Origin of the sequence: Mesorhizobium onobrychidis, from assembly GCF_024707545.1 — a bacterium.
Classification (GTDB): domain Bacteria; phylum Pseudomonadota; class Alphaproteobacteria; order Rhizobiales; family Rhizobiaceae; genus Mesorhizobium; species Mesorhizobium onobrychidis.
Map to the genome: position 1 here is coordinate 4,050,854 of NZ_CP062229.1, position 225,100 is coordinate 4,275,953.

Consider the following 225,100-nt stretch of genomic DNA (forward strand, 5'->3'; position numbering starts at 1 on the left):
TTCGAGGACGTCGCCGTCACGCAGGACGGACATTCGACCGTGCTGAGCTTCGCGGAGGGAACCGTAGAGATCGCCAATTTCGACTCCGCGCTGATCAATGCCTCCGATTTCTTTTTTGTCTGACGCCGGCGAGCGCGGTCACCTTGGCCGCGCCCTTGCCCCATCGGCTGGAAGGAGTCACCTGCAAGCGCTACAAGCGCAGCACGGCTCGTGAAGTTCTGATTAATAATAAGGAATAGGGCCGCATGGGCCGGCGCCGCTTGCTCCGCGGTCATTGGCCCTAAACTTGCGGCGCCTCTCCCGAAAATGAACCGGATGCTTGGCGCGAGCGCCAAAAAAGCCTCTGTCAAAGGAACCATGATGTCCGCTTCAATTGCCCCGCAACCTTTCAATCAGCGAAAGAGACTTCTTGTCGTCCAGGGCTTGAGCATCGCGGCGATCGGATCGCTGTTGTTCTCTCGACCAGGCTGGGACGAAGCATCGACCCTTCATGAACTTATCGAGATGACAGGCTTTGTCCTGATCCTCGTCTGCATATTCGGAAGATTGTGGAGCATCCTATATGTCGGGGGCCGGAAGAACACCGAGTTGGCGGTAAACGGGCCATACTCGATCACTCGCAATCCCCTGTATCTGTTTTCGATGATTGGAGCATTCGGCATCGGCCTCATGTTCGGGTCGATCATCGTTGCCGTCGTTCTCGGAGTGTGCACCTACGCGGTTTTCGGGATGACCGCCAGAAAGGAAGAGGCGTTTCTTCTGGGAAAGTTTGGCCCGAAATACGAGGCGTATGCGGCCAGAACACCACGGTTCTGGCCCAAACTATGGCTCTATCACGACGAGCATCAGCACACGTTCTCCACGAAAGCGCTAAGAAGCACATTCTTCGATGCTCTCTATTTTCTCGCGGTCTTTCCAGCCATCGAAGGCATCGAATACCTCCAGGTGATCGGTTATCTGCCAACCTATTTCTGGCTATTCTAATCCCAAGGTCGAGGCAATCCGCCGTCGCCAACTTGCCTACCATTTAGCCTTTGTAACCCACTAGAACCGCGCCTGTTGCGATCAATATAACACCTACCCAATTCGACAACGACAAGTGCTCCTTGAGGAATGTCACTCCGAACATCGCCACGAGCACGACGCTCAGTTTGTCGATAGGGGCAACGCGTGCCGCATCTCCCAATTGAAGCGCACGGAAATAGCAAATCCACGACGCACCTGCAGCAAGCCCCGACAGGACGAGGAACAGGTAGGTCCTGCTCGAAATAGAGCTAAGCGGCTGGAACTGGTTGGTGGCCGCAAGGATCGTCCCAAGGACTAACAGAATAACAATGGGTACGGATGAAGGTGGCGAAGTCCGAGCTAACGTTCTCCACTCCGACCTTGGCGAAAATAGCGGTCAGAGCGGCGAAGCAGGCCGAGAGCACCGCCCAGGACTGCCACGAGAGGAGAAGGTACTTCACACTTCTTACCCACAAATTGTACCGATCAGGAACGGCGGCGTCCAGCGCGACAAGCAAGTAAGCCGCTGTCGCGAAGAGGTTGAAGACGCGCCCCATCATTACGGCTGTCACGTTCGCCCGCAAAGATGTTGCCGAGCGCAGCCCCGCTTTTTTTGGTGCAACTTGCTCGTTGGGTGGGACAGAAGGCAGCTTTCCACACTAAGCTGACCATCGTGCAGTCCGGCCGAGAGGTCCGGTTCGGTCAGGTCATGACGATGCTCACGCCGACATGAACGTCCGCTCTTGAAGATCCGCAGCCTGAAGCTGCCAGTCCGCTCTCGGCCCCATCAAGACGTTGGCACATTGGCGCCAAGCGTCCGCTCCTGGCGCAGCTTTCCATTTGACCATAGGCGCATCCCACCCCAAGCGGTAGTTTAGCGTCGGATTTTCACTAGTATCTGGTCAGCGCCCGCGTTCCCAGCGCAGTCCGTCCAGCCGGGGATCGGCGGCAAAGGCCGTCCTGGAAAACTCGATCCGCTTTTCCGGGAACTCACAGATCGCCTGCACGCCGAAGCCGCCCAGCCGGATGCGCCAGGTGTGGGGTTCCAGCGGCTTCGGCTTGGCAAAGCCGCTACACGTCAGCAGCGCCACATTGGCGCCTTTCGGATCACGCACGGAGCGATAGCGGATCGCCTCCAGCCCGGCCTCGCGCGCGACATCGGCAATGGTCTGGCAAGCCGCATAGTCGGTCGGGTGCGTCCACGCCGCTGCGTCGCGATCGAGCGGCGGCCGCGTCAGGTCGATCACCCGCGTGCTGCGTATCGCGGCGGCGAAGGCCGTGTACTCGGCGGCGTCGTGCGGCCAGGGCGTATCCGGCGATTCCGCGAAAAACAGCAGACGGTAAAAAGCCATCTCGGAGACGGCGGTCATCATGGTTTCCGCCGCATAGTAGACGCCCTTGGTCCTGCCGGCGCGGCGGAAGCGCGAACCGTGCGGGTAGATCGAGCCGTAGCGGAACGGTGTTGCCAGCAGATAATGGAGGTGCCGGCATTCCAAGGGGATTTGCGGCTTGGTTTCCTCGATCAGGTCTTCGAGGACGGCCTGTTCGTCAAGCGTATCGACGATCTTCAGCGTCGAGACGCGGTGCTGCGCCTCGACCATGCGCCAATATTTGCCGTCGAGCCAATACTTGCCATCGAGTTTGGCGGCTTCAGACGAGAGCGCGTCGGGAGTCCAGATAGGCGATGACATCGACAAGTCCTGCTATCGTCACGATTTTTTCGAGCGGGGTGCCGTCGAAGGCCGTGTTGGCATTCTTCAGCCATGCCCGGGCGACGGTCTCGTCGCCGCCGACAATGGCGTCGAGCGAGCGGAACAGCCGGACGAACAGCACGGCAAGCTCGAATGGCTTGGTCCCACGCTCCAGCAGGAATTCTTGCCTGCGCATGCGCGAAACCGTGGCTTCCGAGACCCCAATAATGGAGGCAAGCATCCTGGCGGTAATGTCCAGCAGATCGGCGGCGCGCAGCGTGGCCTTGGTCAGGACTGCATTTTCGGCTGTGTTGGCGGCGAGATGAGGTTGCATTGTAAGCATCTCTCCTTTCTTGTGAAAATATATGCCATGAAAATTCATATGGAAAGATGCTGGCTTTAAACAATTTGGCGGACCGTCGAGAGGCTGCTCGCGCGGCCCGCCGCTTTGTACAAACCGTGCTGTGCGTGACATGCCCGCCGAATGTCGCATTTGCTGGGACACAGCCGCTGCAAAACTGGAATCCTGGCAAGCACGCCGATGCCATGAACGGCGATTTCAGGGTGGCGACTGAGTTGGGAGGCAAGATGGACGACGCTCATACCGGATCATGCCTGTGCGGGGCTGTGCGGTTCAGGACGCGCGGGCCATTGCGCGGCGTCATCTACTGCCACTGCTCGCAGTGCCGGAAGCAGAGCGGGCTTTTCTACGCTGCAACCAATGTTCCCAACGCAGACATCACAATAGCGGGCGCGGAAAGCATCACCTGGTACGAAGCATCTTCGTTTGCCAGGCGCGGTTTCTGTAAGACATGCGGCTCGCTGCTGTTCTGGAAGCCGCAGGATGATGAATATGTCTCGGTTTTGGCCGGACTGTTCGACAAGCCCACTGGACTTCAGGGCCAATGCCACATCTTCGTCGGCGACAAGGGCGACTACTACACGATCGACGATGGGCTGCCGCAGTTCGAGAAGTCGACGCCGTCGATCAAGGTCGCCGACGAATGATTTTGCAGAGGTCGCCTTATTCCCTTGATCCGGCCATTGCGCTATCCCCTGCCGGTGGTTCGGAAAGGTTTGGCATGCAGCGGCTGATCGATGCTTTCTTCAATTCAGTGCGGGCATTTCGCAAATTGGCTTCCAGCGAGAAAGCCTTCCAGCAGGAGTTGATGCTGTTCGTGCTTGCCTTGCCGCTCGGCTGGTTTGTTTCGGTGTCGTGGCGCGGCTATGCCCTGCTGATCGGCGCGGTGCTGCTCCTGATCATGGTCGAAGTGCTGAACACCGGCATCGAGGCCGCATGCGATGCGTTCAGCCGGGAGTTCAACGTCGATATCCAGCTCGCCAAGGACTGTGGTTCGCTGGCGGTGCTGATTTCGGTGGTGATCGTTGCCGGAGTCTGGGGCATCGCCATCATCGAGCGAATCATGGGGCTACCGATCTAGCGCTCCGGATACTACATGGCGGTTACCACAACCTGATCCCGACCATGATCTATTCCGAAACCGGTATCCACTTTTCGCTTACGCGGACCTTCGGTTCCGGATCATGATCTGAGGAGACCGACATGATCGGGACCGCCGATTCCCTGCTGCTCGAACGCGCAGGCCTGCCGGACGATTTGCGCTGGCTGGCCGAAAAATACCCGCGCGAGGTCTGGCAGGGCCACACCAACATCCATGGCATGGCCACTATGTGGCTGCAGCGGCACGACATGTTCCGCGAACTCGGCGGCATGCTGACCAACGGCATCGGCGACTATCGCGAGGGCAGGCTGACGGCGCCGGAGTTCGCGCGCTGGTTCGCGCCGCGCCTCAACCATTTTCTCGGCAATCTCGACGGCCACCACAATGTCGAGGACAATCATTATTTTCCGGTCTTCGCCAAGGCGGAGACCCGGCTGAAACGCGGCTTCGAGATTCTCGATGCCGATCATCACACGATCCATGAGGGGCTGGAGCGCAATGCCGAGGCGGCGAATGCCTTCATCCGTACGCTTCAGGACGGCGAGCACAAGCAGCGCTTTGCCGCCGATGCCTATGCCGACGAGAACAGCCGGCTGATCGCCATGCTGACCCGGCACCTTGCCGATGAGGAAGACCTGATCATTCCACTGATCCTTGATCGCGGCGACCGCGCGCTCGGCATCGACTAGGATGTGTTGATATTCAGGTGATGCCGGCCTGCAAATGGCGGCTTCCTGCGCTTCAGGTGCTCACGTACCCAAAAGTACGCTCCGCTCCGGTTCTCGCAAACCACCTGTTTGGTCGCTTCGCGCCCGTCTTCGACTGGACTCGGCCTGACCTGAATCTCAACACACCCCGGAGCAAGATGAGGTCAGGTTTGGTCAATTCCTACGTTTCCTTGCTACGCTCCGTCTTGGCGATGGTGTGGGCGATGAACCAGGCAAGGACGGCCACGCCCAACCCAATCGCCAGGGCGATCAGCAATCGCTCGTGACGGGCCAACGCCTGGCCGACGATGCGCTCCGCGCCCAGCCCGAACACATAGCCGATGGCAGTGAACAATCCGGCCCAGACCATGGATGACATAACGTTGAGAATGACAAAGCGCGTCACGGCAATGCCGGACAGTCCGGCCGCGATGCCCCCTACAAGGCGCAGGCCATAAATGAAGCGGTTTGACAGCACGAAAATGTCGGGATGGGTGGAGACAAGACGATAGGCGTGGCTGAAACCCGGCCGGCCCTTCAGTTTGACCACGAACGGATGGTCGGCGAAGCTTCGGCCGAGGATAAAGAAAAAGGTATCGCCGACAAAGGCGCCGATGGCCGCTGCGAGAAAGGCCTGCCACAGGACGAAGACATGCTGATGCGCGAAAAACCCGCCAAGGAGGGCCGCACTTTCACCCTCGGCGACACAGCCCAGAAAGACGGCAATCAGCCCATATTGCTCGATGAGATGGTGGATGGCATCCGTCATGAAGGCGTCCGCTGCTTTGACAGAATCTCGTCGATCCGCTTCACCTGTTCGGCCAACTGCGCAATCTCGTCGCGCATGCCAACGATCTGGCTGTGGCGCAGTTCGTCCAGCTTCTCATGCAGCGCCATGATCTCGATCTCCGCCTTGAGATTGACCTCGTAGTCGTGGGCGGCGTCGATGCGGTCGCGCTCGGCCTGGCGGTTCTGCGCCATCATGATCACCGGCGCCTGCAGCGCAGCGATCATGGAGAGGATGAGGTTGAGGAAAATGAAGGGATAGGGATCAAAGGCATCGCGCGACAGGAGCCAGACATTGCCTGACGTCCACAGGATCAGGAAGGCGATGAAGGCCAGGATGAAGGACCAGGAACCGCCGATCCGGGCGATGGTGTCGGCGAGGCGGTCGCCAAACGTCTGATGAAAAGCGACGGCCTTGTTGGTGTCCTTCGAGATTGTGGTGCGTTCGAGCGTGCTTTGCAGCACCTGGCTCTCAACCTGGCTTAGGCCATCCGGCCTTCGCTTCAGCCAGCGGTTTGCCAGATCTTCGATCGTCTTGTTCATTGTCGCCTCCGTCGTCAGCGTCCGCATAGACCTAGAGGCTGCCGGTTCGCACGGGAAGTGATAGATTGACGCGATAAGGTGAGGAAACAATGATGGATTTTCAGGAAATCCGCGCCCGCGCAGCCAAACGCAAGGGCGGGGAAGCGGCGCTGGCGTCGCTGCTGGGGCCCATGCCCGACAATGCCGCGGTGGCTGACATTACCGACGACCGCATCTTGTCGACCATGGCCGAGCGGGTCTTTGCCGCCGGCTTCGTCTGGCGCGTCATCGAGCAGAAATGGCCGGGTTTCGAAGAAGCGTTCCTTGGCTTCGAGCCGAAGCGGCTGCTGTTCCAGCCCGATGATTTCTGGCACGAGCTGACGGCCGACGAACGCATCGTGCGCAACCCGCAGAAGATCAAATCTGTCCGCGACAACGCCGTGTTTGTCGAGAGGGTGTCGAAGGAGCATGGCGGCTTCGGCAGGTTCCTCGCCGATTGGCCTGAAGGCGACCAGGTTGGACTGATGGCCTATCTCGGCAAGCATGGCAGCCGGCTCGGTGGCAACACCGGTCAGTATTTCCTGAGGTGGCTGGAGTGGGACGCCTTCATCGTCTCGGCCGACATGGCGGCGGCGCTGCGCGACGCCGGCCTGGACATCGCCGAAGGCCCGACCTCCAAGCGGGATCTCGACAAGATCCAGAACCAGATCAATACCTGGGCAACGGAAACCGGCCTGCCGCGCCGGCATATTTCGCGCATTCTGGCGATGTCGATCGGCGAGAACCATTCGCCCGAGGCACTGCGCGAATTTATGGGCGAATAAGGCACGATCGGTATGTCGATCGGTCCGATCGGTCTGACACGAATGACATATGTCATTCGGTCTGGGGTGGTCCAAATGAACGCCATTGCCCGGCGAATTCTGTCACGCTAAGTCAGCAGGCATGACCGACAACACCGCTTCCGACATATTGCGCATCGCCGTCGCCCAGCTCAATCCGACGGTGGGCGACGTCGCCGGCAATCTCGCCAAGGCCCGCGAGGCGAGGGCGGATGCCGCCCGCCAGGGCGCCGATATCGTGCTGTTCACCGAGCTTTTCCTCGCCGGTTATCCGCCCGAGGACCTGGTGCTGAAGCCGGCGTTCCTGAAAGCCTGCGAGCGGGCGGCGCAGGATTTCGCGAGGGATACCGCCGATGGCGGGCCTGGCGTCATCATCGGCACGCCGCTGAAGCGCAAGAGCGGCACGCACAATTCGATCATCTTTGCCGATGGCGGCAAGATCCTTGCCGAGCGCTACAAGCTCGATTTGCCGAACTACGGCGAATTCGACGAGAAGCGCGTCTTCCAGGCCGGCCCTGAAATGCAGGGACCGGTCAATTTCCGCGGCGTGCGCCTGGGAATTCCGATCTGCGAAGACATTTGGGGCGATGTCGCCATCTGCGAGACGCTGGCCGAAAGCGGCGCGGAAATCCTGCTGGTGCCGAACGGCTCGCCCTATTATCGCGGCAAGGTCGATGTCCGCCACCAGGTTGTGATCCGCCAGGTCATCGAATGCGGACTGCCGATCATCTACGCCAACCAGCTTGGCGGCCAGGACGAACTGATCTTCGACGGCGCGTCGTTTGCCATAGGTTCTGACAAGACGCTGGCCTTCCAGATGAGCCAGTTCGAGGAGACGGTCAACGTCACCACCTGGAAGAGAAGCCGCGCCGCCGCAGGCGCGCAAAGTGGAAATAATTCCGACGGCTGGGTCTGCTCCGAAGGGCCGATGTCGAAAATCCCGGAAAAGGAGGAGGCTGATTATCGCGCCTGCATGCTGGGCCTGCGCGACTACGTCAACAAGAACGGCTTCAAGAATGTGGTGCTCGGCCTTTCCGGCGGCATCGATTCGGCGATCTGCGCAGCACTTGCCGTCGATGCGCTCGGCGAGGAGAGGCTGCGCGCCGTGATGATGCCTTATCGCTATACCTCGAAGGATTCACTGAAGGATGCCGAGGATTGCGCCCGCGCGCTCGGCTGCCGCTACGACATCGTGCCTATCTTCGAGCCGGTCGAGGGATTCCTGCATACGCTGACGCAGCTTTTCGAGGGCACCAAGGAAGGCATTACCGAGGAAAACCTGCAGAGCCGCGCGCGCGGCACCATTTTGATGGCGATCTCCAACAAGTTCGGCTCGATGGTGGTCACCACCGGCAACAAGAGCGAGATGTCGGTTGGCTACGCCACGCTCTACGGCGACATGAACGGCGGCTTCAACCCGATCAAGGACCTCTACAAGATGCAGGTCTATGCGCTGGCGCGCTGGCGCAATACACATGTGCCGCCGGGCGCACTGGGTCCATCCGGCGAAGTGATCCCGAACAACATCATCGACAAGGCACCGTCGGCGGAACTGCGCGAGAACCAGACGGATCAGGATTCGCTGCCGCCCTATCCGGTGCTGGACGACATATTGGAGTGTCTGGTCGAGAACGAGATGGGTGTCGACGAGATCGTGGCCCGCGGCCACGACCGGGCGACGGTGACGCGCGTCGAGCACCTGCTCTACATCGCCGAATACAAGCGCCGGCAGGCAGCGCCCGGCGTGAAGATCACCAAAAAGAATTTCGGCCGCGACCGCCGTTATCCCATCACCAACCGGTTCAGGGATGGCGGATAGGCGCCGTTTCGGCTCTCCAAAAGCGATCAACGGTGTAGCCATGCCTGCCTGTGAAATCAGCTTCGACGTGTCACGGATCGACTTCCGGGCGACCTCCGACGTGTTGATGGCAAGCTACTGGGGCAGCGGGCGCAGCGACGAACTCCACCGCTGCGCGTTTGCCAACTCGCTTTGTGTCGGCGCCTATGCCGACGGCAACCAGATCGGCTTCGGCCGGGCGATCACCGACCGCGCGGTGTTTGCCTATCTGGCCGACGTCATCGTCTGGCCTAGACATCGCGGGCGAGGCATCGGCACGCGGCTTGTCCAGGCGCTTATCGATCATCCGGATTGCAAGACAGTCACCCACTGGAGCCTGTCGACCAACGATGCTCACGCGGTTTATGAGAAACTCGGCTTCAGGCCGTCCACCGATGGCCGCTACATGCGTCTCGACCGTATTCCGGCAGGGTGAACGAGCGACGCCGGCGCACAACCCGCGATTGTTGCAAAATCGTCTCACTGGTTGGACCAGATGCGCTTTCGGCCTTCCAACGACTTGGCGACGTGTTGAGGCACCTCTATAAGAGCGTCTCCGTGATTCCTACGCATCGGCCCGAAAATCGGTTTCGATTTTCGGAAAGCACGATGCGCAGATTCAAAGTTAGAGCGTACTTTGTGCGTCCGAATGGACGCACGTCGCTCTAGTGGGAGGACCGAATGGCAGGATTTGACATCGTTATGCGAGGCCGCGAAGCCTAGGTCTCAGAGGGTGCGCCGGAAGGTTTTCACCTTCACGGCCAAGCCCATCTGACAACAGGCGTTCGTCGATGCCGGTCGCTGCCCGTATTCGGGCGAGCCGCCAAATATGCCGAACCTCCCGCATTCCCGGGCGCTAATTCGCCCAACGCGGTTTTTTCAATTTTCGACCTTACCGGGACCGGGCTCGCTTGCGCCCGAATGACATCATGGCTCGTTTTCAGATAGATTTGCGCGCCGGCGCCTTTCGCAGCGTCCTCGGCTTCACGCTCAGCCATTGGCGGCGCCAGCCGTGGCGGCTTTCGCTCATCATGGGCACGTTCCTGCTGTCGACCTTGGCCGACGTGCTGACGCCGCTCTATTCCGGCCGGCTGGTCGACGCCGTTGCCAGCAGTGCTGCAGCCGACGATGTCGCGTGGAATGCGGCGATGGCGGCGTTTTCGATGCTGGTGGCGCTGGCGCTCACCGGCGTCGTGCTGCGCAACCTCGCCTTCATGGCTATCGTCGAACTGACCCTGAAGATGATGGCGGATATCGCCGCCGACGCGTTCCATCGCGTCCAGCGCTTCTCCACCGACTGGCACGCCAACAGCTTCGCCGGATCGACCGTGCGCAAGATAACCCGCGGCATGTGGGCGCTCGACCTGCTCAACGACACGATCCTGATAGCGCTGCTGCCGTCCGTCGTCATGCTCGTCGGTTCGACGCTGCTGCTCGGCTGGTTCTGGCCGCTGATGGGTGCTGTCGTCGCCGCAGGTTCGGTGCTGTTCATCGCGGTGACGGCGCTGCTGTCGCTTGGCTATGTCGCGCCTGCCGCAAGGCTTGCCAACGCATGGGACACGCGCCTGGGCGGCTCGCTGGCCGATGCGGTGAGCTGCAACGCCGTGGTCAAGGGTTTTGGCGCCGAGGAACGCGAGGAAACGCGCCTCGCCAAGGTCGTCGCCAGATGGCGCGCCCGCACGCGCCGCACCTGGGTGCGCGGCACCGTCAACGGCACCACGCAAGGGTCGATGCTGCTGCTTCTGAGAACAGCGGTGATCGGATTCTCCCTCCTTTTGTGGTCGTGGGGGCAGGCGAGCGCCGGCGATATCACCTTCGTGCTGACCTCGTTCTTCGTGCTGCAAGGCTATTTGCGCGATATCGGCACGCATATCCGCAATTTGCAGCGCTCGATCAACGACATGGAGGAACTGGTCGACTTCCAGTCCGAGCCGCTCGGCATCGAGGATGTGCCCGGCGCAAAGCCGATCCGCATCACCAACGGCCGCATCAGCTTCGACAAAGTCACCTTCCATTATGGCAGCCACCGCCTGCCGCTCTATCGCGACTTTTCGGTGGACATCGCGCCGGGCGAACGCGTCGGGCTGGTCGGCCATTCGGGCTCGGGCAAGACGACCTTCGTCAAGCTGATCCAGCGCCTTTACGACGTGAACGCGGGAACGATCCTGATCGACGGCCAGGTTATTGCTGGCGTGGCTCAAGCGTCGCTGCGCGGGCAGATCGCCATCGTCCAGCAGGAGCCGATCCTGTTCCACCGGTCGCTGGCCGAAAACATCGCCTATGCCCGGCCGAGCGCCACGCAAGCCGAAATCGAGCACGCCGCACGGCTGGCAAGCGCGCACGACTTCATCGTCGATCTGCCGAAAGGCTATGGCACGCTGGTCGGCGAGCGCGGCGTGAAACTATCAGGCGGCGAGCGCCAGCGGGTGGCGATCGCGCGGGCCTTCCTCGCCGATGCGCGGATCCTCATTCTGGACGAGGCGACGTCGAGCCTCGATTCAGAATCGGAGGTGCTGATCCAGCAGGCGATGGAGCGGTTGATGGTCGGCCGCACGACGCTGGTCATCGCGCACCGGCTTTCGACGGTACGGGCGCTGGACAGGCTTCTGGTGTTCGATCGCGGCTGCATCGTCGAGGAGGGTTCGCATGACCAACTGATCCGGCTGCATGGCGGCATCTACCGCCGGCTGTTCGAGCGCCAGGCGCTCGAATTGACCAAGGGGCTGGTGATCTGACGACTTACAGCGCCGCGCATCCATTAGAGCGACGTGCGGCCACTTGGACGCACAACGTACGCTCTAACATTTCCGGAAATCGGTTCCGATTTTCGGGCCGATGCGCTAGGACGCGCGGCGCTGCCGCCTTTTCATCGCCTTCGTCATGTTCTATGTCTGCGGCCAAGCGCGGGGGCGTGTCTTGTCAACAGCAAAACCATCCGGTACGCCCCGTTCATGACAGTTTCCGTCCGTTTCGCCCCATCACCCACCGGCCGCATTCATATCGGCAATGCGCGCACTGCGCTGTTCAACTGGCTGTTCGCCATGAACAACAAGGGCCGCTTCATCCAGCGCTTCGACGACACCGATGTCGCCCGCTCGACGCAGGAATTCTCCGACGCCATCCTCTACGACCTGCATTGGCTGGGCATCTTTCCCGACGCCACGGAGTACCAGTCACGGCGCTTCGAGATCTACGATGCGGCGATGGAGAAATTGAAGGCGGCGCACCTTCTCTATGCTTGTTACGAAACACCGGAAGAGCTCGATCTCAGGCGCAAGGTGCGCCGCACGCGCGGCCTGCCACCGGTCTACGGCCGCGAAGCGTTGACGCTGACGCCTGAGCAGATCGCCGAATACCAGTCCGATGGCCGCCGGCCGCATTGGCGCTTTCTCCTGCCCAATTTCACCAGCGACCCGTTGCAGCCGGAGCGCACGGAAATCCACTGGAGCGATCTGGTGCGCGGCGAGGAAACCGTCGACCTTGCCTCGCTTTCCGACCCGGTTCTAATGCGCGAGGACGGGACCTATCTCTATACTCTGCCTTCGGTGGTCGACGACATCGAGATGGGCGTAAGCCACGTCATCCGTGGCGACGACCACGTCACCAACACCGGTGTGCAGATCGCCCTGTTCCAGGCATTGGGTGCCGAGCCGCCGGTGTTCGGCCACCACAATCTGTTGACTACCGCATCGGGCGAGGGCCTGTCGAAGCGGAGCGGCGCGCTCTCCATCGAGAGCTTGCGCGAGACCGGCATCGAACCGATGGCCGTCGCCTCGCTGGCCGTGCTTGTCGGCACCTCGGAAAACGTCGTGGCGGTACCCGATATGACCGAGCTTGCCCGGCGCTTCGATCCGGCCGCGACGTCGAAATCCGCCGCCAAATTCGATCCGGACGAGCTCTTCGTGCTCAACCGCACGCTGCTGCACCATATGCCGTTTTCCGACGCGCGCGACCGGCTGATCGTGCTCGGCATTTCCGGCGAACAGGCCGAGCCGTTCTGGCTGGCGGTGCGCGGCAATCTCGACAGGCTGGCCGATGCCGCAATCTGGTGGCGCACACTTCGCGACGGCCCGCAGGAGCAGCCGGACTTTTCCGACGTCGACCGCGATTTCCTTCGCCAGGCGTTCGACCTTTTGCCGGAAGACCCCTGGAACGGGTCGGTCTGGAAGGAGTGGACGGGCAGGATCAGGGAGGCGACCGGCCGCAAGGGCAAGGCGCTGTTCATGCCGCTCAGGTTGGCGCTTACGGGGCAACCTTCGGGGCCGGAGCTTGCAGATCTGTTGCCGCTGCTGGGTCGGGAAGGAACGTTGGCCCGACGACCCTGACCTTGCGCTGTCCCGGCGGCGGCAAAGTCGTCGGCGAGGGTTTGACGGCCAGGCGCTTGATGGCTTCGCGATCGAGCCCGCCTCCGACATTGGCCAAAGTCTCGGGGTCGGCGCCTGGATCGGGTTTGGCGACAGGCATCGGATTGGTCTCTACATCGGCCTCGGTCTGTTCGGGGCTTGGCGGATTGCCGGCAATGATCTCGAAATTCTGTGCAGCGTTGCAGCCGCAGGCCGGCGGGCGAGACGTTTCGGGCTGCTTGTAGAGATAGGCGGTCGGCATTTCGTTGTAGGGCCTGCCGGTTACCGAAGACGTCATGTCAGCCGAATCGTCGCCTATGCCGCGCGTATAAAACACCTGCATCTCGGTGCCGGGGCAACTCGAATCGCAGTTCTTCTGATCGCGCTCGAAATCGCCCAGCGAGGCGGCATTCGACATCGGGAAAAAATAGCCGTCGCAGGTGCGCACGCACATTGTGCGGAATTCGCCGCCAAGGCGCGGCAGATCCATGCCGTCGGGCTGATTGATCATGGCGCGGATACCGCGTTCTTCGTCGGGATCGCTCGGCTCGTCCAGCGCATCGGGCTGATTTCTGGCGTCGCCCAAAAGCCGATCGAGCAGATTTCCATTGCCGTTCTCACGGTTCGCTTCCAGGACAGGCGCACGTTTCGAAGGCACGATGCTGTCGCGACAGCCATTGGCGTCGAGCGAAGCCAATATGCGCGCGCGATCGCGGCGCGAGCCGCCGTCGGCGAGCTGCGCGCGCTTGATCTGCAGGGCATCGAGATTGGCGATCATGCGGTCGAGCGTGGCCTCGAGTGCGGCGCAAGCGTTGCGATTGCGGCCGAGCAGCAAAAAGCCGCAGCCGGCGTTGTCGGACTGGCGGCTTGCCTTTGAAATCTGCTCGCGCTGCCGCACGATCGCGTCGTCGTATTTCCGGAGCAGGGCCGGCTTGCCGCCGCCACCGCGCGAAGCGGCCGCGAGATCGGCTTCCAGCTGGCGGCAAACACCGGAGGCGGCCTGCGGCTGAGTGACGGCAAAGCCTGATAACGCCAGGGCACCGAGCAGCGCCGCGGCACGCGTCAGCTTCCACCCTCCGCCCGTCATTCGCCGTGAACTCCGTTTAACCGCCCGTCGCGAAAGCTACCGCTTTGCGGTTATAGCTTACCGCGAAAGGCCGTTTTAGCCCAGATTTACCACCGCCTGCGCCTTATGGGCCGCTTCGACCACGGCGAGCGCCGTCATGTTGACGACGCCGCGCGACGTCACCGACGGGGTCAATATATGCGCCGGCCTGTCGGTGCCGAGCAGGATCGGCCCAACATGCAGCGCGTCCATCATCGCGCGCAGCGCGGTGAGCGTGATGTTCGCAGAATCGAGATTGGGGAACACCAGCAGATTGGCTTCGCCCTTCAGCCGCGAATGAGGATAGACGCGCTGGCGCAGTTGCTCCGACAGAGCCGAGTCGGCATGCATCTCGCCGTCGCATTGCAGGTCTGGCGCAATGCGCGCCAGGATCGCCGCTGCCTGCCGCATCTTGAGCGCGCTTGGCGAGTCGCGTGAGCCGAAATCCGAATGCGACAGCAGGGCGGCCTTGGGCTCGATGCCGAAGCGCTGGATTTCTTCGGCAGCCAGCACCGTCATCTCGGCGATCTCCTCGGCCGTCGGATCGACGGTGACATGCGTGTCGGTGAGGAAAATGATGCCGCGCTGCGAGATCAGCATGGAAAGCGTCGACAGGTCATGGTCCTTAATACCGGCGCGCGGGCCGATGATCAGGGTGACATTGCGCAAATGCCGCTCGAAACGTCCTTCCAGTCCGCAGACCATGGCGTCGGCGTCGCCACGCTTGAGGGCAAGTGCTGCGATCACCGTGTTGTCGGTACGCACCATGGTGCGCGCGGCTTCCGTCGTGACACCACGCCGGCCCGCGAGTTCGATCAAAAGGTCGACATAGTGGCGATAACGGGGGTCGTCCTCGGGATTGATCAGGCCGAAATCGACGCCCGGCTTGATGCGCAGTCCGTAGCGTTTCAGCCTGACTTCGATGACATGCGGGCGCCCGATCAGGATCGGCTCGGCGATGCCTTCCTCCAGCACCACCTGGGCGGCACGCAGCACCCGCTCGTCCTCGCCGTCGGCATAGATGACGCGCTTGGCGCTCGACGTCTTGGCCATCGTGAACACCGGCTTCATGACCAGGCCGGAGCGGAAGACGAAGCGGTTCAGCGTGTCGATATAGACCGTCATGTCGGTGATCGGCCGTGTCGCGACGCCGGTGTCGCAGGCGGCCTTGGCCACCGCCGGAGCGATGCGCAGGATCAGCCTGGGATCAAAGGGCGAGGGGATCAGGAAATCGGGCCCGAAGATCGGCGTTTCGCCGGAATAGGCGCGGGCGGCGACATCCGACGGTTCCTCGCGGGCAAGGGCCGCGATCGCTCGCACCGCGGCCATCTTCATCTCTTCGTTGATGGCGCTGGCGCCACAGTCCAGCGCGCCACGGAAAATATAAGGAAAGCAGAGTACGTTATTGACTTGATTGGGGAAATCGGAACGGCCGGTGCAGATCATCGCGTCGGGTCGCGCTGCTCGTGCCGCTTCCGGCATGATCTCTGGCGTGGGGTTGGCCAGCGCCAGGATCAGCGGTTTTGGCGCCATATGCTCAAGCAGCTCCGGTTTCAGCACGCCGGCGGCCGAAAGACCCAGGAAGGCGTCGGCGCCGGGCAGCACGTCGGCCAGCGTGCGCGCCTCGGTGTCCTTGACATAGGGGTCTTTCCAGCGGTCCATTTCGTCGACGCGGCCCTTGTAGGCGACGCCGAAACGGTCGGTGACCCAGATGTTTTCGACGCGCGCGCCGAGCAGGACCAGAAGGTTGAGGCAGGCAAGGGCGGCAGCCCCGGCGCCGGAGGTGACGATCTTGATGTCGGAGATGGTCTTGCCGGCAAATTCCAGCCCGTTGAGCACGGCGGCGGCGACGATGATCGCGGTGCCGTGCTGGTCGTCATGGAAGACCGGTATGGCCATGCGGGCCTTCAGCCGTTCCTCGACCTCGAAGCATTCAGGCGCCTTGATGTCCTCGAGGTTGATGCCGCCGAAGGTCGGCTCCAGCGCCGAGATCGTCTCGACCATGCGCTCGATGTCAGGCGCGTCGATCTCGATATCGAAGACGTCGATGCCGGCGAATTTCTTGAACAGCACCGCCTTGCCTTCCATCACCGGCTTGGAGGCCAGCGGACCGATATTGCCCAAGCCGAGCACCGCCGAACCATTCGAGACGACGCCAACCAGATTGGCGCGCGCCGTGTAGTCGGCGGCGGTTGCCGGATTGTCGCGGATTTCCAGACAGGGCGCCGCGACGCCGGGCGAATAGGCAAGCGCCAGGTCGCGCTGGTTGCCGAGCGGCTTTGTTGCCTGGATTTCAAGCTTTCCAGGCCGTGGATGCTTGTGGAAATAAAGTGCGGCTTCGTCGAGGTCCGACCGGGCTGCTTTTTTGTTTTCGCCTTCCATACGGGCCTCCCTGCGATCCTGCCTTGAAGCCCTTTTAGCATGCAGCGTTGGATTTTCACGATGCCAAATGACGCAACCGCCAATTAGGCGGAAGAATCGTCAAAAACTCATCTATGTCAGATTGTTGCGCTGAAATCCTCACCTGCCTTGTCGCTGCCGGGCTGATGTTATGCGAGCGCATTGCGCGACCGGGGTATGTCCGATCGCGGGCGGTTAAGTCACGTCTGGACGACCTCAAGCAGTTTCCAGACGCTATCGACGATGGCCGGCCGTGGCCGCCGTTTCGCGATCACGGCAAGCGGCCAGGCGGGCAGCGATGCGTCGGCGATCGCTGCATACCGGACGCCCTGAAACATAAGGCGCTGTGTCGATCGTGGCAGCAGGGCCGCGCCCAAGCCGGCGGACACGAGCGAGAGCATGGTCAGTGCCCGCGTTGCCTCCTGGACGATCCGAACGTCGAGGCCAGCCTTGGCGAACGTGTCCATGATGCGGGCATGGAGCGTCGGGCCTTGTGCAGCCGGAAACATGATGAGCCCGTGGCGGGCGATGTCTGCCAGCGTCACCCCGTATGTCTGCCGGTCGTCAGGCAGAACGGCGATAAGATCTTCAGCAGGATAGTCATGGACGTCGAGACGTTCGTCGGTCCCGAGCGGTGGATGCACGAAACCGATGTCGATCTCGCTCCCCGACAACGCCGCAATCTGCTCATTGGTGGACACCTCGATGAGCTTTGGATGGATGTCCGGATATTTCTCGCGAAGCCGGGACAGGAGGTGCGGCAGATGCTCGTAAAGGGCCGCCGACACGAAGCCGATCCTGATCTCGCCAGCTTCGCCGTCATGCGCTGCGCGGGCGACATGAAGCGCCGAATCGGCGTGCCGTATGGATGCTCGAGCCTCTTCCACGAAGGCCGAGCCGGCGCGCGTCAAGGTCAGGCGGCGGTTGGCCCGCTCGAACAGCTTGACGCCGAGCTCCTTCTCCAGTCGCCCGATCGATTGACTAAGCGGAGGCTGCGCCATGGCCAGCCGCAGTGCGGCACGACCCATATGCAATTCCTCCGCAACAGCGAGGAAATGTCGCAAGTGCCGAAGTTCCATATCTTGACGATATCAAAAACCCTCAAACGCGTCATCGATAAGATATCGAATAGCTGGCAGTCTTTGCGGAACGCAATTGCGACCGGAGACGTCATGATGTCCCATTTCACCGTTTTCCCCCTCGTGCTCACAGCAGCCATGATGGCCGCCGCTCCAGCACCGGCAGGAGTGCCGGATCTCGTCCGGGCCGACAGGTTCGTCGAACTTCGGACGGGCGAGCGCCTCTTCCTCCGGGAGGTGCGCCGTTCTGGCGCAGCGTCCGAAGCCAACTCCGCCGTCCTCCTCGTCCATGGCGCACGCGTGCCCGGCGTTGCTTCCTTCGATCTGCCTGCTGCGGGCGGGTCGCTTGCCGCCGACCTCGCGGCGGACGGGCACCTTGTCTATGTCCTGGATATTCGCGGCTACGGCGCATCGAGCCGCCCTGCGGCCATGAACAGTCCGCCGGACAAGTCCGCTCCCCTGATGCGTACCGACGACGTCGTGGCGGATATTTCCGCAGCGGTCGACGCTATCGCGAAATGGAGCGACGTTTCGAGGGTAAGCCTCGTCGGCTGGGCCACCGGCGGACATTGGGCCGGCGCCTACGCCAGCCGGTTTCCGCAGACGGTTGACCGGCTCATCCTCTACAACACCCTGCATGGAGGCTCAGACCAGCACTCCACTCTTGGCACCGGCTCGCCGCTCGAAAATCCCGACCGGGCCGGGACGTTCAATGTCCATACGTTCGGCGGTTATCGGCTGAATACACGTCCGAGCCTATTCACCGCCTGGGACGACAGCATCCCGGTCGCGGACAAGGCCCAGTGGCGCGATCCCGCGGTCGCTGCGGCCTATGGTGATGCAGCACTCGCCTCCGACGAGACGGCGCCGACGCGCCATTCGCAGAGTTTCCGGTCACCAAGCGGCGCCATGGCCGACAGCTTCGAACTCGCGTTCGATCGCCGGCAATGGTCGGCGGCGGCACTCACCATGCCAGTGCTCGTCATCCGCTCCGGACGGGATTTCTGGAGCCGGCCGGAGGACGCGAAGACAATCGTGGACGAAGCACCAAAAGCGGAACGTCTGGACATCCCGGAAGCCACGCACTTCGTCCATCTCGACCGCGACGCCGCTGGACGCGGTGTGTTCCTCGACGCCGTGAAGCGGTTTCTCGATCGGCAGGAGGAATGACCATGAAGGGTAGTTCATGTGTCCTGCGGGAGCAGCAGCCGCAACGGTGTCAGGTCGACCGCCTCCAGGCTTTGCGGCTACCGTCCACCCGACAGCTACTCACCGTGCGGTTGCGGGGCTACGCCTATCTCCGCCGCGCCACATCTCGACTCTCCCGTCTCCGCCATTTCCCTGCGCGTACAAACGTCAGACTTCACCAGGCCGGCGCCGTTTCCTTGGATGTACATGCTTTTTTTGTCATCGATGAACGCACCCATCGCGGCGAGGTGGTCGGCGAAGCCGGCAACGAACCGCCTGACCTTCAACGGAATGAAGCGGTTCGATGGATAGACCGCATGCACATGGTGCGGCGCATAGTGCCAGTCCGGCAGCACATGTTCGAGCAAGCCTTCGGCGATGAGCGGATCGAGTATCACCCTGTGCCCGAGGCCGATGCCGACGCCGGACAGCAACGCCTGATGATTGAGCAGCGAATTGTCAGAGCGCATGGCCGGCCGGATTCGCACCTCGGCCTTTTCGCCGCCCGGGCCGGTGAGCGGCACGACATCGCGTTTCCTGATGTGGGCGTAAAGCAGATAATCATGGTCGGCGAGATCTTCCGGGCGCCGCGGCCGGCCCCTGCGGTCGAGATACTCTGGCGTCGCCGCGAGGCAGCGCCCGATCACGCCGAGCTTGCGCACGATCAGCCGGTCGTCATCGATGGTCCCCATACGGATCGCCACGTCGAGCCCCTCTGCGATCACATCGACGAAACTGTCGGTCAGCGCCACGTCGAGCAACAGTTCCGGATAGGCGCGCTTGAACTCGATCAGATAGCTGCCAAGCACGCCGGCGCCGAAGCTGGCCGGCGCGCCGACGGCAAGACGTCCGCACATCTTCGATTCGAGGCAGCCGACGCTGCGGTCCGCCTCCTCGATGCGCTCAATGATGTCGCGGGCGCGCTCCAGATAACGCCGGCCGGCTTCCGTCGGCGAAACATGGCGGGTTGTACGGTCAAAGAGCCGGACGCCTAGACGCTTTTCCAGTGCGCGGATCTGCTGGCTGACGGCCGGCTGGCTCAAGCCCAACTCGCGCGCTGCCGCCGAGAAGCTGGCGGTATCGCAGGCGCGTACGAAGCTGGTCAGCTCGGTCAAGCGGTCCATGATGGCAACTCTCCGTCGTGATTAATAAACAAGAGTAATAAGACATATAAGGAATCGGCAAGTTCAAAAAGCTGAGCCTATGACATAGACCCGCCTTGCTCCGCCTGGAGCTCTAGATCCCCAAACTGGAGACGATGCAATGCCGCTTTCCCGCCGCCATTTTCTCGCCGGTGCCGGCCTAACCGGCGGCACTCTCCTAGCCAATGTCTCCGTTCCGGCCTTGGCCCGCGCGCCGCTGGTCGACGCTGCAACGCTTGGCGCGCTGCGCCGCAACGTGGGATCGGTCCAGGTTACGGCGCTACTAGACGGCTATATCGACATTGGTTCCGAGTTGGTCATCGGGCTCGCTGAGGCCGATGCGGAGCGGCTGGCTGAGGCCAGCTTCCAGAAGCCCGGACCGCGCCGCGCACCGGTCAATGCCTATCTCATCAATCTGGGCGACCGTCTGGTGCTCGTCGACGCTGGTACGTCGGACAGCATGGGCCCGTCACTCGGCCGACTTCCGGCCGCTATCGAGGCGGCCGGCGTCTCTCCGCACCAGATCGACACATTGCTGATTACCCACATGCATCCCGACCATATCAACGGCGTTCTGACTCCCGCCGGTCAGGCGCTGTTTCCCAATGCCGAGCTCATCGTCACCGCCGCCGATTACGCCTTCTGGCATGACGACGCGAACATGAACCAGGCGCCGGATGGGGCAAGGCCGTTCTTCATCGGCGCCCGCCAGGCCGCCGCCGCCTATGCGAACCGCGTGCGGCAGGTGGGTGGCGAGGGCGAGGCGGTCGGCGCGATCCGCACCGTGCCGCTGCCCGGCCACACGCCGGGCCATGCCGGCTTCATCGTGGAATCGGACGGCGAGGCGCTGTTCATCTGGGGCGATGTCGTGCACATGGCGACCTACCAGTTCGCGCGCCCGGACTGGAGCATCGCCTTCGATGTCGATTCCAAGCTGGCTGCCGAAACGCGCAAGCGGACGCTCGACCGGGTCGCTGCTGACCGGATGCTGATCGCCGGCATGCATTTGCCGTTCCCCGGCATCGGCCATGTGGCGCGCGATGGCGACGCCTATCGCTTCGTGCCGGACGAATGGCCCTATGCACTGTAGTGGCGGCCAGCGCGGGAAGGGGCCATCATAGCCCCGCTGCTCAACACCACACCCGCCCCTGGCCAGCGCAGCCGATGTCTTTGAGACTTCGGACGATAAATCGGCTCCTTTTGGTCTGGCACGGCAGAAGCCTGCTCACCTCCCTCGCGCCGCGCGAAACAGCGACGTCGCCATCGACCGTGCGTCAGCCATCAGCTCAAACTGAACCGGCCGACCACTTTTCTGCTGCACCACGATCGCACGCGTGCGTATCTGCTGACCGACGACCAAGCTTCCGATCTTGATCTTCACGAGGTCGCATCGGTATCGTGGCGATAGGCGCGCTCTGCCTCGGCTGCCAACTATGATCTGTCGCGAAATTCAGTTCTGCACCCGACTTCTGCGACAGATATGATCCATGACGACGGCCACCTGCAAGGCCTGCTTTCAGAGCCGTCACTTCCTGACAAGAACGGCCGAGATGGATCGTCTCCCGGCGTTCCCAGCCTGTACCAAGCGTTAGGTACTAGAACGCGCTGACATAGGCGCCGCCGTCGACCGGTATGTTCTGCCCGGTCAGGTAGCCGGCATGAACCGAGCACAGGAAGGCGCAAATCTGGCCGAATTCCTCCGGCGTGCCGAGCCGCTTGGCCGGAACGTTGGCTGCTGCCTGGGTCTTGCGCACGGCGGCAGCAGCCGGATCTTCGGGGGTGCCGGCTTCATGCGGAGGGCGCAGCCTGTCGGTGTCGTGCTTGCCCGGCAGCATGTTGTTGATCGTCACATTGCGGTCGATCACCGTCCGCGCCACGCCGGCAAGGAACGAAGTCAGGCCGGCGCGCGCGCCGGACGACAGGTCGAGGCCGGGAATGGGAACATAGACCGACAACGAGGTGATGTTGACGATGCGGCCGAAGCCGCGCTCGGCCATGCCGTCGATGACAGCCTGAACCAGTTCGACCGGGGTCACCATGTTCTGGGTGACGCCTTCGAGGATTTTTTCGCGGTCGAGTTCGCGGAAATCGCGAAACGGCGGTCCGCCATTGTTGTTGACGAGGATATCGGGATCTGGACAGGCGGCCAGCAGCGCCTTCTGCACCTCGGGCTTCGACACGTCGCCGACGATCTCGGTCACCTCGACGCCAAATCTTTCGCGCAGTTCGGCGGCGGTCTTCGCCAATTGGTCGGCATTGCGCCCGTTGACGACCAGATCACAGCCGGCCTCGGCCAGCGCCATGGCGCAACCGCGCCCAAGTCCCTTGCTCGAAGCACAGACGATGGCCTTTTTTCCGCGAATACCGAGATCCATGGCGATTTCTCCTCTGATTGGCGCGGCAACCTACTCTTGAGGCTGGACCAATCGCAACCGTCATACGGTTGTTGCATGAATCGGGGCATAGGCTGCACGAGAGCAACGGTGAGAATCCAATGCCTGGCGCAGAGCCCCGCACTTTCCGCAGCATGTTCATCTCCGACGTCCATCTCGGATCGAAGGCGGCGAAGGCCGAGTTCCTGATCGATTTCCTGCGCCATCACGACGCCGATATCATCTATCTCGTCGGCGACATCGTCGACGGCTGGCGGCTGAGACGGAACTGGCACTGGCCGCAGAGCCACAACGACGTCGTCCAGAAATTGCTGCGTAAGGCGCGCAAGGGCGCCAGCATCACCTACATCGCCGGCAATCACGACGAGTTCGCGCGCCAGTTCCAAGGCGTGCATTTCGGCGGCATCGTCGTCGCCGACCGCGCCGTTCACGAGACCGCCGACGGCAAACGTCTTCTTGTCATCCATGGCGACCAGTTCGACACTGTCGTCCACAATGCGCGCTGGCTGGCCTATCTTGGCGACTATGCCTACGACGCGGCCATGCTCGTCAACCGCGTGGTGACGCGGCTTCGCCAACTGCTTGGCCTGCCTTATTGGTCGTTTTCGTCCTGGGCCAAGGTCAACGTCAAAAAGGCGGTGAATTTCATCGGCTCGTTCCAAACCATGCTGACCGAGGAAGCGCGCCGCTCGCATGTCGACGGCGTGATCTGCGGGCACATCCACCATGCCGCGATCGAAAATTATGAGGACGTGCAATACATCAACACCGGCGATTGGGTGGAGAGCTGCACCGCGGTGGTCGAGCATTTCGACGGCCGGATGGAGATCCTGCACTGGGCGCACGTCCTGCCGGAGGCTCCGGTCGGCAGCGAAGTGCTCGTGCCGATCGACATCGTCGACATCAAAGGCAGGGCAGTCCAGGCTGCCTGACGCGATGATGCGTTAGTCCAGGCGGTTTCGTCGCTTTTTTTGCCATGTTATGGGATCGGCGTGCGTTGCTGGCCGGCCGGTCGAATGCTGCGCCGACGGATTGCCTGTTGATGTCCTCCCTGCCGCCGCTTTCACCCGAACAACTCGTCAAGCCGCGTCATTTCGAACTGCGCATGGGCCTGATTTTCTTCACACTTTTCGTGCCGCTCGGAATACATTTGCCATATTTCCCGCTGTGGTTGCAGGCAGCGGGTTTCGATGCCGAGCAGATAGCGGTCATTCTCGCAGCACCAATGTTCCTGCGCGTGGTGACGACGCCATTGCTTACAGCACTGGCCGACAGGGCGAGCGACCGCGCTCATGTCTATGTCGCGCTGATGGCCGCATCTGTGGCTGCGTCCGCCGGTTATTTCCTGACGCCGACCTACGCCATAGTGCTCGCCGTTTCGCTGGCGCTCACCGTGGTCTGGACACCGCATTCGCCGATTGCCGATTCGCTGGCGCTATCGGGTGTGCGCCGCTTCGGCTCCAACTACGCAAGCATGCGCAAATGGGGATCGATCTCCTATCTGTGCGCAAATCTTGCGGGCGGTTTCATCCTGTCGGCGACCGGCGCCCAGGCTGTTCCGATGATCATCTTCGTGGCGTTTGGCGCCGCACTTGCCGTCGGACTGATCGCGCCGCGGCTCGGCCGTCCGCGCCGTGCCTCGCCGCTTTCGGCGGCCGACATCCAGCAATCGGCGCCAAAACTCCTCAACGCCTATTTCCTGTATTTCTCCATCGGCGTCGGCGTCATCACCGCCAGCCACGCGTTTCTCTACGGCTTCGTCTCGATCTACTGGAAATCGATCGGCATCGGCGATCAGGTTGTCGGGTTGCTTTGGGGCTGGGGTGTGGTGGCCGAGATCGGCATGTTCATGGTCTTTACCCGGGTTTTCGGCTCCTTCTCGGTCGTGTCGATCATGGTGATGGCCGGGATAGGCGCGATCGTGCGCTGGATTGCCTTCCCCATGATCTGGCCGCTCGGTCTTGGCATCGCCGGATTCTTCGCTGTCCAGACGCTGCATGCGGTCTCCGTGGCGCTGGTTTTGATCGGCCTGCAGAAAATGATCGGTGAGACGGTCGCGGAGGAACGCACCGGGGCCGCGCAAGGCATCGCCTATTTCTCCAACGGCTTTTTCACGGCCGTGGTGACGCTCATGTCCGGGCCTCTGTATGACCGCTTCGGCGTGGATGGTTTTTTTGCCATGGTTCCGATCGCCTTGGTCGGCCTTGTACTGATCGGGCTTGCCGCGCGTTCAGCCCCACAGCGCCGCATCGGGCGGTGACACCAGTGAACCTTGGTAGACGAGACCGGGAACACGGTCGCGGGCAAGCAGCAGCGGCCCGTCGAGATCGACGAAATCGGCATCCTGCGCCAAGAGCACGGCCGGCGCCATGGCCAATGACGTGCCGACCATGCAGCCGACCATGATGGCAAAACCCAGTTCGCGGGCGCGATCGCGAAGGACGAGAGCAGCGGTCAAGCCGCCCGACTTGTCGAGCTTGATGTTGACGGCATCGTAAAGGCCGACAAGCGAGGCAAGGCCCCCGGCCTCATGCACGCTTTCATCGGCGCAGATCGGCACCGGATGCGCGATGTGGCGAAGGATGCCGTCACGGCCCGCCGGCAGCGGCTGTTCAATCAGGGCGATGCCGTATTCGGCGGCAAAGGCGAGATTTGCAACGATGTTGTCGTCGCTCCAGCCCTCATTAGCGTCCAGGATGATGCGGCTCGCCGGTGCCGCCTCTCTAAGCGCGCGGATACGGGCCATATCGTTGTCGCCGCCGATCTTGACCTTGAGCAGCGGGCGCTGGGCGTTGGCGCGGGCCTGGGCTGCCATCGCTTCGGGCTCACCGAGCGACAGAGTGTAGGCCGTCTCAAGCGCCCTCGGCGGAGCCGTGCAGATGCTGAAAGCGACCGGCTTGCCTGTGATCTTCGCCTCCAGGTCCCATAGCGCGGAGTCGACGGCGTTGCGCGCCGCGCCCGCCGGCATGGCGTCGAGCAGCGCGGCCCGGCTGATGCCGCCTTGAATCTGCTCCCGCATCGCCTCGATCGCATCGCGCACACCGTCCATCGTTTCGCCATAGCGCTTATAGGGCACGCATTCGCCGCGCCCGCTATGGTTGGCTTGGCTGATCGTCACTGTGATGACCTCGGCCTCGGTCTTCGAACCGCGCGAAATGGTGAAGGTCCCGGCGATGGGAAAGCGCTCGGACTCGACCGAAATGACACGCGCCATATTTTTCTGCTCCGGCTGTGCGACAACAAGCTTGTCGGCAAATCGACAGGTGGGTTTCGTCAGGTTAAACAGACTGGCCCGTCAGGCTAAACAGGACGCCATGTTGACGATCCGCAAACGCTTCGCAAGCGGCACGACTGCCAAGGAGGCCGACCACCAGCCGCGCGTTGTGGTCGGCGAGGAGGACGGCGTTCTCGGCTGCGCTTTCTCCGGAAACTGGACGACGCGCACCGTGACGCTGGTCGACGCCGAGATGCGCAAGATCGAGAAACGCAGCGGTTTCCAGACGCTGGCGCTCGACCTTTCGCACATCGAGAAGATGGATACCGCCGGGGCCTGGGTGATCGACCGTCTGGTCAGCGCCTTCGAAAAGAAGGGTGTGGAAATCACGATGCAGGGGCAAGGCGAGATTGCCTCGATCCTGCTCGGCGCCGTCGGTGACGCGGTTCGACGCGAACCTGATTCCGGCACCGTTAGGCCGCCGAATATCATCATTCGCGGGCTCGAGGCGGTTGGCCGGCGCGTCTATGAGATGCGTGACGATTTCCTGGCCGCGATGAACATACTGGGCGCAACGATACGCGGCTCGCAGATGAAGCTTGGCCGCGGCCATGCGGTCAATCCGGCGGCGATCTTCAACCAGATGGACCGCATGGGCGTCGGCGCCATCCCGGTGGTCGTGCTGATGTCGGCCATCGTCGGGGCGATCGTCGCTCAGCAAGGCGCCTATCAGCTCAGCTATTTCGGCGCCGATATCTTCGTCGTCGACCTGGTCGGCGTGCTGATCCTGCGCGAGCTCGGCGTGCTGATGACCGCGATCATGATCGCCGGCCGTTCGGGCAGCGCCATTACGGCTGAAATCGGCTCGATGAAAATGCGCGAGGAGGTCGACGCGCTGAAGGTCATCGGGCTCAATCCAATCGGCGTGCTGGTGTTTCCGCGGCTGGTCGCGCTGGTGATCGCACTGCCTTGCCTGACGATCATCGCCAATTTCGCCGCACTTGGCGGCGGCATCGCGGCGGCATGGCTCTATTCCGACATCGCACCGGCCGCCTTCATCGACCGGCTGCGCGTCGCCATCGATCTCAGCACCATCTTTGCCGGGCTGATCAAGGCGCCGTTCATGGCCATGATCATCGGCACGATCGCCTCGGTCGAAGGCATGAAGGTTGGCGGCAGCGCCGAATCGCTGGGACAACACGTGACCGCTTCGGTGGTGAAGTCGATCTTCGTGGTCATCATCCTCGATGGGCTTTTCGCCATGTTCTACGCAGCGATCGAGTTCTGACATGGCGACGCAGGGCAGCACAAAGGCGACTGGGGTTGCGGAAGGGGCCGACGAAGACGAGATCGTGCTTTCCGCGCACGACATCACCGTGTCCTTCGGCGACAAGGTCATTCTCGACAGATTGTCGCTCGATATCAGGCGCGGCGAGATCCTCGGCTTTGTCGGCGCCTCTGGTGCCGGCAAGTCGGTTCTCCTGCGCACCATCCTCGGCCTGGTGCACAAGCAGTCGGGAACGATCAAGCTGTTCGGCGTCGATGTCGAAAAGGCGAGCGAGAGGGAGCGTCTTCGCATCGACATGCGCCTTGGCGTCCTCTTTCAGCACGGCGCGCTGTTTTCGGCGCTCACGGTTCTCGAAAACGTGCAGGTGCCGATGCGCGAATATCTCGATTTGCCGAAAAAGCTGATGGACGAGCTGGCGATGCTCAAGGTCGAACTGGTCGGGTTGCCGCCGGATGCGGCGCAGAAATTCCCGTCCGAGCTTTCCGGCGGCATGATCAAGCGTGCGGCGCTGGCGCGCGCCCTGGCGCTCGACCCCGACATCGTGTTCCTGGACGAGCCGACATCCGGCCTCGATCCGATCAGCGCGGCTGAGTTCGACGAACTGGTCGTCAAGCTGCGCGATACCATGGATCTGACCGTGTACATGGTCACGCACGATCTCGACACGCTGTTCACCGCTTGTGATCGGGTGGCCGTGCTCGGCAACAAGAAAGTGCTGGTCGAAGGCACGATCGACGAGATGCTCAGAAGCGAGGAACCCTGGGTGAAATCCTATTTTCGCGGAAAACGTGCGCGGCAACTTGATCTTGCGGCCCGCGCGTAGCCATAAGTGGATAAATGGAAACCAGAGCCAACTACGTCATTGTCGGCATTTTCACGCTAGCCGCGATCCTGGCAGCATTCGCGTTCGTCTATTGGACGGCCGCGATCGGCGAGAGGGGTGAGACGGCGATGCTGCGGGTGCGCATTCCGGGATCAGCTTCCGGTCTCGGCCGCGGCAGTTTCGTGCTGTTCAACGGCGTCAGGGTTGGGGATGTAAGGCGCGTCTATATCGACCTCGCCAACCCGACCGCCGCCATAGCCGAAGCCGAAATAGGCCGCACGACGCCGATCACCAAATCGACGCAGGCCGATATCGGCCTTGCTACCCTCACCGGTCAGGCCAATATCGAACTCAGGGGCGCCGACCTCAAGGAGGTCAACCTTCTCGACCAGGCGGAGGCGGAGGGCCGCGTCGCCGAGATCGTCGCCAACCCGTCGGCGGTCACCAACCTGTTGCAGACAGCCCAGAACATCTTCACCCGCGCCGATACGGTTCTCACCCAGCTCGAAGGCTTCACCAGGGACGTTCGCGGGCCGCTGACGCAGACCGTCAACAATGTGCAGACCTTCTCCGACGCGCTGGCCAAGAACTCTGACGGCATCGACAAATTCCTCGCCAGCGTCAGTTCGCTGTCGGACGAGTTGAGGGGCGTCTCGGGCAAGCTCGACGGCACGCTGAAGGCGGCGGAAGGGCTGCTCAACGCCGTCGACAAGGATCAGATCAAGAGCATTGTCGCCAATGTCGATATGGTGACCGAGAACCTGAAGGAAACCAGCAAGCAGTTCGACACGGTCGTCAGGAATGTCGACACCGCGGTGGGATCGATCAACGATTTCGCCCAACGGACGCAAGGCACGCTGGCCAAGGTCGACGGCGTTCTCGACGGCATCGACCCGGCACAGGTTCGCACCGCGCTGACCAACATCCAGAAGGCCAGCGAAAACGCCAACGAGGCTGCCGCCGACATCGCCAAGGTTACCAACAAATTCGCCAACCGGGCCGACGATATCGACCAGACGATCAAGGACGCGCAACAGCTCGCGGAGCGTCTCAACGACGCTTCGGTGCGCGTCGACGGCATCCTCGCCAAGGTCGATACATTGCTCGGCTCAGGCCAGGCCGACGGCATGATAGCCGATGCCAGGAATACGCTGAAATCGTTCAAGCAGGTCGCCGACACGCTGAACGCCCGCCTCGGCACCATCACCGACAATCTGGCGCGATTCTCCGGTCAGGGCCTGCAGGACGTCGAGGCGCTGGTCCAGGACAGCCGCCGTTCGATCAGCCGCATCGAAGAGGCGGTGACGGATCTCAGCCGCAATCCGCAGCGGATCCTGTCAGGCGGCGAAGGCGAGGTTCGGCAATTCGACGGCAGGGCGCGGCGTTGACTTCGGCTTTCGCCCGCCCCAAGAACAGCAGGCAAGTGCACTGCGGAAGCGGATTGCTCATACGATTCGGGGGACAACGGGGATCGCGTGTGAAGTCGGTGGTGCTTAAATTGGGCGGGGTCAAATCGGGCGGGCTCAAAGCGGGCGTGGCATTGCTTACGCTTTCGCTAGCCGGTTGCGCGTTTTTGCCGGGCGGCGGGCCGGCGCCCCTGGACACATTCGAACTGTCGGCGCCGCCGCTCGATGCGCGCGGCCGCAGCCGCCGCCAGATCCTCATTGCCCAACCCTCCGCGCTCAAGGCGCTGGACAGCCAGAACATCGTTATCAAGCCGTCTGTGCATTCGATCCAGTACCTCAAGGGCGCGCAATGGGCCGATCGGCTGCCGCTGATCGTGCAGGCGCGGCTGGCCGAGACATTCCAGCGCTCGGGCAGCTTCGCCGGTGTCGGCAAGCCGGGCGAGGGGCTGGCGATCGACTATCAGGTGATCGTCGAAGTCCGTTCCTTCGAAGTCCGGGTTGACGGCGGCGAACATGCCGAGGTCGAGCTGTTCGTGCGGATACTGAACGACCGCAATGGCGAGGTGCGCGCCTCGAAGAGCTTTACCGCGACCGCGCCCGTCTCCGGCGGCGGCAACCAGGCCTATGTCGGCGCGCTCGACCGCGCATTCGGCGATGCCGCCAAGGACATCGTCCGCTGGACCGATTCGGTGATCTGATACAGCCGGAACTGCCGGGCGCAGCTTAGGATCAAACTCAATCACCTGGCTGCCGCCAATGGCCGAGACGGGTGGGGAACTGCCGTCCGTTTCGACGACTGGAACGAGCAGGGAGCGCCAATTACCGACCTTCCCGGCGCTTCTCCAAAGCCGCCCTTCGCGCTACAGCTTTGAATCGACCCCCTTTCGGACGTAGACAGCGACTTGCATGAAGGTCTGATTTGGCTACGGCCAGCGGCTTTGTGGGCGATGGAAAGCCGCAACGTTCGCCTGCTTCGCCGCGGAGACGCTGCGTGTTCCGCCGGGGACATAGCGCCAGCAAGCAAGCTCCGGATCCGCTGCCTTGCCTCCCGCAGCGACGACGCCCAGAGCTCCAGCGTCTCGATCGAAACGCCCGTCATCCATGATCTCCGAATCATGGCGACCCATCGATTCAGCAACAAGAAAAGAACGCAGCTGCAACGCTAGGACGCGTCGGTGGAGAATTTGTGTATCGTAGTCGACTTCAGCGTTTCGCCCGGTTTCAGCACCGTCGTTGGAAATGACGGCTTGTTCGGCGAATCCGGGAAGTGCTGCGTCTCAAGGCAGAAGCCGTCGGTCTGGCGGTATTGCTGACCGGCCGCGCCGACGAGCGTCGAATCGAGGAAGTTGCCGCTGTAGAACTGGACGCCGGGCTCGGTGGTCGAGATCTCCATGATCCGGCCCGAGCGCGGCTCGTAGACTCGGGCGGCGAGCGAAAGTCCACCACCCGACCGGTTCAGCACGAAGTTGTGATCGTATCCGCGGCCATAGGCCATCTGTGGGTCGTTCGAGCGGATGCGTGCGCCGATCGGCGCCCCTTGGCGGAAGTCGAACGGCGTGGCGGTCACGGAGGCGAGCTGCCCGGTCGGGATCAAGGTCGCATCGACCGGCGTGAAGCGATCGGCGTTGATCGTGAGGATGTGATCGTCGATCCCACCCGTGCCGTCGCCGGCGAGATTGAAGTAGGAATGACTCGTGAGATTGACCACGGTTGGTTTGTCGGTCGTCGCCTCGTAGTCGATGCGCAGCTCGTTGTCGTTGGTGAGGCTATAGACGACCTGGACCGTGAGCGTGCCGGGATAGCCTTCCTCGCCATCCTTGCTCGTGTAGTTGAGCCGCGCTGCGGCGCCGCTGACGCTGCTCAGCGGTTCGACCGCCCAGACGACCTTGTCGAAGCCTTTCGTGCCGCCGTGCAGGCTGTTCGGCCCGTTATTGGCGGCGAGTTGGTATTGCGTGCGGTCGAGCGTGAACTTCGCGCCGCCGATGCGATTGCCGTAGCGCCCGATCAAGGCGCCGAAATAGGGGTTCATGGATTCGTAGTCGGCGAGTTCCTTGAAGCCGAGCACGACGTTGTCGAGCTTGCCCCAGCGGTCGGGCACATTGATCGCCGTGATGATACCGCCATAGGCGATGAACTTGACGGACGCGCCCCTGTCGTTGGTGAGCGTGTAGAGATCGACGGCTTTGCCGTCCTGCGTGTTTCCGAATGGGGTCTTGTCCACAGAGCCGGCGCCGGCGCTCGTTCCCGTCAGCAGCACGCCCATGCCGAGCACGGCCGCGCCGAGCACTGACCTATGCCAGGTACGCGACCTGTTTGGTTCGATCGGCGTCATGGTTTCCTCCCTCGATAGGCCTCTTCGCCGGCGGCTTCTGACGAGCCGCCTGAAAGACCAATTCTAAACTCATCGGGCTATCAAGGTAAGCGCGTCCTGGTAGAGATTGTACAATAGCACCGTGCTTGAAAAGCGTGTGCCGGATACCGCCGGTCGCATCAGCTCATTGCCTGATCAAAATTGCCGTCGGTGCATGAATCGCAGGACGGCGTATCCGCCTGATTCCCGACTTCGATCTTGCTGCTAGTTGGTGTCGCAAAGCCACCCGATTGAGACGTAGAACGCGCCATGGCGGTGAAATCCGAGCCGATGCCCCGGCCGGCTCGGTTGCGCCATTTCTTGACATTCCCGGCGATACTCCGAAGCGGACCTTCACGTAAGGGCTCGAGTCGACCCGTTACGGAAGTCGAGGTAGCCGCTCGCCCGCATTGACAGCACTCAGTCGATCCCTCAGCCCAATGCTTCTGCGCAGGTCAGCTATTGTCCGGCAATCGCAAGCCGCCGCCCATCTCCACGCCGCGTTTCCGGCGTTCGAGAAGCGAGCCATGCCGAGCACGATCGCCTTTGGAGTATCAACATCGCCTTGAGTATTTTCGTCCCTCATCGTCGAGCTGTCCGAGTGGCTGATGGCGACGTAGGTTAGCTTTCGTTTTCTGGCCGATGCCTGGTCTGTATGAACGGTCCGGTTGGCAGTCCAACTTGCGTCAGCAGCGCCTGAAAACGCGGATGGTCGTAGACATTCTTGAAATCGCTGTCGATCAGCCAGCGAGCGGTTGCTTGGGGCGCGTTGACGGCCCAGCGCTGGAGCAAGTCGAGGGCCTGCTCGCTTTCGCCCAGCAGCGAATAGTCGCATGCGGCGTTGAATTGCGTCAGCGGATCGTCCGGGGCGATGGTTAAGGCGCGAGACACCCATTCGAGCGCGCGCGCTCTCTCGCCGAGTCGGACCAGCGCACCGGCCCCAAGACTGGCCGCCAGCGGGATGTCGGGATGTGCGGCGAGCGCGCGTTCGGCTCGCTCAACGCCAATCAGTGCGGTCCGTCTGGCTTCTTCGTCACGCCCAAGGTCAGCATAAGTCTGCGAAAGGATGAGCCACTCCTTGTAATCATCGGGCGAGAGCGCAACACAGTGTTCGTCCATCCGTGCCGATGTCTCAAGGTCGCCCCGATCGCGCGCGGCAAAGCAGTAGAAATAATAAGCTTCATAGAGGCTTGGGGCCAGTTCGATCGCCCGCTCGAATTCGGCGACGGCTTCGGGGTAGCGATCCTTGTAGTGGAGCGCCATCCCGTAGGAGGTGTGCGCTTCCGCCAGATTGGGATCCAGCTCAAGCGCCTTCAGGCTCGCCACGTGAATATCGTTCACAGTCGTGTCTTCATGCTGGTTGATATAGAGAAACCAGGCGCAATCGGCGAGGCCGGCATAGGCGCGCGCATAGCTCGGGTCCAGCTCCGCCGCCTTCCTGAACATGCGTTGTGCAAGCAACACATGCTGCTGGGTATGTAGATGATAGAGATGGCGGCCCCGGAGATAGTAGTTATAGGCGTCGATGTTTTGCGTCGGTGCCGTCTCGATCGCCTTCTTTTCATGCGGCAGCAGGTTGACCTTCAGCTGCTCGACGATCTTCTTCGTGATCTCGTCCTGCATGGAGAAGATTTCCGTCAGGTCGCGGTCGTGGCGATCGGCCCAGAGGTGCGTGCCGTCCTTCGCGTCGATGAGCTGTGCATTGATGCGCACGCGCTGGCCAGCCTTTCGAACGCTGCCTTCGAGAATGTAGGCGACGTTGAAGCGCCTACCCACCTCCTGCACGTCGGCGTGCTTGCCCTTGTAGGTGAACACCGAGTTGCGCGCGATGACGGATAGCGCCGAGACCTTCGACAGATCGGTGATGATGTCCTCGGTGATGCCGTCGACAAAGTATTCCTGTTCAGGATCGCCGCTCATGTTGGCGAACGGAAGCACCGCGATCGAGAGCTTCGCCTTTGCGAAGGTCGCGGAACTCGAGGAGAGTGTGGCGATCCGCCTGCTGGTCGGTAGATCGAGCATTACGTCGAAGACACGAACCGGGGGATCGATGTTCTTCAGGGTCTGCTCGCCCCTATCCTCGAATGCGAGGTCGAGCTTGTTGCCGATGTGGTCACGGACAGTGCCCGAGACAGCAACGCCACCCGGCTTGGCAATGCCCTCGATACGCGCCGCAACGTTCACGCCGTCGCCGTAGATGTCGTTTTCCTCGACGATAATGTCACCGAGATTGACGCCGATGCGGAACTCGATCCGCTGGTCCTGTGGCACGTCGACGTTGCGCTCGCGCATCTTACGCTGGATGTCTGTCGCGCACGCGACCGCGTTCACCACGCTCGGGAATTCCACCAGGATGCCGTCGCCGGTCAGCTTGACGATGCGCCCTCGGTGCTCGGCAATCTTCGCTTCGACAAGCTCTTCCCGATGAGCCTTCAACGCCGTAAGTGTGCCGGCCTCATTGGCGCCCATGAGGCGGCTGTAGCCGACCACGTCCGCAGCGAGGATAGCAGCCAAACGGCGTTCCATGCTTCTCCGCCTTGAGGCTCAAACAGCACGCACCTTACCACGCGGCGGCCGCTTGTGGAGCAGCGACCTAGGGGAACGCACTCCATTTAGCTTGCGATCACGAACGTCCGAGTTGGGTCCACCAGCACTGGTTGCCGCGAATGTCGGCTATTGGGTAGCAAAATGGGTTGATGAAGGTCGATTTGGGGTCAAAGCGGTGAGTTCCACTGGAGGTCCCTATCTGGGAGAAAATTTGGGCCTGGAATGTCCGACTAGGGTCATGGGCGTGAATTCGGCAGGGTCGAACGAACTTCCGCAACGGGTCGAAAAGCGGTCGCAGGGAGCCTAACATGAAGGTCTGCGGCCCCGGTTCCAAAAAACCTCAGAACTTGTGTCGGATTGGTCAAGACCGGTTCGTCCTTGGGCATGGAACGACCCTCCAATCACAAGGATAAATGATATGCCCAGTACCGTACGCCTGCACCGCGTCCTGGCAACCAGCCCAGAAAAAGTCTACCGCGCTTTCCTTGAGGCGGACGCGCTCGCGAAATGGCTACCGCCCAACGGCTTTACCTGCACGGTTTATCATCAGGAACCCAAAGTCGGCGGCACATTCAAAATGTCGTTCCGCAACTTCACAACGGACAAAAGCCACGCGTTTGGCGGCGAATATGTCGAGCTCGTTCCGGGCGAACGCCTGCGCTATACGGACACGTTCGACGATCCTAACTTGCCCGGCGAGATGCAGGTGACGGTGATATTGAAGAAAGTATCAGTCGGCACGGAGCTGGATATCACGCAGGCAGGTGTTCCGGACGTCATTCCAGCTGAGGCTTGTTATCTCGGTTGGCAGGAGTCGCTGCGAAACCTGGCAAGGCTCGTCGAACCGGAGATCAATCAATAGAGCATCATCCCGAGGACGCGGGGACGGCATGAAAAAGGCGGGAAATTTTCCCGCCTTTTTCGGTCCCTATCGCCTGATCAATGCAGGCGGCCGCTGGCGTGTGCAAGCATCGTATAGACCTTGCCGGTGTCCGACGTAAGGTAGGTCTGCGCCATCATGTTGTCGCGGTCGTTGCGCGACACGTCCTTGAGCAGTTTTTCGAAATCGTCGCAGTAACGGTCGACGGCGGCGCGGAACTCCGCCTCCATCTGATATTTGCGACGGATCTCGTCGAAAGTCTGCTGACCCTTCAACGTGTAGAGACGCCGCGTGAACACGTCACGCTCGCCGCGCCGGTAGCGGTCCCACAGCTCGATCGAGGCCTCGTGATCGATGGCGCGGGCGATGTCGACGGAAAGCGAGTTGAGCGACTCCACGACATGAAGCGGCGAGCGCTGGGCAGGGGCCGAGCGTGGCGCTTCCGAAGGTACCGCGGGCTTGGCGCCCTCTTCGCGCGATGCCCCGGTCAAGAGATCGCGCACCCAGCCGCCCTGCGGCGTACGGCCATTGGGGTCGCGCTGACGCGGCGCCGTCTCAGCCGGGCGTTCCAGGTCGAGCGTGCCGCGCAGTGCGGTGTCACCCGATGGCGTCTGCGGGCCAAGAGGCTCCGGTTGCGGGCCCGGAGGACGGCCCTGCGGCTCAGCGGCGCGCGCGGCAGGCGCTTGCGGCGCAGGACGCAGGTTGCGCGGCTCCGAGGAGTCGGTGTTGCGGCCCGATTTCGCAACGATATCCGAAAGTTCCTTCAGCGCGTTGATCTGCTCGGAAACGGCGCGGCGGATGGCCGTGGTCGATTCCTTTGCCTCTTCCGGCATCTCGATGACGCCCTTCTTGAGCTCGGCGCGGGTGAGGTCGAGCTCGCTCTTGATCGAGCCGGCGGTGCGCCGCATCTCCTCGGTCGCGTCGGCGAAGCGCTTCGTTGCCGAATCGACGACGTCGGAGATGGCGGTACGGATCTTGTCCGCCGACTCCAGCGTCTTGCCTTCGGCGTTCTGCAACGTCTGGCCGACCAGATCCTCGAACGAGCGCATGACCTTTTCGAGATCCTCCGACTTCTTGACCAGGCCGACGGCGAGGTCCTCCAGCGACGATTGCCTTTCCAGCGTGTGTTCGAGGTTGCTCTGGGCCGAGCTCAACAGATCCGAAGCACTGGACAGCAATCGGCTGTGCTCGTCGAACTTGGTGGCGATCGAGGCAACCTCGCGCAAGGTCGCGGATGACAGCTCGGTAAGCCGTGTCGTGTTCGAATCGACCAAGCGTGCCGAACTGGCGAAGGTCTGCGCGGCTTTCTCCGTCGTCGCCGCAAAGCTTTGCGTGCTGCCGGTCAGGCGTTCGTCGACCTGGCCGAGATTGGCCGCCGCCTGCTCGATCAACTGACCAAGCTGCGAGCTCGAGGTGCTCATACGGCCGATAAGATCGGCGACACTGTCGGCGAGCGTCGAGCGCGCGCCTTCGACGGCCGACAATGTTTCGGCCGTGCGGCTGGCGAGCGCATTGACGAGGGTGGCGTTTTCACTGCGCAGCTTCTCAGTGGCGCGTTCGGTCACCTCTTCCATGCTCTTTTGCAGTTCCGAGCCGCCCTGGGCGAAGCGCTCGACCAGCGGCCGTGCCGTTTCGTCGAGGATTTTCGAGATCTCGGCCGAACGTGCCGCAAGCATGGTGTTGAGCTCGCGGGTGTTGGTGCCGATGGTCTTCGCCGCGTCATTGGTGCTCTGGCCGATATGCTGGCCGACCGCAGTGAAGGTTTCGGCGATCGAGTTGGCGCGCGAAATAAGTTGCGCCTCAGCGGTCGAAACCTGCTCGTTGAGTTTCTGGCCTATCGTTTCGGTGGTGTAGACGAGACGGTTTTCGACGCCGGCAACCTGCTCCTCGACGCGAGCCGCCGCAGCCGCCGCGCTGGATGCCAGGCGCTCGTCGGCGCCGGCGAGCGCCTGCTCGATGTCACGGGCGTGGACGGCCAGTTCCTGACCGGTCTGCCTCGCACGTTCGGCAACCCGCTGCTCGGTGCTGGCAAACGCCCCGACGATGTTGTCGGCATGTTCTCCGATCGTCGACGTGCTGTCGGCGATGCGGGATACCAGACGGTGATCCGCCTCGTCGAAGATACGGCCGATCTCGGATGCGCGGGCCGACAGCGCTTCCGAACCTTCGGCGATGCGCGAGATCAGCTGCTTGTCGGCGGCATCGAAAATGCGGCCAAGGTCCGATGCCCGCGCTGCTAGCGCTTCGGCCGATTCGCCGATGCGCACGCCGAGCCGTTCGTCGGCGCCTTCGAAATTGCGCAGGATGTCGCCGGCGCGTGCCGCCAGCGACTGCGCCGTTTCGACCGCGCGGGCAACCAGCTTCTGGTCCGCCGCATCGAATGTACCGGCGATCTCGCTGGCACGAGCGGCCAGCTGGTCGGCTGTTTCCTGGGCGCGCGTCAGCAAGGAGTTCGATGTGTCGTCGACACGGGCCATGATTGCGCTGGATGTATCCTCGGCGCGGGCTATGAGCGCACTCGACGTGTCTTCGGCACGTGCGGCGAGGCGGCGGTCCGCCTCCTCGAAGGTGCGGGCGATATCCTCCGCCCTGGCGAGCAAGGCGGCCGAGGTCTGCTCGGCACGTTCGGCGATCTTGCGATCGGCGTCGCTGAACGCCGCACCTGCCTGCTCATGCAGCGCGCTGGTGACTTCCATGACCTTTTCACGCAGCGCTCCCGCAACGAAGACGGCGCTCTTTTCGAGCACGCTGCGGACGTTGTCGACACCGGTCGACAGCGCGCGCTCCATGGTTCCGGCGCGCTCCTCGATGATGCCGGTCTGGCGGCTGAACGCCTGCTCGATCTTTTCGACGTCTGCGGCAATGGCGTCCGAGATGTCGGTGCTTCTGGCGGCGATCTGGTCGATATGGCCGGACAGGGAACGGTCGACTTCCTTGCGCGTATCGGCGAGCTTGGAGAGATCGTCCTCCAGCGCACGGGTCAGCGCGTCGCGGCCTTCGCCCAGTTTGCCGACATGCCCGGCGATGATGTCGTCCACCTCGCTGCGGCTCGCCGCAATTTTCTGCAGGTCTGCTTCCAGCGCACGTCTGAGAATGTCGCGGCCTTCGGCCAGTTTCTCGACCTGGCCGGCAACCAGCCCGTCGATGCTCGACCGGCTTTCCGCCAGTTTGGCGAGGTCGTCTTCAAGCGCCTTGGACAGGATCGAGCGGTCCTGGATGAGCTTCTCGGCATGGCTGTTTACAAGACCGTTGACGCTGCCGAGATCGGCCTCCAGCGCCCGCGCAAACTCTGCACGATTGTCGGTCAGCTGCTGGGACTGGTCGGCGACGACACCCTTGATGGTATTGAGGTCTGCTTCCAGCGCGCGTCTGAGGATGTCGCGGCCTTCGGCCAGCTTCTCGACCTGGCCGGCAACCAGCCCGTCGATGCTCGACCGGCTTTCCGCCAGTTTGGCGAGGTCGTCTTCGAGCGCCTTGGACAGGGTCGAGCGGTCCTGGATGAGCTTTTCGGCATGGCTGTTTACAAGACCGTTGACGCTGCCGAGATCGGCTTCCAGCGCCTGCGCGAACTGTGCGCGATTGTCGGTCAGCCGCTGCGACTGGTCGGCGACGACATCCTTGATGGTATTGAGGTCTGCTTCCAGCGCACGTCTGAGAATGTCGCGGCCTTCGGCCAGCTTTTCGACCTGGCCGGCAACCAGCCCGTCGATGCTCGACCGGCTTTCCGCCAGCTTGGCGAGGTCGTCTTCGAGCGCCTTGGACAGGGTCGAGCGGTCTTCCGCCAGCTTTTCGGACTGGCCTGCTATGACGTCATTGATCGTATTGAGATCGGATTCCAGCGCGCGCTTGAGGATGTCGCGGCCCTCTGCCAGCTTCTCGACCTGGCCGGTAACCAGACCATCGATGCTCGACCGGCTTTCAGCCAGTTTGGCGAGGTCGTCTTCGAGTGCCCTCGACAGGATTGAACGGTCCTCGGCGAGCCTGTTCATGTGATCGGAGATAAGGCCATTCACGCTCTGCAGGTCGGTTTCCAACGCCTTGGAGAGCTGACCACGGTCTTCCGCCAGCTTTTCGGACTGGCCTGATATGACGTCCTTGATCGTGTTGAGATCGGATTCCAGCGCGCGCTTGAGGATGTCGCGGCCTTCGGCCAGCTTCTCGACCTGGCCGGCGACCAGCCCGTCGATGCTCGACCGGCTTTCCGCCAATTTGGCCAGGTCGGCCTCGAGCGTCTGCGAAAGCAGGCTGCGATCGTCGGCGAGCCTGCCCGAATGGTCCTCGATCAAGCCTCGGACGCCGGACAGGTCGCTTTCAAGCGAGCGCGAAAGCAGGCTGCGGTCTTCCGCCAGTTTTGCGGAATGGCTCTCGATGAGATCCTTGATGCCGACAATGTCGGTTTCCAATGCCTTGGCGAGTATGGCGCGACCTTCGGCGATCTTCTCGACCTGACCGGCGACCAGTCCGTCGATGCTGGCGCGACTGTCGGCCAGCTTGCCGAGATCGGCCTCGAGGGCGCGTGAAAGAATGCTGCGGCCTTCGGCGAGCCTGCCAACATGGCCGGCAACCATTTCGTCAATGATCGTACGGGCTTGTACAAGTTTTCCGGAGTCTTCGTTCAAGGCTTGTGAAAGCCTGTTGCGGCCCTCTTCGAGCCTTTCGAGATGGCTGCCGAGCGAAGCATCGATGGCGGCGCTTGACTCGTTGACCTTGCGCAGATCCTCTTCGAGGGCGCGCGAGATCAGGTTACGGCCTTCGGCAAGCTTCTGCACCTGGTCGGTGACGGCCGCATCGATGCCGGCGCGGCTTTCGGCGAATTTCGCAAGATCGGCCTGCATTGCCGCCGCCATGCGTTCGCGGCTTTCGGAAAGCTTGCGGCTGTGGTTCTCGACGGCTTCTTCGATGCCGACGCGGGCATCGGAAAGCCGCTGGATGTCGGCGTCGAAGGAGCGCGACACCACATGACGGGCCGCTTCCATGCGCCCGGCGAAATCGCCGGCGCGTGCTTCAAGCATGGACGAAGTCGACGAAACGATGTCGGCCATGTCGGCGCCGATCTGGGTCTTGCCCTGATCGATCATTGCCGACAGCGTCTCCTTGCTTTCCTGGAAGGTATGGGCGATTTCGCGCGCGCGCTCGACCAGCGTCTCGTTGATCTGGCGTGCGCGGGCCTCGAGCGCGGCGTTGAGCTTCTGGGTGCCGGTGTCGAGCGCTTCGGCGCGGGTCTGGAATTCACTAATCAGCGCCTGGCCACGTTCGGCCAGCGTCCGCTCGATGCCGTCAAGGCTGGCTTCAAATTCGGAGTTGAGCGTACGCGCGGCGCCGCCGAGCAGCGATACCATGCCGGAGGTCCGATCGTCGAGCAGATCAGTCAGCGACCGGGTGAGGCCGTCGGTCGTGTCCGTCAGCTTGGCGATGCGTGTATCGAGAAGGCTGGCGAAGGCTTCGCCGGAGGTCGACAGCCGGTCCGTGATCGATTCGAGCCGGCCTTCCACCGAATCGAAGATCGACACCGAGCTTTGGTTGATCCTGTCGATCAGCGTGTCGCCGGAGTTGGTGATGGTCATCGACAGGTTGGTCGAGGCGTTGAGGATGCTGTCGCGAATGATGTCGCTGGCAGCCCCGATTTCGTCCTTCAGCGTCTCATGCGCGCCGGTGATCGAGGCGCGCACGCGTTCGGCGTGGGTGACCACCGCTTCGCGCTCGCTGCCCAGCCCGTCGACAAGCGAGCGGATGCGCGATTCATTCTCCGAGTAGGAGCGTTCGATCTGGTTCACCTCGCTGTGGACCAGGGTTTCGAGCTCGACGGCACGCGCAAGCGTGCGCTCGATGCCTTCACCCATGGCCGCCACCTCGCGGCGGACGGCTTGCCCGATCATCATGACGCGATCCTGGGCAATATTTTCCGGCTCGGTCAGGCGGAAGGCCACTTCCGTCATCGACTGAGCCGCGATGCGCATCTCCTGCGCGCGGCGAATCATGGCGGCAAACGCCCAGAACAGGAGCACGGGCAGGATCGCAGCGATCGCCAGGCCGATCAGTTCGGGACGGGCGAAAAACTGGCCGGGCGTGCGGATTTGCCAGATGCCTGGTCCAAACAGCAGGTTGGCCAATGCACCGGCGCCCGCGATCCAGGCAAGCGAAACGAGCGCCACGACCCAGTAGATCGTGTTCGAGGCACGCCGATTGAGGGTGTGCAGCAGCGTTTTGTAATCTTTTTGACGAGGGTCATTGGCCGGCGTGAAGCTGGCCGGCTGCGTGCCATTGCGCGTTTCCACAGGGCGCAGTTCAGCCGGCTTGGCCTTTGCCGCGGGGTTTGCTTTCTGGTCCTGGGCTTTTTCGTCCTGGTTGGCGGCAGGCTCCGTCTTCTGGCTCTGGCTGGCGACAGGCTCGGCATTCTGGCTCTGGTTGGCGACAGGCTCGGCATTCTGGTTACGGCCTTCGCGTGCCAACTCGTCGGCAGCCTGCGATATCTGCGCTTCCAGATCTTCCATCGACGCTGCGATGTCGAGGTCGCCGCCGGCATCGCCGCTCAGATCGATATCAAGTGCTTTTTCGAGTTCCCTGGCTACGTCGTTGTCGAGCGCTCTTGTCGTCGTTGTTTTCTTCGCCATGCCTTCGCTACCCTGTACAAGCTGCCGCGGGACTTATTGATTCTGCTTGTCGTGTCCCACGCAAGAGGCTGAAAATGGACCTGTCGTATCGTAATGACACACCGGGGTAAAGAAAACATGCATTCGGCGCGATACGTAAAACTTTAAATATAAGGTTAACAAAACTGTGATTCAGGTGCCGTTATCGCAACATTTTTCCGGGCCAATCATTAACCCGTCATCCACAGGATGGGCCTATTTTTTTTCGGCAGTCGAAGAACGGAGTTGCAGAGTCATGCGTGGCGAAAACGGCATTGCCTTCTCGATGCCCGGCGGCGACGTGTCGGGAACGGCCGGGTCGCGGCCGGTGGACCTGGCGCATCTGGCGCGCCAGACGATGGGCGACCGCAGCCTCGAACAGGAGGTGCTGGCGCTGTTCGTGCAGCAGGCGCTGTCGGTTCGCGACAGGATCGTCGACGCCGATGTGAGGCAAAGACTGCTTCTGGCGCACGGGCTGAAAGGTTCGGCGCGCGGCGTCGGCGCCTTCGCTATTGCCGATTGCGCCAGCGCGATCGAACTTCAGCCTGAAGATACCAATACCCTCAAGCGGCTTGGCGCCCTGATCGAAGAAGTCCGCGATTTCGTCGCCGCCATCAGCCGTTAAACCGATTTCCGAAAAAAAACGGCATAGAGCGCCGCTTTCGCGCGGCAGTTGACTTGTCTGCCGGAGTGATTATCTCGGCTGGGACTCCCTTCAGGTGACAAATGACCAAGCTGACCTTCATCGCCCATGACGGCACACATTTTGACGTGGATGCCGAAAATGGCTCGACCGTCATGGAGAACGCGATCCGCAACGCGGTGCCGGGGATCGAGGCCGAATGTGGTGGCGCCTGCGCCTGCGCGACCTGCCACGTCTATGTCGACGAGGCATGGACGGCGGAAGTCGGCGAGCCGGAAGCGATGGAAGAGGACATGCTGGACTTCGCCTACGACGTCCAGCCGAACTCACGGCTTTCCTGTCAGATCAAGGTGCGCGACGCTCTCGACGGCCTGGTTGTGCGCGTGCCCGCCCGCCAAGGCTAAAGCGTGAAGGCTGAAGCGCGGGTTATAGCCGATTTTTCCGGCTCCGGCTTGGCAGCGGGCCAATGGTCATGCAGTGTCGCGCCGTTCTCTACAGCGCCGCGCTTTCTCTCGGACGCGCAAAGGACGCTGTAGCACCGTGATTTAGCGCATGATCCCCAGCGAAAATCGATTTCGATTTTTGCGGTCGTGCGCATCGAAGGCGCATTCATGACCGATATCACCAGGACGGACGTATTGATTGTCGGGGCGGGGCCTGTCGGCCTGTTCGCCGTGTTCGAACTCGGCCTCTTCGACATGAAATGCCATCTGATCGACATACTCGATCGGCCCGGCGGGCAATGCGCCGAACTCTATCCGGAAAAGCCGATCTACGACATTCCCGGCTGGCCATCGATTTCGGCGCAGGGCCTGGTCGACAGACTGCTTGAGCAGATCGCGCCGTTCAAGCCCGACTTCACCTTCAACCGCATGGTCTCAAGCCTCGAAAAGCTCGAGGACGGCAGCTTTCGCGTGATCACCGACGAGAACGAGGTGTTTGAAGCCAAGGTTGTGGTTATCGCCGCCGGCGGCGGCTCATTCCAGCCGAAGCGGCCGCCGATCCCGGGCATCGAGCTTTATGAGGGCAAGAGCGTCTTCTACTCGGTTCGTCGGATGGAGGAATTTCGCGGCCACGACCTGGTCATCGTCGGTGGCGGCGATTCGGCGCTCGACTGGACACTGAACCTGCAGCCGGTGGCCAAGAGCGTGACGCTGGTCCACCGGCGGCCGGAGTTTCGCGCGGCGCCCGACAGCGTCAACAAGATGTACGCCATGCAGGAGATGAAGGAACTGGATTTCCAGGTCGGGCAGGTGACGGGATTATCCGGCGCCGACGGCCAGCTTTCCTCCGCGACCATCAAAGGCCCCAGCGGCGATATCGAGGTGCCGTGCACGCGGATGCTGCCGTTCTTCGGCTTGACCATGAAGCTCGGACCGATCGCCGAGTGGGGGCTCAATCTTCACGAGAACATGATCCCGGTCGACACCGAGAAATTCCAGACATCGGTACCGGGCATCTTCGCCGTCGGCGACATCAACTGGTACCCCGGCAAGCTGAAGCTGATCCTGTCGGGCTTCCATGAGGTCGCCCTGATGGCGCAGGCAGCCAAGCGCATCGTCAGCCCCGGCGAGCGCATCGTATTCCAGTATACGACGTCGTCGACCAGCCTGCAGAAGAAGCTCGGCGTTGCCGGCTGACGCCCCACTTCTACTCCACGAGAATCGACCTTACCATCTGGCCTGAGCTAACCCGGCAGCCGGCCGTTCTCGACGCGCTCCATGCGATAGCGCAGCAGCCGCAGGATGCGGCTTTCGAAATTGATGGTTTCGACGCGATCGAATTGCATCTGGGCCCGGTCGTGCTTGGCAAGAATAGCGGCGGCGATCTCCGCGGCCTTGGCCTTGGCCTCCTGGCATGTCTTCTGCGGATAGGTCGCCTTCAGCGCATCCTCGAGGTCGCGGGCATGGTTCTTGGCGATCTCGACATGGCGGTCCTCATGGCGCTTGATGTCGGCGGACAATGTATCCCAAAACAGCCTTACGCCCGCATCAGCCTTGCGCGAGCGGCGCCACTCGGGAAGGATCACCTTGACTTTAAGGGTGACGTTGGCGTCAGCAATCGCGCAGGAATTCGATTTTTCCGCATAGCTGATGCGGGTGGTGAACGCCATCTGCGTGGCGCCTGGATGCCGCATCCCTGTACTTTTTACCTGGGGCCCAAGTTTCGTAAGCTGGGTTCCGATATCATCGAGCGTCCTGCCGCCGATGCTAAAGTAGCTATATGTCTTTACCAAACTCGCCGTGCCCGCCGGCAAGGCGGAAAAAGCGAGCATCAGGGCGCAAAGCAGTGATCGTTTCATCATGTTGCCTCTTTGCCTACCTTGCGCTACGGCCGTTGCCGGCGCAACAGAATTGATCTTTGGCGGATTACACATGGTTGATGGACAATGACGACAGGGCGATGGCAGCTGGCGCATGGACGTCATCTCGACCTCGGCGGCAAGGCGGTGATCGTCGGTATCCTCAATATCACGCCGGACAGCTTTTCCGACGGGGCGCTGTTCTTAGCGCCCGAACAGGCGATGGCCCAGGCGCGCCGGATGGTGAAAGAGGGGGCCTCCGTCATTGACGTCGGTGGGGAGTCGACACGTCCCGGCGCATCTCCGGTAGCCGTCGAGGAAGAGCAGGCCCGCGTGCTGCCTGTCATCGAGGCGCTCGCCAGGCTTGGCAAGGCGCTGATTTCGGTCGACACCTATCGCGAGGACACCGCCCGGCTTGCCGTCGCTGCCGGCGCCCATATCGTCAACGATGTCTGGGGCCTGCAGCGCGAACCGGGCGTCGCGCGCATCGCTGCCGAGACCGGCGCCGGGCTGGTCATCATGCACACCGGACGTGACAGGCAAAAACTGCCCGACGTGATCGAGGATCAATTTTCCTTCCTCAGGAAGTCACTGGAAATCGCCCGACGAAGCGGCGTTGCCGACGACCAAATCGTGCTCGATCCGGGCTTCGGCTTCGCCAAGGAAACAGCGGAAGAAAATCTCGACCTGATGGCACGGTTTTCCGAACTCGATGCCTTGGGCTTTCCGCTGATGGCGGGTACGTCGCGAAAGCGCTTCATCGGCGCCGTCACCGGCCGCGATGCCTCGGCCAGGGGCGCCGGAACAGCGGCGACGAGCGTCATACTGAGGCTCAAGGGCGCGCAGCTTTTTCGCGTCCACGATGTCGCAATCAATGTGGATGCGCTGGCGCTTGCCGATGCTATGCTGGCGCGTGAAACCACCGCATAGGCTCGAAAATCAAAATCGATTTCCGGCAGGATGCGTCGATTTAAGCGTTAGAGCGTAGTTTGTGCGTCCAACCGGACGCGCCTCGCTCTAATCGAGCGGGACGCTGAGCGATGTATGTCATACGCATGAAGAACTGCGCTTTCTTCGCCCGGCACGGCGTGCTGGATGAGGAGGAGACGCTCGGCCAGCGCTTCTATGTCGACGCCGCGCTCACCGTCGAACCCGGCCGCGCGCTGGTCGATGATTCCATCGAGGATACCGTCCACTATGGTGTCGCCTTCGGGGTAATCGAAAAGATCATAACCGGGGAGAGGCGCTTTCTGATAGAAGCGCTGGCGCTGGAGGTGGCCCGGGCGCTAACGGCCCGGTTTCCCCAGATCAAAAAGGCCGAGATTACCGTGCGCAAGCCGAACGCTCCGGTGCCCGGTGTGCTCGATCATGTCGAGGTGACCGTTGTCTGGCCCGAATAATACTGTCTACCTCAGCCTTGGCGGCAATCTCGGCGATCCGGCAAGGTCGATGGGCGCTGCGCTGCGCATGCTGGATGCCGACGAGAACACGCGCGTCGTTATAGTCTCCTCGCTTTACCGCACACCACCCTGGGGCAAGCTCGACCAGCCGGATTTTCTCAATGCGGCTGCCGAAATTTCGACTGTGCTCGCACCACATGCTTTGCTCGATCTCTGCCTCGATGTAGAGCGCAGGCTGAAGCGGGTGCGCGAGGAGCGCTGGGGTCCACGCCTGATCGACATCGACATTCTGGTGTTCGGCGATCGGATCATCCACGAAACCGGGCTGGAAGTGCCACATCCGCGCATGCTGGAGCGCGCTTTTGTTCTGGCGCCGCTGGCCGAGATCGCGCCTGACCTCACCGTGGACGGCAGAAGCGTGGCGGAGCGGCTTGCCGCTCTCGACAGCGCCGGCATCGAGCAATTGCCGTCCAGCCGGGATTGGTGGCTGACCTAAACGGCGTGTTTTCAAATGGAACCGCTACGCTGCTCTATCTCTTTGTTTATGCATTGGATTTAACCGAAAGACGCTTCGCACCTTTGGCTCCGATGCACTCAGCTCAGCCGGAAAATCCGCCCCCGTCGAGGAACACCTGTTCCTCCGGCGTCGTCTCGCGGCCAAGCATCCTGTTTCGATGCGGAAAGCGGCCGAAGCGCTGAATGATCTCCAGGTGCTCGACCGCATATTTCAGATAGGATTGGGCTTTGGCGGTAGTGAGGTCCACTGATTTGAGCTGGTCGGCGAGATGCTCCGAATGCTCATAAGGCAGATAGAGGAAGACGCGCAGCTCTTCGTCGAGCGCCAGATCCTGGCCGGCGGCGATCGCCTTTTCGGCAAAATGCCTTGCCAGCGGGTCGGTGGCATACATATGGCCGGTGCCGCGAAAGCAGTTTCGCGGGAACTGGTCGAGCAGGATCATCAGCGCCAGTGAGCCTTCGGCATGCTCCGACCAGTCGTCGCATACACGCCGCGCGGCAGCATAGTGCAAGTCGAGAAACCGATCGCGGAACTCCGCGTCGAAGGCGTCATTCTTCTCGAACCATGCGTCTTCCCCTGCGTCACGCCAGAATTTGGTGACGGAGAGCGCGCGCTCGTCCAGTTCGATCATCTGTTTGCTCCAGGTGTTAAATCCGCAGGCTCGGATTTATGCAGAACGCCGGCGGTTTCTTCATTGAGCGCCTGACCGGTGCGGCGCGGTTGGCTGAGCGGCGTCGGAATCGGCGTGCCGATATTGCCCTTGAGGAAGCGCGCTCCGGCGCGAACGCCTTCGACAAGCTGCAACTCGAAACGGGCGGCATCGCGGTGGCGGACATCCTCGATCACCTCGGCGACTTCCGCTGGGTCGACGCCCAGCGCTTCCAGCGTGGAGCCGCCAAAGACAAGCGCCGATTCGAAGGTTTCGCGAATCTGGAAATCGACGCCGCCACGTATCAACTGGAGTGCGGTTCCGCGGTCGAAAGCGCGTGCCAGCACGGTCAGCAGGGGAAACTCCGCCTTGATGAGCTTTGCGATGCGGACGGCGACATCGGGCTTGTCGACGCAGATCAACACGGCGCGCGCGCGGCCGGCGCCTGCGGCACGCAGAATGTCCAGCCGCGTGCCGTCGCCATAATAGACCTTGAAACCGAAATCGGCCGCCGCCTGGATCATCTCGACCTCATTGTCGATGATCGATACATCGATCCCGCGCAACAGCAGCGGTTGGCTGGCGATCTGGCCGAAGCGGCCGAAGCCGATGATCAGCACGCTGCCGGTAAGGCCATCGGCGATGTCGACGCCTTCGAGCGACTGCTCGTCGCGCGGCGTCAGATACCGCAATGCCAGAATGGCCAGCGGTGTCAGCACCATGGAGATGATGACGATCGCCGTCAGGGTCGCATTAGCCTGGCTGTCGATGATGCCGACCGCCGCGGCGGCGGAATAGAGAACGAAGGCGAATTCGCCGCCTTGCGCCATGAAGACGGCACGCTCGAGCGCTTCCCGGTGACCGGTCTTGAGGATGCGGGCGACGAGATAGATGCCGATCGCCTTTATCACCATGTAGGCGACGACGTAGATGACGACAATCCGCCAGTTCTCGATGACCACATGCAGGTCGAGCGACATGCCGACCGCCAGGAAGAACAACCCGAGCAGCACACCGCGGAATGGTTCGACATCGGCCTCCAGCTGATGGCGAAAGGTGGATTCCGACAACAGCACGCCGGCCAGGAAAGCGCCCATCGCCATCGACAGGCCGCTGAGCTGCATGGCAAGCGCCGACCCCAGAACGACCAGAAGGGCGGCTGCGGTCATCACTTCGCGGGCGCGGGCGTCCGCCAGGATGCGAAAGAACGGATTGAGCAGATAGCGCCCGGCCAGCACCAGCCCGACGATGGCGGCAAGGCCGATGCCCACCTCCGTCAGCCGCTGCGTCAAGCTCATATCGGCGCCGCCCGGCGCCAGGAAGGCGATCAGGGCCAGCAGCGGCACGATGGCCAGGTCCTCGAGCAGCAGGATGGAGACAATGCGCTGGCCCTTGGGCGCGGCGATCTCACCGCGTTCCTCCAGAAGCTGCATGACGATCGCCGTCGAGGTCAGCACGAAGCCGGCGCCGGCGACGAAGGATTGCGAGACCGGAAAACCTCCCGCCAGTCCGACGCCGGTCAGCAACAGCGCGCACACGCCGACCTGCAATGCCCCAAGGCCAAAGATCTCTCGCCTGAGTCCCCACAGCCGTGACGGCTGCATCTCCAGCCCGATGATGAACAGGAACATGACGACGCCGAGCTCGGCGACGTGAAGAATCGCTTCCGATTCGGAAAAGATGCCGATGCCGAACGGGCCGATGACCACGCCGGCCGCCAGATAGCCGAGGATGGAACCAAGCCCCACGCGCTTGAAGATCGGTACGGCGACAACACCTGCAGCGAGCAGCGCCACCACGTGGATCAGATCGCTGCCCGCTGCTTCTGCTGCCATGCCTGCCGTTCCGTTCTCTCTAGGGACCGCTGCACGTGCCGCGGCATCGAGCGGCCAAGATAGGGGCTTCGGCTGAAATCGAACAGTCCGAATCCGGAAACTGGTGCAGCAGTGTTGCAGGCGCGCTCCACAGCTTTATGCACCCGCTGCGTTGCGTGTTGCAGCAATCGGGCGCTAAGGACGCGCGGCTTTGGCCGTGGAGGGCGGACGACGATCAAGTCGGCCGCCTTTTTTGAGGGAGACGACTGACATGAAGATTTTTTTGCTTGTTGCCGTTGGCATTGCGGCACTTGCCGGATCGGCCTGCTCGAAGGCGCCGGACTGCACGACCGAAATGCTGGCCAAGAAAGCTCAGGACATGACTGCAGCCCTTCAGGAGGCGGTTACCAAGGATCCGGCCAAGGCAGCCGACCTCACGGCCAAGGTCCAGGCGGTCACAACCAAGTATCAGGGCACGACGACGGCGGACGAGGCCTGCAAGGCCTATGACGAGTTGATCACCGCCATCAAGGGCTGAGCATCGATCGGAGTTTTGGCAAAAAGCGGTGGCCGTAGCTGCCGCTTTTTGCAACTAGAGTAGAGCGCTGCACGTCCTATCGGTCGCGCAATGGCCGCTCAGTTCGGCGCGATGGAGCCGACTTCGACCGTATCGACGCGCTTCAGCTTCATGCCGATGACCGGCACCAATTGCTGGTCGACGCGCACCGCAACCGTCACCGTCATCGAATTGTCGTTGGGGACAAGAGCCTGCATGACCCCGCGCAACTGGTTGCGGTTGATGGTGAAGACGACCTTGTTGGCACTGACCACGTTGCCGCCGATAATGTCGAGGCCAGAACCGGCAGCACCGCCCATGAAGCTGCCCTTGTAGCCCTCGCGGCCTTTGTGCTGGATCGTCGCCGACATCTGCTGGGTGAACATGCCGACCCGGCAACCGCCGTCGAGCGACATGCCGATCTTGCCGTCTGGTGTCGAACCGGTGAAATTGCAGGTGAATTTCGTGCCCTTGTATTTGCCGGCGACGATTTCCCCCGGGCCGACCCATTCGCCTTCTACCGATTGAAAGAACTTCCTGTCCCGTTCTGCTGCAAAGGTCTTTTCGGCCATGCCGGCAGTTGTTGAAACCACGACCGCCATCGGCAGGACGCTAGACAAGATCACGCTTTTCATCGACGACACCCGGCAACAAAGAGACTGGTTTGGAACCCGTCCGACCATGAACAAGATTGGTTAATGCTTCGTCACCGCTAGCGCATGGCTCCGAAAATCGGAAGCGATTTGCGCTGGGATCATCCGCGAAATCAAAGTGCTTCAGCGTCCGTTGCGCGCCCACCAGGACGTGCGGTGCTGGAGACGGTTGTCACGTGTCGGAAGCGGATGTCTCCTTCTGCTTTTTCGTTGCAAACGATGTCAGCGCGGACAGGAAATCACCCATGCCGGGCCGTCTCGTGGCGCTGAAGGGCAGGGGCCTTGCGGTCTCCATCGCAGCAATGCCGATGCGCGCCGTCATCATGCCGTTGACGACACCTTCGCCAAGCTTGGCCGAGAGCCGAGCAGCGAGGCCATGGCCGACGATCTGCTGAACGAAACTGTCGCCGACGGCAATCGAGCCGGTCACCGCCAGATGAGCGAGAACGCTGCGCGCCAGCCGGAAGAACCCCAGCGTGCCCGGCCGGCCGCCATAAAGTTCCGACAGCCGGCGAATCAACCGGCCCGCTTCAAACACGACATAGGCGACGTCGACCAGAGCGCGAGGGCTGACCGCCGTCACCAGCGACACACGCTTTGCCGCTTCGAGGATCATCACCTTGGCGCGCGCATCGAGGGGGCCGAGGATTTCGGTCTCGGCCAGGCGCACCAGATTGCCACCGTCGATGATCTCCTCGCGCAAGTCTGCCAACGCGCGTCTGCCGGCGGCGGTTTCCGGCTTAGCCGCGACAAAGGCCGAGAGTTCGTCGACCACGGCGCGAGCGGCCTTCGGATCGTCGCGGGCGATGGCGTCGAGTGCCCGCTTCTGCAGCTTTTCGACCTCGGCGAGGCGGGCGATCGCCAGGAATTCGCGGACGAGGATGACCAGAAGCGCCAGCACCGCGATCACGGCCATCCCGGCGGCCAGCCAGCCCAGCCATTCGGCACGCGCGAACAGATCGCGAATCAGCTGATCGGTCCAATGGCCGAGGGCCAGCGTAACCAGAACGCCCAATGCGCCGAACAACAAGCCACCTGATATCGAACGCTTACGCGGCGCGGTCGCCGGCGGCGGTTCGGCGGCGATAATATCTGGCTCGTCGAAAACGTCGATTTCCGCCGGAGTGACGACGGCAAGATCAGCCTTCACGGTGCGCGGCTTTCTGGTCGATGGAGCGTCGGGCTGGCGCAAGGCTGCCCGTTCTTTTGGCGGGGCTTCCGGCTCGATGCGAAAAGCCGCCGGCTTGCGGGGCGCGGTCATGCCAGATAATCTCCGATCAGGAACTGCAGGGCGCGGTCGAGCCTGATATGCGGCAGCGACAGCGTGACGCCTTCAGCCGTGCGTTCGAGCTTTGGCGGGCGAAAGCGCACGAAGCGGATCGCCGGGTCATCATTACTTTGTCGATGGTCTGGGCTCTGGCGATGGTCTGGCCCAGAGACATCGAACACTGCATCAATTTTCTCCGGTAAATCACCGGGAAATATGGCTGTTTCGGTTTTTCCATCAAATGTTTCGCCGTTGATCTTTTCACCTTTCAACGGTGTGCCAATGATGACCGGCAACGTCTCACGGCCTTGCTTGACCGTGCCTTCCCGGGTCGCTCGCACCGCCGCCAGGGCAACCACGTCGACATCGGCGCCGGTGAAATTCGCCCGCGCCACGGCACGGTCGGCGAGCCGCCGCACGATCGCCTGCAGCTGGTCGTGGCTTTCGTGGTGCAGATGGTCCGCCTTCGTCGCCGCCACCAATATGCGGTCGATGCGCCTTGAAAAAAAGTCGGTCAGGAAATTGCCGCGGCCGGGGCGGAAACATGCGAGGATTTCGGTCACAGCACGTTCGAGATCGGCCATTGCGCCGGGGCCTGCGTTCAAGGCCTGCAGGGCGTCTATCACCACGATCTGACGGTCGAGGCGCGTGATGTGCTCCCGGAAGAACGGCTTTACGACATATGTCTTGTAGGCCTCGTAGCGCCGCTCCATCATCGCCTGAAGCGACCCGGAACGCGCGCGCCGCTCACTCAGGCCCGGCATGGGCGCGAATGTCAGCGCCGGCGAGCCCTCAAGATCGCCGGGCATCAGGAAACGGCCGGGTGGCAGAGTCGAAAGCGCCCGCTCGTCGAGCTTGCATGCCTTGAGATAAGCGGCGAAGCTGTCGGCGAGGCGGCGCGCCGTCATCTCGTCGGCGTCCGCATTCGGATCGACCGCTGCCGAGAGCGCGCGCCATTCCTGTGAAAGGTCGACGCGCACCGGCAGTACGGCCATCTCGAAGGCTTCGCGTGAGAAATCAGCGTAGGATTTGCCGAGCAGCGGCAGGTCGAGCAGCCATTCGCCGGGATAGTCGACGATATCGACCGACAATCTGCCTGATGAAAACATGCGGCTCCAGCCGGAGGCCGATTCATATTCGATGGTGAGCCTCAGCTCGGAAATAGCCCGTGTCGAATCCGGCCAGAGGCGGTCGTCGACCAGGGCCGCTACGTGATCCTCGTACTGGAATCGCGGTACGGCGTCATCCGGTTGCTCTTCGAGGAAGGCACGGGCGATGCGTCCCGATTTCTGCGCCGCGAACAGCGGCAAGCGCCCGCCATGGATCAGATTGTGCACAAAGGCTGAGATGAACACTGTCTTGCCTGCGCGGGAAAGGCCAGTAACACCCAGCCGCAGCGATGGCGAAAAAAGCCCGGTAGCGCGCCCCGACAGCGTATCCAGGGCAATCTTCGCCTCGTCGGTGAAAGTGGTCAGCGATGATGCCAAAATGCGTCTCTCGGGGCTTCGGTACGACCCGATATAGACGCTGCTGCCGAGTGTGGCGAATCCGAAATTCGCAGTACCTTGGAGCAGCGCAGTGAGCGAATTTCGGATTCTAAGCCACACTAGCAAATCATTGAATTCGCGCATGAACCCGAACCATAGCTCGGAAAAGATCCTGCGCAAAATTGAGTTCTACAGCGTCCTTTGCGCGTCCAAGAGGATGCGCGGCGCTGTAGTGTGCTTTTGGATTTGAAGTTCCTGAACGCTGATGCCATTGAAGTGGCAGGAACTTCAAATCCACCACGCTAGGTTGAAATGGCGTCAGAGGTCGGCCGGCGTCACGAAGGCTTCGAGATAGCCGGTGCCTTGCGCGGCGTTGGCAAGACTGCCTGGAAAACGGACGACCGCGAGTCCGGAGGCCGGGAAGCCGTGGTTCAGAATTCCCCTCGCAGCCTCGTCGCCATCGCCCGAAAGCGCGATAGTGAGATCTTCCGTCATCGGGTTGTGGCCGATGACGAGCAGCGAGCCTGGCCCGCCATTGCCGCGGATGATCGAGAGATAACTGGCGGCGTCCTCGCTATAGAGCGTGTCCAAGAACAGGACCCGGCCTGTATCGGTGTGGCCGGCCAGGCCTTCCAGCGTCTGGCGCGCTCGCTTTGCGTTGGAGCAAAGGGTGAGGTCCGGAATGTAGCTGCGGGCCCGCATGGCCGCACCCATCGTTTCGGCGTCGGCGAGGCCGGATGCGTCGAGCGGACGATCGAAATCGCGCATGCCGGGTAGGGCCCATCCGGCCTTGGCATGCCTCAACAGATAAAGCTTGCTCACCGGCCCCTCGCTTGTGCCAAACACCGAAACTCGTCAAAAGGCGCTGCAGGATTAGCCATGAGAACGGCCTTATGCACAATGGCCGGCAGCTTTCAAACCCAACAAATCATACGCGAATTCGGTCGTGCCCTTCATGCGAATGATGCGGCCAATACCGTTTTGCCCGACATTAACAATTGCGTGAAACTGTCGTCGATTACGCTTGTGCAGCATTCGGTCCGCGAATATATAGGCGCCAAAATTGGGGCTGTTTGGGTGAGTCGAATGAACGACATCGTTACTGCCGATTACGTACCCTCCGAAGACGAGCCGTTCATGAACGAACGGCAGAAATCCTACTTTCGCCTGAAGCTCGTCACCTGGAAGAACGACATACTGCGCGAAGCGCGCGAAACTCTCGAAATCCTGCAGCAGGAAAACGCCAACCACCCCGATCTCGCTGATCGCGCCTCTTCGGAAACTGACCGCGCCATCGAACTTCGCGCCCGCGATCGCCAGCGAAAACTCATTTCAAAGATTGATTCCGCGCTTCAGCGCATTGATGAAGGCACTTACGGCTATTGTGAGGAAACCGGCGAGCCCATCGCGCTGAAGCGGCTCGATGCGCGTCCGATCGCGACCTTGTCGATCGAGGCGCAGGAGCGCCACGAGCGCCGCGAGAAGGTCTACCGCGACGACTGAAGCACAGGCGGAGCGCCTAAAAAGCAGCAATAGCGAATTTGTCATGGCCGGTCTCCGGCCATTTTTTTGGTCGACCGTGAACAATCTTGACCGCTAAGCTTTTTGTTAGCTGTTCGCTGGCCCGGTTTTTGGCCGGTTATCTTTTCTGGCTGGAAAGCTCGCCGAGAAGCTTCGTCATCTCGTCATCGAGAGACGACGGCGCCTTTGCCGCCGGCTTGCTCTCCGACTTGGCGGGGTGCGGGTCATCAAACGAGACCTCGAGCTCCCTCATCAGCGTATCGTCAATAGAATCCTGCTTTGGCGGGGAATCCTGTCTTGCCGGCGATGGCGCCTGTCGAAAGGCACTGGCGTTCGCCGATCCGTAGGCGGGCAGCGGCGTGATGGTCGCCGATTGATGGCTTTGCGCTGCTGGCTTCGGCGCTGGCGCCGTCTGATGGGGCCGTACAGGCGTCGGGGCAGCGCTTACCGGCTGCGGAGGCGGTGCTTGCATCATTGGCGCAGGAGCCGGTTGAGGCGCGCGCGGCCGCGGTGCCGGCTGATGGCCGCCGCTATCTCCGGTCAGTGCAGGACGGCGCAGCGCCGACAGCCGGATGTCGCGCTCGACGACGACATCGGTTGGGCCTCCGATCAACAGCAGGTGCTCGATGTCGTCGCGGCGCACCAGCACCAACCGGCGGTGACTGTCGACAGCGGTGGCGTCCATGACGGCCAGGCGCGTCTTGCGGTTCCTGCCACCGGCAACGAATGTTCCGAAGGTCAGATTGCGGACCAGCTTGATAATGAGGAGAATAATGACCAGAAGGACAAGCGCGACCAGCGTCCACAGGATTTCCGCGGCATAAGGACCCAAAACGCTATCCAGCCCTTGCATTAGTGCCCCCGTATCGGCTTTCGAAGAAAACGCGACACTAGACTGTTGCGGCACGCCCCTGCAAGTTGCCTTTCGTGCTTCTTGAACAGCTTGAAACGCCAATGTGGTGGATTTGAAGTTCCTGCGAATTGAGTGCGTCAGCGTTCCCACTTCAAATCCACCACACTGGATTTTCAGCAAGTTGCTGGTGTGATGAATCCGAAATTCGCTCAGCGTTGCACCAAGGTGATGCGAATTTCGGTTTCACCACACCAGGCGCAGAACGGCGTCATTTTTAGCGAACATTTGCCGCCAAGGCCTTTTCCGGACCCTGAGAATGTGATTCAACCGGGCAGGGGCAAGTACCGGATTTCACGAGCAGGGGGCATATGGCCAAGGAAGCGCGCGGCGATTTCTATCCGGTACCGATCGTCGACCAGAACACGCGACCGGGGGCGGTCACCCGGCTCATCGTCTTCATCGTCGTCCTGACCGGCGCCGCGATCGTCTTCGGCCTTTTCCGCGAACGTCTTGGCGATCCATTCCTGCTCGGAATGCTTGGTGTGCTGGCGATGATCGGCGTCGGCTTCCTGTTCGCCACCGCCATCGGCTTCGTGCAGATCACACCGCGCTCGACGAGTGACGAGCTGTCGAAAGCGTTTGTCGATTCGATGTCGCAAGGTCTTCTGGTCACGGACACCAAGGGTCGTGTCGTCTACGCCAATCGGGCCTATGCCGACATGACGGGCGCGGCGTCCGCGGCGGATCTCAAGACGGTCGAAGGTTTGCTGTCCGACGTTCCCGAGGCCTCGGTGACCATATACCGGCTCGCCTCCGGCCTGCGCGACGGCCAGCCCGGCGACGGAGAGTTTCGGCTTGCGCAATCCATTCGACCCGGCGCCGAGCCGGGCGCGCGCTGGTATCGTGCCCGTGCCCGCGCCTTCAGCGTCCCGGGCCAGCGGCTGCCCTTGCTCGCCTGGCAACTCGCCGACATCTCGGAAGAACGGGCCGAGCAGGAGCGGTTCTTCCTCGATCTGCAGGAGGCCATCGACCATCTCGACCATGCGCCGGCCGGCTTCTTTTCGGCCGACCAGGAAGGCCGCGTCACCTATATCAACGCCACGCTGGCGGAGTGGCTGGGCATCGACCTGACGAGCTTCACGCCTGGTGCCGTTACGCTTCCGGAGATCGTCGCCGGCGACGGCATGGCGCTGGTCCGCTCAGTCAAGGCCGATCCCGGCACCACGCGCAATGCGGTCATCGATCTCGATCTGACGACGGTGAAGGGCGAGGCGCTGCCCGTGCGTTTCATGCATAGGGTCGCGGCCAGCCGCGAGGGCGTCAACGGTCCGACGCGCACCATCGTGCTCAACCGGACGCAAGGTGAGGACGCTTCCGCCGATCTTCGCGCCTCGGAGATACGCTTCACCCGCTTCTTCAATTCGACGCCGATGGCAATAGCGGCGGTCGACAACAGCGGGCGCATCTTGCGCACCAACGCGCCTTTCCTGTCGCTGTTTTCCTCCGTCGTCGACGGGGACGCGGTCGATCGGCGCGTGCGGCTGGACACGGTGATCCATGAGCGCGACCGGCCCGCCTTTGCCGCGGCGTTCGAAAAAGCGCGACAAAGGCAGGCCGACATCGAACCGATCGATACGCTGCTGCCCGGCAATGAAGAACGGCACATGCGCTTCTACGTCAACGCGGTTGCCGACGGCACCGGCGAGGGCGCCGAAGAATCGGCCATCGTGTATGCCGTCGAGACCACCGAGCAGAAGGCGCTCGAGGGCCAGATGGCGCAAAGCCAGAAGATGCAGGCGGTCGGCCAGCTTGCCGGCGGCATCGCACACGACTTCAACAACGTACTGACCGCCATCATCATGGCGTCGGACCTTTTGTTGACCAACCATCGCCCGTCGGACCCGTCCTTCCCCGACATCATGAACATCAAGCAGAACGCCAACCGGGCGGCCTCGCTGGTGAGGCAGCTTCTGGCCTTCTCGCGCAAGCAGACGCTGCGGCCGGAGGTGCTCAACCTGACCGACGTGCTTGCCGATCTGCGGATGCTGCTGGCCCGCCTGGTCGGAAGCGACATCAAGCTGAAGGTCGATCATGGCCGCGATCTGTGGCCGGTGAAGGTCGACATCGGGCAGTTCGAGCAGGTGGTGGTCAATCTGGCGGTCAATGCACGCGATGCGATGCCGACCGGCGGCGACCTCACTGTGCGCACCCGGAACGTGACGACAGAAGAGAGCAAAAGCCTTCCCTACCGCGAACTTGCGCCGGCCGATTACGTGGTGGTCGAAGTCGAAGACACCGGCAGCGGCATCGCCCCCGAAGTCCTCAAGAAGATTTTCGAACCCTTCTTCACCACCAAGGAGGTCGGCAAGGGCACCGGCCTCGGCCTGTCCATGGTCTACGGCATCATCAAGCAGACAGGCGGCTTCATCTTCTGCGATTCCGAGGTCGGCAAGGGATCGGTGTTCCGCATTTTCCTGCCGCGCTACATTGCAGAGGCGAGAAAGGCAGGCGAACCCGGCGAGGCGCCGGCTGCACCGGCAAAGATCGCCGACGCTGCCAAGGATTTGTCGGGTTCGGCCACGGTGCTGCTCGTCGAGGACGAGGATGCCGTGCGCATGGGCGGCATGCGGGCGCTGACGTCGCGCGGTTACACCGTCCACGAAGCGTCCTCGGGCGTCGAGGCGCTGGAAGTCTTCGAGGCGCTCGGCGGCAAGGTCGACATTGTCGTTTCCGACGTGGTGATGCCTGAGATGGATGGGCCGACGCTGCTTGGCGAACTGCGCAAGCGGCAACCCGACATCAAATTCGTCTTCGTTTCCGGTTACGCCGAGGATGCGTTCGCCAAAAACCTGCCGGCAGACGCGCATTTCGGTTTCCTGCCGAAGCCGTTTTCGCTCAAGCAACTGGCCACAATCGTCAAGGATGTGCTGGAATCTTAGGGCATACTAATTCTCGCACTTGCGAAATGGCGTGAGACTGCCATGATTATGGCGAAACGGGCGGCGGGTTTTGGGGGAGCATGCCGTGACGCCGCACAACGAGGCAGGCAAGGGTGATTATGCCGCAACAGTGCTGTTGCCGGGCGATCCGCAGCGTGCCGAATGGATGGCGGAAACCTTTCTGAAGGCGCCGCGCTGCGTCAACCGTCGAAGGGAGGCCCTCGGTTTTACCGGCCTGTTTCGCGGCAAGCCCGTCAGCATCCAGTCCACCGGCATCGGCGTCTCGTCATTCCTGATCTACGCGCATGAATTGCTGGACTTCCATGGCGTCAGGACACTGATCCGCACCGGCACCTGTGGCGCCCTGACGGCGGCGGTTAAACTGCGCAGCCTGGTGATCTCGCAGTCGGTGCGGGGTGAAAGTGCAGAGAGCGGCCAGGTCTTTGGGCTCTACGGTGCTGATGCCGGCCCCGATCCGGAGCTTTATGCCCAGGCATTGACGCGGGCTGCCGAAATCGGCATCGAACATCAGGCCGGGCTGACCATCTGCAGCGATATATTCTATCATCCCCAGGGCCGCGATCGCTTCGCCGAAGCACAGGCACAGGGCGCGCTGGCCGTGGATATGGAGACCAGTGCGCTCTATCGCATCGCCGCGCATTTCGGCGCCCGGGCCCTGTCGATGCTGACTGTCGTCGACAATGTGGTGACCGGCGAGCAAACCGACTATTCCGAACGCCAGGCGCTTTTCACCGATATGACCCGGCTGGCACTCGATGTTGCGATCGAAAGTTAAGCTGCTTGCCGCTTCGGGGCCGTGTGTTCTTCGATGCCCGGCCGATGGCCGCGCAGATAGAGAGCACAGGTCGTGCGCAGCATCGAGGCGAAGTTCGGAATCTGGCCATTGATCTCGATAGCCTCGTCATAGAGCTTCGAGATGAATTTCGGGGTCGTCAGACCCTGGCTGTCGGCGATCTCGTCGAGCAATGCCCAGAATGTCGCCTCGAGCTGAATGCTCGTCGAATGCCCGTCGATACGGATCGATCGGTTGATCTGTCGGTAACCCTCCGGATCCTGCCCGGCAAAAACCCTGCACATCGCTACCTCCCCTTCTTATTGATCTTGGCCATTCTTGTTGATTTTAGGCGCAATCAGCAGCGATTCGCGCCTTTGAGCAGTGCCTATTGCGGCCAATTATCTTCAGCCGGAAAGCGGAAAACAGCAATCGGACTTTCGTCCTTAGGCGGTTTGCCACCCCGTCGTTAGATTAGCGCGTGGTAATCGGCTGCCACCACCTTTGCCGCAACCCGCGCATAATCACGCCGACCGCATAAGGCGGTGCTGCGACGGAGTGTCATTTGGCGAAGACGATCCACACCATGATCCGGGTTCTGGACGAGGCGCGGTCCATCGACTTCTATCGGAAAGCCTTTGGGCTGGACGTCGCTGAACGGCTCGATTTCGAAACCTTCACGCTCGTCTATCTGAGCAGTGCCGAGGCGGAGTTCGAGGTCGAGCTCACCGTCAACAAGGGCCGCCAGGAGCCTTATGCGCTCGGCGACGGCTACGGCCATCTCGCGGTTTCGGTCGCCGATCTGGACAGCGAACATGACCGGCTCGGCGCGCTTGGCCTCGGCCCGAAGAAGATCGTCGAGTTCAACCGCCACGGAGCGCTGCTCGCGCGCTTCTTCTTCATCGAGGATCCCGACGGCTACAAGATCGAGGTTCTGCAGCGTCAGGGCCGGTTCAAATAGGAGATTTTACGGCCGCACCGGCGTGCGCGGCGCCAGCCACGGCACCTTCGGGTGCAAATAGCAAGCAAGGGAGGAACAAATGGTCACGATTTATGAGAGAAAGCCGGCCAATGAAAGGAAGCCCGGGCTATCGCGCCGCGAGGTTCTGAAGCGCGGCGGTGTCGGCGCGTTGCTGGTCATCTCAGGCAGTGCCGTCATCAGCCCGGAACATGCCTGGGGTCTCGAAACATCCGCGCTCAAGCCCGAAACTATGGCGACCCTGATCCAGATGGCGCGTGACATCTACCCGCACGATCAAGTGCCTGACAAATATTACGCAATCGCCGTCAAGGCGCACGATGAGCAGGCCGGGAAAGACCCCACCCACAAAGATCTTATCGAAAACGGCATTGCCGAGCTCGACTTGAAGTCGGGCAAGAACGGCTACACCGGTCTCGGCTGGGAGGAGCAGCGCGTAGCGGTGCTGAGAGAGATCGAGGACACGCCGTTCTTTCAGGCAGTCCGCGGCGGGCTTGTCGTCGGCCTCTACAACCAGAAGGAGGTCTGGCCGATCTTCGGCTACGAGGGCGAGTCCTACTCCAAGGGCGGGTACATGGCGCGCGGGTTCGACGACATCGAGTGGCTCTGATCCCCATCGTCCCAAACCGTACACAACAGACATCATGGGAGGAAACCATGGCAGCACCATTTGATCTCAAGAACGATGGCGTGGTCGTCATCATCGGCTCGGGCGCCGGCGGCGGCACGCTCGGCAACGAACTCGCCCAGAAGGGCATCGATGTCGTCATCCTGGAAGCGGGCGCCCGCCACGAATACGAGGATTTCACCAACGACGAGTGGGATTCATTCGCCCAGCTCGCCTGGACGGACAAGCGCACGACCTCGGGCGACTGGCGGGTGGCGAAGGATTTTCCCAATTTGCCAGCTTGGATCGTCAAGGCGGTCGGCGGCTCGACCACGCACTGGGCGGGCGCCTCGCTGCGCTTTCAGGAGCATGAATTCAGAACGCTTTCGACCTACGGAAAACTGGAAGGCGCGAACCTGCTCGATTGGCCGATCACGCTTGCCGAGTTGGAGCCCTACTACGCAAAGGCCGAAGACAGACTGGGCGTGACGCTCACCAACAACATCCCAGGCCTTCCCGGCAACAACAACTTCAAGGTGATGAAGGCCGGCGCCGACAAGCTCGGCTACAAGGAGTGCCACACCGGCCGGATGGCAATCAATTCCGAGCCGCGCGACGACCGCAATGCCTGCCAGCAGACCGGCTTCTGCTTCCAGGGCTGTAAATGGGGCGCCAAGTGGTCGACGCTCTACAGCGAAATTCCCAAGGGCGAGGCGACCGGTCATCTCGAGGTCAGACCAAACGCCATGGCGATCAAGATCAGCCACGACGCCAGCGGGAAAGTAACCGGCGTTGTCTATGCCGACAAGGACGGCAGACTGCAGGAACAGAAGGCCCGCATTGTCGCCGTCGCCGGAAATTCGATCGAGAGCCCGCGGCTGCTGCTCAATTCGGCATCGAGCCAGTTTCCCGACGGCCTTGCCAATTCGTCGGGGCAGGTCGGCAAGAACTACATGCGCCACACCACGGGGTCGGTCTACGGCATCTTCGACAGGCCGGTGCATATGTATCGCGGCACCACCATGGCCGGTATCATCCGCGACGAAGTCCGCAACGATCCCTCGCGCGGCTTCGTCGGCGGCTACGAATTGGAGACGCTGTCGCTCGGCCTGCCGTTCATGGCCGCCTTCCTCAATCCCGGCGGCTGGGGGCGCTCCTTCACCACGGCGCTCGATCACTACGACCATATGGCCGGCATGTGGATCGTCGGCGAGGACATGCCGCGCGAGGAAAACCGCATCACGCTGCATGCCGATATCAAGGACGAGCACGGCATGCCGGTGGCGGACGTCCATTTCGACGACCATGCCAACGACACGGCGATGCGCAACCACGCCTACAAGCAGGGCTCGGCGCTCTACGCGGCGGTGGGTGCGACCCGGACCTTCCCGACGCCCCCCTATCCATCGACCCACAATCTCGGCACCAACCGGATGAGCGAGAAGGCGGCCGACGGCGTCGTCAACAAGCATGGCCAGGCGCACGACATCAAGAACCTGTTCGTGTCGGATGGCAGCCAGTTCACCACCGGCGGCGCTGAAAATCCGACATTGACGATCGTGTCGCTGGCGATCCGTCAGGCTGACTATATTGCCGAACAGATGTTGGCCAAGAGCATTTAGCCATACCCTCCCGACTGCCTGCTGGCGCGGAACCTCGCGAGGTTTCGCGCCTCTTCTTGTCGGCTGTTCAACGCTTTGTGCAGGTCGAGGCGGTGAAGGCGCCGTCAGGCTGCTTCATGATGATGTCGAAGGACGGGCTGGTTTGACCGTCCAGGGTGGCTTGCGTGAGCGAGATCGAGTTGCCGCCGGTCGTATAGCCGCCCAACGGGCCCAACCAGGTGATCTCGCCGTTTGCATCCATCTGATAGTTGTAGCCCTGCCGGGCGGTTCCGAAGGTCACCGGGCCGCTATAGACATTCCCCTTGATGGTGATGTCGCCAAGGCTGAGGAACATGCCAAGCAGATAGACTTCGCAGTGATAGGTGCCGTCCGGCAATTTGCCATCTGTGAAGTCGGCGTGTGCACTGCCGCTCGCGGCAGCCAGAAGCATGGTGCTGAAAATACAAGAAATCCTGGAGGCCATGACGTCGCTCGTTTGAAGATCGAACTTGCCCCATTTTCCTGCTGCGCTGCAACGGTTCGCCGTCTTTGATCTGGCTCTGCTCAAAATTGGTGCGTTAATTTGAGAGTGATCAAAAATTAGGCGAGAGCGGGGAATTTTTTCTCAAGCAGAGCACCGGCGGCGGCGCTTTTCTTTGGCGGCTAACATATTAACCGGCTGATAGGGCTGGGAAATCCAAGCCCACTTATTTTTGCTCCCGCGGTTGGCACAGCCGTTGCATGGTCTGTTTGCGATGCGATCAACCAGCTAGGGAGTTTTGAAATATGAGGGGCAGTTTCTCGACAATAACAAAAATGCTTTCGGCAGGCGCGGTCACGGCCGGCCTGCTGATGAGCGTCCCGGCCAGGGCGGCTGACGACACGATCAAGGTGGGTATTCTCCACTCGCTGTCGGGTACCATGGCGATTTCGGAGACGACGCTGAAGGACGCCATGCTGATGCTCATCGAAGAGCAGAATGCAAAGGGCGGCCTGCTCGGCAAGAAACTCGAAGCGGTCGTCGTCGATCCGGCTTCGAACTGGCCGCTGTTCGCCGAAAAGGCGCGCGAGCTGATCTCCAAGGACAAGGTCGCGGCGGTGTTCGGTTGCTGGACCTCGGTGTCACGCAAGTCAGTGCTGCCGGTGTTCAGCGAGCTCGATAACATCCTGTTCTACCCCGTCCAGTATGAGGGCGAGGAGAGCGAGCGCAACGTGTTCTACACCGGTGCGGCGCCGAACCAGCAGGCAATTCCGGCCGTCGACTATCTGATGAGCGAGGACGGCGGTTCGGTGAAACGCTGGGTGCTTGAAGGCACCGACTACGTTTATCCGCGCACCACCAACAAGATCCTCGAAGCCTATCTGAAAGCCAAGGGCGTCGCCGCCGAAGACATCATGGTCAACTATACGCCGTTCGGCTTCTCCGACTGGCAGACCGAAGTCTCGACGATCAAGAAGTTCGGCTCGGCCGGCAAGAAGACCGCCGTCGTCTCGACCGTCAATGGCGACGCCAACGTGCCGTTCTACAAGGAACTCGGCAACCAGGGCGTCAAGGCCGAGGACATCCCGGTCATGGCCTTCTCGGTCGGTGAGGAAGAACTTGCCGGTCTCGACACCGCGCCGCTCGTCGGCCATCTCGCCGCCTGGAACTATTTCCAGAGCATCGATACGCCCGAGAACGCCAAGTTCATCGCCGACTGGCACAAGTTCATCAAGAGCGACAAGCGCACCACCAACGACCCGATGGAAGCCCACTATGTCGGCTTCAACATGTGGGTGAAGGCGGTTGAGAAGGCCGGCACCACCGATCCTGACAAGGTCATCGACGCCGTGATCGGCGTCTCGGTGCCGAACCTGACCGGTGGTTACTCGACCATGATGCCGAACCATCACATCACCAAGCCGGTGCTGATCGGCGAAATCCAGGCCGACGGCCAGTTCGAGACCGTCTCGCAGACGCCTGGCCTGGTGATGGGTGACGAGTGGTCTGACTATCTGGCTGATTCAAAGGACCTGATCTCCGATTGGCGCGCGCCTCTGTCCTGCGGCAACTTCAATGTTGCGACAGGCAAGTGCGGCGGCAAGGGAACCAACTGATCCTCCCGGGTCTGACCGGTCGTGGATTTCTCCACGACCCAGACCGCGACGCGTCCGGGCGAGCTCCTCCTCTCCTCCAGCCCGCCCGGACGCGAACTTCAACCCTTCAAGAGTCGCCAGAAACCGATGATCCTTATCCGCGCGATCGGCCTGACGCTGCTGCTTCTCCTGGGGCTTCTGCTGCCGTCGAACGCTGCCGAAGCGGATCTGCGCGCCATCATCGCCAAATTTGCCACTGCCTCGAATTTTTCGGCCACCGAAGCTGTCGTGCGCGAGCTCGCGGCCACCGGTGATACTGCCGTCGAACGCCCGCTCGGCGCGCTTGCGGAGGGCAATCTTTACGTCCGAAAGTCCGATTCGCTGGTTTTCATCGGCAAGGAAGGCGGCGGCAGCGTTGAGCTGCTCGATCCGCTGAGCGGTGAAAAGTCCGGCGATGCGGCCAAGGCCGAGATCACCAAGATCAAGGTCAACAATACGCTGCGCCGCGCCGTCCGCGATATTCTGGGCACGCTGACGCTCGGCGCGAAAGATCCGGCTGCGCGCATTGCTGCCGCCGACACGATGTTCAAGACGCCCGATGCCACAAACATCGAGCCACTTGATGCCGCAGTCGCCAGCGAGAGCGTGGCAAGCGTCAAAGCGCTGCTCGAACAGGCCCGCGCGGCGTCGGTTCTGGTTTCCGACCGGCCGGAGGCCGACAAACTGGCGGCGATCGCCCTGATCGGCGCGCGCGGCGACCGCAACGCGCTGTCCCTGCTCACCGCCGTCGAGGCCAATTCCGAGGGCGCGGTCAAGGACGCGGCGACGGCGGCGATCGCAAGCATCAATTCGACGCTGGCGCTGTGGGATGCGGGCCAGAACATCTGGTACGGCATCTCGCTCGGGTCGGTGTTGCTGCTGGCGGCGATCGGCCTCGCCATCACCTTCGGCGTGATGGGCGTCATCAACATGGCGCATGGCGAAATGGTCATGCTCGGCGCCTACACGACCTTTGTCGTGCAGGAGGTGATCCGCAATTCCTTTCCCGGCCTGTTCGACTGGTCGCTGGTCATCGCACTGCCGCTCGCCTTCTCGGTCGCGGCGCTCGTCGGCCTTGTCATTGAGCGGGGCGTGATCCGTTTCCTTTACGGCCGGCCGCTGGAGACACTGCTGGCGACATGGGGCGTCTCGCTGATCCTGCAGCAGGCCGTGCGCACCATCTTCGGGCCGACGAACCAGGAGGTCGGCAATCCGTCATGGATGTCGGGTTCGTTCGATATCGGCCAGCTTGCCGTGACCTGGAACCGGCTCTGGATACTGGTATTCGCGCTCGGCGTGTTCGCGGTGCTGCTCTATGTGATGAAGCGCACGCCGTGGGGCCTGCAGATGCGCGCCGTCACCGCCAACCGCCGCATGGCCGCCTCGATGGGCATCAGGACGCCGTGGGTCGACGCGCTGACCTTTGCGTTGGGGTCCGGCATTGCTGGCATCGCCGGTGTCGCGCTCAGCCAGATCGACAATGTCTCGCCCAATCTCGGCCGCGGCTACATCATCGACAGCTTCATGGTCGTCGTCTTCGGCGGCGTCGGCAATCTCTGGGGCACGCTGGTCGGCGCCTTCTCGCTCGGCATCGTCAACAAGTTCCTCGAACCCTATGCCGGGGCGGTCCTCGGCAAGATCGTCGTGCTGGTCCTCATCATCCTGTTCATCCAGAAACGCCCGCGCGGCCTGTTCGCGCTCAAGGGCAGGTCGGTGGAAGCATGATCACGGGACGCTTCTTCGCCGCCGGCGCCGACCGTCGTATCGCCATCACGATCTTCATTCTGCTGGCCGTCGCCATCATCGTGCCGTTGCTCAATCTGGCGGTCTCGCCGACGAGTGCGTTCTTTGTGCCGTCCTATGTCGTCGCGCTCACCGGCAAGTATCTCTGCTACGCGCTGCTCGCCTTGGCGCTCGATCTCGTCTGGGGCTATTGCGGCATCCTTTCGCTCGGCCATGGCGCCTTCTTTGCGCTCGGCGGCTATGCGATGGGCATGTATCTGATGCGCCAAATCGGCTCGCGCGGCGTCTACGGCAATCCGCTGCTGCCGGACTTCATGGTGTTCCTGAACTATAGGGAATTGCCGTGGTTCTGGTACGGCTTCGATCATTTTTGGTTTGCCGCGATCATGGTGCTTGCGGTGCCCGGCTTGCTCGCCTTCATCTTCGGCTGGTTCGCCTTCCGCAGCCGCGTCACCGGCGTCTATTTGTCGATCATCACCCAAGCGATGACCTATGCGCTGCTGCTTGCGTTTTTCCGCAACGACATGGGTTTCGGCGGCAACAACGGCCTGACCGATTTCAAGGATATTCTGGGCTTTAACGTGCAGGCCGACGCAACACGCTCGGCATTGTTCGCGGCCAGCGCCGTCACGCTGGCGCTCGCCGTCTTCGTCACCTGGGCAATCGTCGGTTCCAAATACGGCAAGCTGCTGATGGCGGTGCGTGACGCCGAGAGCCGCACGCGCTTTCTCGGCTGGCGGGCGGAGAACGTGAAACTGTTCGCGTTCACCGTGTCGGCTGTCATGGCCGGCATCGCCGGGGCGCTCTACGTGCCGCAGGTCGGCATCATCAATCCGGGTGAATTCGAACCGTCCAATTCGATCGAGGTCGTGGTATGGGCGGCCGTCGGCGGGCGCGGCACCATTGTCGGGCCGATCATCGGCGCGCTTGTGGTCAATGCCGGCAAATCCTGGTTCACCGGCGTGCTTCCGGAGTTCTGGCTGTTTGCGCTGGGCGGACTGTTCGTTGCCGTCACGCTGTTCCTGCCCAGGGGGATTGTCGGCATGTGGGATTCCTGGCGCGGCAATGCCAAGGCGCTGCGTGCGGCCTCGATTGCCGAGGAAGCCGGCACCGATCCCGAAGCCCCGGCACCGCCGAAGATCGTCCGCTCGGCTGCGAGAACGCCGGGCGACTGGTCCGCGTCCGGCCCCGAACCGCAGCCGGCGGAGTGAGCTATGTCGAAGAGCAACACCATCCTCTATCTCGACGGCGTCTCGGTTTCCTTCGACGGCTTTCGCGCCATCAACAATTTGTCGCTGGTGCTCGACAAGGGCGAGATGCGGGCGATCATCGGTCCCAACGGCGCCGGCAAGACCACGATGATGGACATCGTCACCGGCAAGACGCGCCCTGATCAGGGCGAGGTTTTCTTCGACGGCCAAGTCGACCTGACAAAACATGACGAGGCCGAGATCGCCATGATGGGCATCGGCAGGAAATTCCAGAAGCCGACGGTCTTCGAAAGCCACACGATCGAGGAGAACCTGATGCTGGCGCTGAAGGGCCCACGCTCGATCTTCCCGGCGCTGTTCCATCGCCGCTCGGCCGCGGAAGTGCGGCAGATCGACGATATCCTCGGCATCACCCGGCTGGGCGACAAGCGCGATGAACTCGCCGCCAATCTCAGCCACGGACAGAAGCAATGGCTCGAGATCGGCATGCTGCTGGCGCAGGATCCGAAGCTGCTGCTGGTCGACGAACCGGTCGCCGGCATGACCGACGCCGAGACCGAGGAGACCGCGCGGCTGCTCAAGGATATTTCGCGCGACCACTCGGTCATCGTCGTCGAGCACGACATGCATTTCGTGCGCGAGCTCGGCGTCAAGGTCACCTGCCTGCACGAAGGTTCGGTCCTGTCCGAAGGCTCGCTCGATTTCGTATCGGCCGACGAGCGTGTCGTCGAAGTCTATCTGGGGAGATGATCATGGTCTGGCGCGTTCCGTTCCATCATTTCGACCTTTCGTTCTTCAGGCGTTGGAGAAGGCGCTGACCATGCTCGAAGTCTCCAACGCCACGCTGCACTACGGCGCCGCCCAGGCGCTGCGTGGCGTCTCGCTGAAGGCCGGCGCGGGCAAGATCACCTGCGTGCTCGGCCGCAACGGCGTCGGCAAAACCAGTTTGATGAGATCGATCGTCGGCCACCACCGGCTGACGAGCGGAAGCGTTGCCTTCGAGGGGAAGGCGCTCGACCGGAGCGCGGCGTATGATCGCGCCCGGTCGGGCATCGCATTCGTGCCGCAGGGCAGGGAGATCTTCCCGCTGCTCACTGTGCGGGAAAACCTCGAATCGGGCTTTGCGCCATTGAAGCGCGCCGACCGCAACATTCCCGGCCACGTCTTCGAATTGTTTCCGGTGCTGAAGCAGATGCTCGGCCGCCGGGGCGGTGACCTTTCCGGCGGCCAGCAGCAGCAGCTTGCCATCGGCAGGGCACTGGTGATGCGGCCGAAACTGCTGGTGCTCGATGAGCCGACCGAAGGCATCCAGCCGTCGATCATCAAGGATATCGGCCGCGCCATCCGCTATCTGCGCGACCAGGCTGATATCGCCGTGCTCCTGGTCGAACAGTATCTCGATTTCTGCCGGGAACTGGCGGATGAGGTCAACATCATGGACCGCGGCCAGATCGTCCACACCGGCCCGGCCGAGGATCTCGACCGGGCGGATGTCCGGAAATTCCTGACCGTCTAGAGCCTCAGTGGCGAATCGCAAACCTCTAGGATTAGCTGAACCATCTCTCCCGTCGTCATCCTGGGGCGAAGCAAGGAGCGAAGCGACGCGGCGCAGACCCCACGATCCATTCCGTGACATCCGCCGAAGAGTGCAATGGCGAAGAGAAAAAGCCGTTCTCCAGCGCGTCCTTCGATCCTCAGTTCTGCACCGTTGCGATGCTTTGAAGTCACGGCATGGGATCCTTGGGTCTTCGCTCCGCTTCGCGTCGCTGCGCCCAAGGATGACGAAATCACGAAGGTCTAGGAGATTTTCTTCAACGACATTGTTTGCAACTCTGGCGCGCTGAAAATTGCATGCTAGGCTTTACTTGGCCTTGTTGAGTCGGCCGCTTTCCGTATCAGTCTCGTTGACGGATCAAGGTGAGGCGTGGGCTCAGCCGGCACGTTCCGTGCAAGCAACCCCTTCCTGCGATCCGATTTTTGTTCGACGCATTTGGGGCACTTGGGCCGGGGACGCCGATGGAACGTTACGTCGAGGACTACCAGAAACGACGGCTCACCGAGCGCGTCGACATCATGACCGCCATCAACATTCTGAAATCGCAAGGATACGACCACGACGAGCTGATCACAGAGATCACCAAGGTCTTCTACGTCGATCTCGATACCTACAACGAGGTCGTGATGGCGGCGTGAGGGCTGACGGAAGGGGCGGATGCGCTATACCGCCAAGCGGCTAACTTGCGCGTCGGAAGGTCGAGGCCGCGACGCGGTTGCGACCGCCACGCTTGGCGGCATAGAGCGCCTTGTCGGCGGCGCTGAGCACCTTGTCAAAGCTCATGCCGTCCTTGCTGCCGAAAGCGTATCCGGCGCTGACCGTACATGTCAGGGGACGGGTTTCGGTCTCGATGACACGCGCGGCGAAGGCGGTGCGTATACGCTCGGCGGTGAACTCCACCGCTTCGGGCAGGGTGCGCTTCAGAACCAGCGCGAATTCCTCTCCGCCCATGCGCGCGGCGACATCGGTCGGGCGAAGGTTCTCGACCAGTTCCTCGGCGAACACTCTCAGCACCTGATCGCCCGTGGCGTGGCCGAACTCGTCGTTGATGGCCTTGAAGCCGTCGAGGGTCGAACACGACCACCGCCGTGAAAGCCCCGATCGGCGCGCCGCCATTGAGATCGAACAGTGCGCGGCGATTGAGCAGGCCGGTCAGCGGATCGGTCAGCGCATCCAGACGGTGGTATCGGGCCAGACGGCCCTGGTTGAGTGCCAGCGAAAGGGCGCCGATGCCGGTCATGCTGGCGATGACGACGACGAGGCTCAGATCCTCGGCCCAGTTGCTCGGCGCATGTCCGAGGACAAGCTTCCCATCCCATGCAAGAGCCATGGCGCACAGCACAAAGGAAATGCCGGTGGTCGAGTAGAGCACGGTAAGGCCGATGATCGGGACAGGAGCTTCAGCGCGCCCGACCCAGTACTGATAGGCCGTTGCAAACAGAAGCAGGGCGGCAAGGAAATTTTCGAACATGAAGCCGAGCCCGTCATATCCGAGCGCCATCGGCGGCAGCGCCAGGGCAAGCGAGATGCAGCTGCCGAGCACCGTCAGCGGGATCGGCGACTGGCCTGACCTGAACTGGTAGGCGGCGCCCAGCATGGTCGAGAACCCAACCAGGAGCAAGGCGAAGGTCGCGATGCCGAGGATGCGTCCGGGCGTCTCGATATAGTCCTCGTATATGAATACGTCGCCGACGACCAACAATGCGCTGATCGACCATGTCAGCAGAAACTTTTTCAGTTCGCGCGGTCAGCCAGATGCCGAACAACGTCAGGCTCAGGCAGGCGGCGGAAAAACCGACAGCCAGCAGAAGTGAGTGGTAGTCGAGCGACATGCCCTAACCCGCGGCTGCCCCAGCTCCGCGGATTCATGCAGCAAGGAGGTATCGATAAGGTTACGACGGCTGTGAAGATGCCATGATTCGATGTTGTCAGCCGGTGACGCGCTTCATCAGCGCCATGGCGCCGAACGGCGCGCGGACCTTGCCCTCGGTGATGAAGTAGACGAACACATCGCGCGGTTTGACCGGTGCGTCGGTTGACGGATCGGTGCGCGGCAGGTCGGCCGGCGCCTTGCCTTCCGCCCAGGTTTTTGCCCGTGCCGCCCATTCGTCGAGCGCCTTTGGCGTGTAGCAGTCGGGATTATCATCGCTGCCGGTCTGCAACCGGGCATAGATGAAATCGCCGGTGATGTCGGCGATCCCAGGATATTTGGCGTGGTCGGCGTAGACAATCGCCACCTTGTATTTGCGCGCCAGGGCAGCGAATTCCGGCACGACGAAGCTGTCGTTGCGCACCTCCACCGCATGGCGCAGCGCAACGCCGTCCTGCTTTTCAGGCAACAGCCTGAGGAAGGCCTCGAAATCGTCCGGATCGAACTTTTTGGTCGGTGCGAATTGCCATAGGATCGGCCCGAGCTTGTCGCCGAGTGCGGCGACGCCCGATCCCAGGAAGCGCGTCATCGACTCGCCGGCCTCGCCGAGCACGCGGCGGTTGGTGACGAAGCGGTTGCCTTTCAGCGAATAGACAAAACCGTCCGGCGCTTCGTTAGCCCATTTGACGAAGGTCGGCTCCTTGAAACTCGAATAATAGGTGCCGTTGACTTCGATGCTCGGCACGTGCCGGGTAGCGTAGTGCAGCTGTTTCGCCTTGGACAGCTTGTCCGGATAGAAGGACGCGTCCCATGGCTCGAAGGTCCAGCCGCCCATGCCGGCGCGAATTGTTCCTGATTGAGTCACTGTCGTCCTCCCGATTGCTGAAAAGGATCAGGCGATGGCCGTTGTCTGGGTGGCTTTAGCCATGTCGACGACCGTCCATCCTGGCCGATATGGATTGGGCCGGCGACCCGTTTCGTGAAAGCCATAGGCTTTGTAGAGCACGATGTTTCGTTCCATCTTGGCGTTGGTGTAGAGCCGCACCTTGGGCAGATGCCACAGCCGCGTCTGTTCGTCCGCCCACTTGAGCAGTGCGATGCCGAAACCGTTGCCCTGGAAAGCAGGGCCGACGGCGACGGAGAAGATCATCGTGTGGTCTGGGTGCCGCTCGAGGACAATCAGTCCGGCCGGCTCGCCGCTGCTTTCCAGCAGCCAGACCTCGCCGCGTCCGATCCGCGGCGCATAGTCCTCGGTGACCGGGATCGGCGGCGCGCCAAGCAAGGCGGTGTAGGGCGCATAGGCGGCTTCGGTCAGCCGGACGATTGTGGCGAGATCCTCAGCAAGCGCTCTTCTGATCTTCATTTGAAGGTTCTTCCAAACGCCAGCCAGTCCTCACTCACTCCGCCGCTTCGCGCTTGCCCCCGGGCCGCCGCTCCAGCAATTCCCGCAGGAACTGGCCGGTGTAGCTGCGCTTCTCGCGGACGATGTCCTCCGGCGTGCCTGACGCCACCAGCTCGCCGCCGCCGTCGCCACCCTCGGGACCGAGATCGAGCACCCAGTCGGCGGTTTTTATCACCTCGAGATTGTGCTCGATGACGACCACCGTATTGCCCTGGTCGACCAGCTCGTGCAGCACTTCCAAGAGCTTGGCGACATCGTGGAAATGCAGGCCGGTGGTCGGCTCGTCGAGGATGTAGAGCGTCTTGCCGGTCGCCTTGCGCGACAGTTCCTTGGCGAGCTTGATGCGCTGCGCCTCGCCGCCCGACAAAGTCGTCGCCTGCTGGCCGACATGGATGTAGCCGAGCCCGACCTGTTTCAGCGTTTCCAGCTTGTCGCGTACGCCGGGCACTGCGGCGAAGAAATCGACGCCCTCCTCGACCGTCATGTCGAGCACGTCGGCAATCGACTTGCCCTTGAACAGGACGTCGAGCGTTTCGCGGTTGTAGCGCTTGCCATGGCAGACGTCGCAGGTGACGTAGACGTCGGGCAGGAAGTGCATCTCGATCTTGATGACACCGTCGCCCTGGCAGGCCTCGCAGCGGCCGCCCTTGACGTTGAACGAGAAGCGGCCCGGCTGATAGCCGCGCGCCTTGGATTCCGGCAGGCCGGCGAACCAGTCGCGGATCGGTGTAAAGGCGCCCGTGTAGGTGGCGGGATTGGAACGCGGCGTCCGGCCGATCGGCGACTGGTCGATATCGATGACCTTGTCGAGGAATTCGAGGCCTTCGATGCGGTCGTGCTCGGCCGGATGCTCTCGCGAACCCATAATGCGGCGCGACGCTGCTTTGAACAAGGTTTCGATCAGGAAGGTCGACTTGCCGCCGCCGGAGACGCCGGTGACGGCGGTGAAGGTGCCGAGCGGGATTTCGGCGGTGACGTTCTTCAGATTGTTGCCGCGCGCGCCGACGATCTTCAGGCGCCGGTTCTTCTTGGCATCGCGCCGCACGGCCGGGGTAGCCACTTCGAGCTCGCCCGACAGATACTTGCCGGTGATCGAGGCAGGGCTCGCCATGATCTGCTGCGGCGTTCCCTGCGCGATGATGTGGCCGCCATGGATGCCGGCGGCCGGGCCGATATCGACGACATAGTCGGCATGCAGGATGGCGTCCTCGTCATGCTCGACGACAATCACCGTGTTGCCGATGTCGCGCAGATGCTTCAGCGTGTCGAGCAGGCGCGCGTTGTCGCGCTGATGCAGGCCGATCGACGGCTCGTCCAGCACATAGAGCACGCCGGTGAGGCCGGAGCCGATCTGCGAGGCCAGGCGGATGCGCTGGCTCTCGCCGCCCGACAGCGTGCCGGAATTACGCGACAGCGTCAGATAGTCGAGCCCGACATCGTTCAGGAAGCGCAGCCGCTCGCGGATCTCCTTGAGCACGCGCACCGCGATCTCGTTCTGCTTGTCGCTGAGCGAAGCGGGCAGGGCGGTGAACCATTGGTCGGCCTTGCGGATCGACAGCTCGGTGACCTCGCCGATATGCTTGCCGGCAATCTTCACCGCAAGCGCTTCCGGCTTCAGCCGGTAGCCGCGGCAGGCCGGGCAGGGCGTGGCCGACATGAAGCGCTCGATCTCCTCGCGCATCCAGGCTGACTCGGTTTCCTTCCAGCGCCGCTCCAGATTGGGAATGACCCCCTCGAAGGTCTTGGTCGTCTTGTAGGAGCGCAGGCCGTCATCATACTGGAAAGTGACCTCGCGCTCGCCGGTGCCATGCAGGATGGCTTGCTTTGCCTCTTCCGTCAGATCCCTGAACTTGTCGCCGAGCTTGAAACCATAGGCCTTGCCCAGCGCCTCCAGCGTCTGCACGTAATAGGGCGAGGTCGATTTCGCCCATGGGCTGACGGCGCCGGCACGCAGGGACAAATTGTCGTCGGGCACGATCAGGCTGGCGTCGATGGCGCGCTGGCTGCCGAGGCCGTCGCAGGTCGGGCAGGCGCCGAACGGGTTGTTGAACGAGAACAGCCGCGGCTCGATCTCAGGAATGGTGAAGCCGGACACCGGGCAGGCGAACTTTTCCGAGAACAGAATACGCTCGTGCGTCTCGTTCTTCGACTTGTTGACCGAATCCTCGCCGGTCTGGCTGGCGTCGAGCGGCCGGTCGGCGAATTCGGCCACCGCCAGCCCGTCGGCGAGCTTCAGCGCGGTCTCGATGGAATCGGCAAGCCGCGTCGCCAGATCGCCGCGCACGACGATGCGGTCGACGACGACGTCGAGATCATGCTTGTACTTCTTGTCCAGCGCCGGCACGTCGGCGATCTCGTAAAAGACACCATCGACCTTGACGCGCTGGAAGCCCTTCTTCTGCAGCTCCAGCAGTTCCTTGCGGTACTCGCCTTTGCGGCCGCGCACCATCGGCGCCAGGATGAACAGACGCGTGCCTTCCTCGACCGCCAGCACGCGGTCGACCATCTGCGACACCGTCTGGCTCTCGATCGGCAGGCCGGTGGCCGGCGAATAGGGGATGCCGACGCGCGCGAACAGGAGCCGCATATAGTCGTAAATCTCGGTGACGGTGCCGACCGTCGAACGCGGATTCTTCGACGTGGTCTTCTGCTCGATGGAGATTGCCGGCGACAGGCCGTCGATCTGGTCGACGTCAGGCTTCTGCATCATTTCGAGGAATTGCCGCGCATAGGCCGACAGGCTCTCGACGTAGCGGCGCTGGCCCTCGGCATAGATGGTGTCGAAGGCGAGCGACGACTTGCCGGACCCCGACAGGCCGGTCATGACGATCAGGCTGTCACGCGGCAGGTCGAGATCGACATTCTTCAGATTGTGTTCGCGCGCCCCGCGAATGGAAAGATATTTATGGTCGGCCATCGCCGGTCGCCGCCTCAGATCTGGAATCTCGTGGGATGGCGGGTTGTCCCGGCCATCCCCTATGTAGGTAATTTCGCCACCTTTTCGAGAGACGCCACAACTCTCGACCAAAGCCTTTAACCGTCTTTCGCGCAGGCGGGCAAGCGGAAAGAACAAAGACCGAACACGCTCCTGACAAAAGCGTCCATGAACCCAGCTTCACAAAGCGCCCGATCATGGTGGATTTAAGTTCCAGGCGTTTGCCAGTTCGCGAACCTGTAAACGGATGGCAGCTAGCGACCAACGCGTAACTTGGCGCACCTACAGAGACAAGGAAATCGTACCCAATAATGCAATCGCTGCGGCCGCAGCAAAGCAATCAGACGAGCATAGAATGTTGCGGCCGTTTTTCTTCCCATGGCCGCGCGCCACGGCTGATGCCGCGCCGCTCAAAACAGATGCAAATTTCGGATTCGCCACACAAGCGATCACATTTTTTGTAATCGGCTATCCAACGGTTGACGTCTCAGGCTCAGGGAGTCAGACTCCACAGGTCACCGAAGCCGACCGTCTTTCGATGGCCTCGCCACCCAAAGTGGCCTGCGAGACGCCGCGGGCTTTTGCGATGTGCGCTTCGGACGACACCAGTCGCAATGGACAGAAGAGGAGAGCAGAGGAATGACTCCACCGGGCAGTCCCTTGAGGCTCCACGTGTCGCTGGAGCCGCGGCAGGCATAAGTGCCAGGGCCAGGCGTGTGCGCCGACCGACAAACCGTGACCTGCCGATCCCATTAAAATCAGAGACTACTAGTCGGATCGTCGGCTGAACGCCGCGAAGCATCCGAAATCAAAAGCCGGCAGTGTACTCCCGGCAAATTGGATTTTAGATCCAAAAAAGCCCCGACCGTTTGCGGAAGCAGCGGCGGGGCTGTTTGTTTCAGATGGCCGCAAGCGCACGGGTGCCTTGAGATTGTGGCAGCGATGAAGGCCGATGCACTATCGCCGGGGGCCTTGATCGCGCCGAGGCCGACGTCGAAGGTTATGCTGCCGGAAATCCTGACATCGGTATCGCCGATCTTGAACTGGCCGTTACCGTTGCTGGGCACGGCGTCGTCGGGTTCGGGAGCCGGCTTGGCGATGCGATAGTCGTTGGACACACCGGGCAGCGTGCCGTTCTGCAAAGGCGGTGAATTGTCTTGGGCGAACGCCGTGCCGAAGGTCATCGCCGCGACGGCAACACCGATGACTAGCCGGTTCAAGCCGGTGCGGGAATCCTTGTCGCACATCGGCCGACCATATCGCCGCGCCATGGTCGAAGCCAGACCGGTGGCGATCAAACTTGCCGAACGATTTGGCCTTCGTCGCTCATGAGCCGGCTACCCTTTCACGCCGCCTTTTTACGGGTGTCAAAAACATGATCGACAAGCCCCCAGGTCTTTGCCTCCTCGGCGGTCATGAAATGGTCGCGGTCGAGGGTGCGTTCGACCTCTTCGAACGTGCGACCGCAATGGTGCGCGTAAAGCTCGGTCATGCGCCGCTTGGTCCTGAGGATACCTTCGGCGTGGCGCTGGATGTCGGAGGCCTGGCCCTGGAAACCGCCTGACGGCTGGTGCAGCAGGATGCTGGTGTTGGGCAGCGCGATGCGCCGGCCCGGGGTGCCCGCCATCAGCAGGAACGAGGCCATCGAGGCGGCAAAGCCCATGCAGACGGTCGATACGGGACTGCGTATATACTGCATCGTGTCGTAGATGGCGAAACCGCTGGTCACCACGCCGCCCGGCGAGTTGATGTAGAGCGATATCTCCTTGTCGGGATTGTCGGATTCCAGCGACAGAAGTTGGGCACAGACCAGCGCCGACACATTGTCATCGATCGGACCGTTGATGAAGACGATGCGCTCGCGCAGCAGCCGCGAAAAAATGTCGAAGGCGCGTTCGCCGCGGCTCGACTGCTCGATCACCATCGGCACCAGGTTGGCAAAACCGCTCATCGCTTTTCTCCGTTGTGCCGCTCAGGCCGCGCGCAGGAAGAGGCGAGGCGAGTTTGCAGCTATGATCTGTCTGGGGCTGTGTGCGTTGAGCGAAAGCCGGCAACCAGCGCCTGCAACCGCAGGCGTAGCTACCCGCGCAAATCCATCGTGGACGATGCGCAGATGCGTGCCGCCCGACACGGTGCGGTCGAGCGTGAAGGTGACAATGCTATCCATTGGGTTGTCCAGCGGGCTGGTGAGCGGATCCGCTGCGTTGCCAGGCGCCAGTCGCTCCCGCCAGGAATAACGCAGCAGGCGTTCGGGCTCGGCGTCGAGAATTTCGCACTCGATCTGCGCATCAGCCTTAGCAAAGGCAAAGCGGACGCCGATCTCCGGCTTGATGTCGTTCGGCATCATCCAGGCTGCGAGCAGGTCCGGCACCGTCAGCGCCCGCCACACTTTTTCCGGTGGGTCTGGAAGCTCGCACTCGAACTCGATCGAATCTGCCGCCATGCCTGAATGCTGTTTTGCCGTCATTGATCCATATCCTTCAAAACCGCCTTGAGCCGTTCGATACGCTCGGGCCAGAACGCACGGTAGCGCTCGATCCAGCCGAGCAGAGGGTCAAGCCCTTGCGGATCGGCGCGATAATAAGCGTTGCGGCCGGCTCGCCGCTCGACCACAAGGCCGGCGCCGCGCAGCACTGCGAGATGCTGCGACACGGCCGGTTGCGACACGGTCATGCCGCTGCGCAGTTCCGACACGGTCATCTCGCCAGCGGCGAGCCGTTCGTAGACGGCGCGGCGCGTCGGGTCGGAAAGCGCTCGAAAAATCTCTGCTTCGATCATGGTGGAAGCATAAGTCGACACTTATTGGTTTGGCAAGCAGTCTTTTCGCGCCCATATGGAATGGAGCAGTGGACCCAATCGATTGCTGACATTCCTTGACAGTAGAGATTGATGAGCCTAGAACGAAAAGAGAACAAAAACCTTGTGGGAAAAGGCAGCCACGGCAGGCGGGGATTGTCCGCAGTCTATAAGGTGAGCGACAGAAATTTTGTTTCGGATGAGCGCGGAGAAGTATCATGGCGGGTAGCGTCAACAAGGTCATTCTGGTGGGCAATCTCGGGGCGGATCCGGAAATCCGCCGTTTGAATTCGGGTGAGCCGGTCGTCAATATCCGCGTCGCCACCTCGGAAAGCTGGCGCGACAAGACTTCCGGCGAGCGCAAGGAAAAGACCGAGTGGCACAATGTCGTCATCTTCAACGAGCAGCTCGCCAAGGTCGCCGAGCAGTATCTGAAGAAGGGCGCGAAGGTTTATGTCGAGGGCCAGTTGCAGACGCGCAAATGGCAGGACCAGACCGGCAATGACCGCTACACCACCGAAATCGTGCTGCAGAAATTCCGTGGCGAGCTGCAGATGCTCGACGCACGCGGGCAGGGCGAGGGCGGTCAGGTCGGTAGCTATACCGGTGGCGGCAGCAGCCGCGGTTCCGATTTCGGCCAGTCCGGCCCGGGCGAGAGTTTCAATCGCGGCGGCAGTGGCGGCAACAAGGGCGGCGGCGGTTCGTCGCGCGAACTGGACGACGAAATTCCGTTTTGATCGCTCGGAGCGAACGGCTCTGCGCGAGCTGACAACGCCAGCTATTTGAGGCCACGCATTGGCGTCCCGAAAGTCTATCTTGGATTTTCGGGACGTTGTGCGTTTGAGTAGTGTGCGGTGAAAGGACGTATCAGATGAAAGCACGGGTCAAATGGGTCGAGGAGCGCACCTTCGTCGGTGAGTCCGGCAGCGGTCACAAGGTAGTGCTGGGGACTGCGTTCGGACCGGAAGGCAAGACGCCGGGGCCGAGCCCGATGGAGCTGGTGCTGCTCGGCACTGGCGGCTGCTCGGCCTATGATGTGGTCCACATCCTCGAAAAGGGGCGCGAGGCGGTCGAAGACTGCGTGGTCGAACTCGACGCCGACCGAGCGGAGAAGGAGCCGCGGGTGTTCACCCGTATCCATATGCGTTTCATCGTCAAGGGCCGCGCGCTTTCGCGCGACAAGGTGAAACGGGCGATCGAGCTGTCGATCGAAAAATACTGCTCAGCCACGGCGATGTTGGCCAAGACCGCCACCGTCACGCATGATTTCGAGGTTGTCGATACAGCGGCGAAGTAACCGATTAATAAGGGCTGAATATTTAGACTTCGCGTGGCATCGTCATTGTGCAGTCTGGAGTTTATGTTTAATGTCGCTGACTAGTCTGGTGAAGTCTGTATTCGGACCTTCAGCGGAGAGAAAAAGTAAAAAATCGCTCTATCGACTGTTGGTCGCCGAAACAATTTTGCGGACGATATGGCATGGCCCGCAAGATGAAAAAGGGAATTACGTCGAAGCTAAGAGTACGGAAGTGAAGGAACTGTACCGCGCGGGACGTGTTTTCAGTCACAGCTTCATATCGGTTTACGAGCAAGCATCCGGATTGCTCTGGACGCTGGGAGTCGCCGAACCGGCGAGGCTGGTGAAGGGGCAATGGCACTCCGGATACGATGATCGTGGTTTTCCAGCATTCTTCAGGCTTCGTCATGATATTCGGCACAGCACCAACATCGCCGCAACCTATTCGGAATATTCGTTTCCGTCATTGAACTATGTCCTGCGAACCTATCTCGACCTCGTGTGGGAAAGCGAACATTGGCGTTCTCAGATAGAACCTATCATTGATGCCCTGGAGGCCAGAGTCGACCTTGAGCAGATACAGGCACTAGCTAATTCACCCAGCACCGCCCGGTCACTGCCTGTCGTCCTTGTGAAACAAGCACCAGCCATTGCACAGCTACTCGAGCGAATGGGGTATCTCGAACGCAAGCAAGGTTTTCCAGGTTGGACCGAAACCGCACGGCCGGCTCTTGGCGGCAATTGGTTTGACCTGCAGGGCGGGCGGGTTGAATCCGAGAATGGCCGGCCTATGCCCCGGCTTCGGAGTCTAAACTAAACGCGTTGTTGTTCGTCGGTTCAGGGAGCCCCCATCAACGCCTTGATGCCGTCGGCGACGAACTGCACGGCGAGCGCCGCCAGGATGACGCCGAGCAGCCGGGTCAGGATCGAGCGGCCGGTCTGGCCGAGGATGCGGTCGATGCGCTCGGCCAGCACGAACACCAGGTAGGTGATGACAAGACAGATCGCGATGATGCCAACCAAAGCAGCCTGCGCGCCAAAACCTGGAAAAGAGCTGGAGAGCAGGACGGTCGCTGAAATCGCGCCAGGACCGGCGATCAGCGGGATCGCCAGCGGAAATGCGGCGATGTTGTGGATCATGTCCTTGGTGATGGCGACGTCGCCGATCTTCTCCTTGCGGTCCTGCCGGCGCTCGAACACCATTTCGAAGGCGATGAAGAACAGCAGGAACCCGCCGGCGACGCGGAAGGCCGGCAGCGTGATGCCGAATACCGACAGGATCGATGCGCCGGCGATCGCGAACAGCGCCATCACCAGGAACGCGATGATCGAGGCGCGGACGGAAACCTGGTTGCGCTCCTCGCGGTTCATGCCGCGCGTCACGGCGAGAAAGAGCGGCGCCAGGCCAGGCGGGTCGATGGTCACGAGAATGGTGACGAAGGCGTTGAACAGGCTGTCGAAGCTCGGCATCTCTGACCCTCCCGCCGGGCCGTGCCCGAGACCCCTGCATTGGTAGAGCAAAGCGGCGTCAGGGGAAACCGTGCAGGTCAGGTGCTGGCCGCGCGCCGCGCCAGGAACTCGACTTCGAGCCGCCAGGTCGCGCCGCCGTCCTGCGAGCGTTCACCCAGCCAGCGGAAGGAGTTTTCGGTAATGCGGGAAAAGCTCCAGCGCACCGAAGCCCCGGTGCCGTCAGCGCCTTGCTGGACGATGGTGTCGCCCTCGGCGCGGCCGAGCTGGCGGCTGTAATATTGGGTGCGCGGATCGCTCCAGAAAATGTGCCAGGCGTCGACGCTTGGGTCATAGACGCGCAGTGTCGTGCCATAGAAGGTCCATTTTCCGAGCGACGGCGAGGGACCGGCGTCGCGCGCCGGCAGGATCCATACGTCCTGGATCGCGCGGCCTTCGAGCACCCATCCGAAATGCACCTCGCCGCGCCCGGTCAGCACCTGGCCGTCTTCGAGATGGCGCGTGGCGTCGAACGTCCAGGCGCCGACGAAGCGGCCGTAAAGATCCAGTTTCTCGGCAAGGTTCGCGGCTGGCCCGTCGCTGTGCAGGGCTTCGGCAAAGGAGGATGAATTGAACATGGTTGTGGTCTCTTCTTGTCAGGAGACCGGGATGAATACGCCGCGCTAGGCTTCTTGCGCTTGGGAAAAATTGCTATGTTTCGGCCATGACGACGAGCGCGCATACACTGGCGTCCGGACGAGACTGGCAGGTGTCGGACGTGGTCTGCACTGCCGGCGCCGCTGATCGCCCGTTCGAGGAAGAGCATCGCAACTTCTGCGTCGCCGTGGTGACTAATGGCACCTTCCGCTACCGCGTACGCCAGGGCACGGCGATGCTGACGCCGGGCGCGCTCCTGCTCGGCAACCCTGGCACTTGCTACGAGTGTGGGCACGAGCATGGCGCCGGCGATCGCTGCCTCTCCTTCCATTTCGGGCCGGCTTACATGGAACAGATCGTTGCCGACACGCCGGGAGTGAAGAGGCTAGCCTTCAAGACGCCGCGGCTGCCGCCGTTGCCGGCGCTGGCACCGCTGCTGGCTGAGGCGGAGGCTGCGCGCGAGACGGCCGACATCGAGGCGTTCGAGGAACTCGGTTTGCGCATTGCCGGCGCAGCCGTCGCCTCCAGCGTCACGCCTGCTGCCCGGGTGCCGAGCCGCCGCGACCAGAAACGTGTCGCGGAGGCGGTACGGCGCATCGAGAAGGATGCCGAAAGGCCGGTCTCGCTGGCCGAGCTTGCCAGCGAGACGGCGACCAGTCCCTACCATTTCCTGCGCAGCTTCCGGCGCGTGGCGGGCGTGACGCCCTACCAGTTCCTGCTGAAAACCCGGCTGCACAGGGCGGCGGTGCGGCTGCGCATGTCGGACGAGGCGATCTCGACAATTGCCTTCGAGGCCGGGTTTAACGATTTGTCGACCTTCAACCGCCGTTTCCGGCGCGTGATGGGGGAGGCGCCCGGCGCCTACCGGCTCCGGCAGCGAGGCGATAAAGCGCCGCCGTTCCGGCTTTGTGAAGCAAATTGGCCTGACAAAGAGCTTTGCCGCGACAGCCACGAAAAAGCGCCTCGGCCATATCGTCGCAATCAGTGATATCCTTTTGAAATCACCACAAAAATCGACACTGGAAAACTACCGCGGACATTGGAGTTTCGACCCGGCTTCCTATATAAGCACCGAGTGATTCCCGATTAGATTGTGACCTGATTTGACCGACCAGAAGACACCGCGCGGCGCCGACGGCGGCCCCACCGGCATCGAGCCGATATCCATCATCGAGGAGATGCAGCGCTCCTATCTCGATTACGCCATGAGCGTGATCGTCAGCCGTGCGCTGCCCGACGTGCGCGACGGACTGAAGCCGGTGCATCGCCGCATCCTCTATGCCGCGCATGAGAGCGGCTACCACTGGAATCGCAAATATGTGAAGTCGGCGCGCCCGGTCGCCGACGTGATGGGTAAATACCATCCGCATGGCGACGCCTCGATCTACGACGCCTTGGTGCGCATGGCGCAGGACTGGTCGCTGCGTGTGCCGCTGATCGACGGGCAGGGCAATTTCGGCTCGATCGACGGCGATCCGCCGGCGGCGATGCGTTACACCGAATCGCGGCTGACCAAGGTCGCGCATGAGTTGCTGGAAGACATCGACAAGGACACCGTCGATTTCCAGGACACTTATGATGCGTCCGGCAGCGAGCCGAAAGTCCTGCCGGCGCGCTTTCCGAACCTGTTGGTCAACGGCTCCGGCGGTATCGCCGTCGGCATGGCCACCAACATCCCGCCGCATAATCTGGGCGAGGTCTGCAACGGCGCCATCGCCCTCATCGACAATCCGGCGATCGATCTGCCGGCGCTGATGGAGATCATTCCGGGGCCGGATTTCCCGACCGGCGGCATCGTGCTCGGCCGCTCCGGCATCTACAGCGCCTATTCGACCGGCCGCGGTTCCATCGTCATGCGCGGGCGCGTCAACGTCGAGGCGCGCGGCAACGACCGTGAATCGATCGTCATCACCGAGGTTCCCTACCAGGTGAACAAGTCGTCGATGATCGAGAAGATGGCCGAGCTTGTGCGCGACAAGCGCATCGAGGGCATTTCCGATATCCGCGACGAGAGCGACCGCCAGGGCTACCGTGTAGTCATCGAACTGAAGCGCGACGCGGTCGCCGACGTCATCCTCAATCAGCTCTACCGTTTCACGCCGCTGCAGACGTCGTTCGGCGCCAATATGGTGGCGCTGAACGGCGGCAAGCCGGAATTGCTGACGCTGACCGACATGCTGAAGGCGTTCGTCGCCTTCCGCGAGGACGTGATCAGCCGGCGCACGAAATTCCTGCTGCGCAAGGCGCGCGACCGCGCCCATGTGCTGGTTGGCCTTGCCATTGCCGTCGCCAACATCGACGAAGTCATCAAGCTGATCCGCAGCGCGCCGGACCCGCAGACGGCGCGCGAGCAGTTGATGGAGCGGCGCTGGCCCTCGGGCGACGTCGAATCGCTGATCCTGCTGATCGACGATCCGCGCCACCGCATCAATGAGGACGGCACCTACAACCTGTCCGAGGAACAGGCGCGCGCCATCCTCGAATTGCGCCTGCAGCGCCTGACCGCGCTCGGCCGCGACGAGATTGCCGACGAGTTGAACACGATCGGCGACGAGATCAAGGATTACCTGGACATCCTGTCGTCCCGAGCCCGCATTCAGCAGATCGTCAAGGACGAGCTTGCCGCCGTGCGCGACGAGTTCGGCACGCCGCGCCGCACCGAACTCTCAGAGGGCGGGGCTGATATGGAAGACGAGGACCTGATCCAGCGCGAGGACATGGTCGTGACGGTCAGCCATTCCGGCTACATCAAGCGTGTGCCGCTGTCGCTCTACCGAGCACAGCGCCGCGGCGGCAAGGGCCGCTCCGGCATGTCGACCAAGGAAGAGGATTTCGTCACCCGGCTGTTCGTCGCCAACACGCACACGCCGGTGCTGTTCTTCTCCTCGCGTGGCATCGTCTACAAGGAAAAGGTCTGGCGCCTGCCGATCGGCAATCCGCAGTCGCGCGGCAAGGCGCTGATCAACATGCTGCCGCTGGAGCAGGGCGAACGCATCACCACCATCATGCCGCTGCCGGAGGACGAGACCAGCTGGGGCGAGCTCGACGTGATGTTCGCCACCACCCGCGGCACGGTGCGCCGCAACAAGCTGTCGGACTTCGTCCAGGTCAACCGCAACGGCAAGATCGCCATGAAGCTGGAAGAGGAAGGCGACGAGATTCTCGGCGTCGAGACCTGCACCGATAATGACGACGTGCTTCTGACCGCAAGCTCCGGCCAGTGCATCCGCTTCTCGGTCAGCGACGTGCGCGTTTTCCAGAGCCGCAACTCGGTCGGCGTACGCGGTATCGCCATGGCTGCCACCGACCGGGTGATCTCGATGGCGGTGATCGAACATGTCGATGCGCCGCCGGCCGAGCGCGCCGCCTATCTCAAGCGGGTGGTGGCCGAACGGCGGCTCGCCGCCGGCATTGCGGCGGGCGAGGACGAAGACATCCAGCTCACCAATGAAGAGGTTGGCGAGGAGACGGAGCTTTCCGACGAGCGCTACGAATTCCTCAAGGCACACGAGCAGTTCGTTCTGACGGTGACGGAATATGGCTACGGCAAGCGTTCGTCTTCCTATGATTTCCGCCTAACAGGGCGCGGCGGCAAGGGCATTCGCGCCACCGATGTGTCGAAAGCGGCCGAGATCGGCCGCCTGGTGGCGACCTTCCCGGTCGGCAACGACGACCAGATCATGCTTGTCTCGGACGGCGGCACCGTCATTCGTGTACCGGTCAACGGCATTCGTTTCGCCAGCCGCGCCACCAAGGGCGTGACCATCTTCAACACGGCTGACGGTGAGAAGGTCGTTTCGGTGGAGCGGATATCGGAACCGCAGTCGGACGAGGAAGCTGAAGAGAGTGTCGAGGGCGACGCTGGCCCGGATACCGGTGCTGAAGGCGCTGGCCCGGATAACAGCGCCGAGTAGGTCTTGATGGGCAATGCCGGCCCGACGGGCCGGCTCCGCCACAGATAGCAGCCGGTTTAGAAGTGGCGATATGGCTTGCGGATACCGAAGCCTCCGAACCGCTTGGCATTGGACTTGGCGCGGACACGCCCTGCTTCCTGATGCAGCCCGAATACAGTGGCTATCAGCATGGCGACGGTCATTGCGGCGGCGAGCATGTAGATCAGCATGGGCGTGTTCTCCTGCACCTAGCAACGATTAAATGGGGTTTTGGTTTCATCTTCTGAAGCTGCAACCTAGTGAACGCTGCGTGAAGCCTTCGTGATTGGCTCATTCATTGGTCGTTCATCTCGGCCAAAAGGTTCACTCAAAGCGCATCGCGATTAACGTGGCTCAGGCGATGCGCTTCGAGTCCCCTGTCTGGGTGCATGTCGTTGTCCCAAAGCTGCCGCGCACTTTTGGACGACATGCATTGGCGGCTCGCTGATCGGATTGCCTTTGCGAGAGAGGCTCGCTAGAAGCACCTGCCATGACAGAACGCATCGCCCTTTATGCCGGCTCCTTCGACCCGCTGACCAACGGCCATCTCGACGTGCTGAAGGCGTCGCTGGCTGTGGCGGACACCGTGTATGCGGCGATCGGCATTCATCCCGGCAAAAAGCCGCTGTTTTCCTTTGAGGAACGGGTCGACCTGATCGAAGCAGCGACGAAGGCCGAATTCGGCCGCGACGGCGCGCGCATCAAGGTTGTCGCTTTCGACGGGCTGGTCATCGACGCGGCCAGGAAGCAGGGCGCCTCGATCATGATCCGCGGCCTGCGCGACGGCACGGATCTCGACTACGAGATGCAGATGGCCGGCATGAACGAGACCATGGCGCCGGAATTGCAGACGGTTTTTCTGCCCGCCAGCCCTTCGGTGCGAACCATTACCGCCACACTTGTCCGTCAGATAGCCTCGATGGGAGGCGACATCCGCCCCTTCGTGCCGGCGGTTGTGGCCGGCGCACTCGCCGCCAAATTCGCGAAATAATGCGTGTCGCCCCAACGTGGAACCCGGCTTTGGGACAACGACATGCATGAAACAAAGGTTTTCGGAGAAATATCCATGCCGCTCAAAAGGCTCGCCACCTGCTTTGTCGTTGTTTTCGGTCTTGTGGCTGCAACCGTTTCGGCGTTCGCCGCCGATCCGGAAAACACCATGATCATCACGCTGAAGGGCGGCGACGTGACCATCGCGCTCAGGCCCGATCTCGCGCCGAAGCATGTCGAGCAGATCAAGAAATTGGTGCGCCAGGGCGCTTACGACAACGTCGCTTTCCACCGCGTCATCGACGGCTTCATGGCGCAGACCGGCGACGTGAAGTTCGGCAACATGAAGAACGGCTTCAACGCCGATGCTGTCGGTACCGGCGGTTCCGATCTTCCCGACCTGCCGGCCGAATTCTCGACGTCCGAGCGCTACGAGCGCGGCGTGGTCGGCATGGCCCGCTCGCAGGACCCGGATTCCGCCAATTCGCAGTTCTTCATCATGTTCGCGCCGGCGCCGCCGCTCGATGGCCAGTACACCATCGTCGGTAATGTCGAGAAAGGCATGGAGTTGGTGGACCAGATAAAGAAAGGCGACGAGGCGCAGAACGGGGTCGTCACGGGTCCCGATCGCATGATCAAGGTGCGCATCGCCGCCGACGGCAAGTAACCCATTTGTTTCAAAGGATATTCTGACATGGCCGAGATCAAGGACCGCGAGAACGCGCTCATCATGGAAACGACCAAGGGCAAGGTCGTCATCGAACTGTTTCCCGATCTGGCACCCGGCCATGTCGGCCGTATCAAGGAACTGGCGCGCGAAGGCGCTTATGACGGCGTGGTGTTCCACCGCGTCATCGACGGCTTCATGGCGCAGACCGGGGACGTGAAATTCGGCAATTCCAGCAACCCCTCTTTCGCACCGTCGCGCGCCGGCACGGGCGGCTCCGACAAGCCCGACCTGAAGGCGGAGTTCTCCAACGCCAATCACGGCCGCGGCACCTGCTCGATGGCACGTTCGCAGAACCCGAACTCGGCCAACTCGCAGTTCTTCATCTGCTTCGACGATGCCGCCTTCCTCAACCGCCAATACACGGTCTGGGGCCAGGTCATCGAAGGCATGGACAATGTCGACAAGATCAAGCGCGGCGAGCCGGTGCCGGATCCTGACAAGATCGTGTCGCTGAAGGTGGCGGCCGACGTAAAATGACCTACCGAGCTGTCGCGGCGATCACTCTGATGCTTGTCGCGGCGGCTACTCCGGCGCTGGCGACAGAATCGATTGTTTGCAGCGCTGAAGGCGACGCGGCATCGATCGACGTCCTGATGGGGCACACTGCCGTCATCGCGGTCGCGCGCGTGTGGCTTGATGCCGGCGATAGGAACTGGACCACCGACGGTCAGCCGGGTTCGACGAAAGTCATCGTCGGACAGGCATTCGAGGACGACCAGCACATGGCGATCGATCTCACCGATGAGGGCATCAGCTCGATCGTAGCCAAATTGCGACTGGTCAAGGCCAGCGAACAGTCCAAATTCGCAATGGGCGGCACGCTGAGCATCGACGGTGTTGGCGCCTGGGCGGTGACCTGCCCGGAATTTTGAGGCGGGGTTTTCTTGCGCGTCGATCTATTCGACTTTGATCTGCCGGAGGAGCGCATCGCGCTTCGACCGGCGGAACCGCGCGACAGCGCCAAAATGCTGGTTGTCAGGCCGGGTGAGGGACTTGAGGACCGGACGGTGCGCGAACTGCCGTCCCTGCTCGAGACCGGTGACGTGCTGGTCTTCAACGATACCAAGGTCATCCCGGCGCAGCTGAAAGGCATCAGGCGGCGCGGCGAAGCAGCGGCGCAGGTCGAAGCCACGCTGCACATGCGGGTGGCTCCCGACCGCTGGCTGGCTTTCATGCGGCCGGGCAAGCGCATCGCCGTTGGCGACCGCATCCATTTCGGCCATGACGCCAATTCCTGCTTTCTCGGCCAGTTCGATGCCACGGTGATCGAGAAGGGCGAGGCCGGCGAGGCTTTGCTCGGTTTTGACCTCTCAGGTCCGTTTCTCGATGAGGCGTTGCACGCCGTCGGTCACATTCCGCTGCCGCCTTACATCGCCTCGAAGCGCGACGACGACGAACGCGACCGCAGCGACTACCAGACCATCTATGCCAGGGAGGAGGGGGCTGTGGCGGCGCCCACGGCCGGCCTGCATTTCACGCCGGAGCTTTTCGCGGCACTCGATGCCAAGGGCGTCGAACGCCGCTTCGTCACCTTGCATGTCGGCGCCGGCACGTTCCTGCCGGTGAAAGTCGACGACACCGCCGATCACAAGATGCATGCCGAAATCGGTTCGGTCAGCCCGGAAACCGCCGAGGCGCTGAACGCGGCGAAGGCGCGCGGCGGGCGCATCATCGCCGTCGGCACGACGTCGCTGCGCCTGCTGGAGAGCGCCGCGCGGGAGGACGGCACATTGGCCGGATGGTCGGGTCCGACCGACATCTTCATCACGCCCGGCTATCGTTTCGAGGCCGCCGACATGCTGATGACCAATTTCCATCTGCCGCGCTCGACGCTGGTCATGCTGGTTTCGGCGTTTTGCGGTCTGGAAACGATGCGTGCGGCCTATGCGCATGCCATCGAAAACCACTACAGATTCTATTCCTACGGAGATGCAAGTCTTCTGTTCAAGGAGGAGAACGATAGACGCGCACCCGATATACGACAAGGATTTCAATGACTAAGGCGTTCACCTTCAAGGTGCTGGCGACCGACGGCAAAGCGCGGCGTGGCTCCATCACCATGCCGCGCGGAGAAATCCGCACGCCGGCCTTCATGCCGGTCGGCACCGGCGGCACGGTCAAGACCATGTATATGGACCAGGTGCGCAGTGTCGGCTCGGACATCATCCTGGGCAACACCTATCATCTGATGCTGCGGCCTGGCGCCGAACGTGTGGCGCGGCTTGGCGGTCTGCATGAATTCGCCCGCTGGCCGCACCCGATCCTGACCGACAGCGGCGGCTTCCAGGTAATGTCGCTGTCGAAACTGAGGAAACTGACCGAAAACGGCGTCACCTTTCGCTCACATATCGACGGCGCCGCCTATGAGATGTCGCCCGAGCGCTCGATCGAAATCCAGGGACTGCTCGATTCCGACATCCAGATGCAGCTCGACGAATGCACCGCGCTGCCGGCCATGGAGAAGGAGATCGAGCGGGCCATGGAGCTGTCGCTGCGCTGGGCCGAGCGTTGCAAGACGGCGTTCGGCGACCAGCCGGGCAAGGCGATGTTCGGCATCGTCCAGGGCGGCGACATACCGGCCTTCCGGCTGCGTTCGGGGCAGGCGCTGAAAGCGATGGGCCTCAAGGGCTATGCGATCGGCGGGCTGGCGGTCGGCGAGCCGCAAGCGGTGATGCTCGAAATGCTCGACATCACCTGCCCGGAGCTGCCGGCGGACAGGCCGCGTTATCTGATGGGTGTCGGCACGCCCGACGACATATTGAAATCGGTGGCGCGCGGCATCGACATGTTCGATTGCGTGATGCCGACGCGCGCCGGCCGCCATGGCCTCGCCTACACTCGGCGCGGCAAGGTCAATCTGCGCAACGCCCGCCATGCCGACGATCCGCGCCCGCTCGACGAGCAAAGCGACTGGCCGGCCGCCAGAGATTATTCCCGTGCCTATTTGCACCATCTGGTCCGCTCGCAAGAGGCGCTGGGGGCGATGCTTCTGACCTGGAACAATCTTTCCTACTATCAGAAGCTGATGCAGGACATTCGTGCCGCCATCGAGGCCGGCGCCTTCGAGGCGCGGGCGGCGGAAATTTCCGAGGGCTGGGCAAGGGGCGATATCCCAGTGATGTGAGCGAGCGCTCACGTGCCCAGCGAAGTGCCGCCCGCAGGTTGCAGCCAGTGATGCGGGAACTGCCGTCGGGTAATCTTTGCCGTCCGGCCCGACGATCAGGAGGCGCGAACATTTCGGCGATTGGCTGCACTTAAGTCGGGTTCTGCCCGAGCGCCGTCCTGATGCTTGAAAGCCGGGCGGCAGTCTGCCACAAGGGCGGCCTATGCGTGCAAGCTTGAGCAGGACCGGGCAATGAAGGCATTTTTCGTGCAGATAAAGTGCGATCTGGGCAAGTCCTATGACGTTGCCGGCGCGTTGGCCGATGCCGAGATCGCTTCGGAAATCTATTCGACAGCCGGCGATTACGATCTGCTCGCCAAATTCTATGTCGACGACGAGGAAGACATCGGCCATTTCGTCAACGAGAAGGTGCAGATTCTTCCAGGCATCAAGGACACGTTCACGGTCGTCACCTTCCGCGCGTTCTGAGCGGCGCCGGCAGCCTGCCCGGGCACGAGGCAAAGCCTGACCCAGCCATATCGGCGATGCCCTAATTTTAGGCAGGTCGCGACATACTGATCGCCAGCATCCTCCAAATCACCGATTGCGCTTGATTTTCTCGCGTGACGCCAGTGAAATGGCCTCACAGGGGAGTATGCGATTGGCAGCGTTCGACGAAATGCTTCCGGAAATCTCCGGATTGAGAAAACCGTATTCGGCTTACGACCGCTGGCTGAAGGAGCAGGATCCGGCCAGGCTTACCGAGAAGATGCAGGACGCCGAACGCGTCTTTCGCAAGACCGGCATCACCTTTGCCGTCTACGGCGAGCAGGAAGCCTCCGAACGCCTTATTCCCTTCGATATCGTTCCGCGCATCATTTCCGGCAATGAATGGCGACGGCTGACGCAAGGCATCGAGCAGCGCGTCCAGGCGCTGAACGCCTTTCTCGACGATATCTACCACCGCCAGGAGATCTTGCGCGCCGGGCGCGTCCCCAAGGAATTGATCGCCAAGAACGAGGCGTTCCTGCCGGAGATGATCGGAGTGCGGCCGCCGGCCGGCGTCTACACCCATATCATCGGCGTCGATATCGTTCGCATCAGCGAGAACGAGTTCTATGTGCTGGAGGATAATGCGCGCACGCCGTCCGGCGTCTCCTACATGCTGGAGAACCGTGAGACGATGATGCAGCTCTTTCCCGAGCTGTTCCAGCAGATCAAGGTGCGGCCGGTGGAAAACTATCCGCAGCTCTTGCGCCAGTCGCTGGCGGCGGTGCGACCGCTGAGCACCGAGGGTGCGCCGACCATTGCCGTGCTGACGCCGGGCAGCTTCAACTCCGCCTATTTCGAACATGCCTTCCTTGCCGACCAGATGGGCGTGCAGCTTGTCGAGGGGCAGGATCTGCGCGTCGTCGATGGCCACATCGCGATGCGTACGACCGAAGGCTACAAGCAGATCGACGTGCTTTATCGAAGGGTGGACGATTCTTTCCTCGATCCGCTGACCTTCCGTCCGGACTCAGCACTTGGCGTGCCGGGCATCATGGATGTCTACCGCGCCGGCAACATCACCATCGCCAATGCGCCGGGAACCGGCATCGCCGATGACAAGGCGATCTATTCCTACATGCCCGAGATCGTCGAATTCTACACTGGCCGCAAGGCAATCCTCGGCAACATCCCGACCTGGCGCTGCTCGGAGCCGGACAGCCTGAAATACGTGCTCGAACATATCGACGAGCTGGTGGTGAAGGAGGTGCACGGCTCCGGCGGCTACGGCATGCTGGTCGGGCCGGCGGCGACCAAAAAGGAATGCGAGGATTTTTCCAAAAAACTAGCGGCAAAACCGTCGAACTACATCGCCCAGCCAACGCTGGCGCTGTCGACCTGTCCGATCCTGACCGACAAAGGGCTGGCGCCGCGCCATGTCGACCTCAGGCCCTACGTGCTGGTTTCCGACCGCATCCAGATCGTGCCGGGCGGGCTGACGCGCGTGGCGCTGAAGGAGGGCTCGCTGGTGGTCAACTCATCCCAGGGCGGTGGCACCAAGGATACGTGGGTGCTGGATGATTAGAGTGGGAAGTAGCGAGTAGGGAATAGCGAGTAGCGAATAGGGGGTGTGCGACGGCGATCAATTCTTACAGGGACCTGATTGTTTGGAAGGCAGCCATAGAATTGGCGGTAGATTGCTATTCCGTGACGACAGCGTTCCCGAGCAAGGAAGCATACGGAATGACCTCTCAGATAAGGCGCTCGGCGGCGTCAATCGCAGCAAACATCGCGGAGGGTCACGGACGAGAAAATACGGGAGCCTTCATTCAATTTCTGCGCATTGCTCAAGGTTCTCTTAAAGAATTGGAAACGCACCTGATCTTGTCCGGGAGAGTGGGCTTGGTGGTTGAGAAAGAGGGTGGTCGGTTGCTTAACCAAACCGAGGAGATCGGGAAAATGTTGCGTTCGATGATCAGGAGTCTGCAACAAAAGTCATGAAGTCTTTTTTCCCCTATTCGCTATTCGCTATTCGCTATTCGCTCGACATCGAGGCAGATTGATATGCTTCTCGGCCGCACCGCCAACGGGCTCTACTGGATGAACCGCTATATCGAGCGGGCGGAAAACATGGCGCGGCTGGTCGATGCCGGGCTGCGCATGGCGCTGACCCGCACCCAGAACGCCTCCGAAGAGTGGAATTCGGTGCTGCTCAGCGCCGGCTCGGACGCCGCCTTCACGCAGAAATACCAGGACTATACCGCCGCCAATGTCGCGGATTTCCTGCTGCGCGACACATCGAACCCGTCGAGCACGATGGCGTCGATCGAGACGGCCCGCAACAACGCCCGCATGGTGCGCACCGCCCTGACTCGCGAAACCTGGGAAAGCATTAACGAGGCCTGGATGTCGCTGAAGCGCATGCTGGCCAAGCCGATCGACGAACGCGACCTGCCCAGCGTGCTCGACGCGATCAAGCGCGAAACGGCGCTGATCCGCGGTTCGTTCTACGGCACCATGCTGCGCAACGAGATCTTCGATTTCTCGCAGCTCGGCACCTATGTCGAACGCGCCGATAACACGGCACGTATCCTGGACGTGAAATATTACGTGCTGTTGCCGTCGATCTCGTGGGTCGGCTCGACGCTCGACAACTACCAGTGGGAATCGATCCTGCGTTCGGTGTCGGCGCACCGCTCCTATCGCTGGGTCTACGAGGCAGACTACAAGCCGAGCAACATCGCCGACTATCTTATCCTCAACGTTCGCATGCCGCGCTCGCTGACATTCTGCTACCGTTTCCTGACGGAGCACCTCAGATTCCTGGGCGACGATTATGGCGAGCGCCATGCCTGTCATGCGACAGCGGGCAAGACCCAGGCCATGCTGACGGCCGGCTCGATCAAGGACATATTCGACGCCGGCCTGCATGAATTCCTGGCCAATTTCATTCGCGACAACACCAGGCTCGGCGACGAGATCGCGCAGGACTACAGGTTCTATTGAGCATGATCCCGGAAAGTGAAAGCCGGTTTCCGGAAAAGATTATGCTTCGAGGGCGAGAACAATGCGGCTGAAGATCACCCACCGGACCGAATACCGCTACGATGCGCCGGTGCATTATCTATTGCAGCGGTTGCGACTGCTTCCGGTTAGCGGGCCGACGCAGACCGTTTTGTCCTGGGCGCTGACGATCGAAGGGGCGCGCGAGGAAGTTCGCTTCACCGACCATTTCGGCAACGACACGCGGCTGTTGAGCGTCGAAGGCGAGCGCGATTTCATCACCGTCGAGGCATCAGGCGAGGTGGTGACACGCGACACAGCCGGCGTCTCGGGGCCACATCAGGGTTTCGCGCCGCTCTGGCTGTTTGGCCATGAAACCCCGTTGACCACGATCGGCAGCGGCATTCGCGAACTCGCGGCCTCGGTCGGCGAGGGGACCGATATCGAAAGATTGCACCGGCTGATGGCGGTGATCGGCGAGCGCGTCGCCTATACGCCGGGCACCACCAATGCGGCGACGCCGGCCGAGGACGCGCTGGCGCTCAAGACCGGCGTCTGCCAGGACCACAGCCACATCTTTGCCGCCGCCGCACGCGCCATGGGCTTTCCGGCCCGCTACGTCAGCGGTTATTTGATGATGGATGCGGCGGTCGAGCAGGCGGCTAGCCATGCCTGGGCCGAGGCGCATGTTGCGGGCCTTGGCTGGGTCGCGTTCGACGTCGCCAACGGCATTTCGCCCGACGAACGCTATGTAAAGGTGGCGACCGGCCGTGATTACCGCGACGCCACGCCCGTATCAGGGATTCGGCTGGGACAAGCGGAAGAACAGCTTGCGGTCATCGTCACCGTGGAGCAGTAATCCACGGCAAGATTGCTGCCAAAGAGATTCGATGACCTATTGCGTCGGCCTGAAGATCGATCGTGGGCTCGTGTTCATGTCTGACACGCGTACCAATGCCGGCATGGATTCGATCTCGACCTTCAAGAAGATGCATGTCTGGGAGGAGCCGGGCGAGCGCGTCATCGTGCTGATGTCGGCCGGCAATCTGGCGACGACGCAAGCTGTCGTCAGCCTGCTCGACGAACGCACCAAGGCGGTGGCCGATCGCCACGCCACGCTGCTTGAAACGCCGTCCATGTACCAGACGGTGCGGCTGGTCGGCGACACCGTCAAGGAAGTCATCGCCAGTTCGTCGCCGGCGGGCGAGAAGGCCGACTCCTATTTCAATGCCTCCTTTATCCTCGGCGGCCAGATCAAGGGCAGCGCGCCGCGGCTGTTCATGATCTATCCGGAAGGCAATTTCATCGAATCGACCGACGACACGCCGTTCTTCCAGATCGGCGAGACCAAATACGGCAAGCCGATCATCATCCGCGCCTATGAAAAGACCATGGGTTTCGCCGAGACGGTGAAACTGCTGCTGGTGTCGTTCGACTCGACGCTGAAATCGAACCTGTCGGTCGGTCTGCCGCTCGACCTGCTGTTCTACGAAAAGGATGCCTTCAAGGTCAGCCTGAAGAAGCGGATAGCCCAGGACGACCAATATTATCGGACGATTTCGGACGGCTGGTCGAATGCACTGAAGGCTGCTTTTGCGAGCCTGCCTGACTTTCCCGAGTGAAAGCCTCCGTTTTTCGTGCTCTTTGATCGCTGGGCTCGATGCGATGGAGAGCAAGATGAATAGCGACGAATTTCGGGAATGGTCGCTGCATGCGGCCGAATGGGGTGCCGACTACAGGAGCACACTTCGCGAAAGACCGGTGCGGCCGCTTGTCGAACCGGGCGAAATCTCTAGAAGCATCGACGTCTCGCCGCCGGAACATGGCGAAACGATGCAGGCAATCTTCGCCGATTTCGAGCAAAAAATCCTGCCGGGCATGACGCATTGGCAGCATCCGCGCTTCTTCGCCTATTTCCCGGCCAACGCCGCACCGGTCTCGGTGGTGGCCGAATATCTGGTCTCGGTGATGGCCGCGCAATGCATGCTCTGGCAGACCTCGCCGGCAGCGACCGAACTCGAGACGCGCGTCGTCGACTGGATGCGTCAGGCGCTTGGCCTGCCGGAAGGGTTTTCCGGCGTCATGCAGGATTCGGCATCGTCGGCGACGCTTGCCGCCGTGCTGACCATGCGCGAGCGCGCGCTCGACTGGCAGGGCAACAAGAAGGGCCTGCAAGGCCAGCCGATATTGCGCGTCTATTCTTCCGACCAGGTCCATACTTCTATCGACCGGGCAATCTGGGTATCGGGCATCGGCGAAGACAATCTCGTGCGCATTCCGGTTGCCGGGCGCCTGCACGCCATGGATGTCACGGCCCTCGAAGCGGCGATCGCCGCCGACCGGGATGCCGGCATGCTGCCGGCCGGCATCATCGCTTGTGTTGGTGGCACCAGCACCGGCGGCACCGATGACATCGCCGGCGTCGCCGCAGTGGCGAAACGGTACGGGCTCTATCTGCATGTCGATGCTGCCTGGGCCGGATCGGCGATGATATGTCCGGAATACCGGCATTTCTGGGCGGGCGTGGAGCACGCGGATTCCATCGTCTTCAACCCGCACAAATGGCTGGGCGCGCAGTTCGACTGCTCGATGCAGTTCATCCGCCGGCCGGAAGACCTGGTGCGGACGCTCGCCATCAAGCCGGATTACCTGAAGACGCATGGACGCGACGGCATCATCAACTATTCCGAATGGTCGGTGCCGCTCGGGCGGCGCTTTCGCGCACTGAAACTCTGGTTCCTGCTGCGCGCACACGGGCTGGAAAATCTGCGGACCATGATCCGCAGCCATGTCGCCTGGAGCGAAGGTCTTGCCGCCCGGCTGGCCAGGGAACCGGATTTCGAGATCGTCACGGAACCGATGCTGTCGCTGTTTTCGTTCCGGCATCTGGCGGCGGCCGGCATCGATTCGGACGAACACAATCTGCGGCTGGTCAACGCGATCAACGACGATGGCCGCATCTACCTGACGCAGACACGGGTGGACGGGCAGGTCGCGGTCCGCTTTCAGGTCGGTCAGTTCGAGACGACGGCGGCGGATGTCGACACCGCATTCGAGGTCATCACCGAAATCGCCCGCCGTCTGGCGTGAATTGGATCGGCAAAGTTGCGTCGAGGTTTGTCTTTGGACGCATGCAATTTCGTTAGAGCGGGATGAATTTAGGTTGGCGCATAGCCGGCCTCGATGAAGTAATTTCTGCATTCGGTTGAAGTGACAGTGCCGAGGATTTGGCCGATGGCGTCACAGACGGTCTCGACCGTTCGCTTGGCAGCCTTGCGCAGCCAATGCTTGAGCTTGGCGAAGAATTTCTCAATAGGGTTGAGGTCGGGGGAGTATTTGGGCAGCAAGAACAGCCTGGCGCCGGCCGAGCGGATGGCACGGCGCACGGCCTTGCCCTTGTGCGAACCGAGATTGTCCATGATGACGATGTCACCGGGCTTGAGGGTTGGGACGAGAACCGCATCGACATAGAGCTGGAAACGCTCGCCGTTGATCGGTCCGTCGATCAGCCATGGTGCATCGACACGGTCGTGGCGCAGTGCCGCCAAGAAGGTCATGGTCTTCCAATGACCGTGCGGCACCTTGGCCTTGATCCTCTCGCCGCGCGGCGCCCATCCTCTGAGCGGCGCCATATTGGTCTTGGTCCAGGTCTCGTCGATGAACACCAGGCGGGAAGGATCGATGCGGTCCTGATACTTTACCCACTGTGCCCGCCGGCGCGCCACATCCGGGCGATCCTGCTCACTGGCGATCAGCGTCTTTTTTTGTGACTGAGCTTCTCGGCGTGAACGAACTCCCACACCGAGCGGTAATCGACCTTCAGGCCGTGATCGCCAAGCTCGGCCACAAGACCGCGCAGTGTGAACTCCGCCGCCCGGCAGCGCCGCAGCAGCCACTCCCGATGCTCTCCGGCAATCTTCTTCGGTCTGTGCCCACCCATCTTGCCGGGTGTCAGCTTGTTCGTCTCGCGCAAGCGGCGCACCCATCGGATGACCGTGCTGATTCCAACCCCGTAGCGCTCTGCCGCCTGACGTCGCGACAGGCCCTCCTGCTCAACCGACGCTACCACCCGCGTGCGAAGATCCATCGAGTAAGGCTTGCACATCCATGCTGGCCTCCTGACCCAGCCAGCAGGTTGAATCAGATTTGCTCGCCTTCGGGAATCCCCTTTCGATTCAGACTCAATTCATCCCGCTCTAGCCGGCTCATGCCTTTTCATCACTTTCGTTTTCGGCTATAGGCAAGAAAAACGAAAACGGGAGGTCGCCAATGTATCTGTCACCACGTCATTCCGAAATCATCCAGATGGCCAAGGACAATGGCCGCGTGCTGGTCGACGATCTGGCAACGCATTTCAACGTGACGCCGCAGACCATCCGCAAGGACCTTAACGATCTGTGCGACCAGCGACTGCTTTCCCGTATCCATGGCGGGGCGCTGTTCCCGTCCGGCATCGAGAACATGGAATATGAGGCGAGGCGCAAGATCGCCGCCGACGAGAAGGAGGCGATCGGCCGCGCCGCAGCCAGGCTGATCCCGGACAACGCCTCGCTGTTCATCAATATCGGCACCACGACGGAGTCAGTCAGCAAGGCGCTTCTCGATCATGCCGGCCTGATGGTCATCACCAATAATATCAATGTTGCCAACAGGATGCGCATATATCCTTCCATCGAAGTTGTTATTGCCGGCGGCGTCGTGCGTGGTTCCGACGGCGGTGTGGTCGGCGAGGCGGCGGTCGATTTCATCAGGCAGTTCAAAGTCGACTACGCGGTGATCGGCGCCTCGGCGATCGACCATGACGGTGCGTTGCTCGATTTCGATTTTCGCGAGGTGAAGGTGGCGCAGGCGATCATCGCCAATGCCCGGCATGTCATCCTCGTTTCCGACCAGACCAAGTTCGAGCGGACGGCGCCGGTTCGCATCGGCCACCTGTCGCAGGTCAACACTTTCATCACCGACCGCTGCGACATCCCGTCGGTGCGCAAGATCTGCCAGGAAGCAGAGGTTCAACTGATCGAAACCTCGCTCTCCTAGATGGTGCCGTTGCGGCAACTCCTGCTGTTTATATTTCGTTTGACATTCGTTCCTATTTCGAAATAATCCCGAGACGGTTTCGTAAAAACCTAGAAATGCTGCAATGCGAAATCCGGGAGGACTTTTTGTGAGCGCATCCCCGATCCATGACATCTTCGTCATCGGTGGCGGTATCAACGGCTGCGGCATTGCCCGCGATGCGGTTGGGCGCGGCTTCTCGGTCTTCCTTGCCGAAATGAACGATCTGGCCAGCGGAACCTCCTCCGGCTCGACCAAGCTGATCCATGGCGGCTTGCGCTATCTCGAGTTCTACGAGTTCCGCCTGGTGCGCGAAGCGCTGATGGAGCGCGAGGTTCTCTGGAAGAACGCGCCGCACATCATCTGGCCGATGCGCTTCGTGCTGCCCTACGCCAAGGGCCTGCGCCCGGCCTGGCTGATCAGGCTCGGCCTTTTCCTTTACGACCACATCGGCGGGCGCAAATTGCTGCCGGCGACCAAGACGCTGGACATGGCCAAGGACCCGGCCGGCAAGCCGCTGAAGCCGTTGTTTCGAAAGGCCTTCGAATATTCCGACGGCTGGGTCAACGATGCGCGGCTGGTGGCGTTGAACGCCCGGGACGCCGCAGATCGCGGCGCAACGATTCGAACCCGCACGAAAGTCATCAGCGCACGCCGTGAAGGCGAGTTTTGGACGGTCAGGCTGGAAAACATGCAGACCGGCGACACCGAAGAGGTCAAGGCGCGGCTTTTGGTCAACGCCGCCGGTCCATGGGTCGACCACGTGCTGTCCGCTACGGTCGGCTTGAACGATGTGCACAATGTCCGGCTGGTACAGGGCAGCCATATCGTCATCGGCAAGAAGTTCGACGATCCGCGCGCCTATTTCTTCCAGAACAAGGATGGCCGCATCATCTTTGCTATCCCCTACGAGGAAGAGTTCACGCTGATCGGCACCACCGACCAGGACTATTCTGGCGACCCGCACGACATGAAGATCAGCGACGCCGAGATCGATTATCTCTGTGGTGCGGCGAGCGAATATTTCGCGCAACCGGTCAAGCGTTCGGACATCGTCTGGACCTATTCCGCCGTGCGCCCGCTTTATGACGACGGCGCCTCGAAGGCGCAGGAAGCGACCCGCGACTATGTGCTGAAGACCGACGGCGGCGATGGCACGGCGCCGATCATCAACACCTTCGGCGGCAAGATCACCACCTATCGCCGGCTATCGGAATCGATGCTCGAGAAAATCGAGGGTTTTCTCGGCAAGCGCGGCAAACCGTGGACGGCAAACGCGTCGCTGCCGGGCGGCGATTTCCCGGCCAGCGGCTTCGACGCCGAAGTGGCGAAACTGAAGATGGCCTATCCGTTCCTCGATGCGCGTCTGGCGCGCCGCCTGACCCGGCTTTACGGGACTCGCGCAAGGATGCTGCTGGGCCTCGCCAGGTCGAATGCCGACCTTGGCCGCAACTTTGGCGCCGATCTCTACGAGGCCGAGGTGCGCTACCTCGTTCAAAATGAATGGGCGATGACGGCCGAAGATGTATTGTGGCGCAGGACCAAGCGCGGCCTGCATCTGAGCCGCGAGCAGGCGGCAGCGCTCGACGAATTCATGCGCGGGATAAGCCGGCGCCATGTCGCGGCTGCCGAATAGTGATGCAGAAAGCCTGGGAGGAGGCATCATGCTGGAACTGAGAAACGTGACGAAGACGATCGGCGCGACGGAGCATATACGCGACGTGTCGCTGACGCTCCAGCACGGCTCGCTCAACGTCCTTCTCGGACCGACGCTTTCCGGCAAGACCAGCCTGATGCGGCTGATGGCCGGCCTTGATGTGCCGACATCCGGTTCGGTCTGGTTCGATGGCAAGGATGTCACCGGCATCCCGGTGCAGAAGCGCAACGTCGCCATGGTCTACCAGCAGTTCATCAACTATCCGGCGATGACCGTTTACGAGAACATCGCCTCGCCGCTGAGGGTGGCCGGGACCGAGCGGGCAAAGATCGACAAGGAGGTGCGCAATGCCGCAGCCCTTCTCAAGCTGACGCCCTTCCTCGACCGCACACCGCTCAGCCTCTCCGGCGGCCAGCAGCAGCGCACCGCGCTGGCGCGCGCCATCGTCAAGAACGCTAGCCTCGTGCTGCTCGACGAGCCGCTCGCCAACCTCGACTACAAGCTGCGCGAGGAGTTGCGCGCGGAATTGCCGAAAATCTTCGCGGCGACCGGCACCATCTTCGTCTACGCCACGACGGAGCCGCACGAAGCCTTGCTGCTCGGCGGCAACACGGCGACGCTTTCCGAAGGCCGCATCACCCAGTTCGGCCCGACGATCGACGTCTTCCGCAGGCCGAACGACCTCGTCACGGCCAAGACATTCGCCGATCCGCCGCTCAACACGATCGTGCTGAAGAAGAGCGGTTCGAGCTTCCTTCTTGATGGTGGGGTGAACCTCCCGGTGCCGGCTGAACTCGCCTGTATTGCCGATACGAGTTACACGATCGGCTTCCAGCCCCACCATCTCTCTCTTGCCCGGCCGAGCCCGTCGGCGGTTCCGGTGAGAGCCAAGGTCTCGGTCACCGAGATCACCGGTTCGGAAAGCTTTGTGCATCTCGACTTCGCCGATGTCCGCTGGGTGATGCTGGAGCACGGCATCCTGGTGTTCGAGCCGGACCAGACTATCGAGGTGTTCATCGATCCGCGGCACATCATGGTTTTCGACGCGAACGGCAGCTCGGCCGCGCCGCCACAGATGCTGGCGGCTTGAGGGAGGAGGGCACATGGCGCGCATCGACTGCAACCACATCCGCCACGCCTACGGTCCGCATCCGAAGTCGGACAAGGACTATGCGCTGAAGGAGGTGCATCACGCCTTCGAGGATGGCGGCGCCTATGCGCTGCTCGGGCCGTCGGGCTGCGGCAAGACCACGCTGCTCAACATTATTTCCGGCCTGTTGCATCCGTCGCACGGCGAGCTGCTGTTCGACGGCAGGGACGTGACCAATCTGTCGACACAGGAGCGCAACATCGCGCAGGTGTTCCAGTTCCCGGTCATCTACGACACCATGACCGTCTACGACAATCTGGCCTTCCCGTTGCGCAACCGCGGCGTGCCGGAGGCCGATGTCGACCGCAAGGTGCGCGAAACGCTGGAAATGACCGGTTTGGCCGATATGGCCAAAAGAAAGGCGAGGGGTCTGACCGCCGATCAGAAGCAGAAGATCTCGCTCGGACGCGGGCTGGTGCGCTCCGATGTCAACGCGATCCTGTTCGACGAGCCGCTGACCGTCATCGACCCGCATATGAAGTGGGTGCTGCGCTCGCAGTTGAAGCAGCTGCACAGGCGCTTCGGTTTCACCATGGTCTATGTCACGCACGACCAGACCGAGGCGCTCACCTTCGCCGAAAACGTCGTCGTCATGTATGAGGGCGAGATCGTGCAGATCGGCTCTCCAGCCGAACTGTTCGAGCGTCCCAAGCATACATTCGTCGGCTATTTCATCGGTTCGCCGGGCATGAACGTCATGCCGGTCGCGGTCGAAGGCAGGAGCGCGCGGCTCGGCAGCCAGACGATCGAATTGCCGGGCGCGCCCAGGGCCGGGATCACCGGTGCGATCGAACTCGGCATCCGCCCCGAATATATCAGGCTTGGCGCCAGCGGCATGCCGGTTTCAATCCGCAAGGTCGAGGATATCGGCCGCCACAAGGTGGTGCGCGCCAGTTTCGAAGGCCGCGACATCGCGGCGATCATCGGCGAGGACGAGGACATTCCCGCCGATCCGAAGATCGCTTTCGACCCGGCCGGCATCAACATCTATGCCGATTCCTGGCGCGTCGAAATGGGAGGCTGAGCATGGAAAGGACCTGGAACAACAAGGCCTGGTTCATGGTGCTGCCGGTGCTGTTGCTGGTGGCTTTCTCGGCGATCATCCCGCTGATGACCGTCGTGAATTACTCGGTGCAGGACACTTTCGGCAACAACGTCTTCTTCTGGGCGGGTTCGGAATGGTTCGAGGAAATCCTGCATTCCGACCGGTTTTGGGAAGCGATGGGCCGCAACCTGATCTTCTCGGCCATCATCCTGGTCATCGAGATTCCGCTCGGCATCTTCATTGCGCTCAACATGCCGAAGAAGGGCTGGGGCGTTCCGGTCTGCCTGGTGCTGATGGCGCTGCCGCTGCTCATCCCGTGGAACGTCGTCGGCACGATCTGGCAGGTGTTCGGCCGCGTCGACATCGGCCTGCTCGGATATTCGCTGCGGGCGCTCGGCTTCAACTACAACTATGTCAACGACCCGTTCGACGCCTGGATCACAGTCATCGTCATGGATGTCTGGCATTGGACGAGCCTCGTCGTCCTGCTCTGCTACGCAGGGCTGGTCTCGATCCCCGACGCCTATTACCAGGCGGCGAAGATCGACGGGGCGTCGCGCTGGGCGATCTTCCGCTACATCCAGCTGCCGAAGATGAACCGTGTGCTGCTGATCGCGGTCCTGCTGCGCTTCATGGACAGTTTCATGATCTACACCGAACCGTTCGTCGTCACCGGCGGCGGGCCCGGCAACACCACCACTTTCCTGTCGATCGATCTGGTGAAGCTGGCCATCGGCGAGTTCAACCTCGGTGAGGCGGCGGCCATGTCGATCGTCTATTTCCTGATTGTCATGCTCCTGTCCTGGGTGTTCTACACCGTCATGACAGCCTACGATGCGGAGCAGTGAGATGGCGCGCCTCGAGGAAACCACGGCCAACGAACGAACGCTCATGCGGCAAACCCCTGCTACCGCGGAAACGCAGACGGCGAACGCCGTCCTTGCCCGCAAGATGCGGCGGCGGGGCGAGGAGTCGCGGTTCTGGTGGCTGGTGCCAACGATCTATATCATCTTCCTGATGCTGCCGATCTACTGGCTGGTCAATATGAGCTTCAAGACCAACCAAGAGATCCTCGGCGCCTTCTCGCTGTGGCCGAGAAACCCGACGATCGCCAACTACATGGTGATCTTCACCGACCCGTCCTGGTATAAGGGTTACATCAACTCGATTATCTATGTGGTTATGAACACGGTGATTTCCGTCGCCGTGGCGCTTCCGGCTGCATATGCCTTCTCGCGCTACCGCTTTCTCGGCGACAAGCACCTGTTTTTCTGGCTCTTGACCAACCGCATGGCGCCGCCGGCGGTGTTTGCGCTGCCGTTCTTCCAGCTCTATTCGGCTTTCGGCCTGATCGACACGCACATCGCCGTGGCGCTCGCGCATTGCCTGTTCAATGTGCCGCTGGCGGTCTGGATTCTCGAAGGCTTCATGTCGGGCGTGCCGAAGGAAATCGACGAGACCGCCTATATCGACGGCTATTCCTTCCCGCGCTTTTTCCTCAGGATATTCATGCCGCTGATCGCGAGCGGTATCGGCGTGGCCTGCTTCTTCTGCTTCATGTTCTCGTGGGTGGAGCTGCTGATCGCGCGGACGTTGACCACGACGGCGGCGAAGCCGATCGCAGCGATCATGACGCGCACGGTCTCGGCCTCGGGCCTCGACTGGGGCGTGCTGGCCGCGGCCGGCGTGCTGACCATCCTTCCGGGCGCGCTCGTGATCTGGTTCGTGCGCAACTATATCGCCAAGGGCTTTGCCCTGGGGAGGGTGTGACGATGAACCTTTCCTGGATGGCGTGGACGCTGCCGACGGCGGTCTTTTTCATCACGATCCTGGTGCTGCTCTGCGGCATGGCGATCTGGGAATACGCCTCGCCGGGCGGCAATCCCCGGGTTGGCGTGCTGCGCTTCGAGACGACGCGCGGCGACCGTCTCTTCCTATCGCTGCTTGGCAGCGCCTTTATCCATCTCGCTTGGCTGGGTCTTGTCGGACCCAACCTGTGGTGGGCTCTCGCTCTCTCCGTGGTCTACGCCATCGGCGTGTTCCGCTACGTATAGAGGGGGAAACTGTTGGAGCGGCCGCGTGCCGGCGGCTGCTTCGATCGCACTTGAAACTGAAACAGTGGAGGAAACACATGAGACGGCAATTTTTGACATCAACGACTGCGCTTGTCCTGTTGCTCGGGGCAGGCAACGCCTATGCCGGAATGGACGAGGCAAAAGCTTTCCTGGACAAGGAAATCGGCGACATGTCGACGCTCGATCGCGCTGCCCAGGAAGCCGAGATGCAATGGTTCATCGATGCTGCAAAACCCTTTGCGGGCATGGACATCAAGGTCGTCTCGGAAACCATCACGACGCACGAATATGAATCGAAGACGCTGGCCAAGGCGTTTTCCGACATAACGGGCATCAAGATCACCCATGACCTGATCGGCGAAGGCGATGTCATCGAAAAGCTGCAGACGCAGATGCAGTCGGGCGAAAACATCTACGACGCCTATGTCAACGACTCTGATCTGATCGGCACCCATTGGCGCTATCAGCAGGCGCGCAGCCTGACCGATTGGATGGCGAATGAGGGCAAGGACGTCACCAACCCGAACCTCGACCTCGCCGACTTCATCGGCACCAAGTTCACGACGGCTCCGGACGGCGATCTCTACCAGCTGCCCGACCAGCAGTTCGCGAACCTCTACTGGTTCCGCTACGACTGGTTCAACGACGAGAAGAACAAGGCGGATTTCAAGGCGAAGTACGGCTACGATCTCGGCGTGCCGGTCAACTGGTCGGCCTATGAGGACATCGCCGAATTCTTCACCGGCCGCGAGATCGACGGCAAGAAGGTCTACGGCCATATGGACTACGGCAAGAAGGACCCGTCGCTCGGCTGGCGCTTCACCGATGCCTGGCTTTCGATGGCCGGCAATGGCGACAAGGGGCTGCCGAACGGTCTTCCGGTCGACGAATGGGGCATCAAGGTCGACGAGAAGTCGCAGCCCGTCGGCTCCTGCGTGGCTCGGGGCGGCGACACCAACGGTCCGGCGTCGGTCTATTCCATCCAGAAATATCTCGACTGGATGAAGGCTTACGCTCCGGCCGCGGCCCAGGGCATGACCTTCTCGGAATCCGGACCGGTTCCGGCGCAGGGCGAAATTGCCCAGCAGATGTTCATGTACACGGCCTTCACCGCCGACATGGTGAAGGACGGCCTTCCTGTCGTGAACGAGGACGGTTCGCCGAAATGGCGCTTCGCTCCGTCGCCGCATGGCGTCTACTGGAAGGACGGCATGAAGCTCGGCTACCAGGACGTGGGTTCCTGGACGCTCCTCAAGTCGACGCCTGACGACCGCGCCAAGGCCGCCTGGCTCTACGCGCAGTTCGTCACCTCGAAGACAGTCGACGTGAAGAAAAGCCACGTCGGCTTGACGCTGATCCGCGAGAGCACGATCCAGCACAAGAGCTTCACGGACCGCGCCCCGAAGCTCGGCGGCCTGATCGAGTTCTACCGCTCGCCGGCCCGCGTCCAGTGGTCGCCGACGGGTACGAACGTTCCTGACTATCCGAAGCTGGCACAGCTTTGGTGGCAGGCGATCGGCGATGCCTCGTCGGGTGCCAAAACCCCGCAGGAGGCGATGGACTCGCTCTGCGCCGAGCAGGAAAAGGTGCTTGAGCGCCTCGAGCGCGCCGGCGTGCAGGGCGACATCGGCCCCAAGATGGCGGAGGAAAAGACCCTCGAAGAGTGGAACGCCGATGCCGTCGCCAAGGGCAATCTCGCGCCGCAGCTGAAGATTGAGCCGGAGAAGGACAAGGCGCAGACCATCAACTACGACGAGCTGGTCAAGAGCTGGAGCAACTGAGGATCGATCCGGGCGTTCGCGCCCGCATCGCAGCAATCGGGGGAGGCGGCAGCTTGCCGTCTCCCCTATTTGCGCCAAGGGAGTGGGGCCGAGGGAGCGGGAATGAGTGGTTTTATTCTAGCAATCGACCAAGGGACGACGTCGAGCCGGGCGATCCTGTTCGACGGTGACATGAAGGTCGTGGGCAGCGGACAGAAAGAGTTTACCCAGCATTATCCGGCCTCCGGCTGGGTAGAGCATGATCCGGAGGAAATCTGGTCGAGTGTCGTGGCGACGGCGAAGGCTGCGCTGAAGCGCGCCGGCCGCGATGCTTCGGATGTCGCGGCCATCGGGATCACCAACCAGCGCGAGACCGTCGTCATCTGGGACAGGGCGACCGGCAGGCCGATCCATAACGCGATTGTCTGGCAGGACCGCCGCACCGCGCCGCTGTGCCAGAAATTGAAGAAGCAGGGACTGGAGAAGAAGTTCACCAGAAAGACTGGCCTGCTGCTCGATCCCTATTTCTCCGGCACCAAGATCGCCTGGATGCTGGACAAGGTGAAGGGCGCCAGAAAACGCGCCGAGAACGGCGAATTGCTGGCCGGCACCGTCGACAGCTTCCTGATCTGGCGGCTGACCGGCGGAAAAGTTCACGCCACCGACGCCACCAACGCCTCGCGCACGCTGGTCTACAACATTGAAAAGAATGCTTGGGACGATGAGCTCCTGGCCATTCTCGGCATACCGGGAAGAATGCTGCCGCAGGTGAAGGATTGCGCCGACGATTATGGAATCACAGAGAAAAGCCTGTTCGGCGCAGAGATAAAGATCCTCGGCGTGGCCGGCGACCAGCACGCGGCGACCATCGGCCAGGCCTGTTTTGAGCCGGGCATGATGAAATCCACCTATGGCACCGGCTGCTTCGCGCTGCTCAACACCGGCAGCGATCTGGTGCGCTCCAAGAACCGGTTGTTGACGACCATTGCCTACAGGCTGAACGGCAAGACCACGTATGCGCTGGAAGGATCCATCTTCATCGCGGGTGCTGCCGTGCAGTGGCTGCGCGACGGCATCAAGGTGATAGGCAAAGCCGAGCACAGCGGCGTGCTGGCGGCGAGCGCCGACCCGACTCAAGAAGTCTATCTGGTGCCGGCTTTCGTAGGGCTCGGCGCGCCGCATTGGGACGCCCAAGCGCGCGGCGCTATCTTCGGGCTGACCCGCAATTCGGGCCCGGCGGAATTTGCACGCGCAGCACTCGAATCCGTCGCGTTCCAGACGCGCGACCTGCTCGATGCGATGCGCAGGGACTGGAAGGGCGCGTCAGCGAAGACCGTTCTCAGGGTCGATGGCGGCATGGTGGCGTCGGACTGGACGATGCAGCGGCTTGCGGACATCCTCGATGCGCCGGTCGACCGTCCGACCATCCTGGAGACGACGGCGCTCGGCGCGGCATGGCTGGCCGGCTCGAAGGCGGGCGTCTGGCCGGAGACAAGGGAATTCGCCAGGAGCTGGGCGCTGGAGCGACGGTTTCGACCGGACATGGATGCATCGGTCCGTTCCGCAAAGCTGGCCGGTTGGCGCCATGCCGTGCGCCGGACCCTGAGCACGCTGTAGATTCGCGCACCGAAAAAGAAAAAGCCTGCGCCGTTGCCGGCGCAGGCTCTTCAACAAGCTTTATTCAGCTCTGCCCTGGCTTATCAATAGGGCGAGATGCACTGCCGGCGGGGGCCGTAGTAAGGCTGATACGTGTTGTCATAAGCCCGGTAAGATCTGTAGCGGCTGTAGCACCACTCCACGTGGGCATCGCCTCGATAGACGCGGCGGTACTGGTTGTTGACGATCGCGCCGGTGATCAGCGCCCCAGTGGCGAAGGCAGCCAGCGGGAACCAGTAGTCGCCGTAACGGCGATAGCCGGGACGATAGTAGCGATAGCCGCGATGGCCGCGCCAATACCTGCCGTCGTCACGGGCGAAACGACGAAAATCGCGGCGGGAAAAATCGCGGCGGGAAAAATCGCGACGGAAATCGCGACGGGAGAAATCGCGGTCGAAACCACGCCTCCACCGTCTGTGCTCGACAGTCTGGACATCCGACGAGACGTTCCCAGCGGCACGTAGATGGGCTGGGCGTTGACGGGCACGATCTGCGCTACAGCGAATGACGCTGACAGAGCGGTCGCCAGTAAGCCCGACATGATCCTGTTCATGGTCTTCTCCTTGAAAGCGTCGTCCCTTGTAGCGACAAAAACGGCAGGTTGCGCAATTGTTCCGCGAAAAATAGCAAGCTGCTGATTTGTAATACATCTCGGCTTTTGTGCGAGACAGCCACTCCGATCTTGTCGAGACGGTTTGCGAGGCGTCACGAGACCGCGAAAAGCCCGGCTTACGCACCCACTTTTCCGGTTGACCGGTCGAGACACTCTCCCTATGTTCCGCGCAATTTCGAGGGCGGCATTCTGAGCCCGCGGGAGCGCGTAGCTCAGCCGGTAGAGCAACTGACTTTTAATCAGTAGGTCCAGGGTTCGAATCCCTGCGCGCTCACCAACAAAATCAAGCCTTTAGAGAAAAATCCGGCGTTGTTTAATGCGCCATTGCCATTTACCAGAATTACCAGCGTTTCCGGGCTTTTTCATGGGTTAGCGGGGATTTGCTGGCGCATGAATGGCGCACGCGGCACATGAAAAACCCCGCCGAAGCGGGGTTTGAAGGGCGCTCTCGAGGCTAGCGGCATCGTATTCTTAGATGATGGCCAATGCGTCGACGGCGGCGCTGGCGTGAGGCTGAGGAAATGACGCGCTGAAAATCGTCGGTGCCCTGCTTTGCAGGACTGGGCTGCTTTGCTGATCTATGTTCAGAGCGACGAGCAAGGAAGCCGAGACTTCAAGGATCTGCTCGAACACTATGTCGGGGAAGCCGCTAAGCCTTAAGCGCGCCCTAGATGCCCGTCGGAGCGGGCCGTTCCACCTCATTACATCAGGTCTTCAGCAACCCCGTCAAATTTCTTGAGGCCTGCGCTTGGGCGCTTTCGCTTAAGAAGTCCCTGTTCAGATGCGGCCGCCTTGAAAGCTGCGAACGCAGCTTGGTGACTGCAATGTCCGGCCAGGCATTCCTCGATCATTCGGATTGCCTCAAGCCGGGACGGCTTTTCCAAGAGTGGCCATGGTTGCTGAAGCGCCATCTCGGCGTCGGCTATCGAAGCGACCACCATCGGCTTGTGATTCAGGTAGACTGTAATCGGAATGAACGCCGCCATTTTTATCGCTCGCCAGGATTAAGGCGGTTAAACGCGAAGGCCATGGCGGTGGTTGCATCATCGCCACTAACGCTGCCGATCGCATCGCGGACATGTCGCGCGCGGATCTACAGATCATCCTGCGTCGCGCCGCATTGATGCTCAGGAACGTCTCAGGCGTGCCGCTGGAGCCCGCAACGGAGGACGCGCTCTGGTCGGCCAGACCTCATGGCCCGACCTCATTTAGATCATTAGATCGTGCTGCGCGAATGGCTGGAACCAACACCTATCTGCCTGTGCGCACGATAGACGAGGAAAGCGAGACGGACGGGCAACGCGCCAGCCAGGCGAGCTCCCCTAAAGCTCGCTGGTCAGGCCCAGCGGTCTCCCTCCATCGCAAGCCGCTGGGCCGATCGAGCTTGCGTAACGCATGGCGGGGTTCATGACCCGGATTAAAAGCGGGTCGATTGAATGTCGACTTTTGCCGTAAAAAGTTTCGGGCCGGAACGCTTGCTTGTCTCGTGGGTTGAGATGAAGGAGATGCAGGCGTGGCCAAGAAGCCGTCCATCACCGGAATATTGCGACTTACCTCTGACCAACTGAAGAGGATCCGGAAACGCGTCGCCAATGGCGGTCACGTGGACCAGATGCAAGAGGTCGATGCCCTGGTGGGCCTCGCTAAAGAAATGGCCGACCGGCAACTGGCCGGGTTAGAAAGCCCGGCAGATGAAAACGATGGCTCTGTGCAAGACGGTGACGATGCAAAGGACTGAGCGTGGCGCCGGCCACCCTCCGCAAGCGACTGACAGTCGCTCACAAAATCATCCACGATATCGTTCGGTGAACCACGCTATTTGCCACCCACCACCTTCATCGGCTTATGGGTCATCAGGCGTTTCGGCAAGTGCTCGGTGTGCACTTCAAGCAGGGGCTCGTTAATTCCTTTAGGCGATGGCGGGGTGCAGACGAAGGATTGTCATTGAAGTGCCCCACCAGGAAAGCCGATGGAATCTGTGTTATCCGATCTTCGTTCAACGGCATGTGCGATTTGTTTCAGCATCGCATGAGCCGCGCCAGCCGACATGACGAGGCGGCACACAATCACGTGTTCGAACTTTCCACGCTCGTAGATCGCTCGCTGCCGGCTGTAAAATATGCACCGGAAATTCCCGTCTCCCAAATTTTCCATGTCGGCCATCCCTGAAATGAAGACATCGGGGATGATGGCCGTTTCGACTAAGTCTATGATGGGATCGGTCATGATGCGTCTCCCCAATTGCCCCCAATTCCCGGGTTCCAACACCCGGCGTTGCTGATACCTGCAATTTTTGCAGGCTAAGGGAGCAACTGTCGTTTGATCAACTTGGAGATTGGGGGTAGCCGGCACCTGCAATGGGAGAAGGATCTCGCATGCCGCATCCGCCTTACTGCGCATGAAGGGGATTAGAATGCCACCCCAGCCGGCGCCGGCCACATTTCTCCTTATCTGGCGCATCGGACTGACAAGGAGAAGCCCGCGCTACTCCTCAGAGCGCGGGCCGACCGCATTGCAGCCCGATCTGCAGCGGGGATAAGCGGGGGGACAAGGCCCACTGGTCTCACACAACTGTTAGGGTACGCTAATGTTCCGCTTGACGAACACTCCCGCAAACGGATGCGGAATCCTGGTCATTCTTCCTCCCAGAAGTCCTGCAGTGGGGCATGGCGAAGGTCTTCCTCGCCCCGGAGGTGCTTGATGCGGGCTTTGATCCCCGGCTACCGCGAAGCCACGTCCTCTGAGGTGCCCAGCGAGTTGCCTTTGGGCCTTTGGGATGGGTTCGAATCCCTGCGCGCTCACCAAATTCCCCCCCCAATAAAACAAACACTTAGCTAAAGCCCGACCAGAGCGCCGCATAGGGCCATTTTCAAATTTTGGGCGCATATTTGGACGCGCCCAATTTAGCCGCGCCCAATTTCATGGCATCATTCGCGCCTGTCATCGCCGCATCAAAAGCCCCGCCCCGCCCCCGTTCCGAACCCGTTCTTTTTCGCGCCCATCCCGCCGACGCCAGCAACCGCCCACAATCCCGGCCGCCGTCAACGTCCGCGAATCGGCCATCACCCATGCTGGCCTCGCGCGGGCACGCTCGATGCCGCGCGGATATTGCGGAAATGCCGCGTGCTGCTCGGCGCACGCGCATACGATCTGACCGCCAAGGTCTGCGGCGAAGGCTGCTCGCTCCATGAGGTCGCCGGCAAGGATAAGCGGCAGCGCATAGTCGCGGCCGATATGTTGCGCGTGAGCCTCGACGATCTCGCTGGGCTGTGGGGCCTCTCGGCGCGGCGGGCTTATCGTCTACCTTGAACAGGGTGGCTATGGTACAGGAGCGGGATGTCACATCAGGAAGAGTCGGAAGTTTCGCGCCACATTCCGGACCCGATAAAAGGAAAGTGCGGCAGGATTGCCGCTTTGGCTATGTTATCTGCGGCTTGCCGATCTATCACTATGATCACATCCAAAATTTTGCGGACGTTCAAGAGCACGTAGCCGAAAATATAGCTCTTCTCTGCCCAACGCATCATCAAGACAAAACGTCAAAGCGGTTGCCCGCTGGGGTGGTGAAATCGGCTCGTGCCAATCCCGCAAATGGGAGGTCTGACGTCACGTCCTCCCATCGCTGGTTTTTTGACAGCGCCAACGCTTTGATTGAAGTTGGTCCATCCCAATACAGCGCCGACCTTCGGGAAGGAGATAGCTTCGCCGCAATCAACATCGATGGCGAAGATCTGGTTGGATTCTCCCGCGAAGACGACGCGATACTACTCAATATGAGTTTGAGGACGGCGCCAAATTCCAAACGCGTTGTGCACGTTCATCGTGGTGAAATCAGTATCTCTACAGGCATCGACGACGCGACGATGGAGGGGCCAAGAGTTTCGATCTCGCCAGGGCGAAACTTAAAGCCCGTTGTCATCATGAAAACTGACAATGGATTGAGAATCGAAAAAGGGGAGTTCTTTGGTGGGCACTTCTCGGGTTGCAAAATTGGCATCGTAATCGGGCGGCCTGTACCCACTAGCAAAACGCTTGCTCGCAGGTTCCTCAACAGCGCAAGCTCACTTCCGTTCAGGTGAATGCCCCATTTATGGTGTCGATGACATCCCTTGCGTGCCCCGCCTCGGAAGAACACAGGCGGTGGTAATGGGCCCGTTTTGCCGCAGGCTGTTGCGAAGGGCGATATATACCCCATCCGGAAAACCCAGCATGCGGAGTTCTCTCGACCCATTGCAGGCCAGCACAACGCTCAACTCCACAGAAGAGCGGTCGCACGAGTGAACAGGGTCTGCCTTTGCTTTCGTTCAGATCGCTCACGGGTCACTGCTACGATAAACGCGACCGCAAGAGGCGGATGAGGCGAGCATCGGGGCAGGTTCTCCCAAGAATCGTGTGCTGAGAGATCCGGAAGACTTCGATCATACCAGCGAGACCTTCCCGCCGGCGTGGCGCTCCAGCCGGCCGGCGAGGTCCAGTTCCAACAGCACCATGAAAACCTGGGCGGGATGCAGGCCGGTGTGGCGGATGATTTCGTCGACCGCCACCGGCGTTGGGCCGAGGGCTTCGATGACGCGGGCGCGGTCGTGTTCGCCGGGTGGCGGCGTTGCGGAAAAGTCGGGCGGCTCTTCGAGCGGCGGCGCCTCTCGTGTCTGCACCCCGACTAAGGGGGCGATCGCATTGCTAATATCCGATGCCTCGGTGACCAGGGTGGCGCCGTCCTTGAGCAAGGCGTTGGCGCCGGCGGCGCGCGGATCGAGCGGCGAGCCGGGGACGGCGAAGACCAGCCGCCCCATCTCGCCGGCGAGCCTGGCGCTGATCAGCGAGCCGGAGCGTTGCGCGGCCTCGACCACGACCAGCCCCAATGCCGCACCGGCGACAAGCCGGTTGCGGCGCGGAAAATCCTGGGCACGCGGCTGCCAGCCGAACGGCATTTCCGAAATGATGGCGCCGCCGCGCTCGGCAATCTCGTTGCACAGCCCGGCATTCTCGGGCGGGTAGGGCAGATCGAGGCCGCCGGCCAGCACACCGATCGTGCCTGACGCAAGGCTGCCCTGATGTGCTGCCGTGTCGATGCCGCGCGCCAGGCCGGAGACGATCCCGTAGCCGTCGCGGCCGAGTTCGGCGGCGAGCGATCGCGCCATCTTGATGCCGGCCAGCGAGGCGTTGCGGGCGCCGACGATGGCAACCGCCGGCAAGCGGAACACCGCGCCTTCGCCCTTGACCGCGAGCAGCGGCGGCGGATGGTCCATGCTTTTCATCAGCGGCGGATAGTCGGCCTCGCCGATGCCGACGAAGCGGGCGCCAGCCCGCCGTGCTGTCTCCAGTTCCGCCTCGGCCTCAGCCATCGTCGGGATGCGGACGATCTTTCTGGCGCCACCCGAAATCATCAGCTCGGGCAGCATCTCGAGCGCCGTCTCGGCCGAGCCGAAGCGGTTGATCAGGTCGCGAAAGGTGGCAGGGCCGATATTCGGTGTGCGGATCAAACGAATCCAGCTCAACCGCTGCCGGTCGCTGAGCCGCGGCCCGGCGGCGCGCGAGTTCACTCCCTGGCCCCGATCTTGCCCTCGGTGCCGGCCAACAGCCGCGCAATGTTGGCCCGGTGTTTTATGATGACGATCAGGCTCATCAGCGCGAACAGCCCGGCAATCTGCGGCGTGCTGAGGGCATAGAGCGCGATCGGCACGACGACTGCTGCCGTCAGCGCCGCCAGCGAAGAGTAGCGAAACAGGAAAGCGACGGCCAGCCAGACGAGGGCGAAGATCAGCGCCACCTGCCAGGCAAGAGCGATCAGCACGCCGAGATAGGTGGCGACACCCTTGCCGCCCTTGAAGCCGAGCCAGACCGGAAAGAGATGACCGAAAAAGGCACCGAGGCCGGCCCAGGGCCCGAGCTCCGGTGCAAAACGACCGGCGATCAGCACGGCCGCCGTGCCTTTCAGCGCGTCGAGCAGCAGCGTCGCGGCAGCTAGGCCCTTGTTGCCGGTGCGCAGTACATTGGTGGCGCCGATATTGCCGGAGCCTATATTGCGGACGTCGCCAAGACCCGCGGCGCGGGTGATCACGAGCCCGAACGGGATCGAGCCGAGCAGATAACCGAACACCAGCGCCAAGACGATGCCGTAAGCCATTGTTCCCCCAGATATGCCCTAGGCTGAAAACACTGTGCGGCCCGCCACCATGGTTTGCAAGACCTTGCCCTGCAGTCGCGCGCCTTCGAAACAGGTGTTTTTCGAGCGCGAACGGATACCGCTTTCGCTGACGATCCATGGCTCGTCGAGATCAACCAGTGCAAGATCGGCGACCGCGCCTGGCTTCAGCGTACCGCCGGGCAGGCCGAACAATCTTGCCGGTGCGGTGGACAACGTCTCGACCAGCCTGAGCAGCGTCACGTCGCCATTGTGATAGAGCCGTAGCGCCGCACCCAGCAGCGTTTCCAGCCCGATGGCACCGGCCGCAGCGTCGGCGAAGGGCAGGCGCTTGGTGTCGACATCCTGCGGGTCGTGCGAGGAGACGATGATGTCGATCGTGCCGTCCCTGACCGCCTCGATCATCGCCAGCCGGTCTTCCTCGGCGCGCAGCGGCGGCGTCAATCGGAAGAAGGTGCGGTATTCGCCGACGTCGTTCTCGTTGAGCGACAGATTGTGGATCGAGACGCCTGATGTGACATTCGCGCTGTCGGCTTTCGCCCGCGTTACCGCGTTTGCCGCCATGGCCGTCGAGATCTTGGCCGCGTGATAGGCGCCGCCGGTCAGCCGCGCCAGCGCAAGGTCGCGCTCCACCGGAATGGACTCGGCCTCGCGCGGAATGCCGGCAAGGCCGAGCCAGCTGGCATAGAGGCCTTCATTCATGACGCCTGATGAGGCGAGGTCGGCGTCTTGAGTTTCATGCGCGATCACGCCGCCGAAATCGCGCGCATAGGTCAGCGCGCGGCGCATTACCAATGCGCTTGATATGGTGTGCCGCCCGTCGGTGAAGGCGACCGCGCCGGCCTCGCGCAGCAGGCCGAATTCGGTCATCTCGCGGCCTTCGAGGCCCTTGGTGATCGCAGCCGCCGGAAAGATGTTGACGATAGCCGTGTCCTTGGCGGTGCGCAGCACGAATTCGACGAGCGCGACATTGTCGATCACCGGGTCGGTGTCGGGCATCATGACGATGGAAGTGACGCCGCCGGCGGCCGCCGCCACGCTGGCCGAAGCGATGGTTTCGCGGTGTTCACCGCCCGGTTCGCCGATGAAGACGCGCGCATCGATCAGACCGGGGATAACAGCCTTGCCGGCACAGTCGATGACGGTAGCATCTTGCGGAGCGCCCTGGTTCAAGGCCGACTTGCCGGCAGCGACGATCTTGCGGCCCTCGACAATGACCGTGCCGACCTCGTCGATGCCGCGCGACGGATCGACGACGCGGGCCCGGCTGAAGACCGTTGTGCTCATGCGCCGCGGCCCTCGAGGTTGCGGTCCTCACGATTGCGGCGGGGGTCGAGCAGGGCTTCCATCACCGCCATGCGCACGGCAACACCCATCTCCACCTGTTCCTGGATGACGCTCTGCGGACCGTCGGCGATTTCCGAGGCGATCTCGACGCCGCGGTTCATCGGGCCGGGATGCATGACCAGCGCGCCGTCCCTGGCCGCTTTCAGCTTCTCCGCATCGAGGCCGAAATAGTGGAAATATTCGCGCACCGAAGGCACGAAGGCGCCTTCCATCCGCTCGCGCTGCAGCCGCAGCATCATCACCACATCCGCGTCCTTGAGCCCTTCGGCCATCGAACGGGTGACGATCACGCCCATTTTCTCGATACCGGCGGGCAGAAGCGTCGACGGCGCCACGACCCTGACCTGGGCGCCGAGCGCATTGAGCAGCATGATGTTGGAACGCGCCACGCGCGAATGCAGGATGTCGCCGCAGACCGCCACGATCAGCTTCGACAGCTGGCCCCTGGCGCGGCGGATGGTCAGCGCGTCGAGCAGCGCCTGCGTCGGGTGCTCATGGGCGCCGTCACCGGCATTGATCACCGAGCAGCCGACCTTTTGCGCCAGCAGGGCTGCGGCACCCGCCGACTGGTGGCGGATGATCAATATGTCCGGACGCATGGCGTTCAGCGTCATCGCCGTGTCGATCAGCGTCTCGCCCTTCTTCACCGAAGAACTGGCCACCGACATGTTCATGACGTCGGCACCGAGCCGTTTTCCGGCCAGCTCGAACGACGACTGCGTGCGGGTCGAGGCTTCGTAGAAGAGGTTGATCTGGGTGCGGCCGCGCAGCGTTGAGGTCTTCTTCTCCGACTGCCGCGAGATCGCGACCGCCCGGTCCGCCCTGTCCAGCAAAAGCTCGATGTCGGCGGGGGAAAGATCGCGGATGCCCAGAAGATGGCGGTGGGGATAGAGTGGCAGGGACGAAGCGTCGGTCATCTCAAGGCGCTGCTATAGGGTGGAGGGCGTTTGGCTGCAAGCACCAGCTTTGGATTGCGGCCTTTCTCCCCGGTATTTTCGTCGCGCGCGTTGCGCGGCTTGGGCTATAACCGCCGATGGCTTCGGATTCGTGGCCTTGTGATGATAAGGACAATGCGTGACCGACGACGTGACGAACCAGCCGCCGCCGCTGGCAGGCGGCAATGCCTGGCGGGGCGATCCGTTGCTGATCCAGCTTGCCGAGCGTTTTTCCGATCCGGTGCGAAAGGATCTCGACGGGCTCGGCCGTTTCGTGCTGACGCACGAGGCGCAGGAGCTGGCCCGCCTTGCCAATGTCGAGACGCCGAAGCTCAGGACCCATGACCGGCAGGGCCGGCGCATCGATCTGGTCGAGTTCCATCCAGCCTATCACGCGTTGATGCGCCGGTCGGTGGCGAACGGGCTGCATTCGTCGGTCTGGGAAAATGGCGATGCCGAGATCGGCCGCCGGCATCAGGTGCGCGCCGCCCGTTTCTATCTTACGGCCGAGCTCGAAACCGGGCATCTCTGTCCCATCACCATGACCAACGCATCGCTGGCAGCGCTGATGGCAAGCCCGAAGCTGTTTCGCGAATGGGCGCCGCGTGTGACGACACGCAAATACGACCAGAGCCAAAAGCCGCCGGTCGAAAAGACCGGGCTGACGCTGGGCATGGGCATGACCGAGAAGCAGGGCGGCACCGACGTCCGCGCCAACGTCACCAGGGCCGAGCGCGCCGGCAGCAGGTTTTATCGGCTGACCGGCCACAAATGGTTCATGTCGGCGCCGATGTCGGATGCGTTCCTGGTGCTTGGACAGGCGCCGGAAGGACTTTCGTGCTTTCTCGTCCCCCGCATTCTCGGCGACGGGTCGGGCAACGGCTTCCGCTTCCAGCGGCTGAAGGACAAGCTCGGCAACCGCTCCAACGCCTCGTCCGAAGTGGAGTTCGTCAATGCCATTGGCGAGATGGTCGGCGAGCCAGGGGCGGGCGTCAAGACGATCATGGACATGGTGACGCTGACCCGGCTCGACTGCGCGATCGCCTCGTCGGCGATCATGCGTGCCGGGCTGGCCGAGGCCGTCCACCACACCCGTCACCGCCAGGTGTTTGGAACCAATCTGATCGAGCAGCCGCTGATGCAGCGCGTGCTGGCCGACATGGCGCTCGACGTCGCTGCGGCCACCGCGCTGTCGTTCCGGCTGGCGCGCTCCTTCGACGAGGCGGCCGGCGACCGCGGCGAGGCGGCCTTCGCGCGCGCCATGACGCCGGTCGTCAAATATTGGGTCTGCAAGATCGCACCACCGCTGCTCTACGAGGCGATGGAATGCCTCGGCGGCAATGGCTATGTCGAGGAGGCGCCGCTCGCTCGCTATTATCGCGAAGCCCCGGTCAACGCGATCTGGGAGGGTTCCGGCAATGTCATGGCGCTCGACGTGCTGCGCGTGCTGGGGCGTGCACCCGGCCTGTTCGAGGAGGTGCTGGCCGGCATCGATCGCGATCTCGGCGCCGGCGGACGCGGCACCGTCGGTGTGCTCAAGGCGGCAATGCAGGTCGCGGCAACCGACGAGGGCTCGGCCCGCCTGCTCACCGAGCAACTGGCGCTGTCGGCGGCAGCGGCGGAGCTTCGCAGGCTGGGGGCAGGGCGGATCGCCGACGCCTTCGTCGAGACGCGCCTCGCCGGCCAGTGGCGCAACACTTATGGCATGCTCGATTCACGCCATGACGCGCGTATGATCATCGATACGCTTTATCCGCCGGTCACCTGAGAAGAGACTTGGGAGGGTTTCTCGTCGTCTGTCGCGCCGCTGTGGATGACCGTTAACCTTAACAAATGGTTTCCATTGCGATGGCGGGCCGCAAAGCCCACTGTCCTGTTTACGGAAGCAGGAACGCCATGCGGCATATATTAAGCTCCTTTCTGGCCTTGCACTGGGCGGTCGTTTTCGCCCTGCTGGCGTTCATCTGCATCGACGGGAATCGCGGTGTTGCGGCAGCGCTTGGCGTGCTCGGCGTCGTCCTCCAGAACACCGGCTTCGTCGACCTCGAAAAGGCCGTCGTCGTGGCACCGCTTGCCGTAGCGCTGCTTGTCGTCGCGGTGCTGTTCTGCTGGGCCTTTGTCGAGACTCTGTTTAGCGACCCGACAAATCCGGACGCCGCCGACAGCGTCGTGCGGGTCGCCTTCATCTCCGCCTCCGGCGTACTGTCGCTGATTGTCGTCGGCGGCGCCGCGCAAGGCATCAACGGGCTATTCATGGCTATCGCGGTGCAACTGGCGGCACTGCTGGCTTCCTATGTCGCCATGCTCGCAGAGCGGCGGTCGGCTCTTGCCGCAACGGTTCCGGGCACAGGTGAAGTCCGTGCCGCCGCGCATGTGATGGCGAAGGCGGCGGCGCACAACTCGGCGCTCTCGCGCATTTCCGGCCGGCCGGACGCAAACTTGAGGGCGGATACGAATTTGAGGGATGGCCGCTGATGCGCACCTTGTTCGCGCTATGGGCGGCCCCGCTCGCCCTGTTCTGGGGCTGGTTCTTCCTGTCGCTCAACGATATCAATTTCGGCTACGTCATGCTGAGCCGCCAATTGCATGACCTCGTCTTCCAGCTCTATGGGGAAATGCTTGGCATCGATCCGGCGCTCATTCCCGGCATGGTGGCAAAGGCCTGCATCCTCGACAGTCTGCTGCTCATGGCGTTTTGGGCGTTTCGCCGCCGCCGGGTGATCGGTGGCTGGATCAGGATAATGCGCGACCGCTATTTCGACCAGGCACCGACGCCGAGCGCCTGAAGCCGGTCGAGAACGCCCTGCAGAATAAAGGCCGCCGCGGCCGAATCGATCTTGCCAGCGCGTTTGCGGCGCGAAAAATCCATCTCAATCAACGTCCGCTCAGCCGCCACCGTCGACAGTCGCTCGTCCCACAAAACGAAGGGCAGGTCGGTCACAGCAGCCATGTTGCGGGCGAAGGCGCGGGATTTCTGGGCGCGCGGGCCTTCCGACCCGTCCATGTTGACCGGCAGGCCGAGCACCACGGCCCCGACGTTCTCTTTCTGCAGCAAGGCGAGCAGCACGGCTGCATCCAGCGAGAATTTCCTGCGCATGATGACGGGACGCGGGTGGGCGAAGGCAAAGCCCCGGTCGGAAACCGCGACGCCGATGGTCTTGTCGCCGAGGTCGAGCCCGGCCAGCGTCTTGCCGCCGCTGAGCCGCGCCGGCAACTCTTCGATGGTGATGATGCTCAACGGCTATCCTTCGACTGCTGCCCGCGAAGGACGCTGCGGGACTTTAATTTCACTGCCGGCGTTCTATCCTTTGGGGAAGCAAAAATCGAGGAAGGCATTCATGAAACTGACCTGGTACGGACATTCCGCATTTCGCATCGAAACCACCGACGCGAAAATCCTCATCGATCCCTATCTGATCGGCAATCCGTCATGGACGGGCGGCTGGGAAGAGCCGGCGGAAGGGGTCACGCATGTCCTTTTGACCCACGGCCATAGCGATCACATCAGCGGTGCGCTCGAAGTGCTTGGGAAAAGCGGCGCCATGCTGGTCGCCAATTTCGAGGTCTGCATGTACCTGGTCGGCAGGGGCGCCAGCGACAAGAAGATCAATCCCGGCAATATCGGCGGCACCGTGGATTGCGGCGGTTTCACCACCACCTTCGTCCAGGCCCTGCATTCATCGTCGTTCCCAGGTGACAATGGCCTGAACACCTATCTCGGCAATCCAGGCGGCCTCGTCCTGCATTTTCCGGAAGACAAGACGCTCTATCACATGGGCGACACCGACATCTTTTCCGACATGGCGCTGATCAACGAATTACATGAGCCGAAGATCGGCATCGTTCCGATCGGCGACCGCTTTACCATGGGTGGCGCGGTGGCAGCCCTTGCCTGCCGCCGATTCTTTCAGTTCGAGACGGTCATTCCCAGTCACTTCGGCACGTTCCCGATCATCGACCAGACCGCCGACAAGTTTGTCGCGGGGTTGGACGGATCCGGCGTGAAGGTGGCGTTGCCGGAGATCGGCGGGACGATTAGCTTGTAGAAGACGCTAGGTATAAGACGCTAAAATGGAGTGAAAACATGATTTTGAGGGGCTTTCTTTGCATTTCTATTCTCTCTGTGGCGTCCGCCGCTCCCGCCGCGGAGGACTTTATCGAAGGCGTCTATCTCCAGTCCGAGGATCTTTGTGCGCAGGCCAAGAAGGACACACTGGAAGCGCTGATCGACGCCGGCAACATCGTGCTCTCGGCGCGTGGCCTGCAAAGCGTCGAATACGATTGCGAGTTCCTTCAGATCACCAAGGCGACGCTCTCGCCGAGCTGGGCGGTGACAGCCATATGTCAGGAACCGGGCCACGTCTTTCCGGACGTTCTCTCCGTAACGCAATTGAGCCCGAAGCAGATCGATCTGGTTTCGGTCCGACCTGCGGAAGACGAAAGCGAGGCGAGCGGCAACAGCGGCAGCTATTTCCTCTGCGACGGTGTGGCCCTGCCATAGACCTTCTGCCTGAGTTGTCGGCACGATGCATGTTGCGCGGCACGCGCCGCGCCGCTATAGCGCGGACTGGTTTTCCAGAGGCACAAACAACCATGTCCGTTGATCTTCAGACTGTGAAGCGCGTCGCGCGTCTCGCCCGTATTGCGGTGAGCGAGGAGGATGCCGAGCGCATGACCGGCGAGTTGAACGCCATTCTGGGCTTTGTCGAGCAATTGAACGAGGTCGACGTCTCCGGCGTCGAGCCGATGACTTCGGTGATCCCGATGGAGATGAAGAAGCGCCCGGACGTCGTCACCGACGGCAGCAAGGCGGCCGACATCGTCGCCAACGCCCCGGCCACCGAAGAGAATTTCTTCCTCGTTCCGAAGGTCGTGGAGTAGCGGACCGATGGCAATCGAGATCGCCATCGAGACGCCGCTGCAGGACGATGTGCGCGGGCTGGTTAAGGAGCTCAACGACACGCTGCTGGAACTGACGCCGCCGGAGCACTGCCATCACATGACCGTCGAACAGATGGCCGACAACGACACAACTGTCTTCGTCGCTCGCGACAACGGCCTTGCCATCGGTTGCGGCGCGCTGAAGCGCCACGATGGCACCGTCGGCGAGGTCAAGCGCATGTACACGCGGCCTTCGCATCGTGGACAGAAGATCGGCGCCAGAATCGTCGAGCGGATCGAAGCGCTGGCGCACGATGAAGGGCTGAAGCGTTTGGTGCTGGAAACCGGCGACCGCCATCCGGCAGCGTGGATCGTCTATGAACGCGCCGGATTTTCGCGCTGCAGCCCGGTGCTGGACTATCCCGATACCGAGTGGTCGGTGTTTTACGAAAAGAGCCTTGCCTGATGAGCGACCTGACCCACCTGACGATTTCGCAGGCCCGCGCCAAGCTGCGCGCCAAGGAAATCACCGCAACCGAGATCACCGAAGCCTATCTCCAGGCGATCGAGCGGGCCAATCCGGCGCTCAACGCCTATGTCGTCGTTACCGATGACAAGGCGCGCGACATGGCCAGGGCCTCGGACGCGAAGCTGGCGAAGGGCGAAGGCGGATCGCTCGAAGGCATACCGCTCGGGATCAAGGACCTGTTCGGCACCGAAGGCATCCACACCCAGGCCTGCAGCCATGTGCTGGACGGGTTCAAGCCGCACTACGAATCGACCGTCACCGCCAATCTGTGGGCCGACGGCGCCGTGATGCTCGGCAAGCTCAACATGGACGAGTTCGCCATGGGCTCGTCCAACGAGACCTCCCATTACGGCCCCGTCGTCAATCCGTGGCGGCGTTCGCGGCTCGACACGGTGGTGATGCCGACCACGCATCAGGGCGATGGCGGTTTCGTCTCGGCCGGCGGCACCCGGACCGCGCGCACGCTGGACAACGCCCAACTCGTGCCGGGCGGCTCGTCGGGTGGCTCGGCCTCCGCCGTTTCGGCGCTCCTGTGTGCCGGCGCCACCGCCACCGACACCGGCGGGTCGATCCGCCAGCCTGCCGCCTTCACCGGCACGGTCGGCATCAAGCCGACCTACGGCCGCTGCTCGCGCTGGGGTATTGTCGCCTTTGCTTCGTCGCTCGACCAGGCCGGACCGATCGCCCGCGACGTGCGTGACGCCGCGATCCTCTTGAAATCGATGGCCTCGGTCGATCCGAGGGACACCACCTCGGTCGACCGGCCCGTGCCGGATTACGAGGCGGCGATCGGCAAGCCGATCAAGGGCATGAAGGTCGGCATCCCCAGGGAATACCGCGTCGACGGCATGCCCGACGAGATCGAGGCGCTGTGGCAGAAAGGCATTGCCTGGCTGAAAGATGCCGGCGCCGAGATCGTCGAAATTTCGCTTCCGCATACCAAATATGCGCTGCCGGCCTATTACATCGTCGCGCCCGCCGAAGCCTCTTCGAACCTCGCCCGCTATGATGGCGTCCGCTATGGGTTGCGCGTGCCGGGCAAGGACATCGTCGACATGTACGAGAAGACCCGCGCCGCCGGCTTCGGCCGCGAGGTCAAGCGCCGCATCATGATCGGCACCTATGTCCTCTCCGCCGGCTACTACGATGCCTACTATCTGCAGGCGCAGAAGGTGCGGAATCTCATCAAGCGGGATTTCGAAAATGCATTCACAGCCGGCGTCGATGTCATCCTGACCCCGGCAACGCCGTCGGCGGCCTTCGGCATCGCCGACGAGGACATGGCCGCCGACCCGGTCAAGATGTACCTCAATGACATCTTTACGGTGACGGTGAACATGGCTGGACTGCCGGGTATCGCCGTGCCCGCAGGGCTAGACGCCAAGGGCCTGCCGCTCGGCCTGCAGCTCATCGGCCGGCCTTTCGACGAGGAAACTTTGTTTCAGACCGCCCATGTCATCGAACAGGCGGCGGGTACGTTCCAGCCCGAAAAGTGGTGGTAGTGTCGTCTCCCATCTGAAGGGGTGAGGGATGTTCTACTGTCTTTCCAAGGTATTTTGGCTCCTCGTCCAGCCGTTAAATCTGGCGATCATCCTGCTGTTGGTCGCGTTGCTTGCTGCCTTGGTCGGGCGCAGAAAGCTGTTTGCCACTGGCAGCGGGCTGGCCTTTCTCATCCTCGCCCTCTCGACCTGGACCTCGCTCGGCGCACTGATGCTCAACCCGCTGGAAGAGCGCTTTCCGCGCCCGCCGCTGCCGGAAAAGGTCGATGGCATCGTCGTGCTCGGAGGCGGCATGGAGGGCGCCGTCAATTTCGCGCGTGGCGGCTATGAACTGAGTGCCAGCGGCGATCGGATGGTCGCGGCGGCCGTGCTGGCACGGCATTTTCCGACAGCGAAAGTCGTCATCTCAGGGGGCACTATCGCAATGATCGGCGAAGGCGAGGGCGATGCAGAGACGGCGCCGCGTCTGTTCGCCGCGCTTGGTGTGACGGCCGATCGGCTGATCCTCGAGAACAAATCCCGCAACACCTACGAGAACGCCGTCTTCACCGGCGAACTGGTCACCCCGAAACCGGGCGAGACCTGGCTGCTGGTGACCTCGGCCTTCCACATGCCGCGCGCCAAGGCGCTGTTCGACAAGGCCGGCTTTGCCACCGTTCCTTGGCCGGTCGATTACCGCACCTCCGGCAAGGAAGGCATCGGCCTGTTCCGCGACGATCCCTTCGGTTCGCTGCAAACCGCCACCACGGCGGTCCGCGAATGGATCGGGCTCGTCGCCTACTGGCTGTCGGGCCGCATCGATCGGCTTTTCCCTGGACCGGGTGTTGGTTCGGGCCGCTGACCGATCACGGCTTGCCGCGCCGCCGAGAAGAACTGGCGACGCACCAGAACCCCCAGCAACAGCAGCGTCGACAGGACGAACACCGTTGGGTCGACGAACCAGCCGAGGTAGCCGATCGAGAAGAAGACGCCGCGCATGCCGGAATTGAAATGTTTTCCGGCCAGCATGTTCATGCGCGCCGCCCGCCATACCGCTGTTTCGCTGACCGGGTTGCGTGAAGCCTCGCCATGTGGGATCGGCACCGCGCCGATCAGGATCGAGCAATAGTTGAACAGCCGGTAGGCCCAGCCGAACTTGAAAAAGGAATAGGCAAGGAGCAGCACCAATCCGAACACCTTCATCTGAAAAGCGGTGCGGGACGATGTCGCGCCGAGCGGCAGGTTACTCAGCACCGAAATAACCTGATCGGAGGCGCCGAGCAGGGCAAAACAGCCGCCGATCGCAATCAGCGAACTGGAGGCGAAGAAGGCGGTTCCCTGTTGAAGACCTGCCATGATGGCGGTGTCGACAATGCGGATCTCGCGTTCGGCCATGGTCCGCATCCAGGCTTCACGCTGGGCGTTCATCGCCGTCGTCAGCGACATGCGGCTCACCAGCTTGCCGTCGGAGGCGAGCGTATGCAGCACCCATACCAAAAGGAAGAAGGCCAGCGCCACGAGGTCGGCCGTCGACAAATGAAAGGAATCGCCCATGCGACCCTTTTACCACAAGCGGTGGCGCCGCTTCGATGGCGGAACGCAACGATGTCGCTGCCGGAGCAAACAAAGTCGGCAGGTGCAGCGCCGCGATCTTCGAAAGAGCGGAAACATCACAGGAATTCCTATATGTAAATTCCAATAGGAGAGAGCGGCGCGTGTTCCTTTCGGTTTTCGACCTGTTCAAGATCGGCATTGGACCATCGAGTTCGCACACGATGGGGCCGATGACGGCTGCGCGGCGTTTTCTCGACGAGGTCGCGGGAGATGACTGGCCACGCCCGACCGGCGCCAAGGTCGACCGCGTCGCAGCCAGCCTGCACGGCTCGCTTGCGTATACCGGCATCGGCCATGGTTCCGACCGTGCCGTCGTGCTCGGGCTTGCCGGCCAGACGCCGCAGACGGTGGACCCCGATCAGGCGGACAGCATCGTCGACCGTATTGCCGCCGATAAGCGGATTTCGCCGCCCGGCCATCCCTCCTATCGCTTCGACCCGGCAACGGATCTGGTGCTGGACCGCAAGACACCGCTTTCCGGCCACGCCAACGGCATGGCCTTCTCCGCCTATGATGCCGACGATCGCCTGCTGCTCAAGCGCATCTATTATTCGATCGGCGGCGGCTTCGTGGTTTCCGAGGAAGAACTGCAGCGGATGAAGGTGAAGGGCTCGGTGACGACGGAAGGCAAGAAGGTTCCATATCCCTTCAAGAACGCCGTCGAGATGCTGTCGATGGCGGCGAAAAGCGGCCTTTCGATCGCCGACATGAAGCGCGTCAACGAAGAGACGCAGATGCCGCGCGAGGAACTCGACGCCGGCCTCGACGGCATCTGGAGCGCCATGAAGAGCTGCATCGAGCGTGGCCTGTCGCAGGACGGCATCATGCCGGGTGGGTTAAAGGTGCGCCGACGCGCGCGGCGATTGCATGACAAGCTGCAGGAGCAGTGGCAGCAGAACCGGCCCAATCCGCTGCTCGCCAACGACTGGCTGTCGATCTATGCCATGGCGGTGAACGAGGAGAACGCCGCCGGTGGGCGCGTCGTCACCGCGCCGACCAATGGTGCTGCAGGCACGCTGCCCGCGGTGCTGCGCTACTGGCTGCATTTCCATCCCGAGGCCGACCAGCCAAGCATCCGCGATTTCCTGCTGACGGCGGCGGCGATCGGCGGCATCATCAAGACCAACGCTTCGATCTCAGGCGCCGAGGTCGGCTGCCAGGGCGAAGTCGGTTCGGCCTCGGCGATGGCGGCAGCGGGGCTGTGCGCCGTCATGGGCGGCACGCCCGAGCAGGTCGAGAACGCCGCCGAGATCGCGCTTGAACATCATCTCGGCATGACCTGCGATCCGGTCGGTGGGCTGGTGCAGGTGCCTTGCATCGAGCGCAACGCGCTCGGCGCCGTCAAGGCGGTGACCGCTGCTTCGCTGGCTATCAAGGGCGACGGCGTTCATTTCGTGCCGCTCGATGCCGCAATCGAGACCATGCGCCAGACCGGCCTCGACATGAACGAGAAATACAAGGAAACCAGCCTCGGCGGACTGGCCGTCAATATCGTGGAATGCTGACCCGACCGGGCACTGCGAACACTGGCACTGTGGAGAAAGTCGACCCGACCGTTGACGCCTTCGCACGCCGGACTAAACCTTAATCCATGTCTCTCAATCTCATAAAGCTCTGTGTCGGCTGCGACAGCGTCGAGGACCTCGAAGAGTGGATCGCCTTCCGGCTCGACGAACGGCGGCGCGCCGGTGAACCGGTCGAGCACTACCACACCACCCGCATGATGCCGACGCGCGGCGCCGAGGTCACCGATGGCGGTTCCCTCTACTGGGTGATCAAGGGCAATGTGCAATGCCGCCAGTTGATCACGGAAATCCGTCCTTTCACCGATGACGAGGGCATCGGCCGCTGTCACCTGATGCTCGATCCCGCGGTCGTGCGCACCGAATGGCAGCCGCGCCGCGCCTTTCAAGGCTGGCGCTACCTGAAACCCTCGGACGCACCGGCCGATCTCGGCAAGGGCAAAGCCGGACTGGTCGAGATGCCGCCGAAACTCAGGCGCGAGCTTGCCGATCTCGGCCTTCTCTAGGAAGGGCCCCAAATTCAAAGCTGCCGTGATCGCTGGCCCTCCAGGTCGCGTCATGCTGGGCTTGCAAGCTGTGCGACAACGCCACATCTTGAATGTCATGAGCGACAAGAAGCAGCCCGTGCCCGCAAAGGCCAATCCTGCGCCGGTCGAACCCCAATCGAGCACCGGCGAGATCGACGCCTTTATCCGTCAGGCGAGGACGCTCGCTGCGTCCGCGACCGGTTCTGGCAGGCTGATTCTCTCGCTCGACGCGACGATGAGCCGCCAGCCGACCTGGGACCTTGCCTGTGCGCTGCAGGGGGAGATGTTCGACGCCGTCGGCAAGGCCGGGGCGCTGAAGGTTCAACTGGTTTATTTTCGAGGTCTTGGCGAGTGCCGCTCATCCGCATTCGTCACCGATACGAACGCGCTGAAGCAGCTGATGACGCGGATCGAATGCCGCAGCGGCCACACCCAGATCGGGAAGGTTCTCGCCCATGCGCTGAAACAGACGGCGGCGGCCAAGGTGAACGCGCTGGTCTATATCGGCGATGCGATGGAAGAAAACATAGACGATCTGGCCGAAAAGGCCGGCAGCCTCGGCCTGCACGGCGTTCCTGTCTTCGTCTTTCAGGAGGGCCATGATGCCGGCGCAGAAAAGGCATTTAAGGAAATTGCACGGCTTTCCAAAGGTGCTTGGTTCCGATTTGATCGGCGGGCCGCCGCAACCTTAGCCAGCCTGCTTTCGGCGGTCGCCGTGTTTGCAACCGGCGGGCTGAAGGCACTGGAGGCGAGGGGCAGGCCGGAAGACCGGCTGATGATCGAGCATCTGCGGGGTGGCAGGAAATAATGGGCGCGATTATCGCATTCGTGGCGTTGCTTTTGGTGCTGCTCGGCGTGGCCACGGTCTTTCTCCGCGCGGACCCCGCGAGACTTGCAAGCGGGATGAGGACACTTGGGCCCGTCCTGCTGGCGCTGATCGGCGTCGCCGTGCTTCTGGTCGGACGCGAAGGCATCGGCGGCTTGATCCTGTCGACGGCGCTCGCCTGGTATGGCTCGATGCGGATGAAGCGGCCGACGGCGAAACTGGAGCCGGGCAAGCATTCGACGGTGCGCACCGCGGCACTCGAAATGGAGCTTGATCGCGATACCGGCAGTCTTGAGGGGCTCGTGCTCGCCGGCCGCCATGAAGGCAAGATGCTTGGCACGATGAGCCTCGCGGAATTGCAGCAGCTTTATCGCGAACTCCCCGGCGACCCGGAGAGCCGCCAGTTGCTAGAGACGTATCTTGACGGCAGATTTCCCATCTGGCGCAAAGACGCTGAGGCGAATGGTGGCGACGGGCTGGGTGTTTCGCCAGGTTCGGGCGCCATGACTAAGGAGGAGGCCTACAAGATCCTTGGTCTTGAAGCGGGGGCCGCCGCGGCGGATGTCCGCAAGGCGCACCGCCGCCTGATGCAGCGCCTGCACCCCGATATCGGCGGCACTTCTTTTCTGGCGGCGCGGATCAATGAAGCCAAGGACGTCTTGCTCTCCGATCACAACTAGTCTCCTTCGACGCAGAATTTTTCCGGGAGATGTTTTCGACGCCGTCTATTGCTGGACGGCGTAGCACTCGATTTTCTTTTTCTTCAGAGCGTTGCAGGCTTTCCAGGCAGCAGTCTTCGAACCAAAGCCGAACCGGGCGCGGTAGTAGGTGACGCCGTCCTTTTCGAAGGCGACGGTGAAACCTGTGGCATCGGCGAGGATCGAAGGCGCCTGCTTGCTCGTCTCGTCCAGGAGAGCCTGGGCTTCGGATTGTTTTGGCGAAGAGGCGACCTGGACTGCCCAACCGGACGGCACCGATGCCGTGTTGACGGGATCGACCGCCGCTGGTTCGGCGTAGGCTGCTGCGACCCGTGCCGTCGCCACATCGTCCGTCGTGGCCGCGGCCACAGTATTGACCTTCTCGGTCTGAGAGACGGGCCTGGTCTGGACGACGGGGGTGGTTTCTTCAACGGCGGGTTCGGGTTCCTCAACTAGCGAGGCAATGGCATCATCGTCCGGGGCATCGTCGTCCGGCCTGCTGTCCGGCGTCGGCGCGTCGCGCTTGGGCAGGAACACTTTTGCCAGAGCGGTGATCGGGTTGCCGCCGCTGGCCTTGGCGATCAGCATGCCGCTGCCGCGCGAGGATGCCTTCGGCATGTAGGTGTTGATCAATGCGGCCATCTGGTTGTCGCGGCTGCCGCCGGATTTCCCGCCTATGATCACTGCGACGATGCGGCGATCGCCGTCGTCGACCGAGGAAACGAGATTGTAGCCGGAGGCGCGGGTGTAACCGGTCTTGATGCCGTCGACGCCCTTGATGCGCCCAAGCAGGCGGTTATGGCCGTTGATGCGCTTGCGGCCGTAGAGAAAGGAACGCTGCGAGAAATAGCCGTAATACTGGGGAAAATGCTCCCGCAGCGCGATGCCGAGCACCGCCATGTCGCGCGCGGTCGTGAATTGACCGGGATTTGGCAAGCCGTGGGCGTTGCGGAAAACGGTCCCCTTCATGCCCAGCGCCCGTGCCTTGGCTGTCATCATGTGGGCGAAATTGGCTTCATTGCCGCCAAGAAGCTCGCCGAGCGCCGTTGCCGAGTCGTTTGCCGACTTGGTCACCATCGACAGGATCGCGGTCTCGACCGTGATCGCGCCGCCCCGTCTGACGCCGAGTTTCGTCGGCGGTTCAGCAGCAGCATTGGCCGAGAAGACGACCCGGGAGTTCTTGCTGATCTTGCCGTTCGCCATGGCCTCGAAGGCCAGGTAAAGCGTCATCATCTTGGTGAGCGAGGCCGGATAGCGCCGACCATCGGCATTCGAAGAGTAAAGCACCTTGCCGGTCTTGGCATCGATGACGATGGCCGCCGACCTCGCTGCCATGGACGAAGCAGCGTCGGCAACGACGAACGTCATCGCCAAAGCGAGGATCATGATCGTTTTCAAAGAGGACGCGGATTTGGAGAGAATGCCCGACAACGCCTGACGCACCGATGGTTCCTTTGAATTTTTTGTTGCTGGAGGCGGCAAAGGTCCTGCCTCACTTCAAGCCAAGCTATCGCGGCCAGCGTTACCAATCCGTTTATGGTAACCACCGTGTTCACCATTTTCTTCGGGCTTGAGCTTCTCTTTATTCGAATTTTAGCCATTGCCGATGGCTGGGCCTGTATGCCGCGCCGGGTCGGTTGGAACCGCGCTCGGCGAAACATTGACTTTTTGTGCAGTGCACAATATATAACTTGCATTGCACAACGCGGCCCCGGACAGGGCGCGTCCACCGTTCAACGGCAACTGTCAAGGGAGCGTGAAATGACCCAGACCTATGAAGATTTCAGCAAATACGGCAAGGAGTTTGCCGACACCGGCTTGAAGAGCTTCGCATCCCTTTCCAAGGGTGCGCAGGCCATCGCCACCGAGGCGGGCGAGTACACCAAGAAAAGCTTCGAGGCCGGCAGCGCAGCAGCCGAGAAACTTTTGTCGGCCAAGTCGCTGGAGAAGGCGATCGAGATCCAGTCCGATTTTGCCAAGCAGTCGTACGAAGCCTTCGTCACCGAAGCCACCAAGATCGGCGATCTCTATGCCGAACTCGCCAAAGAAGCCTACAAGCCGTTCGAATCAATGGTCGCAAAAGCGAAATAGTCTCGCTATAATGTGAACATGGCCCTCGGGCCTGCAAGACAGACCCGGTCGCGAACGCGCGGCCGGGTTTTTTCATGGCAATTTGAAATCAGAGGGCTCTGCTGCCTTCACGATTTCGAAAAATCGGTCAAGTTTGGCCACCTAGCCATATTGTCAGCTAAACAGAAGGGCTTAAAATCGTCCATCGAAGACCTACATGTCGAACTCATATGGGGATTCGAAAAGGCAGGGCTACGTGACGATTGGTTTGACTGCCACGAGAGATGTAGAGCGGATGCAAAACGGCAGCGACGGCAACGAGGCCGGTCGCGGCACGGCCGTCATCACGCGCACCAAGACCAAGATCAAGAAGCCTAGCCTTTATCGGGTCCTCATTCTCAACGACGACTATACGCCCATGGAATTCGTGGTTCACGTGCTGGAGCGTTTTTTCCAGAAGGACCGTGAAGCCGCCACACGCATCATGCTCCATGTTCACAATCATGGAGTGGGCGAGTGCGGGGTCTATACATTCGAGGTGGCCGAGACCAAAGTGTCTCAGGTCATGGATTTCGCCCGACAGAATCAGCATCCGCTGCAATGCGTGATGGAGAAGAAGTGAGGTAACATGCCGGCTTTCTCCCAAGGCCTGGAAAAGGCGCTTCACCAGGCGCTGACGCTCGCCAATGAGCGGCACCACGAATACGCAACCCTTGAACATTTGCTGCTCGCCCTTATCGACGACACCGAGGCGGCCGCGGTCATGCGCGCCTGCAACGTCGATCTCGACGAGTTGAAGCATACGGTTCTCACCTATATCGACACCGAGCTCGACAATCTCGTTACCGGCTACGACGAGGATTCCAAGCCGACGGCCGGTTTCCAGCGCGTCATCCAGCGCGCGGTGATCCATGTGCAGTCGTCCGGCCGCGAGGAAGTCTCCGGCGCCAATGTGCTCGTTGCCATCTTCGCCGAGCGCGAGAGCCATGCCGCCTATTTCCTGCAGGAACAGCAGATGACCCGCTACGACGCGGTCAACTACATCTCGCATGGCATCGCCAAGCGTCCCGGCGCATCCGAGACGCGGTCGCCGCGCGGCGCCGACGACGAGCAGGGCGGCCAGAGCGGAGCCGAGCCGCAAGAGGACGGCGGCAAGAAAAAGCAGCAGCAGGACGCGTTGACCGCCTATTGCGTCAATCTGAACAACAAGGCAAAGGCCGGCAAGATCGATCCGCTGATCGGCCGCGAGTCCGAGATCAACCGCACCATCCAGGTGCTGTGCCGCCGCTCCAAGAACAATCCGCTCTATGTCGGCGACCCCGGCGTCGGCAAGACGGCGATCGCCGAAGGCCTTGCGAAGCGCATCGTCGAGGGCGACGTGCCGGAAGTGCTGCACAACGCCACGATCTTCGCGCTCGACATGGGAACATTGCTGGCCGGCACCCGCTATCGCGGCGATTTCGAGGAGCGGCTGAAGCAGGTCGTCAAGGAACTCGAGGATTATCCGGGCGCGGTTCTGTTCATCGACGAGATCCACACCGTGATCGGGGCAGGGGCGACGTCGGGCGGCGCCATGGATGCGTCGAACCTGTTGAAGCCGGCGCTGTCGTCCGGAACGATCCGCTGCATCGGCTCGACCACCTACAAGGAGTTCCGCCAGTTCTTCGAGAAGGACCGCGCTTTGGTGCGGCGCTTCCAGAAGATCGACGTCAACGAGCCGACCATCGAAGACGCCATCGAGATCATGAAGGGTCTGAAGCCGTATTTCGAGGAGTTCCACAAGGTCCGCTACACGGCTGAGGCGATCAAGGCTTCGGTCGAACTGTCGGCGCGCTACATCAATGACCGCAAGCTGCCGGACAAGGCGATCGACGTGATCGACGAGACCGGCGCCTCGCAGATGCTGGTGCCGGAGGCCAAGCGCAAGAAGACCATCGGCATCAAGGAGATCGAAGCGACGATCGCCACCATCGCCCGCATTCCGCCGAAGACGGTTTCCGCCGACGACGAGAAGGTGCTGGCCGGTCTCGACGTCGAGCTGAAGCGCGTCGTCTACGGTCAGGACACTGCGATCACGGCGTTGACCTCGGCGATCAAGCTGGCGCGGGCCGGCCTGCGCGAACCGGAGAAGCCGATTGGCTCCTATCTGTTCTCGGGACCGACAGGCGTCGGCAAGACCGAAGTGGCAAAGCAACTCGCCGCATCGCTCGGTGTCGAGCTGATCCGCTTCGACATGTCCGAATATATGGAGCGCCACACCGTCTCGCGGCTGATCGGCGCGCCTCCCGGCTATGTCGGCTTCGACCAGGGCGGCCTGTTGACCGACGGCGTCGACCAGCATCCGCATTGCGTGCTGTTGCTGGACGAGGTCGAGAAGGCGCATCCGGATCTGTTCAACATCCTGTTGCAGGTCATGGACCATGGCAAACTGACCGACCACAACGGCAAGCAGATCGACTTCCGCAATGTCATCCTGATCATGACCACCAATGCGGGTGCCTCGGATGCGCAGCGCGCGGCGATCGGTTTCGGCTCGACCAAGCGCGAAGGCGACGATGTCGAGGCGATCAATCGGCTGTTCACGCCGGAGTTCCGCAACCGTCTCGATGCGATCATCCCGTTCGGCTCGCTGCCGATTCCGGTCATCCACCAGGTGGTGCAGAAGTTTGTCATGCAGCTCGAGGCCCAGCTCTCCGAGCGTGGCGTCACCTTCGACCTGTCGCAGGAGGCGATCGCCTGGCTGGCCGAGAAGGGCTATGACGAGCGCATGGGAGCACGGCCGCTCGGCCGTGTCATCCAGGAGCACATCAAGAAGCCGCTGGCCGACGAGGTGCTGTTCGGCAAGCTCAAGAAGGGCGGCACGGTGCGCGTCACCGTCGAGAAGAAGGAGACCGGCGAGACCGGCCTGAAGCTCGAGTCGCTCGCCGACGAGGCGCCGGTCAAGCCGAAGAAGGAAGAACCGGACGACACGCCGAAACCCAAGAAAGCTGCCATCAAGAAGCCCGTCGCGAAAAAGGTGATCGCGCAGAAGGCAGAGCCCAAGGGCAAGGATGGCGGCAAGCGCAGCCTGGTGCCGCAACTGCCCCGCAAGGGGTGATGACCTGAAAGCTAAAAAAGCCCCGGCAACGGGGCTTTTTTATTGGATAAAGAGTGGCCGAAGGCGTGGTGCGCGACGCCCGGCTTCAGCTTCCCAGCGCCGTTCGTATCTTGTCAGCGTTCTCAGTCAACACTTCTGGCTTCTCCATCTGGCCGCTATGCGGCTTCAAGGGAATGCCCTCGAAGCGTGGAATGATGTGAACATGGAGGTGAAAGACGGTCTGGCCCGAAGCAGGCTCGTTGAACTGCATGACTGTGACACCATCGGCATCGAAGGCCTTTTTTACTGCCCGCGCAACTTTCTGGACATTTGCGAAGAGCGGGCCGAACACTGCCGGATCGGCATCGAGCAGGTTGCGCGACGGCGCCTTCGGCACAACCAGCGTATGACCCGGCCCTTGCGGCATCACATCCATGAACGCGACGACTGCGTCATCTTCATAGACGCGATGCGACGGGATTTCACCGCGTAGGATTTTCGCGAAGATATTGCTGCTGTCGTAGGTGGTTTCGGCCATGGCGTGCGCTCCGGATTGTGCCTTGCTCTACCGCATCGACCCGAAAATCGGAATCGATTTTCGGAAAGTACGCTGCGGAGATTCAAAGTGTTAGAGCGTACTTTGTGCGTCCAATTGGACGCACGTCGCCCTAATCGTCCGCCATATCCTTGCGGAACGGCGTGTGCTCTTCAAGATAGTCGCCCATCCGCTCCACTTCGCGCCGCTCGCGCCTGAGATAGTCGGCGACCGCGTTGCGCAAGCCCGGATGCGCGATGTAATGCGCCGAATGCATGGTCACCGGCCTATAGCCGCGCGCCAGCTTGTGCTCGCCTTGCGCGCCCGCTTCGACCACTTTCAGCTTACGGTCGATCGCGAAGTCGATCGCCTGGTGATAGCAGACCTCGAAATGCAGGAACGGATGGTCTTCGATGCAGCCCCAGTTGCGGCCGTAGAGCGCATCGGAACCGATGAAATTGATAGCGCCGGCAATGTAGCGTCCATTGCGCTTGGCCATCACCAGCAGGATGTCGTCGGCCATGCGCTCGCCGATCATCGAGAAAAACTCGCGGCTGAGATAGGGTCGCCCCCATTTTCTGCTGCCGGTATCCATGTAGAAGGCAAAGAAGTCGTCCCAGATCCTTTCGGTGAGATCCCTGCCGGTCAGCCAGTCGATCGAGATTCCGTGAGCGAGCGCCTCGCGCCGCTCCTTCTTCATTGCCTTGCGCTTGCGCGATGCCAGAGTGGCGAGAAAATCGTCGTAGGTCGAATAACCTTCATTGAAGAAGTGGAACTGCTGGTCGGTGCGGTGCAGGAAGCCCGCCGCTTCCAGCGCCCCGACATCCTTCTGCTGCGCGAAGGTTACGTGCGCGGAAGAAACGCCGAGCTTGTCCGTCACCGCCTTCAGGCCTGCTGCCAAGCCGGCTTTCACGGCGCGACTGTCCTCGCCCTTGTTGACCAGCAGGCGAGGACCGGTGACCGGCGTGAACGGCACGGCGCATTGCAGTTTTGGGTAGTAACGCCCGCCGGCGCGCTCGAACGCGTCCGACCAGCCGTGATCGAAAACATACTCGCCCTGGCTATGCGATTTCAGGTAGCAGGGAACCGCACCGAGCAGCTTTCCCTGCGGTGTCTCCAGCCTGAGATGATGGCCCTGCCAGCCGGTGCGCCGCACGGCGCAGCCCGAATCCTCAAGCGCGCTCAGAAAAGCGAATGAAACGAGGGGGTTGTAGCCGTTTTCTGTATCGCCGCGTGCGGTACCGCCGAGGCCATCCCATTCCGCGCAGGTGAAGGCTCCGATGCCGGAGGCAACCCGGATCGCATACGCTCCATTCGCCGTTTGCCCGTCGCCTTCATCGCCTTGATCCATGAGGCTTATTTAAGCTCCGTGCCGGTCCATGCAAGCTCGGTTTCAAGCGACCTGTACAAGATCGGGTTCGAATCCTTCGAATGTCATTTGGTCGGCGTATCTAAAGGTCAAGTCGACCGCCGGTTGGTCGAGCACGGTCCAGGTGATGACCGGCATTTTGAGCCTTTCGCGCACGAAACTGACAAACGGGTTCGGCAGGTCGCCGGCGGCGTAGGAGGCGAAGGCGATGTCGTGCGCTAGCATGGCGAAATGCGCCTCGATCAGCTTGACGTCGTTGCCATAAGCGGTCAGCCCGCCCGGAATGCCGGGCGCGTGTTTCGGGAAATCGCGGATCAGCCAGTGGTCGAACGACATGATCGCCGCCTTGCCCTTGTAGTGCTTGAGCATCTTGCCGACGCTTTCCACCAAGCCTTCGTCCCGGCCGGGGACCCCTTTCAGCTCGACGACCATCGGCACACGACCATCGACCAGGTCGAGTGCCTGCTGCAGAGTCGGCAGATGGTCTGATGTGCCGCCAACCCTGAGCGCCGTCATCTCCGCTGCCGTTCGCTGCCAGACAAAGCCGTCCTGGCCGGTCAGCCGCTTCAGATCGCTGTCGTGAATGACGACCGGGATGCGGTCAGACGACAGATGCACATCGCATTCGATCGCATAGCCGCGTTCGGCTGCCGCGGCAAAGGCGGAAAGCGTGTTCTCCCAGCGCGTCTTGTTCATGTCGTGGAGGCCGCGATGGGCAACGGGTCGGGCGGTCAGCCAGGAAAGATCGGTCATGACAGGCTCATTCGACTTCGAAGATGGCTTCGATTTCCACTGCGGCATTAAGCGGCAGGGAGGCGGCGCCGACGGCGGAGCGGGCATGTTTGCCGTGATCGCCGAGCACTGCAACCAGAAAATCCGAGGCGCCGTTGGCAACCAGGTGCTGTTCGACAAAATCCGGCGCCGAGGCGACGAAGACGGTGATCTTCACCAGGCGGCGGATTTTCTCGAGATCGCCAAGGGCTGCCTTGGCCTGCGCCAATATGTTGATCGCGCAGTATTTTGCCGCTTCCTTGCCGCTTGCGGTGTCGACATCGCGGCCGAGCAGCCCGCTCGCCTGCAGCTTGCCCTCGCTGAGCGGCAGCTGCCCGGCGGTGAACAGCAGATTGCCTGACCTGGAATAGGGCACGTAGTTGGCGGCGGGCGCGGCGGCGACCGGAAGCGTCACGCCGAGATCGCTTAGCCGCTTTTCGATTGTTTCACTCATGGTATTTCCCTATTGCTTGATGACGCCGCGCGGGCCGGGCCGAAATTGCTATTTTTGCCTCGCTTCCGCCACGACTTTTTTTAAGCTGGACCCTCTTTCCCTGCGGCCTGCCGATCGGAGCCCCTCATGCGCGCAACACGCCTCGCATTCCACGCCGTCCTGCTGCCAGCGGTGTTCTCGATGGCGCCGGCTTTTGCCGTACCGGCGCTGCAGGCGCATCGCGCGGTTTATGATCTGAGCCTGGACAAAGCCTCCGATCGCTCCGGCATCACCGGCATTTCCGGCCGCATGGTCTATGAGTTCAACGGTTCGCCTTGCGAAGGCTACACGGTGAAGTTCCGCTTCGTCACCCAGATTGCCACCAACGACAATGCAACAAAGCTGACCGACCAGCAGACGACCACTTTCGAGGACGCCGAAGGCAAGACGTTCTCGTTCGTGACAAAATCCTTCGTCGACCAGAGCCTCGACAAGGAGGTGAAGGGCACCGCGACGAAGGAGACGAAGGGCCTCAAGGTCGACATCGACAAGCCGGAGAAGAGCAGCCTCGAACTCGCCGCCACCCAGTTTCCGACCCAGCATTTGGCCGAACTGATCGACAAGGCCGAAAAGGGCGAAAATTTCTACGAAACCAACCTGTTCGACGGCTCGGAAGATGCCGACAAGGTGATGACCACCACCGTTGTCGTCGGCAAGAAAGCCGATGCCGACAAGGCTGATCCGGAAGCGCCGGCACTGGCGAAACTCGCCACCGACAAATACTGGCCGGTCGACATCGCCTATTTCGACGGCACCGACAAGTCAGGCGAGGAGGTGCCGGAGTACCGGATCAGCTTCAAGCTGCATGACAACGGCATCACGCGCGACCTCGTCATGGACTATGGCGAGTTCTCGATGACCGGCAAGCTGGTCAATCTGTCGTTGTTCGATCAGTCGAAAGCCTGTCCGCCGAAATAGGCTTCAGGTTAACCACGCCCGCAAGGCGGCGGCGAATGACTTGAACACGCCGCAATTGCATCTCAACTTCTACGCCGATGGGTCGATCGGGGGGTGGGTTGAGCAGAATCGATGTGTTCGTGGCGCCGAGGCCCAATCCGGCGCTGATTAGGATCATGACTGTAGTCAACCGGGTTGTCATGCTGCATGGCATTCCCGGGGTTCGCGACCTGTTGCCGTTCAGCCGCCTGGCCGGATTGCGCGGCGTCGCCAATGTCCGTCATATCGACTTTCCCGACGACGACCGGCAGCGGCTGAAGGCCTGTTGCGGCGCCGGCAAGGCGACGTTCATCACGCCCAACCATCCGGAATTCTTTACCGACTGGATGATCGACAAGGAGATCGTCTCACAGGTCAGTCCGCTCGCGGCATCCTGGGCCACGCATGGCGTCGTCAACGGCCTCGGCCGGATCATGCAGAAATTCTGGCTGGCCAACAATCTGATCGCCCAGATTCCCGGCAACAGTGGGGCTGCCAAGGAACACTCGATCGCCTGGGCGCTGAAGGGGCATGGTGTTCTCTTGCATCCCGAAGGCGGCGTCGGCTGGCATGCCAATGTCGTCGGTCCGCTTCTTCCGGGGGCGGTCGAGATGGGGTTCGAAGCGCTCAAGCGCGGTTGCGCCACGGATCAGGATTCTAGGGTTTGGATTGCGCCGGTTGTCTGGAAGCTCGCCTTCACCAAAAATGCCGAGCCGGCGCTGGCGCAGGAATGCGCGTATGTCGAGAAGAGTCTGAAGATCGAACGCCGTGCCGCCGATACGCTGCCGGAGCGCGTCCACCATATCTATGCGACGCTGCTGTCGCGCGATGAGATTGCCTGTGGCATGGCGCCCGACGAACGGGCTTCGTATGCAGCGCGTCAGACGCAACTGCTGCTCGAATTGAGCCGGCGCCTGGGGGAGGGCATTTCGTTCGATCCCGGCGCCAACGAGATCGCCGAGCTTTTGCGCCGGTCGCGCCGCTGGCTGCGGGAAAACACCGGCGACGCCGAACGACAAAAACAGGTCCGCACGCTGGCGGACACGATCCAGCGTCTCCAACGTCTCGGACCGTGGGCCTCAGCCAACTCGCGCATCACGCAAGAGGAGATCGCCGAACATCTGAAGCGCATCCGCAACGACTATTGCAAGGGCACGCTGCGCGACACGATCAACCGCTTCGTGCCGCAGCCGGCCGGGCCGCGCTGCGCGCATATCCGTGTGCCGGAACCGTTGGGATTGCACGCCTATCCGGGCTCGATCGACAATGCGCTCGCCGAACTGCACAGCCGTATGCAGACGGCTGTCACCACGACAGTAGCCGAACTCGAAGCCGCCGGCGGCTTCATTTTCTATCCGAATCCCTTCTATCATCGCTAACGTTTGGATCTTGGCCCCAGGTGAACTGCGGCTCCGCTGGTCGGCGCAAGATGAAGGAGTGCGGCAAGCCTCATGGCGGTTTATGTCGACGCGGCGATCTGGAAATGGGTCGGCCACCGCTGGTGTCACCTGCTGGCCGACGACACCGATGAGCTGCATCGTTTTGCAGCACAGCTCGGCATCAAGCGCTCGTCCTATCAGGGACCGCCGAAGACATCGGCGCCGCATTATGACATAACCGGCTTCGAGCGCGACCGCGCGGTGCGGCTAGGCGCCATCGAATGTAGCCGCGAAGAGATCGTTGCTGTTTTCCGGCGTGTCCGGGTGCCGAAGGGGAAGATACGACCATGACGTTGACGGCATTTCTGGCTTACTGCGCTGCGATCACATTCGCCGCCGCCACGCCTGGCCCGGCGGTATTCACGGTCATTGCCAACGGCGTCTCGCGCGGGTTCGTTCGCGCGTTCCTGGCTGGCCTCGGTATCGCCGCTGGCGACGCGGTGCTGGTGACTTTGGCGCTGCTCGGTCTCGTGGCACTGGCACAGACCTTCGAATGGGTTTTTCTCATCCTGAAATATGCGGGTGCTGCCTATCTGATGTTTCTTGGCATCAGGATGTGGCGATCGGCTTCCGCGCGATCGAATGGACTGGAGGTAACGCAGGCAAGACTGTCTCGATCGTTTTACCTCGGCATCTCCATCGCATTGGGCAACCCCAAGGCGATCCTGTTCCACGCCTCCATCATGCCGTTGATCCTCGATCTCAACGCAATGACCTTCGCTGAGGGGCTGCTCGTGGTTGCGGTCGTGATCGGCGTCAACATTATCACTATGGGCGTCTATGCGGTGCTTGCCGGGCAGGCTTCGAGCTGGTTCAAGACGCCAAGACGGATGCGCTTGATGAACAGGTTTGCCGGCGGCGCCATGATCGGCACCGGTGCGCTGATCGCCGCACGCTGAGCCGCAAGACACCGCAGCGCTTGCGTTTGTCGCGCATCCCCTCTATATGCGCGCTCATTCCACACACGGACTTTGGTGTCTGCCCGGGAGAAATCCGGCTGAGACCTCCGGTGGCGTTCGAGGACGAAGTCCAGAAATGCCTGTGTCCGTGGAGGCTAACCGGAAAGGATACTCAAGAATGGCTCTGCCTGATTTCAGCATGCGCCAGCTTTTGGAAGCTGGCATTCACTTCGGCCACCAGACTCACCGCTGGAACCCCAAGATGGCGCCCTATATCTATGGCGCCCGCAACAACATCCACATCATCGACCTCTCGCAGACGGTGCCGCTGCTGCACCAGGCGCTGAAGCAGGTTTCCGACACCGTCGCCAAGGGTGGCCGCGTGCTGTTCGTCGGCACCAAGCGCCAGGCGTCCGACATCGTCGCCGACGCCGCGCAGCGCTCGGCCCAGTACTATGTCAACTCCCGCTGGCTCGGCGGCATGATGACCAACTGGAAGACGATTTCGAATTCCATCCAGCGCCTGCGCAAGCTCGACGAGATGCTGGCCGGCGAGGCCCAGGGGCTCACCAAGAAGGAGCGCCTCAATCTTGATCGCGAGCGCGAGAAGCTCGACAAGGCGCTGGGCGGCATCAAGGACATGGGCTCGACGCCCGACCTGATGTTCGTGATCGACACCAACAAGGAAGCGATCGCCATCCTCGAGGCCAAGCGTCTCGGCATCCCGGTCGTCGCCATCATCGATTCCAACTGCGACCCGGACAAGATCGATTTCCCGATTCCGGGCAATGACGACGCGGCCCGCGCCATCCAGCTCTATTGCGATCTGATCGCCAAGGCTGCAATCGACGGCATCGCTCGCCAGCAGGGCGCGCTCGGCGTCGACGTCGGCGCTTTGGCCGAGGCTCCGGTCGAGCCGGCACTCGAGCCGACGCCGACCGCTGAGACACCGGCCGCCCAGACACCGGAAGCGTAACAGCGAAGGCCGGTTTCGGCCTTCATCTTTCTCATATTTTGGCGCGCTAAGCGCTGGCGCCAGGCGCATCATCGAGGACCGGTGGTGCGTCGGTGCATTTTAAACAAAGAGGCGACAATGAGCATTTCGGCTGCACAGGTCAAAGAACTCCGCGACTTGACCGGCGCGGGCATGATGGACTGCAAGGCGGCGTTGAACGAGACCAACGGCAACATGGAAGAGGCCGTCGACTGGCTGCGCAAGAAGGGCATTTCCAAGGCCGACAAGAAGGCCGGCCGTACCGCGGCCGAAGGCCTGATCGGCGTCGATTCCGGTATCCGCGAGGCGGCGGTCGTCGAGGTCAACTCCGAGACCGACTTCGTTGCCCGCAACGCCGCTTTCCAGGAGATCGTCGCCAACGTCGCCAAGGTCGCGCTCGCCTATGGCGGCAAGACCGAGGCCGTCGCAGCCGCACCGTATCCGGGTTCGGACAAGTCGGTCGCCGACACCATCAAGGATGCTGTCGGCACGATCGGTGAGAATCTTGGCTTCCGCCGTTCGGCCAAGCTCACCGTAGAGCACGGCGCTGTCGCAACCTACGTCCACAATGCGGTTGCCGACGGCCTTGGCAAGCTCGGCGTGCTGGTCGCCATCGAGACCACAGGCAACGCGCAGGCCGCCAACGCCTTTGCCCGTCAGGTCGCTATGCATGTCGCCGCCACCAACCCGATGGCGCTGACGACCGAGCAGCTCGATCCGGCCGCGGTCGAGCGCGAGAAGGCGATCTTCGCCGACCAGGCGCGCCAGTCCGGCAAGCCGGAGGCTATCATCGAGAAGATGGTCGAGGGCCGTTTGCGCAAGTTTTACGAAGAGGTCGTGCTGCTCAAGCAGGCTTTCGTGCTCAATCCCGACATCACCGTCGAGAAGGCGCTGACGGATGCCGAAAAGGAAATCGGCGCACCGGCCAAGATCACTGCCTATCTGCGCTTCGCGCTCGGCGAGGGCATCGAGAAGGAAGAAACCGATTTCGCGGCGGAAGTCGCGGCGGCGGTCAAGAAGTAAACCGCACTCTATTTTCTGAAAAGACTTTACGGCCGGGTGTCCGCGAGGATGCCCGGCCGATTTCTTGCGCGGTATCGCCCGGATCTGCTCGTGCAAGATGCATTTGCCGGCGTAAGCTAACGACTGGAAGAGAGTTTTCCGGTTCGGGCGCCGCGTGACATCGCGGCGCCCTTCGTGTATCGGAACCCAATGTTTCGGGGCAGCGCCTGCGCGGCGGCAGCCGAGGCGCGTCACACGCATAATAATGAGGACCAGATGACGGTGAAGCCCCTCTACCGACGTGTCTTGCTGAAAGCGTCGGGCGAAGCGTTGATGGGCGAGCAGCATTTCGGCATCGACGTGTCGGTAGTCGATCGCATCGCCGCCGACATCGCCGAGGCCCGCGCCCTGGGCATCGAAGTCGGCGTCGTCATCGGCGGCGGCAACATCTTTCGTGGCGTGGCCGTTGTTTCCAAGGGAGGTGACCGGGTCACCGGTGACCACATGGGCATGCTCGCCACCGTCATCAACTCGCTGGCGCTGCGCACTTCGCTGAACAAGATCGGCGTCGACGCGGTGGTGCTGTCGGCAATCGCCATGCCCGAGCTTTGCGAGAGCTTTTCGCAGCGCCAGGCGACCGCCTACATGAACCAGGGCAAGGTCGTCATCTTCGCCGGCGGCACCGGCAACCCGTTCTTCACCACCGATTCGGCCGCGGCGCTGCGCGCGGCGGAAATCGGCGCCGACGCGCTGTTCAAGGGCACTCAGGTCGACGGCGTCTATTCTGCCGATCCCAAGAAGGACCCGAATGCGACACGCTTCGAGCGCATCAGCCATGGCGAAGTCATAAAACGTGGTCTTTCGATCATGGATACGGCCGCGATTGCACTTGCGCGGGAAAACAACATTCCGATAATCGTCTATTCGATCCACGAGAAGGGTGGTTTCGGTGATATTCTGAGGGGCGGCGGCCGTTGCACGGTCGTCACGGACGACTGATCGGGAGCCCGATCCCGAACCGAAGGTTTCCCGTAGGCGAAAAGCGGGAACCGGTTTTCGGATTGAGGCTTGAATACGGGGTTACCCCTGAACAGTGAACCCGGGCTAACGGGTCGAGGAGACGATGATGAGTGCCGAATACGATGATCTCAAACGGCGCATGGACGGGGCGATCGCGGCGTTCAAGCACGATCTGGCTTCGCTGCGCACCGGCCGCGCTTCGAGCAACCTGCTCGACGCGATCCAGGTGCAGGCCTACGGCACCACCATGCCGATCAACCAGGTGGCAAACGTGTCGGTGCCGGAGCCGCGCATGATTTCGGTTTCGGTTTGGGACAAGTCGATGGTCGGTGCGGTCGATCGCGCCATCCGTGAATCCAATCTCGGCTTCAATCCGATCGTCGACGGCACCAATCTCAGAATTCCGCTGCCCGAACTTAACGAACAGCGCCGCAAGGAGCTGGTTAAGATCTCGCATGGCTATGCCGAGAATGCGCGCATCGCCGTGCGCCACGTGCGCCGGGACGGCATGGAGTTTCTCAAAAAGGCGGAAAAGGACGGCGATATCAGCGAGGACGATCATCGCAAGCGGTCCGACCAGGTCCAAAAGCTCACAGACGAGATGATCGGCACCATCGACCATCTGCTTTCCGATAAGGAAGCAGAAATCATGCAGGTTTAAGGGTAGGTGACCGACCCGAAAGCGAGACTATGACAAGCCCCGCGCATGTCGCGATCATCATGGACGGAAACGGACGCTGGGCCAAGGCGCGCGGCCTGCCACGGCTTGCCGGCCATCGTGCCGGCGTCGAGGCGCTGCGCAACACGGTGCGCGCCGCTCCTGGCCTCGGCATCTCCTTCCTGACCGTCTACGCCTTCTCGTCGGAAAACTGGTCGCGGCCGAAGTCCGAAGTCAGCGACCTGATGGGCCTCTTGAAAATCTTCATCCGCCGCGATCTCGCCGAGCTTCACCAAAACGGCGTGCGGGTCAGGATCATCGGCGACAGGGCAGGGCTGCAACCTGATATCAGGACCCTGCTTGAAGAGGCCGAAACGCTCACCGCCCGCAACGACGCGCTGACCCTGGTTATCGCTTTCAACTATGGCGGACGCGACGAGATCGTGCGCACGGCGCGCAAGCTTGCCTCGGCGGTGGCGCGCGGCGAGCTCGACAGCGAGGCGATCACGGCCGAATCCTTTGCAGGCTCTCTCGACACCCAGGGTATTCCAGATCCGGAACTGGTCATCCGCACCAGCGGCGAGCTCAGGCTGTCGAATTTCCTTCTGTGGCAAGCGGCCTATAGCGAGCTTGTCTTCCTGCCTTGTTACTGGCCCGATTTCAGCCGCGAGCATTTGGCCGACGCATTGCGCGACTTTGCCAGTCGCGAGCGCCGTTTCGGCGGGCTTGGCGCTCAAGATGTCGCCGTGACGGCCAAGGGATGAGCAACCTCCAGCTTCGCGTCATTTCTGCCGTCGTGCTTGCGGTCGTCACACTCAGCCTGACCTGGCTCGGCGGACTGCCCTTCCGGTTGCTTTGCGCCGCCATGACGATCCTGATCTTCTACGAGTGGACGCGAATGTGCCGCCCGGTCGCCGCCACGGGTCTTGGTTATCTGCCGGAGGCGCTGCTTCTGATTCTCGTCGGCGCCTTGGTCGCCGGCCTGCCGGCGTCATGGCTGCTGCTACTTGTGGCAGTGATGGTCGTTGTCACCGCGGTCGTGGGTTCGATGCGCCAGACTTCGATGCATCAAACGGGACAGTGGGACGCGTCCGGCCTTGCCTATGCCGGCATTTCCGGCCTGTCACTTGCCCTTTTGCGCGACGGCGACCATCCCGGCCTCGTCGCCATTCTGTTCCTGTTCGCGGTGGTTTGGGCGACCGACATATCAGCCTATTTCGTCGGCCGCGCTGTCGGCGGTCCGAAGCTGGCGCCATCGATCTCGCCAGGCAAGACCCAGAGCGGGGCGCTCGGCGGCGCTGTCGGCGGCGTGGTTGCCGGGCTGCTTTTGGCCGCTGCGGCCGGAGCCGGCAATCTCGCAGTGCTCGGCGTCGTTGCAGTCGTGCTTTCGCTGGTCTCCCAGGCTGGCGACCTTTTCGAATCATGGGTGAAGCGCCGCCACAACCGCAAGGATTCGGGCACGCTGATACCGGGCCATGGCGGCGTCATGGACCGGGTCGACGGGCTTGTCGCGGCGGCATTCGCCCTGTACGTCATCGGCTGGATTTCGGCGACCGCCGACCATCCGGCACAGGGGCTGTTTCCAGCTTGATCGGCATGTTTCCTGGCCTGGTATCTTGACCTGCGCAGGATGCGCCATGGATTCGCCTGGATTGATGCCACAGTCGCGGTACGACCGTGCTGCGGACGAATTTGAGGACATGAGTTGAACGAGATTCTTCACGCGGTTTTCAGCACGGAAGGCTTTGTCATTGGCACGCTGGTGCCGTTCCTGTTCGTGCTGACCGTAGTCGTGTTCGTCCACGAGATGGGCCATTATCTCGTCGGCCGCTGGTGCGGCATCGGCGTAAAGGTCTTTTCGATCGGCTTCGGCCCGGAGCTCTTCGGCTTTAATGACAGCCATGGCACGCGCTGGAAACTCTGCGCCATTCCACTCGGCGGCTACGTCAAATTCGTCGGCGACATGAACGCCACCTCGAGCCAGCCCAGTTCGGAGGAGATCGAAGCGCTGACCGATGCCGAGCGCAAGGTTGCGTTTCACACGCAGCCGATCTGGAAGCGCGCGGCGACTGTGGTTGCCGGCCCGCTGTTCAATTTCCTGCTGACGATCGCCGTCTTCGCGGTGCTGTTTACCGCCTATGGCCGCCCCGTGATGGAGCCGACGGTGGCTGAAGTCACCGCCGACAGCCCAGCGGCGCAGGCCGGCATCCTGCCCGGGGACCGATTCGTCAGCGTCGACGGCAGCAAGGTCCAGACCTTCGCCGACGTCCAGCGCCGGGTCTCGGGCCGCGGCGGCGACGCCATCACCTTCGTCATGCTGCGCGGCGGCAAGGAGATCACCGTTACGGCGACGCCGCGATTGATGGAACAGGAAGACGCGCTGGGCAACAAGGTCAAGGTGGCCGTGATCGGCGTCGTCAACAACCAGGAGTTCGGCCAACCCCGCCTGATCACCTACAGCCCGGCTGGCGCACTGGCTGCCGCGGTCGAGGAAACCGGCCACATCATCCAGGGTACCGGCCAGTTCCTGCTGCGTTTCGTCGTCGGTCGCGAAGACAAATGCCAGCTGGGCGGCCCAATCAAAATCGCAAAGATGTCGGGGCAGGCGGCAAAACTGGGCTTCGACTGGCTTGTGCAACTTGTTGCGCTGTTGTCGGTCGGGATCGGTATTCTCAACCTTTTGCCTATTCCTCCCCTCGACGGCGGCCATCTCCTGTTCTACGGCGTGGAGGCCGTCATTCGGCGACCGGTGTCGGAACGGATGATGGAGATGGGTTACAGGGCCGGCCTGCTCCTCGTCTTGGGCTTCATGGGGTTCGTTTTCTGGAACGACCTGTTTGGATGCTGAAATCATGAAGAAATTTGGCTTCGGCACAGCCAATGTTGAGACGCCGTTTACCATGCATGGGGATATGCGTGACGCGAAAGCCACGCAACAGGGTTAAGTAAATACAAATTAACCAGGAGCCTTGCGTGTAGGGAAAATCCGGTTAATACGGTAGGGGAAATTACCGCACGTCCGGTTTTCTCGCCGTGGGGACTTCGAGAAAAGGTACAAAAGCCCGATGAAGGCAGCATCCAAGTTTCTGAGCGCCGCGTCCGCGGTGGCCCTTTCCGCCGCCCTGGTCGTACCAGGCGCGCTCACAGTGCAGTTCGTTGCCACATCGGCGGCCGAGGCCGCTGTTGTTTCAAGAGTTGAAGTCAGCGGCAATCAGCGGGTCGACGCCGACACCATCCGCAACTACGTCACGATCAAGCCCGGCAAGGCCTTTTCCAGCTCCGATATCGATGATGCGGTCAAGGCGCTGTTCGGCACCGGGCTGTTCTCGGACGTCCAGATCAACCAGGTCGGTTCGTCGCTGGTCATCAAGGTTTCCGAATATCAGGTCGTGAACCAGGTGCTGTTCCAGGGCAACAAGAAGCTCAAGGACAACGCCCTTGCGGCCGCGGTCCAGTTGAAGCCGCGCGGAACGTTCTCGCAGCAGGCGCTCGATGCCGATGTCGAGGCGGTCAAGGCCGCCTACAGGCGTATCGGCCGCGACGACGCCGCCGTGACCACCCAGATCATGGATCTCGGCGACAACCGTGTGAACGTGGTCTTCAACATCAACGAAGGCGGCCGCACGCAGATCGCCGCGATCAATTTCGTCGGCAACAGCGCCTACTCGAGCCGTCGCCTGTCCGACGTCATCTCCACCAAGCGCTCGTCCATCCTTTCGTTCGTGCTGCGCGACGATGTCTATGACGAAGACAAGCTGCGCGCCGACCAGGAGTTGCTGCGCCGTTTCTATTACAACCACGGTTATGCCGACTTCCAGGTGATTTCCGCGGTCGGCGAACTCGATGAGTCCACCAACAAATATACGGTGACCATCACCGTGCAGGAGGGCGATCGCTACACCTTCGGCGACGTCAGCGTCGAGAGCTCGATTCCCGAGGTCGATCCTGCATCGCTGCAGTCGGTGGTCGAAACCCACAAGGGCGATGTCTACAACGCCGAGAACGTCGAAGACACCATCATCGCATTGACCGAGAGGGTCGCCGGTTCCGGCTATCCCTTCGCCCAGGTGACGCCGCGCGGCGACCGCAATTTCGAGAACCACACCATTTCAGTGGTTTATACGATCGACCAGGGCACCAAGGCCTATGTCGAACGCATCGAGATCCGCGGCAACGACCGGACACGCGACTATGTCATTCGCCGCGAATTCGACGTGAGTGAGGGCGACGCCTTCAACCAGGTTCTCATTCAGCGCGCGAAGAAGCGGCTGGAAGCGCTCGATTATTTTGAGAAAGTCGAGGTTTCGACCGTGCCCGGCTCTGAGCCGGACCAGGTGGTGCTCGTGGTCGACGTGGTCGAGAAATCGACCGGCGAGTTCTCTGTCGGCGCCGGCTATTCGACAGGCGGCGACACCGACGGCCCATCCATCGAAGGATCGATCACCGAGCGCAACTTCCTCGGACGCGGCCAGTTCATCAAGCTATCGGCGGGCGGCGGCAAGAATTCACGTGACTACAGCTTCTCCTTCACCGAGCCCTATTTCCTCGGGCGGCGTATCGCTGCCGGTTTCGATGTCTTCAACCGGACCAGGGAATACGACGACTACCAGAGCGAGACGACGGGCGCGACAGTGCGCTTCGGCCTGCCGATCACCGACGACATCTCGACGCAGCTGGCGTATAATATCTCGCAGGAGAAGTATGAGCTCGACGATGGCTGCGATCCCAACGCCGGGTGCGACGTCTCTACGGCTATCCTAAACGGCATTGAGGAAAGCCCGTGGCTCAAGTCGTCGGTCAGTCTCGGCCTGGTCTACAACACCATCGACGACATGAAGAGCCCGCATGAAGGCATCTTCGCCAATGTCACCACGGAATTCGCCGGCCTCGGCGGCGACGCCAAATTCGTCAAGGTGACAGCGCGTGGCACCGTTTACCAGACATTGTCTGAGCAGCTTGATCTGGTTGGTTTGATTTCGGGTGGAGCGGGCCATATCCAGGGCTACGGCAGCGACGACGACCTGCGCATCTTCGACCATTTCCAGAGCAGCGACCGTATGATCCGCGGCTTCGCCTATGGCGGCATCGGTCCTGTCGACGACCAGGGCTTTGACGACCATCTCGGTGGCACCACCTATTTCAACGCCTCGGCGGAAGCCCAGTTTCCGATGCCGGTCATTCCGGAGAGCTTCGGCCTGCGCGGCGCGGTCTTTGCCGATGCGGCGACACTTTATGGCAACGATGTGGCGGGTGTCGATCCATCGACAACCGACATGGAGTGGCGCGCCTCGGTCGGTCTCGGCATGATGTGGGCGTCGCCCTTTGGCCCGATCCGCATCGACTATGCGATCCCGGTCCTCAAGGAGGACACCGACGACGTGCAGGAATTCAACTTCGGCATATCGTCCCGCTTCTGATCGGCGGGCAACGATACTTCCGGGCCGTAGGGGTCCGGAAGAAGAGTGATCCGACACTACAGCGCCGCGCGTCCTTCTTGGATGCGCAAAGGAGGCTGTAGAACTTTGATTTTGCGCATGATCCTTTCCGAAGATCGATTCCGATTTTCGGGGTCATGCGCTAGCTGGATATAGCTTCTGGAATGACCGATCCGGTGTTCTTCGCGCCATCACGCCGGTATACGGCTGGCGAAGTCGCGAATCTGACCGGCTCGGTGCTTGTCGATTCCGACCTCTCCGATATATCGATTGAAGCCTTGGCGCCGGCAAGCGAAGGCGGCGAGCACGCTCTTGTCTTCGTCGATGGCAGACGCAACTTCGCGCTGATGCAATCGCTGCGAGCAGCGGCGGTTCTCTGTCCCGCCGAATTTGCCGGCAAAGCGCCGGCGGGCATTGCGGTTCTGGTCCATCCGCGCCCGCAACAGGCTTTCGCGATGGTCGGACGCCTTCTTTTTCCGGCGGCTGCGACACCGGCGCCGATGACCGGCGAAACCGGTATCTCGCCGCATGCCCATATCGATCCATCGGCGCATGTCGAGGCCGGCGCGATCGTCGAGGCCGGCGCGATCATCGGCCCCCGCGCTTCTATCGGCAGCGGAACCGTTATTGCTCCTCATGCCGTTATCGGTCCCTCCTGCCAGTTCGGCCGCGATGGCTATGTCGGTCCAGGCGCCAGCATCCAGTACGCGCTGATCGGCAATCGCGTCATCATCCATGGCGGCGCCCGCATCGGCCAGGACGGTTTTGGCTTCGTGGGCGGCGCAAAGGGCCCGGAGCGCGTCCCACAAATCGGCCGGGTTGTTATCCAGGACGACGTCGAGATCGGCTCGAACACAACGGTCGATCGTGGCGCCATGTCCGACACGATCATCGGTCAAGGCACGAAGATCGACAATCTGGTGCAGATCGCTCACAACGTCCGCATCGGCCGCAATTGCATAATCGCCGGCCTTTCGGGTATTTCCGGTTCCGTAACAGTGGGCGACAACGTCACCATGGGTGGCGGTGTCGGTCTTGCGGATCACCTGACCATTGGGACTGGGGCCAAGCTTGCTGCAAGAAGCGGGTTCATGAGCAACGTCCCCGCGGGCGAGATTTGGGGAGGGTACCCGGCGCAGCCGATGGCGGAAGCGATGCGGGAGATCGCGGCTCTGCGAAGACTGGCCAGGGCGCGGAAATCGGGCGACGGAGGGAAGAGCTGAGATGGTGGCGGCGACGACGCTCGAGGCGGTCGACATATTGGGGCTGATGAAGCTCCTGCCGCATCGCTATCCGTTCCTGATGATCGACCGTATCATCGACATCGATGGCGACGAGTCCGCTATCGGCATCAAGAACGTGACCATAAACGAGCCGCATTTCCAGGGTCATTTCCCGGATCAGCCGGTCATGCCCGGCGTGCTGATCGTTGAGGCGATGGCGCAGACGGCCGGCGCCATCTGCATCCGCAGCCTAGGCACCGAAAAACCGTCGCTGGTCTATTTCCTGACCATCGACAACGCCAAATTCCGTAAACCGGTCGTTCCCGGCGACCAGTTGAAAATTCATGTGAAGAAAATCAAGAAACGCGGCAACCTTCTCAAATTCGCCTGCGAGGCTCTGGTCGACGGCGTCAAGGCCGCGGAAGCCGAGATTTCGGCGATGATGGTTACGAGCGACTGACGATCGAATGCTTATGAAAATCCAGACAGTCATCCATCCATCTTCGGTCATCGAGGCGGGCGCCAAAATCGGCGAGGGCGTCCGCATCGGGCCGTTCTGCCACATCAGCGCCGACGCGGTGATCGGCGATCGCGTCGAACTGGTCAGCCACATCTCGGTGATGGGGGCGACCACCATCGGTGCGTCGACCAAGGTCTATCCGATGGCGACACTGGGCGCGCCACCGCAGAATACCAAGCACAAGGGCGGCCGCACCACGCTGGTCGTCGGTGAGAACTGCACGATCCGCGAAGGCGTGACCATGCACCTCGGCACCGATTCCAGCCGCGGCGAGACGACGATTGGCGACAACGGCAATTTCCTTGCCTACGCCCACATCGCCCATGATTGCATTGTCGGCAAGAACGCCACCTTCGCCAATCAGGCGACGTTGGGCGGCCATTGCGAGATCGGCGACAACGTCTATATCGGTGGTCTCAGCGCCGTTCATCAGTTTGTCCGCGTCGGCGACAACGCCTTTCTCGGCGGTTGCTCGGCATTCGTCGGCGATGTCATTCCCTACGCCATCGCCGTCGGCAATCGCGCCAGCCTTCGCGGCCTCAACATCATCGGCCTGAAGCGCGCCGGCCTGCCGCGCTCCGAGATCCACACGCTGCGCAAGGCCTACAGGACGATCTTCGATCGCTCCCGAACCGTCGGCGAAAACATCGAGTTCGCCAAGGCGGAATTCGCCTCGTCACCGACCGCCATGAAAATCATCGATTTCATCACCAGTCGCGGCAAGCGGCACTATGCCGTCCCGTCGCTCAAGGCTGGCGACGGCGACGATGCAGATGACGAAGATTGAGGCCACCCGGACGGGCCTTGATCTCGCGCCAGACGCCAAGGTCGGCATCATTGCCGGCGGCGGCAGTTTGCCGGTCGAAGTCGCCAAGGCGCTTGCTGGGCAAGGCAAGTCTCCCTTCGTGGTAATAGTGGCGGGCGAAGTCGACCGCATATCCGACTTCGACGCCTACGAGCAGGCGACGTTGAGGCTGGAGGATGTCGGCTCACTGCTGCCGACGCTCAAGAACCATCACGTTACCCATCTGGTAACAGCGGGCCATATCACACGCCGCCCCAGGCTGAGCGCCATGCGCCTCAATCTCGGCCTGCTCGCCTGGGTGCCCAGCCTTCTTGTCGGTGTAACCCAAGGCGACGACACCGTGCTGAAACTGTTCGTGCGAAGGGTCGAGCGCAGCGGGATCAAGGTTGTCGGCGCCCATGAGATCGTGCCGGAACTGGTCGCGGCCGAAGGGACGCTGACCAATGCTGCGCCGCGGAAATCCGACTGGCGCGACATCGAAGCGGCGCATACGGCGGCAAAGGCCATCGGCGCGCTGGATATCGGCCAGGCGGCTGTTGCGATCGGCGGCCGCGCCATCGCGCTGGAAGGCGTCGAGGGCACTGACGGATTGCTCGATCGAACAAGGCAGTTGCGCGGCCATGGCAGGCTGGCCGGCAGAACGCGCGGCGTCCTGGTCAAATGCGCCAAGCCCGGCCAGGAGTTGCGCGCCGACCTGCCCTCCATCGGCCCGCAGACGGTCGAGGCGGCGCATGCCGCCGGACTTGCCGGCATTGCCGTCGAAGCCGGTCGCTCGCTGGTTCTGGAAGGCCCCACCGTCGTCGCCCGTGCCAACGCGCTCGGCCTGTTCGTGATTGGCCTGCCTGCTGCGGAGCCGGCGCATGGCGACTGAGAAACCGCTGAAGATCGCCATCGTCGCCGGCGAAGAATCCGGCGACCTGCTTGGCGCCGACATCGTAGCGGCGCTGAAGGGCACGACCGGCAGCGAGGTCCGGCTCGTCGGCATCGGCGGCCGGCATTTGCAGGCGCTCGGCCTCTCTCCGCTCTTCGACAGCGGCGAGATCGCGCTGATGGGCCTGAGCGCCATCCTGCGCGACCTGCCGCGCCTGATGCGGCGGATCAGCCAGACCGCCAGCGCGATCGCCGGTGAAAAGCCCCACTGTCTCATCACCATCGACAGCCCGGATTTTTCGCTGCGCGTGGCTAAAAAGGTGCGTGCCGCCGATCCGGCAATCCCGATCGTCCACTATGTCTGCCCGAGCGTCTGGGCCTGGCGGCCGGGCAGGGCGGTGGCGATGAAACCGTATGTCGATCATATCCTCTGCATCTTGCCCTTCGAGGTGAAGGAACTCGCCCGCCTCGGTGGTCCGCCCGGCACCTATGTCGGCCATCGCCTCACGCATGATCCGGGCGTGATCGGCGCTGCCAAGGCGCAAAGCCAGCCGCGCGACCTGTCCGACGATCGTGTGAAGACACTGCTTGTGCTGCCCGGCTCGCGTCGCGGCGAGGTGCGACGGCTAGTCGGCCCGTTCGGCAAGACGATCTCGATCCTGCGCGCACGCGGACACCGCTTGCGCCTGCTGTTGCCGACGGTGCCGCATGTCGCCGACCTGGTCAGGGCTTCGGTGGCAAGCTGGGACGAGAAGCCGGAGATCATCCTTGATCCCGAACGCAAATGGCAGGCCTTCGGCAAGGCCGATGCAGCGCTGATCGCATCGGGAACGGTGTCGCTGGAATTGGCGCTGTCGGGGGTGCCGATGATCTCCTGCTACCGGCTCGATCCGGTCATGCGGATGGCCCAGCGCCTGATCACCGTATGGAGCGCCGCCTTGCCCAATCTCATCGCCGATCGCCCGATCGTACCGGAAAGCTACAACGAATATGTGCGGCCGCAATATCTTGCGCGGCAGTTGGAGGCGCTTTTTTCCGACACCCCCTATCGCGCATGGCAGAAGGACGGTTTTGCCGAGGTGGCCAGACGCATGGCTGTCGACGGACCTTCCGGCGATATCGCTGCGGGGGTCGTGATGAGGTGTATCAAGCGGTGAATAGTGAGTAGTGAGTAGTGAGTAGTGAGTAGTGAGTAGTGAGCGGCATCGCTAGGTATCTGAAATACTACTCACTACTCACTTCTTCTTTTCACCGTTTAGCAATCGGCACGTAGTCGCGTTCCGGCGCACCTGTATAGAGTTGGCGCGGGCGACCGATCTTCTGGTGCGGATCCTCGATCATCTCTTTCCACTGCGCGATCCAGCCGACGGTACGGGCGACCGCGAACAGCACGGTGAACATGGTGGTGGGGAAGCCCAGCGCCTTCAGCGTGATGCCGGAATAGAAATCGACGTTCGGATAAAGCTTCTTCTCGATGAAATAGGAGTCGGTCAGCGCGATCTTTTCCAGTTCCATGGCGATGTCGAGCAGCGGGTCGTCCTTGATGCCGAGTTCGCCCAAAACCTCATGTGCGGTCTTCTGCATGATCTTGGCGCGCGGATCGTAGTTCTTGTAGACGCGGTGGCCAAACCCCATCAACCGGAACGGATCGTTCTTGTCCTTGGCGCGGGCGATGAATTCCGGAATGTGGTCGACATGGCCGATCTCGCCCAGCATGTTCAAGGCCGCCTCGTTGGCGCCGCCATGGGCCGGTCCCCACAGGCAGGCGATGCCAGCGGCGATGCAGGCAAACGGGTTGGCGCCTGACGAGCCGGCGAGGCGGACGGTCGAGGTCGAGGCGTTCTGCTCGTGATCGGCATGCAGGATGAAGATGCGCTCCATCGCACGCGCCAGCACCGGGTTGATCTTGTATTCCTCGCACGGCACGGCAAAGCACATATGCAGGAAGTTGGCCGCGAAATTCAGCTCGTTCTTCGGGTAGATGAAGGGCTGACCGATGTGGTATTTGTAGGCCATCGCCGCGATCGTCGGCATTTTGGCGATCAGCCGCATCGATGCGACCATGCGCTGATACGGGTCCGAGATGTCGGTGGAATCGTGATAGAAGGCTGACAGAGCGCCGACCACGCCGCACATCACCGCCATCGGATGCGCGTCGCGGCGAAAGCCGGTGAAGAAGCGCGACATCTGCTCGTGCACCATGGTGTGGCGCGTCACCCGGTAGTCGAAATCGTCCTTCTGCGCCTTGGTCGGCAATTCGCCATAGAGCAAGAGATAGCAGACTTCGAGGAAGTCGCCGTGCTCGGCCAACTGGTCGATCGGATAGCCGCGATGCAAAAGGATGCCGGCATCGCCATCGATAAAGGTGATTTCCGACTCGCAGCTTGCCGTCGACGTGAAGCCGGGATCGTAGGTGAACGCCCCGGTGGTGCTGTAAAGCGAGCCGATGTCGATGACATCAGGTCCGACCGAGCCGCTTCGCACCTTGAGCTCGTGAGTTTTGCCGCCGAATTCAAGTTTAGCAGTCGACGCGTGGGTTTTGCCGCCAAATTCCATCTTTGTCGCAGCTTCGGACATTGCAAACTCCTTTTGGTTTTCTCATGCCGGCAAAGGCGAAATATCTGCAACGCAACACGTCGAAAGCATCGGAGTTCGCGCGTTTGCGCCCGCAATTGGAATTGCGTGCCAAATTGGGCCAGGACCTAATGTTGCACTGCGAAACCCACCTTTCAATGCCAATCTTCTTGGGCCAGTTTTGCTAATCGATTTGATCCGCGACGCGCGCCAGGCTTTCCTCACGGCCAAGCACGGCAAGCACGTCAAACACGCCGGGCGAGGTGCTTTTGCCGGTGAGCGCGGCGCGCAAAGGTTGGGCCACAGCGCCGAGCTTATGGCCGCCGGCCACCGCATATTCCCGGATCGCAGCCTCCGCCGCTTCGGCCGCCCAATCGCCTGTAATCGCCTCCAGCGCCGCGTGGGCGCCCCGCAGGATCTCGCGCGCTTCACCGCCGAGCAATCCAGCCGCCTTCTCGTCGATCGGCAGCGGCCGCTCGGCAAACAGGAAGGCGGCACCGTCGGCCAGTCCGACCAACGTCTTGGCGCGCTCCTTTAAGCCTGGCAGCGCGGCGAGCAACTGTGCCTTGCGCGTGTCGTCGAGGCGCGCTGCGATCGCCGGGCCGCCTTCGAGATAGGGCAAGGTGTTGATGAAGATATCGAGCAATTCGGCGTCGTTCATGCGGCGCATATGCACGCCGTTCAGCGCCTCGAGCTTGGCGAAGTCGAAGCGGGCGGCCCCCTTGTTGACGTCGCCGATGTCGAACCAGGCAATCATGTCGGCGATCGACATGACCTCGTCGTCGCCGTGGCTCCAGCCGAGCCGCGCCAGGTAGTTGAGCAGTGCCTCAGGCAGGTACCCCATGGCACGATAGGCTTCGACGCCGAGGGCGCCGTGCCGCTTCGACAGCTTGGCGCCGTCGGCGCCATGGATCAGCGGGATATGCGACATCGACGGCACGTCCCAGCCCATGGCTCGATAGATCACCATCTGGCGGGCGGCATTGGTCAGATGATCATCGCCGCGGATGATGTGGGTGATGCCCATGTCGTGGTCGTCGACGACGACGGCATGCATATAGGTCGGATTGCCGTCCGAGCGCAGGATGATGAAATCGTCGAGATCCTTGTTGGGGAAGCGGACTTCGCCCTGCACGAGATCATGCACCACCGTCTCGCCGTCGGCCGGCGCCTTGATGCGGATCGCGCCCTTGGCGCCGGCCGGCGCCTCCGACGGGTCGCGGTCGCGCCAGCGGCCGTCATAGCGGGGAGGCAAGCCCTTGGCCCGCGCGCTCTCGCGCATCGCTTCCAGTTCAGCCGGCGTCGCATAGCAGTAATAGGCCTTGCCCATGCGCACCAACTCCTCGGCGACCGCGCGGTGGCGCGGCGCGCGCTCGAACTGCGATACCGGCTCGCCGTCCCAGGTGAGGCCGAGCCAGGCGAGCCCGTCGAGGATGGCGGCGGTTGCCGCATCGGTCGAACGCTCACGATCGGTGTCCTCGATGCGCAGCAGCATCGTGCCGCCGGTGTGTTTCGCATACAGCCAGTTGAACAGCGCCGTGCGCGCCCCGCCAATATGCAGGAAGCCGGTGGGCGAGGGGGCAAAACGGGTGACGACCTTGTCGGACATGGAACTCTCAGGCAAGCGCAGGAAACGGATGTGATTGCACGGACTTTCGCGCGTCGCGCGTTCATGTAGCATAGGAGGTCAAGGGCGCAAGGGGCAGACCCGATGGCTGGACCAGGCCGCGGCGCGGACGAGAGCGAGGGCGCGACCACAAGCGTCAGCGAACGATCGCTGTTTGCCGACGTTCCCCACGCCGAGCCGCTACCCGTTTCGCTGCCTGCGTCGCACCCGGGCATTCAGCCTCTTTCGCCGGACCGCGCCGCGCCAACACCGGCTCCAACACCCGGGCCTGTCATTCGTTTCTATCTACAGCTCAGCCATCTTTCACCATCCGGTATCCGCAACAGCGTGGCCTCGGCAGCCGGCTTGGAACTAGACCGCGGCGTCGCCTTCCTGCTGGTGCCGGTTTTTCTGGCATGCGGGGTGATCGTCTATTTTTCGCTTGCCGTCGAACCGGACTTTCCGCAACCCATTGCCGTCGTGGTCCTCACGGCATTGTGTGCGGCGGTGACGCGCTCATGGCGCAAAACGCATTTGTGCTTCATGGCAGCGTTGCTGTGTGCACTCGGTGTACTCGCCGCCAAGGTTGAAACCTGGCGCGTGGGAACGCAGATGCTCGGTTCGGAAATCCAGACCCAGCTCACCGGCCGTGTCGTTAGGCTCGATCAGATGGCGAACGGCCGGATCAGGCTGACCATCGACGTGATGTCGACCGCCCGGCCGACACTGCGTTATGCGCCGGAACGTGTCAGGGTTTCGGCACGCAAAATTCCCGCTGAGATGACCTCAGGCTCGGTGGCAACCGGCTATGTGAGGCTTCTGCCTCCGACTGGCCCGGTTAGGCCGGACAGTTATGACTTCTCCTTTGACAGCTATTTCGCCGGTATCGGTGCCAGTGGCTTTTTCCTCGGCAATCCGAAGATCGTCGTTTCCGAAGATGCACCGTTCGCCGCGCGGCTTTCTTCCTCGATCGAAAAGGCGCGCGAAACCATCGCCGACCATATCAGGGACAGCATCGGTGGCGCCGAGGGGGAGATTGCCGCCGCGCTGATCGTCGGCGTGCGTGCCGGCATTCCCGAAGAGATAAACGAATCGATGCGGCGCACCGGCATCTACCACATCATCTCGATTTCCGGCCTGCACATGGCCCTTGTCGCCGGCACCATCATGGGATTGCTGCGCGGCGCCTTTGCGCTGCTTCCCGATTTTTCGTCGCGCCGGCCGGTCAAAAAATATGCGGCTGCTGCCGCACTCGTTTCCATCGCTGCCTATCTGATCTTTTCCGGTATCGTGGTCGCGGCTGAACGCAGCTTCATCATGCTGGCGGTAATGCTTGTCGCCGTGCTGTTCGACCGGGCGGCACTCACCATGCGCAATCTGACGATTTCAGCCATCGCTGTCATCGTCGTGTCGCCGCACGAGGTGGTCGGCCCAAGCTTCCAGATGTCCTTCGCCGCGACCGCTGCTCTCGTGGGCGCCTATGCCGGCTGGTCCGACTATCGTGCCGACAAGGCCACGACGCCGCCACAGCGACGGTCACCGATCGCTTTCGTCACGCGAAAACTCGCCGCTGGTACAGGTACCATCGCAATGACCTCCATCATTGCCGGCAGCGCCACCGCGCTCTTCGCCATCTGGCACTTCCAGCGCGTCTCGCCGCTCAGCCTGTTCGCCAATCTGGCCGTCATGCCGATCGTCACGGTCGTCATGTTCCTGGCCGTCGTCAGCGCCTTGGCAATGCCTTTCGGCTTCGACGGCCCTTTCCTATACATGATGGGCAAGGGGCTGACGGCCATGATTGCAATATCGGGATGGATCTCCGAGCGGTCGCCGGTCGATGCAGTCGGGCTGATCTCGTTGCAGTCGGTTCTGCTGGTGGCGGTCGCCCTGGTCATCGCCACGATGGCGACGACATGGTTGCGGCTTGCGGCACTTCCCTTTGCGCTCGCCGGCTTGCTGACGATTTCCGAGACGCGCACCCCCGACGTGCTGATTTCGGAAGATGCGCATCTGGTGGCGCTGCCGATCGGCGGCGGCGAACTTGCCGTCAACCGGGTGCGGTCGAACGAATTCACCACCGACAACTGGAAACATGCGCTGGTTTCAGCGACCATTGTCGAGCCGGAGACATTCGAAAAAGGAGACGTGCGGTTCGACATCGCCGACCCGGCCGACCTGCCGCCGGGAGCGCCCTTCTACTGCACTGCCGGCCTGTGCCTCGCCCGGCACCCGTCCGGCGCGATCATCGCGCTCGCCGACGACCGCAAAACCGCACGGCCAGCCTGTGCCTTTGCGGATTTGATCGTCATCGACGATGCCACAGCCTATTACAATCCCTGCCGCAATCCGCTGGTTCTCGTCGTCACAAAACGGCAGCTCGCTCGCATGGGCAGTGCCGCCGTCTTCTTCGATCCGCTATCGGCGACGACGCGCGCAGAAATCCATTTTGCCGTCAGACAGCCATATAGGCCTTGGCATGAGCAGCGGAGATTTTCGCGCGAGGCAAGGGGCCTGCCGCCATACCGCAGGGCCGAGAAACCCAAAAAGCCTGCCGTTCAGTAACGCCGGATCAGTCCAACGAGCTTGCCTTGCACCTTGACCCGGTCCGGCCCGAAGATGCGCGTCTCGTAGGCCGGATTGGCGGCTTCCAGTGCGATCGAGGCACCTTTGCGGCGGAACCGCTTCAGCGTCGCTTCCTCCTCGTCGACCAAGGCGACGATGATCTCGCCAGGCTGGGCGGTGTCGGCGTTGCGGATGATAACCGTGTCGCCGTCGAAAATGCCGGCCTCGATCATCGAATCACCCTTGACCTCCAGCGCGTAGTGCGTGCCGCCGGTGATCATGTCCGGTGGCACCGAGATCGAATGCGTCTGGTGCTGGATGGCGTCGATCGGCACACCGGCAGCAATGCGGCCCATCACCGGGATCGAGACGGTGGCAACGACGTCATCGTCGTTGCCGGCCGCAGGCATGCGTGAAGGCGCCGGCTTGATCTGTCGTCCGAGGCTGCCCTGCCCAAGGCTGCCCTGAATGACGCTTGGCGAGAATTTGCGCGCCGCATTGAGGCCGGGCGCGATCGAATCGGGCAGGCGCAGCACCTCCAGCGCGCGGGCGCGGTTGGGCAGGCGGCGAATGAAACCGCGCTCCTCCAGTGCCGTGATCAGCCGATGGATCCCCGACTTCGAGGCGAGGTCGAGCGCTTCCTTCATCTCGTCGAACGAGGGCGGAATGCCGCTTTCCTTCAGCCGCTCGTGGATGAACATCAGCAGTTCATGTTGTTTGCGTGTCAGCATCGCGACCCCCAACAGAATCAGAAAAACAAACCCAGAACAAACACTATCTGTTCCAGTTGTGTTCCGCAACCGTTTAAAGTTTAATGAATGTGTTGACGTTTTGTTCAGCGTAGCATCAGCACGCTGCACGCGGCGCCCGTCGCGGCTGGGGGAGCGAATGGCTCGCGCACGATCAGCCCGTTGGCGTCGGCCAGCATTTTGAGCATCGAGGAATCCTGGATGCCGAACGGGGTCGCCAGCAGCGTGCCGGCTTCTTCGCTCACCACGGCGCGTGCATAGTCCTGCCTGAGATCGTTGGCCGGCATGGCGGCGCCGAGCCGCGCCTGACGCATGTCCTGCCGGAAGGCGCGGCCGCCGAGCCGCGCAAGCAGCGGCTTCAGAAAGAGCTGCGTGCAGACCAGGCTCGCCACCGGATTGCCAGGCAGGCCGATGCAGCGGATGTCGCCCAGCCGCCCGAACATCAGCGGCTTGCCGGGCCGCATGGCGATTTTCCAGAAATCGAGCGTCATGCCTTCACCGGTCAGCACGTCATGGACCAGGTCATGGTCGCCGACCGAGGCGCCGCCCAGCGTGACGATGACGTCGGCGCCTGCGTCGACCGCTTGTTTCACCAGCGTGGCGATCGCCTCCTTGCGGTCGGGGGCGATGCCGAGATCGAGCGCGCTGGCGCCGACCGAGCGGGCCGCGGCGGCGACGCCATAGGCATTGGACGAGATGATCTGGTCGGGGCCAAGGTCGCTGCCCGGCGGCAGCAATTCATCGCCGGTGGCGATGATGGCGACCAGCGGCCGTTTCACCACGCTGACCTGCGGGTGGTTGGCCGACGCCGCCAGCGACAATGCCGCCGGATCAAGCGGGCGGCCTTTCTCCAGCAGGACGTCGCCCTTCGAGAAATCGAGCCCGAGGCGGCGGATGTTGCGGCCTTCAACCGTCGACGCGGTCACTTCGACGCTGCCGCCGCCGCGGTCGCGGACATTCTCCTGGATGACGATGGTGTCGGCGCCTGCAGGAAGCGGCGCGCCGGTGAAGATGCGCACGGCCTGCGCCGGGCCGACTGTTCCGGCAAAGCCGCGTCCGGCCGGCGCCATGCCGATCACCGAAAGTCTTGCGGGCACGGACGCGACGTCCTCGGCCCGCACGGCATAGCCGTCCATGGCGGACGCGTTGAACGGCGGCTGGGTGTGGAGCGCCAGAAGCGGCTCCGCCAGCACGCGGTCGGCGGCGTCCATCAGGGCGACGCATTCAGCGTGCAAGGGCGCAGCATCCTCAAGCAGGCGCTCGAGCGCCTCGGCGACCGGAAGCAGTGCCATTATTGGCCTGCCCCCTTGGCGTCCGCCTTGTAGTCGCCGGATTTGCCGCCGGTCTTTTCCACCAGCCTGATGCCCGAGATCACCATGGCGCGGTCGACCGCCTTGGCCATGTCATAGATGGTCAGGCAGGCGACCGAGACGGCGGTCAGCGCTTCCATCTCGACGCCGGTCTTACCTGTGACGCGGGCCAGCGCCGTGACCTTCAGGCCTGGCAGCGTCGCGTCCGGTTCGATGTCAACGGATACCTTGGTCAACAGCAGCGGATGGCAGAGCGGGATCAGCTCATGCGTCCTCTTGGCCGCCATGATGCCGGCGATGCGCGCCGTGCCCAGCACGTCGCCCTTCTTGGCATCGCCGTCGAGAATCATCTTCAGCGTTTCGGGCCGCATCGCGACAAGACCTTCGGCGATTGCCGTGCGCGTCGTCTCCGCCTTGTCGCCGACATCGACCATATTGGCTTCGCCTTTCGCGCCAAGATGGGTGAGGGCGGCCGTCATCGTCAGGTCACCTTAGAGCGACGTGCGTCTGTCTGGACGCGCAAAGTACGCTTTAACACTTTGAATCTATGCATCGTGCTCTCCGAAAATCGATTCCGATTTTCGGGCCGATGCAATGGCGGGCGCCTTGCCCGTCAAAAGCAGGCGCGTCGCAGTGGCCACATTCTGTTGCCGCATCAGGCTCTCGCCGACGAGGAACGTACCGATGTCGCTCCGTTCCAGCCTGCGGCAGTCTTCGTGCGAGAAAATACCGCTCTCGCTGACCAGCAGCCGGTCTGCCGGCATCATCGTCGCGAGCCGCTCCGAGGTCTCGATGCTGGTTTCGAACGTCCGGAGATTGCGGTTGTTGATGCCGATCAGCCGCGATGACAGTTTCAGCGCGCGTTCCGTCTCGGCCTCGTCATGCACTTCGACCAGCGCGTCCATGCCGAGTTCGAACGCCGTCGTTTCGAGTTCGCTGGCCACGGCGTCATCGACGCTCGCCATGATGATCAGGATGGCGTCAGCGCCCCACGCGCGGGCTTCGAACACCTGATAAGGCTCGAACAGAAAATCCTTGCGCAAGGCGGGCAATGTCACGGCGTTGCGCGCATCGGTGAGGAATTCAGGCGCACCCTGGAAGGACGGCGCGTCGGTCAGCACCGAAAGGCAGGCGGCGCCACCTTTCGCATAGGCCCTGGCCAGTGCCGGCGGATCGAAATCGGCGCGGATCAGGCCCTTGGACGGGCTCGCCTTCTTGATCTCGGCGATCAGCGCGAAGCTGCCGGATTTGCGCCTGGCTTCAAGAGCCGAGAGAAAGCCGCGCGGTGCATCGGTGTCCTTCGCCCGCGCCTTGATCTCGGCAAGCGGCACGCGCGCCTTCGCCGCGGCGATCTCGTCGCGCTTGTAGGCTTCAATCTTGCGCAGGATATCAGACACGGCTCTATCCGTTCGAAATCTCGACCAGCCGGTCGAGCACTTTCAGCGCCCGGCCGCTGTCGATGGCTTGCGCCGCCGTCGCCATGCCGTCGGCAAGCGTCGTCGTCTTGCCCGCCACCACCAGCCCGGCGCCGGCGTTCATCAGCACCGTATCACGAAAGGCGCCGGCAGCGCCGCCCAGCATGTCGCGCAGCGCCTGGGCGTTGTAGGCGGCATCGCCGCCGCGCAACTCGTCCTTGGTGTGCCGCTTCAGCCCAACCGCTTCCGGTGTCAGCGTAAAGGTGCGGATCTCGCCGCCGACCAGTTCGGCCACTTGGGTTTCACCGGTGGTGGTGATCTCGTCATAGCCGTCGCCATGGGCGACCCAGGCGTGGTCGGCGCCCAGTGCCTTCAGCGTCTCGGCCACCGGCATGATCCATTCCGGCAAGAAGACGCCAACCATCTGCCTGACGACACCAGCCGGATTGGAGAGCGGGCCAAGCAGGTTGAAGATGGTGCGGGTGCCGAGCTCGACGCGGATCGGGCCGACATGCTTCATCGCCGGATGATGCGCCGGCGCGAACATGAAGCCGACGCCTGCATCGTGGATGCAGTGGCCGATCGTTTCCGGCGGGATATCGATCTTGACGCCGAGCGCGGTCAGCACGTCGGCGGCGCCGGTCTGCGAGGACAGTCCGCGATTGCCGTGCTTGGCCACTGGCACGCCGCAGGCGGCGATGACGAAGGCGGATGCGGTCGAGATGTTGACGCTGTGCGAATTGTCGCCGCCGGTGCCGACGATGTCGATCGCGCCAGCGGGCGCGTCGACGCGCAGCATCTTGGCGCGCATGGTGGCGACGGCGCCGGAAATCTCGCTCACCGTCTCGCCGCGCACGCGCAGCGCCATCAGGAAGCCGCCGATCTGGCCGGGCGTAGCGTCGCCCGACATGATGATGTCGAAGGCCTCGCGCGCCTCGTCGAAGGAAAGGGAATTGCCGGCGGCGACCTTGGCGATATGGGTCTTGAGCGCGCTCATCTGGTCAGGGCTTGGGCAACGGCGGTCTGGTCGATCCGAACGTCGTATTGCGTCTGCAGCTGCGCCACCAGCTGGTCGAGCAGGTCGTCGGACATGCCGGAGGTGAAGGATTTCTGCGCCTCGTCCGGCACCGAGCTGGCGTCGGCTCCGGCAGGCTCGAAGACTTCGGCGATCTTGAACAGGATCTGTCCGTCGCCGGTGGGCGAGGGGATCAATCCGGTCCCGCCTTGGCCCTCGCCGAACATCGCAGCCGCCCCTTCCTTGCCGAAATCGACGTCGTCCGCCTCGCGCTTGACGCCGCGCTTGGTCTGCTTCTCGAGCTTGAGCTCGCTCGCGATCACATCGAGCGTGGCGCCGGCATCGAGACGCTTTTCGAGTTCGCCCGCTTTTGCGGTGAGCCGCTTGGTCGTTTCCGCAGCCGTCCAGTCGGCCACCACCTTCTGGCGGACTTCATCCAGCGTGCGGTCGCGGGCCGGCGTGATCGACTCCACCTGGTAGAACACGAAGCCGTTGTCGGCGGTGGTGAGGTCGGGATTCTCGGTGTCGGGTTCGGCGTCGAACACCGCCTTGATGAGCTCCGGCGATTCCGGCAGGTCCTTGACGATGGTGCCGTCCGGCCTCAGGCCGGTGCGATTGATCGCGTCGATGGTGACGACCTTCAGCTTGAGTTTTTCGGCCGCTTCCTTGAGCGTGCTGCCCGAAGCGCGGATATCTTCGTAATTGTCATGCACGTCCAACAGAATGCGGCTTGCCTCGCCCAGCGCCAGATCCCTGCGGATATCGGCGGACACTTCGGCCAGCGGCTTCACCACTTCGGGCTTGATGTCGGTGACGCGCAGCAGCACCGGACCGAAGGCGCCCTGAACGACCGGACTGACTTCGTTGACATTGAGCGCAAACGCCGCATCCGCCACCGCCTTGTCGGCGATCTTGTCCTTGGACAGCGTGCCGAGCAGCGTGTCGGCTTGCGTCTTGCCCTCGGCGGCGACGATCTTGTCGAAGGTCGCTCCGGTCTTGAGTGAATCGAGCGCGGCCTTCGCGGCATCAGGCGTCTTGAACACGAGCTGTTCTATGGTGCGCGTTTCCGGCGTGGTGTAGCGCCCCTTGTTCTTGTTGTAGTCGTCGCTGACCTGTTGGTCGGTCACGGCGCTCAGATCCATGATGTCTTGCGGCTCGAGCCTGACATAGGAGAATTTGCGGTATTCGGGCGCCGCATAGGTCTTTTTGTTTTCCTCGAAATAAGCTGAAAGCGCAGTGTCGGATGGCGCTTCAATCGGCTCGACCAGCGATTTCGGCAAGGTCAGATAGTCAATGGTGCGGTCTTCGCCACGATAAAGCGCGACTGCCTTCAAGAAAGTATCCGGGGCCTTGAGGCCGTCCGAAACCGCCTCGACGATCTGCTGGCGCACAGCCACCTGGGCGCGATTCCTCAGATAGTCTTCCGGTCGCATGCCGACCTGTTGCAGTATGTATTCGAAAGTCCTTCTGTCGAAGGTGCCGCCGGGACCCTTGAAGGCCGGGTCTTCATGCGCGAGTTGGGCCAGCCGGTCCTTGGACAGCCCCAGCCCGAGCTTGCGGGCCTGCTCATCGAGGACGGCGCCCGACACGAGTTGCGCCAGCACCTGGTTGTCGAGGCCGAGCGCCGTCGCCTGCTCGCGGCTGATGCGCTGGCCGAATTGCTGCGACATCACGCTGATCTGGCGATCATAGGCGAGGCGATACTCGTTGATCGACACTTTGGTGCCTCCGGCCGTGACAACTGCGTCGTGGCCTGCAAAGCCACCGACCATCTGCCCGGAAATGCCCCAGACGGCGAAGCTCAACACCAACAATATCAGCAGCGCCTTCGCGACCCAGGTCCCCGCCGCGCTTCTCAAGATACTAAGCATGGTCACTTCCGATTTTTGCGCATTTTCGCATGCGCCGAGTCTGAAACAAGCGCAATAGCGTCCTTCCGGCCCACTGTCGATTGCTTTGTGGGCTGAGTTTGGTAGTGAGGACGCAGCCGAATATCGCCCGGAGAAACAAATCCCATGACGCCAGGAATCCGCCCGCTGGTCGCAGGCAACTGGAAAATGAACGGCACTAGCGCCTCGCTCAACGAACTCAGGATGATCGGCAACGGCTTTATGAGCGGGCTCGATGCGGAAACCGAAGCGCTGGTCTGCGTTCCGGCGACGCTGCTGGCGCATGCCGCAGAGATTTTGTCGCGCACGCCGGTCCGGGCCGGGGGCGAGGATTGCCACACCAAGGAGAGCGGCGCCCATACCGGCTGTATTTCGGCCGAGATGCTGAAAGATGCGGGCGCCAGCCACGTCATCGTCGGCCATTCCGAACGCCGCGCCGATCACAATGAGGACGACGCCATTGTACAGGCCAAGGCGTCCGCCGCGTGGCGCGCCGGACTGGTAGCCATCATCTGCATCGGTGAGACGAGAGCCGAACGCGAGGCAGGCGCGACGCTCGACGTGCTGTCGCGCCAGGTCGCCGGCTCGGTGCCGCCCGACGCCACGGCGTCGAATACCGTCATCGCCTACGAGCCGGTATGGGCGATCGGCACGGGACTGACGCCGACCGCCGCCGACGTTGCTGAGGCGCATGCGCATATTCGCGAAAAACTGTCGGAAAAGCTTGGCAGCGCCGCGGCGAAGATGCGCATCCTCTATGGCGGCTCGGTCAAGCCGTCGAACGCGGTGGAACTGCTCGGCGTGAAAAATGTCGATGGCGCGCTGGTCGGCGGCGCCAGTCTGAAGGCGGCGGACTTTCTCGGCATCGCCGAAGCCTATCGAAATATCTCGTAGCATCGAAAGGCTGTCGGGCACTTCGGATAGGCTGTGCCGCAGCGGAAATCGTTGCAAAGGGCGCATCGCTTCCCATATTCCGGCCACGGGCTTGGAAATGCCGTCAAAGCATTGTATTGAGCCGCCTCCAAATCACCGGCCGTATCCGCGGCCGCGCAAGGCTTTGCCAGGGTAAACTATGGAAACCGTACTGATCGTCGTCCACCTCATGGTCGTGCTCGCTCTTGTCGGCGTGGTGCTGCTGCAGCGCTCCGAAGGCGGCGGCCTCGGCATCGGCGGCGGATCGGGCTTCATGACCGCGCGCGGCGCGGCCAACGCGCTGACGCGGGCGACGGCGATCCTGGCGGTGGCTTTCTTCGCCACCTCGCTGACATTGTCGATCGTCGCCCGTTACGGCGAAAAGCCGATCGACATTCTCGATCGTGTGCCTGCGACGAACGGTGCGGGCGGCGTGCTCAACCAGTTGCCTGGCACCACGGCGCCGAAACCACCTTCCGGCAATACGGCGCCAACGCCGCCTACCGGCAATACGGCGCCAACGCCGCCTTCCGGAAATGACGCCGCAGCCCCGGCGCCGGCTGCGCCGCCCGCGGCGGATTCGACCACGCCGCCGGCCACAAACGGCGTCACCCTGCCAGTAACGCCGCAGGTTCCAAACCAGTAATCAGCAGACGTTCGGCGCCGCGATCTGTTGTTGTTTGAACACAGTCGCGGCAAATGCCGCACGATCGCGAGGATTCGACCGGGCACGGCACGACAGGGCGCTTGAGGCGTCTCCGATTAATCGACTATAGATTGCGCGCGGCACTTTCGGGGTCCTTGGGGAACGCCGGGCGACGCCGTGGGCAACAAGCATTGAACGATCGGATCTTCGCCATGCAGCTTCGCAGCTTCATTTTAGCCGGCCTTTGTGCCGTGCTCAGCCTTGGTGCGCCCGCTTACGCGGCCATGCCGGCGGGTAATTCGGCCTCTAAAACCGCAGTAACAACTGACGTCGTCAACGTCGCCGCCAAAAGCGATACGGCGCAACTTAGGCTCCTCAAGAAGAAGAAAAACCCGACCGCGGACGATCTTGCCCAGATCAGCAAGATCGAAGCCAAGATCGCGGCCGGCAAGGACGCCGCTCGAGCCAAGGCGCTCGAGGCCAGGAAGCTGGCGATGCGCGAGGCGGCCAAAGCCAAGGCCGACGCGGAACGGCAAGTGTTTCTTGCCAAGAAGGGCCTTGCCAAGAAGGATACGTCCGCTGCCCGGCTGGCTAAGAAGACGACCGTCAAGATCATCGAACCGGTTCAACCCATCGCACCGATCCAGTCGGCCGAGCCAGTTTCCGCCGAGGCCATGAACGTCGCATTGACCGGCAACAACGGGGAATTGCGCAGCGAGCCGGTTGGACAGAAGCCGCAGAGCGTCGGGCTGTTCGCCGGCCTGTTCGGCGGCACGTCCTCGTCGATGTCGCTGCTCCCCGAGACCCGCGCTCTCGATGCCGCACTCACCAGGAAGGAAGCCAAGAAGCAGTTCAAGGTGAAGCCGGAGTTCGTGCCGCAAGAAGTCGAGTTCACCGGCTACAGTCCCGGTACCATCGTCATCGATACTAGTGCGCGCCGCCTCTACCTCGTCGAATCTTCATGGACCGCCCGCCGTTATGCGATTGCGGTCGGTCGTGACGGCCTGCAGTTCAAGGGCACGGTCGCCGTCGGCGACAAGCAGGAGTGGCCGCGCTGGATCCCGACGCTCGAGATGCAGAAGCGCGAGCCGAAGAATTACGGCCGGTACAAAGACGGCATGCCCGGCGGCGGCGAAAATCCGCTCGGCGCGCGCGCCATCTATCTCTACGACGGCAAGAAGGACACACATCTGCGCATTCACGGCACCATCGCGCCGCAGTCGATCGGAACGAGCGCCTCCAACGGCTGCTTCCGCATGATCAACGAGCACGTCATGGACCTTTACCGCCGGGTGAAAGTAGGCACCAAGGTCGTCATCATCTGACGCCTTAACGGGTCATCCCAAAAGGGCCGGTCTCGCCGGCCCTTTTGTTTTGGTTCACGCACCACCAGACGCCTTCTTGGGAAAAAGCCTTCGCGGTGGTTTTTTCTCTGGCGGAATCAATTCGGCCGCGTTAAGCGATGACTCCCATGGCGCGATATGTATTCATAACAGGCGGCGTGGTTTCCTCACTTGGAAAAGGCATCGCTGCAGCGGCCCTTGGGGCTCTCTTGCAGGCGCGAGGCTATCGCGCACGCATCAAAAAGCTCGATCCCTATCTCAACGTCGATCCCGGCACGATGTCGCCCTACCAGCATGGCGAAGTCTTCGTGACCGACGACGGCGCCGAGACCGACCTCGATCTTGGCCACTATGAGCGCTTCACCGGCCGCTCGGCCAACCAGCAGGACAACATCACCACAGGCCGCATCTATAAGAACATCATCGAGCGGGAGCGGCGCGGCGACTATCTTGGCGCCACCGTGCAGGTCATTCCGCACGTCACCGACGAGATCAAGAATTTCATCCTCAACGGCAATGACGACTACGACTTCGTCCTGTGCGAGATCGGCGGTACTGCCGGCGATATCGAGGCGATGCCGTTCCTGGAGGCGATCCGCCAGCTCGGCAACGACCTGCCGCGCAACAACGCCGTCTACGTGCACCTGACGCTTATGCCCTACATTCCAACGGCGGGCGAATTGAAGACCAAGCCGACCCAGCATTCGGTCAAGGAATTGCGCGGCATTGGCATCGCACCCGATATTCTGCTGGTCCGCGCCGACCGCCCCATCCCCAGGGAAGAGCGCCGCAAACTGTCGCTGTTCTGCAATGTCCGCGAGAGCGCGGTCATCCAGGCGCTCGACGTGCCGCACATCTACGACGTGCCGATGGCCTATCACAATGAAGGGCTGGATTCGGAAGTGCTGGCCGCCTTCGGCATCGATCCGGCGCCGAAGCCGCGCATGGAGCCCTGGCAAGCGGTGTCCAACCGCATCCACAATCCGGAAGGCGAGGTGACCATCGCCGTCGTCGGCAAGTATACCGGCCTCAAGGACGCGTACAAATCGCTGATCGAGGCGCTGTCGCATGGCGGCCTCGCCAACCACGTCAAGGTCAAGCTCGACTGGATCGAGAGCGAGATATTCGAAAAGGAAGATCCGGCGCCTTGGCTGGAAAAGGTCCACGGCATTCTGGTCCCCGGCGGTTTTGGCGAGCGCGGCGCGGAAGGCAAGATCCTGGCAGCGAAGTTCGCCCGCGAGCGCAAAGTGCCGTATTTCGGCATCTGCTTCGGCATGCAGATGGCCTGCATCGAGGCCGCGCGTTCGCTGGCCGGCGTCGAGCATGCCTCGTCGACCGAGTTCGGCCCGACCGAGGAACCGGTCGTCGGCCTGATGACCGAATGGCTGAAAGGCAACATGCTGGAGAAGCGCAGGGAAACCGGCGACCTCGGCGGCACGATGCGGCTCGGCGCCTATCAGGCGGACCTCGCCAAGGGCTCGAAAATCGCCGACATTTACGGTGACACGCAGATTTCCGAGCGCCACCGCCACCGCTATGAGGTCAATGTCGACTACAAGGAGCGGCTCGAGGATTGCGGCCTGGTCTTTGCCGGCATGTCGCCGGACGGCGTGCTGCCGGAAACGGTCGAATACCCCGACCATCCCTGGTTCATCGGCGTGCAGTATCATCCCGAACTGAAAAGCCGGCCGCTCGATCCGCACCCGCTGTTTGCCAGCTTCATCGAAGCGGCGGTGGAGCAGAGCCGCTTGGTCTAGAACCGACAGGCTACCATGCAAACCTACGTCGCTCTGCTTTACAGCATCGTCCTGGGCGAGGGGCGGCGTGTCGTCATGTCCGATCTCAGGGCCATGACAGAAGGCCTGGGGCTGAACAACCCGCGCACGCTGGTGGCGACCGGCAATCTGGTCTTCGAGACGAAAGAGACAGAAATTGCCGCGCTGGAGCGCCGATTGGAGACGGCGTTCCAAAAGACCTTCGGCCGCCATGTCGACATCATCGTGCGCCGCGCGGAGGACTGGTTGAAGCTTGCGGCCGGCAATCCGTTTCCCGCCGAATCGGCTGCCACCGCGGATCAGGTAGCGGTGCGCGTGATGCGGGAGCCCGTTCCCGCTGAGGCCGTCGCGGCGCTGGAGGCCTATGTCGGCAAGGATGAGCGGATGCAGGCGGTCGGCGGCGACATCTGGATCGCATTTTCCCGCGAGACGCCAAGTTCACGGTTGCTTGCAGCGGCAAGCCATAAACGGCTCGGGGTCGGCACCTCGCGCAACTGGAATACAGTGCGCAGGCTGGCCGAGATGGTCGGTGAATAGGGCTTTCCCTTCTCTCACAAGCAAGGGGAGAAGGGGGAAATTATGTCATGCCTTCGCCGCCCCGGCTCCGGCGGAACTCGCCGTTTTCCCTGTAGAGAGCCTCGACGCGAGGGAACCGGCAACCGATTGATTTGCCGGCTTAGGCCTTATCGGCATTCGATGAAACTCGCGCTTATCGGAGCACAACGGTTCGTCGCACGTTTGTCACGTTTGGTGATTCGATTTCGGTCGAACGATATGAGAGACTTCGTCTTGGCTCGGCCTCTTTTTTAGCGTCGGGCCCTGTTTGCCGGAACCAAGTTTGTCAGCCGTAAGTTTAACAAGGTTCGATCAGGCACGTAGCGATCGACCGGGAGGAAACGATGGATCGCCTGCAATTCTTTACGCCTGTGCGGATTTCGCGCAGGCAGGAAAGCCCTGCCGAAGAAATTTATAGCGTAGCCGAAGCGATGGGGTTCTTGCGCAAATGGCCAACAGGCCGGCGTGGGCCAGTCTACCAGTGCGCGGTGAATTGCTGCTCTGCGGCTCTGGCGGGACGGATGTCGGCAGAGGAAGCAAGGAAGGCTTTTGCCGGCTTCGCCCGCATCACACGCTTGCTCGAAGACGACATGCCACTTCCGATGGCCGGCGAGAATATTGATAGCGTGCATGCGCTGAGGCGATGAACGTTCATATTTGCGCCCTGCCGCGTGGGTCCGATCTACCAAGGCGCGGTGAATTGCTGCTCCGCGGCTTAGCGGGCTCGGCGGCTCACGGGCCTGCTTCGAGGAAAGCCCGAGCAAACCCGGGTTGCGCCGCCTCTATCGTTCCATCGGGCAGCTTCAAAAGCCGGTCGATTGCGATGCCGTAGAGCCGCAGCCGGTCGTCGAGCAGCCGCGCCGCTTCGTCGATATTGCCCTGCTCGGCCTTCAGCAAGGCGCGGTGCATCACATCCCGAAAGATCAGCCGCAGCTGCAAAAACATCTCGGCGAAAGCTTCTGGGTCGGGCACGTCGAAAATGCCTTCCTCGCTCCCTTTCCTAAGCAGATCGGTGATTATCGGCATGGCCAATTCCCTGGCCGCCTGGTCGACCCGATGGAAGAGGGCAAGGTTCTCGGGCCGGAACAGGACGAAAAATGTTTTGCGCAATTGCGGGGCAAGCTCGACGTTCAGCCGTCGCGAGCCGGCAAAGAGCGCATTGAGCCGGCCAAGCCCATCGAGTGACGGATCGTTGAGCACGGGCTGCAATTCGGTGAAACTGTCACGCGCGAGACGTGCGGCGAGCGCCTCCAGCAGGGCCTCTTTCGATGCGAAATAGTGGTAGAACGCGCCCTTCGACAGGCCGGCCTCCCGGATGATGTCGTTTACCGTCGTGTTGTCGTAGCCATGCTCGAAGAAAAGCCGTTGGGCGCAGTCGAGGAGTTCGGCGGATCGTATCTCCGGCGGCTTTATCACTCGGGCCAAAATCGATCCTCGCAAAGTGCAGGTGGAGCAAGAGGAGCACGAACCGTTTCTTTATGCAACTTTTATAGACCGACGGTCGGTCTAGTGCTATGTCTGCCACCGCCTGACGTTCGAATCCGATGATGGAGGGCGAGTTTCTTGCGACGGATACGCTGGACTGTCGGCATCGCTTTTGTCGCGGCGGCTGCTGCTTTCGGCGCTTGGTATCTGTGGCAGCCGGCCAAGGTTTCGGTCGTGACGCCACAACGCGCCGACGCGGCGGAAATCGTTTACGCGAGCGGCTCCGTCGAGCCGCGAACCTGGGCCAAGGTGACTCCCGTGGTCCGCGAGAGGATCGTCGAGCAATGTAATTGCGAGGGGTCGAGGGTTGCACAAGGCGACGTGCTCGCCAAGCTCGACGACAGCGAGGCCCGGGCCGTGCTTGGCGAGCTCGAAGCGCGTCAAGCGCTTGCCCAGGAAGAGCTCCGACGGCTGACCGTGCTTGCCGAAAGGCGTGCGGCGAGCCAGCAGGCGCTCGATCGTGCGCAGAGCGAGCTCGGCCAGATCGAAGCGCTGGTTGCCGGACAGAAAGCGCGACTCGACACCTATGTGTTACGTGCGCCGAGCGCCGGTGTCGTGCTCAGGCAGGACGGCGAGGTGGGTGAGGTCGCCGAGCGCGGCACGGTGTTGTTCTGGGTCGGCGAGCCGAAGCCGCTCCTGGTGGTCGCCGAGGTCAACGAGGAGGACATACCCCGGGTCGAGGTCGGCCAGCGCGCGCTGCTTAAATCCGATGCGTTCCTGCAGCAAAATCTGGAGGCGGTGGTCGACAGCATCACGCCCAAGGGGGATCCGGTGACGAAGACCTATCGCGTCCGCTTCCGCCTGCCGGACGATACGCCGCTTCGTATCGGCATGTCGACCGACGTGAACATCGTCATCCGCGTTTCGAAAAATGCGTTGTTGATCCCGTCCGTTGCATTGGATGGGAACAACGTGTTCGTTGTCGAAGGCGACAGGGCTTGGCGGCGTGAAATCCGAACCGGCATTCGCGGCACCAATGGCATCGAGGTTCTGTCGGGTGTCGATGAGAAGGCTCGCGTCATCTCGCCCTATCCCGCCGACCTCGCCGATGGAGGGCGCGTAAGCATCACCGCCGCTCAGGAGAGATAAAGCAACGATGCCGCTTATCTTCGACATCGCCCTCACGCACATTGCCGGCCGCGGCCGCCAGACGCTGGTTGCCGTGATCGGCGTTGCGGTCGGTGTCGGATTCTCCATCGCCATGGCAGCGCTGATGCAGGGCGGGCAGGATGATTTCGTCAGACAGCTCGTCGACACTATGCCGCATGTCGACATCACCGACGAGCAGCGCACCGCCCGCCGTCAGCCAGCCGAGGATGCCTTCGCGACGGTCGCGATCTCCGGGCTCAGGCCGCGCGATGATCGCCGCGGCATCATCAATCCGACCGCCGCGACCTCCTGGCTCGAGAGCTGGATCCCCGGCCGGTTCGCGGCAAGCCTCAAAACGCAGGGTGTAATCCGCTATTCCAGCCGCGAAGTGGGCGCGGCGATCATTGGCATCGAACCGGAGCGCGAGTCCGGCGTGTCGCCGATCGTCGGAGACTTCGTCGAAGGCAGTTTTTCGGCACTTGCCGCAGGCGGCAACAACGTGCTCATCGGCGACACGATGGCGAGCCGGCTCGGCGCCGGATTCGGCGACACGATAACGGCGGTTTCCTCCGAAGGGCTGACGCGCAACTTCAAGATCGCTGGTCTGTTCCACACCGGCACCACCGCGCGCGACGAAGGTGAGGCCTATGTGCTTCTGAAGAACGCGCAGATCCTCTCCGCGCGTCCGAACGCTATCAACGAGATCCGCATCAAGCTCAACGATCCCAACCGTGCGCCGGCAGTGGCGCACCGTGCCGAGGCCGAACTGGGCTACAAGGCCGTAGCGTGGCAGGAGGCGAATGAATCGATCCTCGAAGCGCTCGTCGTACGCAACGTCATCATGTACACCGTCGTCGGCGCGATCATGCTGGTGGCTGGCTTCGGCATCTACAACATCATCTCCACCATCACGCACGAGAAGGCGCGCGACATCGCCATCATGAAGTCGCTTGGCTTTCCGGAGTCCGACATGCGTCGGCTCTTTCTGCTGGAAGGCGTGGCGATCGGCGCAGGCGGATCCGTGCTTGGCGGGCTACTCGGCGTCTCCATGACCTATGCACTGTCGCTGGTGCGTTTCGAGATTGCCGCGACCGGCCAGGAGATGACCCGGCTGCCGATCGCTTGGAGCTTGATGCACTACGTCATCGCGTCGGCTTTCGCACTGGGCTCGGCGGCAGTGGCCGGCTACCTGCCGGCGCGCCGTGCGGCGCGCCTGAACCCCGTCGAGATCATCAGAGGCGCGTCATGAGCGCACTCATCGAGACCGAGAAACTGACGCGCGTGTTGCCCGAAACGGTTCCCGTCACGCTGGTCAAGGACATCACGCTCGCGATCAACGAGAGAGAATTCGTCGCCGTCACCGGTCCATCCGGCTCCGGCAAATCCTCATTGCTCTATCTGCTCGGGCTGCTCGACCGACCGACCGCTGGGACGTTAAGAATAGGCGGCCGCGACACCGACCCGATGAATGAAAGGGAGCGCGCGCGGACCAGGCTTTCGATGCTGGGTTTCGTGTTCCAGTTTCATTTTCTGCTGCCGGAGTTCACGGCGCGCGAGAATGTCGAAATCCCAATGCGCAAGCTGGGCCGACTGGCGCGGCCCGAGATGCGTGAACGGGCCGGGGAGCTGCTTTCATCCCTTGGGCTCGGCGAACATCTCGACAAGCGACCCGACCAGCTCTCGGGCGGCCAGCGTCAGCGCGTCGCGGTGGCACGCTCGCTCGCCAACGACCCGCCGCTTATCCTAGCCGACGAGCCGACGGGGAGCCTCGACAGCAAGAGCTCCGAGCAGGTCTTCGCAATCCTGGAGAATCTGGTGCGCGAGCGCGGCAAGACCGTCGTGGCAGTTACGCATGACCTCGACATGGCGGCGCGCATGGATCGGCGCATTCACATCGTGGATGGGAAGATCGGCTGATCAGCTTCTCCGGTGGGCCGAGGCAATGGGGCAGGGCTCGTTGATCCGATCGAGGGTACCTTGGCGCCTTCCCTACGGCGTTTCTCAAACACGTCTGGCCTTACAATCGAAATACGACCTTTAACTTAACTCAGAACGTCGAACTGGCGCAGAATCCAGGAGAACTGGTATATGACGCGGCGGCAGCGAAGGCTCGTCACGACGCTGCCTTTCTTGTCCGCTCGAACATGGGAATGACGTTGTCGGTGTTCGACGGCCGCTCGCCGGTACCCGTCACCCGGTCGAGGTCGCCGCGCTTGCGAAGGCGGGCCGCATCCAGAAGCATGCTACCGGCCCAGCGATAGACATTGTTGTCGCGGACCATCTCGCGCATGGGCCGCATGCGCTCGCGCTGTTCGTCCGGCGTCATGGTCAGCGCCTGCAGCAGCGCCTCGCTCGTCATGGCCGTATCGTAGGGATTGACGATCAATGCCTCCAGAAGTTCGCGCGAAGCGCCGGCAAAGGTGCTGAGCAACAGCACACCCTGTTCGTCGTCGCGCGCCGCGACGAATTCCTTGGCCACCAAGTTCATGCCATCATGCAGGCTGGTGACCATGCATATGTCGGCGGCGCGATAGATCTCGTAGACCTGTTCCTGCGCGTGATGTTTGAACACCATCAGGACCGGACTGTAGTCCTCGCTGCCGTAGCGCTGGTTGAGCTCGTCGACATAGCGGCGGCATTCATCGTGGAGTTGCCTGTAAGCCGGGAGTGTGCTCCGGCTGGGTGCCGCGATCTGCAGGAAAACCAGTTTCCCGACCCATTCGGGATATCTCGTGAACAATTCTTCCAGCGCCTTGAAACGGTCGAGAATGCCCTTCGTGTAGTCGAGACGCTCGACGCCGACGCACAGTTTCACATCCGCTTTCAGTCCGAACCTCTCGCGCAGGCGGGCGCGGCATTCGTCGACATCAGGCAGTTTTGCCAAAAGTTCGGCCGGCCATTCTATGGAGATGGGATAGGCGTGCACTAGCGTCGTCCGTCCGCCGTAGGAGATCGCCGCATCGGCCCGCTCTATACGGCTTTCCAGGAAGCGATCGACGCTTTCGGCGAAATTGTTGGCGTGGAACTGGGTATGGAAGCCGATGATGGAGCTGCCGAGCAGGCCTTCCAGGATCCGTTCACGCCATGGACAGATGCTGTACACTTCCGAGTTGGGCCATGGGATATGCCAGAAAGTGATGATGATCGCCTCGGGCAGGTGCTCGCGGATCATGCGCGGCAAGAGCGCGAAGTGGTAGTCCTGGACCAGCACAATCGGCCGGTCGTTGCGCGCTTCGGCAACCACCGTATCGGCGAACTTCCGGTTGACGGCCTCATAGGTCTCCCAATCCGACGCGCGAAAAATCGGGCGGGTGAAGGCGATATGGCAAAGCGGCCACAGACCTTCATTGGCGAAGCCCAGATAATAGCCCTGGTATTCTTCCTCCGTCAGCCAGACCCTGCGCAGCGCGTAGGACGGATTGCCAGGCGGCACCTCAATCCGGTCGTTCCTGTCGACCGTGAGACGGTCCGCTGTTCCGCCGCCATAGGCGATCCAGGTGCCGGCACAGGCGCGGGTGATCGGCTCAAGCGCTGAAACCAGCCCGCTGGCCGGTACCAAGAGCTCGACGCCATCATCCTTGATGTTGTGGATGTAGGGCTCGCGGTTGGACACCACGATCACCTGCGTCTCCGGCAGATCGTCGGCTAAAATCTTGCGCAAGGTGTCGGGCGACCATGTGATCAGCGCTGCATCGGCCGACTGGCCGTTCTTTTCGAACTCCCGCAGCACTTTGCGCGCCGCTTCCGAAGCCACGTCCTCGCCGGCGATGTATGTGACCGCTGGCGTGCGGCTATGGCGCCGATGGAATATCGAGAACACCACGGCAACAGCGGAAAGGCCGAGGCTTGCAAGGATCAGAACCCAGAGTACCTCTATGCCATAGTCTGACATCGGAACGACGATTTTCCTGCGGCCGGTCGGTGACCGTTTCTTCTTTGTTTTCGAATTCGCAGCCGGCCACCAGTGATAAGCTGCCGTTCGCCGGCATGATTTTGCAACGCTCAGATGGGCCATCGGTTCCGATAATTGGAGCGCCGCGGTCAGTTCGATGCGCAAAACCAAACTAGGTCCGCACGACGAGCGGCACTAACCCTTCATGTCGGTCGGCGAGAAAGGCGACGACCCTGTCCCCGACACGCTGGAAGGTGAGGTCGACCACCGTTTCGCCAACGCCCAGATGCCTCAGCGTGAGCGTGTCGATACCAATGGGCAGCCTGGGACGGGTGACATGGATTTCGTTGTCCCAGCCGTCGATCTCCAGGCCGAGGCAGGCCTGCATCAGCATGAAGGCAGACCCGGCCGACCATGCCTGTGGCAAGCAGGCGACGGGATAGGCGATCGGTGCTTCGCCCGGCGCGCGAGTAAAGCCGCAGAAGAGTTCGGGCAACCGCATGTTGAAATGGACCGCCGATTCGAAGGTGCTGCTCATCAGCCGGACCACGCTTTCACGCTCGCCAAAGCGTGCCAGGCCGGCGCCGCATATGGCGGTGTCATGCGGCCAGATCGAGCCGTTGTGGTATGACATCGGGTTGAAGAACACAGCATCGTCGGCAAGCGTCCTCAGCCCCCAGCCCGAATGGAAGGACGCCGAAAGCAGCTGGTCGGCGACCATCTGCGCCCGTGCCGGTTCGGGGAGCCCGACATAGAGAAGATGCCCGACATTAGACGTCCGCACCTTGCAGGGCTCGCCTGCGCCGTCGATCGCCAAGGCGTAGAAGCCGAGATCGTCCAGCCAGAAATGACGTTCCACGGCGGCGCGCATGGCCTCGGCGCGGCTGTCCCAGTGATCGGCCCTGTCGTCCTCGCCGCGGCGGCGGGCGAGTGCCGCCAGCCCCCGGAACGCGGCAAAGACATAGCCTTGCACCTCCACCAGGGCGATCGGTCCCTTGGGTATGCGGCCATCTGCATGGAAGACGGAATCGATACTGTCCTTCCATCCCTGGTTCGTGAGGCCGGACTCGGCGGCGCGCTGATAGGTGACGAAACCGGTCGCCCGGCTTGCCTCCTCGGTCCATTCGGCCGCGGCGCAGAGCGACGGCCACAGGCTGTCGATGAACGCCATATCACCGGTACGGTCCGCATAGGCGCAGGCGAGATGGATGTAGAGCGGCGTCGTGTCGACGCCGCCATAGTAGCGGCCGAAGGGGAGCTCCCGCAGCGCCGCCATTTCGCCCTTGCGGGTCTCGTGCATGATCTTGCCCGGCTGTGAATCGCTGAACGGCGACGTCTCGGTCGCCTGGTGCTGGGCAAGGAAAGCCAACACGCCTCGCGCCAGGCCCGGGTTGAGCCACAGCATCTGCAACGCGGAGATCACGCCGTCACGGCCGAACGCCGTCGAAAACCAGGGGATGCCCGCATAGGGATAGGGTCCGGTCGTAAGCTCGGTGGTCAGCAGCGCCACATCCGCGCGGGCCCGCACGACCCAATCGTTGAAGACGCGCCCGGAACTGTGAACCGTGGCGCCATGGCGGCGCTTGGCCCGCATGCCGAAGCGAGCCCGGGCCGCGGCGGCGCGGAAACGATCGCGGTTCGGCGCTTCCGCCACCTCGGGACCGACTTCGACATACAGCACCTTGCTGCTGCGCCTCGTCACGGCAATCAGGAAATCCGCACGGTTGGCCGTCAGGTGCTCCGGCGCCTGCGAGAACGATATCGCCGACATTCGCGCCAGTCCGTCCAACCCGTCGTAGCGAAGCAGGACGGAGGTCGCATCCGTCTCGGCAGCATGAGCCATCCCGCGCTTCAGCCTTGTCGAGCCGCGCACTTCGAACATGTCGCGGAAATCGGCGGCAAAATGCAGCGAAACGCGGATGGCGGAATGTTCCCGGCTGTAATTGGAAAGGGTGATGCGTTCAAACAGCCGGTCCTGCCAAAGCAGCCTGACGCGTTCGATATGGAACGCGCCCTGCGGAATGTCCCGACCATCGACACTTTGCATCGGCAGATTGGTTAGGTTGGAGGTGAAGAGCACATTGTCCTGGCTGAGCGACGCGCCGAGCAGCGATGTCTGCCGGCCGCCGACAGTCAGCCGGAATTCGGAAAGCACGCGCGTGTCGTCACGGAAGAAACCGTCGCCGGCGCCGCGGATATCGCCGTAGGCATCGGCCACGGCAAAACAATCGCCTTGCTTGAGGGCGAACAGCCGGTGCGGCTCCCGAGGTGCGGTGGGATCCAGGGAGGCAAGTGCCACCGCAGGATCAAGCTTGCGCTCGTCGAGTTGGGTCATTCGCTACACATCTCTCTCATTTCGCTCCGCGCCCCGAGGTAACGCCGCTCACGACGCTCTTGCTTCGGCCGAGGCACCGATCAGGCGCGCGTAGGCGGAAACGTAGTCGCGGGTCATTCGTTTGGCGGAAAACCGCCTTTCGAAGACAGCTCGCACCTTTCGCCTGTCGAGACGCAGCATGCCGGGCACCGACGCGACCGCGTCCTCCATGGAATCCACGATAAAACCGGTTATGCCCTGATCGACGATTTCCGGCATGGCGCCGGAATTCCAGGCGATCACCGGCGTGCCGCAGGCCATCGCTTCTATGACGGCAAGACCGAACGGCTCGGGCCAGTCGATCGGGAATACGAGGCCGGCCGCCTTGCCGAGGAATTCCGCCTTCTTGTCCTCCTCGATCTCGCCGACATAGTCGACACGGTCACCGTCGACCAGCGGCTCGATCATCTCTCGGAAATAGGCGCGATCGTCGTCGCCGATCTTTGCCGCAAGCTTCAGTTTCAGCCCCGAGCGCAGCGCGATCTCGATGGCACGATCCGGACGCTTATCGCGCGACATCCGGCCAAGGAAGGCGAGGTAGGGCTCCCCTGGGCTCATCTCGAAAACCGGTTTGTAGAGTTCGATAGGCAGCCCGTGGTGGATCGTCGTCAGCCAGTTGGCTTTGGCGAGCCCCGTTCTTTGGCTACGGGAAACGGAGATCATCGGAAAGCGCGGAAAACGCTCATAGGCCGGCGCCAGATCGACATAGTCGAGCCTGCCATGCGGCGTCGTCACCGTCCGCTCGGGCATGTGCTCGAAAAAAGAAAAATGCAGGAAATGGCTGAGGTGAAAATGAATGATATCAAATTCTTGAGATCGTTTCCTCACCTCGGAAAGCATCGTAAGGTGCGCGGCTGTCTCGGATTTCAGCGGGCGTGGGTCAAGACGCAGCGCACGCTCGCGACACGGCACCAATTTTGCCGACGTTTTTGTATCGCCACTGGCGAACAGCGTTATGTCATGGCCAAGCTCGACCAATCCTTCGGTCAGGTAGGAGACAATGCGCTCCGTCCCTCCATAGAGCCGAGGCGGTACGGATTCATGGAGCGGCGCCACATGGGCTATTCTCATAGTCTGGCATTTCCCTCAAAGACCATCGCTGAAGTCGAAATGCATCACCTCCGCGAACGTTCCCGCCACGGCAAGAAGTCGGGCGATGACTGGCTTTGACTCAGCCGGTCCGCTGCCATTTATCGAGGCTATAGGCGTTTATGCCGGGAACCAATTGGCTGGCCGTGAATTTAATTAGGTTCGATCGAACGCATCGCGATCGACCGGGAGGAACAAATGGATCGCCTACAATTCTTTTCGCCAGTGCGGATTTCGCGCGGGCAGGGGCAGCCTGTGGAAGATATCGAGGGCGTTAATGAAGCGATGGCGTTTTTGCGGAAATGGCCAAAAGGGCGGCGCGGGCCGGTGTATCAATGCGCGCTGAACTGCTGTGCTGCGGCTCTGGCAGGCCGGATGTCTGCCGAGGAAGCAAGAAAGGGTTTTACGGGCTTTGCCCGGATCACCCGGCTGCTGGATGACGACATGGCGCTGCCGATAGGCGGCAAGAATACGGATAGCGTCTACGCGCCGAGGCGATAGACGTCGCTACTGCTGAGGTTGGCCTCTGCTTGTGGGAGCCAGGCTTAGCTGAGCAAGCCGGTGCCACGAACCGCGCAACGCGACGCGCGATCTGCAGGGCCGATGCCCGGGCGCCTGGATCCAAGCCGGCCCCTATGGCAAGACCGAAATGCGCCCCAGAAGAGCCACTAATTCCGCCTGACGTCTCGTTTCGGTCTTGGCGAATAGCGAGGCAAGCTGGGAGCGGATCGTGGTGCGGCTGAGGCGCCAACTGCGGGCGATCTCCAACGGCGCATCGCCCTGAGCCAAGCGCAGCGCAAGGTGCGTTTCCGCGCTCGTCAAGCCAAACATCCTTTGCAGTGTCTGAGGATTTGGCCCCGACCTGTTCTCACGGTCCAGCAATGCCACAATGCTCGTTCCGTCAGGAGCGATAAGGCCGTTCTCTTTCAGTATCACCGGCCTGTCGCCTCTGCTGCGGATCACCACCCAAGAGAGGGAGCCCGGCAGGAAATGGGCCGGAACATTCGCGATCAGCCGCTTTAGGGCTACCGAAAGCTCGCTGGCTGTATCAGCCGGCTCGCCCTGGCGCTCCAGCGTGGTTTGAGCGGCGGCATTCCATTCGATGACTTTTCTTTCGCGGTTCAGTACGAGATAGCCACAGCCGATGCGATCAAGCATCCCCGTGACTGATTCCAGGCTGCGTCTCCGCGGTTCGTCGGCCCCTGCGTCCGGTCGATCTGATGCACCAATCGAATGATAAGCATATGACGGCCGCATCATCTGGGCGCCTGGGTTATACTTGGCTCCTATTGTAACGTTCCGGTTGCCCGCCACAGCTTCACTGTGTCTCTCGATCATCGCCATTTTTAACCTCCCCAAAGGTTCGTCAGCCCGTAGTAAATCGTTCGTGATTTACGAACAGTCTTCTTGCATAGGGCTCGTGAAAAAACGGGCCCTATTACCTTGAAATTCGATATATTCTGAGGAGTTATGACCAAGTCATGCTCCCCCCGCGAGATAAAATGCGCGCTGTGACGGTGGTATGGCAATCCGGCAGTCGTACTAGGTTGTACGTTTTTTGCTCTAGTCTCGACGGCCTAGTCAAAAGGTTGTAGTCTATGCCAATGAACTCGCAGTCGCGCAGGTCGGATTCGAACCCATCAGTCAGACTGCTAACTCACATTGCCTCCGTATTGGTGCTGGCTGCTACACTGATATTTGAAACGAGAGCGTCAGTATATATTGGGGAGGGATCGAGTTTTCTGGAGTTTATACCAGCTATTATTATCATTTCCTACCTTGAAGACCGTGGGCCTGCGCTTGCGGCGACAATCCTGATGGTGGCCGCCGGCCTATGGGCACGAAGCACCCTGCATGGTCAGATATCCAGCGAAGATTGGGCGCGCGCAATTTTGCTTGTGGTTTCGGGCGGCGTGATTGCCGTGACGTTTCATCGCCTGCGGCAGGACTTGCGTGAGCTGCTGGAAGTAGCAGAAGCCAGACTCGCCGCCGTCGAAGCAACTGAAAGCCGCTACCGTTGGGCTTTCGAACGCGCCGCCATGGGATTCGCAAACACCAACGAGAAAGGTGAGCTGCTGCAATCCAACAGACGCCTCAGTGAGATGACTGGCTACGAGGAGGAGGAGCTTGCCCAATTGCGGCTCGAGACACTCGTTCATCCGGACGACCGTGGTGCCTTGGAGCAGTTGCTGGCGGGCCTGGGTAACGACTCTGCTTCGTTCGCTTCGGAGGTTCGTCTGTTAAGAAAGAACGGCTCGGCATTTTGGGCGCGGCTAACCCTGTCTTCGTCCGTGCCCGACGGGGTTCTCTCAGAGAGCATCTTCGTGGTGGTCGACGATATCTCGGAACGACGAGCCGTACACGAAGCGCTTCGGGCTCAGAAGGAGTGGCTGGATCTCGCTTTGTCTGCTGGACGTTTGGCCACGTGGCGGATCGACCTTAAAGACGGGATCGTCACCGGCTCGGGCACGTTCTGGGACATTCTCGGCCTGCCCCCGGCCGCTAGCCGCCGTTTGGAGGAACTGTCAGCCGTCGTCCATCCGGCGGACTGGCCAAAGCTGGTAGCCTCGAGAAAGCTCGCATCAGTCACGAACTACGACGTCGAGATTCGCGTCCGACGACCGGACGGACATATCCGCTGGGTTGCCCTGCGCGGAAGGGAAGAGAAATACGATGATCGTCTACAGCGGCTCGGCGTGGCCGCCGACCTGACCGAGCGACGACAAACCACGCTGCTGCGCGCCGCGGCAAAGAAGCGGGAGCGCATTATGCTCGAACAACGCCACAGGTTCAGCAACCTATTTCCTGTGATCACGGCGCTCGTGAAAATGGTCAATGTTCCCGAGAACAATGTCGCCAGGTACAAGGAGACGCTCATCGACCGGATTCGTGCGCTTGAGGCAACGCATCTGCTCCTTTCAGGCAACAGCAGCGGGTCGGGAATGCTCCACGATCTCGTTGTTCAAGAGTTGCAACCGTACATGGGGACACGCGACATATCAGTCAGCGGTCCTTCCGTTGCGATGTCAGGCGGCGCCGCCGAGAGCTTTGCGATGATTGTTCACGAGCTTGCGACCAATTCCCTGAAACATGGAGCGCTTGGCGATTCAAAAGGCCGGATCGAGGTAAATTGGACATTCGCGTCTGAAGACGCACGCAGTGACATCGTGTTCGAGTGGGTGGAATCGGGGCGGCGGCGGACTTCAAAAGTTGTCCGTCATGGTTTCGGTTCCATGATAATCGGAGTGGATGGGGCGCCGCTTGTCGGTTACTCGCCTAAGTTGGAAATGTCGGATCACGGGCTGCGATATTCGCTGCGGCTGTCGCGCAAGGAAATCGGCCCTTAACGCTTTGACGCAAAAATCGGGCTCGTTTCTAGAAGGCGTAACGCGCAGGTTCAAAGCTTTAGAGCGTCCCTTGCGCGTCCAGGATGCGGCGCTCTAATTGACATCCCTCGTTAGCCAGGTCTTCAGCATAACGGCAGCCTCTGTTCGATTCCGTACCCCAAGCTCACGCAGAACCGCAGCGGCATGAATTTTCGTCGTCGCTTCGGCGATTTCCAGATCGCGCGCAATTTCCTTATTCGAGTACCCCTCCGCCATCAGCTTGAGGACCTCCTTTTGCCTCGAGGTCAGCCTGCCAAGATTGCCACTGGTGGTACGTCGGTGTGGGATATGCTCGGAGGGAGTAGGTACGTGAGTTGCTTGCGCGGCACCCGGGCGCGACAGAAGTGCAGGCACGTAGATGCGGCCCGAGAGGATTTCGTTGACGGCCATAACGACCTCCTCGTCTCTTTGCGACTTTACGATATAGCCGTGAAGTCCGATCGAGAGAGCCGTGAGTATCTCCGAGCGTGAATCGTTCCCGGAAACAATCGCAAATCGCGTATCCGGATAAGCCGACAGAATGCCGCTGAGCACTTCCTGATTGAACAATCCCGGCATGTTCAAGTCCAGCATCGCAAGATCAATGGACGCCTGTTCCGCCAACAGACTGAGTACGGCATCGAAACACGACGCCTCAAGTATTTCCACACCTGGAATGCCTGCGGTCAGTGCCAATCGCAAGCCACGACGATACAAGCCGTGATCGTCGGCGATAACGATTCGATACATTGAACTACCCCAACCAAACCTAGACGGATGGAACGGTCATGGGCCTTAAAGTCGTGGCCAATCACTCGTCGATTCATCCAGTCAACGCCGCGGTGCCCCAACACCGCACGCGTCAGATTGTTAATATAATCCTAAATAACAGGTAAGGCTCCTCTTTTTTTTGACCCTGTGAACGAGAGCCGCTGACGTCGTCGAATTAACTGTTCTTAACATCCAGGACCCATGTGCCAACAGCTCCGGGCCACGAGCTGATCGGCCAAGGGCTGACTGTTGAAGCGCTCCGAGCCGCCGTTGCGACAAGCGCCGGCTTTCGTCGATCAACACGGCTATTGAACGCGATAATGTCTGGATCGCTTCGAATACACGACGACATCCACCCCGACGGCCACTTACCATCCAGCTGCAAAGTCCGGATCAGGGCCGGCGGGAAGCCTTACCGGTCTTTTAACAGAACAAGAACGCGGCCCTCTGTGTCAAACGCTTGCAAAACTAACCCCGATCGGCGTCCAATTTTGACCCCTTGTGGCGATGGCCAGGTGCGACTTCCCGGTTCCGGTGCCGCCGATCAGCCCGCGCATTGAGCCGAACACAGCGGAACGTAGATCGAGCGAGCGCCCTTGCGTTGGCTTCATGATCTGCGATCTTTCGTGCGAAATTGCGGCGCGAACTTGTTGGTCCTGTCGATGATCGGTAAACCGTCTCGCCTTTGCGGGAAGCGGCTGCTTTCCGTTAGCTACCGAAATATTACGATTTGCTTACGTATATGTGCCTTTTGATTAAAATGTAGCAAAATCGTGACGCAGGACCGAGAATTCTGGGATTGGTTTTGCAAGGCTGGGATAGCGGAGATGGGAAAAGCTGATATCCCAATCATGAGGCAATATTCCCAGTCATGCGACAGATGAGAGGCTTGTGATCACCCCTTCCGTTGCATCATGTCTTCAAGCCTATGCCGACAAGTGTTTTTCGATTGCCCATCGAGAATTTTAATGAATTTGAGATACACTTAATTGGTACGCAATTGTCGGACACCGGGACCGGCAAGTCAGGAAGGGGTCTGTCGTGAGCGAAGAGATCAGTGTCGCCGAAGCCTACAGCAAAGGCCGCACCATCTTTCTGGGGCTTGAGTTGCTCATCGCGCCCGGTGCGCTCGTTCCCCGGCCGGAGACGGAGTTGCTCGGCACGACCGCACTTGATGTTCTGAGTCAAATGAACCTGCCGGCGCCGCGCGTTATCGACATGTGCTGCGGGGCCGGCAATCTGGCCTGCGCCATCGCGCATTACGCCCCCACCGCGCTTGTCTGGGCGAGCGATCTCACCGATGGATGCGTCGAAGTCGCGCGCCGCAACGTCGCCCATCACGTCATGGCGGATCGCGTGTCGGTGCTTCAGGGCGACTTGTTCAGTGCTTTCTCGGGCTTGAAGCTAGATGGCACGATGGACATGATCATCTGCAACCCGCCTTACATTTCGGAAAAGCGGCTCGAGGGCGACCGCGCGCATCTGACCGAACTCGAGCCGCGGGAAGCGTTTGCGGCCGGTCCCTACGGCCTGAGCATCCATATGCGGGTGATCAAGGACGCGCCACGTTACTTGCGGCGCGGAGGCATCCTGCTCTTTGAGGTAGGCCTCGGCCAGGACCGCCAGGTCATCAGTCTGCTGGAGCGATCCAAAGCGTACGAAACTATCCGCGCGATCACGAACGAAGCCGGCGAGGGCAGGGTGGTTATGGGACATACCACGCCGCAAGCGTGAGCATGCCGAGACTGCGGCAGGCTCTGTTGCGCTGTCGGCGGCGTAGAACAACGCTAGGCAAGATGTCGGCAATCAGTTTTGCTTGCGGAGAATATATTGCGCAATTCCTTGGATGGAATCGAGGTTCTCCGGCAGGAGTTCGCTGTCTTCGACGGTGATGCCGAAGGTCTCCTCGATGAAGCCGATAACCTCGAGTACCCCTGCCGAGTCGACGATGCCTTGGTCGAGAAGGGACGTGTGGCTCTCCAGAGCATCCGCGTCGGCTATGTAGAAATTCGACGCCAGGAAAGCGCGGATCTGATCCTTGCAGGTTTCGGCTCTATCCTTGGTAGACAACATTGAATTCTCCTCCGCGCGGCGCGAACCACTGATCTTTTTGCTCCCTCGCTGCGTGATATCGCCCAGAACCGCGAACGCGACGAATTAAGCCAATAGTGGCGGCGCTGGCGGTACGCCAGGCGCGATCGGCTGCGCCGCGACGTGACAGCCAACGGGAAGCAAGCGCGGCCGTTTGGCGAAGATCGCGGCTTCATCAGAATGATCGATGAAAAGATTTCGGCCGGCGGCGATGGTGCGGTCGAGCAGATCCGCTTACCCGGCTCTCTGATCAGCTTTTTGGCCTTTTCTTGGTTTATTCGGTGCTTTTGTAGGCCCGCTGGTGTCTGAGTCTTCGGCGGAGACAAAGCAGTATGCAAAGATATGTCCCCGGTTCTCGTCGGTTACGCGAATCCAATCCTTTTCCCACGTTCGGAGAGTAACATGTCGATCTGTCGACATGGCGGCGGCTCTGAAGGGGCTCGGCGCGTTGATGATACGCGCCGCGATCACATCATCGCCCTCCATTTGTTCTACGAGGTATGTCTGCATAAATGCCTCCCCAGGCCCGCTGCAACTTTAACGTCGGTCAAAACGTTCGGTTGCAGCGTAGCAAAGAGATTTTTGATAAATGTGACGAACCGACAAGGCCGCTGCTCGGCCGTTCCGAGAACGGCGGAGGTGGCCCAAGCTCTCATCCGTCGGGGTCGGGCATTGACGGAAGGCCGCTTACGGATCGCTCACATCTCGGGATCTTGCCGCCGCGCTTGATGAGAAAAGGAAACCTGCGTCAAGGTGCGCGGGCGAGGGTTAGCGCTGGGTCGACCAAGCGTCGCGCAACTCGCTGGCCTGGGCGGTCCTGACGCCGCAGGCAGTCAGGGCGCTTTTGGTCGCCGTTACGAGCGCGGCATTGTCCTTGGCGGTTGTGCCGTCGGCCAGAGTGAAATTGTTCTCGAAGCCGACGCGGGCATGACCGCCCAGCAGCGCACCGGCCGTAACGCAAGCGGTTTCTTCCCGACCGAAGGCGCAGAGCATCCAGTGCCCGAAGCGCGGGCGGTCATGTGCAAGGAAGGGAAGCAGGTCGGCCGGTCGCGAAACCTGTCCCGGCGTGTAGCGGCCGAGCACATAGAGCACCGGGATGTCGTCGAAAGGCACCAGCCCGCGCTGCTGCATGGCGGCTAGGGCCGAAGCCTCTTCGGGCGCGTAGAGGATCATCTGAGGGGCGATCCGCTCGCTCTTCAGCCACCACAGGAACTCGGCGAAAGCGGTCTCGTGGGCAGCGTCCGGCACCAGTTCGCGCAGCGCCAGCGAAACCGCCTCAGGGTGGGTAGCGCGAACAATCGCCATCTGCTCGGCCGGCTGGTATCGGCCGACCGCTTCGCTGGTGATCTGGATGATCAGCCGCTCGCCCACCGCATCTCGTATCGCTTTCGTCGTCTCGCGATAAGCGTGCGCGTCGAGCAAATGGCCGCCGTCGCGATCGCGGACATGCGTATGGATCATCGCGGCGCCCGCGTCGAGGCAGGCGGCGGCGGTCCGGGCCAGTTCCTGGGGGCCGATCGGCAGGGCAGGGTGGTCTTGCTTGCCACGCCGTCCACCATTCGGCGCAACGGCGATCGCCGTCGGTGCGATAAATCCGGGGCCGGTCACGTCCCTGTCGACGGTCACAGGTGCAGTCCAATCGTTTCAGTATTGCGCAGTATGTAACATATGTTGCATGATAGGTTCGCTCCAAATCGCGCCATCGTCAATCGAGGAAAGCATGACACACATCCTGCATCGCCAGATCCATGCGACCCTGCCCGTCGCGGCTGGCGGCAAGGGTATCGAACTCTTCGACCGCGATGGCCGCGCCTATATCGACGCGTCAGGCGGCGCGGCGGTTTCCTGCCTCGGCCACAGTCATCCCGACGTGACGGCCGCGCTCCACGCACAGGCCGACAAGCTCGCCTATGCCCACACCAGCTTCTTCACCAACGAGCCGGCCGAGACATTGGCCGACAAGCTCGTCGCTGGCGCACCGCAAGGTATTAGCCACGCCTATTTCGTGTCCGGCGGCTCCGAAGCGGTGGAGGCGGCGCTCAAGATGGCACGGCAGTTTTTCGTCGAAACTGGCAAGCCCGAGCGGCGAAACGTCATCGCCCGCCGACAGAGCTATCACGGCAACACGCTCGGCGCTCTCGCTGCCGGGGGTAATGAGTGGCGCCGTGCCCAATTCCGCCCGTTGCTGATCGACACGCATCATATCGACCCATGCTATGCCTACCGCTTCCAGGAAGCCGGTGAGAGCGTGGAGGCCTACGGCCTGCGCGCCGCCCAGGCGCTCGAGGATAAAATTCTCGAACTCGGTCCGGACACTGTCATGGCCTTCGTCGCGGAACCTGTCGTCGGCGCGACAGCAGGAGCGGTGCCCGCCGTTCCCGGCTATTTCAGGCGCATCCGCGAAATCTGTGACCGCTACGGTGTGCTCCTCATCCTCGACGAGGTGATGTGCGGCATAGGCCGCACCGGGACGCTGCACGCATGCGAGCAGGACGGTGTCGCGCCCGACCTGATGACAATCGCCAAAGGCCTCGGCGGAGGCTATCAGCCCATTGGGGCGGTGCTGCTTTCACGCCGCATTTTCGACGCTTTCGCCGAAGGCTCCGGCTTTTTTCAGCACGGCCACACCTATATGTGCCATCCCCTGGCCTGCGCGGCGGCGCTTGCCGTCCAGGAGGTGATCGCTCGCGACGATCTGCTCGCCAATGTTCGGGCGATGGGCGCACATCTTTCGTGGCGACTGGGCGAACGGTTCGGCAACCATGCCCATATCGGCGACATTCGCGGGCGTGGCCTTTTCATGGGACTTGAGCTGGTCGAAGACCGTTCGTCGAAACAGCCGTTCGATCCGGACCGCAAACTAAATGCGCGCGTCAAGCGCGAGGCGATGGCGCGCGGACTGCTGGTCTATCCCGCGGGAGGCACGATCGACGGCGTCCGCGGCGATCATGTGCTGCTTGCGCCGCCCTTCATCATAGACGCCGCAGCAACCGATGCAGTTGTTGAACGGCTCGGCGACGCGATAGACGCTGCAGTGGCATAGCGCCAGCGCTCTTCATTCCGGCAGATAGGCACCGAACGCCTGTAACTCCAGTTCCGTCTCCCGGACACGAGCCGCGGCGGCCGGCCCGCTGCGCGCCAGCATCGTTGCAGCCAGCGCTTCCACGATAGCCATAGCTGCGGCTACCGACGGGAAGAAAGACGGGCTGTCGGTAGAGAATCGCAATGTAACGTCGGCATGCCGCGCGATCGGAGCAGCCACGCTGTCGACAATCGCGACAATCGGAACGCTGTGTCGTTGCGCGGCCTCCATCACCGGCCCGAGTTCACGCGAGTAGGGCGAAAAGCCGATCGCGACGACCGCTTCCCTCTTTCCAAGCGCTGCGAGTTCCGCCTCGATCGCACCGCCGTCGCCGCCGAGCAGCGTGACGTCGCGCCGAAACATCCGGCAGAGATAGACGAGCGCGTGGGCGGGCGCGCGGCAGCTTCGGAACCCGGCGATGCGTATGTGCTGTGCCTTCTCCAGTATCGCGCAGGCCCTGGCTATTTCTTCGCTGCCGTTGGCCGCCTCGGCCGCCGCCAGATTGGCAACCGTCGTCCTCAGCGATTCCGCGAAAATCGCCTCCGACCCGCGCTTGACAAGCGCATCGGCCCTTGCCGCGAAAGGCGCCTTGCCGGAACGCAGCCGGTCCTCGAACGGCTTGCGCAGCGCCGCCCAATCACCGAAGCCCAGCCGCCGCGCCAATCGCACGAAGGTCGTCGGTGTCACCTCTGATCGCGCGGCCAGAACCCGCATGGAAACCAGCGCCACCTCGTCGGGATGATCGACCAGGAATCGCGCCGCCTTGCGCAGTTCTGGGCTCAATTCGGGGAGTTCGGTCAATATGCGCGCCAGAAGCGCGTCGAAACCCATCTCCCGCGTATTCATTGTAACAACCATTTCCCTTGATTGATAAAGCGCAACAATCGTAGCATGCATCGACGTGCCTTGACACTAAAACACCGGACGGCCGCGACGGCACGCAAAGTACCAAGGGAGAACCAGATGAAACATGCCCGGACTGCACGCCACGGAGCGCAGATCGCCGCCTTGTCGGCCGCGCTGCTGTTTTCGGCCAGCGCAATGGCGCAGCAGAATTTCGTTACTATCGGGACCGGTGGCGTCACCGGCGTCTATTATGCCGCCGGCGGTGCTATCTGCCGCCTGCTCAACAAGGATCGTAAGACACACGGCATCCGCTGCTCGGTCGAATCGACCGGCGGATCGGCATTCAACGTGAACACGATCAAGGAAGGCGAACTCGACTTCGGCATGGCGCAGTCCGACGTCCAGTACAACGCCTACAAGGGGCTGGAATCATTCAAGGACGGTGGCGCCCATGCCGACCTGCGCGCGGTTTTCTCGATCCATCCGGAGCCGTTCACGGTCCTGGCGCATCCGAATGCCGGCGTGACGAAATTCGAGGACTTCAAGGGCAAACGTTTCAACGTCGGCAATCCCGGTTCCGGGACACGCGCTTCCATGGAACGTCTGCTCGGTGCGATGGGCTGGACGTTGGCCGACTTTTCGCTCGCATCGGAGTTGAAGGCTGACGAGCACGGCCCGGCGCTCTGCGACGGCAAGATCGACGGGTTCTTCTACGGCGTCGGCCATCCCTCCGCGAACATCCAGGATCCGACGACCACCTGCGCCGCCAAGCTGGTGCCGTTGACCGGAGAAGTCGTGGACAAGCTCGTTGCCGAGAATCCTTACTACGCATCCGCAACAGGAGGCGTCATGAGCGAAGTGAAGGGACAACCGGCCGGCGTCGATCTCGAAGAGCTCGAACAGCTTGTCGCGGAGGCTGATACGGGTGGCCGGCATCCGAGCGGAACAGTCGCTCGAATCCTGCTCTGGGTTGCAGTTGCCTGGTCGCTTTTCCAGCTCTGGTACGCGCTTCGCCTTTGCCGTTCGTGTTCGGCTTCGGCATCCTCAATGATACGGAAGCGCGCGCCATCCATCTCGGCTTCGCGCTGTTTTTGACGTTCCTCGCCTATCCGGCGCTGAGATCCTCGCCCCGCGATCGTGTGCCGCTACTCGACTGGGTGCTGGCCGTGGTCGGCGGGTTTGCCGGCGCCTACCTCTTTCTCTTTTACGTCCAGCTTTCCGGACGGCCGGGCCAGCCGACCACGCTCGATCTCGTTACCGGCACCGTTGGCATCCTGTTGCTTCTCGAGGCGACGCGCCGCGCGCTCGGCCTTCCGATGGTGGTCGTGGCATGTGTTTTCATCTTTTACACCTTTGCCGGCCAGTACATGCCGGACGTGATTCAGCATCGCGGCGCATCGCTCAACAAGTTTCTCAACCATCAATGGCTGACCACCGAAGGCCCCCGGCGGGTCCGCTGGACCCGCCGGACTGCCGTCAGGTCACGAAGCCTATTTCAGCCAGCCCTTCTCCTTGAAGTATTTTTCAGCGCCCGGATGCAGCGGCGCGGAATTCCCTTCCGACACCATCTTGGCCGGGTCGAGCTTGGCGAAGGCCGGATGCAGCGACTTGAACTCGTCGAAATTCTCGAACACCGCCCTGGTCAGTTGATAGACGCTCTCATCGGGAACCTTGGCCGAAGTGACCAGCGTGGCGAGCGCACCGAAAGTCCCGGTATCGTCGGGATTGTTTGCGTAAAGGCCGCCTGGGATGATCGCCTTGGCGTCTTCGGGATTGCACTTGGTGTGTCGACGAGCTTCGTCTTTCTCTTCGTCCTGTTCGGTACACTTCTGGAAAAGGCAGGCGCCGGCAACTGGATGATGCAGATATCCATCGCGCTGCTGGGCCATCTGCGGGGCGGCCCGGCGAAAGTTGCCGTGGTCTCATCGGCTCTCAACGGCGTCGTGTCCGGCTCGTCCGTCTCTAATGTGGTTTCAGGCGGCATCTTCACCATCCCGTTGATGAAGCGCACCGGCCTTTCCGGCGTCAAGGCGGGCGCCATCGAGGCCGCGGCCTCGATCAACGGCCAGATCATGCCGCCGGTCATGGGCGCGGCCGCCTTCCTGATGGTCGAATATGTTGGCATTCCCTATTCGGAGATCGTCAAGCACGCGCTGTTGCCGGCGGTTTTTTCCTACATAGCACTGCTCTACATGGTTCACCTCGAAGCGATAAAGATGGACCTGAAGACGATCCCGCAGCGTCCGACGCCGGCAAGAGAACGAATGCTGCGGATGGGGCTGGGACTGTCGGGTAGCATTCTCGCCGTCTGTATCGTCTATTACGGCATTGTTGCTATCCAGGCTGTCTTCGGTGGGACCGCGCCGCCGGTGCTCGCAGTCGCTGGCGTGGCTCTCTACGTCGCCTCCGTCTGGTATTCCTCCCGCTATCCGGACCTCGCACTCGACGATCCGAACGCGCCAATCCTGGAACTGCCGCGCGCCTGGGACGTCACGCGGACCGGGCTCGATTTCCTCATCCCGATCGCCGTGCTTCTCTGGTGCCTGATGGTCGAGCAGATGTCGCCTGGCCTCTCGGCGTTCTGGGCAACGGTCTCGATCCTCGGCATCGTCGTGACGCGCAAGCCGCTGATGGCGGTATTCCGCCACGAAGACCTCGCACCCTCGGTGCGTGCCTCTCGGGACGATCTGATCGATGGACTGGCGCTTGGCGCCCGCAACATGATCGGCATAGGCATCGCCACCGCCACCGCCGGTATCGTCGTCGGCACGATCACGCTGACCGGTCTCGGTCTGATGATGACGGAACTCGTCGAGCTCATCTCCGGCGGCAACGTCATCCTGATGCTGATCCTCATCGCCGCGATCAGTCTTGTGCTCGGCATGGGTATTCCGACCACCGCAAATTATATCCTGGTCGCCACGCTGATGGCGCCGGTCGTGGTCGATCTCGGCGCGCAGGCCGGATTGCCAATCCCGCTGATCGCTGTCCACCTCTTCGTCTTTTACTTCGGCATCATGGCCGATATCACCCCGCCCGTCGGGCTGGCGGCCTTCGCGGCGGCGGCGATTTCCAAGGAAGATCCGATCGCCACCGGTTTCCAGGGCGCGCTCTACTCGTTGCGTACCGCGATCCTGCCGTTCGTCTTCATCTTCAATCCGGCGATCCTGCTGATCGGAGTCGACACCTGGCCCCAGACGATCTGGGTGGCGACGGTCTCGTTGATCGCCATCCTGTTGTTCGCAGCCGCCACCATGAACTGGTTCGTAACGAAAAGCCGTCTGTGGGAAAGTGCGGCCCTGCTTCTCATCTGCTTCACGCTGTTTCGGCCGGACTGGTGGCTCAATCAGGTATCGCCGCCTTACGAGGAACTGCCGGCGAGCGAGTTCCTGTCGGCGGTCGGGCAGGCGCCGGCCGATGGCCGCATCAATTTCGTCGTCGAGGGTGTCGACCTCATGGGCGAAGATGTACGCAAGACGGTCAACGTGCCGCTCGGCGAACCGGGCGAGCCGCTGGAGCGGCTGCGCGGCATCGGCCTTACTATCACGCAAGCGGGCGACACGCTGATGATCAGCAATGTCGATTTCGGATCCTACGCCAAGCGCATCGGGCTGGATGTCGGATATGACGTCGTGGCCGTGCTCAAAAAGGCCGACCAGCCCTCGAGCCTCATTCCGATCGGCCTGGCGCTTGCTGCGACCGCCGGCGTCGCCGGCCTGCAGTTAGCACGGGCGCGCAAGCAGGCGGAGGAAGGCGGGTCGGCGCGCTGAATCTGGAACGTTGATAACAGCTGGTGGCAGGCGCCGGGGGAAACCCTCAGTCGGCGGTCAGCACGACCTTGACGCTCTGCGAACGGTCGGCGGCCAGCCAAAACGCATCGTGGGCCGAGGCGAGGGGGCGTTCGGCGGTCACCAGCTTCAGGACGTCGATGTCCCCGCCGACGATGAGATCGACCGCCTGGTTGAATTCTGCGCCGAAGCGGAACGTGCCTTTCAGGTCGATTTCCTTGGCCATCACCGCATTGGCCGCCACAGGGATCTGACCACCCGGAAGATTGCCGACCTGAACGACCGTGCCGCCGCGCCGGACGCTGGCGATTGCTGCGGCGAGGCCCGCTGCGGTGCCTGAAATCTCGAACGCAACATCGATCGCCTTGTCGGACGCGAGCGTCTTGAGCTCCTCGTCGCCGCCAGACAGGTCGATCGTCCTGTTTGCTCCAAGTTTGCTGGCGAAGGCGAGCGGCGCCTCTGCTATGTCGACGACGGTGAGCTCGCCACATCCCTTGAGCCTGGCCGCGAGCATGGTCAGAAGCCCGATGGGGCCGGCGCCGAACATGACGACGTTGCGACCGGCAATGTCGCCGGCCCGTGCCACAGCGTGCAGGCTGACGGCGAGCGGTTCGGCGAGTGCCGCCGCCTGGTAGGTGACATCAGGCGGGACCTTGACGCATTGCGCGGGCGTGGCGTCGAACACGCTGGCAAAACCGCCTTGCATGTGCGGCGTTTTCGACGCCGAGCCCATGAAATAGATGTTCTCACAGAGGTTGGCGCGGCCCTCCGCGCATCGCGCGCATTGTCCGCACCAGCGCGACGGGTTGACCGCTACGCGATCACCGACGGCAAGTCCGGGCGCGTCAGCGCTGATTTCGACGATCTCCCCGGCGACCTCGTGGCCAAGCACGAGCGGCGATGTGACGACAAAATCGCCGGTCCGCGCATGACGGAAATAGTGCAGGTCGGAACCGCAGATGCCACCTGCGCCGAAACGCACGCGCACCATTCCCGGCGCGAGGGGGCCGAGCGGATGCTCGACGACGCGCAGATCCTCGGGGCCGAACAGCGTCGCGGCGACTGCGCTATCGATCATCGGATCAGTCCCATTTGCGTCGGCAGCCACAGCGTGATGGCGGGGATGAAGGTGATCAAGATCAGCGCGACGATCAACGGGACGAGCCAGGGCAGAATTGCCATGGTCGTACGCTCGACCGACAGCTTGGCGACCCGCGAGAGGACGAACAGCACCATGCCGAGCGGCGGATGGAGGAGACCAATCATCAGATTGAGCGTCATGATCAGACCGAAATGCACCGGGTTGATGCCGTACACGGCGGCCACCGGCAACAGGATGGGCACAAGAATGGTGATCGCCGCAATCGTATCGAGGAAGCAGCCGACCACCAGCATTAGGACGTTCACCAGGATGAGGAAGACCCACATGTTGTCGGTGAGGGCGAAGATGAAGGTCGAGAACAGCTGTGCCGCCTGGCTGACGGTGAGCAGCCAGGCGAATATCGAGGCGGCGGTGACGATGAAGAGTACGGAGGCCGTCGTCTCGATGGTGTCGAAGCTCGCCTTTGCGAGTGTGCGCAGCGTCATCGTGCGGTAGCGCACCAGCCCGAGGAAAAGCGACCAGATCACGGCGGCCATCGCCGCCTCGGTCGGCGTGAACCAGCCCATCGTCATGCCGCCAATCAGGATGATCGGCGTCATCAGTGCCATGACCGCGGAGAAGTCGAAATACCAGTCGACCGCAATCAGCACCAGCAGCGCGATGCCGACCGCGACATTGATGGACAGGCCAAGCTGCACCAGCAAATAACAGGCGAGTGGGAAGGCCGCCACCACCAGCACCTCGCCCGCCGCTTCGGCGAGCCGCCGAAGCTCGAACGGCGTATCGGAACCCCAGCCGCGCCGATAGGCGAAGATGGCGACCGTCACCATCATCAGCACGGTCATGACCACGCCGGGTAGGATGCCGGCCATGAACAGCGCGCCGATCGAGACATTCGCCATCATGCCGTAAATGACGAAGGGCAGCGACGGCGGGAAAATCGGCCCGAGCGTCGCCGAGGCAGCGGTGACCCCGACCGCGGCGTCGATCGGATAGCCGTGGTCCTTCATCGCCTTGATCTCGATGGTGCCGATGCCGGCGGCGTCGGCGAGCGCGGTGCCCGACATACCAGAGAAGATCACCGATCCGATGATGTTGACCTGCGCCAGGCCGCCCTTCATCCAGCCGACCAGCGCAAGGGCGAAGGCATAGATGCGGCCAGTGACGCCGGCGATGTTCATGAGGTTGCCGGCGAGGATGAAGAAGGGCACGGCTAGCAGCGGAAAGCTCTCCACCCCGGCAATCATGCGCTGGGCTGCGATGATGTCGGGCGCGACACCATAGATGACGAGGTAGAGCACCGAGGCTGCCGCCATCGACACGGCGACCGGCACGCCAATCAGCATCAGGACCAGAAAGCCTCCGACCAATAGCAGCATCGCTCAGTCCCCCACCGTTTCGAACGCACCGGGGCGCTCGAGCACCGAATAGCCACGCCTGTAGTTGCCAATGAAGACCTGGATCGAGCGCGCGAACATCAGCGCGAAGCCCGCCAGGACGGCGTAGAAGAACCAGCGGCGCGGCAGGTTGACGGTGACCATGCGCTCGTGCGCGACGATCGAGACGTAGCGCCACATCAGCCAGGTTCCGTAGGCGAAGAAGACGACACGGATGACGTCGACGCTAAGCGCGAGCCAGCGGCCGACGCGCTCCGGCAGGTAATGGTAAAGCACATCGACATGGATGTGGCGCGAGATGCGCACGCACATAGCGGCGCCGAGAAAGACGACGACCACGAGCGCGTTGATGGCGATCTCCTCGGTCCAAGCAAGGCTGTTGTTCAGCGCATAACGGGTGAAGAACTGCAGGAAGACACAGACGACCATGCCCCAGAACACGGCGAGCGTGATCCAGTCCTCAATGCCGTGGTGCGACAGGTCAATGTGTACCGGCACCTCCTCGAAAGCGTGGGCGATCTCTTCGACGGTGATCTCGGTATGGTGTTCCTCGGCCATTGGCGTGGGCTCCCGAAGCTGGTGGGTCATCAAGGATTGGAAAGGCCGTCCGGCGCAACATGGGACCGGACGGACGGGCAGGTTAAAGCGGCGAATCCGGTTGCCGCTCTATCCCCTTGTCTGAGCACCTGATTTTCCCGATACTCTACTTGATCGCGCGGATCGCTTCCCAATCGGCCTTGTTGTAGCCGAACTCCTCGAACGTGACCTTCTCAAGCACATTCTTCTCAAAATCGGCACGGTCGATGTCGGTCACGGTGATGCCGCGATCCTTGAACACCTGCACCAACTCCTTTTCGCGCGCGACGATCTTTGCCGTGGCACGGGCGGCCGCCTCCTGCATCACCTCGGTGAAGATCTGCTTGTCCTCGTCGGAAAGCGAGGCCCAGCGCGACTGGGATACGATCGTGTTGAGGTGATCGACGATGTGTCCGGTGAGCACGATGTGCTTCTGCACCTCGTGGAATTTCTTCGCCTCGATGGTGGTCAGCGGGTTCTCCTGAGCCTCGACGGTGCCGTTCTGCAGGGCCAGATACACCTCGGCGAAGGCGATCGGCGCGGTGTTGGCGCCGCACGCGCGCGGCATGGCGAGATAGGCCGGAACGTCGGGGACGCGCATCTTCAGACCTTGCATATCGGCACATTTGGCGATCGGCCGGTTTGAGGTGGTCTGTCGGGTGCCATAATAGGTGGTGGCCGTTATGTGATGGCCTGACTTTTCCTCGTAGCCCTTGGTCAACGCCTTGTAGACGTCGCTTTTGGTGTATTTCAGCAGATGGTCGGCGTCGCGGAAGGTATACGGGAAATAGGTGACGCCGATCGGCGGATATTCGCGCGCCGCAAAGCTCGACCCGGAAATGATGACATCGACAGTGCCGAGCGTCAGGCCCTGGTTTATGTCCGCTTCCTTACCGAGCTGCGAGGCCGGATAGACGTCGACGGTGTAGCGGCCCTGGGTGCGCTTCTTAATCTCCTCCGCTGCCCACACGGACTCGGTATGGAAGGGCTCCGACGTCTCATACACGTGGGCCCATTTCAGAGCTGTCTGCGCCGAGGCCGAAGCCAAAGGCATAGCGATTGCTGCGATCGCACCGAGTAGAATTGCGTATTTTCTCAGCATTGTGTTCCTCCCTGAGGTTGGATTTGACTGCTCCGACCGGATCTCCCCCCGGCCGACTGCTAGACCTTTTAGTTTGAGCATCGGTTTTTCCCAAAACCGGTTCCCACTTTTGGGTCCGATGCTCTATTCCGCGACCTCCCTGGCCGCGGATTTCTCACCGAAATTGCGTGAGAATCTCAGTTGCGACTGACGCAGATGTTCCTGCATGGCGGCTTTGGCCCGTTCAGGGTCGCGCGCCGCGATCGCGTCGCGCACCGCGCGATGCTCCTCCGCGGCGACCCGCCAGGAATCCCTGTTCTCGAAATAGCTCGACAGGCGTTCGAAATATGGGTTCATGCGCTGGTCGAAAAGCTCGCCGATGCAGCGCACCAGGACGGCGTTTCCGAGAATGCCCGCCACCATCGTATGGAACTCGCGGTCGACCGCGATCGTCATCTTGGTCGGGTGAGGTATGTCCTCCATGCGGCGCAGCACGTCGTCCATATGTTCGATGTCGATCGGCCGAACATGGAGGGCGGCTTCGGCGGCGATCGCGCCTTCGATGAACTCGCGCGCCCGCAACAGTTCGAACGGGCCTTCATCCATCTCTGCGGTCAAAACGTCGGCCCGCGGCCGGTCGGTGACATAGATGCCGGAACCGACGCGAATGCGTATGCGCCCCTCGACCTCGAGCGCGATCAGCGCTTCACGGACGGTGGGGCGGGAGATGCCCAGCTGATCGGCCAGTTCGCGTTCGGTCGGCAGGCGATCGCCGACTGCGAACTCGCCCGCGTCGATCAGCTGCCTGAGCTGATCGGCGATCTGTCGGTAAAGTCGACGCGGTTCAACGGCCTGGATCGGCATTGTTACCCAGTTCTACTTCAACGGAATCATCTGGCTGATCCCGGATCGGTAAATTGGTCTGACCTATTGATCGAAAGTGCCGCGAAAAAAACGGAGAGTCAAGCAGCAGAGAACGCTCATGGAACTCATTCTCGGTGACTTTCTTGGAAACCACGGATCGGCCAAGGCTGGACGGCAACACTTGACCTTCCAGCAACCGGAAGGCTTATCGCGTGGTTTCGCCGCCAACACCATCTCCGGAAGTAGGGGAGCGGCCTATGACGCGGCGCGTTCAAGGAGGCGGCCGAAACAGTCCGTCGCTCTAGGTCAGTGGGAGAGAAAACCGACAGGAGTTCTGCAGTGTTCGTACAGCCCGTCGACTACTTTCTTGCAGTCTGGTTCGTTCTAGCGGCCCTCAGTACGGGTTATGTGGCGTGGGATCAGTTCCGCAATAATCCCGAACCCGTAGTGATGAAATGGGGCTTCATCCTGGTCACGCTCTATATGGGACCGCTGGGGTTGTTGATTTACGTGCTGGCCGACAAGGAGCCTCGGCCGGGCGAACATGAGGCATTCACCAAGCCGCTCTGGAAGCAAGGCGTCGGCTCGACGATCCACTGCGTCGCCGGAGACGCCACCGGCATAATCCTCGCGGCGGCAATCACTGCCGCGCTTGGGCTGCCGATGTGGATCGATCTCATCGTTGAGTATGTTGCCGGGTTCGCCTTCGGCCTGTTCATCTTCCAGTCGCTGTTCATGAAATCGATGATGGGCGGCACCTATTGGGAGAATGTTCGCAAGAGCTTCATGCCGGAATTCATCAGCATGAATTTCATGATGGCGGGCATGGCGCCGGTCATGAGCTTTCTGATGATGGGCAGCGACATGCGGGCTATGGAGCCGACCGAGCTTCTGTTCTGGGGCGTCATGTCGTTCGGCGTGATCGTTGGCTTCATCACCGCATATCCTGCCAACGTGTGGATGGTGGCCCGTGGCCTGAAGCACGGGCTGATGACCGAACGCGAACCGGAATTCGACGAGGCGAGGGAAGGCAGGCGCGAGCACGCATATGGCGGCGCTGAAGCCGGGATGGCGGGGTACCGTCACGCTCACGCGCGCCTCGACGAACATGCCAACCCCAGACATGGCGGCCCAGGTGGCAACCCTGGGGCCGGCCATCATGGATCCTCCTCCCATGGCAATGGGGGAGGCGGGTCGCGTGGTACGCATGGCGGTCACGGCATGGAACCGGATGCAACTGTGCCGCAACTCGCGGCCTTCGGCGGCGTGTCCGTACTTGCGCTGGCGCTCGGCATGATCGCTCCGGCCAACTGGGTGAACCTCACCCTCAGCGCGCGAGACGTCGGCGGCGCCATCATGCCGCCCGGCATGATCATGGACCGCGACACGCCGGCTGCAGCGATGGCTGGACATGGCCGCCGTGCATCCTCGCCTGATCACGGCCAGCCATGGCCTGGAGGTTCGCGGCGACCGGGAACTGGAAGCCAGGATGGAGAACGGGGTGAAGGTGTTCGATCTTGAAACCTCGGTCATCCGCTGGGCGATCCTGCCGGACGTGAAAGTCGACGCCTATGCGATCAACGGTCAGGTTCCGGGCCCACGGCTGCATATCCGGCAAGGCGACCGGGTGCGCATCAACGTCACGAACCGTCTGCCGGAGAGCACGACCATCCATTGGCACGGGTTGAGCCTACCGAACGAAATGGATGGCCCGGCCGAGATCACGCAGGAGCCGATCCCGCCCGGCGGCAGCTACCGATACGAATTCACGGCGGGCCAATCGGGGACCTATTTCTATCATTCGCACGACCATGTCGACCGCCAGCAGGCGCTCGGACTCTACGGCGCACTCATCATCGATCCCGCCAATCCCCAGGACGAGATTGCGGCCGACCACGACTATGTTATCCAGCTTCAGGAATGGCTGATGCGAGAGGGACTGACTTTTCCGTCGATGCCGATGGACGGCGGGCAGCCGAATTATTTCACCATCAACGGCCGCGCCTATCCGTCAACCGACACGATCAGGATGAAAGTCGGCGAAACTCTGAAAGTGCGCTTCATCGGCACCAACAATGGGTTTATCCACCCGATGCACATCCACGGCGGTCCATTCGAAGTTGTCGCCCGCGACGGCGAGACTATCCCTGAGTCGGCACGATTCCTTGCCGATACGGTCAACGTCGGACCCGGGCAACGCTACGATGTCGTCTGGCAGGCACGCCGGCCCGGAAAATGGCTGATCCACTGCCATATCGGGCATCATACGACCAACAACAATGTCGAAGAGAAGGGCGGTGGCGGACTGATGGTCGTAATCGATGTGCAACCCTGAAGCCCGCTCCGCAAGGCGAAACGTAGATGGATATCTTTGCCATCTACGGCGGCCTGTTTGCTATTGCCTTCGCTGCGGCGACCATCCTTCCGGCGCAGTCGGAGGCCGCCCTTGCAGGGCTCCTCGCCATGGATTCCTTCTCGCCCGCAATGCTGGTTCTTGTCGCCAGCCTGGGCAACGTCCTGGGTTCTGTGGTGAACTGGGGACTTGGTCGAGGGATCGAACGCTTCCGGGACAGGCCCTGGTTTCCGCTGCGCCCCGCGACGCTCAACCGCGCCACGAGCTGGTATCGCCGTTATGGAAGATGGTCGCTCCTGTTAAGCTGGATGCCGATCGTCGGCGACCCGCTGACCGTGGTCGCTGGGGCTTTGCGCGAGCCGCTATGGAGCTTTGTCGCAATCGTCGCCGTCGCGAAGATTTCGCGTTATCTGGTCGTCGCCGGAGCAGTGCTGGGCCTGATGTAAAACCGAGATCGCGGACATCGCAGCAGGCAGTTGCGTTCACTTTTGGTTGCACTGCAACAAAGCGGCCGCGGCGACCTTGACAAATCAGACGAACAATTGTCGGAAGGGTGCGATGACGAATGTTGGTCGAATCTCGATCTTGGGAAACATACCGCTCCGAGCAATGCTGGCGGTCGTATTCCTGGTCATGTCGGCTCTTCAGCCTGGTCTGTTTGCCACAGCCAACGCCACGGGTTTTCACGCCGGGGTGGATCTCCAGGCCGAGATACCCGCACATGATATGGGCCATCACGGCGCCACGGCGGACGACGCGGACACGTCAGAGCATCATCATGGCGACAAGCAATCCTCCGACAAGAGCTGTGAAGTCCATTGCGCGCCGGCAAATGCGGTGCCGGTCGACTGCCCTGACTTGGAGCAGGTTGTCTCCCGCTGCTTTGCGTCCGTCGTTGCGGTCACTTTGCCGCTTGGCGAATACACAGCGCTCATAAGGCCACCCAAACATCTGAACTGACGCGCCCTCTTCGGGGCCTTCGCGCGCAGCGTCGGGAATCCGTTCCCGCGCGGCCAAACGCATACGTCATACTTCAGGTCTACAATGAAAATCGCAAGCTCTGCGATGCTCGCATCGCTGTTAGTTGCCGGATGTGCGGCAACCACGCCGCCGGACATCCTTCCCGCCTTCAATCCGGCCGATCCCGCAATGGGCGTCCGTGATGCGCACTACCACCCGGCCGTCGTCGACTATCGCCATCGGGAGCCAGTCGATCCGCAGAATTGGCGGCGTCTCAATGAAGAACGCCCCTCTGCGAACCCGGGAGCCGGATCATGAAGCGTCGGCTCCTGACCATGGCTGCAGTGGTAACCATCCCGCTGATCGCTGCCGGATGCACGACCAACGGGGCCCTCGACATCTCAGCCCCTACGGCCGGCTTCACGACCGTCGCGGCGCGTGCCGAATCCGTGACCGGCAAGCAAAACGTGTGGGTGCAGTCCAGAGAGGAAGCGCGGACGGTCTCGGAGCGCGTGAAGCGCCTCGTCCAGAAGAAGACGATCGGCCCGGACACCGCGGTGCAGGTCGCCTTGCTTAACAACAAGGGCCTGCAGGCTGCCTACGCCGAGATCGGCTTGTCGGCGGCCGACCTGTGGCAGGAATCGATGCTCGTCAATCCGACGATCTCGATCGGCATGATCGGCGTCGATCCTGTGCGGACGATTGAAGGAGCGGTGGTCAGCAACATCCTTGCGCTGGCGACCCATAAGCGGCGCGTCGCAGTCGCGGATGCACGTTTCCGTCAGGCCCAGCTCCGCGCCGCCGAAGAAACGCTACGACTGGCTGCGGACTCGCGGCGGGCCTGGATCAATGCTGTCTCGGCCTGGGAGAGCGTTTCCTATCTCAACAAGGCGCAAGCCGCAGCCGATGCTGCCTCCGAACTCGCTCAAAAACTTGGCGAGACGGGCGCCTTCACAAAGACCGGCCAAGCCCGAGAACACGTCTTCTATGCCGAGATCACCGGTCAGGCGGCGGAGGCGCGGCTCGCCGCGCGGACCGCCAAGGAAGAGCTCACCCGGCTGATGGGTCTATGGGGAGCGGACGTCGATTACTCGGTCCCCAACATGCTTCCAGCCTTGCCGAGAGGCGCCGAGGCCAAACGCGCAATCGAGGCGGAGGCGCTAAGAAATCGCGTCGACCTTGAGATCGCGAAACTTGAGCTGGAAGCGCTGGCGAAATCCTACGGTCTGACCGAGGCGACGCGCTACGTTAGCGATCTGGAACTGCTTTCCGGCGTGGAGGTGGAACGTGAGGAGTCGGAGGAGGGCGGAACAGAGACCCGTGTTTCACCCACTCTCGAGCTCGAGTTCGTCATTCCGATTTTCGACACCGGCAAGGCACGCATGCGCAAGGCCGAGCTTGCCTACATGCAAGCCGCAAACCGGTTCGCGGAAAAGGCCGTCAACATCCGGTCGGAGGCCAGATCCGCCTATGACGCCTACCGTTCGACCTACGACATTGCCCGGCACTATCGGAACAATGTTGTGCCGCTGCGAACAAAAATCGAGGCGGAGTCGGTCCTCACTTACAACGGCATGATCACCAACACGTTCGAGCTGCTGGCCGACACACGCGCGAAAATCAGCTCGATCATGCTTTCCCTCAACGCCAAGCGCAATTTCTGGCTGGCCGACGTCAATCTCGGAACCGCCATCCACGGTGGCGGCGCAAGCTCGTCCGGGGGCGGTGACGCACCGGCCGCCGCCGAAGCAGGCCCCGAAGGCCACTGAATTCAAGGAGAAGAAAATGCTTTCAAGACGTCAGTTGCTAGGCGCGGGAGCCCTGCTCGCCGGCGCCACTGCATGGACCAAAACGTCTGCGATGGGGCTGCCCGACGCTCCAATCATGGAGTCTCCCGACATGCAGCCTCCGATCTTCCCGACGAGCGGACCGGACTACCAGCCGGTCGTGACGCTCAACGGCTGGACCCTTCCGCATCGCATGAACAACGGCGTGAAGGAGTTCCACCTCGTGGCCGAGCCGGTCGAGCGCGAGATGTCGCCCGGCATGACTGCCTATCTCTGGGGCTACAATGGTCAATCGCCCGGCCCGACCATAGAGGCGGTCGAGGGCGATCGAGTCCGCATCTTCGTAACAAACAAGCTGCCGGAGCACACGACGATCCATTGGCACGGCATGATCCTGCCCAACGGCATGGACGGCGTGACCGGCCTTACCCAGCCCGGAATCCCGCCCGGCAAGACCTTCGTCTACGAGTTCGACCTCGTGAAGAGCGGCACATTCATGTATCACCCGCACGCCGACGAAATGGTCCAGATGGCGATGGGCATGATGGGCTTCTTCGTCATTCATCCCAAAGACCCGAAATTCATGCGCGTGGACCGCGATTTCGTGTTCCTGCTGAACGCCTTCGACATCGAACCGGGGTCGTACGTCCCGCGCATCATGGAAATGACGGATTTCAACCTCTGGGGCTGGAACAGCCGCGTCTTTCCGGGGATCAGCCATCTTCCGGTGGCGAAAAACGACCGGGTCAGGGTCCGCGTGGGCAACCTGACCATGACCAATCATCCGATCCACATGCATGGCTACGATTTCGAGGTGACCTGCACCGATGGCGGCTGGGTTCGGCCGGAGGCGCGATGGCCGGAGGTGTCGATCGACATCCCCGTCGGCGCCATGCGGGCATATGAGTTCGAAGCCAAATATGAGGGCGACTGGGCGATCCATTGCCATAAGTCGCACCACACAATGAACGCCATGGGCCACGACGTGCCCACGTTCATCGGCGTCGACAACTCGAAGGTCACCGACAAGATCCGCCGGGTCCAGCCCGAATACATGGCCATGGGTGACCGCGGCATGGCCGACATGGGCGAGATGGAGATGCCGCTTCCCGACAACACGATCCCAATGATGACCGGCTGGGGCCAATTCGGCGCCATCGAGATGGGCGGGATGTTCTCGGTGGTGAAGGTTCGCGAGGGCCTGGCTTCGAACGATTACGCCGATCCGGGCTGGTACCAGCACCCGGAGGGAACCGTAGCTTACGAGTGGAAGGGAGATGTCCCCGCTCCGACGAAATCAGGCGACGCAAAAACGATGGCCCCGGCAGCGCACGGCGGTCACGGCAAACAGGGATGAGAAACCGAAACCCTTCAACCTCAACAATGAGAGAAAGTGCAGCATGAAACATATAATCGCAGCGGCCGTTTTGATGGCGGTCAGTTCGGGAGCAGCTCTTGCCGGTGGAACCCACGCCGGAGGCCATGGCGACAAAGCCGCCAAGATGCCGATCGGCAGCCCTGGCGAGGCTGGCAAGGCAAAGCGGACTGTCAACATCTCGATGTCGGAGAATGACGACGGGAAGATGATGTTCCAACCGGCCGTACTCAAGGTGAAGAAGGGCGAGACCGTTCGCCTGAAGTTCGCCAACAAAGGCCAGGTCGACCACGAATTCGTCATGGACGCCCATGACGGGATCATGGAGCACAAGGCGCTGATGGAGAAGTTCCCCGAGATGGAGCACGCCGATCCCAACTCAATCCGGCTGGCGCCCGGCGCCAGAGGCGAGATCATCTGGACGTTCGCCAACGCCGGCGAATTCGGCTTCGCCTGCCTGATCCCGGGTCACTACGATTCCGGCATGAAGGGCGATATCACCGTCGCCCACTAACCCCCAAAATCGCAAAGGAAGCAGTCATGAAGATATTGATAAGAGCATTCTCGACCCTCGCGCTCGCGCTCGCCATCGGCGGGAGCGCGTTCGCACAGGAATACGTGAAAGGCGAAGTCCTCAAGGTCGACGCCAAGCAGAAGAAGCTGACGATCAAGCATGAGCCGCTGACGAATCTCGACATGCCAGCGATGACGATGGTGTTCGTCGTCGCGGAGGACGGCATGATCGAGAAGGTCAAAGCGGGTCAAGCAATCGAGTTTGCAGCCGACCGCGTCAACGGGCGCATCACGGTCACCGATATTAAGTGATCCACGACTAGCGCCGCGGGTTGCAAATCAACCCGCGGCCGCCGTCCGATCAGGCAAAAACGCGCTTCATGACGAGGGGGCCGCGCAGAATGTTATCCAGAGATTCTCTTTCCAATCGTCAGGTGCGGAACGGCTTAGAGGTATCTCTATAGGATATCTTCGCGCGCCCACGCTCACATACGCCGGATAATTGCAGCGAACGCGTGCACGATGCTTGCCGGTATCTTCGTACCTGATGGCGCCGTTCGCGTCTGTTTTGACTAAGCCAATAGCGACGTCGAAGTCATAGTCCCCATCTCGCGAGACGCTATTGTTCAGGATGCTAAGCTGGACCGAGGTGGCATCTGGAAAATTGGCAGTGTAAAAGATCAGTTGCTCCGCCGCCATCGAGGGCGTAGCCACCAACACGCCGGCAAAAAATGCAATGGCGCGCATCTCCTCCTCCCGAGGATCCAAAACCAGACTATCATCTCTCGCGTCGATATTCGAATCTCCGTTTCGGAGTGGGCGGAGGCATCCAGAAAGGCCGGATATTCCTCGACGTGCGCAGCGCTTGAGGCGGTCGTATGAAGTCTTTGCCGCGGCGATTAGGCATCGTGAAGAACGAAATCGCTTCTTCTTTGCATCGGCTCGAAGTGATCAAAGCATGAGTGGAAGCGTTGGCGGCGATGGCTTGTGCGCGATTTCACAAGAAGGTCATAAACACCCGAGACACTATCGCGCGGTGGCTGCCTATGCCAAAGTGTAAACGATGACGAATTCGTTCGGTTTCGGAAGGGTGCTCTTGTTGCTGGCCGTGTTTGGGCTGGCCTTTGCACCTTTGGGAGCTTCGTCTTCGAGCGCTGCTGTTGCCGGGTCGACTTTATCCATCATGCAGGGCGACATGCCCTGCTGCCCGGACGGCAAGCCAATGGTGCCGGACTGCGGCAAGGATTGCCCGCTCGCGGTCCTGTGCGTGTCGGGCCTCGGCAGCGTTCCGGTTCCCGAAACGCCGACGTTCCTCGTCCAAGCCCCGAGCGGAGAGGAGTTCCTCGACGGCAGGGAAGCGGTCCTTTCGTCGCTTATCGGGAAACCCCCGCCCAGACCACCCAAAGCCTGACTGTCACAGGCGCTTCCAGCGCCGGAATCCGTGCGGCCGAATGCTGCGCGGGCGGAGTCGCATAGTGTCTGCCATGCCAATGCCGTGCGCAACGGCTCAATGACATTCGGAATCTTGAAAACATGAAATCGAAATTTTTCCCACGCGCTGCGACGCTCGCGTTCGCATCCGTCATCGCGGCTTCCCAAGCGGCCAAGGCCGCGCCCGAGGACTACGAATTCCAACTCGTCGAGAACGAGATCAAGGAAGGGAACGGTGCAGTCGTCGCCGTCAGGCTCCTCGACAAGCGGACAGGCGCTCCGGTGAACAACGCCGTCGTATTCGCCACCAGAATGGACATGGCTCCGGACGGAATGGAGGCGATGACCGCGCCCGTCGAGGCGCTGCCGCCCGAAGAACCCGGCATCTATCGCTTCAAGACCGACCTCATCATGGCGGGAGGCTGGCGCTTCTCGATCGCGGCGAAGGTCCAGGGCGAGGCCGACACGGTTGAGCGCCGCCTGGTATTCAAGGCCGTCCAATGAAAAGGTTCGCCTCATTCCTGACCCTTGCTGTATTGGCGGCCGGGGCGGGCGCGGGCGGATACTCGGCCGGACAGCATGATCTGTCCGTGTTGGACGTCGTGCATATGATCGAGACGGCCATCGGGCACCCGCCCAGCGCGGAACCGATCCCGACGACTGCCGATCCGGTTCCCTTTGGTCCCATCATTTACTACCGCCATCCCGACGGAGATCCCGCCTATTCGTCGACGCCTAAGCGCACCGAGGACGGCCGGGATTTCGTCGCGGTCCTGGCGAGCGAAGACGTTAGCTTCGAGGTTCGTCCCGAGATGAAAGCAGGCGGCGGCGCGGCGGCGGCACCGAGTGGCCGGAAGATCCTCTACTACCGCAATCCTATGGGCCTGCCGGACACGTCGCCGACCCCCAAGAAAGATTCCATGGGGATGGACTACATTCCTGTCTTCGAGGGCGAAGCGGATGACGGCTCGACGGTCAAGGTATCGGCAGGAAGGCTGCAACGGACAGGCGTGAAGACAGTACTCGCCACCAAGAGCGCCGTCGTGCGTCCGGTCCGGGTTCCCGGAACGGTCACGCTGGACGAGCGACGCGTCACCCTGGTCTCAACCCGTACCGAGGCCTTCATCGAGGAAGTGGCTGACATCACGACCGGGGAGGCTATCGAGAAAGGTAGCCCGCTTGTGCGCCTTTACGCTAGGGAAATTGCCCAGGCAGGTGCTCTCTATGCCGCCGATCTGAAGGGCGGGTCAGACCGCAACGCCGCCGCCGGCAGCTTGCAGCGTCTGGAAAATCTCGGCGTTCCTGCGGAAGCGATTGCTGAGATCGAGAAGACGAGGAAGGTGCCGATCTCGGTTACGCTGATGGCACCACGCAACGGCGTTGTCCTGGAGCGCATGGCGGTCGACGGCATGATGGCGGAGGCGGGCCAGACCCTGTTCCGGATCGCCGATGTCTCGACCCTCTGGGTGATGGCCGACGTGGCGGAATACGAGTTGAGTTCGGTTCGTATCGGGGACAAGGCGACCGTCCGCATCCGCAGCCTTCCGGGCAACGTGTTCGAAGGTAAGGTCGGTCTGATCTACCCTGAAATCCAGGGGCAGACCCGCACAGCGCGGATTCGCATCGAACTGCCCAATCCCGAAGGGCTGCTGCTTGCCAATATGTATGCCGAGGTCGAGATCGCGACGGGCGGCACTGATCCTGTCGTGACCGTGCCTGACAACGCCGTCATCGACACGGGGGACCGCCAGGTCGTGATCGTCGACAAGGGCGAAGGCCGCTTTGAACCGCGCGACGTGAAGATTGGCATGCGCGGTGACGGTATGGCCGAGATCATGGAGGGCCTCGCCGAAGGCGAAAAGGTCGTCGTCTCGGCTAACTTCCTGATCGATGCCGAGAGCAACCTGAAGGCCGCGCTCAGCGCGCTGACGCCCGCGGAGGCAAAACCGTGATCGCCAACCTCATTGCCTGGTCGGCACGCAACCTCGTCCTCGTCTTTTTTGCGACCGCTCTGGCCGCAGCTGCGGGGGTCTACTCGGTCAGGACCTTGCCGCTCGATGCCATACCGGATCTCTCCGACATCCAGGTCATCGTCTTCACCGATTATCCGGGCCAAGCCCCGCAGGTGGTCGAGGATCAAGTCACCTACCCGCTGACGACCTCAATGCTCACCGTTCCAAGATCCAAGGTGGTCAGGGGTTTCTCCTTTTTCGGGGTGTCCTTCGTCTACGTGATATTCGAGGACGGCACCGATCCCTATTGGGCGCGGAGCCGCGTGCTCGAATATCTGAACGCGGCCGCCAGCCGTCTGCCCGATGGCGTATCCCCGGCGCTTGGACCGGACGCGACAGGCGTCGGCTGGGTTTATCAGTACGCGGTCGTTGCCAAAGAATTGTCCCTCGCGGAACTCCGTTCCCTGCAGGACTGGGTCGTGCGCTTCGCAGTCTCGAAGGCGGAAGGCGTGTCCGAGGTCGCAAGCGTCGGCGGCTTCGTCAAGCAGTACTCGATCGTGGTCGATCCGTCGCGGATGCGCGCTCAGGGCGTGACGCTTTCGGAAATTGGCGAAGCGGTTCGCACCAGCAACATGGACACGGGCGGCCGCACGGTCGAAATCTCCGAGTTCGAATTCATGGTGCGTGGACGCGGCTACCTGAAGAGTGTGTCCGACATCGAAAGCATTGCGTTGAAGTCAGTCAGCGGCGTGCCGCTCAGGCTCGGCGACGTCGCCAAGGTCGAGATCGTGCCTGACGAGCGCCGTGGCATCGCCGAACAGAACGGCGAGGGCGAGGTCGCGAGCGGCATCGTGCTGCAGCGGGTGGGCGCGAACGCGCTGACGGTCATCGAAAACGCGAAGGAGAGTCTCGCCGAGATCGAAAGGAGCCTGCCTGAGGGCACCGAGATTGTTCCCGTCTACGATCGTTCAAAGCTCATCGAGGCTGCGATCGAGACTCTGAAGTCGACGCTGGTGGAGGAGAGCATCGTGGTCGCCCTCGTCACCATCGTGTTCCTGCTTCACGTGAGGAGCGCACTGGTCGCCATCATCATGCTGCCCGTCGGCATCCTGATGGCTTTTGCCGCTATGAAGCTGCTTGGCCTCGGCTCCAACATCATGAGTCTGGGCGGCATCGCGATCGCCATTGGTGCGATGATCGATGCAGCGATCGTCATGATCGAGAACGCCCACAAGCACCTGGAACGGGCGCCTCCGGGCAAACCCCGCATCGAGGTTTTGATCAAGGCTGCAGCTGAGGTCGGGCCAGCGCTGTTCTTCAGCCTGCTCATCATCACCGTCTCGTTCCTGCCGATCTTCACGCTGGAAAGCCAGGAAGGCCGCCTGTTCGGTCCGCTCGCCTTCACCAAGACCTTCGCCATGGCGGCGGCGGCGCTGCTCTCGGTGACGCTAGTGCCCGCCCTGATGGTGTTGCTCGTGCGCGGCCGCATCGTGCCGGAGCACAGAAATCCACTCAACAGGCTGCTTATCGGGATCTACCGGCCGATCATCGCCGGCGTGCTGAGGGCAAAGATGTTCACGATCCTGCTCGCGATTGCCGCCCTTGCCGTGACGGTTTGGCCGGCGCGCCAACTCGGCAGCGAGTTCATGCCGAATCTCGACGAAGGAACGTTGATGTACATGCCGACGACGCTGCCGGGCCTGTCCGTCACGAAAGCCGCCGAACTGATGCAGATGCAGGATCGGATCATCAAGTCATTCCCTGAGGTAGAGTCTGTCTTCGGCAAGGCGGGCCGGGCACAGACCGCGACCGACCCCGCGCCGACCGAGATGTTCGAAACGATAATCAACCTGAAACCGAAATCGGAATGGCGGCCCGGAGTCACATCGGAAGGTCTGAAAACCGAGATGGACGCCGCGCTGCAGTTTCCAGGTGTTTCAAATGCCTGGACCATGCCGATCCGCGCCCGCATCGACATGCTGTCGACGGGCATACGCACGCCCGTTGGGGTCAAGGTCTACGGCACCGATCTCGCTCAAATGGAAAATGTCGCGCGCCAGATCGAGGCGGTACTGAGGGCCGTGCCCGGCACGTCCAGCGCCTATGCCGAGCGGGTGATCGGAGGTTACTATCTCGATATCGTTCCCGACCGGACCGCCCTCGGCCGCTATGGGCTGTCGGTCGGCGATGTGCAGGATGTGATCTCCATGGCGCTCGGCGCAAAGATCATCACGTCCACAGTCGAGGGCCGCGAACGCTATGGTGTCGCCATCCGCTATCCGCGCGCGCTGAGAAGCGATCCCGGCGCAATCGCCCGCGACGTGCAGATCGCGCTGCCTGGCGGCGGCTTCGTGCCCCTCGGCGAAGTCGCCAAGGTCGAACTCACGCGCGGCGCGACCTCGATCCGCACCGAGAACGGACAACTTGCAGTCTACATCTTCGTCGACATCGCCGGCCGTGATCTCGGCGGCTATGTCGGCGAGGCGCAACAGGCGGTCGCCGCAGAAGTAAAACTGCCGCCAGGTTATTCGGTCGCCTGGAGCGGGCAGTTCGAATATCTCGAACGTGCCCAGGCACGGCTGAAGATCGTCGTGCCACTAACGCTCGCGCTGATCTTCCTGCTGCTCTACCTCAACTTCCGGGCGCTGACCGAGACGCTGATCGTCATGCTGTCGCTGCCATTCGCAATCGTCGGCGGCATTTGGATGATGTGGTGGCTGGGCTTCAACATGTCGGTCGCGGTCGCGGTGGGCTTCATTGCGCTCGCCGGCGTGGCCGCCGAAACCGGGGTCATCATGCTGATCTATCTGGACAACGCGTGGAGCGAGGCGAAGGCCAGATGTGTGGCCGGGAAGCGGAGTTTGACCAAGATGGACCTTAACGAGGCGATCATGTTCGGCGCCGTCGAGCGCGTGCGGCCGAAAATGATGACCGTCGTCGCCATCATGGCGGGCCTCCTGCCAATCCTGTGGAGCACGGGAACCGGATCGGAGGTCATGCAGCGGATAGCAGTGCCCATGATCGGCGGCATGATTTCTTCAACGATCCTGACGCTCGTCGTGATCCCGGCCGTTTACGGCATCGTCAAGGGCTGGCGGTTGCCGCGGCGGAGCGCGGTAGCGGAGCCAAGTGCAGACGCTCGGCTGAAGTTGGCCGCGGAATAGGAGCGAAAAATGATGGATCAGATGATGTCGGGCGGCATGTGGGGAATGGGCGTGGCAGGCTTTATTCTCCTCGCTCTGGTCGTGCTGGTGATCATTGCCTTGGTCAAGTTCGTGTTCTTCAGATGACAATCGCGGTACCGAGGGCGCGCGGTCTGATGACGCCCTCACACGAGGCTTCTAGTCGTCAAGCCTGACGCTTGGTACCGGCATCGTAAGGTCGCTCGTGGTGGAAAGCGGACGCTTCAGGCCGGACGTTTTGCCTACCAACTAGATTATGTTGTCCTTGCGCGGCGGTTGATGTGTTGGAGTGGACTGTGGGTGCGTCCCTTTACGAACCGGTCAACGTCTACAAGCCTCACGGACCTGATATCGGCGTCGTTGACGGCCCGTTTGAGTATCTGACGATAGCCGGAGTAAAGCTTCCGCTGCCATTTACCACTCGGATGACGGTCGTGCGCCTGTCGAACGGTGATCTGTTCCTTCATTCGCCCATCAAGTTCTCTGCGACGCTGGCCGAAGAGTTGCGGAACTTGGGCAGGATCCGCCACCTCGTTTCACCCAACCAGTTTCACTACGCTCATATCGGTGAGTGGTCGAAGGTCTTTCCAGAGGCAATCACATGGGCATCACCCAGAGTTCGCCAAAGAGCGCTGGCACGGCACGCCGATGTGACGTTCACGCGAGATTTGGAGACCAATCCGCCGGAGGCGTGGCGGCGGGACATGGACCAGACGCTGTTTCCCGGTGGCTACTTCAAAGAGTTCATATTTTTCCACTACGCTTCAAAGACGCTGATCCTCACAGACACGATCATCAATCTCGAACTGGACATGATCGATGAACCTTGGCGCACGGCGACGAAGCTGACTCGGATGGACCATCCCCACGGGCAGACCTTCTTCGGTATGCGGCTGCCAATTCTCCTTCAGCGGCAGAAAGCAAAGGCAGTAATAAGCAAAATCCGGTCGTGGCAACCGCAGCGGGTCATTCTCAGTCACGGCCGCTGCTTTGATGCCAATGGGGACGAGATCATCCGCAGAATATTCGGAAAGTCGGCGCGGTGAGGCAGTGATTTGCAGGCCAATGCCTCGCGATAGGTCGGAACGGGTATTCCGCACCGGGGGTACCAAGCGTCAGACTTCACCACTAGGCGGCCATTTTCCGGCAGCTCTCTGCACACCGACGGCAGGCCTCTACGCATTCCTGCATGTCACCGAGACGCTCGCAGTCATCCGCGCATTCGTTGCAGATCTCCGCGCATTCGCCGCAGGTATGCTTGTGGTGGCTCGGAACCGATGAGCATGAAATGCGCCGATGTCCGGCAGATCTCGGCGCACGCCATCATCAACGTGAAGTGTTGTTTTTCGGTGTGTTGACCGCCCAGTTCCAGGCAGTGGCCCATCGCGGTCGAAAGGCACACGGAATAGCAGCGCAGGCATTCGTCGATGCAGCTTTTCATTTCGGGGCTAAGGTGATGCATGGGGGTGTCCTTTTTTCGATCCTAGTGTTCCGTCTCTAACGAAAGGATTCCCTTTAGCTCTCTGATGTGCGAGTCAGAGGGCATGTCAACTGAATCGGGCATCCGGTTGTCTCCTGAGGATCGGGCGACGCTGGAAGGTTGGGTGGCGGACCGCAACTCGCCACAGAAATGGGTTTGGCGGGCGCGGATCGTGCTGATGTGGGCGGACGGCGACGGCGTCACCGCGATTGTACGGGCGACCGGCAAAACCAAGCGAACCGCCTATCGCTGGCGTGATCGTTACGTTGCGTGCGGCATTGAGGGGCTGAAGCGGGATGCCAGCCGGCCGAGCCGCAAGCCGCCGCTTTCGGCCGAGGTGATCAAGCGTGTGGTGGATATGACGCTGCATCAGAAGCCGCCGGCGAGCACCCATTGGTCGGTGCGCAAGCTCGCCAAGGTGGTGGGGCTCAGCCCGTCGAGCGTGCAGCGCATCTGGGCAGCGCACGGGCTGAAGCCGCATCTGATCAAAAAATTCAAGCTGTCCAATGACAAGGCGTTCGTCGAGAAGGTCCAGGACGTCGTCGGCCTTTATCTCAACCCGCCGGACAAAGCCCTGGTGCTTTGCGTCGACGAGAAGAGCCAAATCCAGGCGCTCGACCGCACGCAGCCGGGGCTGCCCATCAAGAAGGGGCGGGCCGGCACGATGACCCATGACTACAAGCGCAACGGCACCACGACACTGTTTGCCGCCCTCGACGTGGCCACCGGCAAGGTCATCGGCGAATGCATGCCGCGACACCGCCACCAGGAGTTCCTGCGCTTCCTGCGCACGATCGATCGCAACACGCCCAAGCACTTCGCCCTGGATTTGGTGGTCGACAACTACGCCACCCACAAGCATCCCAAGGTCAAAGCCTGGCTTGCCCGGCATAAGCGCTTCCGCCTCCACTTCACCCCGACCTCTGGCTCCTGGCTGAACCAGGTCGAGCGCTTCTTCGGGCTCATCACCGACGACGCCATCCGCCGCGGCGTCTTCCGCAGCGTGACCGACCTGACGATCGCGATCGAGGCCTACCTGGAGCATCACAATGCCGACCCCAAACCCTTCATCTGGGCCGCCAAGGCTGCTGACATCCTTGAAAAGGTCGCACGAGGGCGTCGAGTGTTAGAGTCACAACACTAGGTAGCGCGCTACGGCGCCTCCTAACGATCACTTCGCGTTCGTCTCAAGCCACTGCTTGAACTCGCCGATTTCCTTGGTCTGGGCGTCGATGATCGTCTGAGCCATCTTCTTGGCTTCGTCGTTGTCGCCGTATTTCAGCTCGACTTCGGCCATGTCGATCGCGCCCTGGTGATGCGCAATCATCCCGCAAGCGAAGGCGACATCAGGGTCTTTGGCCATCATGCCTTGCATCATGGCAGGATGCATCTTCATCATTGCCGCCATGTTGGCCTTGTGCGCTTCATCCATGCCCGACATGTCCATGTTGGCCATTCCCGGCATGGTGTGCCCGGCTGATGCGCCTTCAGCCTGACCGCATTGCTCCGGCAAGGACGTTGGCGCCACATCTATTGACCGGTCGGATGACTGCTGAGGGAACGCCGCCGAGGCGAAAACCGAGAGCAGCAGTGCCGTGGCGATCGTAAGTTTGGTGTTGGCCATGATTCATCTCCTGAGTGCTTGACCTATGACGCGCGGCGCCAGAGTCTCGCCTTGGCGCCGGCTCGTGGCATGAAACCGTTTATGGTTTTGGAGGTCGGTCCAATGGGTCAGGGATCCGCGAGCTAGGCAGACCGGCTGTTTCGATGCGGACAGGAGATTTCAGGGTCGGACTCGACAGAGTCGCCGCGACAGCCGCGAACCCGGCCATGCAGTGGAGCGCCGAACAGCAATGCGCGACGTGATGGCTGGTATCCGCGCAAGGGTCAGCGGCACCCGCCTCGCTTGCCTGTGCCGTGGTCTGCGGCATTTGCAATAAAGCGCTGGAAGATTGATGATCGTGGTCCAGCGCGTTGGCGAGTTGCGCTCCGGACAAAAGCAAACCTACAACGACGCAGATGAAAAAGGCTGCGTTCGCCCGCCAAAGAACCTACACGAGTGCACCGCATGACATGCTGCGTAACGGAAGCGCGGAAACTTTGTTCCGATGCGGTGGGTTGCCAGCGTAGACGGAGCGGACTGCATCTATGGATGCAGAGCCGTCGGCTCCTCATGCTGCTTGCGCCACCCGTACGGGGTCAGGCCCCGCGGCTTGTATAGCGACAGCGCCACGGGCACGAGCAATACCAGCAGCCCTCCCGCGGCGTGGATCACAGGTGATATCCTCAGCCCGTAGAGATCAGTGTTGGAAAACGTCGTCTCTGCCGCGACATCTGCCAGATAGCCAATCAGCTCAAGTTGAAGCAGCAGGACGACGGTGACGACGAGATTCAGCAGAAGTTTCGCCACGACCCAATAGTGCCGGAACAGGCCCCATGGAGTGCCCAGTGACTGGACAAGCCCGGTGACCAATGAGGCCAGGACCAGCGGAACGATGACGTACCAGGCGGTCAACTCCATCGCGAAGTAGGCGGCGCGCACCACCTGCAAATCCTTGCTGGTCAGTCCGGCGACGGCGAGAACAAGGAAGCCGGTGACCGCACCAAGGGAGCCGACCGACGAAGCGACATGCGCGGTGAGCGCGAACTTTCGAAGGCCGGGTGTCATGGTCATGGCTGTTGCATGCCAGGCTCTGTAACGCTGGAGGACGGCAGGTGCCGACCGGGACCGTGAGGCCCGCCGACGCCGGTGAAGAGCGCAGCGATCACCAGCAGGACCAGGGCGATCACGATAATCCCCGACACTTTCACCCAGCGCGGTGTGCCGGGGTAATCGGGCGGGTCGGCCATGTGCGTCTCCTGCGTCGCGCGCGGCATCGAGTTTCATGACTACGAAAACTTTATCGAGACAGTGTGTCTATATCAAGTCTTGGTGTCTCGTATCTCGACATCGCTGATACGCCACGTATATTGGGGCGGTGCCGAAGCTGTGGAACGAAACCATCGATGCCCACCGTCGCGCGGTACGCGACGCGACCCTCGACGCCACCGCGGCGCTGGTGGCCGAGCACGGGCTGCTGTCGGTGACGATGGCGAAGATCGCCGAGGAGACTGGAATAGGGCGCGCGACGCTGTACAAGTATTTTCCGGACGTTGAAGCGATCCTCGTCGCCTGGCACGAACGTCAGGTCACCGGTCACCTTGAACATCTCATTACCATTCGGGACCAGGTTGGCGACACCGGGGAGCGGCTAAAAGCGGTTCTTGAGGCCTATGCGTTCATTTCACACGAACACCATGGCACCAAACTCGCGGCACGCCTGCATCGAGGCGAACACGTCGTCAAGGCGCAACATCAGCTCCACCATCTCATCCGCGATCTGCTGGCCGAGGGCGCAGCGACGGGCGATCTCCGGGACGACGTCGCGCCTGGCGAGCTTGCGACCTATTGCCTCCACGCCCTCACGGCAGCCAGCAGCCTGCGATCCAAGGCCGCGGTCCGCCGGCTCGTCGCGGTCACTCTGGCCGGGTTGAAGCCTCCGCGTCGGTCAGACGGCGGGCTGGGCTGCGCAGACTTGTCCGATGCACCGCAATCCCGGTCCTGATATCATGCCCGTCATGATGGTAAGGGCGAAGTTGGAGGCGACGAGATGAGACAACTACTGGGAATTCTGGTCGCGAGTCTGATTGCGGCGACGTCGACCGGATCGGCTGCAGGAGCCGAGGCCGTCTCGGTTTCGCAACTGAAGGAACATACCCACATCCACGGGCTGGCCGTAGATAGGGAGAATTCCGGCAAGCTCCTGATAGCGACCCACCATGGACTCTTTCGCGCCGGGTCGGACGGAAAGGCAGAGCTCATTTCGCCGGTGCAGGATTTTATGGGGTTCACGCCGGACCCATCCGACCCGAGGTCGCTCTACGCCAGCGGGCACCCGGCGGGTGGGGGCAATCTCGGATTCATCGCCTCAGCCGACAACGGCGTTACCTGGAATCAGGTTTCGCCGGGAGCAGACGGCCCGGTCGACTTTCACCAGATGACGGTCAGCTCGGCCGATCCTCAGGTTCTCTACGGCGCCTACGGCGCGCTACAGGTGAGCCGCGATGCTGGGAAGACATGGTCGGTGGTTGGACCTCTGCCGGAAAAGCTGATCGACCTTGCCGCATCGGCGAAGGACGCCGAGACGATTTACGCCGCGACGGAGGGAGGTCTATCGGTCAGTAGGAACGGAGGCCTGACCTGGGAAGCGGTCGTCGATGGCGCGCCCGTCAGTCTCATCGAGGTGACGGCCGACGGTTCCGTCTATGCGTTCGTGGTGGGACGAGGACTTGTCCGGTCCGCGGAGGCTGCTCTGAACTTCGCGCCCCTTTCCAGTGGCTTGAGTGACCGAATCCTGCTGCACCTCGCGGTCGATCCGGCCGACAAGGATCGGATATTTGTCGCGTCTCACCAAAGCGACATCCTGGCCAGCACCGACGGCGGCGCCAACTGGACCGAACTCGGTCGTTGAGGCGGTGACACACCGGATCGTAGGGTGATTGGAAAGCTGGCGCTTATGCTTGCTCTCGCCGCCTTGGTGGCGGTCTGCGTGGTTCTTGTTTTCGGCGGCAAGTCGGGCGGGATCCTCAAGCCCGACGATGCCCGTGTCATCGCGCGCGGCGAGGCCGTTTACGTGGCGCATTGCGCCTCTTGTCATGGCAGGAACCTCGAAGGTCAACCCGAGTGGAAAGCGCAGGACAAGGATGGATTCCTTCCGGCGCCGCCGCACGACGAAAGCGGTCACACCTGGCACCACCCGGACACGCTGCTGTTCAGGATAACGAAACTCGGTGTCGCCGAAGCCGCCAACCTCAAGGATTACAAAACGCGGATGCCAGCTTTCGGAGGAATCCTGACCGACGCCGAAATCATCGCGGCCTTGTCCTATATCAAGTCGCGCTGGCCGGACGACTTACGCCGTCGCCACGACGAACTGAACCGCGTCTTCGCGTGGCGGGAATCGTCCGCACGATGAGCCGCATTGTGGCGGCACATCATCGCCGACGGGCAAGCTCCCGATAAAACGCCTCCGGCGTAACGGCGATCTCCGACGCAACGTGATGCCAGCGTCCCTTGGGCGGCAAGACGCCGCCGTTGCATGCCATCCAGACACTAACTCTCGCAGCGACTGACTTCAGGGATAATATCTCGGCCCGCGTCCGCGTCCGGTGGACCTCACCTGCCAAGTGTCGCAGCAGTGCGGAGGCCAGTGCGCGATCGCTTTCGAGCACCGCCATGGCCCTGGTGATCGGCACGGCGCGCACCATCGATGCCTCGGCCGCCAACGCATCGCAATGGTATCGATCCGCAAACAGCGAAGCCTCGGCCAGGATCGAAGCCGAGCCGGCACGCTGCAACGTCAGCTGGAACCCGTCAGGAAGTGCCCGGACAAGGCGCAGTTCTCCCGCGGTGACCAGGAAGAGCGACAAGACCGGGTCGTCCATACGAAACAGGACGCTGCCGGCAGGGAGAGATTGCTCGCGTTCCGCGAGTTCAAGGAATCGCTCGAAGAGGAGGTCCGACATGATCGCAATCATGTTTCAGTTCCTGCGGCTGTGTCAAACGTCGCAAGAAGAAACGCCGGAGATCGCTCGATGAACCGCATCCCCATTGCCGTGCTGTCCCTCATGCTGACTTTTCTTGCCGTCCCTCACGGGCTGGCACAGCAGCATGGCAACCATCACAAGGCCGCTGAAGGAAAGGATCCAGCCACTTCGTCTTATTCCGGGATGGAGAAACGCCGCGTGAAAGCGCTCTCGGGCGAGCAGATGGCTGATCTTTTGGCCGGGCGAGGGATGGGTCTGGCGCTGGCGGCCGAACTCAATTCCTATCCGGGTCCATCACATGTCCTCGAACTCTGGGATGCTCTTGGCCTAACCGATGAACAGGCGTTGCGGACCAAGGCCCTGCTGGATCAGATGAAGGCAGAAACGATCCCGCTCGGAAGACTAGTCATCGAGAAAGAGACCGAACTGGACCGCTTGTTCTCCGAACGAAAGATGACGTCGGCGCACCTCGCTGAAATGACAAAAGCCATAGCCGAGGTGCGAGGCGCGCTACGGGCAGCGCACCTGCGCTATCATCTCGAGATGGCCGAATTGCTTACCCCTGAGCAGATCCGCCGGTACTCTCAGCTTCGCGGATACTCTGGGCAGGTCGATTGAACAGGGCTACGCACGCACGTTGGTTTCATCAGCGGACACTATTGCGCGACCGCACCTTCCAGATAGAGGATGATCGCGGTGCGCTGGGCGGCGTTGGGAACGCCCACTGTCATCGACGTGCCCGGAACCATCTGGCGTGGCGCCGCGAGGAAGGTATCAAGCGTACCGCCGTCCCAGACGATATCAGACTCTCGCAGCGCGGCCGAATAGCGGGCACCCTCGACGCTGCCGGCCTTTCGGCCGATGACGCCCGACAGATGCGGACCGGCTCTGTTCTGGCCGGGCTCAAGGCTGTGGCAGGCCCCGCAGCGCTGCCGGAACAGCCGCTCGCCGTCGGCCTGCTGCGCGGAAGCGGCGGTCGGCAACAGCAGACAGCCGGCGGACAAGAGCGCAGCCAGGGACGCACGCGCTCGCGTGATGGACGTCACCGGGAATGCGGTCGCAACTCCAGCGGAAACAACATGGTGACGTGTCGTGGCTTGTGAATGGTTCATCGGATGACCTCTGCGGAACGATTGAGGGAAGGGGCTTTGCGGGGGGCCGGAAGCTTCCGGCAGGACCAGCCGCTCACCGGCGAGAGCGGCGGCTGGGTCGGGGAAGGCGCTGGGGATGATGGGGGTGGCGACTTGTCCTTCGTTACGACGACATTGATCGAATCGTGGCGCGACAGCGCGGGAGTTCCGATCGCGGGGCAGGTTTTCGGTCAAACCGGCAAGGATCGCAGTCCGGTCGGAGGGTGCGTCTCAGGCACAGGCGCCGGGGCAAGCTGCTTGGCCATGTCGATCAGCGGCAACCTGATGACCGCGCGAAGGCCGTTGCTCCGGTTATCCAGCACGATGTCGCCGCCGTGGTGGCGGGCGATGGCGCGGGCAATTGACAGGCCGAGCCCGACGCCACCGGTCTCCCGGTTGCGCGACTGCTCCAGGCGGAAGAAGGGGGCGAACACCTGTTCCATATCGCCTGGCGGAATGCCGGGTCCGGCGTCCTCGACTACGATGTCCAGGCTGTCGGCACTCCTGACCAGGCTCACCCTGGCCTGCTCGCCGTAGCGGACGGCATTTTCGACGAGGTTGCGGATCGCCCGACGCAGGGAGTCCGGCCGGCAGCGATACAGCACCTTTGGCCCGTCGCTGACGGTGACGTTTTGGCCCAGATCTGCGAGATCGTCGCAGAGGCTGCCGACCAGCGCCGAAAGATCGACGGTTCGCGTCTCCTCTACCGCGGCGTCCTCGCGCGCGAAGGCGAGCGCTGCTTCCGTCATCGTCTGGATTTCCTCGATGGTCTTCAGCATCTTTTCCTGGAGATCGTGATCCTGGACGAACTCCGCGCGCAGCCGCAGCGAGGTCAGCGGCGTGCGCAGGTCATGGCTGATCGCCGCCAGCATGCGCGTGCGGTCCTCGACGAAGCGCTGCAGGCGCTCCTGCATGCGGTTGAACGCTTCGGCGGTCTGGCGAATGTCGTCCGGCCCTGATTCCGGCAGCCGCGGCACGGTCTCGCCGCGGCCGAACAGTTCAGCGGCATTGGCGAGCTGTCGCAGCGGACGCGCGATTGCCTGCGCCCCGAAAATCGCTATGGCGGACAGGATGAGTGCGGTCAGCGCCAGCGATATCGCCGATTGCGTCGTCCAGAAGGCGTTCGGCATCGCCTTGGCGTAGGCGGCATTCAGCCAGGTGCTGTCATCGAGGCGGACGGAAAGGCCCATGCCGTTTGGAGCGGCGTCCATATAGAGAAACTTGGCCGGCCGCGAGAAGGGCCTGCCATTGCCGGACAAATCCACCATGCGCGGCGGCACGGAAGGGTCGGCGGCATCGACCGCGGTCGAGGCCTGCCCGTTCATGTAGGCGGCATACTTGCCGGCAATTCCTGGCAGCGGCTTGGCTAGCTCAGTCAAGGCTTCCTGCTGCCAGGCGAGGGGGTTGCTCGGTCCGTCGTCCGAGGTCCAGAAGCGCGTATAGGCAGTGCCGCTGACGTTGAGGATGTCAGGCCGAAGCGAGGGCGGCGTCGTGTCCAGCAGAAGCGCAAGAGAGGACGTGCGGCTGACGAACTCGCCCTTGGCGGCTGCGTGCAGGGCCTGGCCGCGCTCGTCCCACGATATCAGGAAGGTGATCGCCTGCGACAGGGCGAGCGCAAGCAGCACCAGCATGAGGAAGCGGGCCGCCAGCCTGCGTCTCCACAACAGCATCATGCCTGGGCCACCTCGGCGGTGAAGCAGTAGCCGCCGCCCCAGTGCGTCTTGATCAGCATCGGTGTCTTTGGGTCAGCCTCGATCTTCTTGCGCAGCCGGCTCACCTGGTTGTCGACGGCCCGGTCGAAACCGTCGGCCGAGCGCCCGACGGTGAGGTCGAGCAACTGATCCCGGCTGAGCACGATCCCGACATGCTCGATAAAAGCGGTGAGAAGCCGGAATTCGGCTGTGCTGAGCGCGACCGCCACGCCGTCGTGACCGACCAGCTCGCGGCGGCCGACATTCAGCGTCCAGCGGTCGAACCGAAGCGCGTTCGACTTGAGACGACCGCGCTGCGGCGGCAGGCTGTGGACGCGCCTGAGCACAGCCTTGATCCGCGCCAGCAGTTCCCGTGGATTGAACGGCTTGGTCAGGTAGTCGTCGGCCCCGATCTCGAGGCCGACGATCCGGTCGACCTCCTCGGCCATGGCGGTAAGGAAGATGATCGGAACATCGACCGTTCCGCGCACGTGCCGGCAGGCGGCAATTCCGTCTTCGCCAGGCATCATGACGTCGAGGACGATAAGATCGGGCAGGCTGCGGTCGAGCAGCCGCTTGAGCGCGGCCGTGCTGTCGGCGACGCTGACGCGATAACCTTGCTGGGTGAGGTATTTCCCGACGAGGTCGCGGATGTCCCTGTGGTCGTCGACGACCGCGATGTGCTGCGCCGCTTCCATACAATGCTCCAAAGCCGCCGCTGAATAGTCGGCCAGTATCGACGATATCTAGTTTGCGTCTACACCGATGATCACCTTCTGCGCCACGGCGGCAATCTCGCGCGGCATCAACAAAGCGTGAGAAGTGTAACGAAATGTATCAGAGCGCAGCGCCTGCGACAGCTTGCGATGAACTGCCGGTCGTCGGGACAAGGTTCTGCGACAGCTTCCGCCTAACTTGGCCTCGTCGCTAGCCCGGACTTCCGGTCTTTGCCGCCAGGCCATGCCGTGCGGCATCGGACGGCGGTTCTCGCCAGCCTTTGATCGAAAGGATTGCACAATGGCCAGATTGATCATCAACGGCACGCCCCGTGACATCGAGGTCGATCCGGATACGCCGCTGCTGTGGGTGATCCGCGAGCAGATCGGGCTTACCGGGACGAAGTACGGTTGCGGCGTTGCCGCCTGTGGCGCCTGCACCATCCATATAGACGGCGTCGCCACGCGCTCCTGCGTGCTTCCGGTGAGCGCGGTCGAGCCGGACCAGCAAATCACCACCATCGAAGGGCTTTCGCCGGACAGTTCACATCCGGTCCAGCAGGCTTGGCTGGCGCTC

214 protein-coding genes, 1 tRNA gene and 8 pseudogenes (2 of these 223 cut by a window edge) are annotated in these 225,100 nt (G+C 62.0%); 139 read left to right on the top strand and 84 right to left on the bottom strand.

What is annotated here, in order from left to right; translation table 11 throughout:
• Window positions 1-123: the 3' end of a hypothetical protein gene (locus IHQ72_RS20105; RefSeq protein ID WP_258116751.1), read on the top strand. Its footprint begins 1,899 nt before the window's first position; 123 of the gene's 2,022 nt are visible here — the last part of the coding sequence; its start codon lies off the left edge, out of view; the stop codon is at window positions 121-123.
• 183 nt (window positions 124-306) lie between these two features.
• On the top strand, window positions 307-984 hold the full coding sequence (locus IHQ72_RS20110) for a methyltransferase family protein (RefSeq protein WP_244602857.1): 678 nt from the start codon (window positions 307-309) through the stop codon (window positions 982-984).
• Between the two features lie 43 nt (window positions 985-1,027).
• Here IHQ72_RS20110 and IHQ72_RS20115 read toward each other — a convergent pair.
• The 3 genes and pseudogenes from IHQ72_RS20115 to IHQ72_RS20125 all read right to left on the bottom strand — a co-directional run bounded on the left by IHQ72_RS20115 (window position 1,028) and on the right by IHQ72_RS20125 (window position 3,030).
• Window positions 1,028-1,466, bottom strand: a pseudogene (locus IHQ72_RS20115) (EamA family transporter).
• Window positions 1,467-1,907: 441 nt separating this feature from the next.
• Window positions 1,908-2,696 (bottom strand): RES family NAD+ phosphorylase, encoded by a 789-nt coding sequence (locus IHQ72_RS20120; protein ID WP_258116752.1) that lies wholly within the window; start codon window positions 2,694-2,696, stop codon window positions 1,908-1,910.
• On the bottom strand, window positions 2,656-3,030 hold the full coding sequence (locus tag IHQ72_RS20125) for an MbcA/ParS/Xre antitoxin family protein (RefSeq protein ID WP_095492191.1): 375 nt from the start codon (window positions 3,028-3,030) through the stop codon (window positions 2,656-2,658). Before IHQ72_RS20125 ends, IHQ72_RS20120 begins: the two co-directional genes overlap by 41 nt.
• Before the next feature lie 254 nt (window positions 3,031-3,284).
• Between IHQ72_RS20125 and IHQ72_RS20130 the strand changes: the two genes are divergently transcribed.
• The 3 genes from IHQ72_RS20130 to IHQ72_RS20140 all read left to right on the top strand — a co-directional run bounded on the left by IHQ72_RS20130 (window position 3,285) and on the right by IHQ72_RS20140 (window position 4,848).
• Window positions 3,285-3,704, top strand: coding sequence for a GFA family protein (locus IHQ72_RS20130; protein ID WP_258116755.1), 420 nt, complete (start codon window positions 3,285-3,287; stop codon window positions 3,702-3,704).
• Window positions 3,705-3,778: 74 nt separating this feature from the next.
• On the top strand, window positions 3,779-4,138 hold the full coding sequence (locus tag IHQ72_RS20135) for a diacylglycerol kinase (protein ID WP_258116756.1): 360 nt from the start codon (window positions 3,779-3,781) through the stop codon (window positions 4,136-4,138).
• Between the two features lie 122 nt (window positions 4,139-4,260).
• The gene (locus IHQ72_RS20140; RefSeq protein ID WP_258116757.1) at window positions 4,261-4,848 is read left to right on the top strand and encodes a hemerythrin domain-containing protein; all 588 of its coding nucleotides are present in this window, start codon (window positions 4,261-4,263) and stop codon (window positions 4,846-4,848) included.
• Window positions 4,849-5,047: 199 nt separating this feature from the next.
• Here the strand turns inward: IHQ72_RS20140 and IHQ72_RS20145 are convergent, their stop codons facing one another.
• Both IHQ72_RS20145 and IHQ72_RS20150 read right to left on the bottom strand, forming a co-directional pair.
• Window positions 5,048-5,635 (bottom strand): DedA family protein, encoded by a 588-nt coding sequence (locus tag IHQ72_RS20145; protein WP_258116758.1) that lies wholly within the window; start codon window positions 5,633-5,635, stop codon window positions 5,048-5,050.
• On the bottom strand, window positions 5,632-6,195 hold the full coding sequence (locus IHQ72_RS20150) for a DUF1003 domain-containing protein (protein WP_258116759.1): 564 nt from the start codon (window positions 6,193-6,195) through the stop codon (window positions 5,632-5,634). The genes IHQ72_RS20145 and IHQ72_RS20150 overlap by 4 nt, the downstream gene beginning before the upstream one ends.
• An 89-nt stretch (window positions 6,196-6,284) precedes the next feature.
• Between IHQ72_RS20150 and IHQ72_RS20155 the strand changes: the two genes are divergently transcribed.
• From IHQ72_RS20155 to gltX (IHQ72_RS20175), 5 genes are all read left to right on the top strand, one after another.
• The gene (locus IHQ72_RS20155) at window positions 6,285-6,998 is read left to right on the top strand and encodes a DNA-3-methyladenine glycosylase I (protein WP_258116761.1); all 714 of its coding nucleotides are present in this window, start codon (window positions 6,285-6,287) and stop codon (window positions 6,996-6,998) included.
• Between the two features lie 121 nt (window positions 6,999-7,119).
• On the top strand, window positions 7,120-8,835 hold the full coding sequence (locus IHQ72_RS20160; RefSeq protein WP_258116762.1) for an NAD+ synthase: 1,716 nt from the start codon (window positions 7,120-7,122) through the stop codon (window positions 8,833-8,835).
• Window positions 8,836-8,875: 40 nt separating this feature from the next.
• Window positions 8,876-9,289 carry a GNAT family N-acetyltransferase gene (locus IHQ72_RS20165; RefSeq protein ID WP_258116763.1) on the top strand — a complete coding sequence of 138 codons (414 nt, stop codon included), beginning with the start codon at window positions 8,876-8,878 and terminating at the stop codon, window positions 9,287-9,289.
• A gap of 493 nt (window positions 9,290-9,782) precedes the next feature.
• Window positions 9,783-11,588 (top strand): ABC transporter ATP-binding protein, encoded by a 1,806-nt coding sequence (locus IHQ72_RS20170; protein ID WP_258116764.1) that lies wholly within the window; start codon window positions 9,783-9,785, stop codon window positions 11,586-11,588.
• Window positions 11,589-11,804: 216 nt separating this feature from the next.
• On the top strand, window positions 11,805-13,178 hold the full coding sequence (gene gltX / locus IHQ72_RS20175) for a glutamate--tRNA ligase (RefSeq protein ID WP_258116765.1): 1,374 nt from the start codon (window positions 11,805-11,807) through the stop codon (window positions 13,176-13,178).
• Here the strand turns inward: gltX (IHQ72_RS20175) and IHQ72_RS20180 are convergent.
• The 3 genes from IHQ72_RS20180 to IHQ72_RS20190 all read right to left on the bottom strand — a co-directional run bounded on the left by IHQ72_RS20180 (window position 13,096) and on the right by IHQ72_RS20190 (window position 17,729).
• Window positions 13,096-14,283 (bottom strand): DUF2865 domain-containing protein, encoded by a 1,188-nt coding sequence (locus tag IHQ72_RS20180; protein ID WP_258116766.1) that lies wholly within the window; start codon window positions 14,281-14,283, stop codon window positions 13,096-13,098. The two genes, gltX (IHQ72_RS20175) and IHQ72_RS20180, sit on opposite strands and share 83 nt — an antisense overlap.
• 75 nt (window positions 14,284-14,358) lie before the next feature.
• Window positions 14,359-16,683: an NADP-dependent malic enzyme gene (locus IHQ72_RS20185; protein WP_258116767.1), complete on the bottom strand. Its 2,325-nt coding sequence runs from the start codon at window positions 16,681-16,683 to the stop codon at window positions 14,359-14,361.
• A 218-nt stretch (window positions 16,684-16,901) separates the two neighbouring features.
• Window positions 16,902-17,729 (bottom strand): LysR family transcriptional regulator, encoded by an 828-nt coding sequence (locus tag IHQ72_RS20190; RefSeq protein WP_258116768.1) that lies wholly within the window; start codon window positions 17,727-17,729, stop codon window positions 16,902-16,904.
• 147 nt (window positions 17,730-17,876) lie between these two features.
• On the opposite strand from IHQ72_RS20190, the gene IHQ72_RS20195 reads away from it, so the two are divergent.
• Window positions 17,877-18,950 (top strand): alpha/beta fold hydrolase, encoded by a 1,074-nt coding sequence (locus IHQ72_RS20195; RefSeq protein ID WP_258123889.1) that lies wholly within the window; start codon window positions 17,877-17,879, stop codon window positions 18,948-18,950.
• A gap of 95 nt (window positions 18,951-19,045) precedes the next feature.
• Here IHQ72_RS20195 and IHQ72_RS20200 read toward each other — a convergent pair whose 3' ends face one another.
• Window positions 19,046-20,092, bottom strand: coding sequence for a LysR family transcriptional regulator (locus IHQ72_RS20200; protein ID WP_258116769.1), 1,047 nt, complete (start codon window positions 20,090-20,092; stop codon window positions 19,046-19,048).
• Window positions 20,093-20,231: 139 nt separating this feature from the next.
• Between IHQ72_RS20200 and IHQ72_RS20205 the strand changes: the two genes are divergently transcribed.
• Complete coding sequence (locus tag IHQ72_RS20205; RefSeq protein ID WP_258116770.1) at window positions 20,232-21,200, top strand: MBL fold metallo-hydrolase; 969 nt, start codon at window positions 20,232-20,234, stop codon at window positions 21,198-21,200.
• 135 nt (window positions 21,201-21,335) lie between these two features.
• Here IHQ72_RS20205 and IHQ72_RS37120 read toward each other — a convergent pair whose 3' ends face one another.
• Both IHQ72_RS37120 and IHQ72_RS20215 read right to left on the bottom strand, forming a co-directional pair.
• Window positions 21,336-21,491: a hypothetical protein gene (locus tag IHQ72_RS37120; RefSeq protein ID WP_374120261.1), complete on the bottom strand. Its 156-nt coding sequence runs from the start codon at window positions 21,489-21,491 to the stop codon at window positions 21,336-21,338.
• A 214-nt stretch (window positions 21,492-21,705) separates the two neighbouring features.
• A complete protein-coding gene (locus tag IHQ72_RS20215; RefSeq protein ID WP_258116771.1) occupies window positions 21,706-22,485 on the bottom strand; it encodes an SDR family oxidoreductase in 780 nt (259 codons plus the stop codon).
• 152 nt (window positions 22,486-22,637) lie between these two features.
• Here IHQ72_RS20215 and IHQ72_RS20220 point away from each other — a divergent pair, with 152 nt between their 5' ends.
• A complete protein-coding gene (locus IHQ72_RS20220) occupies window positions 22,638-23,435 on the top strand; it encodes a UDP-2,3-diacylglucosamine diphosphatase (protein WP_258123890.1) in 798 nt (265 codons plus the stop codon).
• 110 nt (window positions 23,436-23,545) lie between these two features.
• Window positions 23,546-24,763 carry an MFS transporter gene (locus IHQ72_RS20225; protein ID WP_258116773.1) on the top strand — a complete coding sequence of 406 codons (1,218 nt, stop codon included), beginning with the start codon at window positions 23,546-23,548 and terminating at the stop codon, window positions 24,761-24,763.
• Here IHQ72_RS20225 and dgcA read toward each other — a convergent pair.
• Window positions 24,734-25,717, bottom strand: a complete 984-nt coding sequence (gene dgcA / locus IHQ72_RS20230; protein WP_258116774.1) for an N-acetyl-D-Glu racemase DgcA — start codon at window positions 25,715-25,717, stop codon at window positions 24,734-24,736. The two genes, IHQ72_RS20225 and dgcA, sit on opposite strands and share 30 nt — an antisense overlap.
• 100 nt (window positions 25,718-25,817) lie before the next feature.
• On the opposite strand from dgcA, the gene IHQ72_RS20235 reads away from it, so the two are divergent.
• From IHQ72_RS20235 to IHQ72_RS20250, 4 genes are all read left to right on the top strand, one after another.
• Window positions 25,818-27,005, top strand: coding sequence for an MlaE family ABC transporter permease (locus tag IHQ72_RS20235; RefSeq protein ID WP_258116776.1), 1,188 nt, complete (start codon window positions 25,818-25,820; stop codon window positions 27,003-27,005).
• Between the two features lies 1 nt (window position 27,006).
• Window positions 27,007-27,828: an ABC transporter ATP-binding protein gene (locus IHQ72_RS20240; RefSeq protein ID WP_258116777.1), complete on the top strand. Its 822-nt coding sequence runs from the start codon at window positions 27,007-27,009 to the stop codon at window positions 27,826-27,828.
• A 14-nt stretch (window positions 27,829-27,842) separates the two neighbouring features.
• Window positions 27,843-29,216 (top strand): MlaD family protein, encoded by a 1,374-nt coding sequence (locus IHQ72_RS20245; RefSeq protein WP_258116778.1) that lies wholly within the window; start codon window positions 27,843-27,845, stop codon window positions 29,214-29,216.
• 110 nt (window positions 29,217-29,326) lie between these two features.
• Window positions 29,327-29,932, top strand: a complete 606-nt coding sequence (locus tag IHQ72_RS20250; protein ID WP_441338652.1) for an ABC-type transport auxiliary lipoprotein family protein — start codon at window positions 29,327-29,329, stop codon at window positions 29,930-29,932.
• A 464-nt stretch (window positions 29,933-30,396) separates the two neighbouring features.
• Here the strand turns inward: IHQ72_RS20250 and IHQ72_RS20255 are convergent, their stop codons facing one another.
• Both IHQ72_RS20255 and IHQ72_RS20260 read right to left on the bottom strand, forming a co-directional pair.
• Window positions 30,397-31,566, bottom strand: coding sequence for an aldose epimerase family protein (locus tag IHQ72_RS20255; protein ID WP_309508599.1), 1,170 nt, complete (start codon window positions 31,564-31,566; stop codon window positions 30,397-30,399).
• 639 nt (window positions 31,567-32,205) lie between these two features.
• A complete protein-coding gene (locus tag IHQ72_RS20260) occupies window positions 32,206-34,110 on the bottom strand; it encodes an adenylate/guanylate cyclase domain-containing protein (protein ID WP_258116780.1) in 1,905 nt (634 codons plus the stop codon).
• Window positions 34,111-34,549: 439 nt separating this feature from the next.
• Between IHQ72_RS20260 and IHQ72_RS20265 the strand changes: the two genes are divergently transcribed.
• A complete protein-coding gene (locus IHQ72_RS20265; RefSeq protein ID WP_258116781.1) occupies window positions 34,550-34,993 on the top strand; it encodes an SRPBCC family protein in 444 nt (147 codons plus the stop codon).
• 77 nt (window positions 34,994-35,070) lie between these two features.
• On the opposite strand, the gene IHQ72_RS20270 is transcribed toward IHQ72_RS20265, so the two are convergent.
• Complete coding sequence (locus tag IHQ72_RS20270; protein WP_258116782.1) at window positions 35,071-41,622, bottom strand: kinesin; 6,552 nt, start codon at window positions 41,620-41,622, stop codon at window positions 35,071-35,073.
• Between the two features lie 274 nt (window positions 41,623-41,896).
• Between IHQ72_RS20270 and IHQ72_RS20275 the strand changes: the two genes are divergently transcribed.
• The 3 genes from IHQ72_RS20275 (at window position 41,897) to IHQ72_RS20285 (ending at window position 43,923) form a co-directional block, all read left to right on the top strand.
• Window positions 41,897-42,265, top strand: a complete 369-nt coding sequence (locus IHQ72_RS20275) for an Hpt domain-containing protein (RefSeq protein ID WP_258116783.1) — start codon at window positions 41,897-41,899, stop codon at window positions 42,263-42,265.
• Between the two features lie 101 nt (window positions 42,266-42,366).
• A complete protein-coding gene (locus IHQ72_RS20280) occupies window positions 42,367-42,687 on the top strand; it encodes a 2Fe-2S iron-sulfur cluster-binding protein (RefSeq protein WP_006334837.1) in 321 nt (106 codons plus the stop codon).
• 207 nt (window positions 42,688-42,894) lie between these two features.
• The gene (locus IHQ72_RS20285) at window positions 42,895-43,923 is read left to right on the top strand and encodes an NAD(P)/FAD-dependent oxidoreductase (protein WP_258116789.1); all 1,029 of its coding nucleotides are present in this window, start codon (window positions 42,895-42,897) and stop codon (window positions 43,921-43,923) included.
• 47 nt (window positions 43,924-43,970) lie between these two features.
• Here IHQ72_RS20285 and IHQ72_RS20290 read toward each other — a convergent pair whose 3' ends face one another.
• Window positions 43,971-44,588 carry a DUF922 domain-containing Zn-dependent protease gene (locus IHQ72_RS20290; protein ID WP_258116790.1) on the bottom strand — a complete coding sequence of 206 codons (618 nt, stop codon included), beginning with the start codon at window positions 44,586-44,588 and terminating at the stop codon, window positions 43,971-43,973.
• 84 nt (window positions 44,589-44,672) lie between these two features.
• Between IHQ72_RS20290 and folP the strand changes: the two genes are divergently transcribed.
• From folP to folK, 3 genes are all read left to right on the top strand, one after another.
• Entirely contained in the window at window positions 44,673-45,515 is an 843-nt protein-coding gene (gene folP / locus IHQ72_RS20295; RefSeq protein ID WP_258116791.1) for a dihydropteroate synthase, read from the top strand.
• Between the two features lie 110 nt (window positions 45,516-45,625).
• A complete protein-coding gene (gene folB / locus IHQ72_RS20300; protein ID WP_123145775.1) occupies window positions 45,626-45,985 on the top strand; it encodes a dihydroneopterin aldolase in 360 nt (119 codons plus the stop codon).
• Window positions 45,969-46,481 (top strand): 2-amino-4-hydroxy-6-hydroxymethyldihydropteridine diphosphokinase, encoded by a 513-nt coding sequence (gene folK / locus IHQ72_RS20305; RefSeq protein WP_258116793.1) that lies wholly within the window; start codon window positions 45,969-45,971, stop codon window positions 46,479-46,481. Before folB ends, folK begins: the two co-directional genes overlap by 17 nt.
• Window positions 46,482-46,584: 103 nt before the next feature.
• On the opposite strand, the gene IHQ72_RS20310 is transcribed toward folK, so the two are convergent.
• Window positions 46,585-47,133 carry a DUF924 family protein gene (locus tag IHQ72_RS20310; protein ID WP_374120262.1) on the bottom strand — a complete coding sequence of 183 codons (549 nt, stop codon included), beginning with the start codon at window positions 47,131-47,133 and terminating at the stop codon, window positions 46,585-46,587.
• Window positions 47,130-48,986 carry a monovalent cation:proton antiporter-2 (CPA2) family protein gene (locus IHQ72_RS20315; protein ID WP_258116794.1) on the bottom strand — a complete coding sequence of 619 codons (1,857 nt, stop codon included), beginning with the start codon at window positions 48,984-48,986 and terminating at the stop codon, window positions 47,130-47,132. The genes IHQ72_RS20310 and IHQ72_RS20315 overlap by 4 nt, the downstream gene beginning before the upstream one ends.
• Window positions 48,987-49,236: 250 nt before the next feature.
• Between IHQ72_RS20315 and IHQ72_RS20320 the strand changes: the two genes are divergently transcribed.
• Entirely contained in the window at window positions 49,237-49,503 is a 267-nt protein-coding gene (locus tag IHQ72_RS20320) for a hypothetical protein (protein ID WP_095492786.1), read from the top strand.
• Between the two features lie 98 nt (window positions 49,504-49,601).
• Here the strand turns inward: IHQ72_RS20320 and IHQ72_RS20325 are convergent, their stop codons facing one another.
• The 4 genes from IHQ72_RS20325 to IHQ72_RS20340 form a co-directional block, all read right to left on the bottom strand.
• A complete protein-coding gene (locus tag IHQ72_RS20325) occupies window positions 49,602-50,156 on the bottom strand; it encodes a hypothetical protein (protein ID WP_123145779.1) in 555 nt (184 codons plus the stop codon).
• Between the two features lie 190 nt (window positions 50,157-50,346).
• Window positions 50,347-51,435, bottom strand: a complete 1,089-nt coding sequence (locus IHQ72_RS20330; RefSeq protein ID WP_258116797.1) for a YcjF family protein — start codon at window positions 51,433-51,435, stop codon at window positions 50,347-50,349.
• Complete coding sequence (locus IHQ72_RS20335) at window positions 51,432-52,928, bottom strand: YcjX family GTP-binding protein (protein WP_258116798.1); 1,497 nt, start codon at window positions 52,926-52,928, stop codon at window positions 51,432-51,434. Before IHQ72_RS20335 ends, IHQ72_RS20330 begins: the two co-directional genes overlap by 4 nt.
• Before the next feature lie 318 nt (window positions 52,929-53,246).
• Window positions 53,247-53,750: a SixA phosphatase family protein gene (locus IHQ72_RS20340; protein WP_123145940.1), complete on the bottom strand. Its 504-nt coding sequence runs from the start codon at window positions 53,748-53,750 to the stop codon at window positions 53,247-53,249.
• 264 nt (window positions 53,751-54,014) lie between these two features.
• On the opposite strand from IHQ72_RS20340, the gene dksA reads away from it, so the two are divergent.
• The gene (dksA, locus tag IHQ72_RS20345; RefSeq protein ID WP_006202025.1) at window positions 54,015-54,431 is read left to right on the top strand and encodes an RNA polymerase-binding protein DksA; all 417 of its coding nucleotides are present in this window, start codon (window positions 54,015-54,017) and stop codon (window positions 54,429-54,431) included.
• A 136-nt stretch (window positions 54,432-54,567) separates the two neighbouring features.
• On the opposite strand, the gene IHQ72_RS20350 is transcribed toward dksA, so the two are convergent.
• Window positions 54,568-55,302, bottom strand: a complete 735-nt coding sequence (locus IHQ72_RS20350) for a flagellar biosynthetic protein FliO (RefSeq protein ID WP_258116800.1) — start codon at window positions 55,300-55,302, stop codon at window positions 54,568-54,570.
• A 368-nt stretch (window positions 55,303-55,670) separates the two neighbouring features.
• On the opposite strand from IHQ72_RS20350, the gene cckA reads away from it, so the two are divergent.
• Complete coding sequence (gene cckA, locus IHQ72_RS20355; protein WP_258116801.1) at window positions 55,671-58,241, top strand: cell cycle histidine kinase CckA; 2,571 nt, start codon at window positions 55,671-55,673, stop codon at window positions 58,239-58,241.
• Window positions 58,242-58,326: 85 nt separating this feature from the next.
• Complete coding sequence (locus IHQ72_RS20360; protein ID WP_258116802.1) at window positions 58,327-59,037, top strand: purine-nucleoside phosphorylase; 711 nt, start codon at window positions 58,327-58,329, stop codon at window positions 59,035-59,037.
• On the opposite strand, the gene IHQ72_RS20365 is transcribed toward IHQ72_RS20360, so the two are convergent.
• Window positions 59,034-59,339, bottom strand: coding sequence for a ribbon-helix-helix domain-containing protein (locus tag IHQ72_RS20365; RefSeq protein WP_077384009.1), 306 nt, complete (start codon window positions 59,337-59,339; stop codon window positions 59,034-59,036). The genes IHQ72_RS20360 and IHQ72_RS20365 overlap by 4 nt on opposite strands.
• A gap of 260 nt (window positions 59,340-59,599) precedes the next feature.
• On the opposite strand from IHQ72_RS20365, the gene IHQ72_RS20370 reads away from it, so the two are divergent.
• The 3 genes from IHQ72_RS20370 (at window position 59,600) to IHQ72_RS20380 (ending at window position 62,242) form a co-directional block, all read left to right on the top strand.
• Window positions 59,600-59,995 (top strand): VOC family protein, encoded by a 396-nt coding sequence (locus IHQ72_RS20370; RefSeq protein ID WP_258116807.1) that lies wholly within the window; start codon window positions 59,600-59,602, stop codon window positions 59,993-59,995.
• Window positions 59,996-60,074: 79 nt separating this feature from the next.
• Window positions 60,075-60,623 carry a gluconate 2-dehydrogenase subunit 3 family protein gene (locus IHQ72_RS20375; protein ID WP_258116808.1) on the top strand — a complete coding sequence of 183 codons (549 nt, stop codon included), beginning with the start codon at window positions 60,075-60,077 and terminating at the stop codon, window positions 60,621-60,623.
• A gap of 47 nt (window positions 60,624-60,670) precedes the next feature.
• A complete protein-coding gene (locus IHQ72_RS20380; RefSeq protein WP_258116809.1) occupies window positions 60,671-62,242 on the top strand; it encodes a GMC family oxidoreductase in 1,572 nt (523 codons plus the stop codon).
• Window positions 62,243-62,309: 67 nt separating this feature from the next.
• On the opposite strand, the gene IHQ72_RS20385 is transcribed toward IHQ72_RS20380, so the two are convergent.
• Entirely contained in the window at window positions 62,310-62,705 is a 396-nt protein-coding gene (locus IHQ72_RS20385; RefSeq protein WP_258116810.1) for a hypothetical protein, read from the bottom strand.
• A 302-nt stretch (window positions 62,706-63,007) separates the two neighbouring features.
• Between IHQ72_RS20385 and urtA the strand changes: the two genes are divergently transcribed.
• The 6 genes from urtA to IHQ72_RS20415 all read left to right on the top strand — a co-directional run bounded on the left by urtA (window position 63,008) and on the right by IHQ72_RS20415 (window position 69,483).
• Window positions 63,008-64,318: an urea ABC transporter substrate-binding protein gene (urtA, locus tag IHQ72_RS20390; protein ID WP_258116811.1), complete on the top strand. Its 1,311-nt coding sequence runs from the start codon at window positions 63,008-63,010 to the stop codon at window positions 64,316-64,318.
• 126 nt (window positions 64,319-64,444) lie between these two features.
• Complete coding sequence (gene urtB, locus IHQ72_RS20395) at window positions 64,445-66,061, top strand: urea ABC transporter permease subunit UrtB (protein WP_258116812.1); 1,617 nt, start codon at window positions 64,445-64,447, stop codon at window positions 66,059-66,061.
• Window positions 66,058-67,290 (top strand): urea ABC transporter permease subunit UrtC, encoded by a 1,233-nt coding sequence (gene urtC, locus IHQ72_RS20400; RefSeq protein WP_258116813.1) that lies wholly within the window; start codon window positions 66,058-66,060, stop codon window positions 67,288-67,290. The genes urtB and urtC overlap by 4 nt, the downstream gene beginning before the upstream one ends.
• A gap of 3 nt (window positions 67,291-67,293) precedes the next feature.
• Window positions 67,294-68,040 (top strand): urea ABC transporter ATP-binding protein UrtD, encoded by a 747-nt coding sequence (gene urtD / locus IHQ72_RS20405; protein ID WP_258116814.1) that lies wholly within the window; start codon window positions 67,294-67,296, stop codon window positions 68,038-68,040.
• Window positions 68,041-68,110: 70 nt separating this feature from the next.
• Complete coding sequence (urtE, locus tag IHQ72_RS20410; protein ID WP_258116815.1) at window positions 68,111-68,806, top strand: urea ABC transporter ATP-binding subunit UrtE; 696 nt, start codon at window positions 68,111-68,113, stop codon at window positions 68,804-68,806.
• Window positions 68,807-69,306: 500 nt separating this feature from the next.
• On the top strand, window positions 69,307-69,483 hold the full coding sequence (locus IHQ72_RS20415) for a hypothetical protein (protein WP_258116816.1): 177 nt from the start codon (window positions 69,307-69,309) through the stop codon (window positions 69,481-69,483).
• Between the two features lie 40 nt (window positions 69,484-69,523).
• Here IHQ72_RS20415 and IHQ72_RS20420 read toward each other — a convergent pair.
• The 4 genes and pseudogenes from IHQ72_RS20420 to uvrA form a co-directional block, all read right to left on the bottom strand.
• A pseudogene (locus IHQ72_RS20420) lies at window positions 69,524-70,677 on the bottom strand (GGDEF domain-containing protein).
• A gap of 96 nt (window positions 70,678-70,773) precedes the next feature.
• Window positions 70,774-71,580: a DUF72 domain-containing protein gene (locus tag IHQ72_RS20425; RefSeq protein WP_258116818.1), complete on the bottom strand. Its 807-nt coding sequence runs from the start codon at window positions 71,578-71,580 to the stop codon at window positions 70,774-70,776.
• A 27-nt stretch (window positions 71,581-71,607) separates the two neighbouring features.
• Window positions 71,608-72,078 carry a GNAT family N-acetyltransferase gene (locus IHQ72_RS20430; RefSeq protein ID WP_258116819.1) on the bottom strand — a complete coding sequence of 157 codons (471 nt, stop codon included), beginning with the start codon at window positions 72,076-72,078 and terminating at the stop codon, window positions 71,608-71,610.
• 34 nt (window positions 72,079-72,112) lie between these two features.
• A complete protein-coding gene (uvrA, locus tag IHQ72_RS20435; RefSeq protein ID WP_258116820.1) occupies window positions 72,113-75,034 on the bottom strand; it encodes an excinuclease ABC subunit UvrA in 2,922 nt (973 codons plus the stop codon).
• A 265-nt stretch (window positions 75,035-75,299) separates the two neighbouring features.
• On the opposite strand from uvrA, the gene IHQ72_RS20440 reads away from it, so the two are divergent.
• Window positions 75,300-75,695 (top strand): hypothetical protein, encoded by a 396-nt coding sequence (locus IHQ72_RS20440; RefSeq protein ID WP_258116821.1) that lies wholly within the window; start codon window positions 75,300-75,302, stop codon window positions 75,693-75,695.
• Between the two features lie 115 nt (window positions 75,696-75,810).
• Here IHQ72_RS20440 and IHQ72_RS37125 read toward each other — a convergent pair whose 3' ends face one another.
• The 4 genes from IHQ72_RS37125 to IHQ72_RS20460 all read right to left on the bottom strand — a co-directional run bounded on the left by IHQ72_RS37125 (window position 75,811) and on the right by IHQ72_RS20460 (window position 77,830).
• The gene (locus IHQ72_RS37125) at window positions 75,811-76,236 is read right to left on the bottom strand and encodes a hypothetical protein (protein WP_374120263.1); all 426 of its coding nucleotides are present in this window, start codon (window positions 76,234-76,236) and stop codon (window positions 75,811-75,813) included.
• 161 nt (window positions 76,237-76,397) lie between these two features.
• Window positions 76,398-77,003 (bottom strand): ATP-dependent Clp protease proteolytic subunit, encoded by a 606-nt coding sequence (locus IHQ72_RS20450; protein ID WP_258116822.1) that lies wholly within the window; start codon window positions 77,001-77,003, stop codon window positions 76,398-76,400.
• A 21-nt stretch (window positions 77,004-77,024) separates the two neighbouring features.
• On the bottom strand, window positions 77,025-77,519 hold the full coding sequence (locus IHQ72_RS20455) for an SRPBCC family protein (RefSeq protein ID WP_258116823.1): 495 nt from the start codon (window positions 77,517-77,519) through the stop codon (window positions 77,025-77,027).
• Window positions 77,516-77,830 (bottom strand): ArsR/SmtB family transcription factor, encoded by a 315-nt coding sequence (locus IHQ72_RS20460; RefSeq protein WP_029352885.1) that lies wholly within the window; start codon window positions 77,828-77,830, stop codon window positions 77,516-77,518. Before IHQ72_RS20460 ends, IHQ72_RS20455 begins: the two co-directional genes overlap by 4 nt.
• A 236-nt stretch (window positions 77,831-78,066) precedes the next feature.
• On the opposite strand from IHQ72_RS20460, the gene IHQ72_RS20465 reads away from it, so the two are divergent.
• The 3 genes from IHQ72_RS20465 to IHQ72_RS20475 all read left to right on the top strand — a co-directional run bounded on the left by IHQ72_RS20465 (window position 78,067) and on the right by IHQ72_RS20475 (window position 79,962).
• Window positions 78,067-78,585, top strand: coding sequence for a single-stranded DNA-binding protein (locus IHQ72_RS20465; protein WP_095492812.1), 519 nt, complete (start codon window positions 78,067-78,069; stop codon window positions 78,583-78,585).
• Between the two features lie 134 nt (window positions 78,586-78,719).
• Window positions 78,720-79,145: an OsmC family protein gene (locus IHQ72_RS20470; protein ID WP_258116824.1), complete on the top strand. Its 426-nt coding sequence runs from the start codon at window positions 78,720-78,722 to the stop codon at window positions 79,143-79,145.
• Window positions 79,146-79,215: 70 nt separating this feature from the next.
• Window positions 79,216-79,962 carry a hypothetical protein gene (locus tag IHQ72_RS20475; protein WP_258116825.1) on the top strand — a complete coding sequence of 249 codons (747 nt, stop codon included), beginning with the start codon at window positions 79,216-79,218 and terminating at the stop codon, window positions 79,960-79,962.
• A 20-nt stretch (window positions 79,963-79,982) separates the two neighbouring features.
• Here the strand turns inward: IHQ72_RS20475 and IHQ72_RS20480 are convergent, their stop codons facing one another.
• Both IHQ72_RS20480 and IHQ72_RS20485 read right to left on the bottom strand, forming a co-directional pair.
• Window positions 79,983-80,615, bottom strand: a complete 633-nt coding sequence (locus IHQ72_RS20480; protein WP_258116826.1) for a MarC family protein — start codon at window positions 80,613-80,615, stop codon at window positions 79,983-79,985.
• 77 nt (window positions 80,616-80,692) lie between these two features.
• Window positions 80,693-81,229 carry a hypothetical protein gene (locus tag IHQ72_RS20485; protein WP_258116827.1) on the bottom strand — a complete coding sequence of 179 codons (537 nt, stop codon included), beginning with the start codon at window positions 81,227-81,229 and terminating at the stop codon, window positions 80,693-80,695.
• A gap of 86 nt (window positions 81,230-81,315) precedes the next feature.
• Between IHQ72_RS20485 and IHQ72_RS20490 the strand changes: the two genes are divergently transcribed.
• Both IHQ72_RS20490 and gyrA read left to right on the top strand, forming a co-directional pair.
• The gene (locus IHQ72_RS20490) at window positions 81,316-82,236 is read left to right on the top strand and encodes an AraC family transcriptional regulator (RefSeq protein ID WP_258116828.1); all 921 of its coding nucleotides are present in this window, start codon (window positions 81,316-81,318) and stop codon (window positions 82,234-82,236) included.
• A 115-nt stretch (window positions 82,237-82,351) separates the two neighbouring features.
• Window positions 82,352-85,162, top strand: coding sequence for a DNA gyrase subunit A (gene gyrA / locus IHQ72_RS20495; protein WP_258116830.1), 2,811 nt, complete (start codon window positions 82,352-82,354; stop codon window positions 85,160-85,162).
• 56 nt (window positions 85,163-85,218) lie between these two features.
• On the opposite strand, the gene IHQ72_RS20500 is transcribed toward gyrA, so the two are convergent.
• On the bottom strand, window positions 85,219-85,371 hold the full coding sequence (locus tag IHQ72_RS20500; RefSeq protein WP_258116831.1) for a hypothetical protein: 153 nt from the start codon (window positions 85,369-85,371) through the stop codon (window positions 85,219-85,221).
• A gap of 299 nt (window positions 85,372-85,670) precedes the next feature.
• Between IHQ72_RS20500 and coaD the strand changes: the two genes are divergently transcribed.
• The 13 genes from coaD (at window position 85,671) to IHQ72_RS20565 (ending at window position 96,585) form a co-directional block, all read left to right on the top strand.
• The gene (gene coaD, locus IHQ72_RS20505) at window positions 85,671-86,171 is read left to right on the top strand and encodes a pantetheine-phosphate adenylyltransferase (RefSeq protein WP_258116834.1); all 501 of its coding nucleotides are present in this window, start codon (window positions 85,671-85,673) and stop codon (window positions 86,169-86,171) included.
• 75 nt (window positions 86,172-86,246) lie between these two features.
• The gene (locus IHQ72_RS20510) at window positions 86,247-86,837 is read left to right on the top strand and encodes a peptidylprolyl isomerase (RefSeq protein ID WP_258116836.1); all 591 of its coding nucleotides are present in this window, start codon (window positions 86,247-86,249) and stop codon (window positions 86,835-86,837) included.
• 27 nt (window positions 86,838-86,864) lie between these two features.
• Window positions 86,865-87,377 (top strand): peptidylprolyl isomerase, encoded by a 513-nt coding sequence (locus tag IHQ72_RS20515; RefSeq protein WP_258116837.1) that lies wholly within the window; start codon window positions 86,865-86,867, stop codon window positions 87,375-87,377.
• Window positions 87,374-87,772, top strand: coding sequence for a hypothetical protein (locus tag IHQ72_RS20520; protein WP_258116839.1), 399 nt, complete (start codon window positions 87,374-87,376; stop codon window positions 87,770-87,772). Before IHQ72_RS20515 ends, IHQ72_RS20520 begins: the two co-directional genes overlap by 4 nt.
• Window positions 87,773-87,784: 12 nt before the next feature.
• The gene (queA, locus tag IHQ72_RS20525) at window positions 87,785-88,897 is read left to right on the top strand and encodes a tRNA preQ1(34) S-adenosylmethionine ribosyltransferase-isomerase QueA (RefSeq protein ID WP_258116840.1); all 1,113 of its coding nucleotides are present in this window, start codon (window positions 87,785-87,787) and stop codon (window positions 88,895-88,897) included.
• The gene (gene tgt, locus IHQ72_RS20530) at window positions 88,894-90,024 is read left to right on the top strand and encodes a tRNA guanosine(34) transglycosylase Tgt (protein WP_258116842.1); all 1,131 of its coding nucleotides are present in this window, start codon (window positions 88,894-88,896) and stop codon (window positions 90,022-90,024) included. Before queA ends, tgt begins: the two co-directional genes overlap by 4 nt.
• Window positions 90,025-90,255: 231 nt before the next feature.
• Window positions 90,256-90,492 carry an Lrp/AsnC ligand binding domain-containing protein gene (locus IHQ72_RS20535; protein ID WP_095492825.1) on the top strand — a complete coding sequence of 79 codons (237 nt, stop codon included), beginning with the start codon at window positions 90,256-90,258 and terminating at the stop codon, window positions 90,490-90,492.
• Window positions 90,493-90,664: 172 nt separating this feature from the next.
• Window positions 90,665-92,077 carry a circularly permuted type 2 ATP-grasp protein gene (locus IHQ72_RS20540; protein WP_258116847.1) on the top strand — a complete coding sequence of 471 codons (1,413 nt, stop codon included), beginning with the start codon at window positions 90,665-90,667 and terminating at the stop codon, window positions 92,075-92,077.
• Window positions 92,078-92,178: 101 nt separating this feature from the next.
• A complete protein-coding gene (locus IHQ72_RS20545) occupies window positions 92,179-92,493 on the top strand; it encodes a four helix bundle protein (RefSeq protein ID WP_258116848.1) in 315 nt (104 codons plus the stop codon).
• A 63-nt stretch (window positions 92,494-92,556) separates the two neighbouring features.
• On the top strand, window positions 92,557-93,498 hold the full coding sequence (locus tag IHQ72_RS20550) for an alpha-E domain-containing protein (protein WP_258116849.1): 942 nt from the start codon (window positions 92,557-92,559) through the stop codon (window positions 93,496-93,498).
• Window positions 93,499-93,559: 61 nt separating this feature from the next.
• A complete protein-coding gene (locus IHQ72_RS20555) occupies window positions 93,560-94,354 on the top strand; it encodes a transglutaminase family protein (protein ID WP_258116850.1) in 795 nt (264 codons plus the stop codon).
• A gap of 31 nt (window positions 94,355-94,385) precedes the next feature.
• Window positions 94,386-95,117: a proteasome-type protease gene (locus IHQ72_RS20560; protein ID WP_258116851.1), complete on the top strand. Its 732-nt coding sequence runs from the start codon at window positions 94,386-94,388 to the stop codon at window positions 95,115-95,117.
• 55 nt (window positions 95,118-95,172) lie between these two features.
• Window positions 95,173-96,585, top strand: a complete 1,413-nt coding sequence (locus tag IHQ72_RS20565) for a pyridoxal phosphate-dependent decarboxylase family protein (RefSeq protein ID WP_258116853.1) — start codon at window positions 95,173-95,175, stop codon at window positions 96,583-96,585.
• Between the two features lie 68 nt (window positions 96,586-96,653).
• Here the strand turns inward: IHQ72_RS20565 and IHQ72_RS20570 are convergent.
• A protein-coding gene (locus IHQ72_RS20570) for an IS630 family transposase (RefSeq protein ID WP_258116855.1) occupies window positions 96,654-97,600 on the bottom strand; the annotation gives its coding sequence in 2 pieces (ribosomal slippage) (window positions 96,654-97,259 and window positions 97,262-97,600; 945 coding nt in all).
• Between the two features lie 164 nt (window positions 97,601-97,764).
• On the opposite strand from IHQ72_RS20570, the gene IHQ72_RS20575 reads away from it, so the two are divergent.
• From IHQ72_RS20575 to glpK, 9 genes are all read left to right on the top strand, one after another.
• Entirely contained in the window at window positions 97,765-98,532 is a 768-nt protein-coding gene (locus tag IHQ72_RS20575; RefSeq protein WP_077384040.1) for a DeoR/GlpR family DNA-binding transcription regulator, read from the top strand.
• Between the two features lie 127 nt (window positions 98,533-98,659).
• Window positions 98,660-100,186, top strand: coding sequence for a glycerol-3-phosphate dehydrogenase (gene glpD / locus IHQ72_RS20580; protein ID WP_258116858.1), 1,527 nt, complete (start codon window positions 98,660-98,662; stop codon window positions 100,184-100,186).
• A gap of 28 nt (window positions 100,187-100,214) precedes the next feature.
• Window positions 100,215-101,297: an ABC transporter ATP-binding protein gene (locus IHQ72_RS20585; RefSeq protein WP_258116859.1), complete on the top strand. Its 1,083-nt coding sequence runs from the start codon at window positions 100,215-100,217 to the stop codon at window positions 101,295-101,297.
• A gap of 13 nt (window positions 101,298-101,310) precedes the next feature.
• Entirely contained in the window at window positions 101,311-102,381 is a 1,071-nt protein-coding gene (locus IHQ72_RS20590) for an ABC transporter ATP-binding protein (protein WP_258116860.1), read from the top strand.
• 2 nt (window positions 102,382-102,383) lie between these two features.
• On the top strand, window positions 102,384-103,250 hold the full coding sequence (locus tag IHQ72_RS20595) for a carbohydrate ABC transporter permease (protein ID WP_258116861.1): 867 nt from the start codon (window positions 102,384-102,386) through the stop codon (window positions 103,248-103,250).
• Between the two features lie 43 nt (window positions 103,251-103,293).
• Window positions 103,294-104,172 (top strand): carbohydrate ABC transporter permease, encoded by an 879-nt coding sequence (locus IHQ72_RS20600; RefSeq protein ID WP_374120401.1) that lies wholly within the window; start codon window positions 103,294-103,296, stop codon window positions 104,170-104,172.
• A gap of 2 nt (window positions 104,173-104,174) precedes the next feature.
• Complete coding sequence (locus IHQ72_RS20605; protein ID WP_258116864.1) at window positions 104,175-104,456, top strand: DUF2160 domain-containing protein; 282 nt, start codon at window positions 104,175-104,177, stop codon at window positions 104,454-104,456.
• Window positions 104,457-104,533: 77 nt separating this feature from the next.
• Entirely contained in the window at window positions 104,534-106,258 is a 1,725-nt protein-coding gene (locus IHQ72_RS20610; protein WP_258116866.1) for an ABC transporter substrate-binding protein, read from the top strand.
• Window positions 106,259-106,360: 102 nt separating this feature from the next.
• On the top strand, window positions 106,361-107,854 hold the full coding sequence (glpK, locus tag IHQ72_RS20615; protein ID WP_258116870.1) for a glycerol kinase GlpK: 1,494 nt from the start codon (window positions 106,361-106,363) through the stop codon (window positions 107,852-107,854).
• Between the two features lie 83 nt (window positions 107,855-107,937).
• On the opposite strand, the pseudogene IHQ72_RS20620 reads toward glpK, so the two are convergent.
• A pseudogene (locus tag IHQ72_RS20620) lies at window positions 107,938-108,446 on the bottom strand (BA14K family protein).
• Between the two features lie 261 nt (window positions 108,447-108,707).
• Here IHQ72_RS20620 and IHQ72_RS20625 point away from each other — a divergent pair.
• Window positions 108,708-108,783: transfer RNA gene (locus IHQ72_RS20625), tRNA-Lys, on the top strand.
• A gap of 424 nt (window positions 108,784-109,207) precedes the next feature.
• On the opposite strand, the gene IHQ72_RS20630 is transcribed toward IHQ72_RS20625, so the two are convergent.
• Window positions 109,208-109,492, bottom strand: a complete 285-nt coding sequence (locus tag IHQ72_RS20630) for a DUF982 domain-containing protein (protein WP_258116872.1) — start codon at window positions 109,490-109,492, stop codon at window positions 109,208-109,210.
• Between the two features lie 92 nt (window positions 109,493-109,584).
• Between IHQ72_RS20630 and IHQ72_RS37130 the strand changes: the two are divergent.
• Window positions 109,585-109,803 (top strand): annotated as a pseudogene (locus tag IHQ72_RS37130) (hypothetical protein); the annotation flags it as partial.
• Between the two features lie 216 nt (window positions 109,804-110,019).
• The gene (locus tag IHQ72_RS20640; RefSeq protein WP_143744830.1) at window positions 110,020-110,244 is read left to right on the top strand and encodes a hypothetical protein; all 225 of its coding nucleotides are present in this window, start codon (window positions 110,020-110,022) and stop codon (window positions 110,242-110,244) included.
• Between the two features lie 203 nt (window positions 110,245-110,447).
• Here IHQ72_RS20640 and IHQ72_RS20645 read toward each other — a convergent pair whose 3' ends face one another.
• Window positions 110,448-110,732, bottom strand: coding sequence for a hypothetical protein (locus IHQ72_RS20645; protein WP_258116876.1), 285 nt, complete (start codon window positions 110,730-110,732; stop codon window positions 110,448-110,450).
• An 897-nt stretch (window positions 110,733-111,629) separates the two neighbouring features.
• On the opposite strand from IHQ72_RS20645, the gene IHQ72_RS20650 reads away from it, so the two are divergent.
• Both IHQ72_RS20650 and IHQ72_RS20655 read left to right on the top strand, forming a co-directional pair.
• Window positions 111,630-111,815 (top strand): hypothetical protein, encoded by a 186-nt coding sequence (locus tag IHQ72_RS20650; RefSeq protein ID WP_258116878.1) that lies wholly within the window; start codon window positions 111,630-111,632, stop codon window positions 111,813-111,815.
• 11 nt (window positions 111,816-111,826) lie between these two features.
• A complete protein-coding gene (locus tag IHQ72_RS20655; RefSeq protein ID WP_258116880.1) occupies window positions 111,827-112,585 on the top strand; it encodes an HNH endonuclease signature motif containing protein in 759 nt (252 codons plus the stop codon).
• Window positions 112,586-112,924: 339 nt separating this feature from the next.
• Here IHQ72_RS20655 and dprA read toward each other — a convergent pair whose 3' ends face one another.
• From dprA to IHQ72_RS20675, 4 genes are read right to left on the bottom strand one after another with little or no spacing between them, the layout of a single operon-like run.
• Window positions 112,925-114,049 carry a DNA-processing protein DprA gene (gene dprA / locus IHQ72_RS20660; RefSeq protein WP_258116882.1) on the bottom strand — a complete coding sequence of 375 codons (1,125 nt, stop codon included), beginning with the start codon at window positions 114,047-114,049 and terminating at the stop codon, window positions 112,925-112,927.
• On the bottom strand, window positions 114,046-114,633 hold the full coding sequence (plsY, locus tag IHQ72_RS20665) for a glycerol-3-phosphate 1-O-acyltransferase PlsY (RefSeq protein WP_258116884.1): 588 nt from the start codon (window positions 114,631-114,633) through the stop codon (window positions 114,046-114,048). The genes dprA and plsY overlap by 4 nt, the downstream gene beginning before the upstream one ends.
• An 18-nt stretch (window positions 114,634-114,651) precedes the next feature.
• Window positions 114,652-115,938, bottom strand: coding sequence for a dihydroorotase (locus tag IHQ72_RS20670; protein ID WP_258116885.1), 1,287 nt, complete (start codon window positions 115,936-115,938; stop codon window positions 114,652-114,654).
• Window positions 115,935-116,915, bottom strand: a complete 981-nt coding sequence (locus IHQ72_RS20675) for an aspartate carbamoyltransferase catalytic subunit (RefSeq protein ID WP_258116886.1) — start codon at window positions 116,913-116,915, stop codon at window positions 115,935-115,937. The genes IHQ72_RS20670 and IHQ72_RS20675 overlap by 4 nt, the downstream gene beginning before the upstream one ends.
• Before the next feature lie 157 nt (window positions 116,916-117,072).
• On the opposite strand from IHQ72_RS20675, the gene IHQ72_RS20680 reads away from it, so the two are divergent.
• The 3 genes from IHQ72_RS20680 to IHQ72_RS20690 all read left to right on the top strand — a co-directional run bounded on the left by IHQ72_RS20680 (window position 117,073) and on the right by IHQ72_RS20690 (window position 119,719).
• Window positions 117,073-118,701 carry a DNA alkylation response protein gene (locus IHQ72_RS20680; protein WP_258116887.1) on the top strand — a complete coding sequence of 543 codons (1,629 nt, stop codon included), beginning with the start codon at window positions 117,073-117,075 and terminating at the stop codon, window positions 118,699-118,701.
• A gap of 128 nt (window positions 118,702-118,829) precedes the next feature.
• Window positions 118,830-119,408: a hypothetical protein gene (locus IHQ72_RS20685; protein WP_258116888.1), complete on the top strand. Its 579-nt coding sequence runs from the start codon at window positions 118,830-118,832 to the stop codon at window positions 119,406-119,408.
• A complete protein-coding gene (locus tag IHQ72_RS20690) occupies window positions 119,408-119,719 on the top strand; it encodes a DUF6105 family protein (RefSeq protein ID WP_192365418.1) in 312 nt (103 codons plus the stop codon). Before IHQ72_RS20685 ends, IHQ72_RS20690 begins: the two co-directional genes overlap by 1 nt.
• Here IHQ72_RS20690 and ruvX read toward each other — a convergent pair.
• Window positions 119,686-120,171, bottom strand: coding sequence for a Holliday junction resolvase RuvX (gene ruvX / locus IHQ72_RS20695; protein WP_095492844.1), 486 nt, complete (start codon window positions 120,169-120,171; stop codon window positions 119,686-119,688). The genes IHQ72_RS20690 and ruvX overlap by 34 nt on opposite strands.
• A 100-nt stretch (window positions 120,172-120,271) precedes the next feature.
• Here ruvX and IHQ72_RS20700 point away from each other — a divergent pair, with 100 nt between their 5' ends.
• From IHQ72_RS20700 to IHQ72_RS20725, 6 genes are all read left to right on the top strand, one after another.
• A complete protein-coding gene (locus tag IHQ72_RS20700) occupies window positions 120,272-120,979 on the top strand; it encodes a metal-dependent hydrolase (protein ID WP_258116895.1) in 708 nt (235 codons plus the stop codon).
• Between the two features lie 38 nt (window positions 120,980-121,017).
• Complete coding sequence (locus tag IHQ72_RS20705) at window positions 121,018-121,434, top strand: hypothetical protein (protein ID WP_127314910.1); 417 nt, start codon at window positions 121,018-121,020, stop codon at window positions 121,432-121,434.
• A gap of 92 nt (window positions 121,435-121,526) precedes the next feature.
• Window positions 121,527-121,814, top strand: a complete 288-nt coding sequence (gatC, locus tag IHQ72_RS20710) for an Asp-tRNA(Asn)/Glu-tRNA(Gln) amidotransferase subunit GatC (RefSeq protein WP_095520408.1) — start codon at window positions 121,527-121,529, stop codon at window positions 121,812-121,814.
• A 7-nt stretch (window positions 121,815-121,821) separates the two neighbouring features.
• A complete protein-coding gene (locus IHQ72_RS20715; RefSeq protein ID WP_258116902.1) occupies window positions 121,822-122,280 on the top strand; it encodes a GNAT family N-acetyltransferase in 459 nt (152 codons plus the stop codon).
• Window positions 122,280-123,845 (top strand): amidase, encoded by a 1,566-nt coding sequence (locus IHQ72_RS20720; RefSeq protein WP_258116903.1) that lies wholly within the window; start codon window positions 122,280-122,282, stop codon window positions 123,843-123,845. The genes IHQ72_RS20715 and IHQ72_RS20720 overlap by 1 nt, the downstream gene beginning before the upstream one ends.
• A 28-nt stretch (window positions 123,846-123,873) precedes the next feature.
• Entirely contained in the window at window positions 123,874-124,683 is an 810-nt protein-coding gene (locus tag IHQ72_RS20725; protein WP_258116905.1) for a YdcF family protein, read from the top strand.
• Here the strand turns inward: IHQ72_RS20725 and IHQ72_RS20730 are convergent.
• Window positions 124,620-125,375, bottom strand: a complete 756-nt coding sequence (locus IHQ72_RS20730; RefSeq protein ID WP_258116906.1) for a DUF599 domain-containing protein — start codon at window positions 125,373-125,375, stop codon at window positions 124,620-124,622. The genes IHQ72_RS20725 and IHQ72_RS20730 overlap by 64 nt on opposite strands.
• Window positions 125,376-125,536: 161 nt before the next feature.
• Here IHQ72_RS20730 and IHQ72_RS20735 point away from each other — a divergent pair, with 161 nt between their 5' ends.
• The 4 genes from IHQ72_RS20735 (at window position 125,537) to IHQ72_RS20750 (ending at window position 128,991) form a co-directional block, all read left to right on the top strand.
• A complete protein-coding gene (locus tag IHQ72_RS20735) occupies window positions 125,537-126,940 on the top strand; it encodes an L-serine ammonia-lyase (protein ID WP_258116907.1) in 1,404 nt (467 codons plus the stop codon).
• Between the two features lie 86 nt (window positions 126,941-127,026).
• Complete coding sequence (locus IHQ72_RS20740; RefSeq protein ID WP_254020132.1) at window positions 127,027-127,464, top strand: DUF1489 family protein; 438 nt, start codon at window positions 127,027-127,029, stop codon at window positions 127,462-127,464.
• 97 nt (window positions 127,465-127,561) lie between these two features.
• Window positions 127,562-128,293 carry a vWA domain-containing protein gene (locus IHQ72_RS20745; RefSeq protein WP_258116915.1) on the top strand — a complete coding sequence of 244 codons (732 nt, stop codon included), beginning with the start codon at window positions 127,562-127,564 and terminating at the stop codon, window positions 128,291-128,293.
• Window positions 128,293-128,991 carry a DnaJ domain-containing protein gene (locus IHQ72_RS20750; RefSeq protein WP_258116917.1) on the top strand — a complete coding sequence of 233 codons (699 nt, stop codon included), beginning with the start codon at window positions 128,293-128,295 and terminating at the stop codon, window positions 128,989-128,991. The genes IHQ72_RS20745 and IHQ72_RS20750 overlap by 1 nt, the downstream gene beginning before the upstream one ends.
• Before the next feature lie 45 nt (window positions 128,992-129,036).
• On the opposite strand, the gene IHQ72_RS20755 is transcribed toward IHQ72_RS20750, so the two are convergent.
• Window positions 129,037-130,452 (bottom strand): D-alanyl-D-alanine carboxypeptidase, encoded by a 1,416-nt coding sequence (locus tag IHQ72_RS20755; RefSeq protein WP_258116919.1) that lies wholly within the window; start codon window positions 130,450-130,452, stop codon window positions 129,037-129,039.
• A gap of 318 nt (window positions 130,453-130,770) precedes the next feature.
• Here IHQ72_RS20755 and IHQ72_RS20760 point away from each other — a divergent pair, with 318 nt between their 5' ends.
• The 3 genes from IHQ72_RS20760 to clpA all read left to right on the top strand — a co-directional run bounded on the left by IHQ72_RS20760 (window position 130,771) and on the right by clpA (window position 134,176).
• The gene (locus IHQ72_RS20760) at window positions 130,771-131,100 is read left to right on the top strand and encodes a phasin family protein (protein WP_123145836.1); all 330 of its coding nucleotides are present in this window, start codon (window positions 130,771-130,773) and stop codon (window positions 131,098-131,100) included.
• A 274-nt stretch (window positions 131,101-131,374) separates the two neighbouring features.
• Window positions 131,375-131,701 (top strand): ATP-dependent Clp protease adapter ClpS, encoded by a 327-nt coding sequence (gene clpS, locus IHQ72_RS20765; RefSeq protein WP_165848388.1) that lies wholly within the window; start codon window positions 131,375-131,377, stop codon window positions 131,699-131,701.
• A 6-nt stretch (window positions 131,702-131,707) separates the two neighbouring features.
• On the top strand, window positions 131,708-134,176 hold the full coding sequence (gene clpA, locus IHQ72_RS20770) for an ATP-dependent Clp protease ATP-binding subunit ClpA (protein WP_258116921.1): 2,469 nt from the start codon (window positions 131,708-131,710) through the stop codon (window positions 134,174-134,176).
• Window positions 134,177-134,261: 85 nt separating this feature from the next.
• Here the strand turns inward: clpA and IHQ72_RS20775 are convergent, their stop codons facing one another.
• From IHQ72_RS20775 to IHQ72_RS20790, 4 genes are all read right to left on the bottom strand, one after another.
• Window positions 134,262-134,693 carry an HIT family protein gene (locus tag IHQ72_RS20775; protein ID WP_258116922.1) on the bottom strand — a complete coding sequence of 144 codons (432 nt, stop codon included), beginning with the start codon at window positions 134,691-134,693 and terminating at the stop codon, window positions 134,262-134,264.
• 130 nt (window positions 134,694-134,823) lie between these two features.
• Complete coding sequence (locus IHQ72_RS20780) at window positions 134,824-136,041, bottom strand: GNAT family N-acetyltransferase (RefSeq protein ID WP_258116924.1); 1,218 nt, start codon at window positions 136,039-136,041, stop codon at window positions 134,824-134,826.
• A 42-nt stretch (window positions 136,042-136,083) separates the two neighbouring features.
• Complete coding sequence (locus IHQ72_RS20785) at window positions 136,084-136,812, bottom strand: glycerophosphodiester phosphodiesterase (RefSeq protein WP_258116925.1); 729 nt, start codon at window positions 136,810-136,812, stop codon at window positions 136,084-136,086.
• A 7-nt stretch (window positions 136,813-136,819) separates the two neighbouring features.
• On the bottom strand, window positions 136,820-137,284 hold the full coding sequence (locus IHQ72_RS20790) for a RidA family protein (protein WP_095492859.1): 465 nt from the start codon (window positions 137,282-137,284) through the stop codon (window positions 136,820-136,822).
• Window positions 137,285-137,410: 126 nt separating this feature from the next.
• Between IHQ72_RS20790 and IHQ72_RS20795 the strand changes: the two genes are divergently transcribed.
• The 17 genes from IHQ72_RS20795 to lpxB all read left to right on the top strand — a co-directional run bounded on the left by IHQ72_RS20795 (window position 137,411) and on the right by lpxB (window position 154,281).
• The gene (locus IHQ72_RS20795) at window positions 137,411-138,241 is read left to right on the top strand and encodes a cell envelope integrity EipB family protein (protein ID WP_258116926.1); all 831 of its coding nucleotides are present in this window, start codon (window positions 137,411-137,413) and stop codon (window positions 138,239-138,241) included.
• Window positions 138,242-138,339: 98 nt separating this feature from the next.
• A complete protein-coding gene (locus IHQ72_RS20800; protein WP_258116927.1) occupies window positions 138,340-139,638 on the top strand; it encodes a lysophospholipid acyltransferase family protein in 1,299 nt (432 codons plus the stop codon).
• Window positions 139,639-139,710: 72 nt separating this feature from the next.
• Entirely contained in the window at window positions 139,711-139,989 is a 279-nt protein-coding gene (locus IHQ72_RS20805; protein WP_095492862.1) for a DUF4031 domain-containing protein, read from the top strand.
• Window positions 139,986-140,597: a LysE family translocator gene (locus IHQ72_RS20810; protein ID WP_258116932.1), complete on the top strand. Its 612-nt coding sequence runs from the start codon at window positions 139,986-139,988 to the stop codon at window positions 140,595-140,597. The genes IHQ72_RS20805 and IHQ72_RS20810 overlap by 4 nt, the downstream gene beginning before the upstream one ends.
• 178 nt (window positions 140,598-140,775) lie before the next feature.
• Window positions 140,776-141,573, top strand: coding sequence for a 30S ribosomal protein S2 (gene rpsB, locus IHQ72_RS20815; RefSeq protein WP_095492864.1), 798 nt, complete (start codon window positions 140,776-140,778; stop codon window positions 141,571-141,573).
• Between the two features lie 117 nt (window positions 141,574-141,690).
• The gene (tsf, locus tag IHQ72_RS20820) at window positions 141,691-142,614 is read left to right on the top strand and encodes a translation elongation factor Ts (RefSeq protein WP_258116933.1); all 924 of its coding nucleotides are present in this window, start codon (window positions 141,691-141,693) and stop codon (window positions 142,612-142,614) included.
• Window positions 142,615-142,869: 255 nt separating this feature from the next.
• A complete protein-coding gene (pyrH, locus tag IHQ72_RS20825; RefSeq protein WP_258116934.1) occupies window positions 142,870-143,592 on the top strand; it encodes a UMP kinase in 723 nt (240 codons plus the stop codon).
• Between the two features lie 127 nt (window positions 143,593-143,719).
• A complete protein-coding gene (gene frr / locus IHQ72_RS20830; RefSeq protein WP_258116936.1) occupies window positions 143,720-144,274 on the top strand; it encodes a ribosome recycling factor in 555 nt (184 codons plus the stop codon).
• Window positions 144,275-144,303: 29 nt separating this feature from the next.
• Window positions 144,304-145,035 (top strand): isoprenyl transferase, encoded by a 732-nt coding sequence (locus IHQ72_RS20835; protein ID WP_258116937.1) that lies wholly within the window; start codon window positions 144,304-144,306, stop codon window positions 145,033-145,035.
• Window positions 145,032-145,862: a phosphatidate cytidylyltransferase gene (locus tag IHQ72_RS20840; protein ID WP_258116938.1), complete on the top strand. Its 831-nt coding sequence runs from the start codon at window positions 145,032-145,034 to the stop codon at window positions 145,860-145,862. Before IHQ72_RS20835 ends, IHQ72_RS20840 begins: the two co-directional genes overlap by 4 nt.
• Before the next feature lie 114 nt (window positions 145,863-145,976).
• On the top strand, window positions 145,977-147,119 hold the full coding sequence (gene rseP / locus IHQ72_RS20845) for an RIP metalloprotease RseP (RefSeq protein ID WP_258116940.1): 1,143 nt from the start codon (window positions 145,977-145,979) through the stop codon (window positions 147,117-147,119).
• Window positions 147,120-147,336: 217 nt separating this feature from the next.
• On the top strand, window positions 147,337-149,688 hold the full coding sequence (gene bamA, locus IHQ72_RS20850; protein WP_258116942.1) for an outer membrane protein assembly factor BamA: 2,352 nt from the start codon (window positions 147,337-147,339) through the stop codon (window positions 149,686-149,688).
• A gap of 182 nt (window positions 149,689-149,870) precedes the next feature.
• Window positions 149,871-150,929, top strand: coding sequence for a UDP-3-O-(3-hydroxymyristoyl)glucosamine N-acyltransferase (gene lpxD, locus IHQ72_RS20855; RefSeq protein WP_258116944.1), 1,059 nt, complete (start codon window positions 149,871-149,873; stop codon window positions 150,927-150,929).
• A 1-nt stretch (window position 150,930) separates the two neighbouring features.
• Complete coding sequence (fabZ, locus tag IHQ72_RS20860) at window positions 150,931-151,389, top strand: 3-hydroxyacyl-ACP dehydratase FabZ (RefSeq protein ID WP_095520391.1); 459 nt, start codon at window positions 150,931-150,933, stop codon at window positions 151,387-151,389.
• A 13-nt stretch (window positions 151,390-151,402) separates the two neighbouring features.
• Window positions 151,403-152,236, top strand: a complete 834-nt coding sequence (lpxA, locus tag IHQ72_RS20865; RefSeq protein ID WP_258116947.1) for an acyl-ACP--UDP-N-acetylglucosamine O-acyltransferase — start codon at window positions 151,403-151,405, stop codon at window positions 152,234-152,236.
• Entirely contained in the window at window positions 152,223-153,125 is a 903-nt protein-coding gene (locus IHQ72_RS20870) for an LpxI family protein (RefSeq protein ID WP_258116948.1), read from the top strand. Before lpxA ends, IHQ72_RS20870 begins: the two co-directional genes overlap by 14 nt.
• A complete protein-coding gene (lpxB, locus tag IHQ72_RS20875; RefSeq protein ID WP_258116950.1) occupies window positions 153,115-154,281 on the top strand; it encodes a lipid-A-disaccharide synthase in 1,167 nt (388 codons plus the stop codon). Before IHQ72_RS20870 ends, lpxB begins: the two co-directional genes overlap by 11 nt.
• A 91-nt stretch (window positions 154,282-154,372) precedes the next feature.
• Here the strand turns inward: lpxB and gltA are convergent, their stop codons facing one another.
• Together gltA and gltX (IHQ72_RS20885) are read right to left on the bottom strand one after the other, a co-directional pair.
• Complete coding sequence (gene gltA / locus IHQ72_RS20880) at window positions 154,373-155,701, bottom strand: citrate synthase (protein WP_065009590.1); 1,329 nt, start codon at window positions 155,699-155,701, stop codon at window positions 154,373-154,375.
• 181 nt (window positions 155,702-155,882) lie between these two features.
• Window positions 155,883-157,307 (bottom strand): glutamate--tRNA ligase, encoded by a 1,425-nt coding sequence (gltX, locus tag IHQ72_RS20885; protein ID WP_258116953.1) that lies wholly within the window; start codon window positions 157,305-157,307, stop codon window positions 155,883-155,885.
• Between the two features lie 102 nt (window positions 157,308-157,409).
• On the opposite strand from gltX (IHQ72_RS20885), the gene IHQ72_RS20890 reads away from it, so the two are divergent.
• Window positions 157,410-159,866, top strand: coding sequence for a ComEC/Rec2 family competence protein (locus tag IHQ72_RS20890; RefSeq protein ID WP_258116954.1), 2,457 nt, complete (start codon window positions 157,410-157,412; stop codon window positions 159,864-159,866).
• On the opposite strand, the gene lexA is transcribed toward IHQ72_RS20890, so the two are convergent.
• From lexA to IHQ72_RS20920, 6 genes are all read right to left on the bottom strand, one after another.
• The gene (gene lexA, locus IHQ72_RS20895) at window positions 159,860-160,597 is read right to left on the bottom strand and encodes a transcriptional repressor LexA (protein ID WP_258116956.1); all 738 of its coding nucleotides are present in this window, start codon (window positions 160,595-160,597) and stop codon (window positions 159,860-159,862) included. The genes IHQ72_RS20890 and lexA overlap by 7 nt on opposite strands.
• 104 nt (window positions 160,598-160,701) lie before the next feature.
• Window positions 160,702-161,907 carry a molybdopterin molybdotransferase MoeA gene (locus IHQ72_RS20900; RefSeq protein ID WP_258116958.1) on the bottom strand — a complete coding sequence of 402 codons (1,206 nt, stop codon included), beginning with the start codon at window positions 161,905-161,907 and terminating at the stop codon, window positions 160,702-160,704.
• Window positions 161,907-162,404 carry a cyclic pyranopterin monophosphate synthase MoaC gene (gene moaC, locus IHQ72_RS20905; RefSeq protein WP_258116959.1) on the bottom strand — a complete coding sequence of 166 codons (498 nt, stop codon included), beginning with the start codon at window positions 162,402-162,404 and terminating at the stop codon, window positions 161,907-161,909. Before moaC ends, IHQ72_RS20900 begins: the two co-directional genes overlap by 1 nt.
• 66 nt (window positions 162,405-162,470) lie before the next feature.
• Entirely contained in the window at window positions 162,471-163,322 is an 852-nt protein-coding gene (gene trpC, locus IHQ72_RS20910) for an indole-3-glycerol phosphate synthase TrpC (protein ID WP_258116960.1), read from the bottom strand.
• Between the two features lie 4 nt (window positions 163,323-163,326).
• Entirely contained in the window at window positions 163,327-164,337 is a 1,011-nt protein-coding gene (gene trpD / locus IHQ72_RS20915) for an anthranilate phosphoribosyltransferase (protein WP_258116962.1), read from the bottom strand.
• A complete protein-coding gene (locus tag IHQ72_RS20920; RefSeq protein ID WP_258116963.1) occupies window positions 164,334-166,226 on the bottom strand; it encodes a SurA N-terminal domain-containing protein in 1,893 nt (630 codons plus the stop codon). The genes trpD and IHQ72_RS20920 overlap by 4 nt, the downstream gene beginning before the upstream one ends.
• Window positions 166,227-166,370: 144 nt before the next feature.
• On the opposite strand from IHQ72_RS20920, the gene tpiA reads away from it, so the two are divergent.
• The 6 genes from tpiA (at window position 166,371) to IHQ72_RS20950 (ending at window position 172,122) form a co-directional block, all read left to right on the top strand.
• Complete coding sequence (tpiA, locus tag IHQ72_RS20925; RefSeq protein WP_258116964.1) at window positions 166,371-167,138, top strand: triose-phosphate isomerase; 768 nt, start codon at window positions 166,371-166,373, stop codon at window positions 167,136-167,138.
• A gap of 178 nt (window positions 167,139-167,316) precedes the next feature.
• Window positions 167,317-167,802, top strand: coding sequence for a preprotein translocase subunit SecG (gene secG / locus IHQ72_RS20930; RefSeq protein WP_258116965.1), 486 nt, complete (start codon window positions 167,317-167,319; stop codon window positions 167,800-167,802).
• A 212-nt stretch (window positions 167,803-168,014) separates the two neighbouring features.
• Window positions 168,015-169,127, top strand: a complete 1,113-nt coding sequence (locus IHQ72_RS20935) for a L,D-transpeptidase (protein WP_258123893.1) — start codon at window positions 168,015-168,017, stop codon at window positions 169,125-169,127.
• Between the two features lie 137 nt (window positions 169,128-169,264).
• Window positions 169,265-170,902 (top strand): CTP synthase, encoded by a 1,638-nt coding sequence (gene pyrG, locus IHQ72_RS20940; RefSeq protein ID WP_309508600.1) that lies wholly within the window; start codon window positions 169,265-169,267, stop codon window positions 170,900-170,902.
• Between the two features lie 15 nt (window positions 170,903-170,917).
• A complete protein-coding gene (locus IHQ72_RS20945) occupies window positions 170,918-171,457 on the top strand; it encodes a DUF1697 domain-containing protein (protein ID WP_258116967.1) in 540 nt (179 codons plus the stop codon).
• Window positions 171,458-171,819: 362 nt separating this feature from the next.
• Window positions 171,820-172,122, top strand: coding sequence for a DUF982 domain-containing protein (locus IHQ72_RS20950; protein WP_258116969.1), 303 nt, complete (start codon window positions 171,820-171,822; stop codon window positions 172,120-172,122).
• An 85-nt stretch (window positions 172,123-172,207) separates the two neighbouring features.
• Here the strand turns inward: IHQ72_RS20950 and IHQ72_RS20955 are convergent, their stop codons facing one another.
• The gene (locus IHQ72_RS20955; RefSeq protein ID WP_258123894.1) at window positions 172,208-172,891 is read right to left on the bottom strand and encodes a TetR/AcrR family transcriptional regulator; all 684 of its coding nucleotides are present in this window, start codon (window positions 172,889-172,891) and stop codon (window positions 172,208-172,210) included.
• A gap of 147 nt (window positions 172,892-173,038) precedes the next feature.
• Here IHQ72_RS20955 and IHQ72_RS20960 point away from each other — a divergent pair, with 147 nt between their 5' ends.
• The 3 genes from IHQ72_RS20960 to IHQ72_RS20970 are packed head-to-tail and all read left to right on the top strand — an operon-like array spanning window position 173,039 to window position 175,966.
• Window positions 173,039-174,049, top strand: coding sequence for an efflux RND transporter periplasmic adaptor subunit (locus IHQ72_RS20960; protein WP_258116970.1), 1,011 nt, complete (start codon window positions 173,039-173,041; stop codon window positions 174,047-174,049).
• Between the two features lie 7 nt (window positions 174,050-174,056).
• Window positions 174,057-175,298, top strand: coding sequence for an ABC transporter permease (locus tag IHQ72_RS20965; protein ID WP_258116971.1), 1,242 nt, complete (start codon window positions 174,057-174,059; stop codon window positions 175,296-175,298).
• The gene (locus IHQ72_RS20970; RefSeq protein ID WP_258116973.1) at window positions 175,295-175,966 is read left to right on the top strand and encodes an ABC transporter ATP-binding protein; all 672 of its coding nucleotides are present in this window, start codon (window positions 175,295-175,297) and stop codon (window positions 175,964-175,966) included. Before IHQ72_RS20965 ends, IHQ72_RS20970 begins: the two co-directional genes overlap by 4 nt.
• A gap of 196 nt (window positions 175,967-176,162) precedes the next feature.
• Here the strand turns inward: IHQ72_RS20970 and IHQ72_RS20975 are convergent, their stop codons facing one another.
• The 3 genes from IHQ72_RS20975 to IHQ72_RS20985 form a co-directional block, all read right to left on the bottom strand.
• Window positions 176,163-177,941 (bottom strand): alpha,alpha-trehalose-phosphate synthase (UDP-forming), encoded by a 1,779-nt coding sequence (locus IHQ72_RS20975; protein WP_258116975.1) that lies wholly within the window; start codon window positions 177,939-177,941, stop codon window positions 176,163-176,165.
• A gap of 172 nt (window positions 177,942-178,113) precedes the next feature.
• Complete coding sequence (locus IHQ72_RS20980) at window positions 178,114-180,276, bottom strand: amylo-alpha-1,6-glucosidase (protein WP_258116977.1); 2,163 nt, start codon at window positions 180,274-180,276, stop codon at window positions 178,114-178,116.
• A 48-nt stretch (window positions 180,277-180,324) separates the two neighbouring features.
• On the bottom strand, window positions 180,325-181,386 hold the full coding sequence (locus tag IHQ72_RS20985) for a glycosyltransferase family 4 protein (RefSeq protein WP_258116978.1): 1,062 nt from the start codon (window positions 181,384-181,386) through the stop codon (window positions 180,325-180,327).
• A 216-nt stretch (window positions 181,387-181,602) separates the two neighbouring features.
• Between IHQ72_RS20985 and IHQ72_RS20990 the strand changes: the two genes are divergently transcribed.
• Window positions 181,603-181,905: a DUF982 domain-containing protein gene (locus IHQ72_RS20990; RefSeq protein ID WP_258116979.1), complete on the top strand. Its 303-nt coding sequence runs from the start codon at window positions 181,603-181,605 to the stop codon at window positions 181,903-181,905.
• 132 nt (window positions 181,906-182,037) lie between these two features.
• Here the strand turns inward: IHQ72_RS20990 and IHQ72_RS20995 are convergent, their stop codons facing one another.
• Complete coding sequence (locus IHQ72_RS20995; RefSeq protein WP_258116980.1) at window positions 182,038-182,748, bottom strand: helix-turn-helix transcriptional regulator; 711 nt, start codon at window positions 182,746-182,748, stop codon at window positions 182,038-182,040.
• A gap of 473 nt (window positions 182,749-183,221) precedes the next feature.
• Here IHQ72_RS20995 and IHQ72_RS21000 point away from each other — a divergent pair, with 473 nt between their 5' ends.
• Window positions 183,222-184,751: a PAS domain S-box protein gene (locus IHQ72_RS21000; RefSeq protein ID WP_309508601.1), complete on the top strand. Its 1,530-nt coding sequence runs from the start codon at window positions 183,222-183,224 to the stop codon at window positions 184,749-184,751.
• 93 nt (window positions 184,752-184,844) lie between these two features.
• Here the strand turns inward: IHQ72_RS21000 and IHQ72_RS21005 are convergent, their stop codons facing one another.
• Window positions 184,845-185,519: a LuxR C-terminal-related transcriptional regulator gene (locus IHQ72_RS21005; RefSeq protein ID WP_258116982.1), complete on the bottom strand. Its 675-nt coding sequence runs from the start codon at window positions 185,517-185,519 to the stop codon at window positions 184,845-184,847.
• Between the two features lie 1,062 nt (window positions 185,520-186,581).
• Between IHQ72_RS21005 and IHQ72_RS21010 the strand changes: the two genes are divergently transcribed.
• Window positions 186,582-187,274, top strand: a complete 693-nt coding sequence (locus tag IHQ72_RS21010) for a N5-glutamine methyltransferase family protein (protein ID WP_258116983.1) — start codon at window positions 186,582-186,584, stop codon at window positions 187,272-187,274.
• 72 nt (window positions 187,275-187,346) lie between these two features.
• Here IHQ72_RS21010 and IHQ72_RS21015 read toward each other — a convergent pair whose 3' ends face one another.
• Window positions 187,347-187,613: an acyl carrier protein gene (locus tag IHQ72_RS21015; RefSeq protein ID WP_258116985.1), complete on the bottom strand. Its 267-nt coding sequence runs from the start codon at window positions 187,611-187,613 to the stop codon at window positions 187,347-187,349.
• Between the two features lie 786 nt (window positions 187,614-188,399).
• Window positions 188,400-189,257, bottom strand: coding sequence for a beta-keto acid cleavage family enzyme (locus IHQ72_RS21020; RefSeq protein WP_258116986.1), 858 nt, complete (start codon window positions 189,255-189,257; stop codon window positions 188,400-188,402).
• A 94-nt stretch (window positions 189,258-189,351) separates the two neighbouring features.
• Between IHQ72_RS21020 and IHQ72_RS21025 the strand changes: the two genes are divergently transcribed.
• Window positions 189,352-190,674 (top strand): aspartate aminotransferase family protein, encoded by a 1,323-nt coding sequence (locus IHQ72_RS21025; protein ID WP_258116987.1) that lies wholly within the window; start codon window positions 189,352-189,354, stop codon window positions 190,672-190,674.
• A gap of 12 nt (window positions 190,675-190,686) precedes the next feature.
• Here the strand turns inward: IHQ72_RS21025 and IHQ72_RS21030 are convergent, their stop codons facing one another.
• A complete protein-coding gene (locus IHQ72_RS21030; RefSeq protein WP_258116988.1) occupies window positions 190,687-191,559 on the bottom strand; it encodes a MurR/RpiR family transcriptional regulator in 873 nt (290 codons plus the stop codon).
• A 117-nt stretch (window positions 191,560-191,676) separates the two neighbouring features.
• On the opposite strand from IHQ72_RS21030, the gene IHQ72_RS21035 reads away from it, so the two are divergent.
• Complete coding sequence (locus IHQ72_RS21035) at window positions 191,677-192,654, top strand: TAXI family TRAP transporter solute-binding subunit (protein ID WP_309508602.1); 978 nt, start codon at window positions 191,677-191,679, stop codon at window positions 192,652-192,654.
• A gap of 395 nt (window positions 192,655-193,049) precedes the next feature.
• On the opposite strand, the pseudogene IHQ72_RS37505 reads toward IHQ72_RS21035, so the two are convergent.
• Window positions 193,050-193,334, bottom strand: a pseudogene (locus IHQ72_RS37505) (TAXI family TRAP transporter solute-binding subunit); the annotation flags it as partial.
• Here IHQ72_RS37505 and IHQ72_RS21045 point away from each other — a divergent pair.
• Window positions 193,320-195,329, top strand: a pseudogene (locus IHQ72_RS21045) (TRAP transporter permease); the annotation flags it as partial. The pseudogenes IHQ72_RS37505 and IHQ72_RS21045 overlap by 15 nt on opposite strands.
• Window positions 195,330-195,375: 46 nt before the next feature.
• Here IHQ72_RS21045 and IHQ72_RS21050 read toward each other — a convergent pair.
• The 5 genes from IHQ72_RS21050 to IHQ72_RS21070 form a co-directional block, all read right to left on the bottom strand.
• The gene (locus tag IHQ72_RS21050; RefSeq protein WP_258116990.1) at window positions 195,376-196,425 is read right to left on the bottom strand and encodes an L-idonate 5-dehydrogenase; all 1,050 of its coding nucleotides are present in this window, start codon (window positions 196,423-196,425) and stop codon (window positions 195,376-195,378) included.
• Window positions 196,422-197,828: a TRAP transporter large permease gene (locus IHQ72_RS21055; RefSeq protein ID WP_258116992.1), complete on the bottom strand. Its 1,407-nt coding sequence runs from the start codon at window positions 197,826-197,828 to the stop codon at window positions 196,422-196,424. Before IHQ72_RS21055 ends, IHQ72_RS21050 begins: the two co-directional genes overlap by 4 nt.
• A gap of 3 nt (window positions 197,829-197,831) precedes the next feature.
• On the bottom strand, window positions 197,832-198,404 hold the full coding sequence (locus IHQ72_RS21060; protein ID WP_077384116.1) for a TRAP transporter small permease: 573 nt from the start codon (window positions 198,402-198,404) through the stop codon (window positions 197,832-197,834).
• 145 nt (window positions 198,405-198,549) lie between these two features.
• Window positions 198,550-199,524, bottom strand: coding sequence for a sialic acid TRAP transporter substrate-binding protein SiaP (locus tag IHQ72_RS21065; RefSeq protein ID WP_258116995.1), 975 nt, complete (start codon window positions 199,522-199,524; stop codon window positions 198,550-198,552).
• Window positions 199,525-199,647: 123 nt separating this feature from the next.
• Window positions 199,648-200,367 (bottom strand): FadR/GntR family transcriptional regulator, encoded by a 720-nt coding sequence (locus IHQ72_RS21070; RefSeq protein WP_258116996.1) that lies wholly within the window; start codon window positions 200,365-200,367, stop codon window positions 199,648-199,650.
• A 339-nt stretch (window positions 200,368-200,706) separates the two neighbouring features.
• Between IHQ72_RS21070 and IHQ72_RS21075 the strand changes: the two are divergent.
• The 8 genes and pseudogenes from IHQ72_RS21075 (at window position 200,707) to IHQ72_RS21110 (ending at window position 207,667) form a co-directional block, all read left to right on the top strand.
• Window positions 200,707-202,702, top strand: a pseudogene (locus IHQ72_RS21075) (multicopper oxidase domain-containing protein).
• Window positions 202,703-202,728: 26 nt separating this feature from the next.
• Window positions 202,729-203,166 carry a YqaA family protein gene (locus tag IHQ72_RS21080; protein ID WP_258116997.1) on the top strand — a complete coding sequence of 146 codons (438 nt, stop codon included), beginning with the start codon at window positions 202,729-202,731 and terminating at the stop codon, window positions 203,164-203,166.
• 112 nt (window positions 203,167-203,278) lie between these two features.
• The gene (locus tag IHQ72_RS21085; RefSeq protein WP_258116998.1) at window positions 203,279-203,680 is read left to right on the top strand and encodes a hypothetical protein; all 402 of its coding nucleotides are present in this window, start codon (window positions 203,279-203,281) and stop codon (window positions 203,678-203,680) included.
• Between the two features lie 84 nt (window positions 203,681-203,764).
• Entirely contained in the window at window positions 203,765-203,998 is a 234-nt protein-coding gene (locus tag IHQ72_RS21090) for a hypothetical protein (RefSeq protein ID WP_258117000.1), read from the top strand.
• Window positions 203,995-205,449 carry a TolC family protein gene (locus IHQ72_RS21095; RefSeq protein ID WP_258117001.1) on the top strand — a complete coding sequence of 485 codons (1,455 nt, stop codon included), beginning with the start codon at window positions 203,995-203,997 and terminating at the stop codon, window positions 205,447-205,449. Before IHQ72_RS21090 ends, IHQ72_RS21095 begins: the two co-directional genes overlap by 4 nt.
• Window positions 205,450-205,465: 16 nt before the next feature.
• Complete coding sequence (locus IHQ72_RS21100) at window positions 205,466-206,824, top strand: multicopper oxidase family protein (protein WP_192360582.1); 1,359 nt, start codon at window positions 205,466-205,468, stop codon at window positions 206,822-206,824.
• Between the two features lie 43 nt (window positions 206,825-206,867).
• Window positions 206,868-207,356 carry a cupredoxin domain-containing protein gene (locus IHQ72_RS21105; RefSeq protein WP_258117005.1) on the top strand — a complete coding sequence of 163 codons (489 nt, stop codon included), beginning with the start codon at window positions 206,868-206,870 and terminating at the stop codon, window positions 207,354-207,356.
• A gap of 26 nt (window positions 207,357-207,382) precedes the next feature.
• The gene (locus tag IHQ72_RS21110; protein WP_258117006.1) at window positions 207,383-207,667 is read left to right on the top strand and encodes a copper-binding protein; all 285 of its coding nucleotides are present in this window, start codon (window positions 207,383-207,385) and stop codon (window positions 207,665-207,667) included.
• A gap of 66 nt (window positions 207,668-207,733) precedes the next feature.
• Here IHQ72_RS21110 and IHQ72_RS21115 read toward each other — a convergent pair whose 3' ends face one another.
• Window positions 207,734-208,102, bottom strand: a complete 369-nt coding sequence (locus IHQ72_RS21115; RefSeq protein WP_258117007.1) for a hypothetical protein — start codon at window positions 208,100-208,102, stop codon at window positions 207,734-207,736.
• A gap of 349 nt (window positions 208,103-208,451) precedes the next feature.
• Between IHQ72_RS21115 and IHQ72_RS21120 the strand changes: the two genes are divergently transcribed.
• The 5 genes from IHQ72_RS21120 to IHQ72_RS21140 all read left to right on the top strand — a co-directional run bounded on the left by IHQ72_RS21120 (window position 208,452) and on the right by IHQ72_RS21140 (window position 214,966).
• Window positions 208,452-208,766: a hypothetical protein gene (locus tag IHQ72_RS21120; protein ID WP_258117008.1), complete on the top strand. Its 315-nt coding sequence runs from the start codon at window positions 208,452-208,454 to the stop codon at window positions 208,764-208,766.
• Window positions 208,767-208,888: 122 nt separating this feature from the next.
• Window positions 208,889-209,290: a FixH family protein gene (locus tag IHQ72_RS21125; RefSeq protein WP_258117010.1), complete on the top strand. Its 402-nt coding sequence runs from the start codon at window positions 208,889-208,891 to the stop codon at window positions 209,288-209,290.
• Window positions 209,287-210,738: an efflux RND transporter periplasmic adaptor subunit gene (locus IHQ72_RS21130; protein WP_258117011.1), complete on the top strand. Its 1,452-nt coding sequence runs from the start codon at window positions 209,287-209,289 to the stop codon at window positions 210,736-210,738. Before IHQ72_RS21125 ends, IHQ72_RS21130 begins: the two co-directional genes overlap by 4 nt.
• Window positions 210,735-213,902 carry an efflux RND transporter permease subunit gene (locus IHQ72_RS21135; protein WP_258117012.1) on the top strand — a complete coding sequence of 1,056 codons (3,168 nt, stop codon included), beginning with the start codon at window positions 210,735-210,737 and terminating at the stop codon, window positions 213,900-213,902. The genes IHQ72_RS21130 and IHQ72_RS21135 overlap by 4 nt, the downstream gene beginning before the upstream one ends.
• Before the next feature lie 314 nt (window positions 213,903-214,216).
• Window positions 214,217-214,966, top strand: a complete 750-nt coding sequence (locus tag IHQ72_RS21140; protein WP_258117013.1) for a DUF4336 domain-containing protein — start codon at window positions 214,217-214,219, stop codon at window positions 214,964-214,966.
• A gap of 82 nt (window positions 214,967-215,048) precedes the next feature.
• On the opposite strand, the pseudogene IHQ72_RS21145 reads toward IHQ72_RS21140, so the two are convergent.
• Window positions 215,049-215,382 (bottom strand): annotated as a pseudogene (locus tag IHQ72_RS21145) (four-helix bundle copper-binding protein).
• Window positions 215,383-215,464: 82 nt separating this feature from the next.
• Between IHQ72_RS21145 and IHQ72_RS21150 the strand changes: the two are divergent.
• Window positions 215,465-216,544, top strand: coding sequence for an IS630 family transposase (locus tag IHQ72_RS21150; RefSeq protein WP_258116586.1), 1,080 nt, complete (start codon window positions 215,465-215,467; stop codon window positions 216,542-216,544).
• A 27-nt stretch (window positions 216,545-216,571) separates the two neighbouring features.
• On the opposite strand, the gene copM is transcribed toward IHQ72_RS21150, so the two are convergent.
• The 3 genes from copM to IHQ72_RS21165 all read right to left on the bottom strand — a co-directional run bounded on the left by copM (window position 216,572) and on the right by IHQ72_RS21165 (window position 218,250).
• On the bottom strand, window positions 216,572-217,024 hold the full coding sequence (copM, locus tag IHQ72_RS21155) for a CopM family metallochaperone (protein WP_258117015.1): 453 nt from the start codon (window positions 217,022-217,024) through the stop codon (window positions 216,572-216,574).
• 522 nt (window positions 217,025-217,546) lie between these two features.
• The gene (locus tag IHQ72_RS21160) at window positions 217,547-218,074 is read right to left on the bottom strand and encodes a hypothetical protein (RefSeq protein ID WP_258117016.1); all 528 of its coding nucleotides are present in this window, start codon (window positions 218,072-218,074) and stop codon (window positions 217,547-217,549) included.
• A complete protein-coding gene (locus tag IHQ72_RS21165) occupies window positions 218,071-218,250 on the bottom strand; it encodes a hypothetical protein (RefSeq protein ID WP_258117017.1) in 180 nt (59 codons plus the stop codon). Before IHQ72_RS21165 ends, IHQ72_RS21160 begins: the two co-directional genes overlap by 4 nt.
• A 128-nt stretch (window positions 218,251-218,378) precedes the next feature.
• On the opposite strand from IHQ72_RS21165, the gene IHQ72_RS21170 reads away from it, so the two are divergent.
• The 3 genes from IHQ72_RS21170 to IHQ72_RS21180 are packed head-to-tail and all read left to right on the top strand — an operon-like array spanning window position 218,379 to window position 220,415.
• Window positions 218,379-219,005 (top strand): TetR/AcrR family transcriptional regulator, encoded by a 627-nt coding sequence (locus tag IHQ72_RS21170; RefSeq protein WP_258117018.1) that lies wholly within the window; start codon window positions 218,379-218,381, stop codon window positions 219,003-219,005.
• Window positions 219,006-219,050: 45 nt separating this feature from the next.
• Window positions 219,051-219,911: a WD40/YVTN/BNR-like repeat-containing protein gene (locus IHQ72_RS21175; RefSeq protein WP_258117019.1), complete on the top strand. Its 861-nt coding sequence runs from the start codon at window positions 219,051-219,053 to the stop codon at window positions 219,909-219,911.
• Window positions 219,912-219,956: 45 nt separating this feature from the next.
• Complete coding sequence (locus IHQ72_RS21180; RefSeq protein ID WP_258117020.1) at window positions 219,957-220,415, top strand: c-type cytochrome; 459 nt, start codon at window positions 219,957-219,959, stop codon at window positions 220,413-220,415.
• Window positions 220,416-220,434: 19 nt separating this feature from the next.
• On the opposite strand, the gene IHQ72_RS21185 is transcribed toward IHQ72_RS21180, so the two are convergent.
• Window positions 220,435-220,965, bottom strand: coding sequence for a Crp/Fnr family transcriptional regulator (locus IHQ72_RS21185; protein ID WP_258117022.1), 531 nt, complete (start codon window positions 220,963-220,965; stop codon window positions 220,435-220,437).
• A gap of 69 nt (window positions 220,966-221,034) precedes the next feature.
• Here IHQ72_RS21185 and IHQ72_RS21190 point away from each other — a divergent pair, with 69 nt between their 5' ends.
• Window positions 221,035-221,604, top strand: a complete 570-nt coding sequence (locus tag IHQ72_RS21190; RefSeq protein ID WP_258117023.1) for a Spy/CpxP family protein refolding chaperone — start codon at window positions 221,035-221,037, stop codon at window positions 221,602-221,604.
• 38 nt (window positions 221,605-221,642) lie between these two features.
• Here IHQ72_RS21190 and IHQ72_RS21195 read toward each other — a convergent pair whose 3' ends face one another.
• The 4 genes from IHQ72_RS21195 to IHQ72_RS21210 form a co-directional block, all read right to left on the bottom strand.
• Entirely contained in the window at window positions 221,643-222,098 is a 456-nt protein-coding gene (locus tag IHQ72_RS21195; RefSeq protein ID WP_374120264.1) for a c-type cytochrome, read from the bottom strand.
• 209 nt (window positions 222,099-222,307) lie between these two features.
• Window positions 222,308-223,789, bottom strand: coding sequence for an ATP-binding protein (locus IHQ72_RS21200; RefSeq protein ID WP_258117025.1), 1,482 nt, complete (start codon window positions 223,787-223,789; stop codon window positions 222,308-222,310).
• Entirely contained in the window at window positions 223,786-224,505 is a 720-nt protein-coding gene (locus IHQ72_RS21205; protein WP_258117027.1) for a response regulator, read from the bottom strand. Before IHQ72_RS21205 ends, IHQ72_RS21200 begins: the two co-directional genes overlap by 4 nt.
• A gap of 48 nt (window positions 224,506-224,553) precedes the next feature.
• Window positions 224,554-224,841 carry a hypothetical protein gene (locus tag IHQ72_RS21210; RefSeq protein WP_258117029.1) on the bottom strand — a complete coding sequence of 96 codons (288 nt, stop codon included), beginning with the start codon at window positions 224,839-224,841 and terminating at the stop codon, window positions 224,554-224,556.
• On the opposite strand from IHQ72_RS21210, the gene IHQ72_RS21215 reads away from it, so the two are divergent.
• Window positions 224,825-225,100, top strand: partial view of a (2Fe-2S)-binding protein gene (locus tag IHQ72_RS21215; RefSeq protein ID WP_258117031.1) — the 5' portion only. The gene runs 195 nt beyond the window's last position; the window shows 276 of its 471 coding nt (coding positions 1-276); the start codon lies at window positions 224,825-224,827; its stop codon lies beyond the right edge, outside the window. The two genes, IHQ72_RS21210 and IHQ72_RS21215, sit on opposite strands and share 17 nt — an antisense overlap.

Excerpts from the sequence above, each read along its gene's own strand:
- IHQ72_RS20110 (WP_244602857.1), top strand. The coding sequence starts at position 307 with ATGAACCGGATGCTTGGCGCGAGCGCCAAAAAAGCCTCTGTCAAAGGA.
- IHQ72_RS20120 (WP_258116752.1), bottom strand. The coding sequence starts at position 2,696 with ATGTCATCGCCTATCTGGACTCCCGACGCGCTCTCGTCTGAAGCCGCC.
- IHQ72_RS20125 (WP_095492191.1), bottom strand. The coding sequence starts at position 3,030 with ATGCAACCTCATCTCGCCGCCAACACAGCCGAAAATGCAGTCCTGACC.
- IHQ72_RS20130 (WP_258116755.1), top strand. The coding sequence starts at position 3,285 with ATGGACGACGCTCATACCGGATCATGCCTGTGCGGGGCTGTGCGGTTC.
- IHQ72_RS20135 (WP_258116756.1), top strand. The coding sequence starts at position 3,779 with ATGCAGCGGCTGATCGATGCTTTCTTCAATTCAGTGCGGGCATTTCGC.
- IHQ72_RS20140 (WP_258116757.1), top strand. The coding sequence starts at position 4,261 with ATGATCGGGACCGCCGATTCCCTGCTGCTCGAACGCGCAGGCCTGCCG.
- IHQ72_RS20145 (WP_258116758.1), bottom strand. The coding sequence starts at position 5,635 with ATGACGGATGCCATCCACCATCTCATCGAGCAATATGGGCTGATTGCC.
- IHQ72_RS20150 (WP_258116759.1), bottom strand. The coding sequence starts at position 6,195 with ATGAACAAGACGATCGAAGATCTGGCAAACCGCTGGCTGAAGCGAAGG.
- IHQ72_RS20155 (WP_258116761.1), top strand. The coding sequence starts at position 6,285 with ATGATGGATTTTCAGGAAATCCGCGCCCGCGCAGCCAAACGCAAGGGC.
- IHQ72_RS20160 (WP_258116762.1), top strand. The coding sequence starts at position 7,120 with ATGACCGACAACACCGCTTCCGACATATTGCGCATCGCCGTCGCCCAG.
- IHQ72_RS20165 (WP_258116763.1), top strand. The coding sequence starts at position 8,876 with ATGCCTGCCTGTGAAATCAGCTTCGACGTGTCACGGATCGACTTCCGG.
- IHQ72_RS20170 (WP_258116764.1), top strand. The coding sequence starts at position 9,783 with ATGGCTCGTTTTCAGATAGATTTGCGCGCCGGCGCCTTTCGCAGCGTC.
- gltX (WP_258116765.1), top strand. The coding sequence starts at position 11,805 with ATGACAGTTTCCGTCCGTTTCGCCCCATCACCCACCGGCCGCATTCAT.
- IHQ72_RS20180 (WP_258116766.1), bottom strand. The coding sequence starts at position 14,283 with ATGACGGGCGGAGGGTGGAAGCTGACGCGTGCCGCGGCGCTGCTCGGT.
- IHQ72_RS20185 (WP_258116767.1), bottom strand. The coding sequence starts at position 16,683 with ATGGAAGGCGAAAACAAAAAAGCAGCCCGGTCGGACCTCGACGAAGCC.
- IHQ72_RS20190 (WP_258116768.1), bottom strand. The coding sequence starts at position 17,729 with ATGGGTCGTGCCGCACTGCGGCTGGCCATGGCGCAGCCTCCGCTTAGT.
- IHQ72_RS20195 (WP_258123889.1), top strand. The coding sequence starts at position 17,877 with ATGTCCCATTTCACCGTTTTCCCCCTCGTGCTCACAGCAGCCATGATG.
- IHQ72_RS20200 (WP_258116769.1), bottom strand. The coding sequence starts at position 20,092 with ATGGACCGCTTGACCGAGCTGACCAGCTTCGTACGCGCCTGCGATACC.
- IHQ72_RS20205 (WP_258116770.1), top strand. The coding sequence starts at position 20,232 with ATGCCGCTTTCCCGCCGCCATTTTCTCGCCGGTGCCGGCCTAACCGGC.
- IHQ72_RS20215 (WP_258116771.1), bottom strand. The coding sequence starts at position 22,485 with ATGGATCTCGGTATTCGCGGAAAAAAGGCCATCGTCTGTGCTTCGAGC.
- IHQ72_RS20220 (WP_258123890.1), top strand. The coding sequence starts at position 22,638 with ATGTTCATCTCCGACGTCCATCTCGGATCGAAGGCGGCGAAGGCCGAG.
- IHQ72_RS20225 (WP_258116773.1), top strand. The coding sequence starts at position 23,546 with ATGTCCTCCCTGCCGCCGCTTTCACCCGAACAACTCGTCAAGCCGCGT.
- dgcA (WP_258116774.1), bottom strand. The coding sequence starts at position 25,717 with ATGGCGCGTGTCATTTCGGTCGAGTCCGAGCGCTTTCCCATCGCCGGG.
- IHQ72_RS20235 (WP_258116776.1), top strand. The coding sequence starts at position 25,818 with ATGTTGACGATCCGCAAACGCTTCGCAAGCGGCACGACTGCCAAGGAG.
- IHQ72_RS20240 (WP_258116777.1), top strand. The coding sequence starts at position 27,007 with ATGGCGACGCAGGGCAGCACAAAGGCGACTGGGGTTGCGGAAGGGGCC.
- IHQ72_RS20245 (WP_258116778.1), top strand. The coding sequence starts at position 27,843 with ATGGAAACCAGAGCCAACTACGTCATTGTCGGCATTTTCACGCTAGCC.
- IHQ72_RS20255 (WP_309508599.1), bottom strand. The coding sequence starts at position 31,566 with ATGACGCCGATCGAACCAAACAGGTCGCGTACCTGGCATAGGTCAGTG.
- IHQ72_RS20260 (WP_258116780.1), bottom strand. The coding sequence starts at position 34,110 with ATGGAACGCCGTTTGGCTGCTATCCTCGCTGCGGACGTGGTCGGCTAC.
- IHQ72_RS20265 (WP_258116781.1), top strand. The coding sequence starts at position 34,550 with ATGCCCAGTACCGTACGCCTGCACCGCGTCCTGGCAACCAGCCCAGAA.
- IHQ72_RS20270 (WP_258116782.1), bottom strand. The coding sequence starts at position 41,622 with ATGGCGAAGAAAACAACGACGACAAGAGCGCTCGACAACGACGTAGCC.
- IHQ72_RS20275 (WP_258116783.1), top strand. The coding sequence starts at position 41,897 with ATGCGTGGCGAAAACGGCATTGCCTTCTCGATGCCCGGCGGCGACGTG.
- IHQ72_RS20280 (WP_006334837.1), top strand. The coding sequence starts at position 42,367 with ATGACCAAGCTGACCTTCATCGCCCATGACGGCACACATTTTGACGTG.
- IHQ72_RS20285 (WP_258116789.1), top strand. The coding sequence starts at position 42,895 with ATGACCGATATCACCAGGACGGACGTATTGATTGTCGGGGCGGGGCCT.
- IHQ72_RS20290 (WP_258116790.1), bottom strand. The coding sequence starts at position 44,588 with ATGATGAAACGATCACTGCTTTGCGCCCTGATGCTCGCTTTTTCCGCC.
- folP (WP_258116791.1), top strand. The coding sequence starts at position 44,673 with ATGACGACAGGGCGATGGCAGCTGGCGCATGGACGTCATCTCGACCTC.
- folB (WP_123145775.1), top strand. The coding sequence starts at position 45,626 with ATGTATGTCATACGCATGAAGAACTGCGCTTTCTTCGCCCGGCACGGC.
- IHQ72_RS20310 (WP_374120262.1), bottom strand. The coding sequence starts at position 47,133 with ATGATCGAACTGGACGAGCGCGCGCTCTCCGTCACCAAATTCTGGCGT.
- IHQ72_RS20315 (WP_258116794.1), bottom strand. The coding sequence starts at position 48,986 with ATGGCAGCAGAAGCAGCGGGCAGCGATCTGATCCACGTGGTGGCGCTG.
- IHQ72_RS20320 (WP_095492786.1), top strand. The coding sequence starts at position 49,237 with ATGAAGATTTTTTTGCTTGTTGCCGTTGGCATTGCGGCACTTGCCGGA.
- IHQ72_RS20325 (WP_123145779.1), bottom strand. The coding sequence starts at position 50,156 with ATGAAAAGCGTGATCTTGTCTAGCGTCCTGCCGATGGCGGTCGTGGTT.
- IHQ72_RS20330 (WP_258116797.1), bottom strand. The coding sequence starts at position 51,435 with ATGACCGCGCCCCGCAAGCCGGCGGCTTTTCGCATCGAGCCGGAAGCC.
- dksA (WP_006202025.1), top strand. The coding sequence starts at position 54,015 with ATGAACGACATCGTTACTGCCGATTACGTACCCTCCGAAGACGAGCCG.
- IHQ72_RS20350 (WP_258116800.1), bottom strand. The coding sequence starts at position 55,302 with ATGCAAGGGCTGGATAGCGTTTTGGGTCCTTATGCCGCGGAAATCCTG.
- cckA (WP_258116801.1), top strand. The coding sequence starts at position 55,671 with ATGGCCAAGGAAGCGCGCGGCGATTTCTATCCGGTACCGATCGTCGAC.
- IHQ72_RS20365 (WP_077384009.1), bottom strand. The coding sequence starts at position 59,339 with ATGTGCAGGGTTTTTGCCGGGCAGGATCCGGAGGGTTACCGACAGATC.
- IHQ72_RS20375 (WP_258116808.1), top strand. The coding sequence starts at position 60,075 with ATGGTCACGATTTATGAGAGAAAGCCGGCCAATGAAAGGAAGCCCGGG.
- IHQ72_RS20380 (WP_258116809.1), top strand. The coding sequence starts at position 60,671 with ATGGCAGCACCATTTGATCTCAAGAACGATGGCGTGGTCGTCATCATC.
- IHQ72_RS20385 (WP_258116810.1), bottom strand. The coding sequence starts at position 62,705 with ATGGCCTCCAGGATTTCTTGTATTTTCAGCACCATGCTTCTGGCTGCC.
- urtA (WP_258116811.1), top strand. The coding sequence starts at position 63,008 with ATGAGGGGCAGTTTCTCGACAATAACAAAAATGCTTTCGGCAGGCGCG.
- urtB (WP_258116812.1), top strand. The coding sequence starts at position 64,445 with ATGATCCTTATCCGCGCGATCGGCCTGACGCTGCTGCTTCTCCTGGGG.
- urtC (WP_258116813.1), top strand. The coding sequence starts at position 66,058 with ATGATCACGGGACGCTTCTTCGCCGCCGGCGCCGACCGTCGTATCGCC.
- urtD (WP_258116814.1), top strand. The coding sequence starts at position 67,294 with ATGTCGAAGAGCAACACCATCCTCTATCTCGACGGCGTCTCGGTTTCC.
- urtE (WP_258116815.1), top strand. The coding sequence starts at position 68,111 with ATGCTCGAAGTCTCCAACGCCACGCTGCACTACGGCGCCGCCCAGGCG.
- IHQ72_RS20415 (WP_258116816.1), top strand. The coding sequence starts at position 69,307 with ATGGAACGTTACGTCGAGGACTACCAGAAACGACGGCTCACCGAGCGC.
- IHQ72_RS20430 (WP_258116819.1), bottom strand. The coding sequence starts at position 72,078 with ATGAAGATCAGAAGAGCGCTTGCTGAGGATCTCGCCACAATCGTCCGG.
- uvrA (WP_258116820.1), bottom strand. The coding sequence starts at position 75,034 with ATGGCCGACCATAAATATCTTTCCATTCGCGGGGCGCGCGAACACAAT.
- IHQ72_RS20440 (WP_258116821.1), top strand. The coding sequence starts at position 75,300 with ATGGCAGCTAGCGACCAACGCGTAACTTGGCGCACCTACAGAGACAAG.
- IHQ72_RS37125 (WP_374120263.1), bottom strand. The coding sequence starts at position 76,236 with ATGACCTTCGGCACGGCGTTCGCCCAAGACAATTCACCGCCTTTGCAG.
- IHQ72_RS20450 (WP_258116822.1), bottom strand. The coding sequence starts at position 77,003 with ATGAGCGGTTTTGCCAACCTGGTGCCGATGGTGATCGAGCAGTCGAGC.
- IHQ72_RS20455 (WP_258116823.1), bottom strand. The coding sequence starts at position 77,519 with ATGACGGCAAAACAGCATTCAGGCATGGCGGCAGATTCGATCGAGTTC.
- IHQ72_RS20460 (WP_029352885.1), bottom strand. The coding sequence starts at position 77,830 with ATGATCGAAGCAGAGATTTTTCGAGCGCTTTCCGACCCGACGCGCCGC.
- IHQ72_RS20465 (WP_095492812.1), top strand. The coding sequence starts at position 78,067 with ATGGCGGGTAGCGTCAACAAGGTCATTCTGGTGGGCAATCTCGGGGCG.
- IHQ72_RS20470 (WP_258116824.1), top strand. The coding sequence starts at position 78,720 with ATGAAAGCACGGGTCAAATGGGTCGAGGAGCGCACCTTCGTCGGTGAG.
- IHQ72_RS20475 (WP_258116825.1), top strand. The coding sequence starts at position 79,216 with ATGTCGCTGACTAGTCTGGTGAAGTCTGTATTCGGACCTTCAGCGGAG.
- IHQ72_RS20480 (WP_258116826.1), bottom strand. The coding sequence starts at position 80,615 with ATGCCGAGCTTCGACAGCCTGTTCAACGCCTTCGTCACCATTCTCGTG.
- IHQ72_RS20485 (WP_258116827.1), bottom strand. The coding sequence starts at position 81,229 with ATGTTCAATTCATCCTCCTTTGCCGAAGCCCTGCACAGCGACGGGCCA.
- IHQ72_RS20490 (WP_258116828.1), top strand. The coding sequence starts at position 81,316 with ATGACGACGAGCGCGCATACACTGGCGTCCGGACGAGACTGGCAGGTG.
- IHQ72_RS20500 (WP_258116831.1), bottom strand. The coding sequence starts at position 85,371 with ATGCTGATCTACATGCTCGCCGCCGCAATGACCGTCGCCATGCTGATA.
- coaD (WP_258116834.1), top strand. The coding sequence starts at position 85,671 with ATGACAGAACGCATCGCCCTTTATGCCGGCTCCTTCGACCCGCTGACC.
- IHQ72_RS20510 (WP_258116836.1), top strand. The coding sequence starts at position 86,247 with ATGCCGCTCAAAAGGCTCGCCACCTGCTTTGTCGTTGTTTTCGGTCTT.
- IHQ72_RS20515 (WP_258116837.1), top strand. The coding sequence starts at position 86,865 with ATGGCCGAGATCAAGGACCGCGAGAACGCGCTCATCATGGAAACGACC.
- IHQ72_RS20520 (WP_258116839.1), top strand. The coding sequence starts at position 87,374 with ATGACCTACCGAGCTGTCGCGGCGATCACTCTGATGCTTGTCGCGGCG.
- tgt (WP_258116842.1), top strand. The coding sequence starts at position 88,894 with ATGACTAAGGCGTTCACCTTCAAGGTGCTGGCGACCGACGGCAAAGCG.
- IHQ72_RS20535 (WP_095492825.1), top strand. The coding sequence starts at position 90,256 with ATGAAGGCATTTTTCGTGCAGATAAAGTGCGATCTGGGCAAGTCCTAT.
- IHQ72_RS20550 (WP_258116849.1), top strand. The coding sequence starts at position 92,557 with ATGCTTCTCGGCCGCACCGCCAACGGGCTCTACTGGATGAACCGCTAT.
- IHQ72_RS20555 (WP_258116850.1), top strand. The coding sequence starts at position 93,560 with ATGCGGCTGAAGATCACCCACCGGACCGAATACCGCTACGATGCGCCG.
- IHQ72_RS20560 (WP_258116851.1), top strand. The coding sequence starts at position 94,386 with ATGACCTATTGCGTCGGCCTGAAGATCGATCGTGGGCTCGTGTTCATG.
- IHQ72_RS20565 (WP_258116853.1), top strand. The coding sequence starts at position 95,173 with ATGAATAGCGACGAATTTCGGGAATGGTCGCTGCATGCGGCCGAATGG.
- IHQ72_RS20575 (WP_077384040.1), top strand. The coding sequence starts at position 97,765 with ATGTATCTGTCACCACGTCATTCCGAAATCATCCAGATGGCCAAGGAC.
- IHQ72_RS20585 (WP_258116859.1), top strand. The coding sequence starts at position 100,215 with ATGCTGGAACTGAGAAACGTGACGAAGACGATCGGCGCGACGGAGCAT.
- IHQ72_RS20590 (WP_258116860.1), top strand. The coding sequence starts at position 101,311 with ATGGCGCGCATCGACTGCAACCACATCCGCCACGCCTACGGTCCGCAT.
- IHQ72_RS20595 (WP_258116861.1), top strand. The coding sequence starts at position 102,384 with ATGGAAAGGACCTGGAACAACAAGGCCTGGTTCATGGTGCTGCCGGTG.
- IHQ72_RS20600 (WP_374120401.1), top strand. The coding sequence starts at position 103,294 with ATGCGGCAAACCCCTGCTACCGCGGAAACGCAGACGGCGAACGCCGTC.
- IHQ72_RS20605 (WP_258116864.1), top strand. The coding sequence starts at position 104,175 with ATGAACCTTTCCTGGATGGCGTGGACGCTGCCGACGGCGGTCTTTTTC.
- IHQ72_RS20610 (WP_258116866.1), top strand. The coding sequence starts at position 104,534 with ATGAGACGGCAATTTTTGACATCAACGACTGCGCTTGTCCTGTTGCTC.
- glpK (WP_258116870.1), top strand. The coding sequence starts at position 106,361 with ATGAGTGGTTTTATTCTAGCAATCGACCAAGGGACGACGTCGAGCCGG.
- IHQ72_RS20630 (WP_258116872.1), bottom strand. The coding sequence starts at position 109,492 with ATGGCGGCGTTCATTCCGATTACAGTCTACCTGAATCACAAGCCGATG.
- IHQ72_RS20645 (WP_258116876.1), bottom strand. The coding sequence starts at position 110,732 with ATGACCGATCCCATCATAGACTTAGTCGAAACGGCCATCATCCCCGAT.
- IHQ72_RS20655 (WP_258116880.1), top strand. The coding sequence starts at position 111,827 with ATGGTACAGGAGCGGGATGTCACATCAGGAAGAGTCGGAAGTTTCGCG.
- plsY (WP_258116884.1), bottom strand. The coding sequence starts at position 114,633 with ATGGCTTACGGCATCGTCTTGGCGCTGGTGTTCGGTTATCTGCTCGGC.
- IHQ72_RS20670 (WP_258116885.1), bottom strand. The coding sequence starts at position 115,938 with ATGAGCACAACGGTCTTCAGCCGGGCCCGCGTCGTCGATCCGTCGCGC.
- IHQ72_RS20675 (WP_258116886.1), bottom strand. The coding sequence starts at position 116,915 with ATGACCGACGCTTCGTCCCTGCCACTCTATCCCCACCGCCATCTTCTG.
- IHQ72_RS20685 (WP_258116888.1), top strand. The coding sequence starts at position 118,830 with ATGCGGCATATATTAAGCTCCTTTCTGGCCTTGCACTGGGCGGTCGTT.
- IHQ72_RS20690 (WP_192365418.1), top strand. The coding sequence starts at position 119,408 with ATGCGCACCTTGTTCGCGCTATGGGCGGCCCCGCTCGCCCTGTTCTGG.
- IHQ72_RS20700 (WP_258116895.1), top strand. The coding sequence starts at position 120,272 with ATGAAACTGACCTGGTACGGACATTCCGCATTTCGCATCGAAACCACC.
- IHQ72_RS20705 (WP_127314910.1), top strand. The coding sequence starts at position 121,018 with ATGATTTTGAGGGGCTTTCTTTGCATTTCTATTCTCTCTGTGGCGTCC.
- gatC (WP_095520408.1), top strand. The coding sequence starts at position 121,527 with ATGTCCGTTGATCTTCAGACTGTGAAGCGCGTCGCGCGTCTCGCCCGT.
- IHQ72_RS20715 (WP_258116902.1), top strand. The coding sequence starts at position 121,822 with ATGGCAATCGAGATCGCCATCGAGACGCCGCTGCAGGACGATGTGCGC.
- IHQ72_RS20720 (WP_258116903.1), top strand. The coding sequence starts at position 122,280 with ATGAGCGACCTGACCCACCTGACGATTTCGCAGGCCCGCGCCAAGCTG.
- IHQ72_RS20725 (WP_258116905.1), top strand. The coding sequence starts at position 123,874 with ATGTTCTACTGTCTTTCCAAGGTATTTTGGCTCCTCGTCCAGCCGTTA.
- IHQ72_RS20730 (WP_258116906.1), bottom strand. The coding sequence starts at position 125,375 with ATGGGCGATTCCTTTCATTTGTCGACGGCCGACCTCGTGGCGCTGGCC.
- IHQ72_RS20740 (WP_254020132.1), top strand. The coding sequence starts at position 127,027 with ATGTCTCTCAATCTCATAAAGCTCTGTGTCGGCTGCGACAGCGTCGAG.
- IHQ72_RS20745 (WP_258116915.1), top strand. The coding sequence starts at position 127,562 with ATGAGCGACAAGAAGCAGCCCGTGCCCGCAAAGGCCAATCCTGCGCCG.
- IHQ72_RS20750 (WP_258116917.1), top strand. The coding sequence starts at position 128,293 with ATGGGCGCGATTATCGCATTCGTGGCGTTGCTTTTGGTGCTGCTCGGC.
- IHQ72_RS20760 (WP_123145836.1), top strand. The coding sequence starts at position 130,771 with ATGACCCAGACCTATGAAGATTTCAGCAAATACGGCAAGGAGTTTGCC.
- clpS (WP_165848388.1), top strand. The coding sequence starts at position 131,375 with ATGCAAAACGGCAGCGACGGCAACGAGGCCGGTCGCGGCACGGCCGTC.
- clpA (WP_258116921.1), top strand. The coding sequence starts at position 131,708 with ATGCCGGCTTTCTCCCAAGGCCTGGAAAAGGCGCTTCACCAGGCGCTG.
- IHQ72_RS20775 (WP_258116922.1), bottom strand. The coding sequence starts at position 134,693 with ATGGCCGAAACCACCTACGACAGCAGCAATATCTTCGCGAAAATCCTA.
- IHQ72_RS20780 (WP_258116924.1), bottom strand. The coding sequence starts at position 136,041 with ATGGATCAAGGCGATGAAGGCGACGGGCAAACGGCGAATGGAGCGTAT.
- IHQ72_RS20785 (WP_258116925.1), bottom strand. The coding sequence starts at position 136,812 with ATGACCGATCTTTCCTGGCTGACCGCCCGACCCGTTGCCCATCGCGGC.
- IHQ72_RS20790 (WP_095492859.1), bottom strand. The coding sequence starts at position 137,284 with ATGAGTGAAACAATCGAAAAGCGGCTAAGCGATCTCGGCGTGACGCTT.
- IHQ72_RS20795 (WP_258116926.1), top strand. The coding sequence starts at position 137,411 with ATGCGCGCAACACGCCTCGCATTCCACGCCGTCCTGCTGCCAGCGGTG.
- IHQ72_RS20805 (WP_095492862.1), top strand. The coding sequence starts at position 139,711 with ATGGCGGTTTATGTCGACGCGGCGATCTGGAAATGGGTCGGCCACCGC.
- IHQ72_RS20810 (WP_258116932.1), top strand. The coding sequence starts at position 139,986 with ATGACGTTGACGGCATTTCTGGCTTACTGCGCTGCGATCACATTCGCC.
- rpsB (WP_095492864.1), top strand. The coding sequence starts at position 140,776 with ATGGCTCTGCCTGATTTCAGCATGCGCCAGCTTTTGGAAGCTGGCATT.
- tsf (WP_258116933.1), top strand. The coding sequence starts at position 141,691 with ATGAGCATTTCGGCTGCACAGGTCAAAGAACTCCGCGACTTGACCGGC.
- pyrH (WP_258116934.1), top strand. The coding sequence starts at position 142,870 with ATGACGGTGAAGCCCCTCTACCGACGTGTCTTGCTGAAAGCGTCGGGC.
- frr (WP_258116936.1), top strand. The coding sequence starts at position 143,720 with ATGAGTGCCGAATACGATGATCTCAAACGGCGCATGGACGGGGCGATC.
- IHQ72_RS20835 (WP_258116937.1), top strand. The coding sequence starts at position 144,304 with ATGACAAGCCCCGCGCATGTCGCGATCATCATGGACGGAAACGGACGC.
- IHQ72_RS20840 (WP_258116938.1), top strand. The coding sequence starts at position 145,032 with ATGAGCAACCTCCAGCTTCGCGTCATTTCTGCCGTCGTGCTTGCGGTC.
- bamA (WP_258116942.1), top strand. The coding sequence starts at position 147,337 with ATGAAGGCAGCATCCAAGTTTCTGAGCGCCGCGTCCGCGGTGGCCCTT.
- lpxD (WP_258116944.1), top strand. The coding sequence starts at position 149,871 with ATGACCGATCCGGTGTTCTTCGCGCCATCACGCCGGTATACGGCTGGC.
- fabZ (WP_095520391.1), top strand. The coding sequence starts at position 150,931 with ATGGTGGCGGCGACGACGCTCGAGGCGGTCGACATATTGGGGCTGATG.
- lpxA (WP_258116947.1), top strand. The coding sequence starts at position 151,403 with ATGAAAATCCAGACAGTCATCCATCCATCTTCGGTCATCGAGGCGGGC.
- IHQ72_RS20870 (WP_258116948.1), top strand. The coding sequence starts at position 152,223 with ATGACGAAGATTGAGGCCACCCGGACGGGCCTTGATCTCGCGCCAGAC.
- lpxB (WP_258116950.1), top strand. The coding sequence starts at position 153,115 with ATGGCGACTGAGAAACCGCTGAAGATCGCCATCGTCGCCGGCGAAGAA.
- gltA (WP_065009590.1), bottom strand. The coding sequence starts at position 155,701 with ATGTCCGAAGCTGCGACAAAGATGGAATTTGGCGGCAAAACCCACGCG.
- gltX (WP_258116953.1), bottom strand. The coding sequence starts at position 157,307 with ATGTCCGACAAGGTCGTCACCCGTTTTGCCCCCTCGCCCACCGGCTTC.
- IHQ72_RS20890 (WP_258116954.1), top strand. The coding sequence starts at position 157,410 with ATGGCTGGACCAGGCCGCGGCGCGGACGAGAGCGAGGGCGCGACCACA.
- lexA (WP_258116956.1), bottom strand. The coding sequence starts at position 160,597 with ATGCTGACACGCAAACAACATGAACTGCTGATGTTCATCCACGAGCGG.
- IHQ72_RS20900 (WP_258116958.1), bottom strand. The coding sequence starts at position 161,907 with ATGGCACTGCTTCCGGTCGCCGAGGCGCTCGAGCGCCTGCTTGAGGAT.
- moaC (WP_258116959.1), bottom strand. The coding sequence starts at position 162,404 with ATGACGGCCGCCCTCACCCATCTTGGCGCGAAAGGCGAAGCCAATATG.
- trpD (WP_258116962.1), bottom strand. The coding sequence starts at position 164,337 with ATGAGCGCGCTCAAGACCCATATCGCCAAGGTCGCCGCCGGCAATTCC.
- IHQ72_RS20920 (WP_258116963.1), bottom strand. The coding sequence starts at position 166,226 with ATGCTTAGTATCTTGAGAAGCGCGGCGGGGACCTGGGTCGCGAAGGCG.
- tpiA (WP_258116964.1), top strand. The coding sequence starts at position 166,371 with ATGACGCCAGGAATCCGCCCGCTGGTCGCAGGCAACTGGAAAATGAAC.
- secG (WP_258116965.1), top strand. The coding sequence starts at position 167,317 with ATGGAAACCGTACTGATCGTCGTCCACCTCATGGTCGTGCTCGCTCTT.
- IHQ72_RS20935 (WP_258123893.1), top strand. The coding sequence starts at position 168,015 with ATGCAGCTTCGCAGCTTCATTTTAGCCGGCCTTTGTGCCGTGCTCAGC.
- pyrG (WP_309508600.1), top strand. The coding sequence starts at position 169,265 with ATGACTCCCATGGCGCGATATGTATTCATAACAGGCGGCGTGGTTTCC.
- IHQ72_RS20945 (WP_258116967.1), top strand. The coding sequence starts at position 170,918 with ATGCAAACCTACGTCGCTCTGCTTTACAGCATCGTCCTGGGCGAGGGG.
- IHQ72_RS20950 (WP_258116969.1), top strand. The coding sequence starts at position 171,820 with ATGGATCGCCTGCAATTCTTTACGCCTGTGCGGATTTCGCGCAGGCAG.
- IHQ72_RS20965 (WP_258116971.1), top strand. The coding sequence starts at position 174,057 with ATGCCGCTTATCTTCGACATCGCCCTCACGCACATTGCCGGCCGCGGC.
- IHQ72_RS20970 (WP_258116973.1), top strand. The coding sequence starts at position 175,295 with ATGAGCGCACTCATCGAGACCGAGAAACTGACGCGCGTGTTGCCCGAA.
- IHQ72_RS20975 (WP_258116975.1), bottom strand. The coding sequence starts at position 177,941 with ATGTCAGACTATGGCATAGAGGTACTCTGGGTTCTGATCCTTGCAAGC.
- IHQ72_RS20980 (WP_258116977.1), bottom strand. The coding sequence starts at position 180,276 with ATGACCCAACTCGACGAGCGCAAGCTTGATCCTGCGGTGGCACTTGCC.
- IHQ72_RS20985 (WP_258116978.1), bottom strand. The coding sequence starts at position 181,386 with ATGAGAATAGCCCATGTGGCGCCGCTCCATGAATCCGTACCGCCTCGG.
- IHQ72_RS20990 (WP_258116979.1), top strand. The coding sequence starts at position 181,603 with ATGGATCGCCTACAATTCTTTTCGCCAGTGCGGATTTCGCGCGGGCAG.
- IHQ72_RS20995 (WP_258116980.1), bottom strand. The coding sequence starts at position 182,748 with ATGGCGATGATCGAGAGACACAGTGAAGCTGTGGCGGGCAACCGGAAC.
- IHQ72_RS21000 (WP_309508601.1), top strand. The coding sequence starts at position 183,222 with ATGGTGGCCGCCGGCCTATGGGCACGAAGCACCCTGCATGGTCAGATA.
- IHQ72_RS21005 (WP_258116982.1), bottom strand. The coding sequence starts at position 185,519 with ATGTATCGAATCGTTATCGCCGACGATCACGGCTTGTATCGTCGTGGC.
- IHQ72_RS21015 (WP_258116985.1), bottom strand. The coding sequence starts at position 187,613 with ATGTTGTCTACCAAGGATAGAGCCGAAACCTGCAAGGATCAGATCCGC.
- IHQ72_RS21025 (WP_258116987.1), top strand. The coding sequence starts at position 189,352 with ATGACACACATCCTGCATCGCCAGATCCATGCGACCCTGCCCGTCGCG.
- IHQ72_RS21030 (WP_258116988.1), bottom strand. The coding sequence starts at position 191,559 with ATGAATACGCGGGAGATGGGTTTCGACGCGCTTCTGGCGCGCATATTG.
- IHQ72_RS21035 (WP_309508602.1), top strand. The coding sequence starts at position 191,677 with ATGAAACATGCCCGGACTGCACGCCACGGAGCGCAGATCGCCGCCTTG.
- IHQ72_RS21050 (WP_258116990.1), bottom strand. The coding sequence starts at position 196,425 with ATGATCGATAGCGCAGTCGCCGCGACGCTGTTCGGCCCCGAGGATCTG.
- IHQ72_RS21055 (WP_258116992.1), bottom strand. The coding sequence starts at position 197,828 with ATGCTGCTATTGGTCGGAGGCTTTCTGGTCCTGATGCTGATTGGCGTG.
- IHQ72_RS21060 (WP_077384116.1), bottom strand. The coding sequence starts at position 198,404 with ATGGCCGAGGAACACCATACCGAGATCACCGTCGAAGAGATCGCCCAC.
- IHQ72_RS21065 (WP_258116995.1), bottom strand. The coding sequence starts at position 199,524 with ATGCTGAGAAAATACGCAATTCTACTCGGTGCGATCGCAGCAATCGCT.
- IHQ72_RS21070 (WP_258116996.1), bottom strand. The coding sequence starts at position 200,367 with ATGCCGATCCAGGCCGTTGAACCGCGTCGACTTTACCGACAGATCGCC.
- IHQ72_RS21080 (WP_258116997.1), top strand. The coding sequence starts at position 202,729 with ATGGATATCTTTGCCATCTACGGCGGCCTGTTTGCTATTGCCTTCGCT.
- IHQ72_RS21085 (WP_258116998.1), top strand. The coding sequence starts at position 203,279 with ATGACGAATGTTGGTCGAATCTCGATCTTGGGAAACATACCGCTCCGA.
- IHQ72_RS21090 (WP_258117000.1), top strand. The coding sequence starts at position 203,765 with ATGAAAATCGCAAGCTCTGCGATGCTCGCATCGCTGTTAGTTGCCGGA.
- IHQ72_RS21095 (WP_258117001.1), top strand. The coding sequence starts at position 203,995 with ATGAAGCGTCGGCTCCTGACCATGGCTGCAGTGGTAACCATCCCGCTG.
- IHQ72_RS21100 (WP_192360582.1), top strand. The coding sequence starts at position 205,466 with ATGCTTTCAAGACGTCAGTTGCTAGGCGCGGGAGCCCTGCTCGCCGGC.
- IHQ72_RS21105 (WP_258117005.1), top strand. The coding sequence starts at position 206,868 with ATGAAACATATAATCGCAGCGGCCGTTTTGATGGCGGTCAGTTCGGGA.
- IHQ72_RS21110 (WP_258117006.1), top strand. The coding sequence starts at position 207,383 with ATGAAGATATTGATAAGAGCATTCTCGACCCTCGCGCTCGCGCTCGCC.
- IHQ72_RS21115 (WP_258117007.1), bottom strand. The coding sequence starts at position 208,102 with ATGCGCGCCATTGCATTTTTTGCCGGCGTGTTGGTGGCTACGCCCTCG.
- IHQ72_RS21125 (WP_258117010.1), top strand. The coding sequence starts at position 208,889 with ATGAAATCGAAATTTTTCCCACGCGCTGCGACGCTCGCGTTCGCATCC.
- IHQ72_RS21130 (WP_258117011.1), top strand. The coding sequence starts at position 209,287 with ATGAAAAGGTTCGCCTCATTCCTGACCCTTGCTGTATTGGCGGCCGGG.
- IHQ72_RS21150 (WP_258116586.1), top strand. The coding sequence starts at position 215,465 with ATGTCAACTGAATCGGGCATCCGGTTGTCTCCTGAGGATCGGGCGACG.
- copM (WP_258117015.1), bottom strand. The coding sequence starts at position 217,024 with ATGGCCAACACCAAACTTACGATCGCCACGGCACTGCTGCTCTCGGTT.
- IHQ72_RS21160 (WP_258117016.1), bottom strand. The coding sequence starts at position 218,074 with ATGACCATGACACCCGGCCTTCGAAAGTTCGCGCTCACCGCGCATGTC.
- IHQ72_RS21165 (WP_258117017.1), bottom strand. The coding sequence starts at position 218,250 with ATGGCCGACCCGCCCGATTACCCCGGCACACCGCGCTGGGTGAAAGTG.
- IHQ72_RS21175 (WP_258117019.1), top strand. The coding sequence starts at position 219,051 with ATGAGACAACTACTGGGAATTCTGGTCGCGAGTCTGATTGCGGCGACG.
- IHQ72_RS21180 (WP_258117020.1), top strand. The coding sequence starts at position 219,957 with ATGCTTGCTCTCGCCGCCTTGGTGGCGGTCTGCGTGGTTCTTGTTTTC.
- IHQ72_RS21185 (WP_258117022.1), bottom strand. The coding sequence starts at position 220,965 with ATGTCGGACCTCCTCTTCGAGCGATTCCTTGAACTCGCGGAACGCGAG.
- IHQ72_RS21190 (WP_258117023.1), top strand. The coding sequence starts at position 221,035 with ATGAACCGCATCCCCATTGCCGTGCTGTCCCTCATGCTGACTTTTCTT.
- IHQ72_RS21195 (WP_374120264.1), bottom strand. The coding sequence starts at position 222,098 with ATGAACCATTCACAAGCCACGACACGTCACCATGTTGTTTCCGCTGGA.
- IHQ72_RS21200 (WP_258117025.1), bottom strand. The coding sequence starts at position 223,789 with ATGATGCTGTTGTGGAGACGCAGGCTGGCGGCCCGCTTCCTCATGCTG.
- IHQ72_RS21205 (WP_258117027.1), bottom strand. The coding sequence starts at position 224,505 with ATGGAAGCGGCGCAGCACATCGCGGTCGTCGACGACCACAGGGACATC.
- IHQ72_RS21210 (WP_258117029.1), bottom strand. The coding sequence starts at position 224,841 with ATGATCAATCTGGCCATTGTGCAATCCTTTCGATCAAAGGCTGGCGAG.